Annotated in this window: 198 protein-coding genes, 7 pseudogenes and 1 riboswitch (1 of these 206 only partly in view); of the genes and pseudogenes, 101 read left to right on the top strand and 104 right to left on the bottom strand. The window is 70.3% G+C overall.

Translation table 11 applies throughout. From position 1 onward, the window contains the following. The 4 genes from KCH48_RS09225 to meaB all read left to right on the top strand — a co-directional run. Nucleotides 1-767: the 3' portion of an energy-coupling factor ABC transporter ATP-binding protein gene (locus KCH48_RS09225; RefSeq protein WP_210571911.1), read on the top strand. 67 nt of this gene lie to the left of the window's left edge; the window shows 767 of its 834 coding nt (coding positions 68-834); the start codon falls outside the window, past its left edge; the stop codon is at nt 765-767. Between the two features lie 352 nt (nt 768-1,119). After that, nucleotides 1,120-2,919 (top strand): methylmalonyl-CoA mutase family protein, encoded by a 1,800-nt coding sequence (locus KCH48_RS09220; RefSeq protein ID WP_210571910.1) that lies wholly within the window; start codon nt 1,120-1,122, stop codon nt 2,917-2,919. Further along, a complete protein-coding gene (gene scpA, locus KCH48_RS09215; protein WP_210571909.1) occupies nt 2,919-5,081 on the top strand; it encodes a methylmalonyl-CoA mutase in 2,163 nt (720 codons plus the stop codon). The genes KCH48_RS09220 and scpA overlap by 1 nt, the downstream gene beginning before the upstream one ends. Then, nucleotides 5,078-6,052 carry a methylmalonyl Co-A mutase-associated GTPase MeaB gene (gene meaB / locus KCH48_RS09210; protein ID WP_210571908.1) on the top strand — a complete coding sequence of 325 codons (975 nt, stop codon included), beginning with the start codon at nt 5,078-5,080 and terminating at the stop codon, nt 6,050-6,052. Before scpA ends, meaB begins: the two co-directional genes overlap by 4 nt. 59 nt (nt 6,053-6,111) lie before the next feature. On the opposite strand, the gene KCH48_RS09205 is transcribed toward meaB, so the two are convergent. From KCH48_RS09205 to KCH48_RS09190, 4 genes are all read right to left on the bottom strand, one after another. Continuing rightward, complete coding sequence (locus KCH48_RS09205) at nt 6,112-6,621, bottom strand: O-acetyl-ADP-ribose deacetylase (RefSeq protein ID WP_210571906.1); 510 nt, start codon at nt 6,619-6,621, stop codon at nt 6,112-6,114. After that, entirely contained in the window at nt 6,618-8,027 is a 1,410-nt protein-coding gene (locus tag KCH48_RS09200) for an NAD(P)/FAD-dependent oxidoreductase (protein WP_210571902.1), read from the bottom strand. The genes KCH48_RS09205 and KCH48_RS09200 overlap by 4 nt, the downstream gene beginning before the upstream one ends. A 132-nt stretch (nt 8,028-8,159) precedes the next feature. Next, nucleotides 8,160-9,017 (bottom strand): inositol monophosphatase family protein, encoded by an 858-nt coding sequence (locus KCH48_RS09195; protein WP_210571901.1) that lies wholly within the window; start codon nt 9,015-9,017, stop codon nt 8,160-8,162. An 87-nt stretch (nt 9,018-9,104) separates the two neighbouring features. Next, nucleotides 9,105-10,916, bottom strand: coding sequence for a gamma-glutamyltransferase family protein (locus tag KCH48_RS09190; RefSeq protein WP_210571900.1), 1,812 nt, complete (start codon nt 10,914-10,916; stop codon nt 9,105-9,107). A gap of 144 nt (nt 10,917-11,060) precedes the next feature. On the opposite strand from KCH48_RS09190, the gene KCH48_RS09185 reads away from it, so the two are divergent. Then, nucleotides 11,061-11,678: a TetR/AcrR family transcriptional regulator gene (locus KCH48_RS09185; RefSeq protein ID WP_210571899.1), complete on the top strand. Its 618-nt coding sequence runs from the start codon at nt 11,061-11,063 to the stop codon at nt 11,676-11,678. A 78-nt stretch (nt 11,679-11,756) separates the two neighbouring features. After that, nucleotides 11,757-12,950: an FAD-dependent monooxygenase gene (locus KCH48_RS09180; protein ID WP_210571898.1), complete on the top strand. Its 1,194-nt coding sequence runs from the start codon at nt 11,757-11,759 to the stop codon at nt 12,948-12,950. Between the two features lie 190 nt (nt 12,951-13,140). Here KCH48_RS09180 and aztD read toward each other — a convergent pair whose 3' ends face one another. From aztD to aztB, 4 genes are all read right to left on the bottom strand, one after another. After that, nucleotides 13,141-14,340 (bottom strand): zinc metallochaperone AztD, encoded by a 1,200-nt coding sequence (gene aztD / locus KCH48_RS09175; RefSeq protein WP_210571897.1) that lies wholly within the window; start codon nt 14,338-14,340, stop codon nt 13,141-13,143. A gap of 89 nt (nt 14,341-14,429) precedes the next feature. Beyond that, entirely contained in the window at nt 14,430-15,392 is a 963-nt protein-coding gene (aztC, locus tag KCH48_RS09170) for a zinc ABC transporter substrate-binding protein AztC (RefSeq protein WP_210571896.1), read from the bottom strand. Then, a complete protein-coding gene (locus KCH48_RS09165; RefSeq protein WP_210571895.1) occupies nt 15,389-16,630 on the bottom strand; it encodes a hypothetical protein in 1,242 nt (413 codons plus the stop codon). The genes aztC and KCH48_RS09165 overlap by 4 nt, the downstream gene beginning before the upstream one ends. 20 nt (nt 16,631-16,650) lie before the next feature. Next, complete coding sequence (gene aztB, locus KCH48_RS09160) at nt 16,651-17,508, bottom strand: zinc ABC transporter permease AztB (protein ID WP_210571894.1); 858 nt, start codon at nt 17,506-17,508, stop codon at nt 16,651-16,653. Nucleotides 17,509-17,521: 13 nt separating this feature from the next. Between aztB and aztA the strand changes: the two are divergent. Beyond that, nucleotides 17,522-18,270: pseudogene (aztA, locus tag KCH48_RS09155) on the top strand (zinc ABC transporter ATP-binding protein AztA). Between the two features lie 164 nt (nt 18,271-18,434). Beyond that, the gene (locus KCH48_RS09150) at nt 18,435-19,100 is read left to right on the top strand and encodes a hypothetical protein (RefSeq protein WP_210571890.1); all 666 of its coding nucleotides are present in this window, start codon (nt 18,435-18,437) and stop codon (nt 19,098-19,100) included. An 18-nt stretch (nt 19,101-19,118) separates the two neighbouring features. Here KCH48_RS09150 and KCH48_RS09145 read toward each other — a convergent pair whose 3' ends face one another. The 9 genes from KCH48_RS09145 to KCH48_RS09105 all read right to left on the bottom strand — a co-directional run bounded on the left by KCH48_RS09145 (nt 19,119) and on the right by KCH48_RS09105 (nt 30,375). Then, nucleotides 19,119-20,645, bottom strand: coding sequence for an NCS1 family nucleobase:cation symporter-1 (locus KCH48_RS09145; RefSeq protein WP_210571889.1), 1,527 nt, complete (start codon nt 20,643-20,645; stop codon nt 19,119-19,121). A gap of 126 nt (nt 20,646-20,771) precedes the next feature. Continuing rightward, nucleotides 20,772-21,791 (bottom strand): TIGR03842 family LLM class F420-dependent oxidoreductase, encoded by a 1,020-nt coding sequence (locus KCH48_RS09140; RefSeq protein WP_210571887.1) that lies wholly within the window; start codon nt 21,789-21,791, stop codon nt 20,772-20,774. Nucleotides 21,792-21,802: 11 nt separating this feature from the next. Beyond that, nucleotides 21,803-23,206, bottom strand: a complete 1,404-nt coding sequence (hydA, locus tag KCH48_RS09135) for a dihydropyrimidinase (RefSeq protein WP_210571885.1) — start codon at nt 23,204-23,206, stop codon at nt 21,803-21,805. 103 nt (nt 23,207-23,309) lie between these two features. Next, nucleotides 23,310-24,152 carry a nitrilase-related carbon-nitrogen hydrolase gene (locus KCH48_RS09130; protein ID WP_210571884.1) on the bottom strand — a complete coding sequence of 281 codons (843 nt, stop codon included), beginning with the start codon at nt 24,150-24,152 and terminating at the stop codon, nt 23,310-23,312. 155 nt (nt 24,153-24,307) lie between these two features. Beyond that, complete coding sequence (locus KCH48_RS09125) at nt 24,308-25,885, bottom strand: PucR family transcriptional regulator (protein WP_210571881.1); 1,578 nt, start codon at nt 25,883-25,885, stop codon at nt 24,308-24,310. A 25-nt stretch (nt 25,886-25,910) separates the two neighbouring features. Further along, a complete protein-coding gene (locus tag KCH48_RS09120; RefSeq protein WP_210571879.1) occupies nt 25,911-27,197 on the bottom strand; it encodes an aspartate aminotransferase family protein in 1,287 nt (428 codons plus the stop codon). After that, on the bottom strand, nt 27,194-28,036 hold the full coding sequence (locus KCH48_RS09115) for a nitrilase-related carbon-nitrogen hydrolase (protein WP_210571877.1): 843 nt from the start codon (nt 28,034-28,036) through the stop codon (nt 27,194-27,196). Before KCH48_RS09115 ends, KCH48_RS09120 begins: the two co-directional genes overlap by 4 nt. A 180-nt stretch (nt 28,037-28,216) precedes the next feature. Continuing rightward, a complete protein-coding gene (locus tag KCH48_RS09110) occupies nt 28,217-29,962 on the bottom strand; it encodes a proline-rich domain-containing protein (protein WP_210571875.1) in 1,746 nt (581 codons plus the stop codon). Between the two features lie 158 nt (nt 29,963-30,120). After that, on the bottom strand, nt 30,121-30,375 hold the full coding sequence (locus tag KCH48_RS09105) for a helix-turn-helix domain-containing protein (RefSeq protein WP_210571873.1): 255 nt from the start codon (nt 30,373-30,375) through the stop codon (nt 30,121-30,123). A gap of 32 nt (nt 30,376-30,407) precedes the next feature. On the opposite strand from KCH48_RS09105, the gene map reads away from it, so the two are divergent. After that, nucleotides 30,408-31,175 (top strand): type I methionyl aminopeptidase, encoded by a 768-nt coding sequence (map, locus tag KCH48_RS09100; RefSeq protein ID WP_210571871.1) that lies wholly within the window; start codon nt 30,408-30,410, stop codon nt 31,173-31,175. Between the two features lie 207 nt (nt 31,176-31,382). Continuing rightward, a complete protein-coding gene (locus KCH48_RS09095; RefSeq protein ID WP_210571869.1) occupies nt 31,383-33,905 on the top strand; it encodes an ATP-dependent Clp protease ATP-binding subunit in 2,523 nt (840 codons plus the stop codon). Between the two features lie 70 nt (nt 33,906-33,975). Here KCH48_RS09095 and ggt read toward each other — a convergent pair whose 3' ends face one another. Further along, entirely contained in the window at nt 33,976-35,775 is a 1,800-nt protein-coding gene (gene ggt, locus KCH48_RS09090) for a gamma-glutamyltransferase (RefSeq protein ID WP_210571867.1), read from the bottom strand. 82 nt (nt 35,776-35,857) lie between these two features. Here ggt and KCH48_RS09085 point away from each other — a divergent pair, with 82 nt between their 5' ends. Beyond that, nucleotides 35,858-36,616: a hypothetical protein gene (locus tag KCH48_RS09085; RefSeq protein WP_210571865.1), complete on the top strand. Its 759-nt coding sequence runs from the start codon at nt 35,858-35,860 to the stop codon at nt 36,614-36,616. 228 nt (nt 36,617-36,844) lie between these two features. On the opposite strand, the gene KCH48_RS09080 is transcribed toward KCH48_RS09085, so the two are convergent. From KCH48_RS09080 to KCH48_RS09050, 8 genes are all read right to left on the bottom strand, one after another. Continuing rightward, complete coding sequence (locus tag KCH48_RS09080) at nt 36,845-37,252, bottom strand: DUF6278 family protein (RefSeq protein WP_210571863.1); 408 nt, start codon at nt 37,250-37,252, stop codon at nt 36,845-36,847. Between the two features lie 123 nt (nt 37,253-37,375). Continuing rightward, complete coding sequence (locus tag KCH48_RS09075; protein WP_210571861.1) at nt 37,376-38,155, bottom strand: exodeoxyribonuclease III; 780 nt, start codon at nt 38,153-38,155, stop codon at nt 37,376-37,378. A gap of 45 nt (nt 38,156-38,200) precedes the next feature. Then, nucleotides 38,201-38,836 (bottom strand): MBL fold metallo-hydrolase, encoded by a 636-nt coding sequence (locus KCH48_RS09070; RefSeq protein ID WP_210571859.1) that lies wholly within the window; start codon nt 38,834-38,836, stop codon nt 38,201-38,203. A gap of 31 nt (nt 38,837-38,867) precedes the next feature. Next, nucleotides 38,868-40,163, bottom strand: coding sequence for a 4-carboxymuconolactone decarboxylase (gene pcaC, locus KCH48_RS09065; protein ID WP_210571857.1), 1,296 nt, complete (start codon nt 40,161-40,163; stop codon nt 38,868-38,870). Nucleotides 40,164-40,402: 239 nt separating this feature from the next. Then, the gene (locus KCH48_RS42890) at nt 40,403-40,534 is read right to left on the bottom strand and encodes a hypothetical protein (RefSeq protein WP_282615127.1); all 132 of its coding nucleotides are present in this window, start codon (nt 40,532-40,534) and stop codon (nt 40,403-40,405) included. Between the two features lie 136 nt (nt 40,535-40,670). Continuing rightward, the gene (locus KCH48_RS09060; RefSeq protein ID WP_210571855.1) at nt 40,671-42,410 is read right to left on the bottom strand and encodes a pyruvate dehydrogenase; all 1,740 of its coding nucleotides are present in this window, start codon (nt 42,408-42,410) and stop codon (nt 40,671-40,673) included. A 55-nt stretch (nt 42,411-42,465) separates the two neighbouring features. After that, on the bottom strand, nt 42,466-42,804 hold the full coding sequence (locus tag KCH48_RS09055) for a GNAT family N-acetyltransferase (protein ID WP_210571853.1): 339 nt from the start codon (nt 42,802-42,804) through the stop codon (nt 42,466-42,468). 22 nt (nt 42,805-42,826) lie between these two features. Next, nucleotides 42,827-43,816, bottom strand: coding sequence for a pirin family protein (locus KCH48_RS09050; protein WP_374104666.1), 990 nt, complete (start codon nt 43,814-43,816; stop codon nt 42,827-42,829). A gap of 131 nt (nt 43,817-43,947) precedes the next feature. Here KCH48_RS09050 and KCH48_RS09045 point away from each other — a divergent pair, with 131 nt between their 5' ends. After that, nucleotides 43,948-44,436 (top strand): carboxymuconolactone decarboxylase family protein, encoded by a 489-nt coding sequence (locus KCH48_RS09045; RefSeq protein ID WP_307840843.1) that lies wholly within the window; start codon nt 43,948-43,950, stop codon nt 44,434-44,436. A gap of 320 nt (nt 44,437-44,756) precedes the next feature. Here the strand turns inward: KCH48_RS09045 and KCH48_RS09040 are convergent, their stop codons facing one another. Together KCH48_RS09040 and KCH48_RS09035 are read right to left on the bottom strand one after the other, a co-directional pair. Continuing rightward, a complete protein-coding gene (locus KCH48_RS09040; protein WP_210571850.1) occupies nt 44,757-45,167 on the bottom strand; it encodes a (4Fe-4S)-binding protein in 411 nt (136 codons plus the stop codon). A gap of 38 nt (nt 45,168-45,205) precedes the next feature. After that, nucleotides 45,206-45,514: a GNAT family N-acetyltransferase gene (locus KCH48_RS09035; protein WP_210571849.1), complete on the bottom strand. Its 309-nt coding sequence runs from the start codon at nt 45,512-45,514 to the stop codon at nt 45,206-45,208. Between the two features lie 166 nt (nt 45,515-45,680). Here KCH48_RS09035 and KCH48_RS09030 point away from each other — a divergent pair, with 166 nt between their 5' ends. Further along, on the top strand, nt 45,681-46,148 hold the full coding sequence (locus tag KCH48_RS09030; RefSeq protein WP_210571848.1) for a MarR family winged helix-turn-helix transcriptional regulator: 468 nt from the start codon (nt 45,681-45,683) through the stop codon (nt 46,146-46,148). Nucleotides 46,149-46,339: 191 nt separating this feature from the next. Here the strand turns inward: KCH48_RS09030 and KCH48_RS09025 are convergent, their stop codons facing one another. Further along, nucleotides 46,340-46,723 carry a nuclear transport factor 2 family protein gene (locus KCH48_RS09025; protein WP_307840842.1) on the bottom strand — a complete coding sequence of 128 codons (384 nt, stop codon included), beginning with the start codon at nt 46,721-46,723 and terminating at the stop codon, nt 46,340-46,342. A gap of 474 nt (nt 46,724-47,197) precedes the next feature. Between KCH48_RS09025 and KCH48_RS09020 the strand changes: the two genes are divergently transcribed. The 5 genes from KCH48_RS09020 (at nt 47,198) to KCH48_RS09000 (ending at nt 51,616) form a co-directional block, all read left to right on the top strand. Beyond that, nucleotides 47,198-48,268, top strand: coding sequence for an LLM class flavin-dependent oxidoreductase (locus tag KCH48_RS09020; protein ID WP_210571847.1), 1,071 nt, complete (start codon nt 47,198-47,200; stop codon nt 48,266-48,268). Then, a complete protein-coding gene (locus KCH48_RS09015) occupies nt 48,265-48,942 on the top strand; it encodes an NADPH-dependent F420 reductase (RefSeq protein ID WP_210571846.1) in 678 nt (225 codons plus the stop codon). Before KCH48_RS09020 ends, KCH48_RS09015 begins: the two co-directional genes overlap by 4 nt. A gap of 36 nt (nt 48,943-48,978) precedes the next feature. Beyond that, nucleotides 48,979-49,359, top strand: coding sequence for an N-acetyltransferase (locus KCH48_RS09010; protein ID WP_210571845.1), 381 nt, complete (start codon nt 48,979-48,981; stop codon nt 49,357-49,359). A 60-nt stretch (nt 49,360-49,419) separates the two neighbouring features. Next, a complete protein-coding gene (locus KCH48_RS09005) occupies nt 49,420-50,709 on the top strand; it encodes a glutaminase (protein ID WP_210571844.1) in 1,290 nt (429 codons plus the stop codon). A 64-nt stretch (nt 50,710-50,773) separates the two neighbouring features. Then, complete coding sequence (locus tag KCH48_RS09000; RefSeq protein WP_210571842.1) at nt 50,774-51,616, top strand: alpha/beta fold hydrolase; 843 nt, start codon at nt 50,774-50,776, stop codon at nt 51,614-51,616. 413 nt (nt 51,617-52,029) lie between these two features. On the opposite strand, the gene KCH48_RS08995 is transcribed toward KCH48_RS09000, so the two are convergent. Then, nucleotides 52,030-52,686 carry a hydrolase gene (locus tag KCH48_RS08995; RefSeq protein ID WP_210571840.1) on the bottom strand — a complete coding sequence of 219 codons (657 nt, stop codon included), beginning with the start codon at nt 52,684-52,686 and terminating at the stop codon, nt 52,030-52,032. A 201-nt stretch (nt 52,687-52,887) separates the two neighbouring features. Beyond that, complete coding sequence (locus KCH48_RS08990; RefSeq protein ID WP_210571838.1) at nt 52,888-53,640, bottom strand: SDR family NAD(P)-dependent oxidoreductase; 753 nt, start codon at nt 53,638-53,640, stop codon at nt 52,888-52,890. 143 nt (nt 53,641-53,783) lie between these two features. Between KCH48_RS08990 and KCH48_RS43175 the strand changes: the two genes are divergently transcribed. Beyond that, complete coding sequence (locus tag KCH48_RS43175; RefSeq protein WP_307840841.1) at nt 53,784-54,791, top strand: AraC family transcriptional regulator; 1,008 nt, start codon at nt 53,784-53,786, stop codon at nt 54,789-54,791. Between the two features lie 67 nt (nt 54,792-54,858). Here KCH48_RS43175 and KCH48_RS08980 read toward each other — a convergent pair whose 3' ends face one another. Further along, a complete protein-coding gene (locus KCH48_RS08980; RefSeq protein ID WP_210571836.1) occupies nt 54,859-55,629 on the bottom strand; it encodes a FadR/GntR family transcriptional regulator in 771 nt (256 codons plus the stop codon). Nucleotides 55,630-55,773: 144 nt separating this feature from the next. Between KCH48_RS08980 and KCH48_RS08975 the strand changes: the two genes are divergently transcribed. The 5 genes from KCH48_RS08975 (at nt 55,774) to KCH48_RS08955 (ending at nt 62,159) form a co-directional block, all read left to right on the top strand. Beyond that, complete coding sequence (locus tag KCH48_RS08975) at nt 55,774-57,039, top strand: ABC transporter substrate-binding protein (protein WP_210571834.1); 1,266 nt, start codon at nt 55,774-55,776, stop codon at nt 57,037-57,039. Nucleotides 57,040-57,142: 103 nt separating this feature from the next. Then, nucleotides 57,143-58,030: a sugar ABC transporter permease gene (locus KCH48_RS08970; RefSeq protein WP_307840840.1), complete on the top strand. Its 888-nt coding sequence runs from the start codon at nt 57,143-57,145 to the stop codon at nt 58,028-58,030. Continuing rightward, nucleotides 58,030-58,857 carry a carbohydrate ABC transporter permease gene (locus KCH48_RS08965; protein WP_246885039.1) on the top strand — a complete coding sequence of 276 codons (828 nt, stop codon included), beginning with the start codon at nt 58,030-58,032 and terminating at the stop codon, nt 58,855-58,857. The genes KCH48_RS08970 and KCH48_RS08965 overlap by 1 nt, the downstream gene beginning before the upstream one ends. 1 nt (nt 58,858) lies before the next feature. Then, nucleotides 58,859-60,094, top strand: coding sequence for a mandelate racemase/muconate lactonizing enzyme family protein (locus KCH48_RS08960; RefSeq protein ID WP_210571830.1), 1,236 nt, complete (start codon nt 58,859-58,861; stop codon nt 60,092-60,094). 79 nt (nt 60,095-60,173) lie between these two features. Next, nucleotides 60,174-62,159 (top strand): right-handed parallel beta-helix repeat-containing protein, encoded by a 1,986-nt coding sequence (locus KCH48_RS08955; protein ID WP_210571828.1) that lies wholly within the window; start codon nt 60,174-60,176, stop codon nt 62,157-62,159. 35 nt (nt 62,160-62,194) lie between these two features. Here KCH48_RS08955 and KCH48_RS08950 read toward each other — a convergent pair whose 3' ends face one another. The 5 genes from KCH48_RS08950 to KCH48_RS08930 all read right to left on the bottom strand — a co-directional run bounded on the left by KCH48_RS08950 (nt 62,195) and on the right by KCH48_RS08930 (nt 70,062). Continuing rightward, nucleotides 62,195-64,486, bottom strand: a complete 2,292-nt coding sequence (locus tag KCH48_RS08950) for an SWIM zinc finger family protein (protein WP_210571826.1) — start codon at nt 64,484-64,486, stop codon at nt 62,195-62,197. Beyond that, a complete protein-coding gene (locus KCH48_RS08945) occupies nt 64,483-67,317 on the bottom strand; it encodes a DEAD/DEAH box helicase (RefSeq protein WP_210571824.1) in 2,835 nt (944 codons plus the stop codon). Before KCH48_RS08945 ends, KCH48_RS08950 begins: the two co-directional genes overlap by 4 nt. 103 nt (nt 67,318-67,420) lie before the next feature. Continuing rightward, nucleotides 67,421-68,002: a sugar kinase gene (locus KCH48_RS08940; protein ID WP_210571823.1), complete on the bottom strand. Its 582-nt coding sequence runs from the start codon at nt 68,000-68,002 to the stop codon at nt 67,421-67,423. Further along, nucleotides 67,999-69,183 carry an ROK family glucokinase gene (locus tag KCH48_RS08935; RefSeq protein ID WP_210571822.1) on the bottom strand — a complete coding sequence of 395 codons (1,185 nt, stop codon included), beginning with the start codon at nt 69,181-69,183 and terminating at the stop codon, nt 67,999-68,001. Before KCH48_RS08935 ends, KCH48_RS08940 begins: the two co-directional genes overlap by 4 nt. 141 nt (nt 69,184-69,324) lie before the next feature. Next, nucleotides 69,325-70,062, bottom strand: coding sequence for a GntR family transcriptional regulator (locus KCH48_RS08930; protein WP_210572238.1), 738 nt, complete (start codon nt 70,060-70,062; stop codon nt 69,325-69,327). A 130-nt stretch (nt 70,063-70,192) separates the two neighbouring features. On the opposite strand from KCH48_RS08930, the gene KCH48_RS08925 reads away from it, so the two are divergent. Further along, a complete protein-coding gene (locus KCH48_RS08925) occupies nt 70,193-71,215 on the top strand; it encodes a Gfo/Idh/MocA family oxidoreductase (protein ID WP_210571821.1) in 1,023 nt (340 codons plus the stop codon). A gap of 258 nt (nt 71,216-71,473) precedes the next feature. Here the strand turns inward: KCH48_RS08925 and KCH48_RS08920 are convergent, their stop codons facing one another. The 3 genes from KCH48_RS08920 to KCH48_RS08910 form a co-directional block, all read right to left on the bottom strand. Further along, complete coding sequence (locus KCH48_RS08920) at nt 71,474-72,652, bottom strand: cytochrome P450 (RefSeq protein WP_210571820.1); 1,179 nt, start codon at nt 72,650-72,652, stop codon at nt 71,474-71,476. 83 nt (nt 72,653-72,735) lie between these two features. Beyond that, entirely contained in the window at nt 72,736-73,416 is a 681-nt protein-coding gene (locus KCH48_RS08915; protein ID WP_210571819.1) for a response regulator transcription factor, read from the bottom strand. 47 nt (nt 73,417-73,463) lie between these two features. Next, nucleotides 73,464-74,714, bottom strand: coding sequence for a histidine kinase (locus KCH48_RS08910; protein WP_374104664.1), 1,251 nt, complete (start codon nt 74,712-74,714; stop codon nt 73,464-73,466). A gap of 179 nt (nt 74,715-74,893) precedes the next feature. Here KCH48_RS08910 and KCH48_RS08905 point away from each other — a divergent pair, with 179 nt between their 5' ends. Then, nucleotides 74,894-75,094, top strand: coding sequence for a hypothetical protein (locus KCH48_RS08905; RefSeq protein WP_210571817.1), 201 nt, complete (start codon nt 74,894-74,896; stop codon nt 75,092-75,094). Between the two features lie 3 nt (nt 75,095-75,097). On the opposite strand, the gene KCH48_RS08900 is transcribed toward KCH48_RS08905, so the two are convergent. Continuing rightward, the gene (locus tag KCH48_RS08900) at nt 75,098-75,484 is read right to left on the bottom strand and encodes a ribonuclease domain-containing protein (RefSeq protein WP_210571815.1); all 387 of its coding nucleotides are present in this window, start codon (nt 75,482-75,484) and stop codon (nt 75,098-75,100) included. A gap of 131 nt (nt 75,485-75,615) precedes the next feature. Further along, nucleotides 75,616-76,242 (bottom strand): dihydrofolate reductase family protein, encoded by a 627-nt coding sequence (locus KCH48_RS08895; protein WP_210571814.1) that lies wholly within the window; start codon nt 76,240-76,242, stop codon nt 75,616-75,618. Between the two features lie 188 nt (nt 76,243-76,430). Between KCH48_RS08895 and KCH48_RS08890 the strand changes: the two genes are divergently transcribed. Continuing rightward, nucleotides 76,431-77,174, top strand: coding sequence for an SDR family oxidoreductase (locus KCH48_RS08890; protein ID WP_210571812.1), 744 nt, complete (start codon nt 76,431-76,433; stop codon nt 77,172-77,174). A gap of 3 nt (nt 77,175-77,177) precedes the next feature. Here KCH48_RS08890 and KCH48_RS08885 read toward each other — a convergent pair whose 3' ends face one another. Genes KCH48_RS08885 through allB form a run of 3 tightly spaced genes read right to left on the bottom strand, consistent with a single transcriptional unit; the run spans nt 77,178 to nt 80,743 of the window. Continuing rightward, a complete protein-coding gene (locus KCH48_RS08885; RefSeq protein ID WP_210571811.1) occupies nt 77,178-78,191 on the bottom strand; it encodes a hypothetical protein in 1,014 nt (337 codons plus the stop codon). Nucleotides 78,192-78,245: 54 nt separating this feature from the next. Next, nucleotides 78,246-79,361, bottom strand: a complete 1,116-nt coding sequence (gene alc / locus KCH48_RS08880) for an allantoicase (protein ID WP_210571810.1) — start codon at nt 79,359-79,361, stop codon at nt 78,246-78,248. Nucleotides 79,362-79,405: 44 nt separating this feature from the next. Next, entirely contained in the window at nt 79,406-80,743 is a 1,338-nt protein-coding gene (gene allB / locus KCH48_RS08875; RefSeq protein ID WP_210571809.1) for an allantoinase AllB, read from the bottom strand. Nucleotides 80,744-81,011: 268 nt separating this feature from the next. Here allB and KCH48_RS08870 point away from each other — a divergent pair, with 268 nt between their 5' ends. After that, a complete protein-coding gene (locus tag KCH48_RS08870) occupies nt 81,012-81,812 on the top strand; it encodes an IclR family transcriptional regulator (RefSeq protein WP_210571808.1) in 801 nt (266 codons plus the stop codon). Next, a complete protein-coding gene (locus KCH48_RS08865) occupies nt 81,812-82,498 on the top strand; it encodes a DUF6304 family protein (RefSeq protein ID WP_210571807.1) in 687 nt (228 codons plus the stop codon). The genes KCH48_RS08870 and KCH48_RS08865 overlap by 1 nt, the downstream gene beginning before the upstream one ends. Here KCH48_RS08865 and KCH48_RS08860 read toward each other — a convergent pair. Continuing rightward, on the bottom strand, nt 82,495-82,818 hold the full coding sequence (locus tag KCH48_RS08860; RefSeq protein ID WP_210571805.1) for a DUF5955 family protein: 324 nt from the start codon (nt 82,816-82,818) through the stop codon (nt 82,495-82,497). The two genes, KCH48_RS08865 and KCH48_RS08860, sit on opposite strands and share 4 nt — an antisense overlap. A gap of 187 nt (nt 82,819-83,005) precedes the next feature. On the opposite strand from KCH48_RS08860, the gene KCH48_RS08855 reads away from it, so the two are divergent. Together KCH48_RS08855 and aceB are read left to right on the top strand one after the other, a co-directional pair. Beyond that, complete coding sequence (locus tag KCH48_RS08855; protein WP_210571803.1) at nt 83,006-83,605, top strand: NTP transferase domain-containing protein; 600 nt, start codon at nt 83,006-83,008, stop codon at nt 83,603-83,605. 195 nt (nt 83,606-83,800) lie between these two features. Next, on the top strand, nt 83,801-85,426 hold the full coding sequence (aceB, locus tag KCH48_RS08850) for a malate synthase A (RefSeq protein WP_210571801.1): 1,626 nt from the start codon (nt 83,801-83,803) through the stop codon (nt 85,424-85,426). 3 nt (nt 85,427-85,429) lie between these two features. Here the strand turns inward: aceB and KCH48_RS08845 are convergent, their stop codons facing one another. The 7 genes from KCH48_RS08845 to KCH48_RS08815 all read right to left on the bottom strand — a co-directional run bounded on the left by KCH48_RS08845 (nt 85,430) and on the right by KCH48_RS08815 (nt 91,034). Further along, the gene (locus KCH48_RS08845; protein ID WP_210571799.1) at nt 85,430-85,708 is read right to left on the bottom strand and encodes a SelT/SelW/SelH family protein; all 279 of its coding nucleotides are present in this window, start codon (nt 85,706-85,708) and stop codon (nt 85,430-85,432) included. Further along, on the bottom strand, nt 85,705-86,616 hold the full coding sequence (locus tag KCH48_RS08840; RefSeq protein ID WP_210571796.1) for a HipA family kinase: 912 nt from the start codon (nt 86,614-86,616) through the stop codon (nt 85,705-85,707). Before KCH48_RS08840 ends, KCH48_RS08845 begins: the two co-directional genes overlap by 4 nt. A 73-nt stretch (nt 86,617-86,689) precedes the next feature. Beyond that, complete coding sequence (locus KCH48_RS08835) at nt 86,690-87,055, bottom strand: hypothetical protein (RefSeq protein ID WP_210571794.1); 366 nt, start codon at nt 87,053-87,055, stop codon at nt 86,690-86,692. 5 nt (nt 87,056-87,060) lie between these two features. After that, nucleotides 87,061-87,885 (bottom strand): sulfotransferase, encoded by an 825-nt coding sequence (locus KCH48_RS08830; RefSeq protein ID WP_210571792.1) that lies wholly within the window; start codon nt 87,883-87,885, stop codon nt 87,061-87,063. Between the two features lie 36 nt (nt 87,886-87,921). After that, nucleotides 87,922-89,028, bottom strand: a complete 1,107-nt coding sequence (locus KCH48_RS08825) for an alpha/beta hydrolase family protein (protein WP_210571790.1) — start codon at nt 89,026-89,028, stop codon at nt 87,922-87,924. A 156-nt stretch (nt 89,029-89,184) separates the two neighbouring features. Then, nucleotides 89,185-89,853: a response regulator transcription factor gene (locus tag KCH48_RS08820; RefSeq protein ID WP_210571788.1), complete on the bottom strand. Its 669-nt coding sequence runs from the start codon at nt 89,851-89,853 to the stop codon at nt 89,185-89,187. After that, nucleotides 89,850-91,034, bottom strand: coding sequence for a sensor histidine kinase (locus KCH48_RS08815; protein WP_210571786.1), 1,185 nt, complete (start codon nt 91,032-91,034; stop codon nt 89,850-89,852). The genes KCH48_RS08820 and KCH48_RS08815 overlap by 4 nt, the downstream gene beginning before the upstream one ends. A gap of 150 nt (nt 91,035-91,184) precedes the next feature. Here KCH48_RS08815 and KCH48_RS08810 point away from each other — a divergent pair, with 150 nt between their 5' ends. Next, the gene (locus KCH48_RS08810) at nt 91,185-91,391 is read left to right on the top strand and encodes a hypothetical protein (protein ID WP_210571784.1); all 207 of its coding nucleotides are present in this window, start codon (nt 91,185-91,187) and stop codon (nt 91,389-91,391) included. A 195-nt stretch (nt 91,392-91,586) separates the two neighbouring features. Here KCH48_RS08810 and KCH48_RS08805 read toward each other — a convergent pair. Beyond that, a pseudogene (locus KCH48_RS08805) lies at nt 91,587-92,196 on the bottom strand (hypothetical protein). 34 nt (nt 92,197-92,230) lie between these two features. Next, nucleotides 92,231-93,742 carry an IucA/IucC family siderophore biosynthesis protein gene (locus KCH48_RS08800; RefSeq protein ID WP_210572236.1) on the bottom strand — a complete coding sequence of 504 codons (1,512 nt, stop codon included), beginning with the start codon at nt 93,740-93,742 and terminating at the stop codon, nt 92,231-92,233. Between the two features lie 113 nt (nt 93,743-93,855). Here KCH48_RS08800 and KCH48_RS08795 point away from each other — a divergent pair, with 113 nt between their 5' ends. Further along, nucleotides 93,856-95,367 (top strand): IucA/IucC family protein, encoded by a 1,512-nt coding sequence (locus KCH48_RS08795; RefSeq protein WP_210571782.1) that lies wholly within the window; start codon nt 93,856-93,858, stop codon nt 95,365-95,367. Between the two features lie 19 nt (nt 95,368-95,386). Here KCH48_RS08795 and KCH48_RS08790 read toward each other — a convergent pair whose 3' ends face one another. Continuing rightward, nucleotides 95,387-96,013, bottom strand: a complete 627-nt coding sequence (locus tag KCH48_RS08790; protein ID WP_210571780.1) for a winged helix-turn-helix transcriptional regulator — start codon at nt 96,011-96,013, stop codon at nt 95,387-95,389. Nucleotides 96,014-96,094: 81 nt separating this feature from the next. Between KCH48_RS08790 and KCH48_RS08785 the strand changes: the two genes are divergently transcribed. From KCH48_RS08785 to KCH48_RS08770, 4 genes are all read left to right on the top strand, one after another. Beyond that, on the top strand, nt 96,095-97,303 hold the full coding sequence (locus tag KCH48_RS08785) for a pyridoxal phosphate-dependent aminotransferase (protein WP_210571778.1): 1,209 nt from the start codon (nt 96,095-96,097) through the stop codon (nt 97,301-97,303). Nucleotides 97,304-97,324: 21 nt separating this feature from the next. Next, nucleotides 97,325-97,858, top strand: coding sequence for an HAD domain-containing protein (locus KCH48_RS08780; RefSeq protein WP_210571776.1), 534 nt, complete (start codon nt 97,325-97,327; stop codon nt 97,856-97,858). A gap of 117 nt (nt 97,859-97,975) precedes the next feature. After that, a complete protein-coding gene (locus KCH48_RS08775) occupies nt 97,976-98,611 on the top strand; it encodes a hypothetical protein (RefSeq protein ID WP_210571774.1) in 636 nt (211 codons plus the stop codon). Nucleotides 98,612-98,685: 74 nt separating this feature from the next. Further along, nucleotides 98,686-99,108, top strand: a complete 423-nt coding sequence (locus KCH48_RS08770) for a thioesterase family protein (RefSeq protein ID WP_210571773.1) — start codon at nt 98,686-98,688, stop codon at nt 99,106-99,108. A 73-nt stretch (nt 99,109-99,181) separates the two neighbouring features. Here the strand turns inward: KCH48_RS08770 and KCH48_RS08765 are convergent, their stop codons facing one another. Then, a complete protein-coding gene (locus KCH48_RS08765; protein WP_210571772.1) occupies nt 99,182-99,583 on the bottom strand; it encodes a helix-turn-helix domain-containing protein in 402 nt (133 codons plus the stop codon). A gap of 111 nt (nt 99,584-99,694) precedes the next feature. Between KCH48_RS08765 and KCH48_RS08760 the strand changes: the two genes are divergently transcribed. Next, complete coding sequence (locus KCH48_RS08760; RefSeq protein WP_282615126.1) at nt 99,695-101,134, top strand: MFS transporter; 1,440 nt, start codon at nt 99,695-99,697, stop codon at nt 101,132-101,134. A 71-nt stretch (nt 101,135-101,205) separates the two neighbouring features. Then, nucleotides 101,206-101,805: a 3'-5' exoribonuclease domain-containing protein gene (locus KCH48_RS08755; protein ID WP_210571771.1), complete on the top strand. Its 600-nt coding sequence runs from the start codon at nt 101,206-101,208 to the stop codon at nt 101,803-101,805. A 23-nt stretch (nt 101,806-101,828) separates the two neighbouring features. Here KCH48_RS08755 and KCH48_RS08750 read toward each other — a convergent pair whose 3' ends face one another. The 5 genes from KCH48_RS08750 to uraD all read right to left on the bottom strand — a co-directional run bounded on the left by KCH48_RS08750 (nt 101,829) and on the right by uraD (nt 106,846). Then, complete coding sequence (locus KCH48_RS08750; protein ID WP_210571767.1) at nt 101,829-103,196, bottom strand: nucleobase:cation symporter-2 family protein; 1,368 nt, start codon at nt 103,194-103,196, stop codon at nt 101,829-101,831. 291 nt (nt 103,197-103,487) lie between these two features. Beyond that, nucleotides 103,488-104,876 carry an 8-oxoguanine deaminase gene (locus KCH48_RS08745; RefSeq protein ID WP_210571764.1) on the bottom strand — a complete coding sequence of 463 codons (1,389 nt, stop codon included), beginning with the start codon at nt 104,874-104,876 and terminating at the stop codon, nt 103,488-103,490. Between the two features lie 120 nt (nt 104,877-104,996). After that, nucleotides 104,997-105,920: a factor-independent urate hydroxylase gene (gene pucL, locus KCH48_RS08740; protein WP_210571762.1), complete on the bottom strand. Its 924-nt coding sequence runs from the start codon at nt 105,918-105,920 to the stop codon at nt 104,997-104,999. Between the two features lie 6 nt (nt 105,921-105,926). Beyond that, the gene (gene uraH / locus KCH48_RS08735) at nt 105,927-106,319 is read right to left on the bottom strand and encodes a hydroxyisourate hydrolase (RefSeq protein ID WP_210571760.1); all 393 of its coding nucleotides are present in this window, start codon (nt 106,317-106,319) and stop codon (nt 105,927-105,929) included. Between the two features lie 17 nt (nt 106,320-106,336). Next, nucleotides 106,337-106,846, bottom strand: coding sequence for a 2-oxo-4-hydroxy-4-carboxy-5-ureidoimidazoline decarboxylase (gene uraD, locus KCH48_RS08730; RefSeq protein WP_210571758.1), 510 nt, complete (start codon nt 106,844-106,846; stop codon nt 106,337-106,339). A gap of 236 nt (nt 106,847-107,082) precedes the next feature. Here uraD and KCH48_RS08725 point away from each other — a divergent pair, with 236 nt between their 5' ends. From KCH48_RS08725 to KCH48_RS08710, 4 genes are read left to right on the top strand one after another with little or no spacing between them, the layout of a single operon-like run. Next, complete coding sequence (locus KCH48_RS08725; protein WP_210571756.1) at nt 107,083-107,712, top strand: (2Fe-2S)-binding protein; 630 nt, start codon at nt 107,083-107,085, stop codon at nt 107,710-107,712. After that, nucleotides 107,709-108,719, top strand: a complete 1,011-nt coding sequence (locus KCH48_RS08720; protein ID WP_210571755.1) for a xanthine dehydrogenase family protein subunit M — start codon at nt 107,709-107,711, stop codon at nt 108,717-108,719. The genes KCH48_RS08725 and KCH48_RS08720 overlap by 4 nt, the downstream gene beginning before the upstream one ends. Beyond that, on the top strand, nt 108,716-110,902 hold the full coding sequence (locus KCH48_RS08715; protein WP_210571754.1) for a xanthine dehydrogenase family protein molybdopterin-binding subunit: 2,187 nt from the start codon (nt 108,716-108,718) through the stop codon (nt 110,900-110,902). Before KCH48_RS08720 ends, KCH48_RS08715 begins: the two co-directional genes overlap by 4 nt. 39 nt (nt 110,903-110,941) lie before the next feature. Beyond that, nucleotides 110,942-111,637, top strand: a complete 696-nt coding sequence (locus KCH48_RS08710; protein ID WP_307840839.1) for a TetR/AcrR family transcriptional regulator — start codon at nt 110,942-110,944, stop codon at nt 111,635-111,637. A 67-nt stretch (nt 111,638-111,704) separates the two neighbouring features. Here the strand turns inward: KCH48_RS08710 and KCH48_RS08705 are convergent, their stop codons facing one another. The 3 genes from KCH48_RS08705 to KCH48_RS08695 all read right to left on the bottom strand — a co-directional run bounded on the left by KCH48_RS08705 (nt 111,705) and on the right by KCH48_RS08695 (nt 112,719). Beyond that, nucleotides 111,705-112,043, bottom strand: a complete 339-nt coding sequence (locus tag KCH48_RS08705) for a helix-turn-helix domain-containing protein (RefSeq protein WP_210572230.1) — start codon at nt 112,041-112,043, stop codon at nt 111,705-111,707. A 47-nt stretch (nt 112,044-112,090) separates the two neighbouring features. Then, nucleotides 112,091-112,342 carry a hypothetical protein gene (locus tag KCH48_RS08700; protein WP_210571751.1) on the bottom strand — a complete coding sequence of 84 codons (252 nt, stop codon included), beginning with the start codon at nt 112,340-112,342 and terminating at the stop codon, nt 112,091-112,093. 188 nt (nt 112,343-112,530) lie between these two features. After that, nucleotides 112,531-112,719 carry a hypothetical protein gene (locus tag KCH48_RS08695; protein ID WP_210571749.1) on the bottom strand — a complete coding sequence of 63 codons (189 nt, stop codon included), beginning with the start codon at nt 112,717-112,719 and terminating at the stop codon, nt 112,531-112,533. Nucleotides 112,720-112,872: 153 nt separating this feature from the next. On the opposite strand from KCH48_RS08695, the gene KCH48_RS08690 reads away from it, so the two are divergent. Further along, a complete protein-coding gene (locus KCH48_RS08690) occupies nt 112,873-113,892 on the top strand; it encodes an STM4015 family protein (RefSeq protein WP_210571747.1) in 1,020 nt (339 codons plus the stop codon). A gap of 16 nt (nt 113,893-113,908) precedes the next feature. Here the strand turns inward: KCH48_RS08690 and KCH48_RS08685 are convergent, their stop codons facing one another. Then, nucleotides 113,909-114,967, bottom strand: a complete 1,059-nt coding sequence (locus KCH48_RS08685; RefSeq protein WP_210571745.1) for a hypothetical protein — start codon at nt 114,965-114,967, stop codon at nt 113,909-113,911. 268 nt (nt 114,968-115,235) lie between these two features. On the opposite strand from KCH48_RS08685, the gene KCH48_RS42875 reads away from it, so the two are divergent. The 18 genes from KCH48_RS42875 (at nt 115,236) to KCH48_RS08595 (ending at nt 132,816) form a co-directional block, all read left to right on the top strand. Further along, the gene (locus tag KCH48_RS42875) at nt 115,236-116,297 is read left to right on the top strand and encodes an RNA polymerase sigma factor (protein ID WP_210571740.1); all 1,062 of its coding nucleotides are present in this window, start codon (nt 115,236-115,238) and stop codon (nt 116,295-116,297) included. Nucleotides 116,298-116,504: 207 nt separating this feature from the next. Next, on the top strand, nt 116,505-117,419 hold the full coding sequence (locus tag KCH48_RS08675; protein WP_210571738.1) for an ABC transporter ATP-binding protein: 915 nt from the start codon (nt 116,505-116,507) through the stop codon (nt 117,417-117,419). Next, nucleotides 117,416-118,186: an ABC transporter permease gene (locus KCH48_RS08670; RefSeq protein ID WP_210571731.1), complete on the top strand. Its 771-nt coding sequence runs from the start codon at nt 117,416-117,418 to the stop codon at nt 118,184-118,186. Before KCH48_RS08675 ends, KCH48_RS08670 begins: the two co-directional genes overlap by 4 nt. Before the next feature lie 3 nt (nt 118,187-118,189). Then, nucleotides 118,190-119,005, top strand: coding sequence for an ABC transporter permease (locus tag KCH48_RS08665; RefSeq protein WP_210571729.1), 816 nt, complete (start codon nt 118,190-118,192; stop codon nt 119,003-119,005). Nucleotides 119,006-119,013: 8 nt separating this feature from the next. Then, on the top strand, nt 119,014-120,225 hold the full coding sequence (locus KCH48_RS08660; RefSeq protein WP_210571727.1) for an MCE family protein: 1,212 nt from the start codon (nt 119,014-119,016) through the stop codon (nt 120,223-120,225). Beyond that, on the top strand, nt 120,222-121,259 hold the full coding sequence (locus tag KCH48_RS08655) for an MCE family protein (protein ID WP_210571726.1): 1,038 nt from the start codon (nt 120,222-120,224) through the stop codon (nt 121,257-121,259). The genes KCH48_RS08660 and KCH48_RS08655 overlap by 4 nt, the downstream gene beginning before the upstream one ends. Beyond that, nucleotides 121,256-122,329, top strand: a complete 1,074-nt coding sequence (locus KCH48_RS08650; RefSeq protein WP_210571724.1) for an MCE family protein — start codon at nt 121,256-121,258, stop codon at nt 122,327-122,329. The genes KCH48_RS08655 and KCH48_RS08650 overlap by 4 nt, the downstream gene beginning before the upstream one ends. Beyond that, the gene (locus KCH48_RS08645; RefSeq protein ID WP_210571722.1) at nt 122,326-123,447 is read left to right on the top strand and encodes an MCE family protein; all 1,122 of its coding nucleotides are present in this window, start codon (nt 122,326-122,328) and stop codon (nt 123,445-123,447) included. Before KCH48_RS08650 ends, KCH48_RS08645 begins: the two co-directional genes overlap by 4 nt. Beyond that, a complete protein-coding gene (locus tag KCH48_RS08640; RefSeq protein ID WP_210571720.1) occupies nt 123,444-124,727 on the top strand; it encodes an MCE family protein in 1,284 nt (427 codons plus the stop codon). Before KCH48_RS08645 ends, KCH48_RS08640 begins: the two co-directional genes overlap by 4 nt. Then, the gene (locus KCH48_RS08635) at nt 124,724-125,998 is read left to right on the top strand and encodes an MCE family protein (RefSeq protein WP_210571718.1); all 1,275 of its coding nucleotides are present in this window, start codon (nt 124,724-124,726) and stop codon (nt 125,996-125,998) included. The genes KCH48_RS08640 and KCH48_RS08635 overlap by 4 nt, the downstream gene beginning before the upstream one ends. After that, complete coding sequence (locus KCH48_RS08630) at nt 125,965-126,531, top strand: hypothetical protein (protein ID WP_307840838.1); 567 nt, start codon at nt 125,965-125,967, stop codon at nt 126,529-126,531. The genes KCH48_RS08635 and KCH48_RS08630 overlap by 34 nt, the downstream gene beginning before the upstream one ends. Before the next feature lie 55 nt (nt 126,532-126,586). Further along, a complete protein-coding gene (locus KCH48_RS08625; protein WP_210571715.1) occupies nt 126,587-127,318 on the top strand; it encodes a hypothetical protein in 732 nt (243 codons plus the stop codon). Between the two features lie 154 nt (nt 127,319-127,472). Beyond that, complete coding sequence (locus KCH48_RS08620; protein ID WP_210571713.1) at nt 127,473-128,312, top strand: TIM barrel protein; 840 nt, start codon at nt 127,473-127,475, stop codon at nt 128,310-128,312. A 26-nt stretch (nt 128,313-128,338) separates the two neighbouring features. Further along, a complete protein-coding gene (locus KCH48_RS08615) occupies nt 128,339-129,232 on the top strand; it encodes a 2-hydroxy-3-oxopropionate reductase (RefSeq protein ID WP_210571711.1) in 894 nt (297 codons plus the stop codon). Nucleotides 129,233-129,416: 184 nt separating this feature from the next. Beyond that, a complete protein-coding gene (locus KCH48_RS08610) occupies nt 129,417-130,874 on the top strand; it encodes a catalase (RefSeq protein WP_210571703.1) in 1,458 nt (485 codons plus the stop codon). A 353-nt stretch (nt 130,875-131,227) separates the two neighbouring features. Further along, nucleotides 131,228-131,482, top strand: a complete 255-nt coding sequence (locus KCH48_RS08605) for a hypothetical protein (protein WP_210571700.1) — start codon at nt 131,228-131,230, stop codon at nt 131,480-131,482. 357 nt (nt 131,483-131,839) lie between these two features. Then, complete coding sequence (locus KCH48_RS08600) at nt 131,840-132,463, top strand: DUF2891 family protein (RefSeq protein ID WP_210571698.1); 624 nt, start codon at nt 131,840-131,842, stop codon at nt 132,461-132,463. A 5-nt stretch (nt 132,464-132,468) separates the two neighbouring features. Beyond that, the gene (locus tag KCH48_RS08595) at nt 132,469-132,816 is read left to right on the top strand and encodes a hypothetical protein (protein WP_210571697.1); all 348 of its coding nucleotides are present in this window, start codon (nt 132,469-132,471) and stop codon (nt 132,814-132,816) included. Here the strand turns inward: KCH48_RS08595 and KCH48_RS08590 are convergent. From KCH48_RS08590 to gcl, 5 genes are all read right to left on the bottom strand, one after another. After that, entirely contained in the window at nt 132,804-134,936 is a 2,133-nt protein-coding gene (locus KCH48_RS08590) for a hypothetical protein (RefSeq protein WP_210571695.1), read from the bottom strand. The genes KCH48_RS08595 and KCH48_RS08590 overlap by 13 nt on opposite strands. A 15-nt stretch (nt 134,937-134,951) precedes the next feature. Continuing rightward, the gene (locus KCH48_RS08585) at nt 134,952-135,809 is read right to left on the bottom strand and encodes an AAA family ATPase (RefSeq protein WP_210571693.1); all 858 of its coding nucleotides are present in this window, start codon (nt 135,807-135,809) and stop codon (nt 134,952-134,954) included. Between the two features lie 43 nt (nt 135,810-135,852). Next, the gene (locus tag KCH48_RS08580) at nt 135,853-139,629 is read right to left on the bottom strand and encodes an SUMF1/EgtB/PvdO family nonheme iron enzyme (protein ID WP_246885035.1); all 3,777 of its coding nucleotides are present in this window, start codon (nt 139,627-139,629) and stop codon (nt 135,853-135,855) included. A 12-nt stretch (nt 139,630-139,641) separates the two neighbouring features. Continuing rightward, nucleotides 139,642-140,037, bottom strand: a complete 396-nt coding sequence (locus KCH48_RS08575; RefSeq protein ID WP_210571682.1) for a CU044_2847 family protein — start codon at nt 140,035-140,037, stop codon at nt 139,642-139,644. Nucleotides 140,038-140,183: 146 nt separating this feature from the next. After that, nucleotides 140,184-141,968, bottom strand: coding sequence for a glyoxylate carboligase (gene gcl / locus KCH48_RS08570; protein WP_210571680.1), 1,785 nt, complete (start codon nt 141,966-141,968; stop codon nt 140,184-140,186). A 231-nt stretch (nt 141,969-142,199) separates the two neighbouring features. Between gcl and KCH48_RS08565 the strand changes: the two genes are divergently transcribed. Continuing rightward, on the top strand, nt 142,200-142,883 hold the full coding sequence (locus KCH48_RS08565) for a hypothetical protein (RefSeq protein ID WP_210571678.1): 684 nt from the start codon (nt 142,200-142,202) through the stop codon (nt 142,881-142,883). Between the two features lie 58 nt (nt 142,884-142,941). On the opposite strand, the gene KCH48_RS08560 is transcribed toward KCH48_RS08565, so the two are convergent. From KCH48_RS08560 to KCH48_RS08530, 7 genes are all read right to left on the bottom strand, one after another. After that, nucleotides 142,942-144,030 (bottom strand): lytic polysaccharide monooxygenase, encoded by a 1,089-nt coding sequence (locus tag KCH48_RS08560; RefSeq protein WP_210571677.1) that lies wholly within the window; start codon nt 144,028-144,030, stop codon nt 142,942-142,944. A 102-nt stretch (nt 144,031-144,132) separates the two neighbouring features. After that, nucleotides 144,133-146,346 carry a glycoside hydrolase family 6 protein gene (locus KCH48_RS08555; RefSeq protein WP_210571674.1) on the bottom strand — a complete coding sequence of 738 codons (2,214 nt, stop codon included), beginning with the start codon at nt 146,344-146,346 and terminating at the stop codon, nt 144,133-144,135. 42 nt (nt 146,347-146,388) lie between these two features. Continuing rightward, on the bottom strand, nt 146,389-148,608 hold the full coding sequence (locus KCH48_RS08550; RefSeq protein ID WP_210571673.1) for a glycoside hydrolase family 3 N-terminal domain-containing protein: 2,220 nt from the start codon (nt 148,606-148,608) through the stop codon (nt 146,389-146,391). A 106-nt stretch (nt 148,609-148,714) separates the two neighbouring features. Then, entirely contained in the window at nt 148,715-149,845 is a 1,131-nt protein-coding gene (locus KCH48_RS08545) for a cellulose binding domain-containing protein (protein WP_210571670.1), read from the bottom strand. Nucleotides 149,846-150,106: 261 nt separating this feature from the next. Beyond that, the gene (locus tag KCH48_RS08540; protein ID WP_210571668.1) at nt 150,107-151,138 is read right to left on the bottom strand and encodes a LacI family DNA-binding transcriptional regulator; all 1,032 of its coding nucleotides are present in this window, start codon (nt 151,136-151,138) and stop codon (nt 150,107-150,109) included. 94 nt (nt 151,139-151,232) lie between these two features. Continuing rightward, nucleotides 151,233-152,813, bottom strand: a complete 1,581-nt coding sequence (locus KCH48_RS08535; RefSeq protein ID WP_246885057.1) for an AMP-binding protein — start codon at nt 152,811-152,813, stop codon at nt 151,233-151,235. 14 nt (nt 152,814-152,827) lie between these two features. Beyond that, nucleotides 152,828-154,498, bottom strand: coding sequence for an AMP-binding protein (locus KCH48_RS08530; RefSeq protein ID WP_210571659.1), 1,671 nt, complete (start codon nt 154,496-154,498; stop codon nt 152,828-152,830). 257 nt (nt 154,499-154,755) lie between these two features. Between KCH48_RS08530 and KCH48_RS08525 the strand changes: the two genes are divergently transcribed. Then, the gene (locus tag KCH48_RS08525; RefSeq protein WP_210571657.1) at nt 154,756-157,680 is read left to right on the top strand and encodes a helix-turn-helix transcriptional regulator; all 2,925 of its coding nucleotides are present in this window, start codon (nt 154,756-154,758) and stop codon (nt 157,678-157,680) included. Nucleotides 157,681-157,881: 201 nt separating this feature from the next. Beyond that, nucleotides 157,882-158,673 carry a trypsin-like serine protease gene (locus KCH48_RS08520; protein WP_210571655.1) on the top strand — a complete coding sequence of 264 codons (792 nt, stop codon included), beginning with the start codon at nt 157,882-157,884 and terminating at the stop codon, nt 158,671-158,673. Nucleotides 158,674-158,776: 103 nt separating this feature from the next. Here the strand turns inward: KCH48_RS08520 and KCH48_RS08515 are convergent, their stop codons facing one another. Then, complete coding sequence (locus KCH48_RS08515; protein ID WP_210571654.1) at nt 158,777-159,889, bottom strand: winged helix DNA-binding domain-containing protein; 1,113 nt, start codon at nt 159,887-159,889, stop codon at nt 158,777-158,779. Nucleotides 159,890-160,081: 192 nt separating this feature from the next. Here KCH48_RS08515 and KCH48_RS08510 point away from each other — a divergent pair, with 192 nt between their 5' ends. Further along, nucleotides 160,082-161,224 carry a magnesium and cobalt transport protein CorA gene (locus tag KCH48_RS08510; RefSeq protein WP_210572226.1) on the top strand — a complete coding sequence of 381 codons (1,143 nt, stop codon included), beginning with the start codon at nt 160,082-160,084 and terminating at the stop codon, nt 161,222-161,224. Nucleotides 161,225-161,366: 142 nt separating this feature from the next. Here the strand turns inward: KCH48_RS08510 and KCH48_RS08505 are convergent, their stop codons facing one another. Continuing rightward, the gene (locus KCH48_RS08505; RefSeq protein WP_210571652.1) at nt 161,367-161,981 is read right to left on the bottom strand and encodes a hypothetical protein; all 615 of its coding nucleotides are present in this window, start codon (nt 161,979-161,981) and stop codon (nt 161,367-161,369) included. 370 nt (nt 161,982-162,351) lie between these two features. Here KCH48_RS08505 and KCH48_RS08500 point away from each other — a divergent pair, with 370 nt between their 5' ends. From KCH48_RS08500 to KCH48_RS08485, 4 genes and pseudogenes are all read left to right on the top strand, one after another. Then, nucleotides 162,352-164,115 carry an FAD-dependent oxidoreductase gene (locus KCH48_RS08500; protein ID WP_210571649.1) on the top strand — a complete coding sequence of 588 codons (1,764 nt, stop codon included), beginning with the start codon at nt 162,352-162,354 and terminating at the stop codon, nt 164,113-164,115. A gap of 82 nt (nt 164,116-164,197) precedes the next feature. Beyond that, nucleotides 164,198-164,731 (top strand): annotated as a pseudogene (locus KCH48_RS08495) (DUF899 family protein); the annotation flags it as partial. A 107-nt stretch (nt 164,732-164,838) separates the two neighbouring features. Continuing rightward, nucleotides 164,839-165,702, top strand: coding sequence for a DUF817 domain-containing protein (locus KCH48_RS08490; protein ID WP_246885034.1), 864 nt, complete (start codon nt 164,839-164,841; stop codon nt 165,700-165,702). A gap of 122 nt (nt 165,703-165,824) precedes the next feature. Further along, a complete protein-coding gene (locus tag KCH48_RS08485; RefSeq protein WP_210571640.1) occupies nt 165,825-166,262 on the top strand; it encodes a PH domain-containing protein in 438 nt (145 codons plus the stop codon). 221 nt (nt 166,263-166,483) lie between these two features. On the opposite strand, the gene KCH48_RS08480 is transcribed toward KCH48_RS08485, so the two are convergent. The 4 genes from KCH48_RS08480 to KCH48_RS08465 form a co-directional block, all read right to left on the bottom strand. Next, complete coding sequence (locus KCH48_RS08480) at nt 166,484-166,846, bottom strand: hypothetical protein (protein ID WP_210571638.1); 363 nt, start codon at nt 166,844-166,846, stop codon at nt 166,484-166,486. A gap of 112 nt (nt 166,847-166,958) precedes the next feature. Continuing rightward, on the bottom strand, nt 166,959-168,287 hold the full coding sequence (locus tag KCH48_RS08475) for an enolase C-terminal domain-like protein (RefSeq protein ID WP_210571636.1): 1,329 nt from the start codon (nt 168,285-168,287) through the stop codon (nt 166,959-166,961). 70 nt (nt 168,288-168,357) lie between these two features. Next, complete coding sequence (locus tag KCH48_RS08470; RefSeq protein ID WP_210571635.1) at nt 168,358-169,695, bottom strand: gluconate:H+ symporter; 1,338 nt, start codon at nt 169,693-169,695, stop codon at nt 168,358-168,360. Between the two features lie 95 nt (nt 169,696-169,790). Further along, nucleotides 169,791-170,750 (bottom strand): 5-dehydro-4-deoxyglucarate dehydratase, encoded by a 960-nt coding sequence (locus tag KCH48_RS08465; RefSeq protein WP_307840837.1) that lies wholly within the window; start codon nt 170,748-170,750, stop codon nt 169,791-169,793. 115 nt (nt 170,751-170,865) lie between these two features. Between KCH48_RS08465 and KCH48_RS08460 the strand changes: the two genes are divergently transcribed. After that, entirely contained in the window at nt 170,866-171,654 is a 789-nt protein-coding gene (locus KCH48_RS08460) for an IclR family transcriptional regulator (protein ID WP_210571631.1), read from the top strand. A gap of 36 nt (nt 171,655-171,690) precedes the next feature. Here the strand turns inward: KCH48_RS08460 and KCH48_RS08455 are convergent, their stop codons facing one another. The 5 genes from KCH48_RS08455 to KCH48_RS08435 all read right to left on the bottom strand — a co-directional run bounded on the left by KCH48_RS08455 (nt 171,691) and on the right by KCH48_RS08435 (nt 176,587). Beyond that, nucleotides 171,691-172,914, bottom strand: coding sequence for a glycosyltransferase family 39 protein (locus KCH48_RS08455; protein ID WP_246885033.1), 1,224 nt, complete (start codon nt 172,912-172,914; stop codon nt 171,691-171,693). Nucleotides 172,915-172,941: 27 nt separating this feature from the next. Continuing rightward, on the bottom strand, nt 172,942-174,201 hold the full coding sequence (locus KCH48_RS08450) for a glycosyltransferase family 39 protein (RefSeq protein ID WP_210571629.1): 1,260 nt from the start codon (nt 174,199-174,201) through the stop codon (nt 172,942-172,944). Continuing rightward, nucleotides 174,198-175,460: a glycosyltransferase gene (locus tag KCH48_RS08445; RefSeq protein WP_374104663.1), complete on the bottom strand. Its 1,263-nt coding sequence runs from the start codon at nt 175,458-175,460 to the stop codon at nt 174,198-174,200. Before KCH48_RS08445 ends, KCH48_RS08450 begins: the two co-directional genes overlap by 4 nt. Nucleotides 175,461-175,545: 85 nt before the next feature. Continuing rightward, complete coding sequence (locus KCH48_RS08440; protein ID WP_210571627.1) at nt 175,546-176,070, bottom strand: hypothetical protein; 525 nt, start codon at nt 176,068-176,070, stop codon at nt 175,546-175,548. Nucleotides 176,071-176,080: 10 nt separating this feature from the next. Beyond that, a complete protein-coding gene (locus KCH48_RS08435; protein WP_210571625.1) occupies nt 176,081-176,587 on the bottom strand; it encodes a SigE family RNA polymerase sigma factor in 507 nt (168 codons plus the stop codon). A 160-nt stretch (nt 176,588-176,747) separates the two neighbouring features. Here KCH48_RS08435 and KCH48_RS08430 point away from each other — a divergent pair, with 160 nt between their 5' ends. The 4 genes and pseudogenes from KCH48_RS08430 (at nt 176,748) to KCH48_RS08415 (ending at nt 181,927) form a co-directional block, all read left to right on the top strand. Further along, entirely contained in the window at nt 176,748-177,437 is a 690-nt protein-coding gene (locus KCH48_RS08430; RefSeq protein ID WP_210571623.1) for a class I SAM-dependent methyltransferase, read from the top strand. Nucleotides 177,438-177,551: 114 nt separating this feature from the next. Continuing rightward, a pseudogene (locus KCH48_RS08425) lies at nt 177,552-179,367 on the top strand (SpoIIE family protein phosphatase). Between the two features lie 419 nt (nt 179,368-179,786). After that, on the top strand, nt 179,787-180,479 hold the full coding sequence (locus KCH48_RS08420) for a response regulator transcription factor (protein WP_210571621.1): 693 nt from the start codon (nt 179,787-179,789) through the stop codon (nt 180,477-180,479). Further along, nucleotides 180,476-181,927: a HAMP domain-containing sensor histidine kinase gene (locus KCH48_RS08415; protein WP_210571619.1), complete on the top strand. Its 1,452-nt coding sequence runs from the start codon at nt 180,476-180,478 to the stop codon at nt 181,925-181,927. Before KCH48_RS08420 ends, KCH48_RS08415 begins: the two co-directional genes overlap by 4 nt. A gap of 206 nt (nt 181,928-182,133) precedes the next feature. Here the strand turns inward: KCH48_RS08415 and KCH48_RS08410 are convergent, their stop codons facing one another. Together KCH48_RS08410 and KCH48_RS08405 are read right to left on the bottom strand one after the other, a co-directional pair. Beyond that, complete coding sequence (locus KCH48_RS08410; protein ID WP_210571617.1) at nt 182,134-184,281, bottom strand: MMPL family transporter; 2,148 nt, start codon at nt 184,279-184,281, stop codon at nt 182,134-182,136. 48 nt (nt 184,282-184,329) lie between these two features. Next, nucleotides 184,330-184,629 carry a hypothetical protein gene (locus KCH48_RS08405; RefSeq protein WP_210571616.1) on the bottom strand — a complete coding sequence of 100 codons (300 nt, stop codon included), beginning with the start codon at nt 184,627-184,629 and terminating at the stop codon, nt 184,330-184,332. A gap of 273 nt (nt 184,630-184,902) precedes the next feature. Between KCH48_RS08405 and KCH48_RS08400 the strand changes: the two genes are divergently transcribed. Then, entirely contained in the window at nt 184,903-186,129 is a 1,227-nt protein-coding gene (locus KCH48_RS08400) for a hypothetical protein (protein ID WP_210571608.1), read from the top strand. Between the two features lie 239 nt (nt 186,130-186,368). Here the strand turns inward: KCH48_RS08400 and KCH48_RS42110 are convergent. After that, nucleotides 186,369-186,478 (bottom strand): annotated as a pseudogene (locus KCH48_RS42110) (LuxR C-terminal-related transcriptional regulator); the annotation flags it as partial. 10 nt (nt 186,479-186,488) lie between these two features. Between KCH48_RS42110 and KCH48_RS08395 the strand changes: the two are divergent. The 9 genes and pseudogenes from KCH48_RS08395 to KCH48_RS08355 all read left to right on the top strand — a co-directional run. Further along, nucleotides 186,489-186,848: pseudogene (locus KCH48_RS08395) on the top strand (transposase); the annotation flags it as partial. Between the two features lie 103 nt (nt 186,849-186,951). Further along, nucleotides 186,952-187,179, top strand: a riboswitch (cobalamin riboswitch). Nucleotides 187,180-187,329: 150 nt separating this feature from the next. Beyond that, nucleotides 187,330-189,648 (top strand): 5-methyltetrahydropteroyltriglutamate--homocysteine S-methyltransferase, encoded by a 2,319-nt coding sequence (metE, locus tag KCH48_RS08390; RefSeq protein ID WP_210571607.1) that lies wholly within the window; start codon nt 187,330-187,332, stop codon nt 189,646-189,648. Nucleotides 189,649-189,866: 218 nt separating this feature from the next. Next, nucleotides 189,867-191,165: an extracellular solute-binding protein gene (locus tag KCH48_RS08385; protein WP_210571599.1), complete on the top strand. Its 1,299-nt coding sequence runs from the start codon at nt 189,867-189,869 to the stop codon at nt 191,163-191,165. Nucleotides 191,166-191,172: 7 nt separating this feature from the next. Beyond that, entirely contained in the window at nt 191,173-192,105 is a 933-nt protein-coding gene (locus KCH48_RS08380; RefSeq protein ID WP_210571597.1) for a carbohydrate ABC transporter permease, read from the top strand. Further along, a complete protein-coding gene (locus KCH48_RS08375; RefSeq protein ID WP_210571596.1) occupies nt 192,102-192,983 on the top strand; it encodes a carbohydrate ABC transporter permease in 882 nt (293 codons plus the stop codon). Before KCH48_RS08380 ends, KCH48_RS08375 begins: the two co-directional genes overlap by 4 nt. Nucleotides 192,984-193,006: 23 nt before the next feature. After that, nucleotides 193,007-194,146: an ROK family protein gene (locus tag KCH48_RS08370; RefSeq protein ID WP_210572221.1), complete on the top strand. Its 1,140-nt coding sequence runs from the start codon at nt 193,007-193,009 to the stop codon at nt 194,144-194,146. A 45-nt stretch (nt 194,147-194,191) separates the two neighbouring features. After that, entirely contained in the window at nt 194,192-195,721 is a 1,530-nt protein-coding gene (locus KCH48_RS08365; RefSeq protein WP_210571594.1) for a GMC oxidoreductase, read from the top strand. Next, nucleotides 195,718-196,326 carry a nucleoside deaminase gene (locus tag KCH48_RS08360; protein WP_210571592.1) on the top strand — a complete coding sequence of 203 codons (609 nt, stop codon included), beginning with the start codon at nt 195,718-195,720 and terminating at the stop codon, nt 196,324-196,326. Before KCH48_RS08365 ends, KCH48_RS08360 begins: the two co-directional genes overlap by 4 nt. Next, complete coding sequence (locus KCH48_RS08355; RefSeq protein WP_210571582.1) at nt 196,323-197,249, top strand: sugar phosphate isomerase/epimerase; 927 nt, start codon at nt 196,323-196,325, stop codon at nt 197,247-197,249. Before KCH48_RS08360 ends, KCH48_RS08355 begins: the two co-directional genes overlap by 4 nt. Here the strand turns inward: KCH48_RS08355 and KCH48_RS08350 are convergent. Further along, nucleotides 197,170-197,508: pseudogene (locus KCH48_RS08350) on the bottom strand (sigma factor-like helix-turn-helix DNA-binding protein); the annotation flags it as partial. The gene KCH48_RS08355 and the pseudogene KCH48_RS08350 sit on opposite strands and share 80 nt — an antisense overlap. 224 nt (nt 197,509-197,732) lie before the next feature. Here KCH48_RS08350 and KCH48_RS08345 point away from each other — a divergent pair. From KCH48_RS08345 to KCH48_RS08330, 4 genes are all read left to right on the top strand, one after another. After that, the gene (locus tag KCH48_RS08345) at nt 197,733-198,923 is read left to right on the top strand and encodes a GTP-binding protein (RefSeq protein WP_210571574.1); all 1,191 of its coding nucleotides are present in this window, start codon (nt 197,733-197,735) and stop codon (nt 198,921-198,923) included. Between the two features lie 71 nt (nt 198,924-198,994). Beyond that, nucleotides 198,995-199,816, top strand: a complete 822-nt coding sequence (locus tag KCH48_RS08340; protein WP_210571572.1) for a class I SAM-dependent methyltransferase — start codon at nt 198,995-198,997, stop codon at nt 199,814-199,816. Nucleotides 199,817-199,954: 138 nt separating this feature from the next. Further along, on the top strand, nt 199,955-200,914 hold the full coding sequence (locus KCH48_RS08335; RefSeq protein ID WP_210571570.1) for an ATP-binding protein: 960 nt from the start codon (nt 199,955-199,957) through the stop codon (nt 200,912-200,914). A 55-nt stretch (nt 200,915-200,969) separates the two neighbouring features. Then, nucleotides 200,970-201,362, top strand: coding sequence for an SCO5389 family protein (locus tag KCH48_RS08330; RefSeq protein WP_210571568.1), 393 nt, complete (start codon nt 200,970-200,972; stop codon nt 201,360-201,362). 54 nt (nt 201,363-201,416) lie between these two features. On the opposite strand, the gene KCH48_RS08325 is transcribed toward KCH48_RS08330, so the two are convergent. Then, complete coding sequence (locus tag KCH48_RS08325) at nt 201,417-202,319, bottom strand: LysR substrate-binding domain-containing protein (protein WP_210572220.1); 903 nt, start codon at nt 202,317-202,319, stop codon at nt 201,417-201,419. A 426-nt stretch (nt 202,320-202,745) separates the two neighbouring features. On the opposite strand from KCH48_RS08325, the gene KCH48_RS08320 reads away from it, so the two are divergent. From KCH48_RS08320 to KCH48_RS08290, 7 genes are all read left to right on the top strand, one after another. Beyond that, nucleotides 202,746-203,996, top strand: a complete 1,251-nt coding sequence (locus KCH48_RS08320) for a branched-chain amino acid ABC transporter permease (protein WP_210571566.1) — start codon at nt 202,746-202,748, stop codon at nt 203,994-203,996. A 4-nt stretch (nt 203,997-204,000) separates the two neighbouring features. Beyond that, nucleotides 204,001-204,981, top strand: coding sequence for a branched-chain amino acid ABC transporter permease (locus KCH48_RS08315; RefSeq protein ID WP_210571564.1), 981 nt, complete (start codon nt 204,001-204,003; stop codon nt 204,979-204,981). Beyond that, nucleotides 204,971-205,906 carry an ABC transporter ATP-binding protein gene (locus tag KCH48_RS08310; protein ID WP_210571556.1) on the top strand — a complete coding sequence of 312 codons (936 nt, stop codon included), beginning with the start codon at nt 204,971-204,973 and terminating at the stop codon, nt 205,904-205,906. The genes KCH48_RS08315 and KCH48_RS08310 overlap by 11 nt, the downstream gene beginning before the upstream one ends. A 53-nt stretch (nt 205,907-205,959) precedes the next feature. Beyond that, nucleotides 205,960-206,718, top strand: a complete 759-nt coding sequence (locus KCH48_RS08305; RefSeq protein WP_210571548.1) for an ABC transporter ATP-binding protein — start codon at nt 205,960-205,962, stop codon at nt 206,716-206,718. 68 nt (nt 206,719-206,786) lie between these two features. Further along, nucleotides 206,787-208,097 (top strand): ABC transporter substrate-binding protein, encoded by a 1,311-nt coding sequence (locus tag KCH48_RS08300; protein WP_210571546.1) that lies wholly within the window; start codon nt 206,787-206,789, stop codon nt 208,095-208,097. A gap of 95 nt (nt 208,098-208,192) precedes the next feature. Then, entirely contained in the window at nt 208,193-209,422 is a 1,230-nt protein-coding gene (locus KCH48_RS08295) for a MalY/PatB family protein (protein ID WP_210571544.1), read from the top strand. Nucleotides 209,423-209,709: 287 nt separating this feature from the next. After that, complete coding sequence (locus tag KCH48_RS08290; protein WP_210571542.1) at nt 209,710-210,150, top strand: SRPBCC family protein; 441 nt, start codon at nt 209,710-209,712, stop codon at nt 210,148-210,150. Nucleotides 210,151-210,188: 38 nt separating this feature from the next. Here the strand turns inward: KCH48_RS08290 and KCH48_RS08285 are convergent, their stop codons facing one another. From KCH48_RS08285 to KCH48_RS08260, 6 genes are all read right to left on the bottom strand, one after another. Beyond that, a complete protein-coding gene (locus tag KCH48_RS08285; protein WP_210571540.1) occupies nt 210,189-211,001 on the bottom strand; it encodes an amidohydrolase family protein in 813 nt (270 codons plus the stop codon). A 4-nt stretch (nt 211,002-211,005) separates the two neighbouring features. After that, on the bottom strand, nt 211,006-212,163 hold the full coding sequence (locus tag KCH48_RS08280; RefSeq protein WP_210571538.1) for an XdhC family protein: 1,158 nt from the start codon (nt 212,161-212,163) through the stop codon (nt 211,006-211,008). A gap of 49 nt (nt 212,164-212,212) precedes the next feature. Then, a complete protein-coding gene (locus KCH48_RS08275) occupies nt 212,213-213,670 on the bottom strand; it encodes an NCS2 family permease (RefSeq protein ID WP_210571536.1) in 1,458 nt (485 codons plus the stop codon). Nucleotides 213,671-214,012: 342 nt separating this feature from the next. Continuing rightward, a complete protein-coding gene (locus tag KCH48_RS08270) occupies nt 214,013-216,409 on the bottom strand; it encodes a xanthine dehydrogenase family protein molybdopterin-binding subunit (RefSeq protein ID WP_210571534.1) in 2,397 nt (798 codons plus the stop codon). A 4-nt stretch (nt 216,410-216,413) separates the two neighbouring features. Further along, nucleotides 216,414-216,983, bottom strand: coding sequence for a (2Fe-2S)-binding protein (locus KCH48_RS08265; RefSeq protein WP_210571532.1), 570 nt, complete (start codon nt 216,981-216,983; stop codon nt 216,414-216,416). Further along, entirely contained in the window at nt 216,983-217,873 is an 891-nt protein-coding gene (locus KCH48_RS08260; protein WP_210571530.1) for a xanthine dehydrogenase family protein subunit M, read from the bottom strand. The genes KCH48_RS08265 and KCH48_RS08260 overlap by 1 nt, the downstream gene beginning before the upstream one ends. A gap of 332 nt (nt 217,874-218,205) precedes the next feature. Between KCH48_RS08260 and KCH48_RS08255 the strand changes: the two genes are divergently transcribed. Together KCH48_RS08255 and KCH48_RS08250 are read left to right on the top strand one after the other, a co-directional pair. Further along, nucleotides 218,206-219,906: a PucR family transcriptional regulator ligand-binding domain-containing protein gene (locus KCH48_RS08255; protein WP_210571528.1), complete on the top strand. Its 1,701-nt coding sequence runs from the start codon at nt 218,206-218,208 to the stop codon at nt 219,904-219,906. 144 nt (nt 219,907-220,050) lie between these two features. Then, nucleotides 220,051-220,818, top strand: a complete 768-nt coding sequence (locus KCH48_RS08250) for a hypothetical protein (protein ID WP_210571526.1) — start codon at nt 220,051-220,053, stop codon at nt 220,816-220,818. A 52-nt stretch (nt 220,819-220,870) separates the two neighbouring features. On the opposite strand, the gene KCH48_RS08245 is transcribed toward KCH48_RS08250, so the two are convergent. Beyond that, nucleotides 220,871-221,698, bottom strand: a complete 828-nt coding sequence (locus tag KCH48_RS08245; RefSeq protein ID WP_210571524.1) for a GntR family transcriptional regulator — start codon at nt 221,696-221,698, stop codon at nt 220,871-220,873. 169 nt (nt 221,699-221,867) lie between these two features. On the opposite strand from KCH48_RS08245, the gene KCH48_RS08240 reads away from it, so the two are divergent. Both KCH48_RS08240 and KCH48_RS08235 read left to right on the top strand, forming a co-directional pair. Continuing rightward, nucleotides 221,868-222,716 (top strand): (2Fe-2S)-binding protein, encoded by an 849-nt coding sequence (locus tag KCH48_RS08240; RefSeq protein WP_210571522.1) that lies wholly within the window; start codon nt 221,868-221,870, stop codon nt 222,714-222,716. Between the two features lie 268 nt (nt 222,717-222,984). Further along, the gene (locus tag KCH48_RS08235; protein ID WP_210571521.1) at nt 222,985-224,034 is read left to right on the top strand and encodes a DUF2637 domain-containing protein; all 1,050 of its coding nucleotides are present in this window, start codon (nt 222,985-222,987) and stop codon (nt 224,032-224,034) included. Between the two features lie 30 nt (nt 224,035-224,064). Here the strand turns inward: KCH48_RS08235 and KCH48_RS08230 are convergent, their stop codons facing one another. Together KCH48_RS08230 and KCH48_RS08225 are read right to left on the bottom strand one after the other, a co-directional pair. After that, a complete protein-coding gene (locus tag KCH48_RS08230; RefSeq protein ID WP_210572217.1) occupies nt 224,065-224,517 on the bottom strand; it encodes an ATP-binding protein in 453 nt (150 codons plus the stop codon). A gap of 378 nt (nt 224,518-224,895) precedes the next feature. Continuing rightward, nucleotides 224,896-225,501 (bottom strand): hypothetical protein, encoded by a 606-nt coding sequence (locus KCH48_RS08225; protein WP_210571519.1) that lies wholly within the window; start codon nt 225,499-225,501, stop codon nt 224,896-224,898. 215 nt (nt 225,502-225,716) lie between these two features. Here KCH48_RS08225 and KCH48_RS08220 point away from each other — a divergent pair, with 215 nt between their 5' ends. Continuing rightward, a complete protein-coding gene (locus KCH48_RS08220) occupies nt 225,717-227,174 on the top strand; it encodes a helix-turn-helix transcriptional regulator (protein ID WP_210571517.1) in 1,458 nt (485 codons plus the stop codon). 30 nt (nt 227,175-227,204) lie between these two features. Here KCH48_RS08220 and KCH48_RS08215 read toward each other — a convergent pair. Continuing rightward, nucleotides 227,205-228,300 (bottom strand): PP2C family serine/threonine-protein phosphatase (locus KCH48_RS08215; protein WP_374104662.1); only part of this gene is annotated, 1,096 nt, incomplete at its 5' end.

Here is a 228,300-nt window from a genome sequence, read left to right as displayed (position 1 = left end):
TCGACGGGCTCGACTTCGAGGTACGTGAGGGGCGTGCGCTCGCGCTGCTCGGGCGCAACGGCACCGGCAAGACGACGTTGATGCGGCTGCTGAGCGGGGGGCTGCGGCCGCACAGCGGGGAGTTGACGCTCGACGGGAAGCGGGTGTCGTACGACCGGAAAGGACTGACGCGGCTGCGGACCACCGTGCAGCTGGTGGTGCAGGACCCGGACGACCAGCTGTTCGCCGCGTCCGTCGCGCAGGACGTGTCGTTCGGGCCGCTGAACCTCGGGCTGCCCGACCCGGACGTGCGGGCGCGAGTGGACGAGGCGCTGGCCGCGCTGGACATCACCGCCCTGGCCGACCGGCCCACGCATCTGCTGTCCTACGGGCAGCGCAAGCGGACGGCGATCGCGGGCGCGGTCGCGATGCGGCCCCGGGTGCTGATCCTGGACGAGCCGACCGCGGGGCTCGACCCCGACGGCCAGGAGCGGCTGCTCGCCACCCTCGGCGCCCTGCGCGCGAGCGGCACCACGGTGGTGATGGCGACGCACGACGTCGATCTCGCCCTGCGCTGGGCCGACGACACGGCGCTGCTCACCCCGTCCGGAGTACGCACCGGTCCGGCCGCCGAGATACTGTCCCGCACCGACCTCCTCCAGCAGGCCGGGCTACGGCTGCCGTGGGGTGTCGCGGCGGCCCAAGTACTCTGCGCGCACGGCCTGTTGGCCACGACGGCAACGGGCCCGCGCACCCCCGAGGAACTAGCCGCGATGGTGGTGGTCTAACCGCACCCGGCGAGCGCCCCGAAGGGGCGCGGGGCTGTATCGATGTGCGGCTCCGCCGCGTGGGCGCGACCAGCCCCCACAGACCCGCACGCGACCGACGGCCCGCGGGGAGGTCCAAGCGGACCCGGCGAAGCCAGATGCGGGACAGCAGCGCCCCGAAGGGGCGCGGGGCTGTATCGATGTGCGGCTCCGCCGCGTGGGCGCGACCAGCCCCCACAGACCCGCACACGCCCGACGACCCGCACCCCCGCGGCGGAACCGCATATGAGGAACCGGTCACAGCAGCGGCGAGGGCAAGGTCACAGCCTGTGGCTCTGCACCTGCTCAAGGGCTCTCGCCTAGCATCCCGAGCATGACAGTCCTGCCCAATGACGGGCTCTCGACGGCCGCCGAGTTCCCCGCCGCGACCCATGAGCAGTGGCAACGCCTCGTGGAGGGCGTCCTGCGCAAGTCTGGCCGGGACGTCACGGGTGCCGCCGCCGAGGACGCCCTCTCCACCGCGCTGGAGGACGGGCTGCGCACCCGGCCCCTGTACACCGCGCTCGACACCGCTCCCGACACCGGTTTCCCGGGTTTCGCCCCGTTCGTCCGGGGTGGTCGCCCGGAGGGGAACACCAAGGGCGGCTGGGACGTACGGCAGCGGCACGCGACAGCCTCCGGCGACCTCGTCCTCGCCGACCTCGAAAACGGTGTCACCTCCCTCTGGCTGGTCGTCGGTGAAGGCGGTTTCCCGGTCTCGTCCCTCCCCCAGGTGCTCGAAGGCGTGTACCTGGACCTCGCGCCCGTCGTCCTGGACGCAGGCAGGGACACCGAGGAGGCCGCAGGCGAACTGCTTCGGCTGTACGAGGAGCGCGGCGTCGCGCACAACGAAGCACGCGGCAATCTGGGTGCCGACCCGCTCGGGTACGAGGCCCGGAGCGGGCAGCAGCTCGACTTCGCGCCAACGGCCGGACTGGCCCGGCGGTGCGCCGAGGAGTATCCGGAACTGCGGGCGCTGACCGTGGACGCGCTGCCGTACCACGAGGCCGGCGGGTCGGCGGCGCAGGAGCTGGGCGCCTCGCTCGCGACCGGTGTCGCCTACCTGCGGGAGCTGACCGCGGCCGGGCTCACCGTCGAACAGGCCTGCGCACAGCTGGAATTCCGCTACGCGGCCACCGCCGACCAGTTCCTGACCATCGCCAAGCTGCGCGCGGCGCGCCGGCTGTGGGCGCGGGTCGCCGAGGTGAGCGGAGGGACCGGCAGGCAGGTGCAGCACGTGGTGACCTCGCCGGTGATGATGTCGCGCCGGGACCCGTGGGTGAACATGCTGCGCACCACGGTCGCCACGCTGGCCGCCGGGGTCGGCGGCGCCGACTCCGTCACCGTGCTGCCCTTCGACCACACGCTCGGCCTGCCGGACGCGTTCGCGCGGCGCATCGCCCGCAACACCTCGACGATCCTCATCGAGGAGTCGCACCTGGCCCGGGTGATCGACCCGGCGGGCGGCTCCTGGTACGTGGAGCGGCTCACCGACGAACTCGCCCACGCGGGCTGGGAGTTCTTCCAGTGGCTGGAGCAGATCGGCGGCCAGGCGGCCGCCCTGCGCTCGGGCCGGCTCGGCGAGAAGCTGGCTCAGACCTGGGAGGCGCGCAGCACGAAGCTCGCCAAGCGGCGCGAACCCATCACCGGCGTCAGCGAGTTCCCGAACCTCGCCGAGAAGCCGGTGCAGCGCGCGTCCGCGCCCGAGCCGCCCTCCGGCGGCCTGCCCCGCGTCCACCGCGACGAGGCGTACGAGGCGCTGCGCGCCCGCTCCGACGCCCACCTCGCGGCGACCGGCACCCGGCCGCGGATCTTCCTCGTCGCGCTCGGCCCCGCCGCCGCCCACACCGCACGGCTCACCTTCGCCGCGAACCTCTTCCAGGCGGGCGGCATCGAACCCGTCACGGAGGGCACGTTCGAGGAGAGCGGCGCCTCTGAGGCCTGCCTCTGCTCCAGCGACACGCTGTACGAGGAGCAGGCGGCGGACACCGCACAGGCTCTGAGGGCAGCGGGCGCCACGCATGTGTTCCTCGCGGGCAAGCCCGGGCAGCACCCCGTCGACGGCTACGTCTTCGCGGGCTGCGACGCCGTAGCCGTACTCTCCGCCACCCTCGACCGCATGGGAGTGTCCTGATGGGAATCCCCGACTTCACCGGGATCGAACTCGGGGAGCCGAGGACCGACGTCGGCGCCGACGAGTGGCGCAAGGCCGCGGGGAGCGACGACGCGTTCTGGGAGACCCCGGAGGGCATCGCGGTCAAGCCGCTCTACACCGGCCGTGACCTGGAGGGCCTCGACTTCCTGCGGACGTACCCGGGCATGGCGCCGTATCTGCGCGGGCCGTACCCGACGATGTACGTCAACCAGCCCTGGACGATCCGTCAGTACGCGGGCTTCTCCACCGCCGAGGAGTCGAACGCCTTCTACCGGCGCAACCTCTCCGCCGGGCAGAAGGGTCTGTCGGTCGCCTTCGACCTGCCGACGCACCGCGGCTACGACAGCGACCACCCGCGGGTGACCGGCGACGTCGGCATGGCGGGCGTGGCCATCGACTCCATCTACGACATGCGGCAGCTCTTCGACGGCATCCCGCTGGACAAGATGACCGTGTCGATGACGATGAACGGCGCCGTGCTGCCGATCCTCGCGCTGTACATCGTGGCGGCGGAGGAACAGGGCGTACCGCCCGAGAAGCTGGCCGGGACCATTCAGAACGACATCCTCAAGGAGTTCATGGTCCGCAACACCTATATCTATCCGCCGAAGCCGTCGATGCGGATCATCTCCGACATCTTCGCCTTCACCTCGCAGCGGATGCCCCGCTACAACTCGATCTCCATCTCCGGCTACCACATCCAGGAGGCGGGTGCGACGGCCGACCTGGAGCTGGCGTACACGCTCGCGGACGGCGTCGAGTACATCCGGGCGGGCCGGGAAGCAGGGCTGGACGTCGACGCGTTCGCGCCGCGGCTCTCCTTCTTCTGGGCGATCGGCATGAACTTCTTCATGGAGGTCGCCAAGCTGCGGGCGGCGCGGCTGCTGTGGGCGAAGCTGGTGTCCCAGTTCGAGCCGAAGAACTCCAAGTCCCTTTCCCTGCGCACCCATTCGCAGACCTCGGGCTGGTCGCTGACGGCGCAGGACGTGTTCAACAACGTCACGCGTACGTGCGTGGAGGCGATGGCGGCGACGCAGGGCCACACGCAGTCGCTGCACACCAACGCCCTCGACGAGGCGCTCGCGCTGCCCACCGACTTCTCGGCGCGCATCGCCCGCAACACACAGCTGCTGATCCAGCAGGAGTCCGGCACGACGCGGGTGATCGACCCCTGGGGCGGCAGCGCCTACGTCGAGAAGCTGACGTACGACCTGGCCCGCCGTGCCTGGCAGCACATCCAGGAGGTCGAGCAGGCGGGCGGCATGGCGCAGGCCATCGACGCGGGCATCCCCAAGCTGCGCGTGGAGGAGGCGGCGGCGCGGACGCAGGCCCGCATCGACTCGGGGCGGCAGCCGGTCATCGGCGTGAACAAGTACCGGGTGGACACCGACGAGCAGATCGACGTGCTCAAGGTCGACAACTCCTCCGTGCGCACCCAGCAGATCGAGAAGCTGCGCCGACTGCGGTCGGAGCGTGATGACATCGCCTGCCAGGACGCGCTGGACGCGCTGACCCGGGCGGCGGCGGGCGAGGGCAACCTGCTGGAGCTGGCGGTGAACGCGGCCCGCGCGATGGCGACCGTCGGGGAGATCTCCGACGCCCTGGAGAAGGTGTACGGGCGGCACGCGAGCCAGATCCGTACGATCTCCGGCGTGTACCGCAACGAAGCCGGCTCCTCCCCGTCCGTCGACCGCACCCGCACCCTCGTCGACTCCTTCGAGGAGGCCGAGGGCCGCCGCCCGCGCATCCTGGTCGCCAAGATGGGCCAGGACGGCCACGACCGCGGCCAGAAAGTGATCGCGACCGCCTTCGCCGACCTCGGCTTCGACGTCGACGTCGGCCCGCTGTTCCAGACGCCCGGCGAGGTGGCCCGCCAGGCGGTGGAGGCGGACGTGCACATCGTGGGCGTCTCGTCGCTGGCCGCCGGGCACCTCACCCTCGTACCGGCGCTGCGCGAGGAGCTGGCGGCGGAGGGCCGGGAGGACATCATGATCGTCGTCGGCGGGGTGATCCCGCCGCAGGACGTGCCGACCCTGCTGGAGATGGGCGCGACGGCCGTGTTCCCGCCCGGGACGGTGATCCCGGACGCGGCCTACGACCTCGTGAAGCGGCTCTCGGCCGACCTCGGGCACCCGCAGTGATCGATCTCGACACGTATGTGAAGGGCGTGCTCGACGGGAAGCGGGCACTCGTCGCACGCGCCATCACGCTCGTCGAGTCGACACGCCCTCAACACCGGGCGCTGGCGCAGGAGTTGCTGACCGAGCTGCTTCCGCACAGCGGCCGGGCCCGGCGGATCGGGATCAGCGGGGTGCCGGGTGTGGGGAAGTCGACGTTCATCGACGCGTTCGGCACGATGCTGACGTCCCTCGGGCACCGGGTCGCGGTGCTCGCCGTCGACCCGTCGTCCACGCGTACGGGCGGCTCGATCCTCGGCGACAAGACGCGAATGGAACGGCTGGCCGTGGACCCGGCGGCCTTCGTCCGCCCCTCCCCCAGCGCGGGCACGCTCGGCGGGGTCGCCAAGGCCACGCGCGAGTCGATGGTGGTGATGGAGGCCGCGGGCTACGACGTGGTGCTGGTCGAGACGGTCGGTGTCGGCCAGTCGGAGACCGCGGTGGCGGGCATGGTCGACTCCTTCCTCCTGCTCACGCTGGCCCGCACCGGCGACCAGTTGCAGGGCATCAAGAAGGGTGTGCTGGAGCTGGCCGACGTCATCGCCGTGAACAAGGCGGACGGGCCGCACGAGCGCGATGCGCGGGCGGCGGCGCGGGAACTGTCGGGGGCGTTGCGGTTGATGCATGGGAAGGACGTGGCCTGGACGCCGCCCGTCTTGCACTGCAGCGCGCGTGAGTCGACCGGCCTGGACACGGTCTGGGAACGCCTTGAGCAGCACCGTGCGTTGTTGGATTCCACCGGCCGCCTTGCCGCCAAGCGGCGTGATCAGCAGGTCGACTGGACGTGGGGCATGGTGCGTGATGAGTTGCTCGGTCGGCTGCATGCGGATCCGGCGGTGCGGTCGGTTGCGCCTGGGCTTGAACAGCAGGTGCGGGATGGGGAGTTGACTGCGACGCTGGCGGCGGAGCGGATTCTCAAGGCCTTCGGAAGGTAGTGCTCTGCGGGTTGGTGGGGGCTGGTCGCGCAGTTCCCCGCGCCCCTATCGGGGCGCGTTCAGGCGGCCTGTGTTGCGAATGCCTGGTATGCCCGGTCGTCGAAGAGGACGAATCTGACCTCCTCGACCTGCGTGTTCGTTGCCCTTACCGTCTCCAGCGCGATCCGGGCCGCGTCCTCCATCGGCCAGCGGTACACGCCCGTGGAGATGGCCGGGAACGCGACGGTGCGGGCACTCAACTCGTCGGCCACCCGCAGGGATTCGCGGTAGCAGGAGGCGAGGAGGGCGGAACGGTCCTCGGTCTGGCTGAAGACGGGACCAACGGTGTGGATCACCCAGCGGGCGTCCAGTTCGCCCGCCGTCGTGGCGACCGCCTGCCCGGTGGGCAGACCCTTGCCGTACTGGGCCGCGCGCAGCGCCCGGCATTCCTCGAGGATGGCGGGGCCGCCGCGGCGGTGGATGGCGCCGTCCACGCCGCCTCCGCCGAGCAGGGAGGAGTTCGCCGCGTTGACGATCGCCTCGGCTGTCTGTCGGGTGATGTCGCCCTGGACGAGGGTGATGGTGGTCATGTCTGCCTCAGCTTCCTCCAGACCGCCTTCGCCGCGTTGTGCCCCGACATGCCGTGGACTCCGGGTCCGGGCGGGGTGGCCGAGGAGCAGATGAAGACGGCCGGGTGGGGCGTGCTGTACGGGAACAGGGACAGCTTGGGCCGCAGCAGGGTCTGGAGTCCGGAGACGGCGCCGGAGGCGATGTCGCCGCCGACGTAGTTGGCGTTGCGGGCGGCCAGCTCGGGCGGGCCGGCGGTCGCGCGGGCGAGGACCCGGTCGCGGAATCCCGGTGCGAAGCGCTCCAGTTGGCGCTCGATGGCGTCGGTGAGGTCGCCGGTCCAGCCGCTGGGGACATGGCCGTACGCCCAGAAGACCTGCTTCCCGGCGGGGGCACGGGTGGGGTCGACGACACTGGGCTGGACGGTGATCATGAACGGTTTGTCGGGTGCCCGGCCCTCCCGGGACGCGGCGTGCAGGGCGGCGCCGATCTCCGCGCTGTCCGCGCCGATCTGCACGGTCCCGGCGGCACGGGCCTCAGGCGCGGTCCACGGCACCGGCCCGTCCAGCGCGTAGTCGACCTTGAAGACTCCGGGGCCGTAGCGAAAGCCCTCGTAGTACCCCCCGAAGCCGGCGATACGGGCCAGGGCGGTGGGTGAGGTGTCGAAGACGTAGGCGCGCGCGGGCGGCAGGTCGTCGAGGCGCTTGACCTCGTAGTCGGTGTGGACGGTGCCGCCGAGGTCCTTCAGATACGAGGTGAGCGCGTCGGAGATCGATTGGGAGCCGCCGCGGGCCACCGGCCAGCCGCGGGCGTGCGCGGCGAGGGCGAAGACCAGGCCGATGCCGCCGGTCAGAATGCCGTTCAGCGGGGCCATGACGTGGGCCACGAGTCCGGCGAACAGCGTCTTCGCGCGTTCGTCGCGGAAGCGGCGGGTCAGCCAGGTCGACGGGGGCAGGCCGACGAGTCCGAAGCGGGCGAGGGTCACCGGGTCCCGGGGCAGCGAGGTGAGCGGCAGGGACATGAAGTCATGGGCGAGCGTGTCCCACCTGGGCAGGAAGGGCTCGACCAGCCTGCGGTAGGTGCCCGCGTCGCGTGGCCCGAACGACGCGGCCGTCTCGGCGACCGACCGGGACAGCACGGCGGCGGTGCCGTCGGTGAAGGGGTGCGCCATGGGCAGCTCGGCGTGCAGCCACTCCAGGCCGTGCCGCTCCAGGGGCATGGCCCGGAACGCCGGTGAGTTGATGCCGAGGGGGTGCGCGGCGGAGCACGGGTCGTGGCGGAAGCCGGGGAGGGTCAGCTCCTCGGTGCGGGCGCCTCCGCCCACGGTGTCGCGGGCCTCGAAGACGGCCACGGAGAAACCGCGCCGGGCCAGCTCCACGGCGGCCGTCAGCCCGTTCGGCCCCGCACCCACCACGACGGCATCGAGCATCGACGGCACCTTCGGACTCCTTTGTCAGCCGATGGCCACTGAAGGATCAGGATATGCCGGGGCACTGACAGTCCTCGCGCCGCGGTGGGGCCGGGCGGGCGTCGGCGGGAGCGGAGCTGGGTCAGGGCGCCGTCATCGGATCCACGGGTACGGCTCGGACAGCAGCTCCACGATCCGGCGGGCCGTGGCCTCGTCGCGCGCCGCGGTGAAGGGCAGCGCGTTGCCGCCCGTGACGCGGAACGGCTTCCCCGAGAGCGTCAGGTGGGCGCCGCCCGCCTCCTCGACCAGCAGCAGGCCCGCCGCGTGATCCCAGGCGGCCTCCCAGGAGAAGGCGACCGCGTCCGACTCGCCGCGGGCGACGGCGAGATACTCCAGTCCCGCCGAGCCGCAGGCGCGCGGGGCGACGCCGTCCGTCCACAGGCTGAGCAGCGCGCGCTTCTGGTCGTCCGTCGTGTAGTCCGGGTGGGAGGTGGCGATGCGGAGGTCCCGGCCTGCGGCGGGAGGACCGGCGTGCAGCCGCTCGCCGTCGAGGAAGGCGCCGCCGCCCCGTACGGCCGTGGCCAGTTGGTCGCGCGCCGGCGCGTAGGTCCAGGAGGCGAGCACCACTCCGCGCCGGGCGAGCGCGACCAGGGTGCAGAAGCCGGAGTCGCCGTGCACGAACTGCCGTGTGCCGTCGACGGGGTCGACGATCCAGACCGGGGCGTCGTCCTGTATCGCCTCGTACGTCGCCGGGTTGGCGTGCACCGCTTCCTCGCCGACCACGACGGAGCCGGGCAGCAGCTTGCCGAGTGCCTCGGTGAGGTACTGCTCGGCCTTGCGGTCGGCGTCCGTGACCAGGTCGTGCGGGCCGCTCTTCTGGTCGACCTCGTGCGCGGCCAGCCGGCGGAAGCGCGGCATGATCTCGGCGGCGGCCGCCTCGCGGACCGCGGCTTCCACGTCGGCGGAGTGATGCGTGAGAAACTCGTCGATGGTTTCGGTGTGCTCGATCATGCCTCCATGAGAGCACGCACCACTGACAATCCCCGCCCGCCCCCTGTACCGCGGGTGGAATCGGGATGAACACCCCTCTTCGGGCGTTCAGCGCCCCACCGCGTACCCCTGCATCCCCCGCGGGTTCGCCGCCGCCGACAGAATTCCGCTCTCCGGATCCCGTGCGACCGCGCACAGCCGCCCCTCCGACCACGGCTCGCCCACGGTCACGTCGTGCCCGCGCCGCCGCAGCTCCTCGACGACCTCCGTGTCCGCCCGGGACTCCACGGTGACGCTGCCCGGGCGCATGCCGCGCGGGTAGAAGGAGCTGGGGAAGCTGTCGTTGTGCCAGTTCGGGGCGTCGATCGCGCCCTGGAGGTCGAGGCCGCCGCGGACCCGGGCGCGTAGGGCGACCGCCAGGAAGAAGTGCAGCTGCCACTGGTCCTGCTGGTCCCCGCCGGGCGTCCCGAACGCCATGACCGGCACCCCGTCGCGCAGCGCGATCGACGGCGTGAGCGTGGTGCGCGGCCGGCGGCCCGGGGTGAGCGAGCCGGGCAGGCCCTCCTCGAGCCAGGTCATCTGCAGCCGGGTACCGAGCGGGAAGCCCAGTTCGGGCACGACGGGGTTGGACTGCAGCCAGCCGCCGCTGGGCGTGGCGGCGACCATGTTGCCCCAGCGGTCGACGACGTCGAGGTGGCAGGTGTCGCCGCGCGTGTGCCCGTCGGCGGCGATATCGGGCAGGCCCGCGAGCTTCTGGACGGTCGGTTCACCGGCGCCCATCGGGTCGAAGCCCGCAGCGTCGGGGGCGACCACGCGCGCGTGCGCACCGAGTCGCGGAGTACGCCCACCCGGACTGCCGGGCCGCAGCTCGTGCGAGGCCTCGTCCCCGACGAGCGCACGCCGGGCCGTGTTGTAGTCCGCCGACAGCAGCTCGTCGAGCGGCACGTCGGCCGCGTCGCCGTACCAGGCCTCCCGGTCGGCCATGGCGAGCTTGCAGCCCTCGATGAGCAGATGGACGTAGTCGGCGGATCCGTAGGGCGGCAGTTCGTCGGGGAGCAGCGCCAACTGCTGGAGCAGGACCGGTCCTTGACTCCAGGGTCCGGCCTTGCAGACGGTCCAGCCGTTCCAGTCGTACGTCGCCGGCGCCTCGTATGTCGCGGACCACCCGGCGAGGTCGGCGGCGGTGAGCGTGCCGGTGTGCCGTTCGCCGCTGGTGTCCATGGTGGGGCGCGCGGACTGCCGTACCAGCGCCTCGGCGATGAACCCGCCGCGCCACACCTCACGCGCCGCCTCGATCCGCGCGTCCCGGTCCCCGGCCCCGGCGATCTCGGCGAGCAACCGCTTCCAGGTGGCCGCGAGAGCGGGATTGCGCAGCAGTGCGCCGGGCCGGGGCGCCTTCCCGCCCGGCAAGTACAGCTCCGCCGACGAGGTCCACTCCGTCTCAAAGAGCTGCCGTACGGTCTCGACGGTGGCGCCGACGTTCTCCACGGGCGCGTGCCCGTGTTCGGCGTACCCGATGGCGTACTTCAGGACGTCGTCCAGGGACTTGGTGCCGTGGTCGCGCAGCAGCAGCATCCAGGCGTCGAAGGCGCCCGGCACCGCGGCGGCCAGCGGTCCCGTGCCGGGTACGAGATCCAGGCCGAGCCCCTTGTAGTGCGCGACCGTCGCGCCGGCGGGGGCGACGCCCTGCCCGCACAGCACCCTTACCTCACCGTCCGCGGGCGCGAGCAGGATCGGCACCTCGCCGGCGGGCCCGTTGAGATGCGGCTCCACGACGTGCAGCACGAAGGCGCCCGCGACAGCGGCGTCATATGCGTTGCCGCCGTCCTCCAGCACGGCCATCGCGGACTGCGAGGCCAGCCAGTGCGTGGAGGACACCATGCCGAAGGTGCCCTGGAGAGTGGGGCGGGTGGTGAACATAGAGCCGAAGGCTACCGATCGCCCTGCGCCCCTTCTTCCCCGCCTCCTGCATGAAGTGGGCGTAGTGGTTTCTTTTGATGCGACAAATTGTCGCAGCAGTGCTACGGTGCTGCTCGTCCGATGCGGAAATCCGCGAGGAGTGACGTGGCACGCGAACAGGCGAGGCAGCAGCAGGCCGTCAAGACCAGGCGAGGCGGACGTAACGCCGTGCGTGCCCGGGTACTGGAGGCGGTCCTGGAACTGGTCGCTGAACACGGTCTGAACGGCGTCCGCTATGACCAGATTGCCGAGCGTGCCGGGGTGCACCGGGCCAGCGTGTACCGCAACTGGCCCTCCGTCGATGAACTCGTCTACGACGCCGTGGCCGGGTATGCCGAGCAGATGAACCCGATCGCCGACACGGGCGACATCCGGGCCGATCTCGTTGAGGTGTTGCTTTCGCTGGAGGCGACCCTGAACAGTCCGATGGGGCAGGTCATCATGCGGGCGATGCACCGGCCAGGACCCGACTTTCCCCGGGTGCAGACCTTCACGGACCAGGTGGTCACCCGGCGTTTGGTGATCCTCCGCGACCGTTTGGACAAGGCCACCCAGCTAGGGCAGTTGCCGGTAGTGGATGCACGTTCCCTCAATGAACTGCTTTCCGGAGCGGTGCACTACCGCCTGGCCTCCGGCCGCAAGGAGCCCTTCACCCGCAGGGACGCCGAGTGGATCGTCGATGTCGTCCTGGGCGGCGTGCGGTCAGCCGAACGGCCCGACTGACCGGCCGACACCGGCGGCCGCCATCGACATCACGGGGCACGCGCTTCTTGGCGTGGCCGACCTGAGAGGAACCCATCCATGAACTACTCCGCGAACCGCAAGGTCCTCATCTCCGGTGCCAGCATCGCCGGCCCGGCCCTGGCCTACTGGCTCACCCGGTACGGCTTCGAGGTCACGGTGGTCGAGAAAGCAGCTGAAATCCGCGGCGGCGGCTACGCCATCGACATCCGCGGCACGGCTCGCGACGTCGTGGACCGTATGGGGCTGCTCCCGCAACTGCGCAAGGCCCACGTCGACACCCGGAAGATCTCCTTCGTGGACCCCGCGGGCGCCCTGATCGCCGCCATCCGCCCCGAGGCCGTCACCGGCGGGCAGGAGGGCCTGGATCTCGAAGTGCGCCGCGGTGACCTGGCGGACGCGCTCTACGCGCCGGTCCGCGACACGGTCGAGTTCCTGTTCAACGATTCCATCGCCACCCTTGAGGATCGCGGGGATCGCGTCGACGTCGCCTTCAACGGCGGCTCCCACCGCACCTTCGACCTGGTGATCGGCGCCGACGGGCTGCACTCCAACACGCGTAGCCTGGTCTTCGGCCCCGAGGCGAAGTTCCACCGCTACCTCGGCTACACCTTCGCAGGCTTCACCCTGTCCAACGACCTCGGCCTCGAACACGAGGCGATGAACTGGAACACTCCGGGGCGAGCTGCGGTCCTCTTCGCTCACGAGCCCAGCGATCGTCTGCACGGCTTCCTCATCTTCGCCCAGGACGAGCCGCCTTTCGACGCCTTCCGCAACCCCGAGGCGCAGCGGGACCTCGTCGCCTCCAAGTTCCCCGAGCAGACCTGGCAGATTCCCGGCCTGGTGGCCGCCATGCGCACCGCCGACGACCTGTTCTTCGACGTCGTCAGCCAGATCCACATGCCCACGTGGTCCAAGGGACGCGTCGCTCTGGTGGGCGATGCCGCCCACGCGACATCGTTCATGTCCGGCCAGGGCTCCAGCGTCTCTCTCGTCAGCGCCTACGTCTTGGCCGGCGAACTGGCCGGCCATGCCGACCACACTGCCGCGTTCGCGGCATACGAGCGCAGGACCCGGGAGTTCGTGGAGAAGAACCAGGCACTGGCCACCACCGGCGGCACCGTCCTCGCCCCACGCACCCAGGAAATACTCGACGCGCGCAACGACGCCCTGCGCAACCCGGCCGCCCTGACCGGAGCCGACCGCGCCGCCAACACCGGCCTGGTCCTCCCCGATTACGGCCATGCCGGGTAAGAGGCCGAGCATCGCTGACGGTGAGACGCCGAATTCGGGTCCGCAGTTATTTCATCGACTTCTCCTGCTCGACGGGGTCGTTGTCGGCGATGACGCCACGGTTGCCGAAGCCGAGCCGCCAAACCCCGCTTCGGACGAACGTCGGCGAGGCCGCGGCGGCATGCGGGGCGGCCTCGCCGAGGTCGGACGGTCAGTGGTCGGCGACGACGCCGGACAGTTCGTTCGTGCTCTTCGGGAGGGTCACGGACGTGACCTTCTCGCCCGATTCGATGTCGACGGCGTGCAGCTTGCGCGTGCCCGGCTCGGAGACGTACGCGGTGTTGTCGCGCACGAAGAGCGTGGGTCGGGCCTGCTGCCAGTCCAGCGGCTCCTGCCACTCGCCCACGACGGGGATCTTCTTGTCCACCTTGCCCGTCTCCGGGTCGATGACGTGAAGCGTGCCGTTCGTGCCGAGCACGAGTGCCTCGCCCCGGGGTCCGCGGCCGAGCGAGCGGAAGGAGTAGCTGGTGCCCAGGTCGACCAGGCGCAGTTTCGCGGTCTCGGTGTTGATGAGGGAGATACGGGTCGGCCGCTCCAGTTCGGCCTCCGGGTCGGTCTTGTAGTCGCCCAGGAGGATGGGCGATACGTCGCTGCCACTCTGGTTGCCGATGCGGCCGTAGTCGTCGGGGGCGTCGATCTTGGTGAACTTGCCGTCCTTGTAGATCAGGATGCCGTCCTCGCAGCCGATGCCGACGGCCTCGCCCTTGGCCGCGGCCTCGCCGTGGACACCGGGGCACTTCTCGTTGCGTTGGAGCTCCTTGTTGTTCTTGTCCAGGACGAGGGCGCCGGTGCGCTTCTCCTCGGTGCCGAGGGTGCTGAGGAGTTCGCCGTTGCTCAGTTCGATGGCGACGCCGTGGTGCGGCTCGGCGGAGGTGTAGGTGCGGCCTTGCGGCTTCTCGCCGCCGGCGAGGTCGTCGGGGTCGAAGACGGTGACCTCGCCGGTGCCGTCGGTGAAGAGCACTGTCTTGTCGGCGTGCCGTACGACGTGCCCGGGCTTGGCGCCCTTGTACTCGACGCCGGTGAAGGTCTGCTCGGCGGCGTTCAGGACGCGGAAGCCGGCGTCGGTGGAGACGACGACATGGGAGTCGTCGCCGGCCGGGTTGACGCGGTTGAAGCCGGGCAGCTCGATCGTGTCGGCCAGCTTGAGGCTCTCGCCGTCCAGGACGTAGAGGCCGCCGTCGAAGGTGGCGACCAGCGGGTCCTTGACCGCTACGGCCTTGGTGCTCGGGGCGTTCTCGGCCTTCGCGTCGGCCGAGGAGCCGTCGTCCCCTCCGCAGGCGGTCAGGACCGCGGAAGCCGCGAGGGCGAGGGCCGTGCCGGTGAAGGCTCTGTTGCGTATCGACTTGTTCACTGGTGTGTTCCTTTCCGGCCCGCGCGTGCGCGGTGTCGGGTGCGGGTGTCTGTCGGCCGGTCGGCCGGTGTCCGTATGAGGGGACCGGTTCAGGCGCCGGTCAGGCCGTCGGTCATGGCGGTGGTGTTGGCGCGCATCATCTGCAGATAGGTGCCGGCGCCCTTGCCCTTCTCGGTCAGCGATTCGGAGTAGAGCTCGATGACGCTCACCTGGCCGCCCATCTCCGTGCGCAGGACCTCGGCCAGCCGTTTGGGCTGGGAGGAGTCGGCGAAGACGGTGTGTACGCCTGCTTTCCGCATGGCCTGGGTGAGTGAGCGCAGGTCGGAGGAGCTGGGCGAGGCCAGCGTCGTACCGCTGGGGAGCACGGCACCGATCACCCGGAAGCCGAAGCGTTCGGCGAGATAGCCGAAGACGTGGTGGTTGGTCACCAGCGCGCGCCGCTGCTCGGGTACGCGGTCGAAGGACTTCTCCATCCAGGCGGTGAGGTCGGCGAGTTGGTCGTCGTAGCGGTCGGCGTTGGTGCGGATCGCCACGCCGTCCACGCCGTCCACGTTGTCTACGACCTGGTCGGCGATCAGGCCGGCGGCCTTGCGTACGCGGTCGGGGTCGGTCCAGAAGTGCGGGTCGGGCTGCCCGGCCTCCTCCTCGGGTCCTCCGTCGTCGTGTGCCTGGAAGGTGAGCGGGTTCACCGCCTTGCCGGCCTCGAAGGTGGCCACCCCGTGCTCGCGGGCGGCCTCCACGTGCCGCAGTACGTTCTCCTCCAGCCCGAGCCCGTTGAAGACCACGAGGTCGGCGCGCTCCAACTCGGCGGCCTGCACGGCCGACAGGCCGAAGGAGTGCGGGTCGGCGTTCGGCTTCATCAGTACGGTGACATCGGCTTCGTCGCCGACGATCTCCTGTGTGATGTCGCCCAGGATGTTGGTCGTCACCACGACCCGGGGCTGGTCGTCGCCGCTCGTACAGCCGGTGCCGGCACCGGCCAGCGCGAGGGTGAGCAGGACCGGCAGGAGGGTGCGCAGCCGCCGCCGCGGCTCTCGCGTCCGTCTCGTCATCGTCCGGTCTCCACCATCAGGGCCGGCTCGATGTCCAGGTCGAAGGTGCGCGCGATGCGCAGGTTGTCGTTGTAGTCGATCTCGTACACGCGTTTTCCTTTGGGGTCGTTGAGGTAGGCGCGGCTGCGGTCGACTTCGATGACCGGCACCGCATTCCCTTCGGTGCCGGCCTCGGGGGCGCCCGTCAGGAGCGGCTTCGTCTCGGCGACCTGCTTGCCGGTGGCGATGTCGTAGCCGTGAAGCGAACCGTCGGTCTCCAGGGCGATCAGGACGGAGCCCTCTCCCGCGGTGTTGACGGAGACGACGGGACCGGTCTTCACCCGTGTCCACGTGCGCTCGGTGACGTCCAGGACCCACACGGCCCGGTCACCGGCCGGCGCCGTGAGCGTGTCGCTGCCGGGCCGGTGCCGGAAGGCCGTGACCCGTTCTTCCTCGGGTACGTCCCTGCCGTACGGGATCTTCTGGACCGTGAACGTGCCGCCGGCCTCGCGGACGAGCAGGGCGCCGTCGGCGCAGCCGAGGACGACGCCGCGCCGGGTGACGGCGTCGCCCCGCGGGTCCTCGCACCGTGCGTCCGGCGCCGCGACGCGTCGGCCCTCGCGGTCGTACACCGCGAGCTTCGCGGAGTCCTGCACGTCGTCCGTGAGGCTGAGCAGGTGCTCCGCGTACGGCACGACCACTCCCGCGTGTGTCCCGGGAACCGCGTGGGGCGAACCGACCTTGCCCTTCTCCAGTTCCGCCCGGCGGTAGATCCTGGCCCGGCCGTCCTCGTCGGTCACCGCGGTCACGGCGGCGTCGCTGCGGACGCGGGTGCCCGGACCTCCGGGCAGCCGGCCCACGTCACGTATCGCCGCGCGGTAGTAGTGCACGTGGTCGCCGTGGTCGACCATCCAGGCGCCGCCGTCGAGGACGTGTGTGCCGCCCGCGGTGTGCAGGTAGCCGAACCGGCCGTCCGTGGTGAGTCCGGTGGTGCCCGTCGTCCGGGACACCTCGTGCGTCTCCCCGGTGATCAGATCGAGTACCCGGGTGTTGCCGCTCCTCGGGTCGTTCAGCAGCAGCCGCGACTGCTGCTCGGCCTTCTCCTGGGCCCCTTCGACGTACCCGTGTGAAGCGGAGGCCGAGGGTCTGGTCTTCCGGGCGGAGTCGGTGTCGCCGCCTCCCGCGCAACTCGTGGTGAGCAGGGAAGCGGCCACGAGCGCGGCAGGGGCCCACGTCGTGAGGTTTCGTCGGACGAGCAAGGGGATCGCCTCGGGTTCTTTCAGTCGGTTGCCGCGCCGAGCACACCGAGGGGGCGCGCACGGCGTCGGTGGCGGAGACCGGATGCCAGATGGGAGAGGAAGAACAGGCTCACCGCGAGGCCCGAGATGGTCGCACCGGCCGCGGTGCTCAAGTGCCAGGACAGCAGCAGGCCGCAGAAGGTCGCGGTGATGCCGACCAGCGCCGCCAGGGCCATGACGCCTCGCACACTGCGCGCCCAGGGCAGCGCGGCGGCCGGCGGAGCGATGAGCAGGCCAAGGACCAGCAGCGTGCCGACGATGTGGAAGGAGGCGACGATGGCCAGCGCCAGCAGGCCGAGCAGCACGGCGTGAGCCAGGCGGGGGCGCAGGCCGAGCGTCTGCGCCTTACGCGAGTCGAAGGCCAGGGCGAGGAAGGCCCGGTGACCGAGAAACGAGACGGCCAGCGCCAGCAGCAGCGCCACGCCCAGCAGCACCAGGTCCTGTGCACGAACGGCGAGGACGTCACCGAAGAGAAACCCGGTCAGGTCGACCGCGAAGGACTGCGAGCGCGAGACGATGATGACGCCGAGCGACAGCATCCCCACGAACAGCAGGCCGATACCGGTGTCCTGGGACAGCCTCGGGGTACGGCCGAGGGCGGTGACGCCTGCCGTCATGACGGCCGCGCTCAGCAGCGCCCCTACCAGCAGGTTGCCGCCGAACAGAGCGGCGAGCGCGACTCCGGGCAGCAGCCCGTGCGACATGGCGTCGCCGAGGAAGGCCATCCCCCTGAGCACCACCCACGTGCCGGCCAGGGCGCAGATCGCCGACACCAACATCCCGCCCCACAGCGCCCTTTGCACAAAGGTCACCTCGAAGGGGCCCGTCAACCATTCCATAAAGCTGACTATAATGAAAACCATGTTCAAAACACAGGGGCCGTCTCCCGCGCTCGCCGAGAACAGGACACCCCGAGTCCGCTTCACGGGGCTCTCAGCCGGATATCCCGGCCGCCCCGTTCTGCATCAACTCGACGCCGACATACCCGCGTTGGCCATCACGTCGCTCGTCGGTCCGAACGGCAGCGGGAAGTCCACCCTGCTCGGAGTCCTGGCCGGAGTGATCCAACCCACATCCGGCGAGCTCCACCACGAGGGCAGCCGGCCGCCGGCGTTCGTCCCGCAGCGCGGCGCCGTCGGTGACGCGCTGCCGTTGACGGTCAGGCAGACGGTGGCGATGGGGCGTTGGGGCGAACGCGGGCCATGGCGCCGGCTGACCCGGCAGGACCACGCCACCGTGGACCAGGCCATGGAGCGACTCGGCATCACCGACCTCGCCACCCGCCAACTCGGAGAACTGTCCGGCGGACAGCGGCAACGCGCCCTGATCGCCCAAGGGCTCGCCCAGCAGTCGGACCTGCTCCTCCTGGACGAGCCGACCACGGGACTCGACCCCGAGGCAAGGGACCGGATCGCCGCGCTGCTGACGGAGCTGGTCACCGACGGGGTGACCGTCGTCCAGGCCACCCACGACCTGGACGCCGCACGCTCGACGGACGCCTGCCTCCTGCTCCGCGACGGTCACCTGGCGGGACACGGACACCCCGAGCAGTTCCTCACCGCCTGACGCTCGCCCAGATCTGGCAACCAGAAGTGCGGTAATCAAAGTGCAGTAAAACGCCCATAGTTACCCCAATCGCACGAGGCGCAGTCACGGCCCAAGCACGGAGCGAAGTTGCACTTTCAACCCACAGGGAGTCGTGTGACACTGGCGTCCCGTCCGCAGTGCGGACCCCGTCCGCACCGTCCCCCACGAGAAGTGCGCCGTGCGTTCGCTACCCCTGCCGCTCACCCTCTCCGCGCGTCTGGCCCCGGTCGCCGTGCTCGCCGTGTCGGGCTGGGCCCTGTCGTCCGACCCCTCCACGCCGGCCGCCGAGAACAAGGCCGGCCAGGACACCGCGTCCCAGTCGCCGACCGCACCCGCCACCGCGGCTGCGTCGAAGGCGTACGACGCCGCCCCCGCCCCGTGCACCAGCGTTCCCGTGAAGACGGTCAAGTCGCTGGTCCCCGGCGCCAAGACGGCCGGCAAGGAGATCGCGTCCACGGACTCCAAGGTGCGCCGCACCTGCTCCTGGAACGCGCTCAAGGGCTACGACTACCGCTGGCTCGACGTGTCCTTCGAGGTCATGGACTCGGAGGAGGCGGCGGAGAAGTCGTACAAGCAGCGCGTCTCCAACGACAGCGGCGGCGGTGCCGTGCCCGGCCTGGGCGACGCGGGCTACTCGGTGGTGAACCTCACCACCCAGGACAAGCAGCAGACCCGCGAGGGCGTGGTGGTGGTCCGCTCGTCCAACGCGCTGGTGGTCATCACCTACAACGGCAGCGACTTCGAGTCCAAGAAGGCGCCCAGCACGGACGAGATCAACAAGGGCGCCATCAAGGCCGCCAAGGACGCCATGGCGACGCTGGAGGACGGCCAGCAGAAGAGCTGACCGTCCTCCCGCTCCAGGTCAGACCGTGGTCTTCCCCCGGCCGCGCAGCAACATCAGACCCAGGTACAGCACCATCGACGTGCCCAGGCCCACCGCCCAGCCGTAGTCGGCCAGCGACGACAGCGCCGGGATGGGCCGGCCGTCGATCAGCGGGTCGAAGCTGGCGCCGCCGATGGCCAGCACGCCGCCGACCACGAAGGCGACGACCGCCCGCCAGTTCCAGCCGCCCTCGTACCAGTACTGCCCGCCCGCGCGGTACAGGTCGACGAGGTCGAGCTTGGCGCGGCGCAGGATCCAGTAGTCGGCGATGAGGATGCCGGCGACCGTCCCGAGCAGACCGCCGACCAGGCCGAGCCAGGTGAAGATGTAGCCCTGTGGGTCGGAATACAGCTTCCACGGGAAGATCAGCACGCCGATGACACAGGTGGCGAGGGCACCGGCCCGGAAAGTGATCTTCCGGGGCGCGATGTTGGAGAAGTCGAAGGCCGGGGAGACCAGGTTGGCCGCGACGTTCACGGACAGCGTCGCCACCAGCACGGTCACCAGCGCGAACAGCAGACCCACCACGTTGTCCGTCTTGGCGGCCAGCTCGACCGGGTTCCAGATCGGCTCGCCGTACACCGCCTGCGAGCCGGACGTCACCATCACCGACAGGAACGCGAACAGCGTCATCGTCGTGGGCAGGCCGAGCGCCTGGCCCCACATCTGCGCCTTCTGGCTCTTGCCGTAGCGGGTGAAGTCCGGGATGTTCAGCGACAGGGTGGACCAGAAGCCGATCATGCCCATGAGGGAGGGCCAGAACAGCTTCCAGAAGTCGCCGCCCCAGCCCAGCTTGGAGGGCTGGTCGAGGAGCGGGCCGAAGCCGCCGGCCTTGTTGCTCATCCAGACGAGCATGACGAGCGCGCCGACGATCACGAACGGCGCCGCCCAGTTCTCGAAGCGGCGGATCGTCTCCATGCCCCGGTAGATGATCGCGACCTGCAGAGCCCAGAAGATCGCGAACGACAGCCACATCGTCCAGGGGTACCCGCCGATCTGCCCGGCGTCGCTCCAGCCGTTGCCGATGAGCTTTCCGGCGAGGAAGTAGATCGCCTCACCGCCGATCCAGGTCTGGATGCCGAACCAGCCGCAGGCCACCAACGCCCGTACGACAGCGGGGAGGTTGGCGCCGCGTATGCCGAAGGAGGCCCGCGCGAACACCGGGAACGGGATGCCGTACTTCGGTCCCGCGTGCCCAGTGAGCAACATCGGGACCAGCACGATCACATTGGCCAGGGCGATGGTGAGCACCGCCTGCTTCCAGTCCATGCCGACGGCGATCAGACCGGAGGCCAGGGTCCAGGAGGCCGTGTTGTGGGCCATACCGACCCACAGGGCGGAGAAGTTGTACGTGGTCCAGGTGCGCTTCTCGACGGGAACCGGCAGCAGGTCCTCGTTGGCGTAGGCACCGCCCGGAGCGGGGGCGTCCGGAGCGATCTCCACCCGGCCGTCGGCGAGGGTGACTTGGGTGGACGGCGGTATGGCCGTGGGAGCGGTGTCGGTCATGGGCAGGCCAATCAGGGGAGGTCGGGACGGGGAAAGGCCGTGCGGGCTCCTGCCCCCTCCCCCCGGACGGGAGGGGAGGGGAGAACTGGAGTGGGGGGATGGGGAGTTGAGCGGGGATGCCGTGGGTCAGCCGTTGACGGCCGGGATCACCTGCGACCCGTAGGCGTCGATCGTGGCTTCCTGAGCGTCGTGCATGTCGTACACCGCGAACTGGTCGACGCCCAGCTCGCGCAGCGCGTTCAGCTTCTCGATGTGCTTCTCGACCGGTCCGATGACGCAGAACCGGTCGACGATCTCGTCGGGCACGAACGCGGTGTCGGGGTTGTCGGCGCGTCCGTGGTGGGAGTAGTCGTACCCCTCACGCGCCTTGATGTAGGCGGTGAGTTCGTCGGGTACGGCGGCGGAGTGCTCGCCGTACTTCGACACCAGGTCGGCGACATGGTTGCCGACCATCCCGCCGAACCAGCGGCACTGTTCGCGGGCGTGGGCGAGCGCTTCGGGCGAGTCGTCCTCCGTGACGTAGGCGGGGGCGGCGACGCAGATCTTCACGTCGGACGGGTCACGTCCTGCCGCGGCCGCCGCGTCCTTGACCGCCTTCACCATGTACTCGGTCAGATACAGGTCGGCGAGCTGGAGAATGAACCCGTCGGCCTCCTCGCCGGTCATCTTCAGCGCCTTCGGCCCGTACGCGGCCATCCAGACGGGGAGTCGGGCGTCCTCCTTGATCCAGGGGAACTTGACGACCGTGCCCCCGAGGTCCGCCTCCTGACCGGAGCCGAGGGCCCTGATGACCTTCATGGCCTCGCTGATCCGGGCCAGCGTGTTCGGGGCGCGACCCGCGACGCGCATCGCGGAGTCGCCGCGGCCGATGCCGCACACGGTGCGGTTGCCGAACATGTCGTTGAGGGTGGCGAAGGTGGAGGCGGTGACCTCCCAGGTGCGGGTGCCCGGGTTGGTGACCATCGGGCCGACCGTCAGCTTCGTGGTGTTCGCGAGGATCTGGCTGTAGATCACGAACGGCTCCTGCCAGAGCACGGCGGAGTCGAAGGTCCAGCCGTACGTGAAGCCGTTGCGTTCGGCCCGCTTCATCAGGCTGATGACCTTCGAGGCCGGCGGATCGGTCTGCAGGACGAGTCCGAAGTCCATGGGCGCCACTCCTAGTTGAGGTACTGACAGGTGGAGCGCGGGGTGTAGACGCCGTGACCCGCGCGTCCGGTGTACTCCCGCTCGCTGATGACGACGTCGCCCCGCGACAGCACCGTCTCGACACGGCCGGTGGTGCGCTTGCCCTCGTACGCCGAGTAGTCGACGTTCATGTGGTGCGTCTCGGCGGACATGACCTGCTCGGCGTGCGGGTCGTAGATGACCACGTCGGCGTCGGCGCCCGGCGCGATGGTGCCCTTCTTCGGGTACATGCCGAACATCCGGGCCGGGGTGGCGCAGGCGATCTCGATCCAGCGCCGGCGGCTGATGTGCCCGTCGACGACGGCCTGGTGGAGCAGGTCCATCCGGTTCTCGACGCCCGGCAGACCGTTGGGGATCTTGGAGAAGTCGCCCCGGCCCAGCTCCTTCTGACCTACGAAGCAGAAGGGGCAGTGGTCGGTGGAGACCACCTGGAGATCGTTCGTGCGCAGCCCCTTCCAGAGGTGGGCCTGGTGCTCCTTGGGCCGCAGGGGCGTGGAGCACACGTACTTCGAGCCCTCGAAGTCAGGCTCGGCGAGGTTGTCGGTCGACAGGAACAGATACTGCGGGCAGGTCTCCCCGAAGACGGGCAGCCCCTCGTCACGCGCCCGGGCCAGCTCGGCGACTGCCTCCATCGCCGAGACGTGTACGACGTACAGGGGCGCACCGGCGACCTGCGCGAGCTTGATGGCGCGATGGGTGGCCTCGGCTTCGAGGAGGGCCTTGCGGACCTCGCCGTGATAGCGCGGGTCGGTCTCGCCCCGGGCCAGCGCCTGCTCGACCAGGACATCGATCGCGATGCCGTTCTCTGCGTGCATCATGATCAGCCCGCCGTTCTCGGCGGAGCGCTGCATGGCGCGCAGGATCTGGCCGTCGTCCGAGTAGAAGACGCCCGGATACGCCATGAACTGCTTGAAGGAGGTCACCCCCTCCTCCACCAGCAGGTCCATCTCCTTCAGCGTCTCCTCGTTCACATCGGAGACGATCATGTGGAAGGCGTAGTCGATCGCGCAGTTGCCCTCGGCCTTGGCGTGCCAGGTGTCGAGGCCTTCGCGCAGGCTGTGGCCCACGCTCTGCACGGCGAAGTCCACGATCGTCGTCGTACCGCCCCAGGCTGCGGCCCGGGTGCCGGTCTCGAAGGTGTCGGAGGCGAAGGTGCCGCCGAACGGCAGCTCCATGTGGGTGTGGGCGTCGACCCCGCCCGGGATCACGTACTTCCCGGTGGCGTCGATGACCCGCTCGGCCGTCCAGGCCTCGGCGGCGGGGGTGCCGGAGGTGGCGAGGGCGGCGATGCGGCCGTCCTCGATCAGGACGTCGGCGTGGATCTCGTCGGATGCGGTGATGACGAGGCCGCCGCGGATGACGGTACGGGTGTTCATGGGCTGACTCCGCTGGGTTTGTGGTCGAGTGCGGGTCGTGTGTGGCTGGTCGCGCCCCGCGGCGAAGCCGCTAATGGACGCTGCCCCGCGCCCCTTAGGGCGTTTACGGTGCTGTCAGTGGGCCGTACGCCTCCGGGCGGCGGTCGCGGTAGAACTGCCAGCGGTCGCGGACCTCGCGGAGCTTGGCCATGTCGAGGTCGCGGACGACCAGTTCGGTCTCCTTGTCGCTCGCCACCTCCCCCACGAACTGCGCCTCCGGGTCGACGAAGTACGTCGTGCCGTAGAAGTCGTTGTCGCCGTACTCCTCGACACCGACCCGGTTGATCGCACCGACGAAGTACTCGTTGGCGACGGCGGCAGCGGGCTGCTCCAGTTGCCACAGGTAGGCGGACAGGCCGCGCGAGGTGGCCGACGGATTGAAGACGATCTCGGCGCCGGCGAGACCCAGTGCGCGCCAGCCCTCCGGGAAGTGCCGGTCGTAGCAGATGTAGACGCCGACCTTCCCTACGGCCGTCTCGAAGACGGGCCAGCCGACGTTCCCCGGGCGGAAGTAGAACTTCTCCCAGAATCCCGGTACTTGAGGGATGTGATGCTTGCGGTACTTGCCGAGGTACGAGCCGTCCGCGTCGATCACGGCGGCCGTGTTGTAGAGGACGCCGGGCTGCTCCTCCTCGTACATCGGCAGGATGAGCACGATGCCGTGTTCCTCGGCGAGTGCCTGGAAGCGCCGGACGATCGGGCCCTCCGGGACCGCTTCCGCGTACTCGTAGAAGGCCTTGTCCTGGACCTGGCAGAAGTAGGGCCCGTAGAACAGCTCCTGGAAGCACAGGACTTGAGCACCCTGCGCGGCCGCGTCCCGGACCGCCTGCTCGTGTACCTGGATCATCGACTCCTTGTCGCCCGTCCACGCGGTCTGGAAGAGGGCGGCGCGAATCACTCTGCTCATCGGGACCTCCGGTCGCTCGGTGTGCGAGGAGCCTAGGAAGTCCGAAGAGCCGGTTTGAGTTGCACGGTGTCACGTCTGCGGGGGTGCGGCGTGTCACGGTGTCACCCTGTCGTGGGCCCATGTTTCACCGCCGTTTTCCCAGGTCGTCGCATGTTTCAGCTCTGTTGCGCGTCGTGCGCGAGGAGTGCGATGTGCACCGAGGCGGCCTGCTCGAAGTCGTCGAGGTCGACGCCGAGCCGCCCCTGTATCGCCTCGAGCCGGCGGTACAGCGCGGGCCGTGAGACGTGGTGGAGCTGAGCGGTGCGGGACTTGTTGCGGCCGGAGGCGAGGTACGTCCGCAGGACGGCCAACAGGTCCTCCTCCGGCTCGCACAGCAGCCCGTCCAGCTCCCGCTCCGCGAAGGACTGCACATGCGGGTCGTCGCGCAACAGCCGGATCAGGCCCCGCAGGTGTACGTCCTTCAGGCGTACGACGGCCGGAAGGTCCAGGACCGCCGAGGAGTCCGCCACGGCGTCGGCGACGTGCTGTGCCTCGCGCAGTCCGGCCGGTACGTCGTCCCAGGCGATCCGCGGACCGGCCGCGGCGACCACGGACTCCCCCGACCCGGACTCGGTCCGCAGCCGCGCCGCGAAGTGCGCCGTCATCGCCTCGGCGTCCTGGTCCCGGGCGAGGCTGAGCAGGACGGCGGTGGCGCCGTCGGCGAGTTCGGCGACCAGGCCGGACAGCCCCAACAGGCGGAGCATACGGTCGAGTTGGGACGGGTCGCCGTCACGGACGACGAGCGGCACGAAGGTCCGCCGGTTGACCGGGAGCCCGGCCGCCCGTGCCCGGGGCAGCAGCTGCCTGGCCGGTACGACACCGCTCACCAGGTCGGTGAGCAGTCCCTGCGCCGACTCCTCCTCCCAGGAGTGCGCGGTGCCGCCGCCGAGCATGCGGTGCAGCACGAGCGCCTCGGCGGCCCGGTCGGCGAGCAGCCGTCCGGCGGCCGTGTCGCCGCGGTACCCGCAGAGCATGATCTGCCCCCACCGCTCCCCGCGCCCGCCCAGCTCGGCGCGGATCCAGCCGTCCCCCTCGCTGCCGCCCGCCTGCCGGGCGATCCGCTCCCAGTCGCGCAGCACGTCGTCCACCGCGGGCCGCTCCCCCGCCGTGGCGAGGACGCGGTGGGCGAGGTTGGTGACGACGACGGGGCAGGCGCTGTGGTGGGCGACCTCGTCGAGCAGGCGTTGCAGCGGGGCGCCCGCGGTGATGAGTCCGGTGAGCGCGGTCCGTACGGCCTCGGAGAGGCTGACCGCGGCGAACTTCCGCCGCACCAGCCGGGACTGGACCTCCTCCGTCAACTCGGCGAAGGGGAACGGGCGATGGAGCACGACCATGGGCAGCCCGCACCGCTCGGCCGCCCGGCGCATCACGTCCGGCGGGGCCGGGAAGGCGCGGCCGAGTCCGAGGACCACGGCCGCGGCCTCCGCGCGGTGCAGGGACCGGATGTACTCGGCCTGCTTGTCCTCGTCCCCGGCCAGCAGCACGCCCGTGGTCAGCACCATCTCGCCGCCGCTGAGCATCACGCCCACGTCGGCGGCCTCGGCGACATGGACCCAGCGCACGGGCCGGTCGAGCTGGCTCGCGCCGGCCACCACCTCGGGCTCCCCGGCGAGCACCCGTTCCAGGGTGAGCACCTGGCGCACCGACAGAGCGGGTTCCAGGGTCGCCAAGGTCTCGAAGGCGATGGTGGTCATGGCGTGATCCCTTGCTCAGGTTCTGCTACTGGGTGCTCCTCAGAGCGTGTTCGAGGATCGCGGCGCCCTCCTCGGCCTCCGCGACGGTCAGGGACAGCGGCGGGGCGATCCGCAGGCCGCTGGTGTTGTGGCCGCCGCCCTTGCCGAGCAGCAGCCCGCCCTCGCGGGCCGCCTCCAGCACGGCACTCGCGGCCTCCGGATCGGCCTGGTCCGTGCCGGGCTTGACCAGCTCCACGCCGATCATCAGCCCGCGCCCGCGCACCTCCCGTACGCCGGGAATCTGCGCCGTGACGGCCCGCAGCCGCTCGATGAGCAGCCCGCCGACGCGCCGGGCGTTGCCCTGGAGGTCGTGCTCCAGCAGATACGTCAGGTTCGCGAGCCCCGCCGCCATGGTGATCTGGGTGCCGCCGAACGTCGAAATGGAGTTGGCGTCCAGGCAGTTCATGATCTCGCCGCGGGCGACGACCCCGCCGATGGACATGCCGTTGCCGATGCCCTTGGCGAAGGTGAGGATGTCGGGCGGACCGCTCTGGCCATGTGCCTGCCAGCCCCAGAAGTGCTCGCCGGTGCGGCCCCACCCTGTCTGTACCTCGTCGGCGATCCACAGGATGCCGCGCTCGCCGAGCACCTCACGGAAGGCGGCGTACAGCCCGTCAGGTGGCGAGGTGAAGCCTCCGACGCCCTGGATCGGCTCGGCGATCAGCGCGGCGGGCGGGCGGGTGTGGCCGAGGAGGTCCGTCAGGTCCTCGACGCAGGCCGCGATGAACTCGGCGTCGCTCAGGGAGGCGTACGGGCCGCGGGTGCGGACGCCGCCATGGACGTACAGCGTCTGCAGCGGGGACAGCGAGGTCGGGGACCAGCCCCGGTTGCCGGTGATGCCGACGGCGCTGAAGGAGCGGCCGTGGTAGCTGTTGCGCATGGCCAGGATCGTGTTGCTGCGGCGGTATGTCGTGGCGAGCAGCAGGGCCGTGTCGTTGGCCTCCGTGCCGGAGGTGGTGAAGAAGACGCGGGCGTCCGGGATGCCGGACAACTGGGCGATCCGCTCGGCCAGTTCGACCATCGGCCGGTTGAGGTAGAGCGTGGACGAATGGATGATCCGGCCGGCCTGCTCGCTCACCGCCTTCGTCACCTCGGGCAGCGCGTGCGCGGTCATCGTCGTGAGGATGCCGCCGAAGAAGTCGAGGTACTTGTTGCCCTGGGAGTCCCAGACGTAGCGCCCCTCGCCGTGGGTGAGCTCCAGCGGGTCCTCGTAGTAGAGGGCGAGCCAGTCGGGCAGGACGGCACGGTGGCGTCCCAGCAGGTCCTTGGTCACGGCTGCACCAGCCCCTCGTACGCGTCGGGCCGTCGGTCGCGGTAGAAGGCCCACTGCTGCCGTACCTCTTCGATGAGGTCGAAGTCGAGGTCCCGGACGACGAGTTCCTCGCCCTTGTCGCTCGCGGTCTCCCCCACGAACTGCCCGCGCGGGTCGACGAAGTACGACGTCCCGTAGAAGTCGTTGTCGCCGTACTCCTCCTGCCCGACCCGGTTGATCGCGGCGACGAAGTACTCGTTGGCGACGGCCGCGGCGGGCTGCTCCAGCTGCCACAGGTGGGCGGACAGACCGCGCGAGGTGGCCGACGGGTTGTAGACCAACTGGGCGCCGTTCAGACCGAGTTGCCGCCAGCCCTCCGGGAAGTGGCGGTCGTAGCAGATATAGACGCCCACCTTCCCGACGGCGGTGTCGAAGACGGGCCAGCCGACGTTGCCGGGCTTGAAGTAGTACTTCTCCCAGAAGCCCTTGACCTGCGGGATGTGATGCTTGCGGTACTTGCCGAGGAAGGTGCCGTCGGCGTCGATCACGGCCGCGGTGTTGTAGTAGAAACCGGACTGCTCGACCTCGAAGACCGGCACGACGATCACCATGCCGGTCTCGCGCGCGAGATCCCGCATACGACGCACGGTCGGCCCGTCGGGCACCGGCTCGGCCCAGCGGTAGTGCTCGGGCTCCTGGACCTGGCAGAAGTAGGGCGCGTTGAATACTTCCTGGAAACCGATGATCTTGGCGCCCCGGCGAGCCGCCTCCCGGGCGTACTCCTCGTGTTTCGCCACCATGGACTCGGTGTCGCCGGTCCAGGTGGCCTGGACCAGAGCGGCACGAACGACGTTGGCCATGAGCTGCTCCTTCGACGGGACGTCAGAGCCTCTACGCACGTAGACAGTGCCGTAGAGGGTCGAAAGTAAGCCTCGCGGACAGCCTTGCCAAGACCATCGTCGTTAACCCGCTGAGTCGATCACGTTTCACACTCCCGCGGGTGAGTCGGATGCCCTCCCCCATCCGTACTGATGTACATGTCAGGCGGCGAATCCGGCCACCCGGAGAGCGTGGACGAGGTCCCAGTGGCGCTCCTCCGAGACGCCCTGTGCGGCCTCCAGCAGCAGCGGTACGAGCGTCTGCGGCTCGGGCTCGGCGCTGCGCGCGGCCTCCTCCGGGGTGCGGACCCGGACGTAGGCGTCCAGCAGCGCCCGGACCTCGCGTTCCCGCCCCTCACGGGCCAGCCCGAGCACGGCCTGCCCGATCTCGGTGGCGGGCCGCGCCACGCCCTGCCGCAGGATCTGCTCCCCGTCCGCCGTGCGCCCCGCCGCGGCCAGTGCGTCGGCGGCGGCGACCAGCCGCTCGGCAGGCAGCGAGGCCGCCTCCCACAGCAGGGTCGCCCAGTCGGCACCGAACCCGGCCCGCTGCATCTCCGCCGCGAGCAGCGGAAAGTGGTCGGCGGGCCAGTAGGCGGCTTCGACGAGCAGCACATGCGCCTCGCCGCTACGCCCCTCGGCCCGCAGCCGCGCCAGCGTCTCCACCGTCCCGGTGACCTGCCGCCGCGCCTCCGAGCCCACCGGCTCGACCCGCGGTTCCGGCGCCGGCGCCTGCTCCGCCGCGGCGACCCCGGCGAACCGGGCCCCACGCGGCGTACGCCTGCCCGCGGCGGGCGGCGGCTCGGGCAGCACCGGCACGACAGCGTCCGGCGCTACGACGACGGGGACGGCCTCTTCCTCGACCATCCCGGCATACCGCGCACCGCCCCAGCGCCGCTTGCGTTGCTTGGGGGCGGGCTGTGCGGGTGGCTGCGCGGGCTGTTCCGGGGCGGGGTCGGGACTCGCGGTCCGGCTCCGATCGCGTCCCGTGTCTTCGGCTTCCTGGGGGGCTGGATCTCCTGCGCCTCGGGTCTCGCCGTACATCGGATTCACGTGGGTCGGGCCTCGACCGTGCCCCGCGTCCTCGGCTTCCTGCGAGGCGGGGCCTCCAGGGCCCCGGTTTACGCCGTGCACCGGATTCACGTGCTGGACAGGACCCGACGCGTGTTCGGGGCCGGCGGCGTGCCGACCCTCGGGGTTCTGCGGACCGTATGCGGGGCCTGGGGACTGTGCGGTGCGCTGCTGCGGCATCCGGTGCGCTCCCGTGTGCTGCGGGGCGCCGCGGGAATCGCTGGGCTGCGGGAACACGTCGTCGTAGGCACCGCTGCCGCCGCCGTCGTAGACACCCCTTCCGCCACCGTCGTACGCACCACGGCGGATCGCCGCCGCCTGGCCGCCGACCGATCTGCGGTCCAACTCCGCGATGCGGGACCGGAGTTCGGCGCATCGGGCGGTCGCGCGGTCGTGGTCGTCGCGGGCCCAGGCGAGGTCGAGGCGGACGGCGTCGGCCTGTTCGCGGGTGGTGGCGGAGGCGAGCAATCGGCCTAGCTCTGCCTGCCGTTCGGCGGCATAGCGCTGTTCGCGGAGCATCACGTCCAGGCGGTCCCCGAGGGCGTCACGGGCGCCGGGGCGGGCGTCATGGGCGTTGAGCGCGGCGGCGTGCAGGGAGCGGGCCTGGTCCTTTTCGGGGGCGGCGACATCGGGGCCGTAGTCGGCGGCGAGGTCCTGCAGGAGCGCCTCCATCACGTCCCAGGGCGGGATTTCGCGTCCGTCGAGACAGGCCCGCATACCGTCGGGGTCGCGTTGCCAGAACACCGCGCACCAGCCGGCGCCCTGATCCAGGCGTGCCAGCAGACCGTCCAGGTAGTTCGCGAACTCCCGCATCCGCCCCGGGAGTTGATCCACAGTCATCGCTCAACTCCTGCCAGACCGGAACACTCCGGTCCGTAGGCAACACCAGCCGTGTTACGGGAACGCTACAGGGTGTTTTCCGCGGGTGAGCAGGAGTCTCCTTGTACAGGAGTTGTGGCGGTGACCGAATCCGGTCACCGCCCTGCGAACGCGGCCCATCACGCCGCCGCCGCGAGTACGCAACCCCCCGCCAGCTCGTCCATCGACAGACCGAGCGCCCCGGCCAGCGCCGCCACGGTGAAGAAGGCCGGCGTCGGGGCCCGTCCGGTCTCGATCTTGCGCAGCGTCTCGGCGGAGATCCCGGCGCTCGCCGCGACGTCGGCCATGCTGCGGCCGCCGCGCGCCTCACGCAGCAGCCGGCCGAGCCGCTCGCCGCGTTCACGCTCTTGTGGAGTCAGTGGGGTGCGTACCATGCCACCATTCTAATACCGGTATAGTAATTGGCATGGTGGAACTGAAGACGAACACTTCGATCGATGCGATGTACACGGCCGGCCAGGTCGTCGGCCAGGCCCTCACAGCCGTACGAAAAGCCGCTGACGTGGGCGTTTCCCTGCTGGAGCTGGATGAGGTGGCGCGTGAGGTGCTGCGCGGGGCGGGCGCGACATCACCGTTCCTCGGCTATCGCCCCTCCTTCGCCCCCGTACCCTTCCCCGCCGTCATCTGCACCTCCGTCAACGACGCGATCGTGCACGGCATCCCGACCCGCTACCGGCTGCGCGACGGCGACCTCGTCTCCATCGACTGCGGCGCCGAACTCGACGGCTGGGTCGGCGACTCGGCGATCAGCTTCATCGTCGGCAAGCCTCGCCCCGCCGACCTCCGCCTGATCGAGACCGCCGAGCGCGCCCTCGCCGCCGGCATCGAGGCGGCCGTGGTCGGCAACCGCATCGGCGACATCGCCCACGCCATCGGCACCGTCTGCCGCGCCGCCGGCTACGGCATCCCCCAGGGCTTCGGCGGCCACGGCATCGGCCGCCGCATGCACGAGGACCCCTCCATCCCGAACGAGGGCCGCCCCGGCCGCGGCCTCCCCCTCCGCCACGGCATGGCCATCGCCATCGAACCCATGCTCCTGGCCGGCGGCAAGGACGGCTACCACGAAGCAGGAGACGGCTGGACCCTCAGGACGAACGACGGATCCAGGGCAGCCCACGCAGAACACACGGTGGCAATCACGGAGACGGGCCCGCGCATCTTGACCGAACGGTAGAACAACGCCGTAAAGGGGCGCGGGGAACTGCGCGACCAGCCACGAACAACCCGCAGCCGCAAACCAAGATCATCCCCCGGATCAGTAGGCGCCCAACATGCCGCCGCCTATCGACCGTGCCAAGGTGTTGAGGGAGCCCACGTGTAGCCGGGCCCGGCATTGGGCACTCGTCCGCACCAGCACGTCGATCAGCGGAACGGACATGCGATGACCAGCGGCTTCGACTCCGACCCCCTCAGCGAATTCCTCGCCCGCTTCTTCGGCGGCCCCCGCCCCGCCCCCCGTCAGATCGACATCGGCCGCCTGCTCAGCCAACCCGCCCGCGAGCTGGTCCGCGGCGCCGCCCAGTACGCCGCCGAGCACGGCAGCCGCGATCTGGACACCCAGCACCTGCTGCGTGCCGCGCTCGCGACCGAGCCCACGCGGACCCTGCTCGCCCGGGCCGGCGCGGACCCCGACTCCCTCGCCTCGGAGATCGACGAGCGCTCGGGCCCGGTCCAGCACGCACCGGAGGAGGCCCCGCCGCCCACCGCGCTCTCCCTGACCCCCGCGGTCAAGCGTGCCCTGCTGGACGCGCACGAGCTGGCCCGTACGCGCGGCACCGGCTACATCGGCCCGGAGCACGTACTCAGCGCGCTGGCGGCGAACCCCGACTCGGCCGCCGGGCACATCCTCAACGCGGCCCGCTACGCCCCCTCCGGCCTGCCGCCGGAGCCCCCGGACGCCACCCCGCCCCACGCCGAACGGCCGCGCGTCACCGGGACACCGACGCTGGACAAGTACGGCCGTGATCTCACCGACCTGGCCCGCCAGGGCCGGATCGACCCGGTGATCGGACGGGAGGAGGAGATCGAGCAGACCATCGAGGTCCTCTCCCGGCGCGGCAAGAACAACCCCGTGCTGATCGGCGACGCCGGCGTCGGCAAGACGGCGGTCGTCGAGGGCCTGGCCCAGCGCATCGCCGACGGTGACGTGCCGGACGTACTCAGCGGACGCAGGGTCGTGGCGCTGGACCTGACGGGCGTGGTCGCGGGTACTCGCTACCGGGGCGACTTCGAGGAGCGGATGCACAACATCGTGGGTGAGATCGGCTCCCACTCCGACCAACTGATCGTCTTCATCGACGAGTTGCACACCGTGGTCGGCGCCGGCGGAGGCGGCGAGGGCGGCGGGTCCATGGACGCGGGCAACATCCTCAAGCCCGCGCTGGCCCGCGGCGAGCTGCACATCGTGGGCGCCACCACGCTGGAGGAGTATCGCAGGATCGAAAAGGACGCCGCGCTCTCCCGCCGCTTCCAGCCGATCCTGGTGCCCGAGCCGACCGCCGCGGACGCGATCGAGATCCTGCGCGGCCTGCGCGACCGCTACGAGGCCCACCACCAGGTCCGCTACGCCGACGAGGCCCTGGTGGCCGCCGTGGAGCTGTCCGACCGCTATCTCACCGACCGGCGGCTGCCGGACAAGGCGATCGACCTGATCGACCAGGCGGGCGCGCGGGTGCGGCTGCGCGCCCGGACGAAGGGCACGGACGTACGGGTCCTGGAGCGCGAGGTCGAGCAACTCACCCGGGACAAGGACCAGGCGGTCGCGGACGAGCAGTACGAGACGGCCATGCAGCTGCGCGACCGGATCGGCGAACTGAAGCGGCGGATCGCCGACACCGGGGACGGAAAGGCCGACGAGGGACAGGACCTGGAGGTCACCGCGGAAGCGATCGCCGAAGTGGTGTCCCGGCAGACCGGCATCCCGGTGAGCAGCCTCACCGAGGAGGAGAAGGACCGGCTGCTCGGCCTGGAGGAGCATCTGCACCAGCGGGTCGTCGGCCAGGACGAGGCGGTCCGCGTGGTCGCCGACGCGGTACTGCGCTCCCGTGCCGGACTCGCCAGCCCGGACCGGCCGATCGGCAGCTTCCTCTTCCTCGGCCCGACCGGCGTCGGCAAGACCGAACTGGCCCGCGCGCTCGCCGAGGCCCTGTTCGCCAGCGAGGAGCGCATGGTCCGCCTCGACATGAGCGAGTACCAGGAACGGCACACCGTCAGCCGCCTGGTCGGCGCCCCGCCCGGCTACGTCGGCCACGAAGAGGCCGGCCAGCTCACCGAGGTGGTCCGCCGCCACCCGTACTCCCTCCTCCTCCTCGACGAGGTGGAGAAGGCGCACCCGGACGTCTTCAACATCCTCCTCCAGGTCCTGGACGACGGACGGCTGACCGACGCCCAGGGCCGCACCGTGGACTTCACCAACACGGTCATCGTGATGACCAGCAACCTCGGCTCCGAGGCCATCACCCGACGCGGCGCGGGCATCGGCTTCGGAGCGGGCGGCACCGAGGCCGACGAGGAGGCACGGCGCGAACAGATCCTGCGTCCGCTGCGCGAGCACTTCCGACCGGAGTTCCTCAACCGCATCGACGAGATCGTGTTCTTCCGCCAGCTGACAGGCGACCAACTACGCCAGATCACCACCCTGCTGCTGGAACGAACACGTCGCCTCCTGCACGCCCAGGGCGTCACGGTCGACTTCACCGACACAGCCGTCGACTGGCTCGCGAAACGCGGCTACCAGCCGGAATACGGCGCAAGGCCACTGCGCCGCACGATCCAGCGGGAGGTAGACAACGAACTGTCCCGCCTACTCCTGGACGGCCGCGTGAAGGAGGGCGACCGGGTAACGGTCGATAACCAAGCAGGCGGCCTGACCTTCCAGCCGACCCAAGCTGAGGCGCCCCGATAGGGGCGCGGGGCTGTATCGATATGCGGCTCCGCCGCGCGGGCGCGACCAGCCCCCACACACCCGCAGACCCCTACGGCGCGGGGTACACCACTCGCGCGGACCCACCACCCCGCCGCACCTTCTCAGCAGCAGCCAGCCACTTCCCGCCCGGCAACCGCTGCACACCGGCCGCCGCCCCGATCTCCGGGTTGAGCCTGAACGCGTGCCCGATGCCCTCCAACTGTGTCCTCAAGTCACTGTTGTAGAGCCCTGGTTCCAATTCCGTCTGCGCAGCGTTCCGCTGGCTCGCCCGCGGCGCAGCAATCGCGTCGACGAGCGGCAACCCCCGATCCAAGAACCCCGTCAGCGTCTGCAGCACGGTCGTGATGATGGTGGCCCCACCGGGCGACCCGAGCGCCACGACCGGCTTACCGTGCTGGTCGAGGACGATCGTCGGGGACATGGAGGAGCGCGGGCGCTTGCCCGGGCCCGGCAGGTTCGGGTCGTGGACGGCCGGATTGGCCGGGGTGAAGGAGAAGTCCGTCAGCTCGTTGTTGAGAATGAAGCCCCGGCCCGGGACCGTGATGCCGCTGCCGCCGGTCTGCTCGATGGTCAGCGTGTACGAGACGACGTTGCCCCACTTGTCGGCCACCGTGAGATGGGTCGTGCTGTCGCCCTCGTACGTGGTCGGAGCCGCCGTGCCTCCCGTGTCGCAGGCCGCCGGATCGCGCGGGTCGCCCGGCGCTACCGGACTCGTCAGCACCGCGTCGTCCCTGATGAGGCACTCCCGCGAATCGGCGTACCGCTGGGACAGCAGTTCCTTCGTCGGTACGTCCTCGAAGGCGGGGTCGCCGACCCAGCGCCCCCGGTCCGCGAACGCGATCCGGCTCGCCTCGATGTAGCGGTGCAGGTACTGCGCCTCGCTCGCCTTCGACAGGTCCGTGTTCTCCAGGATGTTGAGGGCCTCACCGACCGTCGTGCCGCCGGAGGACGACGGCGCCATGGAGTAGACGCCGAGACCGCGGTACGAGGACTTGGTCGGGGCCTGGAGCTTGGTGCGATAGGTGGCGAGATCCTTGGCGGACAGGTCGCCCGGGCGGGCGTTCCAGCCGGAACTCGGCTCCACGGGCGGGTTGTTGACCGTGTCGACGATGTCCTCGGCCAAGTCGCCCCGGTAGAGCGCGCCGACACCCTTCTTCGCCAACTCCGCGTAGGTGCGGGCGAGATCGGGGTTCTTGAAGGTGGAGCCGACGACCGGAAGCGCGCCGTTCGGCAGGAACAGCTCGGCCGTGTCCGGGAAGTAGCGGAACCTGGTCTCGTTGGCGGCGGTCTGCGTGCGGAAGGTGTCGTCGACGACGAAGCCGTCACGCGCGAGTCGCTCCGCCGGCCTCAGCAGGGTGCCCAGCCCCCTGCTCCCCCACTTGTCCAGCGCCTTCTGCCAGGTGGCAGGCGTGCCCGGGGTTCCGACGCTCAGGCCGCTGCTGACGGCCTCGGCGAAGGGGATCGCCGTGCCGTTCTCCACGAAGAGCTGCGAGTCGGCGGTCAGGGGCGCGGTCTCACGGCCGTCGATCGTGTGCACCGTACGGGACTTGGCGTCGTAGTAGACGAAGTAGCCGCCTCCGCCGATGCCGGAGGAGTAGGGCTCGGTGACGCCGAGCGCGGCGGCCGTGGCCACGGCCGCGTCGACGGCGTTGCCGCCCCGCTTCAGGACCTCGATACCGGCGGCGGAGGCGTCCGCGTCGACGCTGGCGACGGCACCGCCGTAGCCGACAGCGACGGGGACCTTCTCGACGGCCGGACGGGAAGCGGTGGGAGGCGCCGCCGCCCCCACCGACACCATGGCGACCGAGACCGCCAGGACCGACAGCTTGCGTGCGACGGAACGACGCATCCGCACCTCCAGTCAGGGACCGTTCGCGCAGCCTAATGGATCGACATGCCCCCGTCAGGAGCACCCGCTACCATGCGCGCCCATGAATGACGACGTACGCAACATCGTCCTCGGCGTGGTGGCCGCGGGCATCAGTGCCGCGCTCGGCTGGCTGGCCCGGACCTATGTGTGGAAGCGGAAACTCCGCCGCAAGCAGGCCTTCTTCGGGCTGCCGGAAAACTCGGAGTCACTGCTCGTCGTCAACCGCGACCCGGCCACCTCCGAACCGGCGGTGCACCGCTTCGACGTGTTCGCCCTGCTGGAGCTGTCCGCGCTGATCAAGGACTGCGGTGCGCACACCCAGGTGATCACGCAGGACGCGGCCCATCAGGGTTTCGGCGAGCGCACGGAGTTCTGTGTGGGCGGGCCGGGGTCGAACCGGCGCATGCTGGCCCATATGTCCGCGATGCTGCCCGGGATACGGATCAACATCGACCCCGAACCCGGCCCGGACCGGGGCGCCTTCCAGATCGGCAGCGAGCGCTACCGCATGGAGGCGGGCGTCGCCGAGTACGTGCTGCTGGCCCGGCTCACCGCGGGCGACCCGAAGCAGAGCCGTCCGGTCTTCCTCTTCTGCGGCCAGCGTGCCATCACCAATCAGGCCGCGACCCGCTATCTGGCCCGCAACCACGAGCGCCTGGCGCGCAAGCACGGCAGCAACTCCTTCGTCCTGCTGCTGAAGGTCATCAACTCCCAGGCCTACGGACCGGACGTGGTCGAACTCGTCGGCGATGTCACCCGGACCGCGCAGACGCCGCTGCCGGCGCCGGCGGCTCCGCGCAATTCCCACCGCGCCTCCTGAGTCCCACCCGGCGTGCAGCTGACCTTCTCCTCGCCTCCGCAGTGCGAGCAGTGATCTCCGGCTGCCGCCGGGCGGGCCTGGCGCTGTGACTGCTGCCCCCTACCCCGCTCTCAACTGTGTCGTGGTTGCCGCAAACTATCCGGATAAGAGGGGCGTAAGTACACGACACGCACCTTTCGGGCATTAGCCGTATTTACCGCGAATTGCCAGATCAAGGGAACTTGAGGGTCACGCCTCCGCGACCTCCGCGTACAGCTGCGACAGCTCGGGCACGCCGCTGGACGCCCATTCCTGACCGGAGGCGACGACATCGAACTCGCGGCCCGAAGCGAGCCGGATCACCGGCTGGCCGTTGGGCCAGATCTCCCACGCGGCGCCCGGCACGGTACGCACGATCACGGTGCCCAGATACAGCCCGGCGTCGTTGCCCAGCCAGGGCAGGATCTCCTCGTCGTCCCGCCATCGCGGGACCAACTGGTCGAGTTCCTCCAACGAGGCGGCGGAGTCGTCCAGTCGGACGCCCTCCTCGGACGCCTGGGAGCGCAGCAGTTCACACTCGGAGAGGAGTTCGGCGATGCCCTCGGCGTCGGGGAACCCGGGCTTCTTGCTCCGGTCGCCCAGAAAAGGGATCTTCATACCCCCAGCCTGTCATTCGCACCGCCGTGCGCACCACAGGCGCGGAGGTGATTTACCTGCGGGTCGGTGGGGGCTGGTCGCGCAGTTCCCCGCGCCCCTTTGGGGCGCGGCAGCACACGCTACTTACACATCCAGGTCCACTACCACCGGCGCGTGGTCCGACGCACCCTTCCCCTTGCGTTCCTCTCGGTCCACGTAGGAGTCCTTGACCGCCTTGGTGAACGGCTCGTTGCCGTAGACGAGGTCGATGCGCATGCCGCGGTTCTTGGGGAAGCAGAGCTGGCGGTAGTCCCAGTACGTGAAGGGGTGGTCGTACTTGAGGGGGCGGGGGACGACGTCCGACAGGCCTGCCTCGCGCAGGGAGGCGAGGGCCGCGCGCTCGGCGGGGGTGACGTGGGTGGAGCCTTCGAAGGCGGACACGTCGTAGACGTCGTCGTCAGTCGGGGCCACGTTGTAGTCGCCCATCACCGCGAACGGGCGGCTGCCGGACGCGTCGCCGGCGACGGTCGCCTTGAGGGCCTCGAACCACTGGAGCTTGTAGGCGTAGTGGGGGTGATCCACCTCACGGCCGTTCGGCACGTACACCGACCAGACGCGGACCGGGCCGCAGGTGGCGGAGATGGCGCGGGGCTCGACCACGCCGTCGAAGCCGGGGTCGCCGGGCAGGCCCTTGACGACATCCTCTAGGCCTATGCGGGAGAGCACCGCCACGCCGTTCCACCGGCCGGTCGCGTGGACCGCCGACTCGTAGCCGAGCTCGCGCAGTTGGGCGGACGGGAACTGGTCCTCGGCGACCTTGGCCTCCTGGAGGCAGAGCACGTCGGTGCCGCTGCTCTCCAGCCAGGCCAGGAGCCTCGGCAGGCGGGCGGTGATCGAGTTCACGTTCCAGGTCGCGATGCGCATGTCCCACAACCTACCGGGCGGGTCTGACAACGCGGCCCGGGGTTCTCAGACCTCCGCCGACGCTCCCGGCGTCAGCCGCAGGTGCTCCGCGCCGCCGAGGGCGCCGATCTGGTTGTCGTAGATCGGACGGGCCAGGTCGGTGAGCAGGGCGTCGTGGATGTCGTACGCGCGCCGCGGCTTGACCTCGCGGACGTAGTCGATGACCTCGGAGATCTTGCTCCAGGGGGCCATGACCGGGAGCATCAGCGTGTCCACGGCACGGTCGGGGACGGTGAGGGCGTCGCCGGGGTGGAAGACGCGGCCGCCGTCGACGAGGTAGCCGACGTTGGTGATGCGGGGGATGTCCGGGTGGATCACGGCGTGCAGTTCGCCGTGGACCTGGATGTCGAAGCCCGCGGCGGTGAAGGTGTCGCCGTGGCCGACGGTATGCACGCGGCCGGGGAAGGCGGCCGAGATCTTGTCCGCGACGGACTTGAGGGTCCAGATCTCGGCGGCCGGGTTGGCCTCCATGGCCGACCGCAGCCGCTCCTCGTTGAAGTGGTCGGGGTGCTCGTGGGTGACGAGGATCGCGTCCGCGCCGACCGCGGCGTCCTCCTCGCTGAACCCCCCGGGGTCGAGGACGAGCGTCCGCCCGTCCTTCTCGAGGCGGATACAGGAGTGCGACTTCTTCGTCAGCTTCATGACACCATCCTGCCTCCGGGGCGCCGCGGGCTCACTCCGTGGGCGTGGTCTCCTCGCGGATGACCTGCTGAGCCACCTTGAACGCGCTGTTCGCCGCCGGTACGCCGCAGTAGACGGCCGCCTGCAGCAGCACTTCCTTGATCTCGAGGGGGGTGAGGCCGTTGCGCAGGGCCGCCCGGGTGTGGAAGGCGAGCTCGTCCAGGTGGCCGCCCGCGACGAGGGCGGTGAGGGTGACGCAGCTGCGGGCCCGTCGGTCGAGGCCCGGCCGGTCCCAGATCTCGCCCCACGCATACCGGGTGATGAACTCCTGGAAATCCCCGGAGAATTCGTCGGCCTGCGCCAGCGCCCGGTCGACGTGCGCGTCGCCGAGCACCTCGCGGCGCACCTTGAGCCCGGCGTCGTACGGATCCGGTCGCCCCGTGGGCTGCGGCGGTACGACGGCCGCGGCAATCTCGGCGATGGGCGCGGGCTGCGGCGGTGCGGCCAGGACCGGCTTGACCGGGGTGGCCTGGATGGCGACCTGGCCGGTGGAGGTGTCGTAGGCGGGCTGCCAGGCGGTGGAGAAGTGCCGGACGAGCAGGTCGGTGACGGCGGCGGGCTGTTCGACGGGCACCAGGTGGGAGGCGCCGGGGACCACCGCGAGCCGCGCGTCCGGTATTCCGGCGACCAGGGTGCGGGCCTCGGCGGGGCCGGTGACCTGGTCCTCCGAGCCGACGAGCACGAGGGTGGGGACGCCGACGCGGCCGAGTTCCGGCCGGACGTCGAAGGAGGCGAGCGCCTCGCAGGCGGCTATGTAGCAGCCGGGGTCGGTGGTGCGCACCATCTGCACCGCCCACTCGGTGATCGCGGGCTGCGCGGCGGCGAACCCGCCGGTGAACCAGCGGTCCGGGGAGCTACGGGCGATGGGGTCGAGCCCGTTCGTGCGCACGATCACCCCCCGCTGCCGGAACTCGTCGGCCGTGCCGAAGCGGGGCGAGGCGGCGATCAGCGCGAGCGAGGCGAGGCGCTCCGGGTGCCGCAGCGCCAGCTCCACACCGACGGCGCCGCCGAGCGCGCAGCCCGCGTAGCCGAAGCGCTGCACGCCGAGCCCGTCGAGCGTGGCGAGCAGCCGGTCGGCCACCTCGGCGACCGAGCCCGCCGGGTACGCCGGTGCGCCACCGTGCCCCGGCAGATCGAACCGGAAGACGCGCCACTGCTTCGTCAGCTCGGGGACCTGCCGGTCCCACATGTGCCAGGTGGTGCCCAGTGAGGGACCCAGGATCAGGACTGGTAGGTGTTCTGGCCCGTCAAAGCGGTACTGCAGCGTCTCTGTCTTGCCTTCGGTCACGGGTTCACACCTTCATCTGTCACGATCTGTCACACGTTCCCTGCGAGACCTCCACATGCCTCCGCTGCTGGAAGCAGGTCCGCCACGTCCCGCTTCAGGTACCACTTCTTCGTCGTCTTCACGTTCGTGTGCCCGGTCCACCTGGTGAGCAGGTGATATGGCACATCGTTGTCGGCGAGTACGTGAGGCGAGACGCCCGAGCATCGTACAGACGGGTGAGAACCTGGCCGCCCGAGGCGCTACTCCGGTGACTGCCGGCCGATCCCAAGATCGCTTACGGCGTCGAACCCGACGCGCTCGTGCGGTGGAGCGGCTGGGCGTGCGATGTCGGCTCCCAGGTCGAAAGCGGCAGCGGCGATCGCATCGGCCATGTCCGCCTCCTGGTGCTGTCGCTTCGCCCGTTCGTGATGTGCGCTCAGCAGATCAGCAATTCTCCGGATCGGACCGTGACGGAGGTCAGAGGCCGGTGTTTCCTCGCTCATGGATGGCGATTCCCTTCCGGACATCTCAGAGGCGGGGAACGTTTCGCAGGTTGGCGCGGGCCAGGTCGAGCATCTTGCCGACGCCGCCGTCGAGCACTGTCCGGCCGGCGGCGAAGGCGAATCCCTTGACCTGGGCGGCCGAGATGTGCGGCGGGATCGACAGCGCGTTGGGGTCGGTCACCAGGTCGACCAGGAACGGTCCGTCGTGGGCGAGTGCCTGCTTGAGTCCGTCGACGACATCCCCGGGGCGCTCGATGCGGATCGCCTCGATGCCCGCGCCGCGGGCGATCGCCGCGTAGTCCACCGGCTCGTGGTCGGTCTCGTGCTCGGGCAGCCCCTCGACCAGCATCTCCAACTTCACCATGCCCAGGGAGGAGTTGTTGAAGACGATCGTCTTCACCGGCAGATCGTGCAGCTTCACCGTGAGCAACTCGCCCATCAGCATGCCCAGTCCGCCGTCGCCGGACATCGAGATCACCTGGCGGCCGGGGTAGGCGAACTGCGCGCCGATGGCATGCGGCAGCGCGTTGGCCATCGTGCCGTGCAGGAACGAACCGATCACCCGGCGCCGTCCGTTTGGGGTCAGATAACGCGCCGCCCACACGTTGGACATGCCGGTGTCCACGGTGAACACCGCGTCGTCGGCGGCGAGTTCGTCCAGAACCGAGGCCGCGTACTCGGGGTGGATCGGGATCTGCCGCTCGGCGTCGTGGGTGTAGGCCGAGACCACCTTCTCCAGCGACCTGGCGTGCTTGCGCAGCATCCGGTCCAGAAAGGCACGATCCTCCTTCGCCCGGACCAGCGGCAGCACGGCCCGCAGTGTCTCCCGGACATCGCCGTGGACCCCGAGTTCCAGCACCGTGCGACGGCCGAGGCGGCCCGCATCGTGGTCGATCTGTACGGTCCGCGCCTGCGGCAGGAAGTCGTTGTACGGGAAATCGGTGCCGAGCAGCACGACCAGGTCGGCCTCGTGCATCGCGTCGAAGCAGGCACCGTAGCCCAGCAGACCGCTCATGCCCACGTCGTACGGGTTGTCGAACTGGATCCACTCCTTGCCCCGCAGGGTGTGCCCGACGGGGGCGGCGGTCTTCTGGGCGAGCGCCATGACCTCGGCGTGCGCGTCCCGCACTCCCGCACCGCAGAACAGCATCACCTTCCGTGCCGCGTTCACCTTCTCGGCCAGCGCCCGGACCTGTGTGTCCGGCGCGACGACCCGGCCGCGTTCGGTGACCAGATCGCTGCTCCCCGTCGGGTGAGTCGCCTCGGCGTGCGCGACATCGCCCGGTATCACCAGGACCGACACCGCGCTGTTGCCGAGAGCCCGCTGCATGGCGATCCGCAGAACCCGGGGCATCTGCTCGGGGGTGCCGATCATCTCGCAGTAGTCGCTGCAGTCGGTGAACAGCCTTTCCGGGTGCGTCTCCTGGAAGAATCCGGTGCCGATCTGGTGGGACGGGATGTGCGAGGCGAGTGCCAGCACGGGCGCACCGGAGCGGTGCGCGTCGTACAGCCCCTGGATCAGATGGGTGTTTCCGGGGCCACAGCTTCCGGCACACACCGCGAGCCTGCCGGTCAGCTGCGCCTCCGCTGCCGCGGCGAAGGCGGCGGCCTCCTCGTTCCGTACATGCACCCACTCGATGCCGTCGGTACGGCGCACCGCGTCGACCACCGAGTTCAGGCTGTCACCCACCACCCCGTAGATCCGCTCCACGCCCGCCTGGCGCAGAACGTCCACCAGCTGCTGGGCCACGGTCAGATTCCGCATCGCCGGACTTCTCCCCTCAGGTCTCAATATAGTTGATGCATCTACTTTAGAAGCATCAGTCGAGCTGAGCCTTCAGCCACCGCAGAACATCAGGAGTGACCGGGTCGGTGATGTCCGCGAACTCGTCGTGCCGCTTGAGGAACTTGGCGACGTAGGGGCAGACCGGGACGATCCGCATTCCGGATGCGCGCACGTCGGCGAGTGCCTGCTGGACCAGCCGCGAGCCCAGGCCCTGGCCGGCGAAGGCCCCGTCGATCTCCGTGTGGAAGAAGACACGCTGCACGCCCAGGTCACGGTAGGCGGTCAGACCGGCACGTCGGCCGTCGACCAGGATCTCGTACCGTCGATCGGCGTCCGCACGCTCGACGACCGTGATGGTGGAGGACTCGCTCATGGTGTGCCTTTCGTAAGGGAGTTCAGCGGGTCGGTGGGTTCCGGCGCGGTGTGATGACGGCATTCGGCAGGGCCGGTGCGGGAAGGCGGCCGCTGGGAGAGTCCTCGATGACGCCGAAGCGTTCGGAGGACGCTTCCCAGTCCTCGCGGGCCTTCACGATGTCCTCGTGGCTGCGGCCGATGAAGTTCCACCACATGACGATCTCCTCCCCGAAGGGCGGTCCTCCGAGGAGAATGGCCCGCGCCGGGGCGTCGGTCTCATTCACCATCGTCAGGGTGTCCGCGCCGCGAGGGACGTAGCCGAGTTCGGCGGGCCGCAGCACCGTGTCGATCAGGCGGATGTCCCCGCTGTCCACGAGGAGGCCGTGCTCGAAGGCCGCGTCCACAGCGAGAGAGAGCGCCGCGTGGGGTTCGATGACGATCTCGGCGCCGAGCAGCGGCGTGAACGCCCGGACCGGGGAGGTCCGGCCGGCGAGCGAGCCCAGAAAGACCCGGATCTCGGCCCCGTCGGTCTGCGCGAGCTCGGGCACGTAGTGCTGGAAGTCCCGGGCGGTGTCGCGGTGTTCCTCGGGCAGCGCGACCCACAGCTGGACGCCGTGGATGACCGTGGTGTCCGGCGTGGAGATTTCCGAGTGGGCGATGCCGTATCCGCCGGTCATGAGGTTCATCTCGCCGGGCCGGACCAGGGAGTGGGTACCCAGGGTGTCGCGATGCTCGACCTCTCCGCTGAACAGCCAGGTCACCGTCTGGAGTCCGGTGTGCGGATGCGGGGGCATGTCCATGCCGCCCAACTCGGCGACCTGGTGCGGGCCGTAATGGTCGGCGAAGCACCAGGCACCGATGAGGGTGCGCGCCCGCTGGGGCAGGGTCCGCCGCACGCGCATCGCACGCGGACCGCCGAGGGGGACTTCACGCGCCGACAGGACGTCGACCCGGAGGGTTCCGGCCGGCCGGTCGCCTTCGACGAGCGCACCGCAGCGTAGAGCCTCGGCATCGCCTTCCGGATTGCTCACCGAGAGCACCTCCTCGACAGTCATCATCAGCCTAGTTGTTACGTCAACTATGATGCCACGGAGGCAGACCGATGGCCACAGCACCCGCACGGACGCGGGCCACTGAGAGCGTGACCCGAAGGAGACCCCACGTGAGCAACCAGACCCCCAGCTCCCCACCCCGCAGAATCTTCATCGACAAACAGAGCCCCAAGGCCTTCCACGCCCTGGTGCAGGTCTCCGAGGCGGTCCGGGCGACAGCCTCCGAGGCCGGGCTCGACCGCATCACCGTGGAACTGATCAACCTCCGCGTGTCACAACTCAACGGCTGCGCCTACTGCCTCGATGCGCACACCAGGGCGGCCCTGCGGACCGGTGAATCACCACAGAGACTCGGAATCCTGAGCGCATGGCGGGACACCGACCTGTTCTCCCCCTCGGAGCGCGCCGCCCTGGCGCTGGCCGAGGCCACAACCGATCCGGCGAACGCCACGACCCAGGCATCCGCCTATGAGGACGCCCGACAGGTGCTCTCCGCAGACCAGATCTCAGCCGCGATCTGGGTGGCGGTCACCATCAACGCGTTCAACCGCGTGTCGATCATGAGCAAGCACCCCGTACCGACGCGCCAGGAGAAGTAGTGGCGATGGGCCGGGCCGTCCGATGAGGGTCGTACGCCGCCGGCGCAGATGCCGAGGACACCGATTCGCTGCGGCTTCGAAGTCGCGGGCGGCGAGGTGGGACGCCATAGTTCGCACCGATCCGCTGCTTCACGCTGCTGCCGGGCGTGGAGACGTGCACTCGCAGCCCTGGCGGCGGAGCACGACCTCGGGCAGGCGAGGATCAACCCGCAGGACCGCACCGAGCTGCAGCGCCTCCTTCAGGAGCCGCACTCACCCACCGACCGGGCGGAGCTGACTGCGCACGCCCGGGCCACATGCGGGAAGCGGGCACGGGCGCGTCACTGGCCGCAGGGCCCCGCGTGGTCGCAGTACGGCTGGAGGCGGCTCTGCCCGCAGCCGCACAGCATGGCCCTGGTCTCGGCGCGCGCACCTTGCGGCGTGTCCACACTCAACTCCCCGCGCACCGTCAGCTGCCCGGTGGCACCGCGGGTGATCGTGGTGGGCCGGTCGGGCGCCTCCGCCTCGCCCTCCACGAGTTCGTACTGGAGCGCGCCCGAGGGACAGCGCCGCACGACCTCCGCCAGACGCTCGGCCGTAGTCCTGTCCGGCTGGATCCACGGCCGCTTCGTCGGGTCGAACACCTCGGGCAGGCCATGGACGCATTCGGCGGCATGGAGGCAGCGCCTGGCCTCGAAGGTCACCGTGATCGACTCCGCCTGGTACGTCTTCCGCTCGGATTCACCGCTCATACCCGCCTCCACTACCGCCTACCGCCGCGCTCGGCTTCTCAGTCACTGACCTTGCTGCGGGACTGGTACAGCAGGTCCTGGTATTCGGGGTGCCGGCTGATCCAGCCCGCGAAGAAGGGGCAGGTGGCCAGAACCCGCAGGTGGGCGGCGCGCGCCTCGTCAAGGGCCGTACGGGCCAACGCGGACCCGACTCCCCTGCCCTCGTACTCCGGCTCGACCTCGGTGTGCACGAACGCCACGAGTTCCGTCGTACGGATGTATTCCGCGACGCCCGCCACCTTGGACTCTCCATCGACACGGGCTTCGTAGCGCTTCGCCTCGGGCACGTCGCTCACTTCGACCGTCATGTGTCCTCCTTGTGGGCCTGATCCCGCTCAACTCGGCAGAATTCCGTCAGCCAGGACTTCAGCCTAACCCCGCTAGGTTGACGCATCAACTTACCTCTCGACGAGGGCATCCGCTCGCCGCCACCGCCAGTAGATGAGCTGTCAACGATTTCGTTAGACTGCCTTCATGGACACACAGCCGCGCTGGCTCGACCCGGAACAGAAGGTCGCCTGGGACAACTTCATCCGCATGCAGGAGACGCTCATCGGGCGACTGTCCCGACGCATCCAGGCCGACTCCGGAATGTCAGCAGCCGACTACGTGGTGCTCGTCAGCCTCACCGAAAGGGGCAACGGGCGGATGCGCTTCCTGGATCTGGCCAAGCGCGTGGAGTGGGAGAAGAGCCGGATGTCCCACCAGGTCACGCGGATGGCGAAACGCGGGCTCGTGGCCAAGGAGGAGTGCCCCGATGACGGCCGCGGAGCGTTCATCGTCGCCACCCCGGCCGGCTACAAGGCGATCGAGGAGGCCGCGCCCCAGCACGTCGAGGACGTGCGCCGCCTCTTCATCGACGCCCTGACCCCGAACCAGCTCGCCACACTCGGCCGGATCTCCAAGCGCATCCTGGACCACATGGAGAAGCAGCCGGACTGACCGGGCGAGAGGACGCGACTGGGGTTTCCCCAAGGGCGCGGGGCCAGCTGAGTTTTCACGTGGAACCCTAAGGCAGCATGGTTGACTCGTCAACCTCCGAGGTCAGGGCACAAGTAGCCGTACGTCGCCCGTACTTGGCGGCGGCAAGGCAGACGTCGGGCGGCACTGCGGGGTCGTCGGGCGGCACCGGCTCAGCCGGGGAGGCGGGTGAACTCGTTGCGAAGGTGGCTGATAAGCCCCTGCGCGTCGAGCGTGGCGTGTTCCACCCCGGCGACGGTGATGAGACTGCCGTCCGTCTTGCGTGCCGCGCAGACCCACTCGGCCCTGAGGGTGCCGTCATCAAGGACCGTGGTGTTCCAGAAGTGCTTCATCTCGGCATGGGCGGCGAAGTGGGCACGGTAGAAGGCGGCGATGGCCTCACTGCCGTGCGCCGGCTCCGGGCCGATCTCGACGGTCGCGTCCGCCGCGAAGAGCGCCAGCGCTTCGTCCAGAGCCGCTTCGTCATGGACCGCCAGGTCGGACAGCCCCATGTAACGGTCCAGCGCGGTGGAGGTCGTGGTCATGATGGTCGTCACGCTCTTCTCGTCATGTTGAGGCGTTCCTCGGTACGGAAACCACGGAGGCCCGGAGCGGCTCCCCCATCGAGCCCGCATACAGGTAGGGATGCCGGCGCCCGCGGCGAGTCCCGCGCCGCGGACCATGACATACCGGCGAAGGCGCGGAATTTCTCGTACGGCGCTTCTCACCGCTCCCCCAACACCCCCGCCTACACGCCCAGTTCATCGGCACCTCGGTGGAGTCAACGGCGCACCACACCGACCCGGCCCGCGGCGTGCGGCCGCACCCACCGTGACACGACCTAGTTGACATGTAAACCACAGCGATGTCATGGTTTACATGTCAACTAGATCGAGGGAGGCGGTGTGGGCGCGGGACCTGGCCGGCGGGGAACTCGCGCAGGTCGCCCGGGACGGACGTCCCGCCGGGTCGTCAGGAACCACGCACCGCCACAGCCCGACACAACGAAAGCGTTGAGCGACGTGAACACGATGGATGTTTCGCAAATCGAGTTCGGCATCGACAGCTTCGGAGACCGGCCCCGAAACGACCAGGGCGTGATCGTCTCGCACGCGCAGGCGATCCGTGCCGCGGTGACCGAAGCGGTCCTTGCCGACCAGGTCGGAATCGACGTTGTTGCGTTGGGCGAGCACCACCGGCCCGAGTACGCGATCTCGAGCCCTGAGACGGTGCTGGCGGGCATCGCGACGGCCACGGAGCGCATTCGGCTCGCCTCGGGGGTGACAGTGCTGTCCTCGGACGATCCGGTGCGAGTGTTCCAGCGGTTCGCCACGGTCGACGCGCTCTCCAACGGCCGCGCCGAGGTGATCCTCGGACGCGGTTCCTTCACCGAGTCGTTCCCCCTGTTCGGGTACGACCTGAAGGACTACGAGGTGTTGTTCGAGGAGAAGATCGACCTTTTCCACCGTCTCCTGGACGAGGGCCCGGTCACCTGGGAAGGCACCACGCGCGCCGCTCTGCAGAATGCGGACGTGTACCCGAAGACCGATTCGGGGCGCCTCAACACCTGGGTAGGGGTGGGCGGGACACCGCAGTCCGTGCTCCGCACCGCCCAGTACGGCTTCGGGCTGATGCTCGCCATCATCGGCGGCGCCCCCGATCGGTTCGCTCCTTACGTGGATCTGTACCGGCGTGCCAGCGACGAGTTCGGTACGACCGCGCAGCCTGTCGGCACGCATTCGCCCGGCTTCGTGGCCTCCACCGACGAAGAGGCCAAGGAGCTCTTCCACCCCGGGTACAAGGAGATCCGCGACCGGATCGGGGCACAGCGCGGCTGGCCGCCGCTCCGCCGGGAGGAATTCGACGCCGAGGTGGACCGCGGATCGCTGTATGTCGGCTCGGTCGAGACGGTCGCGACCAAGATCGCCCATGCCATCCGGGTACTGGACGCGGGCCGGTTCGACATGATCTACTCCGCCGCCGGCACCGTGTCAGCCTCCGCACGTCTACGTTCGGTCGAGTTGTACGGCACCCAGGTCATCCCTCGGGTCCGCGAGCTTCTGGCCGAGCAGCCCGCCGCCACGGCGGAAGCGACACGATGACCGACCCCGTCACCACGATCGGGATCCTGGGAGCCGGGAAAGTCGGCACCGTCCTGGCGCGCCTGGCGGTCGCCGCCGGCTATCGAGTCCTGCTCTCCGGGTCCGGTGACCCCTCCAAGATCGCGCTTACCGCCAAAATCCTCACCCCCGGAGCGACCGCCGTATGGCCGGCCCAGGCCGCGGATGCCGCCGACGTGGTGGTCCTGGCTCTCCCGCTCGGCAAGCACCGCGACCTCCCCGTCCCGAAGCTGGAGGGAAAGCTGGTCATCGACGCGATGAACCACTGGTGGGAGGTCGACGGTCCCCGCGCCGCGATCCTCCCGCCCGACACCTCATCGAGCGAAGCCGTCCAGCGGTTCCTGCCGGACGCACGGGTCGTGAAAGCCCTCAACCACATGGGCTACCACGACCTCGAAGACGAGGCACGTCCAGCCGGCGACCTCGGACGCAAGGCCATCGCGATCGCCGGTGACTCGCCCGAGGATCTCGCCGTCGTGTCCGCGCTGATCGACACCCTCGGATTCGACCCCCTCACCATCGGCGACCTCGCGGCGGGCATCCGGCTCGAACCCGGAACCCCCGCCTTCGGAGCCAATGTCGACGCCGACCAGCTCCGCACGCTTATCGCCGCCCCTGCTCCGCAAGACTCTCTGAGCACTGTGGCCACGTCGTGACGCTCTCTGCAGAAAGACAGCCACATGACTCAAGGATTGACTGACAAGACCGGTGCATCCATGACGGTCGGGCTCGATCTCGCAAGCCCGATCAGCTCTTACACAGTTTTTCGTGCCGACGGAACACCCGTCGGCACGACCGACTTCGTCGCCGTATCCGGCACAAGCGAAGAACGAATATTCTTCCATACCGAGGTGTGCCAGGATTTCGGTGAACGTGCTCTGGTTGCGCTGCTGGTGAGTACGGCACTCACAGACAGCATTCGCGAAAGCGTTGCCGTCGTGCCGTTGTGCCCAATGTTCGCTCGGCACCTGCGAGTGAACGGCGACGAATTCATCGCGAATGGCGGCGTGTTCCGCCAGCCGATACCTGACGACATAGGGGTGATCACGCGCGCCACGCTCGGCGAAGCGTGAGGTCATGTCCCTGGTCTCATCGACGATGTGACGCCGTGAAGCGCCGTGCATGGAGGACGAATGCGGCCCATCATTCCCGACTATCTGGACGAGGTACTGAGAGATGTGGAACCGGATACGTCCGGAGAGCCGGCGGGATACATCCCTGAGCTAGCGGCAGCGGACCCGGAGCGCCTCGGTGCGGCCTTTGCCATGATTGACGGAGAGGTCTATGGTGCCGGTGACATCGATATCGAGTTCACCATCCAATCGATCTCCAAGCCGTTCATATACGCGTTGGCCCTGGCTGATCGCGGATTCCACCCTGTGCTCGCCAAAGTCGGTGTCGAGCCCTCCGGAGAAGCGTTCAACGAGATCTCCCTCGAAAGCGATACCGGGCGCCCTCTCAATCCCATGATCAACGCCGGCGCCATCACCGTGCACTCACTGGCCGGCGCGGAGGACCTGAATCCGGCGGAGCGCGTGGAACGCGTGCTCCATGGCCTCTCGGCGTTCGCCGGTCGTCGACTGAAGGCGGATGAGACGGTATGTGCGTCAGAGATGGAGCACGCGCACCGCAACCTCGCCATTGCCCACATGCTCCGCAGTCACGACGTCCTCACCGAGGATCCCAGGGCCGTCGTGGACGGCTACACCCGCCAGTGTTCCGTGCTCGTCACCACGCGCGATCTGGCCATGATGGCCGCGACGTTGGCCAACCGTGGGGTGAACCCTCTCTCGGGTGAGCAGGTGGTGCCGGAACCGGTGGTGCGTCAGGTGCTGAGCGTCATGTTCCGCTGTGGAATGTACGACGCTGCCGGCGACTGGGCGACCCAGGTCGGTATTCCGGCAAAGAGCGGGGTGGCCGGGGGCCTGATCGGCGCGCTCCCCGGACAGATCGGCATCGCCACGTTCTCACCACGACTGGATGGTCACGGGAACAGCGTTCGCGGGGTGGCACTGTTCGAGCGATTCTCTTCGGACATGGGTCTGCATGTGATGGAGGTCCCCGCCGCCTCGCGTGCGATCGTGCGGTCCAACCATGTCGTCGGCAGCGGATCGAGCGCGCTCCGGGTCCTGCGACTGCAAGGTGTCATCGGCTTCGCCGGAGCCGAGAGAGTTGTCCAGAAAGCCATGGGCATCTCACCTTCGGATGTCAGGGTGGCTTTGGACCTGACAAGGGTCTTTTCGATCGACGACGTGGCACGACGCGTGCTGCTGGAGGTCGCACGCCGGCTGACGCTGAATGGTCACGAGGTCTACCTCGTCGATCCGGAATCGATCATGCCCGATCCCGATCCCGGCGATGGAGGCCGAGTCGCAGTCGTGGACAACGTGGATCAAGCTGTATTTCCGACCCGCCTCCGATAGCGCAAATTTCTCACACACAGATATGGGCCGGTGTTCGTTTCGTCGGCCGGAAGGGAAAGCAATCATGGGTTACATCACCGTCGGCACGGAGAACAGCACGCCGATCGAGCTCTACTACGAGGATCAGGGTTCTGGGCAGCCGGTCGTCCTGATCCACGGCTACCCTCTGAACGGGCACAGCTGGGAACGCCAGACGCGCGAGCTGCTGGCCCAGGGCTACCGGGTCATCACCTATGACCGTCGGGGCTTCGGCCAGTCGTCGAAGGTGAACTCCGGTTACGACTACGACACCTTCGCCGCCGACCTGAACACGGTCCTTGAGACACTCGACCTGCAGGATGTCGTCCTCGTCGGCTTCTCGATGGGCACCGGGGAACTCGCCCGCTACGTGAGTCGCTACGGTCATGAGCGTGTCGCGAAGCTCGCCTTCCTCGCCTCGCTCGAGCCGTTTCTCGTCGCCCGCGACGACAACCCCGACGGGGTGCCGCAGGAGGTCTTCGACGGCATCTACGCGACCGCAAAGGCGGATCGGTACGCCTGGTACACACAGTTCTACGCGGGCTTCTACAACCTCGACGAGAACCTCGGCACGCGTATCAGCGAGGAGGTCGTGACCGCCAGCTGGAACGTCGCGATCCGCAGCGCTCCGGTGGCCGCTTACGCTGTGGTATCGGCATGGATCGAGGACTTCCGCGCCGACGTCGAGGCGGTCCGCGCGAGCGGCAAGCCCGCACTGATCCTGCACGGAACAAAGGACAACATCCTCCCGATCGACGCCACTGGGCGCCGATTCCACAAGGCGCTCCCCGATGCCGACTACGTCGAGGTCGAAGGAGCGCCGCACGGCCTGCTCTGGACCCACGCCGACGAGGTCAACACCGCGCTCCGCGACTTCCTCGCGAAGTGACGGTGGATGACGTGCGTCTCCCCTGACGGCTTCCCGTCGAAGAGGGGCGTACATGACGCCGAGCTGGTACTGAGTCTGAGGCGCCATATACGCCCCTCGAACGCGGGAGGTGTCGGACAAACCGCGTGGCGTGCAGACGGTGCTCCCCGCGATCTGTCCGAGACTCCGTCACCCTCTGTTGGAGCGCCTCATCGCACACGGGCCGATGCGAATCTCCGGCACCGTCGCGCGACCGGTACCCAAGCGATCAGCGGTCTCGCTCCGCACGGTATTCCAGACGACCGGCCCCTGGGCCGACGAACGGGCCGCCGGAATCTCCGGCGGCCCGTTCTTGAAAGGCTGTTAATGGCCCCCGCCACTCGGCGGTGAGAGCTTCCGCATACGGCACACGCGGTTCCGGCCGGACAGCGGTGTCATGCCTCGCCGCCGGTGGGCGTGGCCAGGAGTTGCATCTCCCAGGCGAAGGCGACACCGCTGGCACCGCCGTGCTGCGCCTGGATCTCGGTGACGCCCTGGACGGTCTTCTCGCGGGCCCAGTCGCGCTGCCACTCGCCCAGCACGGCCATCCAGGTGATCGGGACCACGCCCGCCTGGATCATGCGCTGCACCGCCATGTCGTGGGCTTCCTTCGAGACACCGCCCGACGCGTCGGTGACGGCGAAGACATCGAAGCCCTCGCCCGCCGCCTGGATCGCCGGCATGGCCACACAGATCTCCGTCCAGAGGCCGGCGATGACCAGCTTCTTGCGTCCTGTCGCCTTGACGGCATCGACGACACGCTCGTCCTGCCAGGTGTTGATGAAGGTCCTGTTGATCGGCTTCTGCTCCGGGAACACGTCCTGCAGGCCCTGGAGAAGAAGGCCGCCACGCTCCTCCAGGACGGTGGTCAGAACGGTCGGCACGTCGAACACCTTGGCGGCCTTGGCGAGCCCGACGGCGTTGTTGATGACCATTGTCGGCTCGTGGCTGTGCAGGTTGGCGACCTGGAACGGCTGGTGGTCGATGAGGACGAGCACGCTCTCCTCGGGCGTCAGCAGCGCGCCGACTCCGGCCTTGTTCTCAGTAGTCACGAGATTCCCCTTCTGGAACATTGCGTACGGGCTGACCGGCCCGGCGGCCCCCAACCATTTGGTTGACGCGTCATCTACGCTAGAGGCCGTTTCTTGACGCGTCAACTAGCCTCGGTTTCCTGGGCGTTCAGTAGTAGCGGCTCAGCAGTAGCGGTTCAGGACCTGGAACGCTTCAGCTGCCACCCACCGCGTGGCGCCTGCTCAGATCTGGTTCGTGCCCCCGTCGACGTAGATGTTCGCGCCGACGACGTAGCTGCTCTGTTCCGAGGCCAGGAAGGCCACGACTGCGGCGGCCTCCTCGGGCTGCCCCATGCGGCCCTTGGGCACGGTCGCGGCAACATTCTCCTTGACGGCCCGGAGGGTCTCCTCGTCGCCGAAGGCGGCAGTGCCCCCGGGAGTCTCGATCCATGCCGGCGAGACCACGTTGACCCGGACGCCACGGGCCTTGAGCTCGTTGGACCACGTCCGCGCGAAGGACCGGACGGCCGCCTTCGACGCCGCGTACGCGCCGAACGCCTCTACTCCACGGTCGCCGGCCGTCGAACCGACCAGGACGATCGAGGCTCCTTCATTGAGCAACGGCAACGCCTTCTGCACGGCGAACAGCGTGCCTCGGACGTTGACCGCGAAGGTCTGGTCGAAGTGCTCCTCGGTGGTCTGTTCCAGCGTCACGAACGCACCGATCGCCGCGTTCGCCACGAGCACGTCCAAACCCTTGCCTCGCGCCCGGACCGCCTCGTAGAGCCGGTCCAGGTCCTCCGGCTTCGAGATGTCGCCGACGACCGCGGTGGCCCGGTCCGCTCCGATGGTCTTGACGGCAGCCTCCAGTTCGGCCTGGCGTCGGCCGGTGACGAACACGTACGCGCCCTCGTCCGCCAGCCGTACGGCGGTGGCCAGACCGATACCGGTGCTGCCCCCGGTGACCACCGACGTCTTGCCTTCCAGCTGTCCCATGCGGGTGTCTCCATCACTCTCTCGATGCCGATCCGTTCGACATCGATACTGCGGGAGGTCGGGGATACTATCCATAATGCAGAGTCCGGCGTTCTTTACGTATCGTCCAGGAGGTGTCGTCGGTGCTCGGATTTCGGGATCCAGTGGCTGACGCGATCGGCCTGCTCCGGCCCCGCACGGTGATCGGGCCCAACCTCCGGGCCGCGGGAGAGTGGGCGTTGCGCTTCGACACGTTCTTGCACGTGCGGATCGGGGGCCTCGTACGCGGCACGTGCTGGTTGATCCTCGAAGGGCACGAGCCGGTGCTGCTGCGGGAGGGTGACACCTTCATGCTGGGCAACCCGCCGCCTTACGTGCTGGCCAGCACGCTCGACGCAAGCCCGCGCCCTGCGGAGCCGGTGTGGGCGAGTGCCGAAGACGGGTTCGTGCGGATCGGCCCGGAGTCCGAGGAGGACCTCTACCTCTGCGTCGGGCACATCGCGTTCGACGACAGCAACGCGGCCCTCCTGACCGATCTTCTGCCGCCGCTCGTGATCGTCCGCGTCGGCGATCCTCATGGCGGGCGGCTCGCGCAGCTGATCGATCTCCTGGCCACCGAGGTCGGGGTCAGCGCCGCGGGCGGCCCGCTGGTGCAGAACCATCTCGCACAGATCCTGCTCGTGCACATGCTGCGTGCTCACGCCGGTCAGACAGACCGGCCCACCGGCTGGCTGGGCGCCCTGAACGAGGACGGCATCGGTGCCGCCCTGCGCGCCGTGCACGCGGACGTGGCCCACTCCTGGAGCCTCAAGGAGCTCGCCGAGATCAGCCACATGTCGCGTTCCGCGTTCGCCCAGGCCTTCAAGAGCCACGTCGGGGTCCCGCCGTTGGAGTACCTGATCCAGTGGCGCATGAGCCTCGCGCGCGACGCCCTCACCCGCGACACCATGTCGATCTCCGAGCTCGCACAGGCCACGGGCTACCAGTCCGAGAGCGCGTTCAGCACCGCGTTCCGCCGCGTGGTCGGATCGTCGCCCGCACAGTTCCGGAACCAGGCACGGCAGCCACCGCGCTCGGCCGCGAACGGAAGCACCACTACCAGCGACGCGGACACGCGTCATGAACGCGACCGGAGTACCAGCGGTGCCGCGGTGGGTGTCGGCGGGGCGTAACCGGCGGGCCTCCGACGGCAGTTGAGTCGAGCGCCGCCGTCACCTGCCTCGCCGGCGAGGCCGCTCGCTAGCGGTCCAGCCGCACCGGGTCGCCCGGCGCGCTGCGGCGGACCAGCCAGGCTTCGGTGATGTGGGTGAACATCGCCTCGGCCGCACCGCTCGGGTCGTGGGCGGCGATGCGCTCGTACACGCGGCGATGGCCGTGGTTGGACGCGACGCACATGGCGCGCTCGGGCCGGCCCATGTACCGCGCGGTGTTGACGACCTGGCTCTCCAGTGCGCGTATCACCCCACGGGCGATGCGGTTTCCCGACGCCTGCATGATGACGTCGTGGAAGGCGCGGTCGTGCTCCGCGTACGTGGCGTGGTCGTCAACGAGTTCGTCCATGCGGTCCACCAGTGTGCGCAGGTGATCCACGACGTCCTGAGTGGCCAGCCGGGCGGCGACGTGCGCCATGTCGGACTCCAGCAGCCGCCGTGTGACCACGAGGTCGTCGAGGAGCTGCAGACTCTCGTCCTGGTCGATGCTCGCCGCCAGGACGTGCTCGTCGAGCATGTTCCACTTCGCCGGGGCGGTCACCATGGTGCCGGCCCCCTGGCGGACCTGTACCAGTCCCTTCTCCTGAAGGATCTTCACGGCTTCCCGGATGACGGTCCGGCTCACCGCGAAGGCCTCGCAGAGAGCGGGCTCGGGCGGCAGCGGCGTCCCCGGCGGGTGCTCCCCGCGAACGATGCGCCCCACCAGCTCGGCTGTGACCGCCTTCGCGAGGTTGGTCGGCCGTCGTGCCCAGGCGGGAGGCGCCGAACTGCTGTCAGCTGCTGGCTGCGTTGCCGTCATGGTTCCTCCGGTGGTCCCGCGACCACGCGGGCGACTTGAGCAGCCATCATACGTGACAGCCATTGACGTCATACGTCATACGAGTTACGTTTCCGGGTCATCGGCGGGCGGAGAGTCCCCGCAAGGCAACGGAGAGTGATCGGCATGAAGCGGCGAGCACTGTGGTCGGCCGTCCTGGTCGCGGCGATGACGCTGTCCGGCTGCGGCAGCGCGGGATCCGGCTCCTCTTCCGACAACGCGGACGACAAGCTCGTGGTCTGGGACTGGAAGTCCGGCGAGGAGTCGGCCGCCTCCTACATCAAGCAGGCGAAAGCCGACTTCGCCGAGAAGCACCCCGATGTGAAGGTGGAGTTCGTCGCCCAGCCGTTCGACCAGTACTACACGTTGCTGGGCACGGCCATTCAGTCAGGCAAGGGCCCCGACGTCATGCTCTTCAACGGCGGCGGCGAGATACGCGACCGTACGGACGCCCTCCTGCCCCTGGACGACTACGTGGCCGAGGACAGGAAACGGCTTGCGGGTTGGGAGGCCTTCACCGCGCAGGGCAAGATCTATGCAGCGCCGGTGACGTTGCAGGGGCATCCGGTCTACTACAACAAGGCCCTCTACAAGGACGCCGGTCTCGACCCCGAACGCCCGGCGACGACGTGGCGGGAGTTCCTCGACGACTGCAAGGCCATCGCCGAGAAGACCAAGGCCAGTTGCCTCTCCCTCGGGAACAAGGAGGGCATCGGCATCCAGTTCTTCCTCTCGGCACTGGGGCCGGGCGTCCTCACACCGCAGGAGTACGACGACTGGATCGCCGGGAAGCGGGACTGGAACTCACCCCATGTGCGGCAGATCTTCGAGCTCTGGAAGGAGGCCGAGGACGCCGGCCTGAACAACGAAGGGGCCAACTCGACCGCGCTGTTCAACGACGCCTTCGCCCGCTTCCAGTCCGGTGAGGCCGCCCACATCGTGGGGCTGATGTCGGACGTGGGCCACTGGAAGGACTTCAGCGAGTTCCTGGACCCGGACGACATCGGCGTGATGCGGGCTCCGCTCGTCAACTCCGAAGCCGTTCCCGGCCTTCCGTACGACGGCGGTATCGGCTACGGGGTCGCCGAGTGGACGAAGAAGCCGAAACTGGCCGCGGACCTGGTGCGCTCCCTGACGTCGAAGGACGCTCTCAAGGCGTTCTACGCCGACGCCGGCGCGGTCGCGTCCGACAGCACCCTCGACGTGTCGGGCGGCGGTCAGGCCCTCACCACGATCGTGTCGGAGATCAAGACCGGCAAGCCCGCACTGCATGTCGCGCTGTCCTCGAAGACGCTGGACCTGATGGGGAGGCTGTCCCAGCAGATCCTGAGCGGATCGACCAGCGTCGACGACGCCTTGCAGAAGCTGGCCGACTCCGACCAGAAGGGCTGAACCCGTGCCGCTCAGGGGTTCGCCCTCGTCGGTCCGCCCGGCCGATACCGGGCGGACCGACGAGACACAGGCCGGGCAGCGCACGCGCCGTACGGATCCCGGGGTGCGTTCCCCGCGGCGCATCAGTGGGCAGCGTGCCGAACGCCTCGCGCCCTACGTCCTGCTGGCCCCGGCCATTGCGATCGTGGTGGCGTTCCGCCTGGTCCCGCTGCTCATGGGCGTCAACTTCTCCTTCACCGGCGACGGCGAGCGCGACGGGACCGCGGTCGGCCTGGACAACTACGCGGAACTGTTCCGGGACCCGCTCTTTCACACAGCCCTGGAGAACGTCGGACTGCTCGTGCTGCTGCTTCCCGTGGCGGTGGCGATTCCCGGCCTGCTCGCGACGTTCATCTATCTGCGCGTCCCCGGGCACCGGATCTACCGCAGCGTCTACTTCTTTCCGGCCGTGCTCTCTCCGGTGATCGTCGGCGCGATCTTCAACCTGCTGCTGGCCTTCGACGGCCCGCTCAACGCGGCTCTCGGGAACAGCGGCATCGACCCCGTCGACTGGCTCGGCGATCCGGACATCGCCATGTTCACGGTTGTCGGCGTGCACGTCTGGGCGACGTTCGGGATGGCCCTGGTGGTCTTCCTCGCCGGGTTCTCCACCCTGGACGCCACACTCCTCGACGCCGCCCGGGTCGACGGCGCGTCGCTGCCGCAGGTCATCTGGCACGTGATCGTCCCTGGCCTGTCCCGCACCATTCAGTTTGTCTTCGTCACGACCATGATCGGGATGCTGACGTCCATGTTCGGCCTGCTCTACGTGATGACCAGCGGCGGCCCGGAGGGGGCCACCTATCTGCCCGAGTACTACATCTGGGTCCAGCAGGGGGAGATGAACCGGCCGGCGCTCGCCTCGGCCGCCTCGACGGTTCTCTTTCTCCTGATGCTCGTGGTGGGGCTCGCGCAGATCGCGCTGCTCCGCCGCGCGGGGAGGGAGCACTGATGCGCCGCGCGCGCCTGCGTGTGTGGGTGGTCGCCGTCCCAATGGCCGCCCTGGCAGTGGCGACGATCTACCCTCTGGTGTTCACCGCCAACGTCGCCATGAAGACCCGGCACGAGTACATCCTCGACCGGTTCTCCCTGACGAGTTCCCTGTCCTGGGAAAACATCGCCACGGCATGGACGAGTGTGGGCCTGGGACGGTACTTCGCCAACTCCGTCATCGTCGTGGCGTCCGCGGTCGCCCTCCTGCTGCTGATCGGCTCGATGGCCGGCTTCGCGCTGAGCCACCTGCGGTTCCGGGGCTCACGGGCCCTGTTCCTGTGCTTTCTTGCGGCGCTGTTCATCCCGTTCCAGGTGATCATGGTCCCGCTCGCGCGCGTCATGGCGGACACCGGCCTCATGGACACCTACCCCGGGCTGATCCTCGCCTACGTCGCGCAGTTCCTCCCGTTCACGATCTTCCTGATGACGAGCTACTACTCCGGGATCCCGGGCGAGATCATGGACGCGGCCAGGATCGACGGGAACACGACGTACGGCGTCTACCGGCGGATCATGCTGCCGATCGGCCGCCCGGCCCTGCTGTCGGTCGGCATCCTCAACGCCCTGTTCTGCTGGAACGACGTGCTCATCTCCCTGCTGATGATGCCGTCCCCCGAACACCGCACCCTCATGGTCGGAGTCACGTCACTGCGCGGTCAGTACTCCGACGACATCCCCACCTTCGCCTCCGGGGTGCTGATCGCCGCACTGCCGGTCCTCGTGCTCTACCTCTTCTTCCAGCGCCAGATCGCCGACGGGATCACCGCCGGTGCCACGAAGGGCTGACATGCGGATAACCGGGTTTCGCACCCTCACGACCGTCCACGAATGGGGCCGTCCCATCGGTGACGCCAACGGCGTCTACGCCGACGGGATCACTCCGGTGCCGATCGTCCTGGTGGACACCGACGCGGGGATCACCGGCGTCGGTCTGGGACCTCACATAGCAGTGGACGCCGTCTTCTCCGCCATCGACGGCGAGGACCCGCGATGCGTGACCGCGCTCTACGACCGCATGTTGCGGCACACCTTCAAGGCAGGCCACGCCGGAGCCCTCTTCGGGACCATCGGTGCTCTCGACACCGCCCTGTGGGACATCAAGGCAAAGGCGGCGGGTGAACCGCTGTGGCGCCTTCTGGGGGGAGGCGACCGAAGGGTTCCCGCCTACGCATCGGCCGTCGACATCGCCCTGAGCGACGACGAACTGGCCCACGTCTACCAGACCTACGCCGAGCACGGCCTGCGGGCGGCCAAGCTCAAGGGTGGCCTGGACGTCGAGCGGGACCGCGACCGGCTGACCCTCGTACGGGAGGTCCTGACCGAGGCCGGACGGGGGGCGCGGCCGGCCCTGATGCTGGACGCGAACGAGACCTGGACCCGCAAGCAGGCGGTCCGTCACGTCGGGGAACTGGAACGGACGCTCGACCTCACCTGGGTCGAGGAACCTGTCCGGCGCTGGGACGCCGAAGGAATGGCTGCCGTCGGACGGGGGATCCGGGCTTCGGTCGCCAGCGGGGAGAACCTCAGCGGCCTCGAGCAGTACCGGCCGCTGCTGGCCCGGGACGCGGTGGACATCGTCCAGACGGCGGCGGTCTGGGGCGTGACCCACTTTCTGCGGGTCGCCGCCCTGGCTCACGCCCACGATCTGCCCGTCAGCCCGATCGGCGACACTCCCGTGGCGCTCCTGCACGCCGCGACGTCCGTGCCCAACCTCATCGCCGCCGAGCTGCAGGACCTCCAGCCGCCCCTCGGCCTCTCCCTCGACCTGCACGTCGAGGACGGTGCCTTCGTCCTCGGTCACGCGCCGGGCCTGGGCATCGAGGTCGACGAGGCAGCGATAACGGCGTCAGGGCGACAGCACACCGCCGCACCCGGAGGTCCCGGCATCCGGCCCGAGCACGCGGGCCGACGACTGCTCACGGCAGCCGATCACCGCGCCGGCACGCAGCAGCACGACCCCGGTCCTCCCCAGTTCCTCGTACCGCATCCCGTCAGCGAAGTGCCGCACACCGCTGGGCCCTGAACGGCCCGGAGCACCCCGACCGCGAAGAAGGGACACAGCCATGCCCTCGCTCCTCGCACGGCACACAAGAACGTCCGTCATGGCGACCGCCGCGATCCTGGCCGCCGGACTGCTCGCCGCCCTGCCCTCCGACGCACACGCCGCTCCCAAGGAACACAGACTCGTCGTCGCTCCCACCGGCGCTCCGCGCGCCAGCGACCACGGGCCAGGCACGGTCAAACGGCCGTTGAAGACCCTGGCGGAGGCGCAACGCCGGGCACGGGCCCTCGCTGCCCGAGGCGACGGCGACGTCACCGTGAACCTCCTCGGCGGGACCCACCGGCTCACCTCGCCGCTGCGCTTCGGAGCGGCCGACTCCGGCCGCGACGGGCACACGGTGACCTGGAAGGCCGCGCCCGGAGCGAAACCCGTGGTGAGCGGCACGGACCCGGTCACGGGCTGGGAGCTGGACGACCCGGAGAAGGGCATCTACAAGGCGGACGTCGGCACCGGCTTCGACACCCGGCAGCTCTACGTCGACGGCGTACCGGCACAGCGGGCGCGCCTCGAGCTGAACCGGTCCGACATCACCCTCACCCCGACCGGCTTCACCCTCAACAACCCGGATCTGGACCACCTGGCCGCGCTGCCCGACCAGAAGCGCATCGAACTCCAGGCGAAGCTGTCCTTCACCAACCGCTTCGCGCCCGTCGAGAGCATCTCCGGCTCCACCGTCACGATGCAGCAGCCCGCCTGGGACAACAACACGTACGGATACGACACCATCCAGTCCCCGTTCAGGACACCGCAGTTCTGGCTGCTGAACTCCAAGAGCTTCCTCGACCGGCCCGGCGAGTGGTACCTGGACAAGACGGCCGGCTCGCTCTACTACAAGCCGCTCGAGGGGCAGGACATTCACCGCGCACGGGTCGAACTGCCGCGCATGGAGACGCTGCTCGAGGTCGGCGGCACCTACGACGAGCCGGCCCACGACCTGCGTTTCCAGGGACTGACCTTCACCGGCACCACGTGGCTGCACCCCAGCTCGCCCAACGGATACGCCAACCAGCAGACGGGCACGTTCATCACCGGCGTCCAGCCCGAGCGGCCCGCGGACGCCTTCACGTCGTGCGAGGTCGGCTGCAAGGGCTTCGAAGGAGCCCGTAACGGCTGGGCACAGGCGCCCGCGGCCGTGCAGGTCTCGGCGGCGCACGGCATCTCCTTCGCCGGCAACCGCTTCGTGAACCTCGGCTCCGTCGGGCTCGGCATCGGCAACGACGCCAACGCCCACGCCACCGGCGTCGGACTGGGCGCGCGGAACATCTCCGTCACCGGCAACACGTTCACCGCGAGCGCCGGCGGCGGCATCGTGGTCGGCGGGGTCCGTCCCGACGCGCACCACCCGTCCGACGAGCGCATGACCAACAGCGACATCCTGATCGGCGACAACCGCGTCTTCTCCACGGCGCTGGAGTACCTGGACCAGGACGGCATCTTCGCCAGCTACGCGACCCGGCTGACCATCGAGCACAACGACGTCACCGACATGCCGTACACCGGCATCGGGGTCGGATTCGGGTGGGGCGCCAACGACAAGGGCGGCAGCCCCGAGTACATCAACCGCGGCCTGTACGACTTCCAGCCGATCTATGACACGCCCACGACGCAGAAGGACCTCCGCGTGGTCGGTAACCACGTGAGCGACGTCGTGCACACGATGTTCGACGCCGGCTGCATCTACACGCTCTCCGCCAACCCGGGCGCCACCATCGAGGAGAACTTCTGCGAGAAGAGCGGGCAACTCGGCCTGTACTTCGACGAGGGCTCCCGCTACATCACCGCGAAGCGCAACGTCTTCCTCGACACCGCCGCCCAGTGGGCGCACGCCAACAACCAGAACAACAACCTCACCGGCGACCAGACCCTGACCGGAAACTACGCGACCAATCCCGGCATCACCGGCCTCGTCGACGGCCAACGCGGCAACGTCGTACGGGACAACACCCTCTTCACCAGCGACAACATCCCCGCGGAGGCCAGAGAGATCATGTCCGGCGCGGGCGCGGCAGACCGCCGCTATGGGTGATGCCAGGTATCGCACGTCCCGGCGGTGCGGGGTCCTCAGTCCCCCGGCGACGTGCCCAAGCCCGTCAGTGCGCCGACCGGGTCCAGGTCGGGGGTGCCGCGGGGCCACCAGTCGTCGTGGCCGGGTTCCGATTCGTACGGGTACCAGATGCCGTCTCGGCCCAGGCGGAGCTGGACGTGGCCGCGGGGGTGGGTGAGGCGGTTGCGCCAGGGGCGGAAGGCGGGGAGGTCGGCGGCGAGGAGGAGGGGACGTGCCCGGTCGAAGCGGCCGGCGGGTGGGTCCCAGGGTTCTTCGAGGACGGCGAGGCCCTCCAGGCCGCCCTGGCGCCAGGCCGCTACCGCACGGGCCAGTTCGGCAGGGGTGCGGCCGGCGGCGGAGGCGAGCGATGAGTACAGGGCACGGGTACCGGCGGTGAGTCCGGAACCCGGGCGGGCCGCGGCGAGCCGCACCGCGTCCTGCCACAGCGTCAGTTCGGCGACCGGGTCACGGCCGGTGGCGAGCAGCGTATGGGCGCGGAGGGCCGCGTCGGTCGCCAACTGGTCCAGCGCGAAGGGGTCCGGGCCGCCCGGCGCGGCCGGGTAGACCGGGGGTTGCCCGGGGTGCGGGGGTGCGGGTGGCGGGGCGGGGAGCGGCGGGAGTTGACGCGGCGCGAGCGCCTCAGTGGCCCGTACCCCCGGCAGCGGCGCCGGTTCCCGCTCCTGTGCGGCGCGGGCCGCGCGGGCGGCGTTGCGACGGGAGAGGGCATCGAGCAGTTCCCGCTCTCCGCGACCGCGCAGCAGAAGCAGGACGAAGGGGTCGGCGTCCAGCAGCCGTGCCGTCTGGTAGCAGAGTGCGGCGGCGTGCTTGCAGGGGTGGCCGTGGTCGGGGCAACTGCACTGCGGGGCAAGGTCACCGGGGCCGGGCAGCAACGGGACTCCGCAATCCGCCAGGGACTGCGGCAACTCCTTGTCCAGCAGCGCGGCGATATGCCCAGGTCGCTCGGCGGCGGTGTCCAGGAACCGCTCCCAGTCGGCGTCCTCCAATGTGCGCAGGCGCAGCTGCACACGGTAGGGCCGGGGCCGACTGCCCTGCACATACGCGAGGACGAGACCGGGCGTGACGGTGATGGCCTCCACATTCCCCTGCTGCGCATATCCACGTCCCCGGGCCAACCGCTTGGCATCCAGGGCCCCTTCTTCCAGCGCCGCGACCCATGCGTTGCCCCACCAGGTCGCCGCGAATCCATCACCTTCCGAGGGGAGCGGCCCGAACGCGGGGAAGGTGCGGCGCAGTTCGGTGAGGGCGGTCCCGGCGCGCAGGGTTCCCGCGCTCGATGGAGGTCGGGAGTGGGTGGGTACGCGAGAGTCGGGGCGGGCGAGGGCGTTCGGCGAGCCTGGGTGGCGGGGGGAAGTCGGGGTCTCGGCAGGCTCCTCCTCAGGCAGGTCGTCCGCGGTCGGCATCCGAAAGGCGTCGGCGACGAGGTCCGACAGGGCGCTGGCTCGTCCCTGGGCGGCGCGGGGCTGCCCGCCCCGGTCGGATAGGGCACGAGCTCGGCCCTGGGCGGCGCGGGTGTGCCCGCCCCGCTCTTCCGCAGGCGCGGTCCGAGCCCGGGGACTCGGCCTGGGCGAAGGCTCGACTCCCCCGTCCGCACGGTCCGCCCCCTCTTCCCGCCCCTCACCACGAGCGGCACGCAACGCCTGCCGTGCGACATCGGCGGGACGCGCCGCCCGAGCGTCGCCCGAGCCCTCCGGAGCCTTGCGGGAGTCTGTCGCCGCCCCACGGCCCAGTCGCTGCCCGCTCACGGCCCGGTCGCGGGCCACGCCCTCGGCCCCCTCGTCCCGAACCCGGCTCCCCTCCTCGCCGGAGGTCTCCCCCAAGGCGGCACCGCCCGACCCGTCGGCGACCGAGGCACCCCCAGCCTTGTCCACGGTGACGGCACGCCTGCCAGTGACGGCATCGCGCAGCGCCGCCCGGGCCGCGTCACCCGGCCGGGTCGCACCTCCTGAGGTGTCCCCAGTCGTCGGCCGTACGTCGTCGCCGGCAGCCCCGCCGTCCCCAACTCGCGCCGCCCCACCCGGAACCCCGTCGCCCTCAGCTCGCGCCATCCCACCCGCAGCCCCGCCATCCCCAACCCGCGCCGCCCCACCCGCAGCCCCGCCGCCCCCAACCCGCGCCGCCCCAGTCGCAAGCCGACCAGTGCCCACCGTCTCCTCGGGAGCCGTTACGTCCGCGCCGCGCTCCGCGTGCGCCCCCGGCCGCTGTTCGCCGGAGCCAGACTCAGGTCGGCTCGCACGCTCCCGGGCCTCCCGGAGGGCTCGGCGGGCCTCGTCGGCGGGGCGGGAGGTCATGGTTGCCTCCGTAGTGAGACGAGGTCGGACAGGTCGCGGTCCGTCAGTTCCGTGAGGGCGGACTCGCCGGAGCCGAGGATCGCGTCGGCGAGGGCGCGCTTGGATTCGAGCATTTCGGCGATGCGGTCCTCGACGGTGCCCTCGGTGATGAGGCGGTGGACCTGGACCGGCTGGGTCTGGCCGATGCGATAGGCGCGGTCGGTGGCCTGTTCCTCGACGGCGGGGTTCCACCAGCGGTCGAAGTGGACGACATGGCCCGCGCGAGTGAGGTTCAGACCGGTGCCGGCCGCCTTCAACGACAGCACCAGGACCGGCGTCGCGCCACTCTGGAAGCGGTCCACCATCCGCTCCCGCTCGGGTACGGGTGTGCCGCCGTGCAGCAGGTCCACGGGGACCGCCCGGGTGGCCAGGTGAGAGGTGATCAGGCGAGCCATCCCGACGTACTGTGTGAAGACCAACGCCGAGCCGTCCTCGGCGAGCAGGGTGTCCAACAGCTCGTCCAGCAGGGCCAGTTTGCCGGAGCGGGCGGCGTGGCCGTCGCCGCGGATCTCCTCCTTGAGGTACAGCGCGGGATGGTTGCAGATCTGCTTCAGCGAGGTCAGCAGCTTCAGTACCAGGCCACGGCGTCCGATCCCCTCCGCGGTCTCGATGGCCAGCATCGACTCGCGCACCACCGCCTCGTAGAGCGAGGCCTGTTCCCGGGTGAGCGGAACGGGGTGGTCCGTCTCCGTCTTGGGCGGCAGCTCCGGAACGATGCCCGGGTCGGACTTCTTGCGGCGCAGCAGGAAGGGGCGGACCAGACGGGCCAGCCGCTCCACCGCCTCCTCGTCCTCGCCGTTCTCCACGGCGCGCGCGTGCCGGGAGCGGAAGGACTTCAGCGGGCCGAGCAGTCCCGGTGTCGTCCAGTCCAGCAGCGCCCACAGCTCGGAGAGGTTGTTCTCCACCGGCGTGCCGGTCAGGGCCACCCGCGCCGGCGTCGGGATCGTGCGCAGCGCCTTCGCGGTCGCCGAGTACGGGTTCTTGACGTGCTGGGCCTCGTCCGCGACGACCATGCCCCACGCCTGCTGGGCCAGCGCCGGCGCCGCCGAGCGCATCGTGCCGTACGTCGTGAGGACGAAGCCGCCGTCCAGGTCGTCCAGGGTGCGGTCGGGGCCGTGGAAGCGGCGGACGGGGACGCCGGGCGCGAAACGGGTGATCTCCCGCTGCCAGTTGCCGAGCAGGGAGGCCGGGCAGATCACCAGGGTGGGCTCGCTGCGGGCCCGCTTCAGGTGCAGCGCGATGAGCGTGATCGTCTTGCCGAGGCCCATGTCGTCGGCGAGGCAGCCGCCGAGGCCGAGCGAGGTCATGAGGTCGAGCCAGGCCAGGCCCCGGAGTTGGTAGTCCCGCAGCCGGGCGCGCAGCCCCGGCGGCGGCTCGACGGGCCGCACCCCCGCCGTCAGCCGGTCGCGCAGGGCGGCCAGCGCGCCGGTCGGCACCGCGTCCACGGTCTCGCCGTCGACCTCCGCGCTCCCGGTCAGCGCGACGGACAGCGCGTCCACCGGGTCGAGCAGCCCCAGTTCGCGCTTGCGTGCCTTGCGCACGAGTGCCGGATCGACGAGGACCCACTGGTCCCTGAGGCGTACGACGGGTCGGTGCGCCTCGGCGAGCGCGTCCATCTCGGCCTCGGTGAGCGGGTCGCCGCCGAGCGCCAACTGCCAGCGGAACTGGAGGAGTTCTTCGCTCTCGAAGAAGCCGGTGCCGTCGGTCGCCGAGCCCGGCGCGGGCCGTACGACCGCTGCCGCGGTGAGGTCCTGCGCCAGGTCCCGCGGCCAGTGCACGGCGACCCCGGCGGCGGCGAGCCGGGTGGCCGCGGCACCGAGCAGCTCGCCCAGCTCCCCCTCGGTCAGGGCCAGTACATCTGGCACGTCCTGTTCGGCGAGCCGGTCCAGCGGCGGCCAGACGCGGGCCGCGCGGCGCACGGCGAGGGCGGCGTCCACGTGCGCGCGCGGCCCGAACGCCGCGTCCGCCTCACCCGCCCACAGGGCCGCCGCGTCCACGACGAGCGTGGGGTCGGCGAGGCTGTGCACCTGGACGATCGCCGCGCCGGCGCTGCGGACCCGCTCGCCCCCGTCGAACAGGTCGTACGCCGACAGGTCCAGCCGGAGCGAGATCCGCACGCCCGCGTCCATGCCGGCGGCGACCTCCGCGGCCCAGTCGTGGGCATCCGGCAGATGCTGCGGGCGGGTATCCGCGAAGGGCCTGCCGGAGACGTACGGCGCGGCGGGGGTGCGGGGCAGGGTGTCCGCGACCGCGTCGAGGAAGGCGCGCATCAGCGCTTCCGGTTCGGGCAGCCGAAGCGGTCCGGGACCGGGCAGGGGCACGGCATGCCCCTCGGGCGGGAGCGCCGCCGCGACCGCGCGCAGGTGCGCGATGTCGTCCGGTTCGAGGGGTCCGGCCCGCCAGGCGTCGTGCCCGGACGGGGTCAGTCCGGGCAGCAGGCGTCCACGGGCCGCGAGCCGCAGCGCGTGCAGCGCGGCGGCGCCCCAGCACGCGGTGGCCGGGTGTGCGGCGGGGTCGCGCCGCGCCCGCACCAGCAGCGGCAGCGCCTCGCCGACCGGCAGCGACAGCGCGGGAGCGGGCCTGCGGCGCACTCCGGTGCCATGACGTCGTACGACTGTCAGCTCCGTACGACCGATGCCGTCGCCGCTCGGGAAGTCGCCGCCGATGTCGCCCTCGGGATCCCAGAAGGCGATCCGGCTCTCGCGCGGGACTGGTGCGGGCAGGAAGACGGCCGCGAGTCGCAGGGGTACGGACTCCCCCGCCCGGTCGGCCACCGCGGTCGCCTCGGTCATACGTCCTGTCACCTCCCGCCCGTGTGTCGGATCAGACGTCTTCGACTCTACGGGCGGGGTCTGACAATCGGCCCCGGCCACCGGCCCGGGCGGGCGCGGAGCCTCAGGGGATGACGCGCGAGACGACGTAGATGAACGGGTTGTTCGGATCGCCCAGGCTCACCATGACCTGCTGGGTGGGCCGCGGGTCGCGCTGCTCGTGGACCAGGCCGTACCAAGGGCCGGGGCTCGAGAAGTCCCAGCCGGTGACCTTCTGGTCGCGCTTCCCGATGGTGATCTTGTTCCGCTTCAGCTCGGACCGGCTGGTGCCCATGTCCTTGAGGAAGACGTCCAGGTTCGCGTTGGGGGTCTGGAACTGGACGTAGAGCCGGCTGGTCTTCCAGTTGTTCGTCTCGTAGTAGGCGACCTTGCCCGACGGGTGGGGCATCGGCACCTGGTAAAGGCGGCGTTGGACCCTCGACGGCCAGACGGGGGTGAGGCCCCGCGCCGAGTACTTCTCCTCCTTGTCGCGGCCGCTGTCCCGGCTCTGCGCGGCGGAGATCACGAGATAGCCGGCCGGTACGCCGATGAGCAGCACGATGATGAGCAGGGTGAGCGCCCGGCGGCGGATCACCCGGCCGCGGGCCTCGCTCTGCCCGGGCTGCTCGTCCGCGGGCGGGGCCTGATGGGGCAGTTGGGCCGTCACAGCGCCTCCCGGGCTTCGCGGCGAGCCTCCGCGTACCGCTCATAACGTTCGTACCGCTCGACGCGGCGGCGTTTGGCGCGGCGGAAGCGGCGGGCGACCAGGCGGGCGAGGTCGGCGGCGCCGACCATGCCGGCCTCGGGGCCGAGCTGGGCGCGGGCGATGCGGGCCTCGGGTCGGTAGCCGCGGCCGGTGAGCTGCCGCTTGAAGGCGTCCCGCGCGGGGCCGATCAGCAGGTCGTCGGCCGCGGACACGCCGCCGCCGATCACGAAGCAGGAGGGGTCGAGCGCCGCCGCGAGGTTGGCGATGCCGACGCCGAGCCACTGGCCGATGTCCTGGAGCAGCTCGATGCACATGGCGTCGCCCTCGCGGGCCAGCTCGGTGATCATCGGGCCGGTGATGTCGGCGATGTTGCCCTTGACGTGCTCGATGATCCCGTACGCCACCGGGGAGTCGGCCGCCGCCAGCTCACGCGCCTCTCTGACCAGCGCGTTCCCGGAGCTGTACTGCTCCCAGCAGCCGCGGTTGCCGCAGGGGCAGCGGTGGCCGCCGGGGACGACCTGCATATGGCCGAACTCGCCGGCGACGCCGTACTTGCCGCGCTTGACCTGCCCGTCCTCCAGGATCGCGCCGCCGATGCCGGTGCCGAGCGTGATCATGACGAGGTGGTCCTCGCCGCGGCCGGCGCCGAAGCGCCACTCCGCCCACGCGGCGGTGTTGGCGTCGTTGTCCACCAGGACCGGGACCGCGAGGCGGCCGGCGATGCGGTCGCGCAGCGGTTCGTTGCGCCAGGACAGGTGAGGCGCGAACAGTACGCGGTTGCGGTCGGCGTCGACCCAGCCGGCCGCGCCGATGCCGACGGCGTGCACGTCGTGCCGGTCGGACAGGTCAAGGACCAGTTCGACGATGGTGTCCTCGACGACCTTCGGGCTCTTGGACTTGTCCGGGGTCTCCGTGCGGAGCTTCTCCAGGATGTTCCCGTCGGCGTCCACGACGCCCGCCATCACCTTGGTGCCGCCGATGTCGATGCCGACGGTGGGCACGCGGGGGGCGGTGAGGTGGGAGCGGCGTTCCCTCGTACCGACTGTGCGGAGCGTGGGCGCGCGGCGGGAACCGATGGGGGCGCCTGGCACACCGACGTTGCTCAGTGCTCTCGGGAACGGTAGGTCGCGGTAGTTGCTCATCACCGCAGATTCTGCCTCACGGTGACCACAGGTGCGGTACGGGGATGCAAGCCCCGCGCCCCTGAAGGGGCGCGTTAGACGTCCTTTTGTCCTGACATTGAGACGAATAGCGGGCTCGCGGACGGATTCCGGTTACGGCTCCTACGGTCGTACGAGGAGCTGGAACTCGAAGGAGTAGCGCGTCGGCCGGTAGGTGTGGGTGCCGAACTCGACCGCGCGGCCGGTGTCGTCGAAGGTGGTGCGCTGCATGGTGAGCAGCGGGGCACCCTCGGGCTCGCCGAGCCGTTCGGCCTCGGCGGCGCCGGCGGCGCGGGCGCCGATGGACTGACGGGCGCTGTGCAGGGTGATCCCGGCGGCCCGCATCAGCCGGTACAGGCCGGTGGCCTCCAGCTGCGCGGTGTCCAGGTCGAGCAGCCCGGGCGGCAGGAAGTTGCAGAGGTACGCCATCGGCTCGCCGTGCGCCAGCCGCAGCCGTTCCACGCGGTGGACCTCGCTGTCCTCACCGACGGCGAGGGCGGCCGCGACCTCGGCGGACGCGGGGACGACCGTGTTGACGAGGACCCGGGTCGCGGGGCGCTGGCCGGCCGCCTCCAGGTCGTCGTAGAGGCTGCTGAGCTCCAGCGGGCGTTTGACCTGGCTGTGCACGACCTGGGTGCCGACGCCTCGGCGGCGGACCAGCAGGCCCTTGTCGACCAGGGACTGGATGGCCTGGCGGACGGTGGGCCGGGACAGTCCGAGACGTGCGGCGAGCTCGATCTCATTGCCCAGCAGGCTGCCGGGGGTGAGCGTTCCGTGCTCGATCGCCGCTTCGAGCTGCTGGGACAGCTGGAAGTACAACGGCACCGGACTGCTTCGGTCCACACTGAGGTCCAGCTGCACGGTCGGGTCCACTTCTGGTTTCGGCACGGGCCGAGCGTAGCCCCGTGGGCGGTTGACGGGAAGTTGTGTAGTTCGATTGTCCGGACATACGCATTGACAGGGTAAGGGCCTGGGCCGCAGGTTTGTTTTTATGCGCATCGGGGTCATCGGTACGGGGCGAATCGGCGCCATTCACGCGAACACGCTCAGTCGCCATCGGGAGGTCGGGTCCCTCATCCTCACGGACGCGAACCGGGAGAGGGCACAGGATCTGGCACAGCGGCTGGGGGAGACGGCCGCGCCAGGGGTGGACGAGATCTTCCGTTGGGGCGTGGACGCCGTGGTGATCACGACGGCGACATCGGCCCACGCCGAACTGATCGGCCGGGCGGCACGCTCGGGGCTGCCGGTGTTCTGCGAGAAGCCGATCGCCCTCGACGTGCCTGGCACCGTGCAGGCGATCACCGAGGTGGAGACCGCGGGGACGGTTCTCCAGATGGGGTTCCAGCGCCGCTTCGACGCCGGCTACGCGGGGGCCCGGGAGGCGGTGCGCTCCGGACGGCTGGGGCGGCTGCACACCGTGCGGGCGCTGACCTCGGACCAGACGCCGCCGCCGGCCGCGTATCTGCCGCAGTCCGGCGGGCTGTACCGGGACACCCTGATCCACGACTTCGACGTGCTGCGCTGGGTGACGGGGCACGAGGTGGTCGACGTCTACGCCGCCGGGTCCGACGCCGGTCCCGCGATGTTCCGGCAGGCCGGTGACATCGACACGGCCGCGGCCGTCCTGACCCTCGACGACGGCACGCTCGCCACGGCCACGGCGACGCGGTTGAACGGAGCGGGATACGACGTCCGCATGGAGCTCGCCGGGGAGCTGGACCAGGTCGTGGTCGGCCTGGACGACCGTACGCCCATCGCGTCCACCGAGCCCCACGGGCCACCGGCCGCGGACAAGCCGTGGACCGGCTTCCTGGAGCGCTTCGGGCCCGCCTACGAGGCCGAACTGGCCGCGTTCATCGAGGTGGTGCGGGGCGAGCGCGCCAACCCCTGCGACGGCCGCGAGGCCCTGCAGTCCCTGCGGATCGCCGAGGCCTGCGACGTGTCCCGGCGCGAGCGAAGACCGGTACGACTCGCGGAGATCCCGGGCGGCTCCGCGTCCACGACGGTGTAATCGGACATCGACGGGACGGACGACAGCGAGGTAACGGACAACAGCGGAGTGACGGACGACAGCGGGATGGCGGCAGCGCCGCGCCGCCTCAGCGGTCCGTAACATCTACGGCCTTCAGGACAGCGTCGTCCACGACGTGCGGGGCAGGGGCAGCGACGGCTCTCAGCTCACCGTCAACCAGGGCTCGCGCGGCACCGTCAGCCACGGCGCCCACCGCCCCGTCGGCTGCAGCTCCCCCCGCTCCCCCCGCTCTGCCGCTCACCAGCGCACCGACAGGCTGCGCATGCCGCGCATCAGCATGCCCGGGAGCCACTCGCCGGGTGGGCCGTCGAGGGCGAGGTCGGGGGCGCGGTCGAGCAGGGACCGTATCGCCGTACGCGCTTCGAGGCGGGCCAGCGGGGCGCCCAGGCAGAAGTGGATGCCATGGCCGAAGGCGACATGGCCGCGGGCGTCACGGCGGATGTCGAAGGTGTCGGGAGCGGGATAGCGGCTCGCGTCGCGGTTGGCAGCGGTGAGGCCGATCATCACCGACTCGCCCTTGTCGATCCGGACGCCGCCCAGCTCCAGGGGCTCCGCGGCATACCGGAACGTCGCCGTCTCCACCGGGCCCTCATGGCGCAGCATCTCCTCGACGGCGCCGTCGAGGAGGCTCATGTCGGCGCGCAGCGCGGCGAGTTGGTCGGGGTGGGTGAGCAGGGAGTGGACGCCGCTGGTGATGAGGTTGACCGTGGTCTCGTGGCCCGCGATGAGCAGGATGAAGGCCATGCCCCGCAGTTCGTCCGGGGAGAGCCGGTCGCCGTCCTCGGCGGTGGTGCGGATCAGGTCGCTCAGCAGGTCGCCGCTCGGCCCGGCGGCGCGCTTGTCCTCGATCAGGTCGGTGAAGTACGCGCCGAGGCGGACGTAGGCGTCGTGCTCGCTGCCCGGGCTGCTCGGTGCGACCGCCTCCGTGGACATCTTGCGGAACTCCGCGCGGTCCATCTCGGGCACGCCGAGCAGTTCGCAGATGACGGTGATCGGCAGCGGATAGGACAGGGCCTCCACCAGGTCGGCACGGCCCCGCGGCAGCATCGCGTCGAGCAGTTCGTCCGTGAGCTGCTGGATCCTCGGGCGCAGTGCCTCCACGCGGCGCATGGTGAAAGCGCGGGCAATCAGGCCGCGCAGCCGGGTGTGCTGGGGTGGATCGGTGACCAGCAGGTTCTTCCCGATCAGCTCCTCGTCGAGGGGCTTCAGGCCGATCTTGGCGCCGTCCTTGGACAGCCGCGGCTCGGCGAGTGCCGTACGCGCCTCCTCATGCCCGACGACGAGCCACACCTCGGAGTGCCACTCAGGCAGCCGGACCCGGTGGACGGGGCCTTCGGCGCGCAGGCGTGCGTACGCCGGATGCGGGTTCACGCGGAACCCCTCGCCGAACTCCCCCATGTCGATGACGTCCGTCATGGCCCTCCCCCTCGCACACCATCCCCCGCACAACAGCCCCCGCACAACAGCCGCGACACACAGACAACGCCCGGCACCCGCGATCAGTGCCCGTCCTCCTCGGATTCCTCCAGAAGTCCCGCGTCGTACGCCAACAGGGCGATCTGCACACGGTTGTTGAGGTCGAGTTTGGCCAGGATGCGGGAGACATGGGTCTTGACGGTGGCCACGCTCATGAAGAGGGTGGCGGCGATCTCGGCGTTGGACAGCCCCCGGCCGACCGCGACGGCGACCTCGCGTTCACGGTCGTTGAGGGCCTCGATGCGGGCACGCGCGCGTGCCCGCCGGGTGTCGGCCGCGGCACCGGCCGCGTGCTCCATCAGCCGGCGGGTGACGGAGGGCGACAGGACGGGGTCGCCTGCCGCGACCCGGCGCACCGCGTCGACGATCTCGGCGGGCGGGGTGTCCTTCAGGACGAATCCGGCGGCGCCGGCGCGCAGCGCCCGCAGCACCTGCTCGTCGGCGTGGAAGGTGGTCAGGACCACGACCTGCGGGGCGTCCTTGCGGCCGCGCAGCCGCTCGGTGGCCGTCAGCCCGTCCATCGACGGCATCCGGATGTCCATCAGGACGACGTCCGGGCCGGTGCGGTCGACGAGCGCCTCGACCTCGCGGCCGTCGGCCGCCTCCCCGACGATCTCGATGTCGTCGGCCCCGCCCATCATGAAGGACAGCCCGGCTCGTACGAGGGGGTCGTCGTCGACGAGGAGCACTCTGATCGCAGTCATGGACCCTACGTAATCACGGTCGCGGCCGGTGAGTTGGCCGGAGTCGCTCACCCCCACGGCAGCCAGCCCCGCACCCCGAACCCTCCGTCCCCCTCCGGCCCGTACGCGAGCCGCCCCCCGGCCAGCGTGGCCCGTTCCGTCAGTCCGATCAGGCCCTGCCCGGAGCCGGGTACGGGTGGAACCTCGCCCTCGGGTGCCGGGTTCCGTACGTCCACGGTCAGGCCCTCCCCCGGGCCGCCCGTGACGGACACGGTGACCTCGGTGCCGGGGGCGTGCTTGCGGGCGTTGGTCAGGCCCTCCTGGGCGATGCGGTAGGCGGTGCGGCCGACGGAGGCCGGGACGGCGGCGGGGTCGGTGACGCGGTTGTCGAGGGTGACCTTCATGCCGGCCTCGCGGGACTCGGCGACCAGGGCGTCCAGCGCGGCGAGCGTCGGCTGCGGACGGCCGGCCTCGTCGGGTTCGCCGGCCCGCAGCACGCCGATGATCTCGCGCAGGTCCTGCAGCGCCTCGTGCGCGCTCTCCCGGATGACGCCCGCGGCCCGCGCGACCTCCGCCTGCGGTGCGTCGGGCCGGAACTCCAGCGCACCGGCGTGCACGCTCAGCAGCGTCAGCCGGTGCGCGAGCACGTCGTGCATCTCCCGGGCGATGGCCTCGCGGGCCAGCCGCTGCGCCTGCTCGGCGCGCAGCTTCGCCTCCGTCTCGGCGCGCAGGGCGCGGTCGCGCAGGCTCAGCATGAGCTGCCGCTTCGACCGTACGAGCAGGCCGCAGGCGATGGCCGAGACGGTGAGCAGCGAGGCGAGCAGGACCGCCGGCACGAACGGCAGACCGGGCTCCGGACGCCACCAGAAGTAGAGCGGGATCCCCGCGAGGACGATGCCGCCGACCCAGGCCACGTACCTGAAGGGCCGGTGCACGGCGAGCGAGAAAAAGACGATCGTGGCGGCGCCACCCGCGGAGTTCGACACGAAGCCGAGGAGAGCCATCGCGACGGCGAGCTCGACCGGCCAGCGGCGGCGCAGCCAGACGGAGGCGCAGGCGACGGCGCCGAGCAACTGGTCGAGGGCGGCGAGCGAGTCCGGTGTGTTCGGGTCTCCGTTCACGGTCTCCGCGCCCGCCAGGCCGATCAGGACGGCCAGCACGAAGCAGGAGAAGTCGACGACCCAGTCGCGTGCGGTGCGCCGCGGTCGCCGCCCGGACGCTCCGGCATCGGGGTCGAGCTCATGGACCACGGCGGACGGGAACAGCCACCGGCGCCCCTGGAACGCCGACACAGCCTGCTCCGCCTTGTCACCACTCACGGTCGACAAATCTACGCAGTGCGGGCCCGCCCCACCTCCCCGTACGCATGATCGACGACCAAAGTCGCACCGCCGCAGACTTTCGGCGCGGGGGCGCGGACGGATCATGGACTTCCGTCGAAATGGCCTCGCCCCGCGGCCGATGACTGTGGGGGGTCCGCGGGGCGAGTGTCCTCACCATGAAGGAATTGCTGGAGCTACTCGGATTCATCGCCCTGGCGCAGGGCGCGATGGGCCTCGTCCACGAGTTCACCGACTGGAAGATCGGCCTCGTACAGAGGATCGACTTTCTCGACGGCTACGAGATCTACGCGAGCGTCGCGTTCCTGGTGCTGGGGTTCGCGTTGTTCGCCGCCGCCGAGAGCCGGAAGTCCGGCTGAGGCTCAGCAGCCGTAGTCGACCAGGTCGAACGACTCGTAGTGGTCCGCGGTGTAGTAGTCCTCCTGGTTCTCCTCACCGGTGACGATCCGGCGAGCTCCGCGCGTGGACGAACCCGGCGTGATCACCGTGTACTCGTGGTAGTACCCGGTCGACTGGGAGGGCAGGATGCCTTCGCGGTTCTGGAAGACCGTCCCGTCCTGCTCGTACGGGTACGGGCCGCCCTGCTCGATCAGGTCGAGCGTGTCGTGCGCCTGGGAGGGCAGGTCGGTGTAGCAGATGCTGCCGACGGCGGCGGCCGCCGGGGTGGCGGTGACGGTGCCGCCGATGAGAAGGGCGGACAGGACGGCGGCTGCGGCGCCGATGCGAGTGATCCGTGGGGGGAATCTCATGCCCCCCATGATGACGCGCGTAGACAGTGGCATGTCAATGTCAACTCCGGAGAATTTCCCGTCAAGTCCGATGAGTTTTCGGGAAATTAACCTGCCGCCCGGCGTCTTCACGCAGGCCGGGCGGCAGCTGGTCAGGCGTTCTCGGGCAGCTCGTATGAGCCGTACTCCGGGCGGCCCGCGAGGTCGTACGACTGGATGGAGACGCCTGTCGAGGTGATCCGTCCGCCGCTGTGCCGGAAGGCGGTCGGCACCGAGCCCTCCGGGAAGAGCCGGAAGCCGGCGCCCAGCACGACCGGGAAGGTCAGCAGGTGCACGGTGTCGACGAGGTCGAGGGCGAACAGGGACTGCAGGAGCGCGCCGCTGCCGTGGACCTGGATCTCGCCGTCGGTGCGCTCCTTGAGGGCGGTGACCTCCTTGGCCAGGTCGCCGCCGAGCACGGTGGTGCCGGACCACTCGGGGTCGGTGAGGGTGGACGAGGCGACGTACTTGGGCAGGGCGTTGAGCTTGGAGGCGACGGGGTCGGCCGGGTCGGTCACCTTCGGCCAGTACCCGGCGAAGATGTCGTAGGTCCGGCGGCCGAGGAGAAACGCGTCGACGCTGCCGAAGACCTCGGTGACGAACGCGCCGAAGTCCTCCTCGGCGTAGGGAACGGTCCAGCCGCCCTGCTCGAAGCCGCCCCGGGTGTCCTCCTGCGGGCCGCCCGGTGCCTGGTAGACGCCGTCGAGGCTGACGAAGATCTGGGAGACGAGCTTGCCCATGGCGGGTGCCTTCTCTCTGTGGTGGGGTCTGCTGTCATCACCTCAGACCCCACCCGCACCCGCAACTCATCGGTTCAGCCCGCGTGAGTCGAGAAGAGCCCGCCCGTGGGTCTCTGCAGGGCGTTCCGGGCGACCTCGACGTCCGTTCGCCGCCAGCACCGCGCGGCCCCCGCCGCTGGGATGGATGCATGACTTCTTACGGAACTCTCAACGGCAAGGTGGCCCTGGTGACCGGCGGCAGCCGCGGTATCGGCGCGGCGACGGCACTGCGGCTGGCCCGGGAGGGCGCGGACGTGGCCGTCACCTATGTGAACGGCAAGGACGCGGCCGAGGACGTCGTACGGGCCGTCGAGGCGCTCGGGCGGCGGGCGGTGGCCCTGCGCGCGGACTCCGCGGACGCGCGGGAGGCGGCCGGGGCGGTGACGCGTACGGCGGAGGCGCTGGGCGGGCTGGACGTCCTGGTGAACAACGTGGGCGTCGGCCTGCTCGGGCCGCTGGAGAGCCTGTCGGTCAGCGATGTCGACCGGCTGCTCGCCGTGAACGTGCGCGGGGTGTTCCTGGCCTCCCAGGCAGCCGCCGCGCGGATGCCGGAGGGCGGCCGGATCATCACGATCGGTACCTGCATGACCCAGCGGGTGCCGGGGCCGGGCGGAACGCTGTACGCCATGAGCAAGTCTGCGCTGATCGGGCTGACGAAGGCGCTCGCGCGGGAGCTGGGTGCGCGCGGGATCACGGCGAACATCGTCCACCCCGGGCCCATCGACACGGACATGAACCCGGGGGACGGCCCGTACGCGCCCGGCCAGGCGGAGATGACGGCGCTGGGGCGTTTCGGCACGTCCGAGGAGGTGGCGTCGATGGTCGCGTACCTGGCGGGGGCCGACTATGTCACGGGCGCCGAGTTCGCGGTGGACGGCGGACACGCGGCGTGACCGTCACGTCAGCGTCTCCTTGACCCGGTGCAGGTAGCTGAAGTCGTGGCCGTCACGGGTTCTCGTCAACGGGCGGATCTCGCGGGTGGCCACGTTCAGCGCGTAGCCGCCGACCGCGCCCAGGACCCAGGTCAGGCCGGGTTCCACCATGCTCCCGGCGGCCGCGCCCAGGGCGACGGTCACCATCACCGACCGCTCCACCCAGGCCATACGGCTGCTCTTCGCGGCCCCGCGGTAGTCCTGCACGGACTGGTCGATCTCGCGACGCAGCTCGGAGAGGACGTCCGCGGGGTGTTCGTAGTCGCGCCGCAGATCGCCGAGCAGTCGGTGCAGGGCGCGCATCAGGCGCTGCCGCTCGTCGGCGTACCGGTCACGGAAGGCGAGGACGTCGGCGGTGGGAGTGCCAGGGGCCGGGACCGGGAGCAGCCCGCCTAGTTCCGTCTCGTACGCGCGCAGGCCTTGCTCGGCCGGGTCGCGCAGCGAGCAGTCGTACGCGTCCCGGCGGTCGGTGTACGGGACGTACGAGACCGGTCCCTCCAGGGCCAGTTCGCGCGCCAGCACTCCGATGATCAGTTCCAGGACCTGCTTCGGTACGGCGAGCCTCCACCACTGGTCCTCCCCTCGCTCGGCGAGGCCGAGGCGCAGCAGCTCCCGTTCCATCCGGTGACCGAGCTTCGACCGGTAGATGTAGGCCTCCGGCGGCGACGGCAGCGAGGGCCGGTCAGAGCTGTCCGCCATGCGGCGCAGTTCCTGGCGCAGCACCTCGGCAGCGAGGTCGCCGCCGCCGTCGGGGCGCACGTAGCTCTGGTCGTACAGCAGGTCCATCGAGCGTTCGTCGAAGTGGAGCGGCCGGTACAGGGACCGGTCCCGCAGCTCCTTAAGCTCCGCCGAGACCGCGGCCTCGTAGACCTCGCGTTCCCGCGGTACGACCGAGGCGATCCCGTCCCAGTACAGCAGCGCCTGGTGCAGGACCTCCGTCGGTGGCTTCACCAACGGGTAGTAGAGCAGAACCGCCATCACGCCTCCCCGTGAACACCCCTGCCGCAGAAGGGGTGTTCACGGTAGCGGAGTTCAGCCGCCCAGTTCCTGGTGTCGCGCCGCCAGCCCCGCAGCGCCCTGCTGCGTCAGCGAGCCGTGCAGCCGCAGGCGGGAGATGCCGCCGTCGGGGTAGATGTCCACGCGCGCGTGCGTGCCGACGGCGGAGGCGGACAGGACGAAGCGGTGGTTGGTGTCGGGTTGGAGGCGGGTCCGCGGGAGGACTTCCGTCCACTCGCCCTCCTCGCCGTCCTTCACCGATACTGACGCCCAGCCCGCGCTGTTGCCCTTCAGATACGCCGTGTCGATCTCGATCGCGCGGATCTGGGACTGGGCCACCAGCCGGTACCTGATCCAGTCGTTGCCCTGGTCGCGGCGGCGGCGGGTCTCCCAGCCGTCGTCCATCTTGCGGGAGCGGCCCGGCTGGATGGTGTTGGTGGCGGGCGAGTAGAAGAGGTTGGAGGCGTCCTCGGCCTGGCCGCCGTTCTCCAGGGCGACCACGTCGAAGGTGCCCAGGACGGCGAGCCAGGCCGGGTCCGGGACGACCTCGCCGTACACACGCAGGCGGGCGATGCCGCCGTCGGGGTGCTGGTTGACGCGGAGGTGCGTGAAGCGCTGTTCCACGGAGACCTCGAAGCCGTTCGCCGCGTGGCCGCCCACCGCGGTGCGCGGGACCAGCGTCGTCCACTTCACGTCGTCGCCCAGCAGCTCCTCGGGGGACGGGAAGCCCGCCACCGCCGTGCCCTCGATCGACACGGCCTGCGGGTAGTTGCCGCGGAAGTGGGCCGTGTCGACGACGATCCCGCGGATCACGCCGGGCGCGCCGAGGCGGACCAGCGCCCAGTCGTGGTCCTCGGCCGTCGGCCACGGATGGTCGGCCGAGGCACCGCGGCGGCGGCGCGTCTCCCAGCCGTCCATGATCTTGCCCTTGTGCCCGAAGTGCTCCGGGTCGAACTCGGCGCGCCCGGGCACCAGCAGGTTCTCGCGCTGGGCGAAGAACTCGTCGTTGGCGGCGATGACACCGGCGCCGAGCTGCCGGTCGGCGAGGTTGGCGTACTGGGTGAAGGGGAAGTCGGCGGTGCGGTAGTCCGCGTACGGGTCACCGCCTCCGTACGGGTTCGCGTCGCCGGTGAAACTCGGGGTCGCCGTCACAAGGTCTGCCTTTCGGGAGTCGGCCGCTGCGGGTGCGGGGTCGATCAGGGGGTGCGGGTGAGGAGTTGACCCTTCGGGTCCGTGAACTCGCCGTCGGCCACGATGCGTTCGCCGCGCAGCCAGGTGGACCTGACGACGCCGTACAGGGTCTTGCCCGCGTACGCCGTGACGCGGTTGCGGTGCTGGAGGGCCGCCGGGTCCACGGTGAACGTCGCGTCGGGTGCGAGGACCGCGAAGTCGGCGTCGCGGCCGGCCTCGATGGCGCCCTTCTGGCCGAGGCCGACGAGCTGAGCAGTCCGCTCGGACATCCAGCGGACGACGTCCTCCAGGCCGTGACCGCGCCTGCGTGCCTCCGTCCACACCGCCGCCAGGCTCAGCTGCAGGCCCGAGATGCCGCCCCACGCCGTCGCGAAGTCGTCGGTCTTCAGGTCGGCCGTGGACGGCGAGTGGTCGGTGACCACGCAGTCGATCGTGCCGTCGGCCAGCGCCTGCCACAACAGGTCCTGGTTGGCGGCCTCACGGATGGGCGGGCAGCACTTGAACTCGCTGGCCCCGTCCGGGACTTCCTCGGCGGTCAACGTCAGATAGTGCGGGCAGGTCTCCACGGTGAGACGGACGCCCTCCGCCTTGGCCTCGGCGATCAGCGGCAGCGCGTCGCTCGACGACAGGTGCAGCACATGCACGCGCGCGTCCAGGCGCTTGGCCTGGGCGATCAGCTGGGCGATCGCCGTGTCCTCGGCGTCGCGCGGGCGTGAGGCGAGGAAGTGCGCGTACTTCGGGCCGCCGTGCTGCGGGGCCGCGGAGAGGTGGTGCGGGTCCTCGGCGTGCACGATCAGCAGGCCGCCGAAGGAGGCGATCTCGGCCAGGGACCGGGCGAGTTGCTCCTGGTCGAGGTGCGGGAACTCGTCCACGCCGGACGGGGACAGGAACGCCTTGAAGCCGAAGACCCCGGTGTCGTGCAGCGGGCGCAGGTCCGTGACGTTGTCGGGCAGGGCGCCGCCCCAGAAGCCGACGTCGATGTGCGCCTTGTCGGCGGCCACCTTCTGCTTCGTACGGAGGTTCTCGACCGTCGTGGTCGGCGGCAGGGAGTTGAGCGGCATGTCGACGAGGGTGGTGATGCCGCCGGCGGCCGCGGCGCGCGTGGCGGTCCAGAAGCCCTCCCACTCGGTGCGGCCGGGGTCGTTGACGTGCACGTGGGTGTCGACCAGGCCGGGCAGCAGGACGTCGTCGCCGAAGTCCTCAAGGCGGGCGCCGGACGGGACTTCGGCGTCGTACGGGAGTACGGCCGTGATCTTGCCGGCGGCGACCGCGACCGAGGCGGCCCGCGTCCCCTCCCGGGTGATGACGCGCGTCGAGCGCAGCACCAGTTCAGCGTCGGACACCCGGACCCCTCTCTGCCGCCGTTTACTTCCGCGTAACGGAATTCAACTTTCTGTTGAAGGAGTCTCGTCTCCCGCTCCCGCGCCGTCAAGGGCACACTTCTCCACAGTGCACCCCACGGCCGTACTCTGGACGTTTCCACAAAGTGGAATTACAGTTCCGGCAAGCAGAACGTAGCTACGCACAAGCGGGGAGTCAACCGACCGACGGGTAGGCTTCTGCTCTTCCTGCCTGTCCCGAAAAGGCCGCCAGTCCCGAAAGGAACGCGCCGTGCCGACGTCCAGCGCCAGCACCACCGACTCCGCCAAGTCCACTACGGGCGGGGTCCAGTCCCTCGAGCGCGCCTTCGATCTGCTCGAGCGCATGGCGGACGCGGGCGGCGAGGTCGGGCTGAGCGAGCTGTCCGCCAGCAGCGGGCTGCCGCTGCCGACCATCCACCGCCTCATGCGCACGCTGGTGGCCTGCGGTTACGTACGCCAGCAGGCCAACCGCCGCTATGCGCTGGGCCCCCGCCTGATCCGGCTCGGCGAGTCCGCCTCCCGGCTGCTCGGCACCTGGGCCCGCCCCTATCTCGCCCGCCTGGTCGAGGAGACCGGCGAGACGGCGAACATGGCGCTGCTCGACGGCGACGAGATCGTGTACGTGGCGCAGGTGCCGTCGAAGCACTCGATGCGCATGTTCACCGAGGTCGGCCGGCGCGTGCTGCCGCACTCCACGGGCGTGGGCAAGGCCCTGCTGGCGAACACGCCGGACGACGAGGTGCGCGCCCTGCTCGCCCGCACCGGCATGCCCGCCGCCACGGAGAAGACGATCACCACGCCGGAGGGCTTCCTCGCGGCCCTGGACGACGTACGACGGCTCGGCTACGCGGTCGACGACAACGAGCAGGAGATCGGCGTGCGCTGCCTCGCGGTCTCGGTCCCCAACTCCCCCACCGCGGCGGCCCTTTCCATCTCCGGCCCGGCGGGGCGGGTCACCGAGACGGCGACGGAGCGGATCGTACCCGTGCTCCAGCAGATCGCCGGCGAACTGTCCGAGGCACTGGCCACCAGCCAGAACCACGCCTCGTAATGCAGCGCCTGCCCGGCCGGTACACCGACCGGCACGGGTCGGAGGAGATCGTCTTCGAGACCGACGGCCGGGAACTGATCCGTACGACGATCAGGGGCGTCCGCTTCGAGGGCGACACGATGGACGATCTGGGCGCGCTGAGCGGTGAGCCGCCCGAGCAGCCCTTCTCGTTCTTCGACGGGGCACTGTGCTCCTGCCTCCTGGAGTGGGAGGTGCCGATACCCGTGGAGGTCAGGGGCAGCGGCGTACGCCCGGGACTGCTGCGGTGCGCCCTGCGGCTCGGGGATCCGGCGGGCCCGCGACGCGGACTGGACGAAGAGGCGCTGACCACCACCCTGCACCTCGACGGGTACGAGTTCCGCAACGCGGCCGGCCAGGACGACTTCGAGGACGCGCTGCACGAGATCCAGCGCAAGCTGCCGCGCGCGGCCCGGCTGAAGGCCTGCGTCTCCTGCGCCTGGTCCGACTACTCCCCGGTGGGCCACAGCCTCATGGCCGGCCTGGCCTGCTTCCGTGACGTCAAGGAGCGCTACCGCCTGGTCGAGGGCAAGCACGGCCCCCGGGGCATCTTCGCGATCTGGGGCGATCTCACCGAGTTCGTCCAGGAGACCTGGCTCTGCGACCAGTTCGAGCACCGGGCCACCGGGGGTTACCGGGGGCCGTTCCCGTACCCGCCGGTGAACTAGCCCTGGCCCCGCCGCTGTTCCCCGAACAGATCCACCGCGTCGCGCACCTGCGTGAGCCCCGGTGACAGCGCGCTCACGGAGCCGATCGCCCCGGCGATCAGCAGCAACGAGCGGCGCAGGCGGGGGATTTCGGGGCTGCCGCTGACCGTCATCGCGGCGAGCGCAGCGAGTTCGTCCTCGGCGATGCCGCGGTCAGGGAACTCCGCGGGGTGCGCGGCGAGTTCGCGGCGCAGCCGGGACACCGCGGTCCGCAGTTCCGCCACCCTCGGGTCCTCGTCGCTGCCGGTCACTTGCCGCCTCTGCCCCAAGCTCCGCAACACAGCTCTCCCCCCGCGCACGCCGTTGTGCGCCTGTACGTCGTGATCGCGCCCGGACCCCCGGAAGGTTGTCGGGCGCCGGGGGACGCGGGTCAGTAAACGCCACCCGGTGCGGGACGCGCCACCGCGTGGACCGAAATTCAGTCTCCGGAACGCCGTCGCGCGCCCCTGTCTCAGGTATGCAGGACGCATGACGGACAAGCAAGACACCGTGACCGGACTGCTGCTCGCCGCGGGAGGCGGACGACGGCTCGGCGGACGCCCCAAGGCACTGCTCGAACACCGCGGCCGGCCCCTCGTCGAACACGCGGTCGGCGTCCTGCGGGCGGCCGGGTGCACCCGCGTCCATGTGGTGCTCGGGGCGCGGGCAGCGGTCGTACGGGAACGGGCGCGTCTGGAGGGGTGCGTGCTCGTGGACAACCCGGAGTGGGAGCAGGGCATGGGTTCCTCGCTGCGCGCCGGACTCGACTCGCTCGCCGGGACCCCCGCGACGGCCGCGCTCGTCTCACTCGTCGACCAGCCCGGCATCGGACCGGAGGCGGTCGCCCGGGTGCTCGCCGCCTACACGGACGAGGAGTCGCTGGTCTCGGCCGCCTACGACGGGGTACGCGGACATCCGGTCCTGTTCGGCGCCGCCCACTGGGCCGACATCGCGGCCACGGCGACCGGGGACCGCGGGGCGCGCGCCTACCTGAAGGCGCACGAGGAGGAGATCACGCTCGTCGAGTGCGGGGATGTGGCGGAGGCGTACGACATCGACACGGAAGGCGACCTGAGCCACCTTGAGTGAGCATGGTGGCACCGAGCGCCACCATGCCTCGATTCAGAGAATCTCGACATCAACAAACCATTGAACTTCCACCATGAGGAAACTAGTATCCACTGATCAGAAGCGCCCCGGCGTCCCGCGGGCGCTGTCAGCCGCACCCGAGGAACCTGGCACCCCGTGCCACACGTAGCAGCCCGCTGAAGGAAGTGACAGCTCATGTCCGCACCAGCGCCGTCCCCGCTGGCCATCGTCGACGCCGAGCCCCTGCCCCGGCAGGAGGAGGTCCTCACCGAAGCGGCCCTCGCCTTCGTGGCCGAGCTGCACCGGAGGTTCACGCCCCGGCGTGACGAGCTCCTCGCCCGCCGCGCGGAGCGCCGCGCCGAGATCGCCCGCACCTCCACGCTCGACTTCCTCCCCGAGACGGCCGCGATCCGCGCGGACGACTCGTGGAAGGTGGCCCCCTCCCCCGCGGCCCTGAACGACCGCCGCGTGGAGATCACCGGCCCCACCGACCGCAAGATGACCATCAACGCCCTCAACTCGGGCGCCAGGGTCTGGCTCGCCGACTTCGAGGACGCCTCCGCGCCGACCTGGGAGAACGTGGTCCTCGGCCAGCTCAACCTGATCGACGCCTACACCCGGAACATCGACTTCACCGACCCGAACTCCGGCAAGTCGTACGCCCTGAAGGCCGAGGACGAGCTCGCGACCGTCGTCATGCGCCCGCGCGGCTGGCATCTGAACGAGCGTCACCTCACCGCCCCGGACGGCAGCCAAGTCCCCGGCGCCCTCGTCGACTTCGGTCTCTACTTCTTCCACAACGCCCAGCGTCTGCTCGACCTCGGCAAGGGCCCGTACTTCTACCTCCCCAAGACGGAGTCGCACCTGGAGGCCCGCCTCTGGAACGACGTGTTCGTCTTCGCTCAGAACTACGTCGGCATCCCCCAGGGCACCATCCGCGCGACCGTCCTGATCGAGACGATCACGGCCGCGTACGAGATGGAGGAGATCCTCTATGAACTGCGCGACCACGCCTCGGGGTTGAACGCGGGCCGCTGGGACTACCTGTTCTCCATCGTGAAGAACTTCCGTGACGGCGGCGCCAAGTTCGTCCTCCCGGACCGCAACGCGGTCACCATGACCGCCCCGTTCATGCGCGCGTACACCGAACTCCTCGTCCGCACCTGCCACAAGCGTGGCGCGCACGCGATCGGCGGCATGGCGGCGTTCATCCCGTCCCGCCGCGACGAGGAGGTCAACAAGGTCGCCTTCGAGAAGGTGAAGGCGGACAAGGACCGCGAGGCGAACGACGGCTTCGACGGCTCCTGGGTCGCCCACCCCGACCTCGTCCCGATCGCCATGGCCTCCTTCGACGCCGTCCTCGGCGACAAGCCGAACCAGAAGGACCGGCTGCGCGAGGACGTCGACGTCCAAGCGGCCGACCTGATCGCGGTCGACTCGCTCAAGGCGAAGCCGACGTACGACGGTCTGGTCAACGCCGTCCAGGTCGGCATCCGTTACATCGAGGCCTGGCTGCGCGGCCTCGGCGCGGTCGCCATCTTCAATCTGATGGAGGACGCGGCCACCGCCGAGATCTCCCGCTCGCAGATCTGGCAGTGGATCAACGCCGGCGTCGAGTTCGAGAACGGCGAGAAGGCCACCCCGGAGCTGGCCCGCAAGGTCGCCGCCGAGGAACTGGCGAACATCCGCGCCGAGATCGGTGAGGAGGCCTTCGCGGCCGGGCACTGGCAGCAGGCCCACGACCTGCTGCTCACCGTCGCCCTCGACGAGGACTACGCGGACTTCCTGACGCTGCCCGCGTACGAGCGGCTCAAGGGCTGACTCTCAGGAAGCAGGTTTGTCCGAGTGGCCCAGGGGCTTGTCCGGGGCCACTCGGTCGCGTACGGCCTGCTTGACCGCCGTCGGCTCGGGAAAGCCCTGCTCACGGCGGTCCCAGACCACCTCGTCGTTCACGCGGACGACGAAGACGCCGCCGGTGCCGGGCTTGAGCGACAGCTCGGTCAGCTCGGTCTCGAAGGTCGTCAGCAGCTCCTGCGCCAGCCAGGCCGCACGGGGCAGCCACCGGCACTGGGTGCAGTACTCGATCTGTACGCGCTGGGTCATCGGATGTGTACCGCCCCGTCCTGTTCCACCGCCGGTCTGCCGTGCAGGTCCGGGACCTGCTTGAGCCACTTCGGACGGCCTCGCTGTGTCTTCGCCGCGCGCAGGGCCTGCTCGGCGGCGACTTCCTCCCGGGTGGGGAAGTCCGTGGGGAGCCAGGCAGTGGAGGCTTCCCCGCGCGCGTGGAGGTAGTCCACGTACGCCGTCCGGATGTCGTCCGGCGTCGCGAACCCCTCCTCTCCGGCCAGCCAGGCGTCCGGGACCTCGGCCGCGATCGCCCGCAACAGCTCCCGCGTCACCTTCGGCGCCAGCTCGGCGTCGGCCGCGCGCACGTCCGGCGTGTAGTGCCCGAGCGCGTGATGCCGGAAGTCGTACGCCTTCTCCGGTTCCGTCGCGTCCCAGCGGTGGTGGAAGACGAGGGCGGCGCCGTGGTCGATCAGCCACAGGCGCGGGGGTGCGACACCGAGCGTGGGCCAGATCATGAGGTTCGAGCTGTGGACCGTACGGTCGACGTTGACAGTCAGTGCGTCCAGCCAGACGATCCGGCCCGCCTCCAGCGGGTCCACGCGGAACGTCTCGGCGACCTCGGGCGTGAAGTCCTTCGCGCCCGGCAGGAAGTCCATGCCGAGGTTGATCCCGGCGCTGGCGCTGTGCAGCTCCCGCACCTCCTGATGGGGCTCTTCGTCGGCGATCTCCGGGTCGAAGCGCACGAGCACCAGCTCGGGGAACCGCAGCCCGAGCGCCCGCGCCAGCTCACCCACGATCACCTCGGCGACCAGCGCCTTCTTGCCCTGCGCGGAGCCGGTGAACTTGACGACGTACGTCCCCAGGTCGTCGGCCTCGACGATGCCGGGGACGGAGCCGCCGGACCGGAGGGGTTCGACGTAGCGGGTCGCAGTGACCGTTCTCAACGAAACGTCCTTCCGGCCTCCGGCATGAAGTGAGCATAGTAACCGAGCGTGACAGCCGGTGTCGGAATTATTCTCAGCGTCGCCCGGTCAGCAGGTCGTGGACCGCCTCCGCGCTCTGCGCGCACTCCGGCGCGGAGGCGCACACCTCGACGTACCGTGTGCCGCTCGCCGCGTGGCGTTCACGCACCGCCGTCACGCCGTCCTCGGCGCACGGCACGATCGCCACGATGCCGTTGCGGGCCAGTACCTCGGCCATCAGGCCGATGCGTTCGGGGTCCGTGTCATGGTCGTTGAGGCGGTCGAGGACCTCGACCCGGCGCTGTCCGGCCAGCAGCCGTTCGGCGAGCGCGTAGGCGGCACCGCGCCGGTCGGCGGCCGTCGGCCCGGTGACCCACACCGTCGCTCCCGGGCAGGTACATCGGCACTTCACGTCGGACATGTCGCTCAACACGGATACCCCCAGGCACGCGTGATGTCGCGCAGCGGCGCCGGTACGTCTGCCGCGTCCGGCAGCGCTCGCGCTTTCTGGATCTTCCCGGACTTGATGTTCTCGCTCCAGTCGCCGATGTACGGCACGAACGGGCCGTGATCACCCTTGCGGTAGTCGAGCATCCTCGGCGCCCACGGAACGCCGAGGTAGGCGCAGATCTCCCGGGTGACCGCCTCGGGCCGCTCGGTCAGATCCTCGTAGCGGACGGTGAGACCGGGCAGCGCGGTGCGGGCCGCCTCGACCGCCTCGACGTAGCCGCGCACTTCCCGCACGGTCGCGTCCGGATCACGGTCGGGGCGGTTGGTGATCAGTGAGTTGACCATCGACGCGGGATGGCGCAGCAGGAAAATGTACCGGGCCTTGGGCCAGCCCTCGTGCAGCCGCTCCCAGACGCCCGCGTTGCCGGGTGTCTTGTCGACGATGACCTGCTTGCCGCTGCGCACGAGTTCGCGGTGCAGCACCCGGTCCCACAGCAGGTACTCCAGCTCACGCTGGTCCAGGTCGAGTTCGGACATCGCCTTCTTGGTGTACGGCTTGTTCAGGTCGACGGAGAGCGTGCGCAGGTGCATCTCGTGCGGGGCGCGGATCTGCGGATGGCTGTTGAGCAGGACCCGCAGCAGGGTGGAGCCGGAGCGCACGGAGGACAGGACGAACACCGGGTCCGGTACGAGCCGATACGCCGACTGCGGCACAGGAGGCTCGCCCAGTCTGCGTATGCGCCGTCTCACGCCGCGCGCCACCCGGCGCACTCCCGGACCGACCGATCCGACCATGACCATTGCCGTGCCTCCTTGACCCCCCGGCCGCGCGGAACCTCACCCTCCTGTTGAAGGCTTGACCATACTGTGGCCACTCCCTGGTTTCACCATGGGGAGCGGATGAGATTCTCCTGAGCATTCACGCAGGGCCCCCAGCAGCATCGGCAGCGAACGGTGGAACTCGCGCACCCAGTACGGCGGGGAGTGTGTGCCGGCGTAGAAGTGCGTCGTCACCGGGGCTCCGAGGGCGGACAGGCGGTCGGCCAAGGCCCGGGACTCGCGGTACATGAGTGTCTCCGTCGGGGAGATCGCCTCCTCGGGGAACGGGTCGGCCGGGTCCTCCAGTCCGGGGATCTCCGGGTCGGGCTCCGTGCCCGGCGGGTCGAGTGCGCCTGCCGTGCCGTCGCCGCTGGAGAGGTGGACGGGTGTGGTGCGCAGTCGGTGGGCCAGGTAATAGGGGTCGTGCGCCTGCCAGTTGGTGCGCTGGGCGACCGGGTCGCCCCACAGGGCCTTCCAGTCCAGGCCCAGGTACGCCATGGCGGCCCGGATGGCGTGCGGGTGCTGGAGGGGGTGGACGAAGCCGCTGTAGCTGGCCACCGCCCGGAACAGCCCCGGGTGCCGGGCGGCGTACGAGAGGGCGCCGAACCCGCCCTGCGACTCCCCGGCGGCCGCACGACGGGTACCCGCGCCGTAGTGGCGCTCCAGCAGCGGGCGCACCTCCTCCAGGTGGAAGGTCTCCACGGCGGGCGGACCGCCCGCACCGGCGTTGAACCAGTCGCTGTAGAAGCCGAAGAGCGGCATCTCGGGCATGACGACAAGGACGTCGCGCAGTTCGGGTACGTCCTGGATGCCGGAGTGGTAGTCCTCGGTCCAGGCTCGGTAGTTGCCGTCGCCGCCGACCAGGAGATACAGCGTCGGCCAGCTCGCCCCGTGGCGGCGCTGCTCCCAGCCGTCCGGTGTCAGCAGACGGACCTTGGCGGTGCGGCCGAGTGCGGGGGAGTCGATCGTGAGGTCGACGAGGCGGTTGCCCGCCTGCTTCTCGGCGACGACTCGCGCGCCGTGCGGTGCGGGGGCCGCGTCGGCTTCGGACACCACCAGCAACAGCAGCAGGTCGGCGATGACGAAGGCGAGGAGCAGGCGTAAACGGGCGGGGCTCCACGACATGGCGAAGTCTCCTTTCGTACAAGGGTGTGTACGTGCGCCGTCGTCATACGTCTCGCTTGCGCGGCGTTCCGGCCGCGAGCAAGAGCGACGGTAGGAAGCGGGGGCGTTGCTGGCATCCGCTGCCGGGAGTCGGCAGCTACTCCCGGCGGAGCAGGGTCACCGCTCTCCGGCCCTGACCAGCCCCGTCTCGTAGGCCAGCACCACCAGTTGGGCGCGGTCCCGTGCCCTCAGCTTGGTCATCGCGCGGCTCACGTGGGTCTTGGCGGTGAGCGGGCTCATCAGCAGCCGCCTGCCGATCTCCTCGTTGCTCAGCCCGGTCGCGACCAGCGCCATGACCTCCCGTTCCCGCTCGGTTAGCACGGCGAGGCGTTCGGCGCCGGCCGCCTCCGGGCCCTTGAGCCGGGCGAACTCCTCCACCACCGCGCGCGTGACGGCGGGCGCGAGGAGGCTCTGCCCGGCGGCGACCGTGCGGATCGCCGCCCGGAGTTCGTCCGGCTCGATGTCCTTCAGCAGGAAACCGGCCGCGCCGTGCCGAAGCGCCTCGAAGACATAGGCGTCGACCTGGTACGTGGTGAGCATGACCACGCGTACGCCGTCCAGCGCGGCGTCGGCCGCGATACGGCGGGTGGCCTCGATGCCGTCGACGCCGGGCATGCGGATGTCCATCAGGACGACGTCCGGCCGGGTCAGCCGTACGGCTTCGACGGCCTGGGCGCCGTCGGCCGCCTCGGCGACCACGACCAGGTCGGCGGTGAGATCCAGCAGAGCGCGGAAACCGGCGCGGACGACGGTCTGGTCGTCCGCGAGCACCACGCGTACGGTCATCGTCCTTCTCCGTTCTCGCCGGTCGGAAGGACCGCTCGGACGCGGAACCCCCCGCCGGATACCGGCCCGTAGTCGATCGTGCCCCCGGCCGCCACCGCGCGCTCCCGCATACCGACCAGACCGAAACCGCCCTCTTCCGGTGGCGGTGACGGCAGTCCGTCGTCGATGACTTCCACCGCGAGCCTGCCGTCCTGCCGGACGACGGAGACCGCCGCGTGCCGGGCACGGGAGTGCTTGACGACGTTCGTCAGAGCCTCCTGGACGATGCGGTACGCGGCCAGCCCCACCACCGACGGCACACCGTCCGACGCCCCTTCCTCGCGGAGCGTGAGCTCGATGCCGCCGCCCGCGAACCGGTCGACCAGCTCGCCGAGCCGTTCGATGCCCGGCGCCGGCTCCACCGGGTCGTCCTCGCCCTCCGGTTCCCGCAGCACGGTGACGGTGGCCCGCAGCTCCCGTACCGCCCCCTTGCCCGAGTCCCGGACCTGCCGCATCGCCTGGCGGGCCATGTCCGGCCGCACGTCGAAGGTCTCCAGGGCCACGCCCGCCTGGACGGTCATCGCGGTGACCGTGTGCGCGACGATGTCGTGCAGCTCGCGCGCGATCCGCACCCGCTCCTCCCGGACCCGGCGGGCCGCCTCCCGCTCGCGGTCCGCTTCGGCGCGGGCGGCGCGGGCGGCGTACTCGTCGAGCAACTGCCGCCGCGTGCGGACCACTTCGCCGAGCAACAGCGGCACCAGCGGCCAGAGCATCTCCAGCACCGGCAGCCCCTGCGGGTTCACCACGTCCTTGCCGACCCACAGCGCGACCACACCCGACGTGAGCGCGGCGGCCAGCCCGGTCCACAGGGTGCGCCGCCGGTCGCCCTGCACGGCGACCGTGTACAGCGCCACGATCGTCGGCAGATTCAGCAGCTCCCCGATGTGCCCGTGCAGCGCCCAGCCGGCACACGCCGCCCCGGTGACCACGGCGACCGGCACGGGCCACCGCCGCCGCCACAGCAGCGCCAGCAACGAGACGGCCAGCAGCAGCCAGGTCAGCCAGTCCGCCTGCCGGTACTCCGGCTCGTTCACCGCCGCGTCCGGCCCGGTGAACATCCCGACCACGCCCACCACGAGCACGTCCACGGCAACCGGCGGCAGGGCCCGCAGCCGCGCGGGCAGACGGTCGAAGGTCGTCACCTCCACACCGTATGAGCGCGACCACCCGGGCGCATACGCCAGCGGGAGTACCCGGCGCCCGTCCACCTGCACTCGGCAATGCGTGCCCTCCGACGGCTACGGCTCCGAAGCCACCACGCGCCGCCGCCGAGCAGGAGGACAGCTGCCCCGATGCCGATGGGTACGGCGATCGACATGCCGTCGTCCCCGTCCGTGCTGTTCGCCGCGGGCTCCGCCGACGGCGCCGAAGTCCCGGTCGTCGACTCGCCCGCGGCGGTTGTGGGCTCCTCCGTGGGGCTGGGGCTGACGAGCTTCGCGCCGGGTGCGGCCGGCTTCAGTTCCAGGCGGGGCGCGGGATGCCCGTCATCGTGGCTGTGACCGTCGGCAGGTTCCTCCAGCTCTATCCAGCGGTCGACCCGGCCGTCGTCGTAAACGCGAACGCGGTGAGGGCGCCGGTGCGGCGCAGGCTGCGTCCCAGGGTGGGGCGATGCGCTGAGAACTCCCTAGTAGTTCCGATGCGGGGAGCCGACGGCTCGACGTCCGTGTGGACGGGCCTCTGCATACCTGCTGTCGTCAGGCGACAGCGGTCCCCGCGGGCGGTCCCCGAGTCGTGATCGCGTGGGTGAGAAGGAGTTGCCGCAGCCCGTGGCCCGTACGGGCCCGGCGGGACCGGATGCGTGGGCGGTGCGGTGGCGCGGGCGGCCGGAGGATCAGACGCAGCGGGGCGACGAGCCGGCCGGCGAGCGCCCGCAGGACGCGGAAGGCGGCGCGTTCGCCGTGCGCGAGCCACAGGCCGCACAGCAGCGCGGCCAGCAGGTGGGCGGCGAGCATGCCGGTGGAGGACATGCTGGTGGAGTACATGCCACCGATGCCGTGATCCAGGGAATGCGCGGCCCCCGCGTGGTCCATCGACTCCATCGACCCCATGGGAAGCCTGGGCGAGCGAGAACGACACGTGGAGTACGACCTGGGCGCCGACAGTGAAGGCGCCGACCGGGACCGGCCCGCGTTCCCGGCCTGCCAGCCGCCAGGCCGTGCCGCCGGTCACCGCCGCACCCGCGACGATCGCCCACCAGGGCACCCCGGTCCCCGACATCATGACGTGCCCCAGGGCGATGAGCAGCACGCAGACGGCCGCGAACACGGCGGCCCTGATCGTGCGAGAACACCACCCGACAGTCACACGAGAGGGTACGGAGATGACCCTGGCCTCCGACTCATCCCTTCCGTTGTGATCCACGACGCGCCGAGACGGCCAGCGGGTTCGGCAGGGGCAGGTAGCGGGCGTCCGCCCCGTCCGCGCCCGTCCAGCGCAGGAGCAGGTTCGTCTTGCCGGGAAGGGTGGGGGCGGTGAGCAGGGCGGCGGTCTCGGGGAGGTCGTGCCGGGACAGTTCGGTGCGTACGGCGGGCCAGGGGTCGAGGCCGGGGTGGCGTTCCGCGAGGGCCGCGGCGATCTCGCACAGGTGATTGACGACCAGGCAGTACACCAGCCGCTCCCACCCGGCAGCCCGCGATACGTCCGCCAGCAGCTTCACGCCCTCGGCGTCCCGGAACAGCGCCTGCACGGGTGTGCCGTCGGCGTCGACGGCGACCAGCGTGTTCTGCAGATGCGCCTCGAGTACGACGCCGTGGTCGGCGAAGGCGGCCAGCACCGGTGGGACCACCTGGCGCAGATAGGCCTCCCACCAGCCCGCCGGATCGTCGCTGCCGTCGAGCGGGCTGCCCGCGAAGCCCTCGACGAGTCCGGAGGCGAGCAGCGGGGTCGCTCCGGGCACCACGTGCGCACGCAGTCCATCGCGGACCAGGATGGCGAGTTCCTCGAAGGCGAAGCCGGCGGTGCGGTAGCCGCGGTCGGCCAGCCAGGCCGCGGGGCCGTCGATCGCGGCGAAGGCCTGCGTCACGGCCGTGTCGGTGCGGCGCAGTTTCAGCAGGTCGTGGCGCCAGAGCCGGCGTACGTCGTTGGTGATGCGCACATCGAGGCTGAACTTCAGGAAGAGGTCGCGGTCGGGGGCGTAGACCGTGCGGATCGCGGCTGTGGGGCAGGCCGGGAATGTGGTCGTGCCCAGCCGGATCAGCCGGCCGTCCGCGAAGGCCGGGGCGAGGTCGTGGCCGACGAGGTCGAGCTGCCAGGGGTGGGCGGGCAGCAGCCGGTAGCCGGGCGGCGCCTCGCCCAGGGTGTCGAGGGCGGTGGTGTCGCCCTCCTCGACGACCGAGTCCTCGCGTACGCCGAGCAGCACCAGCGGGAAGGCGGCGTGGGCTTCGGGGGCGTACGGCAGCCAGCCGGTGGCCGGGCCGCCGCCGCGTGCCTTGGGGGCGGGGTGATAGGGGTGGCCGGTGATCAGGGACTGCTCGGAGCGCAGATACGGGTCGTCGGGCGCGGTCGCGCGGGCCCGCGCGGTGAGCAGGGCGGCCACGGCGTCACGGCTGTCGGTCATCTCGGCGGGGAGTTCGTGGTTGGACAGGCCCGTGTGCCGGGTGAGCTCCTCGGCGACGAGCTTCACCAGCTCGGGGTGGCCGAGTCGCTGCCAGGTGCCGCCGACGTACAACTCGGGCTCTGTGGGGCGGCGTTCGCCCCGCACCCGCAGCAGGCGGTCCAGACCGGGCAGCCGGTACACCCGCCGCTCGCCGGGTACCCGCCCGGCCACCTCGCGCAGCAGGCAGTTCAGCAGCGGGGCCGCCGCATACGCGTCAGCGCGTGCCGACGGGTCGTCGGCGGCGGGCGGGGGCATGGGGTCCAGGCGGTCCACTTGTTCCCTACGGTCCGTTCGGGCGGGAGACGATCAGTATGTCTGTCGTCACGCCCCCGTCGTGACGCCCTGCCCGCAAGCTTAGGAGCCCGCCTGTGCATCGTCCCCCCACCGTCGAGGCCGAGGTCGCCGACGAGCTGGCCGTCGTACGCCCCGATCTCGTGTCGCGGTACACGGCCGAGCTGCCCGGCGCGCGGGCGGCCGTGCTGACCCGGCTGTGGCGGGCGCTGGCCCATGAGCCGCTGCCGTGGATCGCCGAGCGCGGGCCGGGTGTGCTGCGGCTGTCCGACGGGCGGCGGCTGCACGGCCCGGTCGCCGACCCGTACGCCACTTCCGCGTACGTCACCGCCGTACGGCTCGACGGGGTGTCGTACGACGATCCGGCCCGGCTGATGACGGGGCTCGCGGTACCGCACGGGGCGTACTTCGCCTCCGAGCTCGCGCACAGCGCGGCGTCGTTGGCGCTGTCCCGGGCCGGGCAGAAGGGCCGCCCGAAGGAGTGGCCCGACAGTGACTGGGAGTGGGAGCAGCGGCGGGTGGTCGACGGGCATCCGTTCCACCCCAACTGCCGTTCCCGGCCCGGCTTTTCGGTGGAGGAGCAGCTGGCGTACGGCCCCGAGCACAGCTCTCATGTACGGCTGGGGCTGATTCCGGTCGGGGCGCGGGAGTGCCTGGTGACGGGCGAGTGGCCGGACCGTATGCGGGACGGGGAGCGGCTGCTGATCCCGGTGCATCCCTGGCAGGCGGAGCACGTCCTCAAGCGCCCCCTCGACCTGGACGCCGTCGCGCATCCGCTGATGTCCCTGCGCACCCTCGCCCTGCCCGGCGTCGGCGGCCCGCACGTCAAGACGGCGCTGAGCACCCGGCTGACGTCCTCGGTGCGGGACATCTCGCAGTGGTCGATCTCGACGTCGGCGATCCTGTCGGCGTTCGCCGAGCGGATGGCGGCGCACACGGACGGTCTGCTGCACACCACCCGCACGATCGGCGCGATCACCGCCCACTCCCCCGACCTGGCCGCCGTGGTGCGGGAGTCACCCCAGGTGTACGGCGACCAGGAGCGCGGCGAGCGGGTCGTACCGGTGGCCGCGCTCGCCACCACCGAACTGCCCCGCTCCCCCGCCTGGCTGGCCGACTTCGCACGGCTGGCGCTCACCGTGGGCCTGCGCCTGCTGGAGCTGGGTGTGGCCCTCGAGGCGCACGGCCAGAACCTCCTCGTGGTGCTGTCCCCGACGGGCGCACCGCTGCGGCTGGTCTACCGCGACCTCGCCGACATCCGCGTCAGCCCCGCCCGGCTGGCCCGGCACGGCATCCCGCTACCGGAGCTGACCGGACGGGTCGTCACGGACGACGAGACGACGCTGCGGCGCAAGCTGTTCGGCTCGCTGGTGGCCGGGGCGCTGGCCGGCACGGCGGGTTCGGGTCCGGCGTTGCGCGCGGCGCTGGAGACGGCCGTACGGGATCTGCCGCGCACCCCGGATCTCGTCGCACTGCTCGAGGAACCGCTGCCCACGAAGGCGCTGACGCTGATGCGGCTGTCGCCGGGGACGCCCGGTGATCAGTGGGCCGGGCTCCCGAACCCCTTGCGGTGGGAGACCGTCAGCTAGCGGCGGCCCCCTGCGCCCCTCATGCCTCCCGCAGCGCCTTGGCCAGCGTCCCCTCGCCGGTCACGGTGATACGGCCGTCGCGTACCGCGTCCGCCAGGCTCGACTCGCCCCGCCCGACCGCCTCCCACGTACCGGCGTCGAGGACCATCCGGGCGTCGGGTTCCACGGGCGCGGGTCCTTCGCCGTACACGGGCCCCTCCTCGGCCCCGACGTACACATGGAACTCGCCTTCCTCCAACCGGACTTCGACCACTCCCTGGCCTTCGAGGGACCGCAGCAGGGGCAGCGCGAACCAGTGCGCCCGTACGGCGTCGGTGGGCCGCCGCTCGCCCAGCTCGGCCTGTCCCCAGGTGCCCAGAGCCTGGAGGACCGGCAGCAACTCCCTCCCCCGTCCAGTGAGTTCGTACACATACGCGGCACCCGGCGGGGGCAGGCGCCGGCGCGTCGTCAGCCCGTCGCGCTCCATGTCCTTCAGCCGCGAGGCGAGTACGTCCGTGCTGACGCCCGGCAGATCCGCGTGCAGGTCGGTGTAGCGGCGGGGACCGGCCAGCAGCTCCCGGACGATCAGCAGGGTCCAGCGGTCGCCGACGAGGTCGAGCGCCCGGGCGGCGGAACAGTACTGGTCGTAGCTTCGGCGAGGTGACATGCGACGCAGTCTAGACGTGTCATTGGACTTTCCAAGCTCACACTTGGTAAAACCAAGCAACACCAGATACCGGAGGGGCGCATGGAGTTCCGGCAGTCGAGCAAGCTCAGCGAGGTCTGTTACGAGATCCGCGGCCCGGTGATCGAACACGCCAACGCGCTGGAGGAGGCCGGCCACAGCGTGCTGCGCCTGAACACCGGCAACCCCGCGCTCTTCGGCTTCGAGGCGCCCGAGGAGATCCTCCAGGACATGATCCGGATGCTCCCGCAGGCGCACGGCTACACGGACTCACGCGGCATCCTGTCCGCCCGCCGGGCCGTGGCGGGGCGCTATCAGACCCTCGGCCTGGAGGTCGGCGTCGACGACGTCTTCCTCGGCAACGGCGTGTCCGAGCTGGTCTCGATGGCCGTACAGGCACTGGTGGAGGACGGCGACGAGGTCCTCATCCCCGCGCCCGACTTCCCCCTCTGGACGGCGGTCACAACGCTCGCCGGAGGCAAGGCGGTTCACTACCTCTGCGACGAACAGGCCGACTGGTACCCGGACCTGGACGACATGGCGGCGAAGATCACCGACCGCACCAAGGCCGTCGTCATCATCAACCCGAACAACCCCACCGGCGCGGTGTACCCCAAGGAGATCATCGAGGGCATCCTCGACCTCGCTCGCCGGCACGGCCTGATGGTCTTCGCCGACGAGATCTACGACCAGATCCTGTACGACGACGCCGTGCACCACTCGACCGCGGCGCTCGCGCCCGACCTGGTGGTCCTGACGTTCTGCGGCCTGTCGAAGACGTACCGCGTGGCGGGCTTCCGCTCCGGCTGGCTGGTGGTGACGGGCCCGAGGCAGCACGCGCGCGATTACCTGGAGGGCCTGACCATGCTGGCCTCCATGCGGCTGTGCGCCAACGCGCCCGCCCAGTACGCGATTCAGGCGGCGCTCGGCGGCCGGCAGTCCATCCGCGATCTCACCACGCCGGGCGGGCGCCTGCGCGAACAGCGCGACGTGGCCTGGGAGAAGCTCAACGAGATCCCGGGTGTGTCGTGCGTGAAGCCGAAGGGCGCGCTGTACGCCTTCCCCCGCCTGGACCCGTCCGTCCACAAGATCCACGACGACGAGAAGTTCGTCCTCGACCTGCTGCTCCGGGAGAAGATCCAGGTGGTCCAGGGCACCGGCTTCAACTGGCCCACCCCCGACCACTTCCGCATCCTCACCCTCCCGCACGCGGAGGACCTGGAGGCGGCGATCGGGCGGATCGGGCGGTTTCTCAGCGGGTATCGGCAGTAGCGGCCGGGTAGGTCGCCTCCCATGAGCGACCGCCCCCTGCTCCTTCTCGACGTCGACGGCCCCCTCAACCCGTACCGCGCCGTGTTCACCCGGCACCGGGGCTACGTGACACGTCGCCTGCGTCCCGCGAACTGGTCGGCCCGGCAGGTGCCGGGGTCGTGGCGGCTGCGGCGGGGGCTTCGGGTGCGGCTGCATCCCGGGCACGGGGCGCGGCTGCTGGCTCTGCCGTACGAGCTGGCCTGGGCGACGACCTGGATGCACGAGGCCAACGAGATGATCGCGCCGGTGATCGGGCTGCCGGGGGATCTGCCGGTCATCGAGTTCACGGACCTGTTCGCCAAGGACCCCGACGGGCTGTACTGGAAGACGCGGCGGGTCGTGGAGTGGGCGGCCGGGCGGCCGTTCGTCTGGGTCGACGACATGGTCACCGAACTGGACGTACGGCATGTCGCCGAGCACCACGACGGGCCCGCGCTACTGCTGCGGATCGACCCGCGCCGGGGACTTCGGGAGGCCGAGTTCGCGCGGCTGGAACGGTGGGCCCATGGCCTGTGAGGCCTGGGTGATCTTCTGCTGGTCCGGCACTGCCTGAGTGTCAGACCCGGGTCGTAGTCTTCGAATGGGCCGACCGAGAGGTCGGAGACTGAGGAGAGGACCGGGGAGGAGTACGTCATGACACGACCGCCGACCGCCGCGCAGCGGCGTGTCATCGACGGCGCCGATCCGGTGACCGGGCGGCTCAGGGGCACGGAGGCGCAGCTGGCGGCGCTGGTGAAGCGGGGGCTGGCCTTCCGGCATCCGCGGCCTCCGCACGATCACTTTCTGACACCGGCGGGGCATCGGATACGGGAGGAGGAGCCCGAGGCCGCTCCGGAGCCGACCGTCCGGACACCCCCGCCGGCGACCGGGGTCTTCGCCGCCCGCGTCGGCGGCGAGGAGGACGTGCCGGAAACGGACCCCTCCCGCGTCCGTGAAGTGCACAGCGCCTGGACGGGGCTGCTCGAGCTGCGCCGGATGACCAACCCGGACGGCGCCACCGACCGGCCGTGCGGCTGGGAACGCGGCCATCTGGTGCAGGCCGCCGCCCTCGCCCTGGAAGCGGCCGGGCATCGCCCCGCCGGGCTGGACTCCCCCGGTTACCGCGTGATCGCGACCCCGCAGCCGGAGGCCGTCGCCGTCTACGAACCGGACGTCGACGCGCTGCGCGCCTGCGCGGCGACGTTGGAGAAGGCGGGCTGGCAGGCCGGCGAGTACACCGAGCCGCGCACGAGGGTCCGGTATCTGCTGGCGTCCCCGCGCCGGGCGTGAAGAGGAGTATGGGCATGCCAAGATCGATCAGAACATCGACGATGCCGTGATGCCGAGTACGTGAAGGGAAAACCGTGAGCGAGCCGTTTTCCGTCCGGGTGACCGTCCGCGGGTACGAGACCGACGTGCAGGGTCACCTCAATCAGGCCGTGTACGTCAACTACGCGGAGCACGCCCGCTGGTCGCTGCTCAAGGAGGCCGGAATCACTCAGTCCGGCCTCATCGCCCAGGGCGTGGGTCCTGTCGCGCTGGAGACCACCATCCGTTACCGGCGGGAGCTGGTCGCGGGCGACGAGGTCGAGGTGACCTGCGCCTTCGTCTGGGGCGAGGGGAAGACCTTCCGCATCGAACAGACCATCCGCAAGACCGACGGCACGGTGGCCGCCGAGATCACGGCGGTCGGCGGACTGCTGGACCTCACGGCCCGCAAGCTGATCGCCGCACCGCAGGAGCGGTTCAAGGAACTGGCCTCCGATCCGAGCCTGTTCGGTCTCTGACCGAGCCGCTGCGGTGGCCGGCGGCGGTCGCGTCCCACCGCCGCCCACAGCCGCGCCGCACTCCCCGTCGGCCTCAGGCGTCCGTCAACTCCGGCCGGTGCTCGGTGTCGTAGGCCGCGCGGGACTCTGCGATATAGACGCGATTACGCTCCGCCCAGTCCGTCAGGCTCTGCAGCGTCTCGTGCAACTCGCGGGCGACCTGCGTGAGTTCGTACTCCACCTTGGGCGGCACCGTCGGGTGGACCGTGCGGGTGACGAGGCCGTCGCGCTCCAGGTTGCGCAGCGTCAGGGTCAGCATGCGGCGGCTGATGCCCTCGATGCTGCGCTCCAACTCGGTGAAGCGGATCGGCCCGTGCGCCGCGGCGACCAGGATCTGGACGCTCCATTTGCCCGCCACCCTGTCAAGAACTTCGCGGACCGGGCACGCGTGCGCGTTCACGACCTGGACGGTAACACCGGTGTTCCTCTGGGACATCGAACTGCCTCCTTACCCCCACCTCCATGGTCACCCACGATGTCCCCCGTTACAAGTCGTGCACCTATGGGTCCCACGGAGACTCACGGAGAATACGGAGGCCGGACCGCCATGTCGTCCCTGACCGAGCGCCCCACCCACGCGCCACCCCGAACGTACTCCCGCTGGGCGTCCCTCGTCGTGCTGTGTGCGGGGACGCTGATGACGATCCTCGACGGCAATATCGTCACGGTCGCCATGCCGGCGATCCAGAGCGACCTGGGTTACAGCGGTCCGGGCCTGGCCTGGGTCGTCAACGCCTATCTGATTCCGTTCGGCGGCCTGCTGTTGCTGGCCGGCCGGCTCGGTGACCTGATGGGGCGCAAGCGGATGTTCGCCGCGGGGCTCGCGGTCTTCACGGCGGCCTCCGTGCTGTGCGGGGTCGCCACCAGCCAGGGCGCGTTGATCGCGGCGCGTGCCCTGCAAGGGGTGGGCGGGGCCATGACCTCGGCCGTCGTCCTCGGCATGCTGGTCGCGCTGTTCCCGCAGCCGCGTGAACAGGCCCGCGCGATCGCGGTGTTCAGCGCGGTCGGCGCGGCGGGCGGGGCGCTCGGCACGTTTCTCGGCGGGGCGCTGACGCAGGCCCTCGGCTGGCACTGGATCTTCCTGATCAACCTGCCGATCGGCGTGGCCGCATGGCTGGCGGCGCTGCGCGTCCTGGCGCCGGACCGGGGCGAGGGGCTGGGCCGGGGAGCCGACTATCCGGGAGCGGCGCTGGTCACCGGCGCGCTGATGCTCACGGTGTACGTCATCGTCGGCTCCGGCGACCGCGACCTGACCGCCACCCTGCTCCTGGCCGCGCTCGCCCTCACCCTGTTCGTGGCGTTCACGCTCCGCCAGGCCCGCGCCGCCCGCCCCCTGCTCCGGCTGCGCCTCTTCTCCTCCCGCCTGCTGACCGGCGCGAACGCCGTCCAGATCCTGATGATCGCGACCATGTACGGCTTCCAGTTCATCGGCACCCTCTACCTCCAACGGGTTCTCGGCTACGGCGAGTTGGCCACCGGCACGGCCTTCTTGCCGGCGCCGGTCGCGATCGGCGTACTGATGCTGGGCCTGTCCGCGCGGACCATCGGCCGCTACGGCGCGTACCGGGTCCTGTTGACCGGGCTGGCGTTCATCGTCGCGGGCATGGCCCTGCTCAGCCGCGCCCCCGTGGACGGCTCGTACTTCACGGACGTACTCCCGCCGCTCCTCCTGCTCGCCACCGGCTTCGCCGCCGCGATGCCCGCGCTGACCGGGCTCGCCATGTCCGGAGCCCACGAGGAGGACGCCGGCCTGGCCTCCGGGTTGTTCAACACCACGCAGGTGGTGGGAGGTTCACTGGGGCTCGCGGTGCTCTCCACACTGGCGGCGAGCCGGACGGACGGACTGCTCGCCGGGGGCGCGGACTCGGTGACGGCCACGGCGGAGGGGTATCAGCTGGCGTTCCAGGTGGCGGCGGTGATCGCGGTGGGGGCGTTGGTACTGGCGGCGGCCGTGCTGCGCACGCGGCAGGGCAGCAAACTCCCGTGACTGCCCGGACGGCGGCAAGAACGGCGGAATCCGGATGCGGGATCCCCGGCCACCTGGGAAGCTCCCACTCCATGAGTGCACGACGTTCCAGACCCAGCCTCTACATCTCCGTCGACATCGAAGCGGACGGCCCGATCCCCGGTCCGTACTCCATGCTCAGCTTCGGCGCGGCGGTGGCCGGAGTGCAGGACGCCGACGGGTTCACGCCCGCCGATCCGGTGGAGCGGACCTTCTATCGGGAGCTGCGCCCGATCAGTGCGGAGTTCGTGCCTGAGGCGCTGGCCGTGAGCGGGCTGGACCGGGAGCGCCTCGAGCGGGAGGGCGGTGAACCGGCCACCGCCCTCGCCGAGTTCAGCGACTGGGTGCGCGAGGTCAGCGTCGGGGCGCAGCCGGTGATGTGCGGGTACCCGGCGTCGTACGACTGGACGTTCCTGTACTGGTACCTGATCCGCTTCACCGGCGCGAGCCCCTTCGGGCACTCCGGCTGCCTGGACATGAAGACGCTGTACGCGACGAAGGCCGGGCTGCCGCTCAGGGCGGTGGCCAAGGGGACCATGCCGCGTGAGCTGCTGTCGCGACGCCGGCACACGCACCATGCGCTGGACGACGCGATCGAACAGGCCGAGCTGTTCGCAAACCTGATGGCGTGGACCGGTCCCGGCGCACGGTGAGTTCCCCGACGCGCGCCCCGGGTTCAGGGGGCGGCGGCGATGTGTTCGCCGGCCTCCATGGGATGGGTGACGTCCTGGGCGTCGCGCCGATTGCCCAGGTGGTTGAAGAGGAGGTTCAGGACGACCGCGGCCACACAGCCCGTGGAGATGCCCGAGTCCAGGACGATCTTCGCCGTCTCCGGGAAGGCGTGGTAGAACTCCGGCGCGGTGATCGGGATGATGCCGACGGCCAGGGAGACGGCCACGATCAGGACGTTGTTGTCCTTCTCCAGGCCCGCCTTCACCAGGGTCTGGATGCCGCTCGCGGCCACCGATCCGAACAGGACGACGCCCGCGCCGCCGAGCACCGGGCGCGGTACGACGGCGATCAGCGAGGCGGCCACCGGGCACAGGCCCATCAGCACCAGGAATCCGCCGCCGGTGGCGACCACGTACCTGCTGCGGATCTTCGTCATCGCGACCAGGCCGATGTTCTGAGCGAAGGCGCTGCACATGAAGCCGTTGAAGAGCGGGCTGATCGCCGAGCCGAGGGTGTCGGCGCGCAGGCCGGCCGCGATGGTCCTCTCGTCGGCTGGGCGCTCGACGATCTCGCCCAACGCCAGCATGTCGGCGGTCGATTCGGTCATCGAGACCACCATCACGACGCACATCGACACGATCGCGGCGACCTGGAACTGTGGGGCGCCGAAGTGGAACGGCGTCGGGAAGCCGATGACGGCCGCGTCCGCGACCGGACCGAAGTCCGTGGCCCCGAACGGGATCGCGACGAGCGTGCCCACGACCAGGCCGAGCAGGACGGCGATCTGCTTGACGAAGCCGCGGGTGAAGCGGCGCAGAAGCAGCACGATCACCAGCGTCGCCGCCGCCAGGCTCAGGTAGGTCGTCGAGCCGTAGTCGTCCGCGGCGGGGTCGGGGCCCTGCGCCCAGCCGAAGGCGACCGGCAGCAGTGACACACCGATGAGCGTGATCACCGTCCCCGTGACGACCGGCGGGAAGAAGCGGACCGCCTTGCTGAAGAAGGGGGCCGCGATGAAGCCGAGCAGCCCCGCCACGATCACCGCGCCGAAGATGACCGGCAGCGCGTCGGACTTGTCCTCGGTGGAGGCGACGATCGCGGTCATGGGGGCGACACCGGCGAAGGTGACGCCGTTGACGAACGGCAGCCGGGCGCCGATCTTCCAGACGCCGATGGTCTGGAGGAACGTGGCGAGGCCCGCGGTGAACAGACAGGCGCCGGTGAGGAAGGTCAGTTCGGTGCCGGAGAGGCCGATGGCCGCGCCGATGATCAGAGGTGGGGCGACGACTCCCGCGTACATCGCGGCCACATGTTGCAGGCCGGTCGTCGCCATCTTGGCGGCGGGGAGTTTTTCGTCGACGGGGTGGGCGGACACGGGCGGCTCCTCCGGTCGGTTGACAGCACGTCGGCTCTGACGTGGGTTTCAAGGAGGTGATGCGCGGTCGTGCGGGACCGTTTGGGGAGGGGGACGGGACCGTTCCGGGGCGCGCACGTCCATGCGCACCCCGGCGACGGCCGCCGCGGGCCCCTGTTGGGGCCCACGGCCACCGACCGGGAGCCGTCCCTCCCGACCGGAGATCAAGTTGCCTTACGGCCAAAGCGCCCCTCGTGAGGAGCGCGGGGAACTGCGCGACCAGCCACGACGGCGCCGCAGACGAGCTACGACCTACCGCGGCACATCCCGCGGAGCGATCCGCGCCAACCGCTGCGCCTCCTGCCGCGTCGACCGGGCAACGGCGTCCTCGTCGACGTACAACAGCCGCCCGTCCTCCACAATCTGACGCCCATTCACGAACGACGCGGTGACCGGAGCAGCCGCCCCGAAGACCAGCGCCGTCACCGGATCGGCGATCGAAGCATGGGCCAGCGTGTCCAGCTTCCACAGCACCAGGTCGGCCAGCTTCCCCGGCTCCAGCGAGCCGATCTCCGCGCTGCGACCGAGGACTTGAGCACCGCCGTACGTGCCGAGGCGCAGCGCCTGCCGTGCGTTCAGCGCCGCTTCCCGGTGCGCGCCGAGCCGGTTGATGAGGAGCGCGTTGCGCAGTTCGGTGTGGAGTTCGCCGGACTCGTTGGACGCGGTGCCGTCGACGCCGAGGCCGACCGGGACGCCGGCGGCGAGCATGTCGGGGACGCGGGCGATACCGGCCGCGAGCCGGGCGTTGGACGAGGGACAGTGGGCGACACCGGTCTTCGTGCGGGCGAACGCGGCGATGTCGGAGTCGTTCATGTGGACGCAGTGCGCCATCCACACGTCCTCACCGAGCCAGCCCGTGGACTCGAAGTAGTCGGTCGGGCCCATGCCGAACAGTTCCTTGCAGAACTGCTCCTCCTCGACCGTCTCCGAGCCGTGCGTGTGCAGCCGTACGCCGAGCCGACGGGCCAACTGGGCGCCGTCGCGGAGTAGTTCGGTCGAGACCGAGAAGGGCGAGCAAGGAGCCACAGCCACCTGGGTCATCGCGTCGAAGGACGCGTCGTGGTGCTCCTTCACGGTCGCCTCGGTCGCGGCGAGCGCACCGTCCAGGGTCTCCACGGCGAAGTCCGGCGGCAGCCCGCCGTCCTTCTCGCTGCGGTCCATGGAGCCGCGGGCGAGGGTGAACCGGACACCCGTCTCGCGGGCGGCGCGGATGATCGCGCCGGACAGGTCGCCGGAGCCCTTCGGGAAGACGTAGTGGTGGTCCATGGCGGTGGTGACACCGCCGCGGGCCATCATCGCCAGGGACCCCTGCGCGGCCGAGTACACCATCGGCTCGTCGATGCGCGCCCAGGTCGGGTACAGGGCGACGAGCCAGTTGAAGAGGTTGTGGTCGGTGGCCAGGCCCCGGGTGATCCACTGGTAGAAGTGGTGGTGGGTGTTGACCAGACCGGGGGTCACCAGGTGGCCGGTGGCGTCGATGCGGCGTACGACGTTCTCCAGGCCCTCGGGGGCCCTGCCCGGGCCGAGCGCCTCGATGCGATTGCCGGCGACGACGAGATACCCCGTGGCGTACTCGGTGTCGGTGGCGTCGACCGTCGCGATCGAACAGTTCTCGATGACGATGCGCTGGGCTGCTGCCATGATGCGTCCTTTTCGCTCAGTGGACTCACAGTAAGAGGGCACGGCAGGACCCTGGGGAATTTGAGTGCCGCGGCCGGCAAGGGAACTCACCGGCCGCGGGTGCCGAGGATATGGAGTTGATCAGAGGTTGCTGAGATCGACCGGGATCCTCGCCTCGCAGCCGTCCCGCAGGATGGTGGCCTCGATCAGGCCGTACGGGCGGTCGGCGGCGAAGTACACCTCATTGTCGTTCTTCAGCCCGAACGGCTCCAGGTCCACCAGGAAGTGGTGCTTGTTCGGGAGCGAGAAACGGACCTCGTCGATCTCACTGCGGTTATTGATGATCCGCGCACCCATTTGGTACATGGTCTGCTGGAGCGAGAGCGAGTAGGTCTCGGCGAAGGCCTGGAGCATGTGCTTCTTGGTCTGCTCGTAGGACTTCTCCCAGTCGGGCATCTTCTGCTCGTCGTCGGACCAGTTGAACCGCCAGCGGGCGGAGACCTGCGTGGCCAGGATGCGGTCGTACGCCTCCGGGAGCGTCGTGTACTTGTCCTTGACGTAGCCCCAGAATTCGGAGTTCGTCGAGTTCATCACGACGAGGTCCTTGAGGCCGGAGACCACCTCCCACTGCGAGCCGTCGTATGTGATCTGGGTCAGCCGGGTCTCCTGGCCCTTCCGTACGAACGAGTGCTTGACCTCGTCGGCGCCGATGAACTGGGAGTTGGCGTCGGAGCTCTCGATCCGCTCCCACGCGTATTCCTCGATACGGATCCGGGCGCGGTGGATCGGCTCCTGCGAGGTGACGAAGTGCCGGGCGAGGTGAATGCCGAACTGCTCGGCGGATTCGATGCCATGCTCCTTGGCGAACGCGTACACCGTGTTCTTGGTGGTGTCGGTCGGCAGGACATTGGCGTTGGAGCCGGAGTAGTGGACCTCGTCCATGTCGCCGGAGAGCGCCACGGATACATTCAGGTCCTTGATGTGGTGGGTGGCGCCGTCCCGCGTGATCTTTACGACGCGGTTCTCTGCCTTCCCGTACTGGTTCTGGCCGAGAATCGTGGGCATCTTCTGCTAGCTCCCTCGGTAAACGGAGTAGCCGAACGGGTTGAGCAGCAGCGGCACGTGATAGTGCTCCCCGGGCCGCACGGCGAAGGTGATCGCCACCTCGGGGAAGAACACGGCACCGCTGTCCCGATTCGCGGGGGCGTCCTGCTGCGCATCGGCTTGCTTCTTCTCGAAATACGGCTCCACCGCGAAGTCGAGCCGTACGTGTGTGGTCCCCTCCGGCAGCGCCGGGAGGTCCTTGCACCGGCCGTCCGCGTCGGTCGCGGATCCGCCGAGCGCCCGCCAGTCCGCGTCACGCCCCGACCGGGTCGCGAGCTGGACGGCGACGCCCTCGGCGGGGCGGCCGGCGCTGGTGTCCAGGATGTGCGTGGACACGGAGGCGGTGGTGCTGGTGCTCATGGCGTCAGACTTCCTCTTCAGTCTTCTTCTACGAGTCGGGCGAGCCGGATCCGGTTGATCTTCCCCAGCTCGGTGCGGACGATCTCCCGCTCCTGCTCCGGCGAGTTCCCGATCCGCTGCTTGACCGCGTCCCGCATCTGCTCGCCGGTCCGGCCGGTCGCGCAGATCAGAAAGACATGGCCGAACTTCTCCTGGTAGGCCAGGTTCAGTTCCAGCATCTCCGCCTTGAGCCCTTCGGAGGCACCGGCCATGCCGCGCTGCTCCCGCGCCGAGGTCGGATCGCCCGGCCTGGGGCGCCCGATCGGCGGGTGCCCCGCCATCGCCTCTTCAAGGTCTACGGCGGTCAGCTCGGCCATCGCGGCATCGCTGGCGGCGTAGAGGTCCGCGGGGGTGGCGTACGGACGGGCGGCGAGCAGTCGCCGGGCCCAGGCGGTGGCGGCGCAGACCTCGTACAGTGCGGCGAACGCCGCGTGCTCCTCCAGGACGTTGAACCGGGCCAGACCCGGGGGCGTGGAAGTCGAAGTCACGGGAGCCTCCGTGGCCGTAACCGGCCGTGCGTGCTTGAGCGGGCTGCCGCTAGCTAACGCCCTCCGACAGACGGCGTCAACACTTTGTTGAAAATTCCGGGTAACAAAGCCCGCGGGACCTGCGGCGCGAAGTTATCGACGATAACAAGGTTCTGTTTCCAGTGCTTGCACTATCGCCGCTAACATGCTTCCGTTGACGTCGCTACCCAGCCTTGATGAGAGGGAGACAGCGACGCATGTCGGAGAACGAGCAAGTCTCAGCGGGCGGGCACAGCCGCCGCAGCGTGCTCAAAGCCGGTGGGGTCACCACCGCCGTACTGGTCACGATGGACGGGGTGGCGGCGGCCGCGGTCCGTCCCGCCGCCGCGGACGGCGTGGCATCCCCGTCCCCGGCATCGACGGCCGAGGTGACACTCCGTATCAACGGCCGGCGGCATCCGCTCACGATCGAGGCCCGGGTCACCCTGCTGGACGCGCTGCGCGAGCGTCTCGGTCTGACCGGCACCAAGAAGGGCTGCGACCGCGGCGAGTGCGGTGCCTGCACGGTGCTCATCGAGGGCGAGCGCGTGAAGTCGTGCATGACTCTGGCGGTCATGGAGGACGGCCGGGAGATCACCACGGTGGAGGGCCTGGCGCGCGGCGACGACCTGCACCCCGTGCAGGACGCGTTCATCCGCCGGGACGCCTTCCAGTGCGGGTTCTGCACCTCCGGGCAGATCATGTCCGCCGTCGCCTGCATCGACGAGGGCCACACCCGCTCGGACGAGGAGATCCGCGAGTGGATGAGCGGCAACCTCTGCCGTTGCGGCTGTTACCCGAACATCGTCGACGCGGTGCGGGACGCGGCGAAGGGAGCCGGTCGATGAAACCGTTCGACTACGCGCGCACCATACGTCCGTCCGAGGCCGTCGGTCTGGTCGCGTCCCGATCCCGTGACGAAGCCGCGTTCATCGCCGGCGGGACCGAGCTGACGAACCTGATGAAGGACGGCGTGCTCGCCCCCAGCCTGGTCGTGGACGTGGGCGAACTCCCCCTTTCCGGCATCGAGTTGCGCGATGGCCGGCTGCGCGTCGGGGCCACGGCCCGGATGCGGGAGGTGGCCGATCACCCGGTGGTCCGCGAGCGGTTCCCGGCGATCTCCGAGGCCCTGCTGGCGTCGGCGTCCCCGCAAGTGCGCAACCGGGCCACGATCGGCGGCAACCTCATGCAGCGCACCCGCTGCGGGTACTACCGCGACGTCGGCAGCCCGTGCAACCTGCGCGAGCCCGGCAGCGGCTGCGCGGCCATCGGCGGGCAGAACCGCCGGCACGCGATCCTGGGCGGCAGCGACCACTGCATCGCCGTGCACCCTTCCGATCTGGCGGTCGCGCTGAGCGCCCTGGACGCCGTCGTGCTCACCCTCGGACCGGACGGCCGGCGCTCGATCGCGCTCAAGGACTTCCACCTCCTGCCCGGCGCCACCCCGCACCGGGAGACCGCGCTGCGGCACGGCGAGATGATCACCGGGGTCGAGGTTCCCGAGTCCCCGGTCGCCCCCACCTCCCGGTATCTGAAGCTGCGCGACCGGGCCTCGTTCGAGTTCGCCGTCGTCTCCGTGGCCGCCGCCCTGACCCTGCGCGGGCGGATGGTGACCGACATCCGGCTGGCCTTCGGCGGCATCGCGCCCCGGCCGTGGCGCTCGTACGCGGCCGAGGACGCCCTGCGCGGACGGCCGCTGAAAGACGCCACCGTCGCCGCGGCGGGCCGGGCTCTCGTGCGCGACGCGAAGCCGCGCGAGCACAACGCGTTCAAGGTCGAGCTGGTGCAGCGCGCCCTCGCCGACATCCTCAACGACCTGGAAGGCAACCGAAACAACCTGGAGGGCAACCGATGAGCCCGATCGTAGGCAGCCCCGTTCCGCGGATTGACGGTCGCGCCAAGGTCACCGGTGCGGCCACCTACGCCGCGGACGCCGAGGTCCACGGGACGCTGCACGGCTTCCTGGTGATGAGCACCGTCGCCTCCGGGCGCATCACCGGCATCGACACCCGCGACGCCGAGCGCTCGGCCGGAGTCATCGGCGTCTTCACCCACCGGAACATGCCGCGCCTGGCGCGGCCCGAGTACATCAGCTTCCTCAAGGGCTACATCCCCCTGCAGAACCCGGACATCCACCACAGTGGCCAGCCCGTGGCCTACGTGGTCGCCGAGACGCTGGAGCAGGCCCAGCACGCGGCGACGCTCGTCGACGTCTCGTACGAAGCGCGCCGGCCTCGATCCGCGGTCGCCGACGCGATGGACGAGGCCTACGTGCCTCCGCCGGGCCTGTCGGGCCCCAACGAGTTCACCCGCGGGGACGTGGCGGCGGGGCTGGCGCAGGCCGACGTCCGCATCGACGTCACGTACACCACTCCCATGCACCACCACAATCCCATCGAGCCGTCCACGACGACCGCCGAGTGGGACGGCGCCGAGCGGGTGACGGTGTACGAATCCGCCCAGGGCGGCCACGCCACCAGGATCTGCGTCTCCCAGGCACTCGGCGTCCCCCTCGGCAACGTGCGTGTGCTGTCGCCGTTCCTGGGCGGAGGCTTCGGAGCCAAGGGCCCGGTGTGGCCGCACACCCTGCTCACCGCCGCCGTGGCCCGGGAGTTGAGGCGTCCGGTCAAGCTGGTGCTCTCCCGCGCCCACACCTTCACGTCCAACGGGCACCGCGGCGAAGCACACCAGCGCCTGCGGATCGGGGCCGGGCGGGACGGCACCCTCACAGCCATCGACCATGTCAGCACCCACCAGGTCACCCGCACCGAACAGGTCGTGTTCTCGGGCAGTCACTCCACCCGCATGCTGTACGCCTGCCCCAACGTGCACGTGGCCCAGCGGGCGGTACGGCTCGATCTGCCCTCCCCGAGCTTCATGAGGCCACCGGAGTCCGTCGGTTCCTTCGGCCTGGAGTCGGCCCTCGACGAGCTGAGCTACGCACTGGACATCGACCCCGTCGAACTCCGGCTGCGCAACCACACCGCCGTCAACCCCGAGCCCACCGGCGCACCGTTCGGCAGCAAGCACCTGATCGAGTGCTACCGCCGGGGCGCCGCCAAGTTCCGGTGGAGCGAACGCGATCCACGGCCGAGGTCGATGCGCGACGGCGACACCCTGATCGGCTGGGGCATGGCCACCGCGGCGCACACGGCGGGCGGCAGGCCGGGTGCGGGCGCCCGCGTGGTGATCTCCACCGAGGGCCGGGCGGTGGTCCAGGTCGGCACCCATGACATCGGCACCGGCACGTACACGGTGATGTCCCAGATCGCCGCGCAGACCCTGGGCCTGGACCTGGCCGACGTCGACTTCCAACTCGGCGACACCGACTATCCGTTCGCCTTCATGTCCGTCGCGTCCGCCACCGTTCCCGGCGTCGGCGCCGCGGTGAACCGGGCCTGCACCGCGGCCCGCCGGGCGGTGGTCGACATCGCGGTCGCCGACCCACGCTCCCCCTTGCACGGGGTTCCGGCCGAGCGGATCACCGTAGAGGACGGAATCCTGTACGAGACCGGCAGGCCCCGGCGCCGCGAGGACATCCGTACGGTCCTCACCCGGCACGCCGAGCCGGTCGAGGCCACCACCGATCCCGTACCCATCCCGCACGGCTACTCCGTCGGCGCGGAATTCGCCGAGGTACGCGTCGACCCCCGGGTCGGCCGGGTCCGGGTGACGCGCATGCTCGGTGCGTACGACGCCGGCCGGGTCCTCAACCGCAGAACCATCCGCAGCCAGGCCATCGGCGGCGTCGTCTGCGCGGTCGGATTCGCCCTCACCGAGCACACCCTGGTCGACCCTCACCAGGCCCGGATCGTGAACCCGAACCTCTCCGGCTATCTGCTGCCCGTCAACGCCGACATCCCACACGTCCAGACCATCTTCATCGACGAACCCGACCCGACCAGCGAGGCACTCAACGCCCGCGGCTTCGGCGAGACCCCGGGCACCGGCATGACGGCGGCGATCGGCAACGCGATCTACCACGCCACCGGGCGCCGGATCCGCGACCTGCCCATCACTCCGGACAAGCTGATCTGATTGCGCAACCGATATCTAGAATCTGTTAACGTTGGAAACGTGAACGCGAAGAACAACCGGGACCGGATCATCGAGGCGGCCGCCGCCCTCCTCACCGAGGGCGGCCGGGATGCCGTGTCGACCCGTGCGGTCAGCGCGGCGGCCGGTGTGCAGGCGCCGGCGATCTACCGCATCTTCGGGGACAAGCAAGGCCTGCTGGACGCCGTCGCCAGCCACGGCTTCGCGACCTACCTGCGCAGCAAGACCGCCAACCGGCCGACCGACGACCCGGTGGCGGACCTGCGCCGTGGGTGGGATCTCCACATCGGCTTCGGCCTCGCCAACCCCGCGTTCTACGCGCTGATCTACGGCGACCAGCGGCCGGGCGCCGAACCCCCGGCCGCGCGTGAGGCATCCGTCATCCTGGCCGGCATGGTCCGCCGCATCGCCGAGGCGGGACGCCTGCGGATGAGCGAAGACCGCGCCGCCTTCCTCATCCACTCCACCGGCCGCGGCGTGACCCTCACCCTGATCTCCCAGCCCGAGAACGAACGCGACGTGTCCCTGTCGACCATCGCCCGGGAGTCGGTCATCGCCACGGTCACCACCGACCCCCCGCAGCACGTAATCCCGAACGGCGGCCCGGTCGGCCACGCGATCGCCCTGCGCGCCGCCCTCCCGCAGACCACTGCCCTGACGGACGCCGAAGGCGCCCTTCTCACCGAGTGGCTGGACCGCATCGCCACCACCGGCTGAGCGGTCCCGTCAGCGCGGTGAGCGCCTACCTGAGCCGTACCGCGCCGGCTCAGTCCTCCTACTGCGACTACTCGTCGCCCTTACGCGCCTTGGCCCGCTGCTCGCTGGTGTAGTTGATGTAGTTGTAGACGGTGAACCGGCTGACACCGAGCGCACCCGCCACGGTCTCGACACCGTGCCGTACGGAGAAGGCGCCGCGCGCCTCAAGTATCCGTACGACCTCCTGCTTCGCCTTGCGGTCCAGGTCGGCCAGCGGCTTGCCCTGCTTGCGCTCCATGGAGGCCAGGATGTGATCGAGGGAGTCGGCCAGCTGCGGCAGCCGTACGGCGACGACGTCGGCGCCGTCCCAGGAGAGCACGACGTCGTCGGGGCCGGCCTCGTCGGGCGGGAGCATCATGCCGCCCATGGCGTCGACCAGCGGCTTCACGGCCGTGATGAAGGGCTCGTCCTCACTCACCGCTCGCCCTCCCCGATCACGCTGACCTGGAGCGAGACCCGGGTGGCACCCGACTCCAGGGTCTTGCGCAGCAGCGCGTCCACGGCGGTGAGCACGGCATCGGCGGTGCCTTCCGCCGTGTTGCCGAACGGCCCGACGTCCACCGCGTCCAGTTCCCCGGCCTCGATGACCTCGCGGGCCACCAGCGCGTGCGCGGGTACCTCGTCCAGGTCGAAGGGCTCGGTCGTGAACTCCACTCTCAATCGCATTGTGCCCCCAGGTTACGCCTCTGACCTGCACGTTTACGGACGCGTCAGTCGACCGCTGCACAGCCGCGACGCACCCCAGGCCAATCGGTTTCACGGGGACGGAGTCGCTTCGTCCGCCCCGGGGCGACACTAACGGACCACGGCCTCCCTCCGCCCTCCATGGGGCCAAGCCGTTCGGTCTGTCGGGTTCAGGACTTCATGGATGCCATAGCGGCCTGAAACGCCTTCATGCAAGGCAGGCAATGCCTGTCTGCCTTCTCACGCCCGCCGGGCTCCTCACGCTTCTCCACCCCGCACAGCGTCAGATCCTTGTCAGCCGTCAGCACGTGCCACATCGGTTCTCCCGAGGTGTCCGTGCCGCACCACATCTCGTGCATTGTCATCTCCTCCGCGGGAATGGAGGTCCGCTCCCATATGAACACGGACGCGCCAGGCCGACGCCTTGCGGCGGCCATACGGGTGACACCGGCGGTCGGCTGATAGAACTGCCCATATCAGCCTTCGTACTTCACAGGATGGGAGCGGCACGAATGGGAATAACTGCCCCACTCACGGCGCTGCACGGCCTCCCCGCGTTCACCTTTCCGCATGCCGACGAGACGGTGACGCTGCCCGAACCCGATGCCGTGGCCTGGCGGATCACCAGCTGTTGGGACCCACCCGCTTACGGCCTCAGCCGCATCGAAGATCTGTGGGAGACCTCTTTCATCCGCTTCTGCTCGTCGGTCGACACCACACGGGTCCGTGCGCTGATCATCGGAGACTGGGGCGACGCGGACGACACGGATCCGTCCGAGGCCATCGGACTGCTCCTGGCTGTGCGTGACCGGTTCCCCGCCCTGCGGGCGATTTTCGTGGGGGACATCACGACAGAGGATTGCCAGATCCAGTCGATCTCCCAGACCGATGTCGCGCCATTGCTGGCCGGCTTTCCCGCACTGGAAGAACTCGGAGTGCGTGCGGGAGAAGGACACGGCTATGGGTCGGGGGAAGACACGGCGGATCACTTCCGGCTGGAATTCTCCGCGTTACGCCATGACGGACTGCGCAGGCTGTGGGTACAGAGCGCTGGGCTGCGTGGGGACATGGTCCGCGGGCTGGGGGCGAGTGAACTGCCCGCGCTGGAGCACCTTGAACTGTGGCTGGGCATGGAGTGTTACGGCGGCGATTCCAAGATCGTCGATCTGGAGCCGATCCTGTCCGGCACCCGGTTGCCCCGACTACGGCATCTGGCTCTGCGCAACAGTGAGATCGAGGACGACGTAGCCGCTGCCCTGGCGACAGCCTCGATCGTTCCTCAACTCGACGTGATCGACCTGTCCTTGGGTGAACTCTCCGACGACGGCGGCGCCGCCCTCCTCAGTGGCCAACCGCTGACCCACCTCAGCAAGCTGGACCTCCACCACAACTTTCTGAGCGAGCCCACGCGGCAGCGCATACGCGAGACTCTCGAACCTGCGGGAGTCGAGGTGAATCTCGACCCGGACGGCGCGGAAGAGTGGGTGGACGCCAACGGCACCGTCCACCGCGGTTGCGCTGTATTCGACTAGCCACCCAGGGACCTGATCAGTCGGTGAGCCGGGCCTCGGCGGCGGAGATGATCTCCTGGCGCTGCATATGGCGCTGTTCGTACTGCCGCACCTGACGGGCTTCGCCGGAGGGGGCGTTCTGGAGTCGCGCGGTGATCTCACTCGGGTCCATGGCGTCGTAGCGGGCCCACGGCTCGGCCCCGCGCAGCTGCTCTATGGCTTCCAGCACGCCCTTCCGGTGGGCATGTTCGCGCTCGTAGACCTCGATCACCGTCAGGTCCGCCTGGGACAGAGTGCGCAGCCGCTGCCGGATCTGGTCCGTGCTGAGCTGGCTGAACCCGGTGATCGGCAGGTCCTCCTCCCGCTTGACCGCTCCCAGGAACTCCTCGCTCATCGGACCGGGCCGCGGCGTCTCCCTCCGCACGCCTTCGGCCACACCCTTCACCTGTCGGCCGCCGCGCTGCACGAGGTCACGGGCTTGGCCGAGAGCGGTCCATATCGTCTGGGCGGCGCTGTCGGCCAGACCGCCGCTTCGGTCCTCGCTGGTGCGTGAGCCGTTGGTGGACGCCGCCACGGCGCGGGCGTGTTCGGCGACACTGCTCTCCAGGGACTGGAGCAGTTCCTCGTCCTGGCGGCGCAGCGAGCCGAGCAGGTCGGCGGTCGGCTGGTCATCGACGTGTTCCGCGAGAACTTCACCGGCGCGGGAGGCCGCCAGTGCCCGGGCCGCGGCGGCGTACTCGTCCTCCGCGTTTCTCAGCTGCTGCCGCGCGTCGGCCGGCCCGCCGCCGGGCAGGACCCTCCTCACGACCGCCGTCCCGATCGTGAACGGCAGCATCGCCGTGCGCACCGCACCGGAGGCGACGGAACGGGTCAGACCGGTCGCCGTGCCGATCGCGCCGCGGGGCTGCAGTTCGCGCACCTGGTGTCGGATGCGTTGAACGCTGTACTGGACCTCGACGGTCCGGTTCTCCAGCATCTGCCGGTGCGGGCCCGGCGGTGTGACCCTCGCATCCGCCCGGAACCGGTCGAGGACCGCGGTGTGCGCCAGGCGGGCATCCTCCAATGCCGGTATCAGTTCTTCCGTCGCAGCTGCCATGAGGTGCTCCCTGAGCGAAGGAGTGAGGCGGCGCTTCGCCGCACACGACAAGCGGCTGCCTCACCACCCCCAACACTGGGCAACCGGCACCATCCTGCGGGACCCACGTCATGATCGCCCGGTGAGACGTGCTGCCCGGCGCGGCTTCGCTGCCCGGCAACGATGCGAACTCGTTGGACGCCACCCCCTCCACAACCGCCGCTACCGGACGGTAATGTCGCGCCCCGCCGGACGCACGTGGCCGGCGGGTTAGCGCGAAGGGGCCCTCATGGCGATGGACATGCCGGCGGAGATACAGGCGGCCCACGACCGGTGGGAGCGCATGTGGACGCACCGTGAGCACTTGCTCAAGGTGGCCCGCCGCAGGTCGATGTCCCTGGAGGACGCCGAGGACGCCGTGCACGAGGCGATGCTGCGCGCGGCGGAACGCCCCGACCTGGACGACGAGCGGCTCGCCGCCTGGCTGACCACGGTGACGATTCGGCTGTGCGTCGATCGTTACCGGCAGGTCAGCCGGGAGGCCGAGGTACGCAAAAGCCCGACGCTGATCGCTCCCGGTCCTGTGCCGGTCGAGGAGGCGGTGTGCGACCGGGCCGAGGCCAGATGGCTGGCCGTGCGCAGCGGGGAGCTGCCCGCGCGCCAGGCGGAGGCGATCCGGCTGAAGTCGGAGGACCTGGATGTGAGCCAGGTCGCCGTGCGGATGGGGCTGAGCTACCGGACGGTCGAGTCGCTGCTGGCCCGGGCCCGCCGGACACTGCGCAACTCGCTGGCCGGCACGCTCGGTCTCGCGCTGTTCCTGTGCGGCCGGGGGAGGCCGCGGGTGAGTCATGCGCAGGCCCTGGCGGTGGCCTCGACGGCGGCGACGCTGGCCGTGGCCGGCTTCGTGCTGCCGTACGCCGACGACTGGAACGGACAGGGCGCAGCGCCTCGGGTCGCCGTATCCCCGCAGCCGGAGGCGTGGCAACAGCCGGAAGAGGACGGCCGGGCAACGGCTCCGGGCGGGCGGGCGGCCCCGGACGCCTCGACCGCCGCCGCCCCGGAGACAAGGCGAACCCCGGACGCCCGGTCACTGCTGCCGCTGTCCGTGCCGCCCCTGCCGAAGCTCACCGCCGCCCCGGACCTGACCGCTCCCGAGCTGCCTGACATGCCCGACGTGCCCGATGCGCCCCACGTGCCAGAACTCCCGACCATCTCGGACGCCCCGAACGTCCCGGACGCGCACGACCTCCCACGCCCCGTGCCCAGCGCCCCCGCCCTCCCCGCCACCCCCAAGGCTCCGGACGCCCCCACCACGCCCTCCGCCCCCACCCCGGTCGACGCGCTGCAATAACCTTCCCCGTTCCAAACAATTCGCGTCCGCCGCTCCCACCACGCGGATCGACGCGCCGCCACAGCCCCGCTCAACCCGCCCGAAAGAAGATCCGCGCCCCCCTCCCCCAACCCCATCCCAAAAAAATCCCCCTCCGCCGCGACGGACACCCCGCCCCTCCCCGTAGAGCAGATGTCAGGGCTGCTCCACGGCTGAAGGGTGAACCGGATGGGTGTCGAGATCTGTGTGGAAGGGCTGACGAAGTCCTTCGGTCACCAGGTCATCTGGCAGGACGTCTCGCTGACGCTGCCCGCCGGGGAGGTCTCGGTCATGCTCGGCCCGTCGGGCACGGGCAAGTCGGTGTTTCTCAAGACGCTCGTGGGACTGCTCAAGCCGGAGCACGGGTCGATCACGGTTCAAGGCCGGGACATCACCAAACTGCGTGAGCACGACCTGTACGAGGTGCGGAAGCTCTTCGGCGTGCTGTTCCAGGACGGCGCGCTGTTCGGGTCGATGAACCTGTACGACAACATCGCCTTCCCGTTGCGCGAGCACACCCGTAAGCCGGAGAGCGAGGTCCGGCGGATCGTGCTCGAGAAGATGGACATGGTCGGTCTGATCGGCGCCGAGGAGAAGCTGCCCGGGGAGATCTCCGGCGGTATGCGTAAACGGGCGGGGCTGGCCCGCGCGCTGGTCCTGGACCCGGAGATCATTCTGTTCGACGAGCCGGACTCGGGGCTGGATCCCGTCCGCGTCGCCTATCTCAACCAGCTGATCGTCGACCTCAACGCCCAGATCGACGCGACCTTCCTCATCGTCACGCACGACATCGCCTCGGCCCGCCAGGTCCCGGACAACATCGGGCTGCTGTTCCGCCGCGAGCTGGTGATGTTCGGGCCGCGTGATCGTCTCCTGACCAGCGACGAACCCGTCGTACGGCAGTTCCTCAACGGCCGGATGCAGGGGCCGATCGGCATGGCGGAGGAGAAGGACGCCGCGCAGGTCGAGCAGGAACTCGCCGCGATAGGCGAGGTCACCGACCCCGAGCACCTCACACCCCGGCTGCTGCCCAGCCCCGGCATCCCCCGGCCGCCCCGCTGGCAGGCCATCGCGCGCCGTGAGGAGGAGGTGGCGCACGCATGAGCCTCAACCCCGTCGGCGCGCTACGTCACTCCGGCAGTCTCTTCGCGATGGCCCTGGATGTCGTACGGACCGTCCCCAAACGGCCGTTCCAGGTGCGGGAGTTCATTCAGCAGGCCTGGTTCATCGCGAGCGTCACGATCCTGCCGACCGCCCTCGTCTCCATCCCCTTCGGCGCGGTCATCGCCCTCCAGATCGGCAGCCTCACCCGACAGCTCGGCGCCCAGTCCTTCTCCGGTGCGGCCTCCGTGCTCGCGGTGCTGCGTGAGGCCTCGCCGATCGTGACCGCGCTGTTGATCGCGGGCGCCGGTGGTACGGCGATCTGCGCGGACCTCGGGGCGCGGAAGATCCGCGAGGAGATCGACGCGATGCAGGTGCTGGGCATCGACCCGATCCACCGGCTGGTCGTGCCGCGCGTGCTGGCCTCGATGGTGGTGGCGGTGCTGCTCAACGGGCTGGTGTCGGTGGTCGGTGTGGCGGGCGGCTACTTCTTCAACGTCGTTCTCCAGGACGGCACGCCAGGCGCGTATCTGGCCTCGTTCACCACGCTCGCCCAGCTGTCCGACCTGTGGGCGGCCGAGTTCAAGGCGCTCGTGTTCGGCGCGATCGCCGCGATCGTCGCCTCGTACAAGGGACTCACCGCGAAGGGCGGCCCGAAGGGTGTGGGCGACGCGGTGAACCAGTCGGTGGTGATCACCTTCATGTTGCTGTTCGTGACCAACTTCGTGATGACCGCGGTGTACTTCCAGGTCGTTCCGCAGAGGGGCTGAGCGATGAGACTTCTCGACCGCCCCCTGAAGTCCCTCGAGGACCTGGGCGCTCAACTCACCTTCTACGGCCGCTCGCTGGCCTGGACCGGCCGCACCCTGCGCCGCTACAAGAAGGAGATCCTGCGGCTGCTCGCCGAGGTCAGCTTCGGCCGGGGCGCGCTCGCGGTCGTGGGCGGCACGGTCGGCGTGATCGCCTTCCTGTCGTTCTTCACCGGCACGGAGGTGGGGCTCCAGGGGTACGCCGCGCTCAACCAGCTCGGCACGTCCAACTTCGTGGCGTTCCTGTCGGCGTACTTCAACACCCGGGAGATCGCCCCGCTGGTGGCCGGGCTCGCGCTGTCCGCGACGGTCGGCGCCGGGTTCACCGCGCAGCTCGGCGCGATGCGGATCAGCGAGGAGACCGACGCCCTGGAGGTCATGGGCGTGCCCTCGCTGCCGTTCCTGGTGACCACGCGGATGATCGCCGGTTTCGTGGCCGTGATCCCGCTGTACGTGGTCGGGCTGCTGTCCTCGTACTTCGCCGCCCGCACCATCACGACCGGCTACTACGGGCAGTCGGCGGGCACGTACGACCACTACTTCCAGCAGTACCTGCCCCCGGTCGACGTGCTGTGGTCCTTCGGCAAGGTGCTGGTCTTCGCCGTCGTGATCATCCTCGTGCACTGCTTCTACGGCTACTACGCGAGCGGCGGTCCGGCTGGCGTCGGCGTCGCGGTGGGGCGGGCCGTGCGGACGTCGATCGTGGCGATCAACGTCCTTGACTTCTTCCTGTCGTTGGCGATCTGGGGCGCCAACACGACCGTACGGATCGCGGGGTGAGCCGCCGGATGAGGGTACTGAGGCTGCGGTTGTACGGCGTCGTCTTCATCGCCGTACTCGCCCTGCTGCTGTCGCTGTCCGTCGCCGTCTACCGGCAGGCGTTCACGCCGGTGGTGCGGATCACGCTGGAGGCCGACAGCCTGGGCAACCAGCTGGACCGGCGTGCCGACGTCAAGCTGCGCGGGCTGCTGGTCGGCGAGGTGCGCGCGGTGCGGGCCGACGGGACGAAGGCGACGCTCGACATCGCGCTCAAGCCGGAGCATGTGTCGTACATCCCGGCCGATGTGCACGCGCGGCTGCTGCCCAAGACGCTGTTCGGCGAGAAGTACGTCGATCTGGTCGTCCCCGCCGGCTCGTCCGCGCGGTCGATCCGCGCCGGGGACGTGATCACCCAGGACCGTACCCGAGTCGGCATCGAGCTCCAGCAGCTGCTGAACGACCTGCTGCCGCTGCTGCGGACCGTCCGACCCGGCGAGCTCAACGCCACGCTGTCCGCGTTCGCCACGGCCCTCGAAGGGCGCGGCGACCGGATCGGCGCCAACCTCACGCGCGTGGAGGCGTACTTGCGGAAGTTCAACCCGCATCTGCCGTCCCTGAAGGAGGACATCGCGCGGTTCGCCGACGTCGCCGAGGTGTACGGCGACGCGGCGCCCGACCTGATGCGGATCCTGCGCAACACGGTGACCACCAGCCGCACGCTGGTGGAGAAGAAGGATCAGCTCGCCGCCGCGCTCGCCTCGACCACGACCGCCGCCGGCACGGCGGACGGCTTCCTCGACCGGACCGGTGACCGGCTGATCACCCTGGGCCGGGTGTCCCGTCCGACGCTCGATCTCTTCGCCCGCTACTCGCCCGAGTACCCGTGCCTGCTCGACGGCCTGGTCCGGCAGGAGGAGGCCTCGGAGGAGGCGTTCCGCGGGGGGAGGATGCGGATCACCCTGGAAGTCGTACGGCAGCGGCCGGCGTACGAACCCGGTGAGGAGCCCCGGTACGGGGAGCGGTCGGGGCCCGACTGCCGGGGTCTGCCGCATCCGCGCGTGCCCGCGCCGCACACCAAGCTCGATGACGGTACGTCGGAGGTGTCCGGCACCCGCGCCGAACAGCGCGCCGTCGGCTCGCTCGTGGCCCCCGTCCTGGGCGTGCCCGCCGACGAGGTGCCGCCGGTCGCGACGCTGCTGTTCGGGCCGATGGCGCGCGGGACGGCGGTGAGCGTCGCATGAGCACGACGAAGGCACGCCGGACCGCCGGTCCGCTGATCAAGTTCAGCCTCTTCGCACTGGTGACGATGGTGGCGACGGCCCTGCTCGCCGCCACCATCGTGAACATCTCCTTCACCCCCACCGACACCTACCGCGCCGTGTTCAGCGACGTCACCGGCCTGGAGGAGGGCGACGACATCCGGGCGGCCGGGGTGCGGGTCGGCGAGGTCGAGGGCATCCGGATCAAGGACCGGACCCGCGCCGAGGTCACGTTCACGGTCAGCGAGGAGCGTCCGCTGCTCACGAGCACGGGCGCGGTCGTCCGCTACCGGAACCTCGTCGGGCAGCGGTACGTCGCCCTGACCGAGGGCGCGGGCGACGGCACTCGGCTGCGGCCCGGCGCGACGATCCCGCTGTCGCGGACGCAGCCCGCGCTGGACCTCAACGCCCTGCTGAACGGCTTCAAGCCGCTGTTCGCCGCGCTCAGCCCGAAGGACGTCAACCAGCTCGCCACCGAGATCATCAAGACCCTCCAGGGCGAGGGCGGCACGGTCGACAGCCTGCTCGCGCACACGGCTTCGCTCACCACGACGCTCGCCGGGCGGGACAAGCTGATCGGCTCCGTGATCGACAACCTCAACACCGTGCTGGGGACGCTCGACCAGCGCGGCGCCCGTTTCTCCGGGCTGCTCAAGCAGCTGCGCCGGGTGATCTCGGGGCTGTCCGCCGACCGTGAGCCGATCGGTGCGTCGCTGGTGAGCATCGGCGACCTGACGGAGGCGACGTCGGGGCTCTTGCGGGACGCGCGTCCGCCCCTGAAGGACGACATCGCCGAGCTGACCGATCTCACCGGGACGCTCAATGACAACGAGAAGACCGTGGAGGGCGTGCTGAAGCGGCTGCCGAACAAGCTGGGCGAGCTGACGGGGACGGCGTCCTACGGCTCGTGGTTCAACTTCTACCTCTGCGACTTCGACGGCCGGATCGTGCTGCCGAAGACGAAGCAGGTGCTCACTCCCGAGCTGCACGTGGCGAGGGCGAGGTGCGCGGGATGAGCATCCGGGTCCGAAGGAAACGCAAGCCCCAGCCGCTGTTCAAGGTGCGCGTCGAGCCGCCGAGGCTGCCGCGTGTCCGGCTTCCGCACCTGCCGCCCTTCCGCGAGCAGAACCCGGTGGTGATCGGCGCCGTCGGCCTGACCACGCTCGCGCTGCTGGCCGTGGCCGCGTTCAACGCCGACAGCCTGCCGGTGATCGGCGACGGCGAGACGTACAGCGCGGCCTTCGCGGAGGCGGGCGGCCTCAAGCCCGGCGACGAGGTACGGATCGCCGGGGTCAAGGTCGGCAAGGTGGAGGAGGTCGATCTGGACGGCGACCACGTCAAGGTCACCTTCAAGATCAAGGATGACCCCGGGTTCGGCACCGCGACCGGGGCCTCGATCCGGGTCAAGACGATCCTCGGCGCCAAGTATCTGGCCCTGCATCCCAAGGGCCGGGGGCAGTTGAAGCCCGGCACGGAGATCCCGATGACACGGACCGTCCCCGCGTACGACGTCGTACAGGCCTTCAGCGATCTGACCACCACCACGGAAGAGGTGGACACCGACCGGCTGGCGACGGCCCTGGACACCATCTCCACCACCTTCCAGGACTCGCCCGCCGAGGTACGGGCGTCCATCAAGGGCCTGTCGAAGATCTCCCGTACGGTCGCCTCGCGCGACAAGGCGCTGGGCGAACTCCTCGACCATGCCAACGGCGTTACGGGCGTACTGGCCCAGCGCACCGATGACTTCACCGCCCTGGTCAAGGACGGCGACGCGCTGTTCAAGGAGATCAGCAAGCGGCGCCAGGCCATTCACAAGCTGCTGAAGACCTCCGCCGCGCTCGGCGTCGAACTCTCCGGCCTGGTCGAGGACAACGCCAAGGAGTTCGGCCCTGCACTCAAGGGCCTGAACCAGGTGGTCGAGATGCTCGAACGCAACCAGTCGAGCCTGGACCGCAGCGTCCGGCTGCTCGCGCCCTACGTCCGGGTCTTCTCCAACACCCTCGGCAACGGCCGCTGGTTCGACTCCTACGTCCAGAACCTGGTCGCCGCCCCGGTGGTGCCGAGCACGGGAGGCTCACGATGAAGCGGCGCCTGGCACTGCTCCTCGCCCTGACCCTGGTCGCCGCGGCCGCGTTCGTGCTGTGGCCGCGCCCCGGGAAGGTGCGCGTCACCGCGTACTTCCCGCGCACCGTCGGCATCTACCCCGGCTCGGACGTCCGCGTCCTCGGCGTCCGCATCGGCGAGGTGAAGGCGATCACGCCGGAGGGCGGCCGGGTGCGGGTGGAGCTGGAGTACGACGAGGGGCGCAAGGTGCCGGACGACGCGCGGGTCGCGATCATCAACTCCTCGGTGGTCAGCGATCGTTATGTGCAGCTGCTGCCGGTGTACCGCGAGGGTCCGGCGCTGCGGGACGGCGCCGTCATCCCCGAGGCGCGCACGGCCGTACCGGTCGAGCTGGACCGGATCTTCGACAGCCTGCACACCACGGCCGAGGCGCTCGGCCCCGAGGGCGCCAACAAGGACGGCTCCCTGGCGCGGCTGCTCGGGGTGAGCGCGGACAACCTTCAGGGCCAGGGCGGGAACATCCACCGGACCGTGCAGGACCTCTCGGAGGCGGTCACCACGCTGTCCGACGGCCGGGGGGACCTGTTCGGCACCGTGCGGAACCTCCAGGTGTTCACGGCGGCGCTGGCGGCCGACGACAAGAGCGTGCGGTCGTTCAACACCAGCCTCGCCGAGGTGGCGGAGCAGCTGGCCGGTGAGCGCAAAGACCTCGCGGCGGCGCTGCGCAACCTCGGCACCGCGCTCGGCGACGTGTCCGCGTTCGTGAAGGCCAACAAGAAGTCGCTGACCTCGAACGTGAAGGGTCTCAGCAAGGTGACCAAGGTGCTCGTCGACCAACGGGCCGCGCTGGAGGAGCTGTTGGAGGTCGCCCCCACGGGCCTGTCGAATCTCCAGAACGCCTACAACGCGTCCTCCGGGACGCTCGACACCCGCAACAACGCGCAGATGTCGCAGGATCCGGCCGCGCTGCTGTGCTCCGTCCTGCGGACCACCGGTGACGAGGGCGGCGAGAACCCGGACTGTGCGGAGCTGAAGAAGCTCTTCGGCTCCCTGCCCGAGGTGCCGAAGGCTCCCGCCGTGCCGAGTACGAGCACGGTCGACCGGACCCTCGGCGGAATCCTGGGGGGCCGCGCATGAGGCGCAAGACAGGCACGCTCGCCTGGGCGGCGATCGGTTCGCTGCTGCTGTCCGGCTGCGAGTTCAACGGCTGGTACGACGTCGAGCTGCCGGGCGGCGCGGCCTCGGACGGCCGCGCGTACCGCGTCACCGTCGAGTTCCGCGACGTCCTCGATCTGGTGCCGCAGTCCGCCGTGAAGGTCGACAACGTGACCGTGGGCGCGGTGGAGAAGGTCGAGCTGGACGGCTGGCACGCGCGTGTACGGCTGCGGGTCGCCGACTCGGTGAAGCTGCCCGCCAACGCGGTCGCCGAGCTGAGGCAGACCAGCATGCTCGGCGAGAAGTACGTGGCACTGTCCGCCCCGCCAGGCTCCGATCCCGTGGGCCGACTCCGCGACGGCGACCGCGTCCCGCTCAGCCGCAGCGGTCGCAACCCGGAGATCGAGGAGGTGCTGTCCGCGCTCTCAGCGCTGCTCAACGGCGGCGGGGTGGCCCAGCTCAAGACGATCACCGTGGAGCTGAACAAGGCCCTGGCGGGACGCGAGAACCGGGTCAGGTCCCTGCTCAAGGAGCTGAACACGTTCCTCGGCGGCCTGGACGACCAGCGCGAGGACATCATCCGGGCGCTCGAGGCCGTCGACCGGCTCGCGGGGCGGCTCGGGAAGGAGAAGAAGACGATCGCCCAGGCCGTCGACACCATGCCACCCGCGCTCAAGGTGCTCGCCGACCAGCGGCGCGACCTGACCAAGATGCTCACCGCCCTGTCGAAGCTGGGCACGACCGGCACCAAGGTGGTCAAGGCCTCCCGGGACGACACGGTCGCCAACCTCAAGCAGCTGCGGCCCATCCTGGAGCAGCTCGACAAGGCGGGCGCCGATCTCCCCAACTCCCTTGAACTGCTGACCACTTACCCCTTCCCGCGCAACGCGGTCGACGCCATCAAGGGCGACTACGTGAACCTCGCCATCACCGCGGACCTCGATCTCGCGAGCATCTACGGCAACCTGACGGAGAAGCCGGGTGACGAGGGCGGTACCCCCGAGGCGCCGGACCTGCCGGACACCCCAGAACTCCCCGACGTACCCGAACTACCCGATCTACCCGACCTGCCGAGCGTGCCGACGCCCGCACCCGGCCTGCCCGACGCACCGACGGCCCCTTCCGCGCCGTCCGACGGCGGCCCGCTCTGCCCACCGGTGTGCACCGCCGCCTACGGCACCGGCACCGGCACCGACCGGGAGTTGCCGCCGGGGATCGACCTCGCGCTCGCGGAGCTGATGCTGAAGGGGATACAGCCGTGATCACACGTACGGTCAAGGCCCAACTGCTCGCCTTCGCCACCGTCACCGCCGTCGGCGTGTCCTACGTCGGCGCCGAGTACACGGGCCTCGTGGACAGCCTCCTCGGCCGCGGCTACACCGTGCGCGCCGACTTCCCCGACTCCGGGGGCATCTTCGAGGGCGCCGAGGCCACCTACCGCGGGGTGCCGGTGGGCCGGGTCGGCGCGTTGAAGCTGACCGGCGCGAGCGGGGTCTCGGTCTCCCTCGACATCGAGGACGGGGCGCCGCGCATCCCGGCGGACACGCTTGCCGTGGTGGCGAACCGTTCGGCGGTGGGCGAGCAGTACGTCGACCTCCAGCCACGCACGGCCGGTGGGCCGTATCTGCTCCAGGGCAGCACGATCCCCCGCGGCCGCACGCGCGTGCCGCTGCCCACGACGGACCTGGTGCTCAGCCTCGACCGGCTGGTCAACTCGGTCGGCAAGGACGATCTGCGCGTCACCGTCGACGAGTTGGGCAAGGCCTTCTCCGGCACCGGCCCGCATCTGAGCAGGCTGGTCGACTCGGGCAACGCGCTCGTCGAGTCGGCGTCCGAGTCGCTGCCCGAGACGATCTCGCTGATCGAGGACTCCCGGAAGGTGCTCAAGACGCAGGCCGACCAGGGCTCGTCCATCAAGGCGTTCTCACGCGATCTCGCCCTGCTCACCGCGGAGTTGAAGTCGAGCGACGGGGACCTGCGCAAGCTGATCGGCAACGCGACACCGGCGGCCGTCGAGCTCAACTCGCTGCTGAAGTCGGTCGAGCCGCGGCTGTCGGTGCTGCTGGCCAACCTGATCAGCGGCGGGCAGGTCACGCTCGCGCGGCTGCCCGGCGTGGAGCAGGCCCTGGTCACCTTCCCGGTCGTGGTCGCGGGCAGCCACACCGTCGTCCCCGGCGACGGCACCACCCACTTCGGCCTGGTGGTGAACGCCGACGACCCGCCGCCCTGCACCCAGGGCTACGGCACCGCCCGGCGCGACCCGGCGGACACCAGCACGCGCGAGGCGAACACCGACGCGCGCTGCACGGCCCCACGCGGCAGCGCCACCTCGGTGCGCGGCGCGCAGAACGCCCCCGGCGCGACATCGCGCGGCGGGGCCGACCAGGCGGCGTACGTCACGCCGTACGACCCGGAGACCGGCACTTTCACCGGCCCGGACGGAACGCCCGTCGAGATCGGCTCGACGGGCGGCCAGCAGACCGTCTTCGGAAAGGAGTCGTGGCAATGGCTGCTCGTCGGACCGATGGCATGAGCGGGCTCGTGTTCCAAGCGACCCGGAGCCTGATCACCCGAGCCGGAAGAGCCGGACGCTCCCGAGCCCTGTCCGTGGGGCTCGTCGTGGCGACCGTCCTCACCACCGCGACCGCGCTCTGGCTGAGCAGCCTGCTCTACGACCAGCGCCAGGCCGAGCAGCGCCGACAGGACATCCTGACGGCGGCCCGGCAGTCGGCGCTGAACTTCACCTCCCTCGACTACCGGCGCTACGACCGGGACAGCGGCAATGTGCTCAAGAGCGCGACCGGCGACTTCAAGAAGGAATTCGCCGCGCAGACCGAGGAGTTGACCGAGCTCGTCGCACGGAACAAGTCCGTGTCCGAGGGCCAGGTCCTCGACGCGGGCATCGTCCGCTCCGACGAGCGCACGGCCCGCGTCCTCGTGGTCGCCGACAGCAAGGTGACCAACACCGCCGTGCCCAAGGGGGAGGCACGCACGTACCGGCTGCAGCTCGACCTCGTCCACGAGGACGGCCGCTGGCTGACCTCCGACGTCGAGTTCGTGGGCTGACCACCGCCGACCGACCGCCGTATCACCGCCGTATCACCCAGTGAGGAGCAAGACCGTGGCGAAACCCACCACCCGAGGCCGCGGCGCCGGTTCCCCGACCCGGCACACGATGACGGCGGCGGCCCGCGCCGCGGCCAGGCGCGCGGAACGCGGCCACCACGACGCCGGCCCGGCGACCGCGGTGGCCGAGGCACCTCCGCCCGCCGGGCGCACCGTGGTCATCGAGCCGCCGGACGGCTGGGACGACCCGCCGGAGCCGACACCGGACGACTTCGCGGAGGACGACTCCGGTTCCGGTCCGCGGCGCTCCCGGCGAGGACTGCTCACCGCGCTCGTGGCCGTCCTGCTCCTGGCGGGCCTGGTCGCCGTCGCCGTACTCGGACAGCGGTACCGGGAGGGCGAGCGGGCCGAGCAGGCAGGCGTGCAGGCGCTCGACGCCGCGCGGAAGGCGGCGCCCGTCGTGCTGTCGTACGACCACCGGCGGCTGGACCGGGACTTCGCCGCGGCGGGCGACCGGCTGACCGGGACGTTCCGCGACGAGTACCGGAAGACCACGCAGACCGTGGTCGGGCCGACGGCGAAGAAGTACGACGGGGTGGTGAAGGCGACGGTCGCCACGGCCTCCGTCGTGTCGGCGTCCCCGGACGAGGTCATGACCCTGCTCTTCGTCAACCAGGTCACCGAGAGCACCCAGGTCTCGGGTTCCCGGGTGGATCTGAACCGGGTGCGGATGACGATGACCCGCACGTCAGAGGGTTGGAAGGTGAGTGCCGTGGACGCGCTGTGATCAGTCCCGTTCGCCCTGCCCCCGTGCCCTTGCGCGGGGGCTTTTTTGCGTGTGCGCTCTTGACACTTCTCCCCGACCCCAGGCAGTCTTCCGTTAAGCAGAAACTAACTTCCGCAATACGGAAATGCGAACACGGAAGGGAGCGCCGGCCCACATGCCAGGTTCTGAATGGGGCACAGCCGCAGAGCAGCGCTTCAACGTCAACCTGTCGATCCTCTTCACGGAACTCCCGCTCCTGGAGCGCCCCGCGGCGGCCGCCGCGGCCGGCTTCACCGCGGTCGAGCTGTGGTGGCCCTGGGTCGACTCCCCCACCCCTGAGCAGTCCGAGCTCGACGCCCTCAAGAAGGCGATCAAGGACGCGGGCGTCCAGCTCACGGGCCTGAACTTCTACGCCGGACAGCTCCCGGGCCCGGACCGCGGCGCCCTGTCGATCCCCGGCGAGGAGTCGGAGAAGTTCCGCGCCAACGTCGACGTGGCCGCCGACTTCGCACAGTCCCTCGGCTGCAAGGCGCTCAACGCCCTGTACGGCAACCGCGTCGACGGCGTGGACCCGGCCGAGCAGGACGCGCTGGCGCTGGAGAACCTCGTCCTCGCGGCGCGGGCGGCCGACCGGATCGGCGCGATCCTGCTGATCGAGGCCCTGAACCAGCCCGAGTCGCCGCGGTACCCACTGGTGTCGGCCCCCGCCGCCGTCGGCATCGTCGACAAGGTCAACGCGGCGACGGGGCTCGGCAACGCGCGCTTCCTCATGGACCTCTACCACCTGTCCATGAACGACGAGGACCTGCCGCAGGTGATCGAGCGGCACACGGCCAAGACCGGCCACGTACAGATCGCCGACAACCCGGGCCGCGGCGCCCCGGGCACGGGCTCGCTGCCCCTGGAAGACCTCCTCGACCAGCTGAAGAAGGCGGGTTACGACGGCTGGATCGGCCTCGAGTACAAGCCGGGCGACCGCCCGAGCGCCGAGGCCTTCGACTGGCTGCCCCGCTGACCCCCGCACCGAAAGGCACCCCCATCATGAGCAACGCACTCCCCAAGATCGCCTGGATCGGCCTCGGCATCATGGGCTCCCCCATGTCCGAGAACCTGATCAAGGCGGGTTACGACGTCACCGGCTTCACCCTGGAGCAGGACAAGCTGGACCGGCTCGCCGCCGCCAGTGGCACCGCCGCCGGCTCGATCGCCGAGGCCGTCAAGGACGCCGACGTGGTCGTCACGATGGTGCCCGCCTCCCCGCAGGTCGAGGCCATCGCGTACGGCCCGGACGGCATCCTGGAGAACGCGAAGTCCGGCGCGCTGCTGATCGACATGTCCTCGATCACCCCGCAGACCTCGGTCGACCTGGCGAAGGCGGCGAAGGACAAGGGCATCCGCGTGCTGGACGCGCCGGTGTCCGGCGGTGAGGCCGGCGCGATCGAGGCGGTGCTGTCGATCATGGTCGGCGGTGAGCAGGCCGACTTCGACCAGGCCAAGCCGATCTTCGACGGCCTCGGCAAGACCATCGTGCTGTGCGGTCCGCACGGCTCGGGTCAGACCGTGAAGGCCGCCAACCAGCTGATCGTCGCCGTGAACATCCAGGCGTGCGCCGAGGCCGTGGTCTTCCTGGAGAAGTCGGGCGTGGACCTGACGGCCGCGCTGGACGTCCTCAACGGCGGGCTGGCCGGCTCCACCGTGCTGACCCGCAAGAAGGACAACTTCCTGAACCGGGACTTCAAGCCGGGCTTCCGGATCGACCTGCACCACAAGGACATGGGCATCGTCACGGACGCCGCCCGCAACGTCGGCGCGGCCCTGCCCGTCGGCGCGGTGGTCGCCCAACTGGTCGCGTCCCTGCGCGCGCAGGGCGACGGCGGCCTGGACCACAGCGCACTGCTGCGTGCCGTCGAGCGCCTCTCCGGCGCCCGGCTCTGACGAGCGGCCCAGAGACTTCCGGGCCGCGGCGGCGCTGACAACTGTCCTGTCGCGCCCAGGCGCCGCCGCGGCCCGGAATCAACTTCAACAAACTGTTGACGCCCACTTCGCCCCACTCCTAGGCTCCACAAAGCGGAAGTTCTTTTCCGAAACTTTCCGCTGGCACCCGCACGGAAGGTCCACGATGTCGAAGCGCGTGCTCACCACCGAGTCCGGCGCCCCGGTCGCCGACAACCAGAACTCCGCCTCCGCCGGCATCGGCGGCCCCCTCCTGCTCCAGGACCAGCACCTCCTGGAGAAGCTGGCGCGCTTCAACCGGGAGCGGATCCCGGAGCGTGTGGTGCACGCCCGCGGCTCTGGTGCGTACGGCTATTTCGAGGTGACCGACGACGTCACCGGCTTCACCCACGCCGAATTCCTGAGCACGGTCGGCAAGCGCACCGAGGTCTTCCTGCGCTTCTCGACCGTCGCCGACAACCTGGGCGGTGCGGACGCGGTCCGCGACCCGCGCGGTTTCGCGGTCAAGTTCTATACGGAAGACGGCAATTACGACCTCGTCGGGAACAACACCCCGGTCTTCTTCATCAAGGACCCGATCAAGTTCCCTGACTTCATCCACTCGCAGAAGCGCGACCCGTTCACCGGCAGGCAGGAGCCGGACAACGTCTGGGACTTCTGGGCGCACGCCCCCGAGGCCACGCACCAGGTGACCTGGCTGATGGGCGACCGCGGCATCCCGGCGTCGTACCGCCACATGAACGGCTACGGCTCGCACACTTACCAGTGGACGAACGCCGACGGCGAGGTCTTCTTCGTCAAGTACCACTTCAAGACCAACCAGGGCATCCGCTGCCTGAGCAGCGAGCAGGCCGCGGAGATCGCGGGCAAGAACCCCAACTCCCATCAGACGGACCTGCTTCAGGCGATCGAGCGGGGCGTCAACCCGTCCTGGACCCTGCACGTCCAGGTCATGCCGGCGGCCGAGGCGGCGGACTACCGCTTCTACCCCTTCGACCTGACCAAGGTCTGGCCGCACAAGGACTACCCGCTGCGGCGTGTGGGCCGGCTGGTGCTGGACCGCAACCCGGACAACGTCTTCGCCGAGGTCGAGCAGGCCGCGTTCTCCCCGAACAACTTCGTTCCGGGCATCGGGCCGTCCCCCGACAAGATGCTCCAGGGCCGCCTGTTCGCCTACGCGGACGCCCACCGCTACCGTCTGGGCGTCAACCACACCCAGCTCGCCGTGAACGCTCCGAAGGCGACGACCGCGCAGAACTACGGTCGCGACGGCTTCATGGCGTCCAACTCCCAGGGCCGCCACGCCAAGAACTACGAGCCCAACTCGTACGACGGCCCGGCAGAGACCGGCCGCCCGCTGTCGGCCCCGCTGGCGGTGAGCGGCCACACGGGCACGCACGAGGCCCCGCTGCACACCAAGGACGACGATTTCTTCCAGGCGGGCGAGCTGTACCGGCTGATGTCGGCCGAGGAGAAGTCCCGCCTGATCGCGAACATCGCCGGCGGCCTCTCCCAGGTCTCCCGCGACGACGTGATCGAGAAGAACCTGGCCCACTTCCACGCCGCCGACCCGGAGTACGGCAAGCGGGTGGAGGAGGCAGTCCACGCCCTGCGCGAGGACTGAGAGGACCGACCAAGACGGCCCGCGACAGCCGAACGGCCCGGATGAGGGGTGGCCGGAGGCAGGGCGCGGGCAGGCCGGGGACCGCGGCGGCGTGCGAGCCAGTGCGGTGGTGAAGGACCCGAGTTCCCCTTCTCGACCTGAGGGAAGGCGTTCCAGGCTCCGTCGCATCCGCCGCGGTCCCAGCCACACAGACTCCGTCCGGCGGCGCGAACGTCCTGTCGCGCCCAGCCTCGCACCGCCGGATGGCCACACCCTCACCGGGCTGAAGAGCACCGGATACGGACGGTCCCGTATCCGGCGCTCTTCGGTGTTCCCGGGGTGCGGAACCGTCGCGTCCGCAGCAGCCTGAAGGCATGGCACATCCAACGGAGCACCCGCACATCGTGGTGCATCCGCCGGCTCTGGACGGCTCCCGGCGGGTCACCTCGGGCGACGAGACACTGGGGATCGCCACGCACGAGGACGACGTGAGCGAGATCCTGCGGCTGGCCGACCTGTATGTCACGGACCTCGCGGAGAGCGACTTCATCGAGTGGCAGGGCGGCGGCCCCGACGACTGGCCGGGCCTGTCGGAACACCACGAGCACCATCGGCACCACGAGCACTGAGCCACGTACGCCACCGGTCGTACGCGGTCTGCGGAACCCTCAAATCAACCTCTGAACAGCGTGCCGCAAGGTATCAACCACCCTCTCGAAGAGGCACATTGATGTCATGCCGGGCCCGCCGGCACGGGGGCGGCGGGCCTCTGCTACGGGGGAAGCGCGAAGGGCGGTCCAGCCTTCCGGCTGGACCGCCCTTCGCGGTAGAGGCCGATCTCGGGCGAGTTGATCGGCGTCCCGCGGGCGCAGGCCGGTGCCCTTCGCACGCCCGCATACACCCCGCGCGCATGGCAGGCTCGTCGCGACGCTTGTATCGTGAGGCAGCGGGAGGCTTCAACCACCAGCTGGCGGAAGGCAGTTGCCATGCCCGACAACAGCGCCGCAGTCACCGACGACGGCTGGTCGAGCCTCTGCGCCGATCGTGCCTCGATGCTGTCGGCCTTCGCGACCGTCGTCGCGGCAGCGCTGTTGCGCAAGGACACCGAGCACCGGGCGTTCCACGGCTGCATCGACTGGCACAGTGCGGTTCACGGCACCTACGCACTGTTCGCGGTATCCCGGCTCACAGGGGACGCCACCCACCAGGACCACGCCCTTCACGCCACGGGCGGACTGCGCGACATCGATGCCGACACCGCTGTTCTTCGCGCCGGCGACCTCGCCCACGAGGTGCCGTACGGCGCGGCGTGGGCCCTCCACCTCGACCTGGAGGCCCGCCGGGCCGGGATCTCGGTCTTCAACGAGCTGGCGGACGTCGCCGCCGCCCTCGTCGCGGACCATTTGCGCGGTATCGCCCCCGGCGCTCCCGCCCTCCGCTCCCCCGCCTATAGCAGTGCGGTCTGGGCCACCTCGGCACTGTTGGCCTGGGCGTCCCGGTGTGAACGAGGCCCCCGGCTCGCCACGGCGCAGGAGTCCGCGCGACGGGTCCTGGCGGCACGCCCCCGGGCGACGGACGGACGCCTGGCTTCTTCTCCCCGGCGCACCTGACAGCGATGCTGGCGCTGCAGTGCGGCCTGCACGGCACGGACGCTGAACCGTACGCACGCCCCGTCGAGCGCACCTTGCCCCTGCCCAGGGCCCGGATCCGCACACCGCACGAGGGCGGTCTCAACTTCTCCCGTTCCTGGGGGTGTTACGCCGCCTGGCTCATGACCGGGCGGTCGACGCACCGCGCCACCTACGTCCGCCTGCTGACCACACACTTCGCGCAGCCCGCCCTGTGGCGGGACAACTACGACGCGTTCGCCCACTGGGTGCCGCAGTTCGGCACGTTCGCCCTCGCCATGACCGACCCGATCTGGTTCACGCCACCGGACGGCACGCGGGCTCAGGTCCAGTAGCTCTTCATCGCGTCGCCGAACTCGTCGACGAGGAAGTCCAGATACTCGGGGTCCAGTATGTCGCCGCGGGACCGGTGTTGGTGCGTGATCATGTACAGCAGTCCGAGCTTGCGCCGCTCCTCCGTGGTGAAGCGGGCCGGGGACACCCGTACGATCCGCTTGTGCCGGCCGGCGAACCGCCGGGGGATGGCCTCCGGCACGAGCAGCGTGGGCGGCGCCACCAGCACGACGGACCGCTTGGCGTAGTGCAGCGCGGCGACGAGCATCACCTCCCACCAGCGGGCGAAGCTCAGGTCCAGCCGGTAGAGGTCAGACATCTCCTCGAGGAACAGATCTGCGCTGCCGAACACGTCGATCTGGGGGACCCGGACGTACAGTTCGTCGCCCAGCCGCCGTTCCACATCCGCCTGGGTGAGGCGGTAGTCGAGGAACTGCACCCGTCCGTGCAAGCGGAACCAGTCGAGCTCCAGTGCCGATCCACGTCGGCCCACCGCCGACACCCGCGGGCCGCCGGACTCGTAGAGATGCCACTCGACCGTGAGTGGCCGCTGCTCGGAACCGCACCACAGCAGCTCCATTCTCTTTCCGGGGTCAGCCGGACGGACCGTGTCATAGCCGTCGCCGATCCACACGATCGGCTCGTCGAAGTCGACGGGCTGTGGCCGGCCGACGCGTTCACGGCGGACGTACAGGCGTGGCCGAGGTCCCAGATGGCTGCGCAGTGTACGGCGCACGTCGACGCCGTTGGCCAATGAACCGGTGAACTCGAGGCTCTTCGCGTCGTTGTCCGCAGGCAGCCGGGCCAGCGAGTGCGCCTTGGCACGCATCTCGTTGATGAACAGACTCATGACTGGCCACGCCTCTGTGTACTCGCGCGTGCCGGAGCGCACGCTCCTCGGCGGGGCCGGCGGGGTGTCCAGATCGACCGTGATCGCCGGCGGCATGCCCACCGCCTCCTCGGGCCCGTCCTGCCCGCCCGGGCCTTCGTCGACCGGCCGTCGCACGATCACGTAGGACTGCTCCATGTGCGTGCAGTTGCGGGCCACGTACAAACCCGGGTTGCGGCGGGGTGCCACGGACTCCACATCGAAGACGGCCTCCTTGGTGCCCCGCACCCGGCCGATGCGCTCCACCCGGACCTGGTCGTAGTAGCCGAGGAGATGACGGAAGGCACGCTCGTGGAAGACTGCGGGGAAGCAGCCGGCGGCGGCCAGCAGCACCACGTCGAAGCGGGGGGACAGCAGCCGGTCGATCTCCATCAGACGGGTCAGCACGCCGACGAAGGCCTGGTAGTGCCGGATGGACAGGCGCAGGTCCCGCGCGCCGGTGCTGAGCTCGTCGTAGATACCGAGCAGGGCGTCGAGCTTGTCGAAGGTGTGAGCCTGCCCCTGAGCCCGCAGGCGTTCGTAGACCTCGACCAGGCGCGGGATGTGGTCGAGGTAGCGCATCAGTACGGGCAGGCTCGGTGGGACGACGGTGTAGCGGGGGTGCTGGGGCGCGCTCTGTCCGACCTCGACCGGTGGCACGGGCCGACGCAACAGTCGCCGGAGCGGCTGTACATGGGTCGCGTCACAGACGAACAGGATGCGCTCGTGGCGTCCGGCGAGTTCCTGCAGCCGGGCGGCCATATGCAGTTCCCGCCAGCTGTCGACGGGCTCGAAGCGGGCGGGTGGGCGCAGGAGTTGGTCGGCGACCAGTTCCAGATATGCCTCGGCTCCATGGTGCAGGGCGTAGCCGTCGTCGGGCCATTCCTCGTCGTTGAGGCAGAAGCGGTCCACGAGATGGCCGGGAGCGACCTCCTGGTCGACGCACCACAGCGGCAGGTCGCGCTCGAGTGCGATGCGGATGGCCTCCACCATGCCGTCGGCCGGGGTGACCGGGAAGACCTCACGGCGGTCGGTGTCGCTGACCGAAGAGATGACCAGCGAGACCGTGGGCAGCGCGGCGACAGCCTCCAGAACGCGTGGCCGCGCAGAGTCGGGCAGCGCGACGGCGACCGCGTCGTTCTCGCCCAGGCCCATCTCGTGGGCGGCCCGTTGGACTTGGACGGCGAAACCGAGGTGGTGGCGAACCACCGGCACGAAGTGCACCGGACCCTGGCGCAGAAAGGGCTTGGACATTGGTGGCGGCCCGGGTCAGCGTCCGCGGCCGAGCACGCGGGCGGCGAGTTTGCGCAGGATGCCGATCTTCTCGCCGCCGACCTGCTCCTCGTAGTTGACCGCGTACGTCATCAAGGCCAGCGCCTGGCGGACCGACACCTCGTACCGTTCCTCCGCGTACCACTGCTCGAAGGCGATGATGAACTCAGGGGAGAGGTTGAGGCGCGCGCTCAGGATGGTGCGGAGTTCGTCGAAGGTCGGGGGCTTGACCTCGATCACCGGGAGGGTGCGCTGCTCGATGTACTCCGGCAGGACGTGCCCGGCGTTGCTCAAGGAGGGGTTGAGCGCGCAACAGAAGCGGAAGCGGGCTCTGGCCTCGTCGTCGGGCGGGCCGATGTGCAGTCCTGTCATGGCGGAGTAGATGGACTGCCTGCCGTCGAGCACCGACGCCAATGGGCTGAGCGCGCGGTCCGGGACCCGGTTTATCTCGTCGAAGAAGAACAGCGCACCCTCGTACAGGGCCGTGGCAAGGGGGCTGGCCCGCAGGACGAGAGGGACTCCGGTGTCCAACAGGGCCTGGGGGTCCGGGGTGAGCAGGACCGCCAGATCCTCGGGGGTGAGCTCCTCGTGGCCCTGGACGATGTACAGGGGCAGGCCGAGGCCACGGGCGATCTCGTAGACAAGTTCATTCTTGCCCATGCCTGGGGCGCCCTCCAGGCGAAAGTTGAGGGGCGGGCGGGCATCCGCCAGGAGCTGTTCGCCGTCGAGGCTGACGCCCCAGGCGATACGGCACATCTCCAGCTCCTCGTCACGGCCGATGAACGGCCGGCGGGGCACGTCGTAGGGTTCGGCCAGCAGGACCCTGCTCCCGTCGATCTCCACTTCTCGGGGCATTCGTCGTTCCTTCGCTCGGCGCCGGTCCGGCCGGCGGTCAGTGTCAGTCGGCGGCCGGCCGACAGGTCACGCGGAAACCCAGGTGGTGGAACCGGACCTGCGGATCGAACCACCCACCGGTCAGCAGCGAGGTGGGGCTGAGCGTGCCGGTGGGTCCGCCGCCCTTGACGACGACCCGGGTGCCCCGGTCCACATCCGGCTCCGCGCCGGCCCGGGCACGGCGGCGTGCCCTGAGCGCTTGGCCGCGCTCGGCGGCCGGGTCGGCAACCGGCGCCGCGGGCAGGTCGCGGAACTCCAGCTCGGTCGCCGACAACAGGTCGATCGAGGTGCCGCACCACTGCCACAGCACTCCAAGCAGGTCGTGGACGCCGAACCGGGTCGGGGCAAGCATGCCGACGGGCGCGGGGATCTCGTCGTAGGCAGCCAGCAGGCCGCGCACGTCCGCGGCGAGTTCCTTCGTCCGCTCGATGATCTCGACGAGTTCCGCGGGGGCCGGATCGCGGGGGCGCCGTGCCAGGCCGGCCATGGTCGCCATCAGCTCCAGGACCCGGTCGTCCCCGTGCGCCGCACGGTCCCACTCGAGTGCAGACGGCAGGCGGAAGACGTGCCCGGGGTACCGGTGGGTGAGCCAGGCACAGTAGGCGGACGCCTCGAAGAAGTTGACGCCGGTGACAGGGTGGTTGGGGCGGTTCACCACGGGGTTGCGCCAGTACCGGGGGTGGTGGATGCCCTCCCGCTCCCGCCAGTCCAGGCCGTTCTTGCTCCACCAGTCCGGTTTGCGGTAGCCGCCATCGTTGACGAACTCGGCGAACTCCATCACCGTCACTGGGTGCCGCCCGATGCGGAAGGCGTCCGTTCGCTCCGTGGCGGGGATCTCGACCATGCCGTCGAGGGGGCGGTCGACTGTGATCCGGGGGTCGTGGCGGCCCAGGGCCCGGGTGTCCTCGATGCGGGCGGCGAGGGTCTTGGAGTTCCGGGCGGACGCCTTGACTCGTTCGCCGAGCGCACGCGCGGTGAACGCGCCGATGCCGGGCGCGTGGAGCAGTTCAAGGGCGCATTCGTGGGCCAGGCGCGGTTGCCCGTGCTCGATGAGCACGCCGACCACCCGCCGCGCCTCCCGTTCGGGCAGGAGCGCGGCGAGGAACAGGCAGACGCCACGCCACTCCCCCGCCGCCCAGTCGTCCTCGTCGAGCCGGCGCAGGTACTCCCAGAGCAACGGCTCCACGCGCCTGGACTCGCGGATCCGCGCGGCGAGATGAACGGCCGCGAAGTAGTCCCGGAGGGTGGCGGAGGTGAACTCGACGACGTCGCCCGTCGGATGCGGGCACAGCAGGCCGAGCAGACGCGCATCGGCGGCGAGATCGTGCTCGCGCTGCGTGCGGACCCTCCGTCGGCGTCTGCGCGACACCAGCAGCTCGCACGCCGTCTCGGGCAGCCAGAGGGCGAGTTCGGCGGGCTGCTCGCCGACCGCCCACCGGACGCCGTCTTCGGTCGTGGCCCGCGCCGGGCGTCCGTTCCGGGACGCGCGGCGGGCCCGGAGTTCCAGATGGCCTTCCACGATCGTCCTGAGGTTGGCGTCCCGCAGCTCGTCCCCGACGGGCGCCGCGTCGCAGAGCAGTTCCAGCAGATGGGGGTTGCGGATGTGGCCGGAGACGGGGCGGTCGAACGCCGTGAGCAGCTCAGGCAGCGACGGGTGGCCTCGGCGTCGCTTCACGAACAGCTCGACCTGCCGTTCGTCCAGATCGCGCAGCCGTGCCTGTGCCCACTTCAGCCTCCGCGCGAGCCGCTCGCCCCGCGCGGCCAGCAGAATCCCGGCGTTCGCGGCGTCCCGCCCGAGCGCGGTCACCTCCTGGGCCAGACGGTCGTGTACAGCGGTGGGGAGCCGATCGGCGTCGTCGAGGAGCAGCAGGACGGGTGAGCCGAAGAGGTCGCGCAGCCTGTCGACGGAGCCGAGCCGGCTCAGGAGGGCGTGACAGGCGAGCTTGCCGCGGACGTCGCCGTGCTCGAACCAACTGAACTCCTCGCGGGCCAGGTACCGGTCGATGCGACGGTGGAGGGCGAGGACGTGAGCTGGCTGGGCGGCGCGGGCCTCGGGCTCGCCTTCCTCGCTCTCTTCTTCCTGCTCCTCGTTTCCGTCGTGCTCCGGTGAGGCGTCCAGCGAGACAAAGAGGGGCACGTAGGTGACGGTGTGGGTCGCGTCCTGGGTGAAGTGGGGGATGGACCAGCGGTGTTCGATGTCGGTGAGGGCCGTGGACTTGCCCGAGCCGGCCGGGCCGGTTAGGACCCCACGGGACAGCAGGGCGGGAAGGTCCGTTGTCGAGGGGGCGAATCCGACGACGGTGTCCTGTTCGGCGACGCCCGGGTGGGGCCAGACGTCGGCGGCGAGCGACACGAGGAGTTGCTGACCGGGCGCGGTACGGCAGTGCGCCTCCAACCGGTAGGCAATCTCGTAGAAGCCCGCCTCGGTGAGGCCGCGGGCCAGGGCGATGAGCTCCGGCTCGGTCCACGTCCGCCGGCGGGCCGCATCCGTCGCCCGGCCGGCCAGGAGACCGGCGAGGACCGACGGCAGGACCACGCTGTTGGCGTGCAGCAGCGGCCGCAGGATGTCCTGGGCAGGCAGCGGCCCGCCGAGGAGTTGCTCGCACTCCCGCACGCGGTAGGCGTAGGCGGGCGAGAACAGCTGCTCGGAGCGGTGCACCTCGCAGGCGTCGAGGTCCAGTAGGGGCATGACGTACTGGGGCAGTCCCAGGGCGACACGGTGTCCTCGCTGCGCGGCCCAGCGCAGCAGCTCCCGAAGCAGGGCGGAGGTACGAGCCGTGTCGACCTGGCCGAGCCCGACGGGATGCACCGCGGAGAAGTCGACCAGGAGCAACCCGGATCGCAGGCTGCCGAGATCGGTGGGGCCAGCGGTACCGGAGCCGTCGCGCGCCGGCGGTTCGGGGTCGAGCAAGCTCTGACCGTCGATCCAGTGCACGGGGCGGTCATCGGCGGCCAGCGTGGCGAGGGCACGTTGGGCGTCCTGGGGGAAGTCCGTGACGAGCGCGAGCGGCCGACCCGAGCGCGGCGGCTGGTCCCAGGTGACGCGCAGCTCGGCCGACGTCACCGGCGACCCACCACCCGGAGTGTCCCGGAACTCCAGCGGTCGGGTTCGGCCGTCCGGGATCGTGGGTGTGGGCTTGTCCCGCACCCACGGCGGCGGGCCGCTGTGCGCGGGCAGGCCGCCGGGGGGCAGAAGCGGTACGAGGTCCTCCGTGCGGGCCACCCAGACGGAGTCGCGCAGCCAGTCGGGGCTGTTGTAGCGCTCGGAGACCACACCGACCACGGCGTCGTCGTACTGCCTGCGGACGGGAGCCCCGCTCATGCCGCGCATCAGGTCTTTGGAGGAGACTCGGCCGAGGGCGATGGTGTCATCGCGCAGGGCACCGCCGGCCCAGGTGCCGGGGGCGTCCACGTAACGCTGGCTGCGTGCCGTATCCGGCACCACGGCGTGCCCGGTCACGACCACCAGGGTGCCCGTCTGCTGCTCGTCGCTGAACCGCAGCCACCCGATCGAGGCAGGCAGGGGCAGCTCCCGGCGCAACACGGCGAGATCGTGCTCCGGGTCGATCCGGAACACCTCAGCGAGCGCCGGGGCCTGGCCGCCCGCGGGAAGCCCGTCCACGGCGACCGTGTCGCCCAACCGGCCGGCACCGACGTCGTCCAGCACGTGCCAGGCGGTGGCTAGCACACCGGGGGACACCTGGAAGCAGGTTCCCGCGGGCTTTCCGTCAGCCGTCAGCACACGGCCCAGGTAGGCCGGTACGCGCCCCTCCCCCGACATCCTTGCCGCGCCCTATTCCGACGGCTCCGGTCGCGGGGAGGCACCGGGCCCCGGCCGTAAGGGGCTGGCCGACGGCTCTGTCCCGGGTCGGTCGTACGACAGCGTCACCTGCAGGGACGCCTGGGAGCCGACACCCGCCACCACGATGCCGCCCTGTGCGGTGAACGACAGCCCGAACTGCACCTCCACGTGGTCGGGCCGCACCGCCCGCTCCCCCATGGCGGCCAAGGTGCCCGCCAGTTGGGAGGCGAGCGCCGTGATCGTCTCCTGCGCCCGGTCGAACGCCTCGACGACCCGTTGCCCCGCCTCTTCCAGGCGACCCGACGTCCGCTCCGAGCCCGGCACCGGCACGGTCTCCACCAGCACCTCGACGCCGCCCACCCGGGTCGGCACCAACACACCTGCCATGGAAGAACCCTGCCACACGCGAGTGCTGCGCGGGCAGGGTTCGGCGACACCGAGTGCTCAGATCGTCACACCCGGTCGATCGGGCGTTCGGGGCGGCAACTGGAGCATGACGAACACGACTTGAACGCCGGACCTTCGCCGCCGAGTCAGACCTTCAGCGTCTTGATCGACGTCGGCGCATGGCCCGGCTCGGTCGCCAGCTCCTCGAACTCGACGACGTTGCCGATGTCGTTGGTCGTCGACATGGAGATGTTGGTGACCCGCTCCAGGATCGCCTCGACGACCACCGGCACCTGGAACTCGGCGGCGAGCTTCTTGGCCTTCTCCAGGGCCGCGCCCAGTTCGTTCGGGTCGGTCACCCGGATCGCCTTGCAGCCCAGGCCCTCGGCGACCTTGACGTGGTCGACGCCGTAGACGCCGATCTCGGGCGAGTTGATGTTCTCAAACTCCAGGTTGACCTGGAAGTCGATCTCGAACGCCCGCTGCGCCTGACGGATCAGGCCCAGGTAGGAGTTGTTGACCAGGACATGGACGTACGGGATCTTGTGCTGCGCCCCGACGGCCAGCTCCTCGAGCATGAACTGGAAGTCGTAGTCGCCGGAGAGCGCCACGACCTGTGCCTCCGGGTCGGCCTTGGCGACGCCGAGCGCGGCCGGGACGGTCCAGCCGAGGGGGCCCGCCTGACCGCAGTTGATCCAGTGCCGCGGGCGGTAGACGTGCAGCATCTGGGCGCCGGCGATCTGGGAGAGGCCGATCGTGGAGACGTAACGGGTCTCCGGGCCGAAGGCCTTGTTCATCTCCTCGTAGACACGCTGCGGCTTGATCGGGATGTCGTCGAAGTGCGTACGGCGCTGGAGGGTGGCCTTCCGCTCCTGCGCCGAGGCCGCCCACGCCGAACGGTCGGGCAGCATCCCGGCCGCCTTCAACTCCCGTGCCACGGACACGAACAGCTCCAGCGCGGCCTTCGCGTCCGACGCGATGCCGTAGTCCGGCGCGAAGATCTTGCCGATCTGGGTGGGCTCGATGTCGACGTGGACGAACTTACGGCCCTCGGTGTAGACGTCGATACGGCCCGTGTGGCGGTTGGCCCAGCGGTTGCCGATGCCGAGGACGAAGTCGGACTCCAGGAAGGTCGCGTTGCCGTAGCGGTGCGAGGTCTGCAGGCCGACCATGCCGGCGTTCAGCTCGTGGTCGTCGGGCAGGACGCCCCAGCCCATGAGCGTGGGGACGACCGGAACGCCGGTCAACTCGGCGAACTCGACGAGGAGTTCGGCGGCGTCGGCGTTGATGACTCCGCCGCCGGCCACGATCAGCGGGCGCTCGGCCGCGTTCAGCAGTCCGATCGCCTTCTCGATCTGGGCGCGGGAGGCGGCGGGCTTGTAGACCGGGAGGGGCTCGTACGTCTCCGGGTCGAACTCGATCTCCGTCAGCTGGACGTCGATCGGCAGGTCGATGAGGACGGGGCCGGGGCGGCCGGACCGCATCAGGTGGAAGGCCTGCTGGAAGACGCCGGGGACCTGCGCGGCCTCCAGGACGGTGACGGCCATTTTCGTGACCGGCTTGGCGATCGAAGCGATGTCGACGGCCTGGAAGTCCTCCTTGTGGATCACGGCGGTCGGGGCCTGGCCCGTGATGCACAGGATCGGGATGGAGTCACCGATGGCGGAGTACAGGCCGGTGATCATGTCGGTGCCGGCGGGGCCGGACGTACCGACGCAGACACCGATGTTGCCGGGGTGGGTCCGGGTGTAGCCCTCCGCCATGTGCGAGGCGCCCTCGACATGCCGGGCGAGGGTGTGCTGGACACCGCCGGAGGCCTTGAGCGCCGCGTAGAACGGGTTGATCGCCGCGCCGGGGACACCGAACGCGTTGCTGACGCCCTCGCGCTTGAGGATCTCGACTGCCGCGCGGGCAGCGGTCATACGAGCCATGGAGTACTCCTGCTTCGGCTGTCGGTTCGCACTCCCGTCGCGCCCCGCGGTGAGTACTTCCGTTCAGTTTCCGTATAGTGGATTCCGTATAGTGGAATTAGTTTTCTACTATCTGGAATCAATGTAGGTGGGGCGGGGAAGGGCAGTCAAGAGACGGACAAGCAGGCGTTTCTGGAGGACGATGGCCTCGCTGTCCCGGTGTGCGGTCGTGATCTCGTCCTGGAGTGGGCCATGTCCGAGAGCGTGTCGGTACGCTGCCCCGCCTGTCGGCGCGAGCAGCTCTACTCGGCGCCGTCCTATCCGTGCGCGTGCGGGGCGCCGGTGCTCCCGCCGCTCGATCCGGCGGGGACCGCGACGGCCGTCACCCACCAGGTCTGGGACGAGCAGTGGGTCACCGTGCGCTGCGCCGCGTGCGGCCGCAGCGACCAGTGGCCGCGTCCGGAGCTGGGCTGTCCCTGCGGGACGCTGCTGCGGGTCCCGGTGGCGCGGACGGATGCCGAGGGAACGCCGGCCGAGCCCGCGCCGCCCGTCCCCCGCCGCGCTTTCACCCCGGTGACCATCCGCACGGCCCGCGACGCGGTCACCGCCGCGGCCCTGTATCTGCGCTGGCTCGGCTACCAGGACATCCGCCGCGCGGACCAGCGGCCCCCGTCCGGCATCGGCCTCGCCGCCCGCGGCCTGCTGGCCCAGGTCGATCCGACCGTACGCCCGGCCTCACTGCGGGACGTGGAGTGCCTGTGGCTGACGGCTATGACGGAGTCCGCCGGCTGCGTCTACTTCTCCCTCGCCGGTTACGCCACGGACGCCCGCACCCGCGCCGACGACCTGGGCGTCCCGCTCTTCGTCCTCGACCTCACGGGCACCCCGCAGCCGGTCAACGGCCACGCCGACGCGCTCGACTCCCCCGCGGGCTGACACGGCAGCGCCGGCCCCCGCGGTACGGGAGCCGGCGCTGCCGGGACACGAGGGCCCGTTACGGGGTGACGCAGCCGATCGAGCCGACCGGCAGGTCGTTGCCCGTGGACGTGGCGGTGAAGCCGAAGGTGACGCTGCCGTCCGGGGCGACGGTCCGGTTGTAGTCCATGTTCCTGACCGTGACCGTGCCGTCGGATCCGGTACTGAGCGCACCGTTCCAGACACTGCTGATCCGGGTGCCGGGGCCCGGCTGCCAGCGCACGGCCCAGCCGTTCTGCGCTGCCGTGTTGTGGTTCATGACCTCGACGGAACCCTGGAAGCCGCCGTTCCAGGAGTTCGTCACCGAGTACACGGCCATACAGCCGGTATGCGGTTCGGTCGGGGTCGGGGTGGGAGTCGGCGTGGGCGTCGGGGTGGGGTTGCCGCCCGGGTCACGGATGCCCGTCACCTCGCCGTTGCCGCCGTCGAAGACGATGTCGGAGCAGGAGAAGAAGTTCTCCTGGCTGTCCGACCGCACCCACTGGATGAACAGCACCGCGTCACCCGAGCGGCCCGAGGGCAGGTTCAGGTCCCAGAAGTAGTGCCCGGACTCGCTCCCCGGCGAGCCCGACTGGGACGGGTTGGTGACGGTCTGGATGAGCTCCAGGTCGTCCCAGCCCAGCGCGGTGGTGGGCGAGTAACCGGGCTTGGACAGGTAGACCCGGAAGTCGCCCGGGTGCGCCGCCCAGTTGCTGTACCGGACGCGCATGCTCTTCCCGGAGGTCAGATGCGTGCGGGGCCAGTCGGCGCGGGTGGCGTTGTAGCCGGTGAAGTTGTACGGGGAGCGGTCACCGGCGCTGCACAGCTTGCCGTCCGGTACATAGCCGGGGCCGCGCCCACCCGCGTTGGAGTCGAGCACGGCGAACCAGTTGTACAGCGCCGTTGCTCCGCTCTCGGCGAGCGCGGCCTTGCACGCCGGGTTCGTCGGGTCCAGTGCGCCGGTGCCGGTCTTGGCGTCCAGATAGCAGAGATAGGTCCGCGATCCGGGCATCATCGCCACGCCGTGCGCCTGCGCGCTGCCCTGGCCGAGCAAGGCCAGGCCGAGCCCGCTGAGCAGGGTGGCCAACACCGCCGCCCAGGAGAGAAGCCGGTTTCTGCGTCGAACCATGGTGCCTCCTGTCGTTCGTCGTAGCCGTCCGCTGTGGAGCCCCCGCCCGCCCGGGGAAGAAGTCGCTCCGGGCGGGCGAGGGAGTGTGGGGAGGCACGCGGATCAGGCGGGCGGCGCGCCCCAGGCCAGGGTGGTGCCGAGGTAGCCGGGCATCGCCGGGGCGTCGCTGTACGACGTGGCGGTGGTGCGGCTGTGGTCGTCGGCCTCGTTGAACGCGGACCAGTCGGACTTGGCCATCCGGAGCTGGATGTCACCGGTGTCCCGGCCGGCGGCCAGCGAGCCCGCCGAGAAGCCGACCTCCAGGTAGGCGTCGGCGCCCGCCACCGGCGTACTCAGCGGGACGACCCGCAGCTTGACGTTGGAGCAGCCGACCGCGGCGTAGTCGCACCAGGCGCTGACGGTGGGCGAGCCGCCGTCCCGGGTGAAGTAGTAGCGGGCGGTCACCCCGGTCAGGTCGAGGGCGGCGCTGCCGGTGTTGGTGATCCTGAGGCCGGGACGGATGGCGTTGTCGGTGGCCGAGGAGTCGTTGTTCTTGTAGGCGACCTTGAGACCGCCCGTGGGGTCGGGGCCGCCGCCGCCCGTCTCGGTGGTGACGCTCAGCGCGGTGGAGGCGGCGGAGACGTTCCCGGCGGCGTCCCGGGCGCGGACGGTGTAGCTGTAGGCCGTCGCGGCGCTCAGTCCGCTGTCCGTGAAGGCGGTGCCGGCGGCCGGCGCCGAGCCGACCCGGGTGCCGTCGCGGTACACGTCGTACCCGGTCACGCCCACGTCGTCGGTGGCCGCGGTCCAGGCCAGGGAGACGCTGCTCGCGGTCTTCGCCGTGGCGCGCAGCCCGGTCGGCGCGGTCGGGGCCGTGGTGTCGCCCGGGCCGGTGCCGCCCGTGGGAACGGCCGGGTACGCGTTGCGCACCAGCATGGAGAACTGGTTGTGGAACCAGTGACCGGCGAGCGGTGCGTCGGGCAGCGCCCCGGTCTTGTTGCCGCCGGCGTTCGGCGCGGTGTAGTCCGGGTCGCACATCGGGTCCGCGCGCTTGCCCTCCTCGTTGGGGATGTCCTCACTGGCCCCGTCGGACTCCCCCGGCGGCTTGACCCACAGGAAGGCGTCGAGGTGCGAGTCGGGGTGGCCGGAGGGCGCGGCCTGCGGCGGCTGTCCGATCCCGGCTCCGCTCGCGTTGCACCACAGTCCGCGGTGGGTGCGGCGGTCGACCTTGGACTCGGTCACGTAGGTGTCGAGGGTGGTGCTGGTGCTCTCGGCGGTGGGCCGGCCCGAGCCGCCCCAGCCGTTGCGGGAGGTGTCGACCACCATGCCGGTGGAGGCGGGCCAGCCCGCCGAGACCAGCGCCCGGTGAACGTTCTTGGTGAAGTCCGACTCGTCGAAGTTCGGGTTCCACTCGTAGTACTTGCCCGACCTGACCATGTTGCCACCGACGGTCTTGTTCGGGTCGGTGAGGAACGGCTCCTCCAGCGGCGTGTAGTTGGCGACGTTGGTGATCAGCCCGTCGACGCTGTTCAGCCCGGCCGCGGTGCCCCTGGCCACCTCGGTGTACTGCTGCACGGTCTGGGTGAGGTTGTTGTCCCAGCCGAGCCAGCCGGAGTGCGCGTAGTCCAGGTACGTGTACACGTTCGGGATGGCGTGCAGCTTGTCCAGGGCGTACTGGATGCCGTTGACGTACACGCCACTGCTCTTGGCCTGGGCGCATTCGGGGTCGGAGGCGTTGGTGACCAGGTTGGGCAGGCTGTCGGGCTCGACGACGGTGGTGATGCGGATGTCCTGGTACTTGGGGTTCTTGAAGACGCTCGCGATGACGTCGATGTACTCGCTCTTGTAGCGGTCCAGACCCGCCTGGGTGAGCGGGAGTTCGCCGCTGGAGGCGAGGGCGGCGCAGTCCCGGCCGGGCAGGTCGTACACCACGAAGGTCGCGGTGATCGGCTGTCCGGGCTTCTTCTGGGCGAGCGCCAGGTCGAGGTGGTCGGCCAGGCTCTTGCGTCCCGCGTTGGCCTCGCCGCCGTGGATGGCCGCGATCCGGTCCAGCCAGACGGCGGTCGGATAGCTCTTGATCTTCTCCATCTTCGCCTTGAGCGTGGCGTCGGACGTCTGCGCGATGGAGGTGTCGACGTGCTCCGCGTAGTCGGGGTTCAGGTAGAAGGTCGCCCCCGCGAAGGGGTTGTCGACGTGTGCTTCCGCCGCTGCCGCGGGCTGTCCCGCGATCTGGCCGGCCACCCCGAGCATCAGGGTGGCCAGGGCGGTGGCCAGGGCCGCCGACCGTCGTCGGCGCGTGCGCGGCAGCGAGGCGCCGTCGGCTCTGGTCGGGTTGGTCATCGTGCCCTCCTCGGTGGTACGTGCGGATGTGCCGGTCGTACGTCAGGAGCCGGTGCACTGCGGAGCGGGCGTGCCCGCGCCGCCGTTGGCGGTGAAGCCGAACGAGGTGGTGGCGCCGGGTGACAGGGCGCCGTTGTGGGCGGCGTTGCGGACGGTCGCGCGGCCCTGGGCCACGGTCTGGGAGCCGTTCCAGAGGCTGGTGACGGTGGAGCCGTTCAGGTCCCAGGCGACGGACCAGCCGGTGAGCGGGCCGGTGCCGCTGTTCTTGACGGTCATCTCGCCCTGGTAGCCGCCGGACCAGGACGAGGCGACCTTGAACTGGGCGGTGCAGGCCTTGGGTTCGGGCTCGGGGTCCGGATCCGGGTCCGGGTCGGGGTTCGTGCCGTACGTCAGCCCGTGCCCGTACGGGAAGAGCGGACTCTTGCCGTCGCCGTCGTTGATGGGCTGCTGGGACGCGCCGCGCATCCACGTCATGGGGAGCTTGCCGGTGGGGGCGTGGTCGCCGAAGAGCACGTCCGACACGCCGTTGCCCTCGGTGCCGGGCAGCCAGGCGGCCAACAGGGCCTTCCAGTCAGGCAGTTGGGCGGCGACGTCGAGCGGCCGCCCGGAGACCAGGACCACCACGACGGGCACCCCGCTCGCCTTCAGTCGGGCAAGGGTCTGGAGGTCCTCCTGGTCGAGCCCCATGCTCCCGGGCCGGTCGCCGTGCATCTCGGCGTACGGCGTCTCCCCGACGACCGCCACGGCGGCCGTGTAGCTGCCGTCGATGCCGTTGCCGTAGCGGTCGTACGTGATCCGGGACGGGTCGGTCGCGGCGGTGCGCAGGCCCTGGAGGATGGTGGTGCCCTCGGTGACCGGCCCGCTGCGGCCCTGCCAGCCCAGGGTCCAGCCGCCACTCTGGTTGCCGATGTCGTCGGCGGACTTGCCGGCGACGAACAGCTTGGCGTTCTTGGCCAGCGGCAGCACGCCGCCGTCGTTCTTCAGCAGCACCTGCGACTGCCGTACCGCCTGCCGGGCGAGCGCCCGGTGTTCGGCGGATCCCACCGACGAGGTGTACGAGCGGTCGGTCAACGGCCGTTCGAACAGGCCTAGTTGGAACTTCTTGGTGAGGATGCGGCGGTTGGCGTCGTCGATCCGCTCCTGGGCGATCCGCCCGGCGGTCACCTCGCCGCGCAGCAGGCCGAGGAACTTCTTGTAGTCGTGCGGCACCATCACCATGTCGACGCCGGCGTTGACGGCCGTGCTGATCTCGGCGCCGGTGAAGCCGCTCTGCCCGTCGAGCTGGTCGACCGCGGCCCAGTCGGAGACGACGAAGCCGGAGAAGCCCAGCTCGCCCTTGAGCACGTCGGTGACCAGGTACTTGTGGGCGTGCGATTTCACACCGTTCCAGCTGCTGTACGAGAGCATCACCGAGCCCACGCCCCGCCGTACCGCCTCCTGGAAGGGCGGCAGGTGGATCGCGCGCAGCTCGGCCTCGGACAGCTCCGTGTTGCCCTGGTCGACGCCCCCTGTGGTGCCGCCGTCGCCGAGGTAGTGCTTGGCGGTGGCGAGCACCGAGGCCGGGTCGCCGCCCGGGCTCGCGCCCTGCATGCCGGTGACGAACGTCGCCATGGACGTGGCCAGTTCGGGCTTCTCCCCGAACGACTCGTAGGTGCGGCCCCACCGGTCGTTGCGGGCCACGCACAGACAGGGCGCGAACGACCAGTCGATGCCGGTGCCGGCTACCTCCTCGGCGACCGCGCGTCCGACGCGCTGGACCAGCGCCGGGTCGCGGGTGGCGCCGAGGCCGATGTTGTGCGGGAAGAGCGTGGCACCGCGCACCGCGTTGTGGCCGTGCACCGCGTCGATGCCGTAGATCATCGGGATGCCGAGCGGGGTGCCGAGGGCGGCGCGCTGGAGGGAGTCGTAGGTGTCGGCCCAGGTCTGGGCGTTGTTGGGGCTGACCGTCGAGTCGCCGCCGGAGAGCACCGAGCCGATCCGATAGGTGGCCAGGTCGGACTGCGGGACGAGCGCGTCCTTCTCGATCTGCGTCATCTGCCCGAGCTTGTCGTCGAGCGTCATCCGGGAGAGCAGGTCGTCGACCCGCTCGGGCACCGGCAAGGACGGGTCCTGGTACGGGAGGGCCGCGGTGGCTGTCGGGACCTCGGTGGGCCGGGCGGCGGCGGGCGGGGTGGCGGCCAGGCCGGTCAGGGCGACGGCTGCGGCGCACAGCGCGGCGACGATCGTGGGGCGGCGGGTGGACAGCGTGCGGCTCGGACTCATCACGGGCCTTTCCGGGTGCGGGCCGGAGGGGCGAGGAAGGGGCCCGCCCCGTCGGTGCGGGAAGCGGGGCGGGCCCACGGGGGGCCGGTGCGGGGCACCGGCCGGGTCACGCGCTGGTGCAGGCGGTTCCGTTCAGGCTGAACCCGGTCGGCTGCGCGAACGTGCCGCTGTAGGTGCCCTGGAATCCGAAGCTCTGGCTGCCGCCGGAGGCGATCTGCGCGTTGTGCGCCACGGGGCTCGCCGTGACCGCGCCCGTCGAGCCGGACAGGGTGGTGTTCCAGGAGTTGGTGACGCGCTGCCCGGAGGGCAGGGTGAGGCCGAGCTTCCAGTTGTCGACGGCGCGGGAGCCGGTGTTCTTGACCGTGACGTCGGCGGTGAAGCCGCCCTGCCAGACGTTGGTCGCGTACGTCACCTGGCACGCCGTCGCCGGGTCACCGGGGCCGCCCGGGTCGCCGCCGCCGGTGTTGACGGTGGAGGAGAAGGAGTTCACCGCGAGCCCGGCGCCGTTCTGCCACGGCTCGAACCCAGCCTGGATGCTCGTCAGGTACCAGTTGTTCTGCGCCAGGCCTCGCGCGACGGCCTGGTCGACGAAGTCCATGACGTCGAAGTTCCAGCTGCTGATCGCCGAGGGAGCGACGAAGGAGATCACGTCGTTGGAGCCGTTGCTGCCGGTCCACACCTCCCAACTGCGGCCGCCGACGGTGGCGTTGCCCACCGGTGAGCCGATCGGCTGGACCGGGCCCACCCGGTTGAACCAGATCATGATCTCGGTCTGGTTGACGCCGTCGGTGCGCGGCGTCGGGTCCAGCCAGATGTCGTACGAGGCGTTGTACACGGCGCCCGAGACATAGCCGTAGGAGATGCTGCTGGGCGCGCTGGAGATGGCGCTGACCTGCGCCGGGAGCTTGGTGCCCGGCGAACAGTTCGTGTAGTGGCAGCCGTTGAAGACCGACGGGTACGACTTCGGGGCGCCGTTGGTGGGTACCGAGCCGTCGGCCTGGGTGACTCTGAAGCCGGTGTCGGTGGCGGTGACGCACTGGGTGGCGCTGGTGCCCCAGCGGTTGTTCTGGACGACGTAGCGGTCCTGGATGACGGCAGAGCCGTACTGTTCGCAGATCGTGGTGTCGGCCTGGGCCGGCGGTGTCGCGACGAGGAGTGCCGCGACGGCGGCGAGAGCGGAGAGCAGCGCGGCGAGCAGGCCGCGCGCGGGGCGGGGACGGTGCGGTAACAGTCGCATGCGGGTGCCTCTCTCGGAGGTGGCGCCGGGTTCGTCGGGCCGGTTCGGGAGCGCTCCCACCTCCCCACGGATGGGAGCGCTCCCACCTCACCGGTGGGTCCGGACTTTAGGAGTCCGTCCATGTTCCTGACAACCCTGCGCGCGCGAATGTGTCGAAAGGATTTCGAAGTCGCAGGTCAAGCGAGGCCAAGGAACAACGCCTGCGCGAGGTCACGAGAGTTGGGAGCGCTCCCGAAACATTCGAAGCGTTCAGGGTCGGTCTCAGGCCGAGTCGCGGACCACCAGCCGGGTGCGCAGGATGACATGGCGCCAGGCCACCTCGGGCTGCCCCGTCTCCTGCAGCTCCTCCATCAGCAGCCGCACCATGGTCTCGCCGATCTCCTCCAGCGGCTGGCGGACCGTTGTCAGCGGGGGTTCGGTGTGCTGGCCGAGCGGGAAGTCGTCGAACCCGATCACCGCGACGTCCTCGGGCACCCGGCGGCCGGCGGCACGCAGCACGCCCAGCGCCCCGGCGGCCATGGTGTCCGAGGCGGCGAAGACGGCGTCCATGTCCGGGTGCTTCTCGAGGAGTTCGGCCGTCGCCCGGCGCCCACTGGCCTCGGTGAAGTCACCCTCGACGACCAGCGAGGGCAGGGGATCGAGGCCCGCGGCGGCCAGCGCTTCCCGGTAGCCGCGCAGCCGGCACTGGGTGACGTACATGTCGAGCGGCCCGGTGACGGCGGCGATCCTCCTGCGGCCACCGCGCAGCAGGTGCACGACCGCGCCGCGGGCGCCGCCGACGTTGTCCGCGTCCACGTAGGTGATGTGCTCGTCGCCCGAGCGGCGCCCGAGCAGCACGGTGGGCAGTCCGGCCTCGGCGAGCATGTCGGGCAGCCGGTCCTCGGCGCGCACGGACATCAGCAGGACGCCGTCCACCCGCCCGCCGCGCGCGTACTCGACGAAGCGCCGCCGCTCGGCGTCCGTGCGGACCAGGGTGAGCAGCAACTGCACCGAGGTGTCGGCGAGGGCGTCGCCGACCGACTGGACGATCTCCGAGAAGAACGGCTCCCCGAACAGCCGCCAGTCCCGCTCCGTCATCGCCAGCGCCACGGCGTCCGCGCGCCGCCCGGCCAGCGAACGGGCCGCCAGATTGGGCACATAGCCCAGCTCGGCGATGGCCCGCTCGACGGTACGGCGCGTCGACTCCTTCACGCCCGCCGCGTTGTTGATGACCCGCGAGACGGTGCCGCGCCCGACACCGGCGAGGGCCGCGACCTCCTCCAGCGTCGGCGACCCAGGGCGCTGCCTGCCCATAACCACCCCCAGGGCACCTGATCTTAGAGCCTGCCCCACCCCGGCCGGACAGGCTCTGAGGGCCACGCCCCGCTGTGATACACCCCGGCCGGGATCAGTCGGCGTACCGCTCCCGCAGCTCGATCTTGCGTACCTTTCCGGACACCGTCATCGGGAAGGAGTCGAGGACCCGCACCCCGGCCGGGATCTTGTAGTGGGCCAACCGCCCCTCGCAGAAGGCCCGGACGTCCTCCAGCGTCGGTGGGTCGGCCGGGTCGCGTGGGATGACGCAGGCGAGGACCTCCTCGCCGTAGCGCTCGTGCGGTACGCCGACCACCTGGACGTCCGCGATCTTGGGATGGGCGTAGAGGAACTCCTCGATCTCGCGCGGGTAGATGTTCTCGCCGCCCCGGATGATCATGTCCTTGATGCGGCCGACGATCTCGACGTAGCCGTCCTCGCGCATCACGGCGAGGTCGCCGGTGTGCATCCAGCGGGCGGCGTCGATGGACTCGGCGGTCTTCTCGGGTTCGTTCCAGTAGCCGAGCATCACGCTGTAGCCGCGGGTGCACAACTCGCCCGGGACGCCACGCGGTTGGGTCGTGCCGTTCGCGGGGTCGACGATCTTCACCTCGATGTGCGGGAGGACGCGGCCCACCGTGCCGGTGCGGTGCTCCAGGTCGTCGTCGATCCGGGTCTGGAGGGAGACCGGGGAGGTCTCGGTCATGCCGTAGCAGATGGAGACCTCCGCCATGTGCATCTCCGCGACCACCCGCTTCATCACCTCCACCGGGCAGGGCGAGCCCGCCATGATCCCGGTGCGCAGCGACGAGAGGTCGTACGTGGCGAAGTCCGGGTGGTTCAACTCCGCGATGAACATGGTCGGTACGCCGTACAGCGAGGTGCACCGCTCCTGCTGCACCGCCTCCAGGGTGGCCTTCGGGTCGAAGGACGGGGCGGGGACGACGATGCACGCGCCGTGCGTGGTGGCCGCCAGATTCCCCATGACCATGCCGAAACAGTGATAAAACGGCACGGGGACGCAGATCCGGTCCTGCTCGGTGTACGCGATCGACTCACCGACGAAATAGCCGTTGTTGAGGATGTTGTGGTGGGACAGCGTGGCCCCCTTCGGGAAGCCCGTCGTGCCCGAGGTGTACTGGATGTTGATGGGGTCGTCGCAGGACAGCTCCTCGAACGCGGCAGGCGTTCCCCGCGCGATCAGCGCGTCCCAGCTCGGGTCCCCGATGAACACGGTCTCCCTCAACTGCGGGCACGTGCCCCGCACTTGCTCGACCATCGCCCGGTAGTCGCTCGTCTTGTGACGGAGGGAGGCGAAGAGCAGGGAGATGCCGGCCTGCTTGAGGACGTACTCGACCTCGTGGGTGCGGTAGGCCGGGTTGATGTTCACCATGATCGCGCCGATGCGGGCGGTGGCGTACTGGACGAGGACCCATTCGGGACAGTTGATCGCCCAGATCCCGACCCGGTCACCCTTGGCGACCCCGCTCGCGAGCAGCGCGTACGCCAACTCGTCGACGTCAGCGGCGAATTGGGCGTACGTCCAGCGCCGCCCGGACGGCACGTCGACGAGCACCTCCCGGTCCGGCCATGTGGCGACCGCGCGGGCCAGGCTGGCGCCGATCGTGTCGCCGAGCAGCGGGGTGTCGCCGGTCCCGTGGGTGTACGAACTCAACGAACTCGATGAACTCACCGGAAGTCCTCCTCGCGGTACTCGGCGTCCGAACCGGCGGCGGTGGCCTCGCGCAGTTCGATGCGGCGGATCTTGCCGGAGACGGTCTTGGGCAGCGGGGCGAACTCCAGGCGGCGGATGCGCTTGTAGGGGGCGAGCGTCTCCCGGGAGTGCTCGAACAGCACCTTCGCCGTGTCAGGACCCGGCTCCCAGTCCGCCGCCAGGACGACGTACGCCTTCGGCACCGCGAGTCGCAGCTCGTCCGGTGCGGGCACGACGGCGGCCTCGGCGACCGCCTCGTGCTCCAGCAGGGCGCTCTCCAGCTCGAACGGGGAGATCTTGTAGTCGCTGGCCTTGAACACGTCGTCCGCCCGGCCGACGTAGGTGATGTACCCGTCGGCGTCCCGGGAGCCGATGTCTCCGGTGCGGTAGTAGCCGTCGGCCATCGCCTCCGCCGTACGCTCCGGGTCGCCGTGGTAGCCGGTCATCAGGCCGACCGGGCGGGCCGAGAGGTCGAGGGCGATCTCGCCCTCCGTGGCGCCGGGTGCGCCGGAGGCCGGGTCGAGGAGGTCGACGCGGAAGCCGGGGCTGGGGCGGCCCATGGAGCCGGTCTTCAGGGGCTGGCCGGGGCTGTTGGAGACCTGGACGGCTGTCTCGGTCTGGCCGAAGCCGTCGCGAATGGTCACGCCCCAGGCCCGGCGGACCTGCTCGATGACCTCGGGGTTCAGGGGCTCCCCCGCCGCCACGGCCTCGCGCGGCGGGGTGCGCAGCTGGGTCAGGTCGGCCTGGATGAGCATGCGCCACACGGTCGGCGGGGCGCAGAACGTGGTCACGCCCGCCCGGTCCATCTCCGCCATCAGCCGGGCCGCGTCGAAGCGGGTGTAGTTGTGCAGGAAGACGGTCGCCTCCGCGTTCCACGGCGCGAACAGATTGGACCAGGCGTGCTTGGCCCAGCCCGGGGAGGAGATGTTGAGGTGCACGTCGCCGGGTTTGAGGCCGATCCAGTACATGGTGGCGAGGTGCCCGATCGGGTACGAGGCGTGGGTGTGCTCGACGAGCTTGGGGCGGGCCGTCGTACCGGAGGTGAAGTAGAGCATCAGCGGGTCGTCGGCGCGGGTCGGGCCGTCGGGTGTGAAGTCGGCGGGGGCTTCGTAGGCCTCCTCGTACGACAGCCAGCCCGCGGGCGCGTCGCCGGCCGTGATGCGGGTGTAGTCGCCGGGCACCTCGGCGAACTTGGCGGTGTCCTCGGGGCGCACGATCACCTGCCGGACCCGGCCGCGCTCGACCCGGTCCCGCAGGTCGGCGGGGCCGAGGAGCGGGGTGGCCGGGGTGACGACGGCCCGCAGCTTCATCGCGGCCAGGGCGGTGATCCACAGCTCCGCCTGGTTGCCGAGCATGACGAGGATCCGGTCCCCGGCACGGACGCCCCGCCCGCGCAGCCAGTTGGCGAACTGGTCGGAGCGCACGGACATCTCACCGAAGGACATCCGGACCTCGCCGCCGTCCTCCTCGACGATATGCAGCGCGGTCCGGCCGTTGCCGTGCGCGATGACGTCGAACCAGTCGAGCGCCCAGTTGAAGTGATCCGGCCGGGGCCAGGTGAACCCCTCGTACGCGGCGGCGTAGTCTTCGCGGTGCTCCAGCAGGAAGTCCCGCGCCCTGCGGAACTCCTCCGTCGGCGTCGTCATCCGTCCTCCTCATGACCGGCACCTGGCCGGGCGGCTCCCCGACCTGCTCCAGGTCTCCCTACCCCCGCCGGTACGCCGCTGTCACGCGCCTGGACCGAGCCCGCCGCGACGACCACTATTCATTCACTCGTGCTTTGAATTTCCCTATGCTCCACCCCCGCTGCTCACCCTTGTTATTTCCCTCACCTCGTCGCACGTCCGAATTTCAAAGACCCGTTGCCTAATATTGGCCCGGACACGACACACGGAGGGGAGCGGTGACCGTGCGACGGGACTTCAAGGAGCCTGCCAGATGCCGCCCCGACCTGGTCATCGGCCGGGAGGAGCAGGTCGCTCAGGCACGTGAGCAGCTCGGCCGGGGCGGCAGCGTGCTGCTCCACGGTCCCGCCGGAATAGGAAAGTCGACCCTCCTGCGGGCACTGGCCGCGCAATATGCCGAAGCGGCACGGACCGTGTTGCGCTGCTCGGCCACCGAGTCCGAATCCCATCTCCCCTTCCTCGCCCTGGCCGACCTGCTCGGACTGGCCCTGGACGAGGTGTCCGAGCAGCTGCCCGCCGCCCAGCGCACCGCCCTGGAGTCGGCGCTCACCGGCCGCGGCGAGTCCACCCTCCAGCGCGACGGACTCGCGCTGCGTCTGGCGGTGCTGTCCGCGCTGCGCGCTCTCGCCGCCGCGGGCCCCGTCCTGATCGTCGCCGACGACCTGCAGTGGCTGGACCCGGCCAGCGCCGAACTCCTCGGCTTCGCCGCCCGCCGCCTCGGCGACACCCCGGTGCGGATGCTGTGCGCGGTACGGACGGAGGGCCAGGAGTACGACCGTCATCTACGCGCGTCCCCACCGGACACCCTCGCGGTCCGCCTCAACCCGCTCTCCCGCACCCAGGTCTCCGACCTCCTCGACCACCGCGGCTACACCGGCCTGTCCCGGTCCACGGTCCGCGAGATCCACCGCACCAGCGGCGGCAACCCGCTGTTCGCCCTCGAACTGGGCCGCGCGCTCGCCGAGAGCCCCGCCCGCCCCCGGCCCGGCGAGCCGCTGCCGGTGCCGACCTCGCTGCGGGCCCTCGTCCTCAGCCGCCTGGAGAACCTCTCCGACGAGGTCCGCCACACCCTGCTCGTGGCCAGCGCGGGCGCCCGCCCCACGCTGGCCCTGCTGCACGCGGCCGGCCGTGAGAACGCCGAGGCCGAGACCGCCCAGGCGGCGACGCTGGGCCTGCTGGCGACCGAGTCCGAGGGTCCGGCCGTACGGTTCGCGCATCCGCTGATCTCGGCCGCGCTGTATGCGGAGGCCGCCGCGCAGGAGCGGCGGGCCGCGCATGTCGCGCTGTCCACCGCGGCCTCCGACCCGATCGAGCGGGCCCGGCATCTGGCCCTGGCGACGACCGGCACCGACCCGGAGGTGGCGGCCCGGCTCGCGGAGGCCGCGACCCTGGCCCGGGACCGGGGCGCACCGTCCGTGGCCGCCTCCCTCGGACTGCTCGCGGCCCGGCACACCCCGGCGGACGGCGAGCCGACCTCTGAGGTGCTGCGCCTGCAGGCCGCCGAGGACGCGATCACCGCCGGGGATCTGGACCTCGCCCGGGACATCGCCCGGGAGGTGCTCAGCCGGACGACCGTGCCCGAGGACCGGGTACGGGCCTGGATCATCGTGATCGACACGGCGGGCCACGCCATGACCGAGGTCGACTCGGTCTTCCCGCAGGCCCTCGCCGACGCGGGCGACGACCCGAAGCTGCTCGCCCTGATCCACTACCAGCTCGCCTGGCGGGGCCTGCTGGTGGAGGGCGACTTCGACGAGGCCCGCCGGGCGGCGGCGTACTCGGCGGAGCTGGCCGAGCGGGCCGGCGACCGGTACACGGAGCTGATGGCGCTCTCCTTCCAGGCCCAGATCGAGACCCTCATGGGCCACACGAACGCCCCCGCGACCATCCGGCGCGCGCTGACGGAACCTCAGGACCCGCGGGTGGCATGCCATCACAACGGGGCCGGCTACTCCCGGTTCCGCTGGCTGATCATGAGCGATCAGCTGGCCGAGGCCCGGGCGACGGTCACCGCGCTGCTGCGCGAGGTGCGGCGGCGCGGCTCCGTCGAGAGCGAGGTGCACTTCCTGCGCGGCGTGGCCGAGACCGAACTGCGGTCCGGGCACTGCGGCCGTGCGCTGGACCTGGCCCGGGAGGGTCTGCGGCTGGCCCGGGACAGCGGGATCGGCGAGGTGGCCTCCGCCGTCCTCACCTCGATCGCGGAGGCCTCGGGCGGCGAGGTGGACCGCGCGCTGGCACTGGCCAGGGAGGCGGTCGAGCACGCCGAGGAGGGCGGCGACCAGGTGTACATCTCCCGGGCCCTGGCCGCCCTCGGGTACGCGCAGTTGGTCGCCGGGGACGCGCCGGCCGCGGTCCGCTCACTGCGGCGGGTGCGGGAACTGGAGCAGGGGCTCGGCATCACCGACCCGGCGCGCGGCCGCTGGCACGGCGACCTCGCCGAGGCGCTGGTGCGGATCGGCGAGCCGGCCGAGGCGCAGGAACTCATCGACGTCACCCGCGAACAGGCGATGCGGCTCGGCCGCGAGAGCGTGCTCGCCGTACTGGACCGCGCGGAGGCGCTGGTGCGGGCGTCACGCGGTGAACACGACGCCGCCGTCGCCCAGTTGACGTCGGTCCAGGACCGGCTCGCCAAGCTGGGCTACGGCCTGGAGGAGGCCCGGACCGCGTTCGTACTGGCCTCGCTGCGCACCGGGCGGCCCGGCCAAGCCGAAGGGGCGCGCCTGTATCGAGAGCCCGAGCGCGCGGAGGCCCGAAGGGCTGAGCACGGTCGGGCTCTCGATACAGGCTTCGGCGCCCCGCAGGCGGACCGAAAAGACACGTCGTCGTACGACGAGGCGGCTCGGCTGTTCCGCCGGTGCCGGGCGCTGCCGTGGCTGCGGCAGGTGGACGCGGCGGCGGACGCGAGCCCGCCGGAGCCCGTCGTACAGCCGCCGGTCGCGCTCGACGGGCTGGAGGGCCTCGCGTCGATGGAGCGTCAGGTCGCCGCGCTCGTCATGGAGGGCGCGACGAACCGGGAGATCGCCGGGCGTCTGTTCATCAGCGTCAAGACGGTCGAGGCGACCCTGACCCGGGTCTACCGCAAGCTGGGGATCCGTTCGCGCGTGGATATCGTCCGACTGGCGGCAGGACGCCGCGCGAAGTGAGACCGGTGCGGGTTTACTGGGCGCGACCGAGGGTTTTCCCTCCCCAACTCCCTTAGGGGGTTCCCTCATTGGGAGGAGCCTGTGCGCCCCCCTAGCGTATGGCCATGCCGCTCGCCCGGGCATACGGAGGTCGGTCCCGAGACCCCCGTGCAACCCCCCACACCCGTGCGACCCCCCACCGGCAACCTCTTGAGGAGACTCATGTTCGGGCTCACCCGTGCCACGAAGACCGCCGCCGTCGTCACGGCGACCGCTGCCGCCGCCGCAACAGCGCTGCTGGCGGCCCCCGCCGCGGTCGCCGCCCCGCAGCCCATCGTGGGCGGTACGACGACCACGACGACGGCGTACCCGTTCACGATGCAGATCACGGACGCCTCGGAAGACCAGTTCTGCGGCGGCACGCTCGTCTCGGCCACCAAGGTCGTCACCGCCGCGCACTGCATGGCCGGCGAGAGCGCCGACGACGTCAGAGTCGTCGGCGGCCGCACCTACCTCAACGGCACGAACGGCACGGTCAGCGAGGTCACCGACATCTGGGTCAGCCCCGACTACACCGACGCCACCAACGGCGACGACGTGGCGGTGCTGACCCTGGCCACCTCGATGCCGTACACGACCGCCCCGTATGTCTCCGCCGACGACACCGACGTGTACGCGACGGGCGCCACGGCCCGCATCCTCGGCTGGGGCACCACCTCAGCGGGCGGCAGCTCCTCCAACCAGCTGCGGACGGCCACGGTGCCGCTCGTGTCCGACTCCAGCTGCGGCAGTTCCTACGGTTCGGACTTCGTCCAGTCCGACATGGTTTGCGCCGGTCATGAAGCCGGCGGCGTCGACACCTGCCAGGGCGACAGCGGCGGTCCCCTGCTCATCGGGGGCGTCCTGGCAGGCATCACTTCCTGGGGCGAGGGCTGCGCGGCGGCCGGTTACCCGGGTGTCTACACCCGGCTGACCACGTTCTCGGACGAGGTCACGGAGCAGATCGGATCGTGACCCGGCAGTTCTCCTGAGCCACCCCTCAGGTGAAAGACCAGGGGGCGTTGCGGGCTTCCACGAGCAGCCCGCAACGCCCCCTGCCCATGTCACGGTTCCTGACTCACGGCTGCGGGATCACGGTCCCGAAGCGGATGTCGTACGCCGTGTCCTGATGCATCGTCCGGAGCATCCGCGCTCCCTCCTCCGTCACCTCGCCCCGCTGGGCCTTGGTGAGCTTGCCGAAGGGCTCGATGACGAGGGCGCCGTCGAGGATCCGCCACACGCCCGCGAGGAAGCCGTCGACGAGGAACGGGCAGTAGACCGTGTTCACCTGCCAGGTACGGCCCCGGTTCGGCGGCGGCACCACGCGGGTGCGGTCGGCGTGGGAGAGGAGCAGGTTGTCGAACTCGGGCAGGAAGCGGGGCGGGGCCGGGGTGTCGGGGTCGGGGCGGGGGGCGTCGGGGAGGTCGAAGAGTTCGACGCCGTTGTCGTCCCGGAAGGTGGCCAGCTGAGGGCGGAGGCGTTCGAAGGCGGGGCGCATCCGGGTCAGGCCGCACCAGGTCTGCATGTCCTTCACGGAGGCCGGCCCGAAGGCGGCGAGATAGCGCAGGACCGTGGCGTCGGCGGAGGCGGCGGGCTCGGCGGGGCGGTCCAGCCAGTGCTCGACGGTGGTGAGGGAGACCTGGCCGCTCCTGCCCCACAGTCCGCGCGGGGTGACCTGCACGAGGGGCAGCTTGCAGCGGGCGGCGACGGCCAGGGACTGCGGGTCGGCGCCCGGCCACTCGACGCTCAGCGCCTCACGCAGCTGTTTCATCGTGCGCGGCTCGTCCTCCACGAGTTCGCGGGCGAGTACGGCGAGCCGGTCCAGGTCGACACCGACGAGGCCCTTGCGGAAGTAGTTGATCTCCCGGTCCCGGGCGGGCTGCACCAGCGGGCGCAGGGTGAGGCTGTCGTCGGCGGTGTGCAGATGGATCGTCGAGCGCATGGTGACGATACGCACCACCTCACGGCGCTCCAGCAGCCCGGACAGCTCCTCGGGCGTGAAGCCCTCGAGCCTGGCGGCGAGCGCGTAGTACGGCGGCTTGACCTCCTGGGCCTGGAGGCCGACAAAATGCTCCACGGCCGCCCGCGCGGTCAGCGGCGAGCGGCGCAGCAGCAGCTGCCGGTCGAGGGTCGCGCGGTTGAGGGCGCGGGTGCCGAGCACAGGGGCGGTCGCGGAGCTCGTCTTCGTCATGCTCCGCACGCTAGCGCCGCTTGCGGACACCTTCTGTCCGCAACGCTCACCCGGTCCCCTACCACCCGCCCGCCCCGATGTCGTATGCCCCGTATATCCTGCTCCGTGATCAACCGATCCGCTGGAGCAGGACCGGCAGGGACTGGCAGAGACCAATAGGGATCAGCAGGGGACCAGCAGGGAGGTGCCGCCATCGCCGCGAAGAACTCCAGGAAGTCCGTCTGGCGCCGCGCCCTGAACCACCAGTCGCCGTCACCGGAGACAGAGCCCGAGCCCGGCCCGTCCTCTCCGGCGTCGGCGGACACCCCCGAACCGGGCAGCGTCGTCCAGGCCGTCCTCTACCAGGACGGCATCCGCGTCTCCTCCCCCGCCACCCTCGCCGAGACCTACCGCGAGCTGCGTGAGAAGCCGGCCGGCATGGCATGGATCGGCCTCGCCCGCCCCACCGAGAGCGAACTCCTCTCCCTCGCCGCCGAGTTCGACCTCCACCCCCTCGCGGTCGAGGACGCGATGGAGGCCCATCAGCGCCCGAAGCTTGAGCGTTACGGCGAGACGCTCTTCGTCGTGCTGCGGGCGGCCAGATATCTCGACGCGCCGGAGGAGGTCGACTTCGGCGAGCTGCATGTGTTCGTCGGCCCCGACTTCGTGATCACGGTCCGCCATGGCGCGGCACCGGACCTGTCGGCGGTCCGCCGGCGCATGGAGGAGTCACCGGACCTGCTGAAACTGGGCCCGGAGGCGGTGCTCTACGCCATCCTGGACGCGGTGGTCGACGGCTATGTGCCCGTCGTCTCCGGCGTCCAGAACGACATCGACGAGATCGAGACGGAAGTCTTCGGCGGCGACCCCGAAGTCTCCCGCCGCATCTACGAACTCTCCCGCGAAATGGTCGAGTTCCAGCGCGCCACCCGCCCCCTCGTCGGCATGCTGCACGGCCTGATGGCCGGCTTCGCCAAATACGGCACGGACGAGGAACTCCAGCGCTACCTCCGCGACGTCGCCGACCACGTCACCCACACCAGCGAACGCGTCGACGGCTTCCGCCAGGCCCTCACGGAGATCCTCACCGTCAACACGACCCTGGTCACCCAGCAACAGAACGCGGAAATGCGGGCGTTGGCGGAGGCGGGGTTCGAGCAGAACGAGGAGATCAAGAAGATCTCGTCGTGGGCGGCGATCCTGTTCGCCCCGACGCTGGTTGGGACGATCTACGGCATGAACTTCGAGCACATGCCGGAGCTGCACTGGGTGTTCGGCTACCCCTTCGCGATCGGGCTGATGGGGATCGTTTGCGTCAGTCTGTACGTGATTTTCAAGCGACGGGACTGGCTCTAGAGTCAGGCAATCGCTCCTCAAGCCACTCGCGCTGCTCCCCTGACCAGGTCTTGGACAGTGACATCCATGGGCCACCTGGTGGGTCAGGCCACTACGAACCGCGGCCTGACCACCCGACCGGGCAACGTTCCCGGTCACAGCATCAGCCGATGTTGAAATCGAGATTGGTCACGTACCAGGCGTCGGCGATCTTGGTGGACTCCATCTTGACGTCCAGCTGCCCTGACTCCAACCCGGTGGAGTGAGACAGGATGATCTTGTCGAGAGGCTGTCCGTCGACGGTGACCTTGTCGGCGGGGACCATCGCCTTGTCGCCGGTGACCGGGACGGTGGCGACTTCCACCTTCGGGTTGTTCGTGGGCGGCTCGGGCATGAACGACGTACGGAACTTCCCGATGTTCTTCTGCATTTGCCGCACCTCAGGCGCATTGCTGTTGCACCTCGACGGGGTGCCGGCTCGCGCGGGCGACGAATCGGCGGCGGGTTCGCCCATCAGCAGGCACGCCTGCTTCGGCTGACCCTTGATGACCGCGGTGACCCACGCGGCAACCGCGCCCTCGGCTGTGGACTGGCGGACGGCTGACGGCTGCGTCGCCGCCGAACCATCCTGCTGCTTCTCCTTGTTCGCCTTCTCCGAGTCGGCCGGGGCCGAGCTGCTTGCGGCGGGCTCCTTGTCCGCGGCGGAGCCCGTATCGCTCGAGCATCCCGTGAGACCCGCGACCATCGCCGCTGGCGCGCCCACGGCGATCCAGCCCACGGCCCTCTTCCTATGGCTCACTAACACCGTTCCGGCAGTCCTTCCCCTAGACACAGATACGCCTCGATGGCACCCCGACGCATCTCCCGTCGAGGTACCGCATCGACCATGGAGACGGAATGGGCAACGAAACGGTTCGTCGTTGGAGCGTTGATATATGCGCGCCGGTCGATCACCGCGCCCGCAGGCGTGTCGCCGCCTGCGGAGACCAGCAGTGTCACCGCTCGGTCAGGCCGCGGACGCGAACCAGGTGCCGCAGAGGTGATACGGCATCAAGCCAAAGTGCCACAAGCTCGGTTGGTCGCCTTCCGTGATCGGCGCGTCGCTCATATCCTCGTGCGCCAACAGTTACCGACGGTAAGGGGTAGCAATGGGCGGCGCCACACGCAGAGGGTTCCTGGGCACAGCTGCGGCCGCCGGCGGCGGGGTCGCCCTCGGAACCCCCCAGCGGGCCGCGGCCCGGAGCGGCGCCGTCCCACAGACCGTGGCCGTACTGGGCGGGGGCGTCGCCGGGCTCACGGCCGCGCACGAACTCGCCGAACGCGGCTTCCGGGTCACGGTCTACGAACGCAAGGCGCTGGGCGGCAAGGCCCGCAGTATGGACGTACCGGGCACCGGCACAGGCGGCCGCGGACCACTGCCCGGGGAGCACGGCTTCCGCTTCATCCCCGGCATCTACCACAACCTGCCCGACACCATGCGACGCATCCCCTTCCCCGGCAACGCCAACGGTGTCCACGACAATCTTGTCGCCCCCAAGGAGATGCTGTTCGCCCGGTCGGGCGGCCGCGAGGACATCCGGATCCCGCTTCTCTGGCCCGGCAACACCCCGGCCGAACTCACGCCCGACGAGATCCGCCGCGCCCTCACCTCGCTTCTGGACACCGCCTTCAACCTCCCCCTTCACGAGGCCCTCTACTTCGCCAACCGATTCCTCGTCTTCCTCACCAGTTGCGACGAGCGCCGCGACGAAGCCTGGGAGCAGACGCCGTGGTGGGAGTTCGTACGGGCCGGACGGATGTCGTACGACTACCAGCGGATCCTCGCCGTCGGCATCACCCGCAACATCGTGGCCACCAAGGCGGAGGAAGCCAGCACCCGTACGGTCGCCACCTTGCTGGAGGCCTTCGCCTTCAACCTCCTCGGGCGGGGCGCGGACGGACCGCTGGACCGGATCCTCAACGCGCCCACCAACGAGGCCTGGATCGATCCCTGGGTGACATATCTGAAGTCACTCGGGGTCGAGTTCCACGTCGGCTGGACCGTACGGGACCTGACCCTGGACGCGGGCCGGATCGCCGGGGCCGTCATGGAGGACCCGAAAGGTGCCCGCCGGACGGTCACCGCCGACCACTACATCTCCGCTATGCCGGTCGAGCACGCCCGCCGCACCTGGAACTCCGCCGTGCGCGCCGCCGACCCCCAACTGGCCGAATGCGACCGGCTGGAGACGGACTGGATGACCGGCATCCAGTTCTATCTGACCGAACGTACGCCGATCCTGCACGGCCACCTCGACCTCATCGACTCCCCCTGGTCGCTGACCGCGATAGCCCAGGCCCAGCACTGGCCGGGCCACGACTTCCCCGCCGACTTCGGGGACGGCACGGTCGCGGACTGTCTGTCCGTGGACGTCTCCGAGTGGGACCAGCCGGGCATCCTGTACGGCAAGACGGCCAAGCAGTGCACCCGCATCGAAGTCGCCCGCGAGGTGTGGGCGCAGTTGAAGGCCGCGCTCAACGACAGCGGCCGTACGGTCCTGAAGGACTCCGTGCTGCACTCCTGGTTCCTCGATCCGGCCGTGGACGGACTCGGCACCCCGGACCCGGTCAACGAGGAACAGCTGCTCATCCATCCGACGGGGACCTTCCACCACCGCCCGCGGTCGGCCACGAAGATCCCCAATTTCTTCCTGTCCGGCGACTATGTAGCCGTGCCCATCGATCTGGCCACCATGGAAGGCGCCAACACCTCGGCCCGGCAGGCCGTCAACGCCCTGCTGGACGGGATCGGTTCGACCGCCGAGCGATGCACCGTCACCCCGCTGTACCGGGCCCCCGAGTTCGAGGCGCTCAAACGCCACGACCGCACCCGCTACCTCCTCCGACTGCCGAATCTCTTCGACGTCGGTTGACAGCATTGCTGAACCGGCTGGAACTGCGGAGTCGCCCGGTTGTAAGCGCACGCTCCCTTCACGCGATCGCAGCGACCGATGTGCACTACCACCCGTCGTCGACGCCGCAACCTGGGAGCGCCAACTCGAGGCGCTGCGAGCCCGGGAGAAGGCCGCGACGCGGGAGCTTGACGCCATCGCCGCCGAGCGTCGTCGCCTGCCGATGGTCGAGATGCCCGACTACACCCTCGAGGGCGAGGACGGTCCCGTTCGGCTGGCAGACGTCTTCGAAGGCAAGAGGCAACTGATCGTCTACAACCGCGTCGGCAACCGGATGACGTGGTACTCGACCGCCAACAGCTCCTTCGGGGCCGACGTCGGCGCACCGCCCGACGCCGGATTCGCGGTCAACGTGTTCCTGCGCGACGGCGACACCGTCTATCGCACCTGGCACACCAACGGCCGTGGCACCGAACAGCTCAGCCACACCTTCCCGCTGATCGACGTCCTGCCGTACGGACGGCAAGAGGAATGGCAGGACTCGCCCGAGGGCTGGCCCCAGTCGCCCACCTACAGCTGGTGGGCGACCTCCAAAGACATCGCTGCGCTCTACGGCCCCGGCTCCGGCGGCCGCTGAACGACCCCAGTTCGAGGATCTGACTGGCTCGGGTGAGGAGCCCGCCCCGCCGGTCCGGTCCTCGATGCGGCAACCTGGACGGGCGAGAGTTCGTCCTGCAGGGCACCATGTTCACCAATAGCATCAACGGCCCCCTGGCTGTATCGGTTCGTCAGCTGCGTGATTTCGCCTGGATACACATCCGGGCCTGCTCTTTCGCCATCGCGCTACTGTCCGGGGTCGCAGCGTCCACCGTGCTGCCCCATCTGCCCGTGGCGCGTTATGACCTGCTCGTTGCCTACGGCGCCCTGCTCACCCTGCTTTTTTGGCTGCGTGGCTGGGAAAACGGCCGGGATATCGCTGTCATCGCCGTCTGCCACGTCATCGGCCTGGCTTTCGAGCTGGTGAAGGTGTCCCTCGGCTCCTGGAGCTATCCGGAGCCTGCCGTGCTGAAGTTCGCGGGCGTCCCGCTGTACGGAGGTTTCCTCTACGCGGCTGTTGGCAGCTACGTGTGCCGTGCCTGGCACCTGTTCGACCTGGAACTGGTCCGCTATCGCCCGCGGGCGACAGCAGTCGTGGCCGCGGCGATTTACGTCAACTTCTTCAGCCACCACTGGCTGCCCGATGTGCGCTGGCTGCTGGCCGGACTGCTCCTGGCGGTCACGGCGGGAACCTCGGTGCGTTACACGGTGCGCGGTGTACGCCGGCGGATGCCGCTGGCGTTGTCGTTCGTGCTGATCGGCTTCTTCCTGTGGGTGGCGGAGAACCTGGCCACCTACGTGGGCGCCTGGCGCTACCCGTATCAGCTTGATGGCTGGCAGCCGGTCGCAGTGGACAAGTTCGGCGCCTGGGCCCTGCTGATCAGCATCACCTTCGTTCTGGCGGCGGTTGGCCGGTCCCACCGCCGCGAGGACAGCGTCAGCGACACGCGACCGAGGCCGGGCGCCCGGAGTCCTTCCGTGCCCGGGAGCGGCGAACCAGGTCTGCCCTGATCTGCAAGGGTGCCAGCCGCGCATTGACGTTGGCGGCTGCGGCGTGGCCTGATACTCCCTCAGGAACAGGAGGGGGGCCTGCTTTGTCGACGCTTCCGAGGAAGTACCGGATTCCGACGAGCATGATCAGGTACACGATCTTCGCAGCGGCCGTGACCTCTGGGGTGATCTACCTGGTCCCCTGGGGCATGGGCCTGCCAAGCTCGACAAGGACCGGGATCACGGTCGCGGGTCTGGTGGCCATCCTCATCGTGGTCGTCCGGATTCTGCGGCTGGGTACGGTCGTGGCCGCGGACGGCGTCACCCGCCGAGGTTTTCTTGCCGACCGGCACCACCCATGGTCGGACATCCACGAGCTTGAGGTGATCGACCGGCAGGTCGTCCACGTGGCGTACGGCTTCCAGGTCACCTCGCGCTTCGTGGTGCGCGTCGCCGTCGGTCAGCGGCGCCGACGCAAGACCCTGCTGTTCCTCGACGAGCGTGGCTTCACCGGTGCCGACCGGTTCCGCGCGGAACTCGATACCGTCGCCGCGTTGTGGGATCAACAGCGCGCGGCATGACCGATGAGTTCAACTCCGCCTGAGGGCAAGGCCGACTGGAGTGCCCGCGGGAGGTGAGGAGGGTACGACTCGCTCACCGCCAACCGTTGGCCGGCCCTCGGCCGCGAGGTGTCCGCGCATGCCGACACGGTTGGCGGTGGCGTAGTCGAAGATCGCGTCGTCCACGGCACGGACCACTGCTTCCAGCGCCAGGCGAGCGACCTCAGGTATCGGGAGGCGGGTCAGCCGGTGGAGGCATCCTGCCACGGGCCGCAGCTCCACGGAGTGCCTCCGGCGCCGTCCTGGAGGCAGGCGCGGATATCGATGAGCCTGTTCTCGGGCAGGGAGAGGTTCCAGGTCTTCGTGTTGTGCGCGCCATTGGGGTTGTAGTACGAGTTGATGGTGGACGAGCCCTGGTAACGCCACTGGGCTGTGGCGCCGTGGCCGTCGGCATGGTTGTCCTCGGAGGTGAGGATCTCGCCGTCGCTCTCGAAGTACGTGAACGAGTCCAGGCCGGCGCTCCCCGCGCCGTACAGAATGGCGGACGCTGGGGTCGCCGCCATCGCAACCACTGCGCCGCTGGCCGCGATCACGCCGGCCGTCATCAGGAGATTTCTTCGGACACTGCCCATGGAAGTGAACCCCACCCATATTCGAACTGACTTTCAGGACGAGGCGAAGATATCACTGGGGCAACACGTACCGCGCCGATACCGGCTACCGCACCAGGCACGGGCGTTTGTTGCTGAACTCCCAGCCGGGGATGAGGTATTGCATGGCGAGGGCGTCGTCGCGGGCGCCCAGGGCCTTTGTCCGGTAGAGGTCGTGCGCGGCGAGGAGGCGGTCCATGTCGAGGTGGATGCCCAGTCCGGGGGCGGCGGGGACCGCGATCTCGCCGTCGATGATGCGGGGCGGGGCGGTGGTGAGCCGTTCCAGGCCTTCCTGCCAGATCCAGTGCGTGTCGAGGGCGTTGTACTCGCCGGGTGCCGCCGCGCCGCAGTGGGTGACCATGGCCAGGGAGATGTCGAAGTGGTTGTTGGAGTGGCAACCCCAGGTCAGGCCCATCGCGTTGCACAGCTGGGCCACGCGTACCGAGCCCTGCATGGTCCAGAAGTGCGGGTCGGCCAGGGGGATGGAGACCGACTGGAGGGCGAGGGCGTGGGTGAGCTGACGCCAGTCGGTGGCGATCATGTTGGTGGCGGTGGGGAGACCGGTGGCGCGGCGGAACTCGGCGAGGATCTCCCGCCCGGAGTAGCCGTCTTCGGCTCCGCAGGGGTCCTCGGCGTAGGCGAGCGTGCCGACGAGGGGACCGCACAGTTCGACGGCCTCGCGCAGGGACCACGCACCGTTCGGGTCGAGGGTGATGCGCGCCTCGGGGAAGCGGTCCTTCAGCGCCCGTACGGCCCTGACCTCCTCCGCGCCCTCCAGGACACCGCCCTTGAGCTTGAAGTCCCGGAAGCCGTACAGGTCGTAGGCCGCCTCCGCCTGGCGGACGATCGCCTGCGGCGTCAGGGCCTCCTCGTGGCGGATCCGGTACCAGTCGACCGACGCGTCCGGTTCACGAACGTACTCCAGGTCCGTGCGGCCGGGGTCGCCGACGTAGAAGAGGTAACCCAACACCCGTACGGAATCCCGCTGTTGGCCGTCGCCGAGGAGGGCGGCGACGGGGACGTCGAGGTGCTGGCCGAGGAGGTCGAGCAGCGCCGACTCGACGGCGGTGACCGCGTGGACGGTGGTGCGCAGGTCGAAGGTCTGGGCGCCGCGACCGCCGGCGTCGCGGTCGGCGAAGCGGCCGCCGATCTCCCGCAGGACACGCTTGTAGTCGCCCACCTTCGCCCCGACGACCAGTGACTCGGCGTCCCGCAGCGTCCGCGTGATCTTCTCCCCGCCGGGCACCTCCCCCAGCCCGGTGCGGCCCTCGGAGTCGGTGAGGACGACGACGTTGCGGGTGAAGTAGGGGCCGTGGGCGCCGGAGAGGTTCAGCTCCATGCAGTCCCGGCCGGCGACGGGATAGACGGAGAAGGCGGTGACGGTCGGCTGGCTCATGCTCATCAAGATCCTTGGATACGAGGGTGAAGGGGCCGTGGGCGGAGGCTGCGGAGGCTTCAGAGACTCTTCAGAGGCTGAGGACGTCGAGGACCCATTCGCCCAGCAGAACGCCGCCCAGGCCGAGGACGGCGAGCACCGTCGTGTAGGAGGTCCGCACCTTGATCGCCTCGATGACGGAGAGGTTGAAGTACTCCTTGAACAGCCAGAATCCGGGGTCGTTGACGTGGGAGCAGGCGATCGAGCCGCAGGCGACCGCGAGCACCATCATCTCGGGGTGGACCCCGCTGCCCGCGAGCAGCGGCAGGACCACGCCGGAGGCGGTGACGACGGCGACCGTCGCCGAGCCGAGCGCCACGCGGAGGATGACGGCGACAAGCCAGGCGAGGACGATCGCCGAGATGGCCCAGTCGTCCGTGGCGTCCTTGATGTAGTCGGAGATCCCGCCTTCGACGAGGACGTTCTTGAAGGCCCCGCCGGCGCCGATCACCAGGAGGATCATCGCCATCGCCTGGGCCGCCGAGCTGCAGGAGGCGCCGACCTCGGCCAGGCTGCGGCCGATCCGCGGGCCGAACGCCCAGATCGCCAGGCACAGGGTCAGCAGCAGCGCGATCGGTGCCGAGCCGAGGAAGGCGACGGTGTTCAGCAGCGGGCTCTCGCCGGAGGTGGCCATGTCGGTGACCGCGGCGGCCACGATCAGCACTACGGGGAAGAGCGCCACGAACAGCGACCAGCCCAGCCCCGGCATCTCCTCGTCGGTGAACTCCCGGTCGCTGACCAGGCCCTTGGGGATGGCGGGGTTCATCGCCCTGACGAACGGCAGACGCGGCCACACCAGCGCGATGAGCGCACCGGCCGGGACGGCGATGAACAGGCCGTAGAACAGGGTCAGTCCGACGGAGGCGTGGAAGGTCGCGGCGACGGCGGTGGGGCCGGGGTGCGGCGGCAGGAAGCTGTGCATCGTGGACAGCGCGATGGACATCGGCAGCCCGACCCACAGCAGCCTCGCTCCGGTCACCCTGACCAGGGTGAAGGCGATGGGCACGATGATGATGAACGCGACCTCGTAGAACATGGTCACGCCGATCAGCATGGACGTGACCACCATGGCCACCTGGACCCAGCGCGGCCCGAACGCGTCGAGGATCTTGCCGGCGATGCGCTGCGCGGCGCCGGAGTCCCCCATGACCCGGCCGACCATGGCGCCGAGCCCGATGGTGAGCATGGTGTCGCCGATCTGGTCCCCGATGCCCTCGGAGAGGACGTCCGGGATGGTCGCCACCGGTATGCCCTGGACCAGCGCGACGCCGACCGCCACGAGCAGCAGCGCGGCGAAGCCGTTGAGCCTGAGCCTGGTCATGAGGAGGAGCAGGATCACGACGCTGATCCCGACTACGAGGAGAGGCAAAGCAGTTCCCCTTTGAACTGTTCACTGGGCAGTCGAAGGCTCCGCCGGCGCGGGGCGGCGGGTGGTGGTGACGCGTGCGGCGCCGGCCGGGTGTGTCAGGCGGGTCGCCGTACGGCGTCGACCAGGCTCAGGCCGTGGTCGAGCACCTTCTCCAGGTCGGCGAGATCGTCCGCGCCGGGGTCGGTCAGCGGGGCGCGGACCGGGCCGACCGGGAGGCCCCGCAACCGGGCGGCGGCCTTGACCAGGGAGACGGCGTAGCCCGGTACCCGGTCGCGCAGCTCGACCAGTGGGACGTAGAACTCGCGCAGGAGCCTGGTCACGGAGGCGTCGTCGCCGCTTTGCAGGGCGGTGAAGAAGGCGTTCGCGATCTCGGGTGCGAAGGCGTGGACGGCGGAGGAGTAGGCGGGGACGCCGACGGTGGCGTAGGCGCGGGCCTGGATCTCGGCGGTGGCGGCGCCGTTGAAGAAGAGGAAGCCCTCCGGGGCCGCGAGGGTGAGGCGCTGGAGGCGGTCGAGGTCGCTGTGGCCGTCCTTGAGGCCGATGACGCCGGGGATCTGTGCGATCCGCCGCAACGCGTCCGCCCCGAACGCGACTTGGCCCCGCTGGTAGGCGATGAGCGGCAGCCGGGTGCCGTCGGCGATCCGGCGCAGTTGTGCCACCAGGCCGTCCTGCGGCGCCCCGACCAGGTAGTGGGGCAGGACCAGCAGGGCGTCGGCGCCGGCCTCCTCGGCGATACGGGCGAACCGCAGCGCCTGCGCCCAGCCGTAGCCGGTGCCCGCGACCACCGGAAGCCGGCCGTCGGCGACCTCGACCGTGGCCTCGACGACCGCGCGGTACTCGTCCTCGTCCAGCGAGAAGAACTCGCCGGTCCCGCAGGCCGGGAACACCGCCCCCGGCGCCGTGGCCAGCCGGCCGGCCAGGTACTCCCGGTAGGCGCCGAGGTCGAGCCGGCCGTCGTCCCGGAAGCTCGTGAGCGGGAAGGACAGCACCCCGCCCGCCATTCCGTCCCGGAGCCGTTGGACGACCCGTCCGGCTTCCGCACTGATCTCTGCCACGAATCTCATCCCTATATGCAGATGGCGTCTACGTATGCAGATGGAGGCTAGGTGGGTGAACGGGCTGGGTCAATGGGTGGCAGGGTGCGGACGGCCGCAGATTTACGATGTCCCCATGTCGGACGGGAGAGGTGTCCGCGGCGTGAAGTCGGCGTCCCGGACGGTCGCGCTGCTGGAACTGCTCGCCGCCCGGGGCGAGGAGCCCTCGCGCCTGGATCAGCTCGCCGAGGAACTGGGCGTGCCGCGCAGCAGCATGTACCAGCTGTTGCGGACGTTGGTCGACTGCGGCTGGGTCCGCACCGACGCCACCGGCTCGCTGTACGGCATCGGGATCCGGGCGCTCCTCACCGGCACCAGCTATCTCGACGGCGACCGGCGCATCCGTGCGGTCCGCCCGTACCTGGACGAGGCGTCGGACGCGCTCGGCGAGACGATCCACCTGGCGCGGCTCGACGGCGGCGACGTCGTCTATCTCGCGACCCGGGAGTCCCACGAGTATCTGCGCACCATCAGCCGGGTCGGCCGCCGCGTCCCGGCCCACGCCGGCGCCCTCGGCAAGGCCCTGCTCGCCGAACGCCCCGACAGCGAACTCCCGCTCCCCGACGGCCCGTTGACCGCCCTCACGGAGAACACGCACACGACCCGCGCCGCCCTGCTGGCCGACCTGGCCGGGGTACGCGAGCGCGGCTACTCCGTCGACCGCCAGGAGACGGTGACCGGCATCGCGGGCTTCGGCTTCGCCCTGCGGTACGACACCCCGGCGACCGACGCCATCAGCTGCTCGGTCCCGGTGGCCCGGCTCACCCCGGACCACGAGGCCCGAATCGTCGCCGTGATGCGGGAGATACGGGCGAAGATCGAGGCCCATCTGCCGCGTGCCCCGGGGGCACCGGACTGGCGCTGAGCGCCGCGCGTGCGCCCGGTCACGGGGAGGCCGGGTTCAGCCCGCCCAGCGGCCCGAAGTGAACGTCACCGCGAGGATCACCATCAGCGGCGCCACCACGACGAGGTACGCCTCCTTCACCCAGCCGCGCCGCAGGCTCCAGTGGGCCAGGCCCGTCCACAGGGGCCACCAGAGCAGGGTGGCGCGGGGAACGGACAGGTACCAGTACGAGGTGCCGAGGGCCCAGAGGTTGAGCGCGATCAAGACGGCCTCCGGCCAGCGGCGGCGGTACAGCAGCAGGGCCAGCAGCACGAGCCCGGTCGCCATCGCGGCCAGCTCCAGCTGGAACTCCCAGGCGTAGCCGGTGGTCAGGAGGTGGTCGAAGGCGTTGTCCCGGGTGTGCCGGAAAGCTTCGGCGGGGGTGTGGAAGTCCCGGTACCAGCCGCGTTCCTGGGCGTGCTTCCAGGCCATCCAGTCGCTGGTCCGCGCATACAGGTAGACCGTGTAGACCGCGGCGGGCAGGACGGGCAGCGCGCACCAGGGCAGCGCACGCATCCGGCGCTCGCCGCGGCGGTCGTCCCGGGCCAGCAGGAACTCGACGAGGATCGCGGCGGCCAGGAACAGCCCGCTGACCCGGGTGGTGGTGGCCGCGGCGCCGAGCAGGCCGGCGAGGGGCCAGTTGCGGTTCTTCGCCGCGAGCCAGGCCGGCAGCGCGAATGCGAGGAAGAGCGCTTCGGTGTATCCGGCGGCCAGGAACACCGCCGTCGGCGACAACAGCAGGAAGGTGACGGCCCGTTGGCCCGCCCGGGCACCGTCCGGGTGGCCGAGCCCGGCGATCCGGGCCAGCGCCACCACCGCCACGGCACCGCTGACCAGGGAGATCAGCAGCCCGGCCACGGTCCAGTCGGGGATGACGGTGTGTACGGCGCGGAGGGTGAACGGGAAGCCCGGGAAGAAGGCCACCCGGTTGTCGGAGGCGGGGTCCATCCCCGGGAAGGAGCCGAAGTACCCGTATTCGGCTATGTGTTGGTAGTGGGCCCAGTCCCACCGCTTCCAGTGGGACAGCCATGGAGCCGGTGACTTGGCGTTCCCGTCGGCGGGGAACAGCCACGCGGTGCAGTAGGTGAGGAGCCACAGTCCGAGGCGGGTGAGTCCGTAGAGCCGCAGCACCCGGCGGTCCGCGGGGGTCAGCCGGTCGAGCAGTCGCCGCCGTGGCGGGGCGGCACGAGGCCTTTTCCTTACGGGAGTTGCGACGTTCCGTTCGGGCAGGGTCGCGGTCATCGTGCATCCATTCCTGGGTCCGCCGGGTTACGGGACGCCGAGTTCGAAGAGGACGTAGCCCGCGTAGGAACCGGAGGCCACCGCGGCTATGGACAGCACCGTGAGCTGGAGGCGCAGGCTCAGTCGGCGCAGCGCCAGGGCGAGCGGGATGAACAGCGGGAACGCCGGGAGCAGATAGCGGGAGACGTTGCCGAAGATCTGCTGGCTGCCCAGGACCAGGGCGAGGGTGACGGCGGTGTAGACGACCAGGACGGCAGGCGGGCGCAGCCGGATCAGCAACGGGAGGAACACGGCCGCCAGCAGCACCACGCAGACGGCGACGATGTCCGCGTAGGGCCAGGCGAAGAGGTAGTCGTTGTGGCCGACCGGGACGGAGGTGAGGACGTCGAGGGTGTATTTGCCGTAGTCGAACTCGTGGGCCCAGGCGCCGGATTGGAGCTTGAAGTAGCCGCCGTAGTCGCCCATGCGATGGCCGACCCAGAGCAGGTAGCCGAAGAGGCCGAGCGGGGCGACGGCCACCGCCACGAGTGGGCGCAGGATGCCTTCGTGGCGCCGGTGCCGGTGGATGGCGATCAGTGCGGCGACGGCGAGGGCGGCGATCAGGGCGCCGGCGGTGGGGCGGTTGAGGCCGGCCGCGCAGGTGAGGAGGCCGGCGGTGAGCCAGTTCCGGCGCATGACCGCGTAGCAGGCCCAGGCGGCCAGGGCGACGTAGAGGGAGTCGGAGTAGACCGCCCACTCCACGCCGGAGCCGGGCCAGACAGCGAACAGCCCGGCCGCGGTCAGCCCGGCGCGCGGGCCGCCGAGGTGCGCGGTGACGGCGTAGATCCCCAGGGCGGCGGCGAAGGAGGCGACGACCGAGACGAGCAGTCCGGCGCCGAAGGTGCCCAGGCCGGTCACCTCGGAGACGAGCCGCATCAGGGCCGGGTAGAGCGGGAAGAACGCCGCCGAGTTCCCTTCGAGGGTGATCAGTCCGGTGGCTCCGGGGATCGGCCGGAGTTCGGGGTGGTAGCCGTGCGCGGCGATCTGCTGGTACCACCAGCCGTCCCAGGTGCCCAGGACGTCCCAGGTGTGGGCGCCGCCGCCGAAGCGGGGGTTCTTCTTCCTGAAGTCACCGGCGGAGTCCAGCAGGTACATGAAGACGGAGAAGCCGATGAGCTTCAGTACGCCGTAGAGCGCCAGCGGCGGACCGTAGCGCACGGCGAGGCGGTGCAGCCGCTGCCGGCGGTCGGGCACGACGGGGTGCGGGGATGCGGTGTGGTCGGGAACGACCGTGAGCGTCGTGTTCATCGGGCGGTCCGTTCCAGGGCACGAGCGGAATGGGTGGCACGGGTGCTGAAGACCCAGGCCCGGAAGAGCAGGAACCGCAGCAGGGTCGCGGCGAGGTTGGCGGCCACCAGGACGGCGAGTTCGATTCGGTGATCGGCGGTGGGGGCGATGTGGTGCAGGGCCGCGAGCGATCCGCTGGTGAGCGCCAGGCCGACGCAGAAGGTGACGAGGCCGCGGGCCTGGTGACGCAGGACGCCGCCGCGGCCACGCAGCCCGAAGGTGAGCCGCCGGTTCGCCGCCGTGTTGGCTACGGCGCAGACCAGCAGCGCCACCGCGTTGGCGGCCTGGGGTCCCAGCGGGGGACGCAGCGCCGCGTACAGGATCAGATAGCAGAGGGTGCTCACCGCTCCTACGGCCGCGAAGCGCACCAGTTGCGTGAACAGTCCGGGCGCCGGGGCCTCGGCTCCCCCCGACGGTTCCGCCGACGGCAGGGTGCCGCGGGCCAGTGCGCGGCCGATCCGGGCGATGCCCCGCAGGTCGGCCAGCGCGGTGGCGAGGATGTCGACCCGGCTGTCGGGGTCGTCCACCCAGTCCACCGGCACTTCGTGGATCCGCAGCCCCGCCCGCTCGGCGATCACCAGTAACTCGGTGTCGAAGAACCACGCGGAGTCCTCGACCAGGGGCAGCAGTTGCTCCGCCACCTCGCGCCGCACCGCCTTGAAACCGCACTGCGCGTCGGAGAAGCCCACGGCGAGCGTGGAGCGCAGCAGCACGTTGTAGCAGCGGGAGATGATCTCCCGCTTGGGGCCGCGCACCACCCGGGAGCCGTGGGCCAGCCGGGTGCCGATGGCGATGTCGGAGTGCCCGGAGATCAGCGGGGCCACCAGCGGGAGCAGCGCGGCCAGTCCGGTCGACAGGTCCACGTCCACATACGCGAGCACCGGGGCCCGGGACCGCGACCAGGCCGCCCGCAGCGCGCGGCCCCGCCCCTTCTCCTCCAGCCGTATCCAGTCCGTCTCCGCCAGCTCACCGGCCAGCCGGGCGGCGATCCGTGGAGTGGCGTCGGTGCTGGCGTTGTCGGCGACGGTGATCCGGAACGGGTACGGGAACGTCTCCCGCAGGTGCGCGTGCAGCCGCCGCACGCTCCGCTCCAGATCGGCCTCCTCGTTGAACACGGGCACGACCACGTCCAGGACGGGCTCCGGATGGTGCGCGGGGAGCGGGGCGGGGCGGGGCAGCCGGTCCCTTCCCATGAAGGCGATCGTCCCTGCGTTTGTCATGGTTCGTCCTTGTCTGTACTCCGGCGCAGGGCGTGCGGAAGGCACACGCGGCGCGGGGTGATCGCTGGGGTGGTCGAGTGGGGTTCTAGTCGGCCGAACCGAGGAAGGACGACTCGGGGGCCGACGGCTCCCCTGTCTCCGTCACGCCCTGTGTCGACGTGGGTGGCGGACTGCTCTCGCCCGTGGCGCCGTTGTCCGTGGCGCCCACGGACGGATCCCCGGAGTCCGAGGTCGCGCTCCCCGTCGACGCGGGGGGTGCGGTGGTGGGCGCGTACGGGTCCGCCGAGCCGGTCGAGGTCGCGGACGGGGACGAGCTCGCGGTCGGCGACGGGCCCGGCGGCGACGTCTCGCTCGCCGGGGACGACGGACTGACGGCGGGCCGCGGGTGGGGAGCGCTGGGCTCGTCCCTGACCTGGCCGTCGGGCAGCAGGAACAGCCCGATGCCGAGTCCGGCGACCGCCAGTACGGAGCCGACGGCCGCCTGTGCCGCGCGGGCCCGGCGCCGTGCTCGTACGCCCGCCCGCAGACGGTCCTGATACTTCGGTTCGTAGGGGGTGTGCTCCTGGGTGTCGCGCATCAGCTGCGCCAACTGCCGCTCGAAGTGATCCATGACTTCTCCCTCACCCCACCGGCTCGATGACATCGGCCAACAGCCGGCGCAGCCGCGCCACTCCACGCGAGGCGTGCGACCGGGCCGTGCCGACCGGGCAGCCCAGCACCTGGGCGACGTGCGCCTCGGGCAGGTCCTGGTAGTAGCGCAGCACCACCGCGGCCCGCTGCCGGGACGGCAGTTGGGCCAGCGCGGCCTCCAGCCGGGACCGCTCCGCCACGGTCGCGGACACATCGCCCGTCACCGCCACCTCGGGCAACTCCTCCACGGGGCGCTCGCCCCACCAGCGCCGCCGGGCCGAGCGAGCCGCCGCTCGCGACAGCACCTTGCGCACGTAGGCCTCCGGTGCCTCGTCGGCGATCTTCGGCCAGACGAACCACAGCTTGACCAGGGACTCCTGCAACAGGTCCTCGGCCCGGTGCCGATCGCCTCCGGTGAGCAGACGCGCCAGATGGAACAGCCCCGACCAGCGGGCGGCCACGAACTCGTCGAACTCACCGGCCCGATCTTGTTCCATCCGCGCTGTCCCCAGTTCTCGCCGGCTCGCCTACACAAGGAAGAAGGCACTGACAGCCCCTTCACGCTGCATTCACAGCCGGTGATCTGGATCACAGCGAAGCATGCGCATAACCAGGTAAATGTGAAAAACTGCCGCATAAGGCACCCGAGGAGACCCGGTGAGCAACCCTGGCGACAGGCTCGACTACGAAGCGCTACGGCCGGACCGCACCGGTCAGGCCGAGGCGTTCGACGCCATCGGCAATCGCTACGACGAGGCCTTCCCGCACAAGGAAGGGCAGGTCGCGGCGGCCGCATGGCTCATCGGCTCCCTGCCGGCCGGGGCCCGGGTGCTGGACCTGGGGTGCGGCACCGGGCTCCCGACCGCGCGCCAGCTGGCGGAGGCGGGCCTCGACGTGGTCGGGGTGGACCTGTCGGACGGGATGGTCGCGCTGGCCCGCAAGCATGTGCCCACCGGGGAGTTCCATCAGGCGGACATCGCGGACCTGCGGCCCGGCGGCCCCTTGGACCTCGGCCGCTTCGACGGCGTGGCCGCGTTCTTCTCCCTGCTCATGCTCCCGCGCGCGGAGATCCCCCTCGCCCTGCGCACCGTCCGTCATCTGCTGCGTCCGGGCGGCCTGTTGGCCCTGTCGATGGTGGAGGCCGATGTGGACGACTTCTCGATCCCCTTCATCGGAAGGAGCATCCACGTCTCCGGCTACCTGAGGGACGAGCTGCTCGAGGTCGTCGAGACGGCGGGCTTCGAGATCGGCGACGAGTCCTCGTACACCTACGCTCCGGCGGCCGCCGACATCCAGCCCGAGGTACAGATCTTCCTGCACTGCCGGCGCACGCCCGACAGCTCCTGAACCGCTCGCCGGGACGCGGGCCGCACGCCCGGAAGGACCCGCATGACGAAGCAGCTCGGCATCGGTGACGACACCGGGGGTCCAGCGCCCGGTGCGCGGGAATCCGCCGCTCTCATGCGTCGGACGCTGCCGTCCGGCTCCGAGAAGCGCGGGGTGACCGTACGCCTGCCGACCGCGGAGGCCCCCGCCGGACATCCACCGGGCGACGGACCGGAAGTCCCCCCGCCGCAAACCGACCGGCTCCGCTATCTCGACGCCGCGACCCGGCAGATCGCCCGCGGCATGAACCTCGACGAGACGCTGTACGAACTGTGCCGCGCGGCCGTCCCGGCCTTCGCCGACACGGCGTTCGTCCACCTGTACGCTCCCCTGCCGATAGGCGACGACATCGGCGCCGGCCCGGAGATCCTGCGGCTGCACACCGTGGACCACGCGTCCCTCCGGACCCCCGCCGGCCAGGGCTCCGCATCACCCGCGCCGAGCGCGCACCCCCTCCAGGCGGCCGAGGTCGTCCACCCGGCCGCCACCGGACTGCTCGCCAAGCTGCTCCAGGAGGGCCGGCCGGTGTTCGGCGACGACCCGGTCGTCGGCTCCGCGGCGGCCGAGCTGCTCGGGAGGGTGCACATGCCCCCGGTCGGCACCGCCCGGGCGGCGGCTGATCATCGCCCCGCTGCACGGCCGCAACCACGCCCTGGGCAGCGTCGTCCTGATCCGCGGTCCCGACCGGCCCGACTTCACCGGCGACGATCTGCTGGTGGCCTCCCAGCTCGCCACCCACACCGCCCTCGGGCTGGACAAGGCGATGCTGTACGAGCGTGAGGCATCCGTCGCGGACACCTTGCAGCGCACGATGCTCCCGCCGTCGCTGCCGAAGCCGCCCGGGGTCCGGCTGGCCAGCCGCTATCTGCCGGCCTCGCGGACCGCGCAGGTCGGCGGGGACTGGTACGACGCGATCCCGCTGCCCGGCAACCGCGTGGCTCTGGTGATCGGCGATGTGATGGGCCACTCCATGACCTCGGCCGCGATCATGGGCCAGCTGCGGACCAGCGTGCAGACCCTGGCCGGGCTCGATCTGCCCCCGGACGAGGTGCTGCACCACCTCGACGAGCAGGCGGGACGCCTGGGCAGCGAGCACACCGCGACCTGCCTGTACGCGTTGTACGACCCCGTACTGCACCGGCTGATCGTCTCCAGCGCCGGCCATCTGCCGCCGGTGCTGCTGCGTCCCGACGGCGGCGTGGAGGTGCTGGACGTCCCGCCCGGAGCGCCGATCGGTGTCGGCAGCGGCGGATTCGAGTCCGTCGAGACACACGCGCCCACCGGGGCGACGCTGCTGCTGTACACCGACGGCCTGGTCGAATCCCGCGACTCGGACGTCATGACCGGCGTGGAGCGGCTCTGCGCCCGGCTGCGCGCGACCGCCCCGGGAGCCGCGCCGCCGACGCCGCTGACCCTGGAAGGCCTGTGCGACCAGGCGCTCGGCACCCTGGGCGCCGGTGACCGCGACGACGACATCGCGCTGCTCGCGGCCCGGTTCGAGGGCATCCTGCCGGAGACCGTCGCCTACTGGTACATGGCTCCGCGCCCGCAGACCGCGCGCCAGGCCCGCCGGCTGACCCGCAGGACCCTCCACGGCTGGGGCCTCGACGACCTCCTGGAGTCAACCGAGCTGATGGTCAGCGAGGTGGTCGCCAACGCCGTGCGCTTCGCCACCCGCCCGATCACCCTGCGGCTCCTCTGCACGGACGTCCTGCGCTGCGAAGTCGGCGACGACTCCCCCGTCGTACCGAGAATGCGCCACGCCCGCCTGACCGACGAGGGCGGACGCGGGCTGTTCCTAGTCGACCGGCTGTCAGAGCGCTGGGGGGCGACTCGGGTGAGCACGGGCAAGGTCGTGTGGTTCGAGCAGCCACTTCCTCCTGGGGGTTAACCTCGCGCCGACCAAGATCAGCCTGCGGCGACGCCTGACCCAGCACACCCAGGCCCGCTGGCCCGTCCTGGCCGCTGTCAGCGTGCGCTACCGAGGCGTGCTCGCCTATATCGACCGGCACCTGCGAGCATCTGGGGCTTCGCGATCTACCTGGCCAGCCGCGACGGATACGAAGACAACATCCTGCCCAGCGGCCTACCCGCCGGCAGCCCCGAAGAAGCCCTCGACTGCGTCTGCGGCCTCTACCTCCACGACCCCGCCGGCTGGTCCCTACCCTCGGCGAATTAACGGCGCGGACCACTCAGGCATCCGTAAGAGCACGGCCCGCGGGCACCACAGCGGCGACGCTCTAATCCTGGCCTCAGGTTGACCGGGGACAATGAGCGGCAAAAGCATCGACTGGAAGGGGGCGGGCCGGCGTGCGGATCATGATCGCGGATGATGAGGCGGCCATCCGTGAGTCGCTGGAGCGGGTGCTCCAGGTCGAGGGTTACGACACCAGCACCGTCGCCAACGGTTTCGCCGTGCTCGACGGGGTCGTTGGGGCCGACGGCGACACGCTGGATCTGCTGATCCTCGACGTGATGATGCCCCGCCTCGGCGGGTTGGAGACCTGCCGGCGGTTGCGGGCCGCGGGTCGGGATCTGCCGGTGCTGATGCTGACCGCCCGTGACCAGGTCTCCGACCGGGTCACGGGGCTGGACGCGGGCGCCGACGACTACCTGCCCAAGCCGTTCGCCACCGAGGAGTTACTGGCCCGGGTGCGGGCCCTGCTGCGCCGGCGCACGCCGAACGACGAGGAGTCGCAGATCCTGTCGTTCGCCGACGTCCGGCTCGATCCCGACAGGTTCGAGGCGTGGCGGGGCGGGCGGCCGCTGCGCCTGACCCGCACCGAGTTCTCCCTCCTGCAGGTCCTCATGAGCAACGCGACCCGGATCTTGACCCGCGACGCGCTGTTCGAGGCGATCTGGGGCTTCGACATGAGCGCCACCGCCAACAACCTCCAGGTGTACGTGAGCTACCTGCGCCGCAAGATGGAGGCCGAGGGTGAGCCGCGATTGATCTACACGCTGCGCGGCCTGGGATACACGTTGCGGGAGACTCCTCCGTGAGCAGGCCCGCCGGCCGGGAACCGCGCCGGCTGGCCCGATGGTGGCGCCGGCGGTCCTTGCGGAGCAGGCTGACGGTGATCGCGGCGACGGCCACCGCGGTCAGCGTGTTCGTAGCCTTTCAGGTGGCCAGCGAACTACTGGGCTGGGAGCTGCAGGACAGCGCCAAGAATCAGCTGCGCGCCGACTCACGCGTCCTGGCGACGAACGCGGAGCGCGCCGGTCTGGCGCAGGTCCAGCTACCGCCGTATCCCGGATCCGGTCAGCTGGTGCGGGTCATCCTGCCCGACGGCTCGATCCGGACGCCGGCCGGCCAACCCGCGCTGCCCCCGGTCAGCGAGGACGCCGGGCGCGTGGCGCAGGGCGCGTCGGCCGACCTGATGGAGTCGGGCGACAGCGACGAGGACGGCTACCTCATCTACACGCTGCGGGCGGGCGACGGCGCGGTCCAGGTGGCCCGCGTCGCCGACGACAGCCCGATCAACCAGTTCGGGTTCGGCATGCTGCTGATCGGGCTGCTCTGCGTGGTCGGCGGCGCCCTTGTCGGGCGGACCGTGGCACGGACCGGGCTGGCACCGATCGACCGGCTGACCGCCGCCGCGGTACGTGTCGCGCACACCCAGGATCTCAACGCCGACATCCCGGATGAGGGCGGTGGAGAGATCCGGCGGCTCATCCAGTCGATCAACGACATGCTCGCCGCGCTCCGGGACTCCCGTCTGGCCCAGCGGCTGCTCGCCGAGGACGCCGCTCACGAGCTCAAGACCCCGCTCACCAGCCTGCGCCTCAACGTCGAGCTGCTGATCCGGCTCGATCGGCGCGGCACCCTGGACAGCGCACTGCCGGCGGAGAGCCGGACCCGGCTGCTCAACGATCTCGGCGCCCAGGCGGCCGAGTTGAGCACCCTTGTCGCCGAGCTGACCGACCTGGCGCGCGGTGACGTCAGCGACGAGAGCACCGAGGTGCTCGACCTCGCCGACGTGGTGGTGGCCGCCGCGACCCGGGCGCGTTCCCGTGTGCCCGACATCGAGGTCGCGCTCGACGTGTCCTCTGTGTGGGTGAGCGGGCGTCCCGCTGCGCTCGAGCGGGCGGTGCTCAACCTCATCGACAATGCCGGCAAGTGGTCTCCCGCGGACCAGCCGGTCCAGGTCCGGCTCCGTGCCGAGGGCGCCTCGGCGGTGCTCGAGGTCGACGACGCCGGGCCGGGCATCGACGCCGCCGACGTGCCGCGGGTGTTCGACCGGTTCTACCGTGCCGACAGCGCCCGGGCGTTGCCGGGATCCGGTCTGGGGCTGTCGATCGTGCAGCGGGTCGTCGACGCCCACGGCGGCCGGGCCACCGTCGCCCGCTCCGCACGCGGTGGCGCGCTGCTTCGGGTCGACCTTCCGGCCGCGTCCCCACCCGCCCCGATCGCGCGGCTGACCGCCGGGGAGGACACCGGGGTGCACTGACCCGCCCCGGCGCGTGGCGCAGGACCAAGGGGTGGCGACCGTCGGGCAATGGCCCGCGCGGCTCACCGTCGGGGCAGGACACCGCAATGCGCCGACCCCAGCCCCGGCACGTGGCGCAGGACCAAAGGGTGGCGACCGTCGAATCCATGAAAAAAATCCGGGACGGGCCTGGGGCACCGTCCCGGATCTCGTCCGTGCCGCCGCGCTCACCGTTGCAGCGCGGGCTCCTCGTCGTCGGCGAGCGGCTGTTGACAGTCCGGCAGCTCCGCCGCTGGACGGGACAGCCGGCTCGGCCACCAGATCCGCCGGTCGATCAGCAGGGTGAGGGCGGGCACCAGGACCGACCGCACCAGCAGGGCGTCGAGCAGCACGCCGAAGGCGACCAGGAACCCGACCTCGATCAGCATCACCAGCGGGAGCGTGGCGAGGACCGCGAATGTAGCCGCCAGGACCAGGCCTGCCGAGGTGATGACGCCACCGGTGGCGGAGAGGGCTTTGAGCATGCCCTCTCTGGTGCCGAGACGCACGGTCTCCTCCCGGGCCCGGCTGGCCAGGAAGATGTTGTAGTCGACGCCGAGCGCCACCAGGAACAGGAATGCCAGCAGCGGCACCGAGTAGTCGATCCCCTTGAACCCGAGGATCGTGTCGAAGACGAACACGCTGCCGCCGAAGGCTGCGGCGAATGAGACGATCACGGTGGCCATCAGGACCAGCGGGGCCAGGATCGCGCGCAGCAACAGCCCGAGGACGATCAGGACGACGGCGAGCACCAGCGGGATCACCAGCTTCTCGTCGCGCTTGGTGGTCACCTCGGTGTCGAGGTTCTCCGCGCTCGGCCCGCCGACGATCGCCTCCGCCCCGCTCACCGCGTGCACGGCGGTGCGCACCCGCTTGATCGTGTCGTACTCCGCGACGGTGTCCGGCGCGTCCTTCGGGAACACGGAGATGTTGGCCCAGCCACCGCTGGTCTGCTCCGGGACGGCCAGGGCCACACCGCGAGTGCCCTTCACGATGTCGAGCACCTGCTCCTGGTGCGCGGGCCGCGTGAAGACCGTCATCGGCTGGCCGCCGAGCTCCGGGAAGTTCTGGCGGAGAACGGTGAAGCCGGTGACCGACTCCGGCGCGGACAGGAACTGGTCCTGCTCTCGCAGGGCGCCGGTGTTGCCCGCCAGCCCGAGGGCGAGCACGCCGAGAACTCCGAGCGAGCCGAGCGTCGCCACCCACCGGCGGCGGCTGATGGCGGAGCCGAGCCGTCCCCACAGCCCCGGCTTCTCCTCCACGGCCGTGCTGAACCGCGGGACGGCCGGCCAGAAGATCCGCCTGCCGAGCACCACGAGCACCGCCGGGAACAGCGTCAGCATGGCCACCAGCGCGCACAGGATGCCGGCCGCACCGATCGGGCCCAACCCGCTGGTGCTGTTCAGGTCCGCGATGAGCAGGCAGAGCAGGCCGGCGACCACGGTGGCCGCGGACGCGACGATGGCCGGCGCCGCGCCGCGTAGCGCGTGGACCATCGCGACCCGGACGTTCTCATGGTGGTGCAGTGCCTCTCGATATCGAGCGATGAGCAACAGCGCGTAGTCCGTGCCGACGCCGAATACCAGGATCGTCAGCAGCGCCGAGTTCTGGTCGTTGACCACGATGCCGAAGCCCTTGACGAGCAGGTAGACGGTCCCCATCGAGGTCAGTGCGGCCGCGCCGACGGCCACCAGCGGGATGATCCACAACACCGGGCTGCGGTAGGTGAGGATGAGCAGGAGCGTGACGACGATGATGGTGGTGAGGAGGACCTGCACGTCGATGCCGTCGAAGACGGCATCCATGTCGCCGTCGATCGCGCCCGGGCCGGTCACGTCGAGTTCCAGGCCGGAGGGGCGGTCCTTCGCGGCGTCCCGCAACGGACCGACGATGTCCTCCGGTCCGCCGTAGGCCGTGCTCACCTCGAGGGTGAACATCATCGCCTTGCGGTCGGTGGAGGGGCTCGTCGGTGAGCCCTCGTCGTCGTCGCCGGCCGCCGTCGCCTTCGGCGGGTACCGCTTGGCAAGGGTGTCGTAGTGGCGCTCGACCGCCGCGCGATCGGCGGCGGTCATGCCGTCGGCCCGGTGGTACACGAAGACGAACGTGCTGTCCTCACCGCCGGGGAGACTGTCGTCCAGCGCCGCCACCTTGGTGGACTCGGCACTGGCCGGGAGGGTGTCCACGGCGCTGTCGGTGGTGACCGAGCTCAACTTTCCGCTCAGCGGCACCATGCCCGCCGCCAGCACCAGCCATAAGCCAATCACCAACCACGGCACCCACCGGCCTGCCAACCGACCGGCCGGCGCTTCCCCGGACGGCGCTGCGTTGACTGCCATCACTGGCCTCCTACATACGGGTTGCATCGCTTGTCTGACGCCGACTTCCTACTGAGCGAACCATGTGCCCAGCGCACGCACCAGCGTGGTGGCGTCGAGGTCCACCCGGTCCGTGCGGGCGGTGACGGTGTTGACCCGTCCGGTCCACGCGGCCGCGGCGTCGCGGGCCTCCGCGCGGTCGACGAGGTCGAGCAGGAGCCCACGTCTCTCACGCAGCAGGTCCGCCGACCGGGTCACCGCGGTGACGACGTCCGGGCCGGGCCGCTCCAGCGTCAACTGGTCGTCGTCGAGGTCCGTCAGGTCGGAGAACATCTCCCACAGCGCCCTGGTCTGCGGGTCGGGTCGCATCAGGGCCCGCGGCGGCAGGTCACTTGAGCAGGCTCGTTGCCTGCCGCCCACCGACCGGAAGGGTTACGACGACAAAACTTCAGCATCGACCGGTCCGATACGCGCATCAGCTGGGCCTGGTTCTTGCCGCGGCCGTAGACGTGACAGAACAACCTGTCGGGGCTGATGGCGGCGTCCGGGCGCAGCCCCAGCTCTCTAACGTTCGTCTCAGGTGCGCTCGGTAGGAAGTAGGCATCCAGATAAGCGATGCAACCCGTATGTAGGAGGCTAGTGATGGCAGTCGACGCAGCGCCGACGGGGAAAGCGCCGCCCGGGCGGTTGAGGTTAGGGGCGGCCATCATGGCGCTGGCGACGGCGTTCGCTGTCGCCGCCTGCGGGTCGGACGCCGACAACAGTGCGGCGCCCGCCGCGACCGGATCGCACGGCGCGCACGCGAGCGGGTCGTCGGCTCCACCGCTGCCACTGCGCGCCGGCGAGCGGTTCGTCGACCTGAAGATGGCCGAGGCATACACGCCCGCGCCGCCGGAGGGCGGCACGGACGAGTACCGGTGCCAGGTGATCGATCCGGGCCTGACCGAGACGGCGTTCCTGACCGGGACCCAGTTCACGCCGGAGAACGTCGCCATCGCACACCACGCCATCGTGTACGCGGTGCCGCCGGGCGGCGCTGCCGCGGTGCGCGAGCAGGACGCGAAGACCCCCGGCCTCGGCTGGCAGTGTTTCGGCGGGACCGGCGTGGCCGGCGCCGAGGTGGAAGAGGGGGACGCGGCGTGGGTGGACACCTGGGCGCCGGGCGCCAAGGAGACGCTGCTCGACCAGGACGCCGGCTACAAGCTGGAGCCGGGCGGCCTGCTCGTCCTCCAGATCCACTACAACCTGCTCGCGACCGACGGCAAGTCGACCGGGTCGGACCGCTCGGCGGTGCGGCTGCGGCTGACGGACGGCACGCCGAAGACCCGGGAACTCGAGACGTGGTCGCTCGACGCGCCGACCGACCTGCCCTGCACCGCCGACGAGTCGGGTCCGCTCTGTGACCGGGCGGCCTCGATCGCGGACGTGAGGAAGCGGTTCGGGGCGGATGTCGGCGGGATGGCGGACGAACAGGTGGAGGAGTGCAACCAGGGCGGGGCGCCGAAGCCCGGTGACACCCAGTCCTGCGACCACAAGGTGGAGGCGCCGATGACACTGTTCGCCGGTTTCGGCCACATGCACATGCTCGGGCGGGCCATAAAGGTCGAACTCAACCCGGGCACGCCGAAGGCCAAGGTCGTGCTGGACGTGCCGCAGTTCGACTTCGACAACCAGCGGCTGATGAAGCTGCCGTCGCCGGTGGAGATCGGCCCGGGAGACACCCTGCGGGTGACGTGCACGCACGACGCGGGGCTGCGCAAACGCCTGCCGCAGCTGAGCAAGCTGCCGCCGCGCCACGTGGTGTGGGGCGACGGCACCAGCGACGAGATGTGCATTGGCATCATGGCGGTCTCCCCCCGCAAGTCCTGACGAGGCGTCGAACGTGTGTGAGCTCACTGAGTCAACAAGCCGAAAAACAGCTCTGAGCTCACACACGTCCGCACTGAACTCACACCCGTGCGGCGTCGTGACGGACGGGCGGTGACGTGGGCGGCTGCAGGCGAACCCGGCAGCGGAGCGGTCGATCACGCGGAGCGGATCGGCCCGGAGCGGTGCGGCTGGGAACTACGGTCGCGCCCCCGGCGGACGCGCGAGATGAAGCGCTGAATCGGCCGGGTGAGTCTCAGGTCGTAGGCGAGGATGACGCCTGGATCCGGTCCCGTGCGCCGATCTTGGCGAGGACCCGCCCGAGGTGGGTCTTCACCGTCGACTCCGACAACGGCGTCGTCCTCAAGGGTTGGCCGCGGGGGATGCGGCTGATCGCGCGCAAGGAACGACCGCACCCCGGCGCCCAGTTGCGCCTCACCGACGCCGACGGCCTGCGCCTCACCGTGTTCGCCACCAACACCACGAGTGTTCCGATCGCCGCCCTGGAACTGCGCCACCGCCAACGGGCAAGAGCCGAGGACCGTATCCGAAACGCCCGCGCCACCGGCCTGCGCAACCTGCCCCTCCACGACACCGCGCAGAACCAGATCTGGCTGGAGATCATCCAGATCGCCCTCGACCTGCTCGCTTGGATGCCCATGCTCGCCCTGAACTGCGCCGCCCGGCTCTGGGAGCCCCGTCGCCTGCGGCTTCGCCTGTTCCCACCCGACGCGACAGCCGGGCCACCACCCTGCCCGCAATCAACCCAACAAACCGAAACTGCTCACCAGTTGAACTGATGGACTGTCACGAAAGATCGAGGTTAAGCTGGCCGACGCAGCTGGTTCGCCCCGTCCGCCAGGCGGGATGCGTCGTAAGAGGGAACCCGGTGGAATTCCGGGACTGCCCCGCAGCGGTGAACGGGAACGACCGCCGTCATACGCACTGGGTCCATGAAGCGGGCCTGGGAAGCGACGGCCAGTAGATGTCTCCTCGTACGACGACGAGACGTGCCCGTGAGTCCGAAGACCTGCCAACTGCCCGTGTGCGAACCACTCGTGCGCGGACTTCCCGGTGACCTCGAGGGCGGGTCGGCGTACCACCGAGCGGACGGCCAGTGGCCGTTGCCGTCCGGTTGGTCACCCTTCGCGTTCTCGTCCCGTCTCCGGGATCTCAGGGATTCATCTCGCGAAGGAGATCTCCGTGACAAGCAAGCCCGCAGCCGCGGCAGCACGGGCCACCGTGTACGGCTACCCCCGCCAGGGCCCGCACCGGGAACTGAAGAAGGCGATCGAGGGCTACTGGAAGGGCCGCGTCACCGCCGACGCCCTCCGCGCCACCGCCGCCGAACTGCGCCGCAGCAACTGGCGGCAACTGTCCGGCGCCGGCATCCACGAGGTGCCGACCGGTGACTTCTCGTACTACGACCACGTCCTCGACACCACCGTCATGGTCGGCGCGATCCCCGAGCGGCACCGCGCCGCCGTCGAAGCGGACGCCCTGGACGGCTACTTCGCGATGGCACGCGGCACCCAGGACGTGGCGCCGCTGGAGATGACGAAGTGGTTCGACACCAACTACCACTATCTGGTCCCAGAGTTGGGGCCGGACACCGTGTTCACGGCGGACTCCGCCAAGCAGGTCACCGAGCTGAAGGAAGCCCACGCCCTGGGTCTGACGGCGCGTCCGGTCCTGGTCGGCCCCGTCACCTACCTCCTGCTCGCCAAGCCCGCCCCCGGCGTGCCCGCCGACTTCGACCCGATCACCCTCCTCGACCGGCTGCTGCCGGTGTACGCCGAGGTCCTCGCCGACCTGCGCGCCGCCGGCGCCGAATGGGTGCAGCTGGACGAGCCCGCCCTCGTCCAGGACCGCACCCCGGCCGAACTGAACGCCGCCGACCGGGCGTACCGGGAACTCGGCGCCCTCACCGACCGGCCGAGGCTGCTGGTCGCCTCGTACTTCGACCGGCTCGGCGACGCGCTGCCGGTGCTGGCCAAGGCCCCGGTCGACGGACTCGCGCTGGACTTCACCGAGGCCGCCGCCGCCAACCTGGACGCCCTCGCCGCGGTCGGCGGGCTGCCCGGCAAGCGGCTGATCGCCGGCGTTGTCAACGGCCGCAACATCTGGGTCAACGACCTGTCGGCGTCGCTCGCCACGCTCGGCACCCTGCTTGGCCTGGCCGAGCGGGTCGACGTCGCGGCCTCCTGCTCCCTGCTGCACGTCCCCCTCGACACGGCGGCCGAGCGGGACATAGAGCCGCAGATCCTGCGCTGGCTCGCCTTCGCCCGGCAGAAGACCGCCGAGATCGTCACCCTCGCCAAGGGCCTCGCACGCGGCACCGACGCGATCACCGCCGAACTCGCCGCCAACCGCGCCGACCTGGCCTCCCGCGCCAACTCCCCCATCACCCGCGACCCGGCCGTACGGGCCCGCGCCACGGCCGTCACCGCGGCCGACGCCCACCGCTCCCAGCCGTACGCCGAGCGGGCCGCCGCCCAGCGCGCCCACCTCGGCCTGCCGCCGCTGCCGACCACCACCATCGGCTCGTTCCCGCAGACCGGCGAACTGCGTTCGGCACGCGCGGACTTGAAGGCGGGCCGGATCGACACGGCCGGCTACGAGGAGCGGATCAGGGCGGAGATCCAGGAGGTGATCTCCTTCCAGGAGAAGACCGGCCTGGACGTCCTGGTGCACGGCGAGCCCGAACGGGGCGACATGGTCCAGTACTTCGCCGAGCAGCTCACCGGCTACCTCGCCACCCAGCACGGCTGGGTCCAGTCCTACGGCACCCGCCACGTCCGCCCGCCGATCCTGGCCGGCGACATCTCCCGCCCCGAGCCGATGACGGTGCGCTGGACGACGTATGCCCAGTCCCTCACCGCACGCCCCGTCAAGGGCATGCTCACCGGCCCGGTCACCATGCTCGCCTGGTCCTTCGTCCGCGACGACCAGCCGCTCGGCGAGACGGCCCGGCAGGTCGCGCTGGCACTCCGGGACGAGGTGAACGACCTCGAGGCGGTCGGGACTTCGGTGATCCAGGTCGACGAACCGGCCCTGCGCGAGACGCTGCCGCTGCGCGCCGCCGACCACCCCGCCTACCTGGCCTGGGCCACGGAGGCGTTCCGTCTGACGACGAGCGGCGTGCGCCCGGACACGCAGATCCACACCCACATGTGCTACGCGGAGTTCGGCGACATCGTCCAGGCCATCGACGACCTCGACGCGGACGTCATCAGCCTGGAGGCGGCCCGCTCCCATATGCAGGTCGCCCGTGAACTCGCCGGGCACGGCTATCCGCGCGAGGCCGGACCCGGCGTGTACGACATCCACTCCCCGCGCGTGCCGAGCGCCGAGGAGGCGGCCGAACTCCTGCGCACCGCCCTGAAGGCGATCCCCGCCGACCGGCTGTGGGTCAACCCCGACTGCGGCCTGAAGACCCGCGCCTGGCCGGAGACCCGTTCCTCATTGGAGAACCTGGTCACCGCGGCCCACACGGTCCGCGCCGAACTGCCCACACCCTGACCACCTGCCTCCCACCGGCCGGGGCGCCCCGTACGCCCCGGCCGGGTTCAGCACACGACCCCGCAGCACAGGTGATTGCACATATCGGGACGAATGGATTTCGCTACAAGTTCCGAAATTATTCGTGACGGGTGCGCCACTTGGCCGAAATGCGCGCTCCATACCTTCCTGGAATCGCACCTCTGCCCTCAGTGCCTTCAGGAGACAGGAGCCCCCGCGTGCCACATTCCCTGCGCCGCGGCGCCCTACGGCTGACCGCCGGTATAGCGCTCATCTGCACCTTCGCCCTTGCGGGCTGCGGGCGCGGCGGTGACACCGCCGCGACGGGCACCGCCGAGCCCGTCGACGACTCTCCGGCCACCGGCAGCGTCGATGTCTGGGCCGCCCAGGGCGACGCCGATGTGCTCGAGAAGGTCATCGAGCCCTTCAAGGCCGACAACCCCGACGTCAAGGTCAATTTCACGCTGATCCCGAACGGCGAGTACTACACCAAGCTCCAGTCGGCCGTCGCGGCGGGCAAGGGACCCGATGTCGCCCAGTTCTTCCCCGAGTCGCAGGCGCAGTTCCTCGATCCGTCGATCCTGCAGCCCGTGCCGGACGGCCTCGTCGACAAGGGCAGCTTCTTCAAGAGTCTCTGGGACGCGGGTGTGGTCAAGAACGTGGCCTATACGGTCCCCTGGTACGCCTACACCTACGCGCTCGTCTACCGCTCCGACCTCGCCGACAAGGCGGGCGTGAAGGCGCCGACGACGTGGAAGGACACGGTTCCCTTCCTGAAGGCGATGCAGGACGCCGGCGCCGGACGTGGCCTCGCAGCCGACATCGGCTGGGACATCTTCAACGGCCAAGACGTCGCGATGTACGCCTGGCAGGCCGGCGGCTCGCTGTTCTCCTCCGACGGCAAGTGGACCCTGGACACGCCGGAGATGGCCGAGGCGATCAAGTACAACGCGTCATTCTTCACCTCGGGCGCCGCCGACACCAGCACGCCCACCTTCCTGGACGCTCAGCCGTACTTCACCTCTGGCAAGACCGCTTCGATGATCACGGGCCCTTGGGTCATCGGCCAGCTCGACAAGGCCGCGGGCAAGGACGGCTGGACCACCTCCCACGTCGCCACCGCGCCCCTGCCGGCCGGGGACTCCAGCGGCGCCTCCTTCTCCGCCGGAGGCAGTTGGGGCGTACTCGCCGACAGCGACAACGCGGACGCGTCCTGGAAGTTCGTCCGCCACCTCGCGGAGCCGAGCACCCAGGTCGCGCAGTACAAGGCATACAGCTCGCTGCCGGCCGTCATCTCCGCCTGGGACGACCCGGCCATCGCGGACCAGCCGCTGCTGGACGCCTTCTTGACGCAGATGAAGAACACCCGGGCGTTCCCCCAGGTGACCACCTGGCAGCAGGTCGCGACCCGGCTGGGCAAGGAGATCGAGGCCGTGGCCAAGGGCACGGAGAGCGCGGAGAAGGCCGCAGCGAACGTCCAGGCGTACGCCGAGAGCGTCGGCACCGGTGCGGAGTGATCCGCGGATGACGACCAACAACGTCAAGATGACCACCGGCATCGTCAACGTGCGCCGCCGCCGGGGCGGCGGCGCCCGGCGAACGGCTGTCGCCTGGCTGTTCCTGGCACCGTTCACCGTCGTGTTCCTGCTCTACACGGCGATCCCCACCGTCGCCGCGCTCGGGTTCAGCCTCACCGATCTGCGGGGCACGGATCTGCGGCATCCGTTCGCGGTCGACTTCACGGGCCTCGAGAACTATCTCCGGCTGTTCCGGGACCAGAGTTTCCTGCGGGACCTCGTGAACACCGCCGTCTTCGTGGCCGTCGGCGTGCCGCTGACCATGGGGACCGGGTTCGCGCTGGCCCTGGCGCTGAATTCCGGCATCCGGCGACTGCGCGGGATGTTCCGCACGGTCTTCTTCGCACCGGTCGTCACCAACGTCGTGGCGGTCGCCCTGATCTGGCAGTACGCCTTCAACGACGGCGGCACCGTCAACAAGGTGCTCGGCGCTGTCGGCTTCGCCGGACCGAACTGGCTGGACGACCCGAACCTGGCCATGCCCGTGGTCATCCTGCTGGGCATCTGGCGCAACTTCGGCATCGCGATGGTGCTGTTCCTCGCCGGTCTGCAGGCGATTCCCCGAGACGTGTACGAGGCCGCCGCCCTCGACGGGGCGGGCCGGTGGCGGCAGTTGAGGCACATCACCCTGCCACTGCTGCTGCCCACCATCCTTCTGGTCTCGGTGCTGCTGACCGTCTTCTTTCTCCAGGTGTTCGACGAGCCGTATCTGCTCACGGACGGCGGCCCGCTCGGTTCCACCGAGTCCGTGGCGCTGTACACCTACCACCAGTTCGGAGCGGGCGAGTTGGGGATGTCATCCGCCGCGTCCTTCGTGATGCTCGTGCTCGTGGCCGTGGTGAGTCTCGTCCAGTTCCGACTGCTGAGGTCCCGCACATGACCGCCGTCGCCGCGTTCGAAGACGCCCACCTGACCACCGGCCGGATCGCCGTGCGCCGCCGGTCCGTCTCCCGGCCGCTGCTGTACGGCGCGCTGGTGCTGTGCGCGCTGCTCACGATGCTGCCGTTCCTCTGGGTGATCAGCGGCTCGCTGCGCAGCCTCGACGAGATCCGCTCCGACCCCGGCGCCTGGCTCCCCACCGACGTCACCTTCGACAACTTCGTACGGCTGTTCAGCACCGAAGGCTTCGGCCGGTTCATGGTCAACAGCATCGTGGTCGCGGCCCTCGTGGTGGCCGGCAACATCGTGACGGCCTCGGCTGCCGGCTACGCGCTCGCCAAGCTCGACTTCGCGGGCAAGCGGATCGCGTTCGGCGCGGTCATGGCGGCGCTGATGGTGCCGCTCACCGCGGTGTTCGTCCCGCAGTTCGTGATCACCGTCGACCTGGGCCTGGCGGACACCCTCGCCGGTATCGCCCTGCCCGGCATGGCGCTGCCGCTGTCGGTGTTCATCATGCGGCAGTACGCGATGTCGGTTCCCGACGAGCTCCTCGAAGCGGCGCGGATCGACGGCGCGGGCGAGTTCCGGATCTTCTTCCGGATCTTCCTGCCGCTGGCCGGACCCGCGGTCGCGACGATCACGATCATGTCGTTCCTCACCTCGTGGAACAACTTCATCTGGCCGCTCATCGTCGCCCAGAGCATGTCCAGTTACACGCTGCCGGTGGGCCTCGCCGCCACCAGTCAGGCCGCGGCACACGTCACCGACTACGGCCTGATGCTGGCCGGCGCGATCGTCGTGATGCTGCCCGTGCTCGTCCTCTTCCTGTTCCTGCAGCGTTACTTCGTGCAGGGCATCTCCGGAACGGGCATGCGGTGACGCGGGCCGCGCCGACGACCGGCATGAACGGCCTGAACCAGAGCGCGGTACGACGGGTCAACACCTCCGTCATCCTGCGCGCGTTGGCGGTGTCGGCCGAGCCGACGACATTGACCGCGCTCGCCGAGCACGCCGGGCTCTCCCGCCGCACCATCGAGCTGATCCTCGACTCGCTCGTCGAGGCGGGCTGGGTGACCGAGCTGGACCGGGTTCCGACGAGCGGCGGTGCCGGTCGACCCGCCCGGCGGTACGAACTGCGGGCCGAGCAGGCCCTGTTGGCTGCGGTGCGCATCACCACCTCGGACGCGTCGGCGGCCGTCGCCGATGTACGCGGCCGTGTCCTCGGCCGCGCGCACCGGCCGCTGCGCGCCTACCAGGATCCGCAGGTCACCCTCGACGACGTCGCGGCGCTGGTGCGGGCGGCGCTCGACGACGCGGGCGGCTCGGCGGACCGGCTGCGGGCCGGTGCGGTCGCGGCCGGCGGTGCCATTGACGACGACGGAGTCGTACGGCGCCTGGTGCACACGACGCGCTGGGAAGGCGTGCACCTGCCCGATGAACTCGCGCGCCGCATCCCTGTGCCCTGGTTCGCCGACAACGACTCCAACCTCGGTGCCCTCGCGGAGCGTTGGCGCGGTGTGGCCGACGACCACGACAACGTCGTCTGGGCGGTGCTCGGGAACCGCACCGGTCTCGGCATCCTCATCCGGGGGGCCGTACACCGCGGTCTCGACGGCGCCGCCGGTGAAATCGTCGAAGCGGGGTCGATGCCGACCGGCTCGGTCGAGAACCACCCCGTCGCCGGGCTGACCTCACCGGAGGCGGCCCAACGCGGCGTCGCACTCCGCCGGTTCGAAGCGGCTCGCTCCGGCGACGCGACCGCGCTCGCGGAGGTCGACGAGCTCGTGAGGAACATCGCCTCGATCCTCACCACCCTGTCGTGGACGATCGCACCCTCGCTGATCGTGCTCGGCGGGGGTCTGGAGGACGCGGCCGATGTGCTGCTGCCCCGGGTGCGCGAGGCGCTGCGCCGTGCCCGCACACCCGCGGTCGAGCTGCGCGCCACCGGCCTGGGCCGCGACGCCCCGCTGATCGGCGCCGTCAAGCTGGCGCTCGACCGCATGGACACCGAGCTGTTCGGCCCGCTGATCCCCCGTGCGTGATCGCGTACGCCCCCCACAGCCCCTTGTGCGAGACAGGAGCATTCCTTGACCGACACCCCGCGCACCGACGTCCTCGTCGTCGGCAGCGGCATCATGGGATCCGTCGTGGCCCGACTGCTGCGCGACACCGATCCGGCGCTGCGCATCACGATGGTCGACGGCGGTACTGCGATCGGCGAGGTCCCCGGCCGTCATCTGCACGACGTGGACGACCCGGTGCTGTGGTCGCGCTACAACGAACAGGTCACCACCGGCATCCAGGGCATGTACACGGGCGCCGAAGTGGTGCGCGACGTGGCCGGCAGCCTCACCGAGCTGCCGCCCGGCATGTTCCACGCGCTCGCCTTCGGCGAGGACGCCGAGGCGATGCCCGCGACGGCGCTCGCCTGGAACGCGGGCGGCATGGGCGTGCACTGGACCGCCGCGACACCGTGGCCCGCGGGAGACGAGGTGTTCGACTTCGGCGACCCGGCACGCTGGGCGGCGGATCTGGACACCGCGCGCCGGGTGCTCGCGGTGACCCCCTCCCCTATCGGTCCGACGGAGGTCGGCCGACTGGTACTCGACGTACTGCGTCGACGCTACGACGGGACGGGACCGGACGACCGCGGCCCGCAGCCGATGCCCATGGCCGTCACCGCGTCCGCATCGGGCCCCCTGCCGCGCACCGCTCCAGGGACGGTCTTCCCACCGCTCGCGACCGGCGGCGACCCGGCCTTCACCCTGGTCACCCGCACCCTCGTGACGTCCCTCGTCATGTCGGACGGCCGGGTCACCGGCGCCCGGCTGCGTCGGGTCGCCGACGGCGCCGAGTCCGAACTCCGCGCGGACGCCGTGGTGGTGTGCGCCGACGCGCTGCGCACCCCGCAGCTGCTGTTCGCCTCGGGCATACGGCCCGACGCCCTCGCCCGCCACCTCAACGAGCACGCCTTCGTCACCGCCCGCGTGCTGCTCGACCTCGACCGGTTCGGCCTCGACCTGGACGCCCTGCCCCTGCCGCGCACCGGCGAGTTCTGCACGGACTCCCTCTGGCTGCCGCAGACCGGCGCGGCACAGCCCTTCCACGGACAGATCATGAACCGGACGTACGTCGACGACGACGGCCGCCCTCTCGCGCATTCCGTAGGCCTCTCGCTCTACGTCCCCGTCGAGTCCCGCCCCGAGAACCGGCTGGTGTTCTCCGACACCGAGACCGACCTCGCCGGTATGCCGCGGATCGGCATCGAGTTCGGCTACTCCGACTCCGACCGTGCGCTGATACGACGGGCACTGGCCGAAGTCGGGGCGCTCGCCGAGGAGTTCGGCCCGTTCGATCCGCACACCGAACGCGCGCTGCTCCCGCCGGGCTCCTCCCTGCACCTGACGGGCACCGTCCGGTCCGGCACCGCCGACGACGGCACCAGCGTGTGCGACCCGGACGGCAGGGTGTGGGGCTTCGACAACCTGTACCTCGCCGGCAACGGGGTGATCCCGACGGCGATGGCCGCCAACGTCACGCTGACAGGCACGGTGACCGCGGTGCGGGCCGCCCACGCCGTGGCCGAGCGTCTTGCACTGATGGGAGTTGGATCATGATCGACATCGCGAAGGAATACCGTGTGGCCCTGCCGGCTTGGATCGACGACGAGCTGGCCGACGTGCCCTCCGTCATCCCGGGCCGCGACGACCGGATGCGCCTCGTGCACCGCCTCGCCGAGCGCAACTGGCGCGAGGGCAACGGCGGCCCGTTCGCGGCAGTCGTCGCCGAGCGGGACACCGGCCGGATCGTCTCCGTGGGTGTGAACGTCGTGCTCGCCTCCGGGGTGTCGAGCGCGCACGCCGAAGTCGTAGCGCTGGGTCTCGCCCAGCGGGCGACCGGCGGCTGGGACCTCGGCGGCCCGGGCATGCCGACGCACGAGCTGGTCGTGAACTGGCGTCCGTGCGTGCAGTGTTACGGCGCGACGATGTGGTCCGGGGTGCGCGACCTCGTGGTCGCCGGCGAGGGCCCGGAGCTGGAGGAGATCACCACGTTCGACGAAGGCCCGCTCGGCGCGGACTGGGCGGAGCAGTTCGAGGCCCGCGGCATCGAAGTCGTACGGGATGTGCTCCGGGACGAAGCGCTAGCCGTGTTCCGGAACTATCGGGATGCGGTCGACGCCGATGGCGTCGTCGTCTACAACGCGCGCGGAGGTGCCGTATGACACCGCGGTTCGCAACCGACATCATCACCTTCTACCACCCGGATTTCTGGGGCCTCGAATCCGCGGACGCCGTGCGCGACTGGGCCTCGGCGAACCCTGAGAGCTTCTGGCAACGGGTGATGGACGCGCTGACCGAGGCCGGCGTCACCGGCATCGAGTTGACCTTCGCGCCCGGCGACATCGACTCGGCGTTGCGTGCCTTCGGCAGCACACGGGCGTTCCGCCGCGCACTCGATGCCCGGGGCCTGTCCGTCGTGAGCGCGTTCATCGCCGGGAGCGACGCCCCCGACTGGCGGGACAGCGAGAACCTGCCCGGGATCGTCGCCGACGCCGAGCGACGCGCCGCCTTCCTCGCCGACATGGGAGCCGAACTCCTCGTCGCCGGACTGCCCATGCGAACGACGTTCGGCACGCGCCCGCCCTTCTTCGTCGACGCCGACTACATGACGCGGATGGCCGACATCGCCCACGTGGTCGGCGAGGCCGTCGCCCGGCACGGGGTGAAGCTCGCCTTCCACACGGAGTCGAACAGCACGCTCTGGTACGAGCGCGACATCGACCTGTTCATGGCTCTGACCGATCCACGGTACGTGTGGCTGTGCCCCGACTCCTGCCACATCGCGCTCAGCGGAGGCGACCCCGTAGCCGTCGCACATCGCCACGCGCAGCGCATCGCGCTGGCGCACTGGAAGGACGCGGTCAGGCCGATCGACGTCCACCTGACCATCGACGAAACGGTCTTCGCCCAACAGCAGCCCTACATGGCCGAATTGGGCACCGGCATCGTGGACTGGAGAGGATGGGCCGACGCTATGTCCCGCACTCCCGGCGCCGGCACCATCCTCATCGAACTGGACGAGGCTCCCGATCCCATCGCCGCACTCCGGGCAGGGACGGCCGTAGCCCGGGAGGCCGGGACATGACCGGCTCCTCGCCCGCGAGCCGGTGCTCGCGGGCGTACCCCCCCAGCAGTGCACGCAGGCGCCTACGCCCCCGGTACAGCCGCGACAGCACCGTGCCGACGGGCGTCCCCATGATGTCGGCGATCTCCCGGACGGCGAAGCCCTCCACCTAGGCGAGGTGCCCGGCGATCCGGAAGTCCTCCGGGATGGCACGCAGCGCCGCCTCGACGTCGGCGTCAGCGATGTGGTCGAGCACCTCCGACTCGGCGGACCGAAGGCCTGGTGGCGCGCGAGCAGTCGGAACAGGACGCCCGTTCCATGTCGTGAGCGTCCGTCGCCACTTGTTCGACCACCTCGAAGGCGTGGACCTGGCCGGGCTGGCCACCGCGTTCCAGCACATCGCCGCCACCGGCTGACGACTGGAGGCGCGGTCCAATCGCCCGTAGTAATGGGATCCATTTTCATGTAGCGTGATGGTGCTCTCGCCCACCCAGGAGAACCGCCATGCCTTCCCCCGACCCGTCCGACCGTCTGCCCGTCACCGTGCTGTCCGGGTTCCTGGGAGCGGGCAAGACGACGTTGCTCAACCATGTCCTCGGCAACCGTGAGGGCCTGCGGGTCGCGGTCATCGTCAATGACATGAGCGAGATCAACATCGACGCCGCGCTGGTGCGCGGCGGCGAGGCCGCTCTGTCGCGGACCGAGGAGCGCCTGGTCGAGATGACCAACGGGTGCATCTGCTGCACGCTGCGGGACGATCTGCTGGAGGAGGTCGACCGGCTGGCCCGCGAGGGCCGCTTCGACTACCTCCTCATCGAGTCGTCCGGCATCTCGGAGCCGATGCCGGTCGCGGCCACCTTCGCCTTCGCCCGCGACGACGGCGCCACCCTCGGCGACCTGGCCCGGCTGGACACCATGGTCACGGTCGTGGACGCCGCGAACTTCGTGCGCGAACTGGCGGGCGGCGACGAGCTGGTGGAGCGAGGGCTCGACCAGTACGAGGACGACGAGCGCACCGTCAGCGATCTGCTGATGGACCAGGTCGAGTTCGCCGACGTGATCGTCGTCAACAAGCTCGACCTCGTCGACACCGCGACGGCCGACCGGCTGCGCGCGACGCTCGCCCGCCTCAACCCGGCCGCCCGGATCGTCCCCGCCGAGCACGGCCGGGTCGACGTCCGCGAGGTGCTGGGCACCGGTCGGTTCGACCTGGAGCGCGCCCAGCAGGCGCCGGGCTGGGTCCGGGAGCTGAATGGCGACCATGTCCCGGAGACCGAGGAGTACGGCATCTCCTCCACCGTCTTCCGCGCCGAACTGCCCTTCCACCCCGGCCGGTTGTGGACGTTCGTGAGCGAGCAGCTGGACAGCGGGGTCTTCGGGGAGGTCCTGCGCTCCAAGGGCTTCTTCACCCTGGCCAGCCGCCCGCAGGTGACGGGGCTGTGGTCGCAGGCCGGTGCGGTGGCCCGCTTCGAGCCGTCCACGGCGCGGGACGAGGAGGCGCCGTACGCGCAGGAACTGGTCTTCATCGGCACCGAGTTGCAGACCGAACCGCTGCGCGCCGCGCTGTCCGCCTGTCTGATGCGGGCCGGTGAAGCGCCGCCCGCCACCGACCCCTTCCCGGCCTGGGAGACGTACGGCATCGACGACGCCTGCGAGCACGAAGAGCACCCCGAGCTGGTCGCGGGGGCCCACTGACTCCGGGCCGGGCGGTGGACGCAGCCACGGCACCGCCCGGCCCGGCACGGACACCGAACCGGGAGGCTGCCATGACTCAGCACACCGTACGTCTGGGCACGGTCCAGGAGACCCTGCTCATCCCGCTCTACGGCCGCGCGGTGGAGAACCGCAAGCCGGAAGCAGCCCTGCGCGACGCGCGGGCCGAGGAGATCGTCGCCTCGATCGACTACGACTTCGCCCGTTTCGACGACGGGCCGAGTCTGCTCGGCTCGGTGCTGCGCACGAGTCTGTTCGACCACTGGGTGCGGGACTTCCTCGCCGAACACCCCGAGGGCACGGTCGTCGAGATCGGCACCGGCCTCAACACCCGGTACGAGCGCGTCGACAACGGCCGGGTGCGCTGGTTCGACCTCGATCTGCCCGACGTGGTCGACCTGCGCCGGACCTTCTTCAAGGACACCCCGCGCCGGACGATGATCCCGGCATCGGTGACGGACGCGTCATGGGCCGAATCGCTGCCCACGGACGGCCCGTACTTCCTCGCCGCCGAGGCCGTCCTGCCGTACCTCGAGGAGAAGGACGTCCGCAGTGTCGTCGATCTCCTCGCCGACCGCTTCCCGGGCTCGCTGCTGGCCTTCGACACGACGGGCCCCGGCATGGTCGACACCCAGGACGAGCACGATGCACTCAGCAAGGTCGACGCACGGCTGACGTGGAACTGCACGGACCCGGCCCGGCTCGCCGAGTGGCGCCCCGGGGTCCAGGTCCTCGCCTCGCACACGCTGGCCACCCTGCCGTCCGCGATGTACGACGAACTGCCGCGCGGCCACCAGGAGATGCTCACCGGCCTCGCCGCGATGAAGCTGCCGCAGGTCGAGGACTACCGGCTCAATCTTGTACGACTCCCCTGACGGGCGCCTCCCGCATTACTACCGAATTTTCAACTTGCCGTGCCTGCCGCCCAGTTGAGTGTCCGCGGATTTGACACCGGGCCCCTGCGATCACCAATCTACGTTCATGACATTCATTTCCAATAGGGGCGGTTAGGCATGCGCGTGGCCTTCGTGGGTAAAGGCGGCAGCGGCAAGACGACCCTGTCCGCACTCTTCGCCCGTCATCTCGCGCGCTCGGGCGCGCCCGTCGTCGCCATGGACGGCGACATCAACCAGCACCTGGCCTACGCCCTCGGGCTCGACGAGGACGAGGTCTTCGCCGCGCCGCCGCTCAGTGCGCGGACCGGTGAGATCAAGGACTATCTGCGGGGCACGAACCCGCGGATCCCGTCCCGTGAGGCGATGGTGAAGACCACGCCGCCCGGGCGCGGCTCGCGGCTGCTCCGGCTGCTCGGCGACGACGAGATCCACTCGCTCCACGTCCAGCGGGTCGGCGAGGTGTCCCTGATGGTCACCGGCGCCTTCGACGAGAGCGATCTCGGGGTGGCCTGCTACCACTCCAAGCTGGGCGCGGTCGAGCTGTACCTCAACCATCTGGTCGACGGCCCCGGCGAGTACGTCGTCGTCGACATGACGGCCGGCGCGGACGCCTTCGCCTCGGGGCTGTTCACCCGGTTCGACATGACGTTCCTGGTCGTCGAGCCGACCCGGAAGAGCGTCTCGGTCTACCGCCAGTACCGCGACCACGCGGCCGAGTTCGGCATCCCGGTCGCCGTGGTCGGCAACAAGGTCACCGGCGCGGACGACCTCGACTTCCTGCGCCGGCACGTCGGCGACGACCTCCTCGCCCACTGCGAGCAGTCCGCCTTCGTCCGCGCCCAGGAACAGGGCCGCGACCAGGGCGAGCTGGAGCCCGCCAACGCCGAGGCCCTGCAGCGGCTGCAGGCCGCCGTCGACGCCCGTACGAAGGACTGGGCGGCCTTCCAGCGGCACGCCGTCGAGTTCCACCTCCGCAACGCCACGGCCTGGGCCAACGAGGCCACCGGCCGGGACCTCGCCGACCAGGTCGACCCCGATTTCGAGCACGGCCCCGCGGCGCTCGCGGCCTTCGCCTGACCCCACCGCACCCCCTGCGTTCCACCACCAGCACAACAGACAGGACACCCCCTTCATGTCGCTCGACGTCTCCCCGCAGCTGCTCGCCGAAGCCGAGAACGGACAGGTGCGGGAAGAGGACTTCGTGGATACGGTCCGTACGTCCCTGCCGTACGCCTACGATCTGATCGCCCGTCTGGTCGGCGAACTGGGTGCCGGTCAGGCCGAGTTCGCCGACAACCAGACCCCGCCGCCCTCCGAGAAGGAGCGCGGTCAGCTGCTGCGGGCGCTGTCCAGCGACGCGATCCGCGGCAGCCTGGAGCGGCACTTCGGCGTCGCCCTCGCCTTCCAGAACTGCCACCGCGTCGCCGTGTTCCCGCCGCAGGCGCGCGGCGGTGAGACGTACACCCGCTTCACTTCTCTGCGCGCCCAGATCCTGAACCAGTCGCCGGAGTTCCGCGACTGCTGAGGCCGCATGCCTGCCGCCGCGACCCTGGACATCAGGGTCGCGGCGGAGCAGGGGTCAACTCCGGGTCAGATCCCGCGCGGTGCGGCTGATTCGGTCGAGCGCGACGCGGGCGGCAACGACGGCCGGGTGATCGTGGCTGCCCGTTCGGGTGGCGATGAGGACGCGCCGAGCGTTCGGCGGCGTCAGCTCGGTGAGTGTCACCGTAGGAGCGTGGACGCCCAAGGCAAGTTGGGGCAGGAATCCGACCGCCTGCCCGGCTTCGATCAATCGCACATGGAAGGTGAGGTCGGTCGACTGGTAGCGAACGTGGGGTTCAAAGCCGGCCTGGCGACAGACGGCGTCGGCCCAGCGCCTGGCGGCATTGCCCTCGGGCTCCATGACCCAAGGCAGGTGCGCGAGAGCCGCGAGTTGCGGCGGCTCGCCATCCGGTGCGGTGGCCAGAAGAAGAGGATCCTCGAGCAGAAGCTGAGTGTGCAGGCCGGTCAGAGCCCACGGCGGTTCTCCCGGGTACTCCTCGGCGAGGACCAGGTCGAATTCGTGCGCGACAAGTGCCCGCAGCGGTGTGCGTTCGTTCTCCTGATGCACGTGGACGCGAAGCCGCGGATGCTCGCGCTGAAGCAGCTCCACGGCAGGTAGGACCAGGGTCTTGGCAGCAGTCTGGAAGGTTGCGACCCGCAAGTCCCCCTCGAGCACAGTTTTCGTCCGCGCGATATCCGCCTCGGCCTGCTCGAGCCGGTCCAAGATCGCCTCGATATGCACGACCAGCATCTCCGCCGCGGGCGTCAGACGGACCCGACGTCCCATAGGTTCCAGGAGCGGGACGCCCACCTCGGCCTCCAGCTGCGAAAGCTGCGACGAGATGGTCGAAGGACTGTACGAGAGGGCCGAAGCCACAGCTGCAAGGGTGCCGCGGTGCTTGAGTTCGCGCAGCAACCGAAGCCGGTGAAGGTCGTACATCACGTACCAATCGCCGCTCGCGACCAACCGATTCGTCGCTCGAGACAACCGATCGTACGGGAAAACATTCGCCGACCCGCATTGAGCCGCCGAGAGGCCAGGTCCAGGTCGGCTTGATTGGTCGAAAAAACCGACGAGTGCGCATCGATAACGACGACTGGACCGGACATTGGTGGGCGCCTAGCATTCCAGAACCGCGAGATTCGGCCACCCCGAGATCCGCGCTACGGCCGAAGCAGCCCGCAGCGCATGGGGATGGGTCATCAGTTCTCCCCACGCTGTCGTCGCTGCCTGCCGGCCCGTCCCCCCGCCGCAGGCCGATCAGATGTCCCGCCGTGCGAATTCGGAGAGGCCATGACCCCACCCCGTGCACGTTGGCGCGTACGCCGCGATCCCGCTCGCCTGTCACTACTGCGGGGAGCGGTCATGCTCGCGATCGCCCTGCTCGGCGTCGTGGCAGTGGGCGCTCCGACGTACGCGGCTGATGATCGGACCGTGCGGGGAACGTTGCGCAACTCTGCCGACGGCAATGCACCGGTCGCCGGGGTGAAGATCAGTGTCCGGACCAGTACGGGGAAGACCTACACGGGCGCCAGCAACGACCAGGGCCGGTTCGCGATCACTGTGCCCGGCAGCGACTCGGGCACTGTGGCCGTCACCCTGGACACCAAAACGCTGCCCGATGCTGTGCGGATCCGCGACGGAGCGTCGAACACCCTGCGGCCGACGGGCAGCTTGAGCACGATCACCGTGAACTTCCCCCTCGGTCCCGATACCCGTCAAGTGTCGACAGTGTGGGACCGGGTCCCCCAACTGCTCTACAACGGCCTGCAGTTCGGCCTGGTGCTGGCATTGGGGGCGCTTGGCCTGTCCATGGTCTTCGGCACGACGGGGCTGTCGAACTTCTCCCACGGCGAGCTGGTGACCTTCGGGGCATTCGCCACCTATCTCGGCAACCGGGTCGTGGGGCTGCCCATCGTCGTGGCGGTGGCGATGGCGGTAGGGCTGTCGGCCCTGTTCGGCTACCTGAACGAAAAGGGTTTGTGGCGTCCACTCAGACGCCGCGGAACGGGACTGATCGCCATGATGATCGTCTCGATCGGTCTGCAGTTCTTTCTCCGGAACTTCTACCAGTACTTCACAGGTGGCCGCGCCTTGACCTACCGCGAATACGTCACGCCCGCCGGCCGGGACGCCTTCGGCCTGTTCACCTACACCATGCGAGACGTCGTCATCATCTCCGTCAGTGGGCTTGCGCTCGTCGCGGTCACTTTTGCTCTGCAGTACACCCGGCTCGGTCGCGCCACGCGCGCGGTGTCGGACAATCCGGCCCTGGCCGCCGCGACGGGGATCAACGTCGGCAGTGTCATAGCCACGGTGTGGATCGTGGGCACCGCGCTGGCGGGACTGAGCGGGGCGTTCTTGGGATTCTCCCAGTCAGTGAGCTACCAACTGGGAGCGCAGATACTGCTGTTGATCTTCGCCGCCACCTGCGTCGGAGGTCTGGGATCAGTGTGGGGCGCGATGATCGGCTCGGTCATCATCGGGCTGTTCGTCGAGACCTCAACCTTGGTCATCCCGTCGGAACTCAAGTTCGCGGGCGCGATGGTCCTGCTGGTGCTGGTCCTGCTCGTCCGACCACAAGGCCTGCTCGGCCGCGCCGAGAGGGTCGGGTGAGGACATGGACATCATCGGCGCCGTCACGGGGGCACTGCACGACGGCTTCGGCTATCTGGCCGTCTCGTTCTGCCTGGCTGCGATCGGTTTGAACATTCAGTTCGGCTACGCCGGGCTGGTCAACTTCGGTCAGGCCGCCTTCTTGTCGGTGGGCGGCTACATCATGGGCGCGGCGATCGCCACAAGCGGGATTCCCACCGTCCTCGCGATCCTGCTCGCGATCGCCTGCACCGTGGCGCTGGCGTTGATATTGGGCATCCCCACCCTGCGTCTTCGGGCGGATTACCTGGCGATCGTCACCATCGCGGCGGCAGAGATCCTACGGCTTGTGTTCGGGACGTCGTTCCGGACGTACTTTCACGGCAAGGACGGTGTGACCGGCTTTACCGCCGGGTTCCGGAGCCTCAACCCGCTGCCGAACTATGACGGCTTCTTCCTCACCTACAGCCGGGAGGAGCTGTGGACCATCATGGTCGGCTGGGGTCTGGTCATCATGATCAGTCTGCTCACCTGGGCCCTGATGCGGTCACCGTGGGGAAGGGTTCTTCGGGGCATCCGCGAAGACGAGGATGCGATGCGGTCTCTGGGCAAGAACGTCTACGGCTACAAGATCCAGGCCCTCATCCTCGGTGGAGTGGTCGGATGCGCCGGAGGCTTCGTGGGCGCGTTCGGGGCAGCTTCGGTCCAGGCCGACACGTTCAACCTGGACTTCACCTTCATCGCCTTGACCATGCTCATCCTCGGCGGCGCCGCTCGGATCCTTGGTCCGATCGTCGGCGCGGTGATGTTCTGGGCGATCCTGTCATTCCTCGGATCGATCTTGACGCAGTTGGCGAGCTACCCGGTCGTGGCGCGGTTCATGAACGCCGACCAAGCGTCAACCATCCGGCTGATGTTGGTCGGATTGGCGCTGATGCTGCTGATGATCTACCGGCCGCAAGGCATCTTCGGTGACCGAAGGGAGCTCGCGCTCGATGCCCACTGACAACTTCCCCACTGACCACCTCACCTCGGGCACTGCTTTGCAGTCGGTGCCGCGTGAGCCCGGCGCCGCCAAACCCGACCCCGTTGTGGTCGTGAACGGAATCCGCCGCACCTTCGGCGGTCTCACCGCGGTCGACGTGGAGCATCTCGAAATCCAACGTGGGGTCATCACCGCCCTGATCGGACCCAACGGTGCGGGCAAAACCACGTTCTTCAACCTGCTCACCGGCTTCGATCAACCTGACGCCGGTTCCTGGTCCTTCGACGGGACGCCGCTCAAAGGCAAGGCGGCCTACAAAGTGGCACGCCTCGGCATGGTCCGGACCTTCCAGCTGACCAAGGTGCTCTCGAAACTGACAGTGCTGGAGAACATGCGGATGGGCGCCGCAGGTCAGCGTGGCGAACGCTTGTGGGCCGCCGCACTCCCCGCCCTGTGGCGGGCGCAGGAACGGGACATCACCGACCGGGCCCGGGACCTGCTCAAGCGGTTCAAGCTCGACGCCAAGGAGGAGGACTTCGCCGGATCCCTGTCAGGCGGCCAGCGAAAGCTGCTCGAGATGGCGCGAGCACTCATGGTCGAACCGAAGCTGGTCATGCTCGACGAGCCCATGGCCGGCGTCAACCCAGCGCTGAAGCAGTCCCTGCTCGGGCATGTGAAGTCGCTGCGGGACCAGGGAATGAGCGTCCTGTTCGTCGAACACGACATGGACATGGTGCGAGAGATCTCCGACTGGGTGGTCGTCATGGCCCAGGGCAAGGTGATCGCCGAGGGACCCCCCACCTCCATCATGTCCGACGAACGTGTCATCGACGCCTACCTCGGAGCTCACCACGACACCGACATCAGCGAGCTCGAAAGCGTCATCCAGGTCGAGCACACACACGACCACGCCGAGCAGAGGGCCGACCGGGAGGTCCCGAGATGACGTCTGCCCACCACGGCCCATCGGACTCCCAGATCACCTCTCGGACACGGCACTTGCAGGCGGCCGAGGGCGCAATCCTTCGCGCCGACGATCTGATCGCCGGGTACCTCCCCGGAGTCAACATCTTGAACGGCGCCGATCTGTACTGCCTGCCCGGCGAGCTGGTCGGCATCATCGGACCCAACGGCGCCGGCAAGTCGACACTGCTCAAAGCACTCTTCGGGCTGGTCAAGGTCACCACCGGCACGGTCCGCCTGCGGGGCGAGGAGGTCACGAACCAGCGCGCCGACGCACTGGTATCCCAAGGAATCGGCTTCGTACCGCAAACCAACAACATTTTCCCCTCGCTCACCATCGAGGAAAACCTGCAGATGGGGTGCTATCAGTCCCCCAAGAAGTTCGCGCCCCGGTTTGCGTTCGTGACCGATCTGTTTCCTGCGCTGGGGCGGCGCCGCAGGCAGCGGGCCGGACAACTGTCAGGCGGTGAGCGGCAGATGGTGGCGATGGGCCGGGCTCTGATGATGGAACCCTCCGTGTTGTTGCTCGACGAACCCTCAGCGGGCCTCTCCCCGGTGATGCAGGACGAGGTGTTCGTCCAGACCCGAGCCATCAACCGCACCGGTGTATCGGTCGTCATGGTCGAGCAGAACGCACGCCGCTGCCTGCAGATCTGCGACCGCGGGTACGTCCTCGACCAGGGACGCAACGCCCACACCGGGCCCGGACAGTCGCTGGCCCGTGACCCCCGGGTGATCGAGCTGTATCTCGGCACCTTGGCCAAGGCCGCCCAGGCAGAAGGCACACCTTCCTGACCCCCGCCACGGCACGGTCATGCACCACGCCAAGAGCGCAACGGTCCTCACCCACCCTTGGAGATCCCATGTCGCTCCCGCGACGCATCATCTGCATAGCCGTTTCGGCCTCCGCCGCGCTGGCAACCGCCGCTTGCGGCTCCAACGACAGCCCCTCCCAAGCCGGCAACGAGCCGTCGGCCAAGGCGGGCACCCAGCTCTACTTCGTGGACGGCAACACCGCCGACTACTCCGGTGATTTCGAGCCGGGCACTCTCAACGGTGTGCGCGCCACCCTGCCCGGCGGCAAGATCGGCGACGAGTTCCGGCAGCGGATCCTCAAGATCAACAGCAAGGTGAAGGACTTCACCTACGCTCCCGAGGCCTACGACGCCACGATCCTCTCCGCCCTGGCTGCGATCGCCGCCAAGAACGACTCCGGCAAGGCGATCGCCGAGAAGGAGATCGGCATCACCAGGGACGGGACAAAATGCACCAGCTTCAAGCAGTGCGCCGACCTGCTCGCTGACGGAACGGACATCGACTACGACGGTGCCTCGGGCCCGATCCAGTTGAACTCGACAGGAAGCCCGTCCGCGGCGACCGTCGGCATCTACCAATTCGGGCAGGACAACAACTACAAGAATGTCCGCTACGTCAGCGGCACCACCCCGGACCAGGCCGCCGTCCAAGCCGACCAGAAGGTCAGCGGCCCCATCCCCAAGGGGGACGGCGTCCTTACGTTCGGCACCCTGCTCCCTGCCACCGGGGACAGTTCCTTCCTCGGCGCCCCGCAATTCGCCGGCGTGGACCTGGCCGTGGACGAAATCAACAAGGCCGGGGGTGTGCTCGGCAAGGACGTGAAGCAGCTGAAGGGCGACTCCGGTGACGGGTCGCCGAACATCGCGCCGTCCGAGACCGACAAACTGCTCCGCGGTGGCGCCGACGTCATCGTCGGCGCCGCTTCCTCGTCGGTGTCGCTGTCGGTCATCGACAAGATCACCGGGGCCGGCGCCGTCCAGATATCGGCCGGAAACACCTCGACCGCATTCGACACCTACCCCGACCACGGCATGTACTTCCGCACGGCCCCCTCCGACGTCCTGCAGGGGCAGGTGATGGCCCAGACCATCACCGAGGACGGTCACAGCAATATCGCAGTCCTCGCCCGACAGGACGCCTACGGCGAGGCACTGGCGAAGAACGTCCGCTCCTTCTACGAGGAGTCCGGCGGCAAAGTCGTCTCCTACGTCCTCTACGACGCGACCGCAGCCAACTACACGGCCGAGGTGGAGAAGGTGAAGGCCCAGAACCCGGACGCCATCGTGCTCATCTCGTTCGACGAGACCAAGAAGATCGTCCCGGAACTCATCAAGGCCGGCATCGGCCAGAACGGCTGAGCCCGTACCTGGCCGACGGTCGTGGCTGCGGATCCGCCCCGCAGCCACGACCACCCACACTGCCGAATCGCCCGTGGAGTGGAGAAGTTTTTCGCATGACCACGAGACCGACGAAAGCCAGGCCCGCCACCGCGGGGTACGGCGCCGACCCCGACTTCGACACGGTGTACGACCGTGCCACTTTCGGATCGGCGAAATGGGCCAACCAATGGGACGAATTCTCCCCGCGTGTCCAGGGCGAGGATCTGCTGTCGCTTTGGACGGCCGACATGGACTTCCGGGCGCCGACGACCGTCATCGAGCGCCTGCGCGCCGCCGCGGACCACGGTATCTACGGCTACACCCTGCGAGACCCGGAACACTTCCGGATCGTGCAGGACTGGTTCACCGTCAGGCACGGCTGGACACCACCGCTGGAAACGCTCCTCCCAGCCCCTGCGATCATGTCCTCGGTCGCAGCGATCCTGCGCACCTTCACCGCCCCTGGAGACGGGGTGATCGTCCAATCACCGGTCTACTCGCCGAACTTCGAGGCCATTACCGGTAACCACCGGCGGCTGCTCGTGAACCGGCTACGGCTCATTGACAACCGCTATGAGTTCGACCTCGACAACCTGGCCGAGCTGGCCGCGTCCGGCGCGAAGGTGCTCTTGCTCTGCAACCCCCACAATCCCTCGGGGCGGAGCTGGACGGCCGCCGAGTTGCTCGCCGTGAACGACATCTGTGCGCGCTACGACCTGCTGGTGATTTCCGACGAGATTCACTGCGACATCCGACTGAACAGTCGGCCCCACGTGGTCTACGCCTCGATCAGCAGCGACGCCGCCCGCCGCGCATTCATCTGCACCGCCCCCACGAAGACCTTCAACCTTGCCGGCCTGCCAACGGCCACACTCTCGGTTGCCGATCCGTCCCTGCGCTCGGAACTGCTGAACGCCATGCGGGCATCGTTCATGATCAACGCACACTACTTCGGCCGTCTCGCCTTGGAGACCGCCTACACCACGGGCGGTCCGTGGCTCGACCGGCTGACCGGCTATCTCAAGGGCAACGTGGCCTTCGTGCAGGAGTTCGTCCAAGAGCGGCTGCCCGAGATCACGCCGATGCCGCCGGACGCGTCGTTCCTGGTCTGGCTGGAGGCTCGTGAGCTTGACGCTCGTGTGGGCGGGCTGCACCAGTTCCTTGTCGACCGTGCGGCTGTCAATCTCTACGACGGCCGGGTCTACGGCCCCGGAGGAGAGGGATACGTCCGGCTCAACGTCGGCTGCCCCCGGAAGGTGCTGACTGAGGCGCTCGAACGCATCGATCGTGCACTGTCACGCTAAGCGCTCCGCTGGCTGTGTCGATATGCGGCTCCGCCGCGCGGGCCGCGCTATGCCGTCGGTCGCCTGCGGCACCGTCGTGGCTGGTCGCTCCCCCACTCTCGAATTCGCTCGAGCGGAGGGACCCCCATCGCGGCGGAGCCGCACATCTATACAGCCCCGCGCCCCTTACGGGGCGCGATTCCGCACCGGACTTCGACAGTACCGCTTAGCCGACCGCCGCTCCACAACACCGGTCCGTGCGGGAAGTTGGGACGGGAATTCACAACGAGCTTCCCTACGATCATTGCGTGGTCGACTTCCTCCTTGAACGCACCGCGCCCCTCCCCCTCCCCGAGGCCTGGCGCCGGCTCACCGAGTGGTCCCGCCATGGCCAGGTCGTCGCGCTGACCCGGGTCACCGTCGTCACCCCACCCCCCACGGGGGAGGGCACGGTGTTCGTCGCCCGCTCCGGGCTCGGCCCCCTTGCTTTCGACGACCGCATGGAGGTCACCGTGTGGCACCCACCGGGCGACGAGACACCGGGCCTGTGCCGCCTGGAGAAGCGGGGCCGCGTGATCACCGGCTGGGCGGAGCTCGAAGTGCGACTGGGGCCGGGGGGCCGGGCGCGCGTTGTCTGGCGCGAGGAACTGGGGGTGCGGCTGCTGCCCGGGGTCTTCGATCCGGTGGTGGAGCGGGCGGCGCGGTATGTGTTCGGGCGGGCGGTGAATCGGTTGCTCAGGCGGCCGTGAAAGGGCCCCTGCGGCCCTGCGGCCCCCGAGCGCAGTTCTCAGAGACTGAAGACCCGACGCGCGTTGCCCGACAGGAACAGTTCGGTGGTCTCGTCGTCCAAGCCCAGTTCGGGGAGGTGTTCCAGTGCCCGACTCGGCGTGATCATCGGGTAGTTGGAGCCGAAGAGGACCTTTCCGCGGCCCCGGCCGCGCAGGTAGGCGACCAGTTCGGGCGGGTAGCGGTGGGCGGTGTAGGCGCTGGTGTCGATGTAGACGTTGGCGTGTTTGTCGGCGACCGCGATCATCTCCGTGGTCCAGGGATAGCCGATGTGCCCGCACACGATGGTCAGTTCGGGGAAGTCGAGCGCGACCTGGTCGACGTACGGAATGGGGCGGCCCGTCTCGGAGGGGCGCAGTGGGCCGGTGTGGCCGACCTGCGTGCAGAAGGGGATGCCGAGGTCGACGCAGGCGGCGTAGAGCGGGTAGTACAGCCGGTCGGTGGGCGGGAGTTGCCAGAGCCAGGGGACGATCCGCAGGGCGACGAAGCCGAGTTCCGTCACGGCTCGGCGCAGTTCGCGTACGGCCGGAACCGGGCGGGTGAGGTCGGCGCCCGCCACGCCGCGCAGTCTGCCGTCCGACCGGTCGACGAACTCGGCCACCTCGTCGTTGCTGATCAGCGGTCCCTGCGGCCCGTACCAGGCCGCGGACAGGCCGATCTCGACATCGGCGGCGGCCAGCGCGGCCACCGTCGCCTTGACGGGCAGTGGCTCCTCGAGCCGCTCCATGCCCGTCCAGCGGCGCAGGGACTCGAACATCTCGTGGTTCGAGTGCCGGAGTGTGGGGTGCTGCATCCATGCGTCGATGACGGGCATGCGGTCAGGCTACCGACCCGATCCGCCCCGCCGGTTCCGGCGCCGGCGTCACGTCGTGGTGGATCGGTGTGTGGGCGCCGGTGAGGGAGACGCCGCTGCCGCCGCGGCGGGCCGCGACGATCTCGGAGGCGATCGACAGGGCCGTCTCCTCGGGGGTACGGGCGCCGAGGTCGAGCCCGATCGGGGAGCGCAAGCGCGCCAATTCCAGCTCGGTCACGCCGACTTCGCGGAGGCGTTCGTTGCGGTCGAGGTGGGTGCGGCGGGAGCCCATCGCGCCGACGTAGGCGACCGGGAGCCGGAGCGCGAGCTTCAGCAGGGGTACGTCGAACTTGGCGTCGTGGGTCAGGACGCACAGGACCGTACGGCCGTCGACCTGCGTGCCCTCCAGGTACGTGTGCGGCCACTCGACGACGATCTCGTCGGCCTCGGGGAAGCGGGCCCGCGTGGCGAAGACGGGGCGGGCGTCGCACACCGTCACGTGGTAGCCCAGGAACTTGCCGATGCGGACCAGCGCCGACGCGAAGTCGATCGCGCCGAAGACGATCATCCTGGGCGGTGGGACCGAGGACTCTACGAGGATGGTGAGGGGGGCTCCGCAGCGCGAACCCTGTGCGCCGATCTCCAGGGTGCCGGTGCGGCCCGCGTCCAGGAAGGCACGGGCCTCCTCGGCGACCGTGCGGTCCAGCTCGGGATGGGCGCCGAAACCGCCGTCGTACGGGCCCTCGGGGTGGATCAGCAGAGCCCGGCCCATCAGCTCCGGCGGGCCGGAGACGATCCGGGCCACCGCCGCCGCCTCCCCGCGCGCGGCGGCGGAGAGCGCGGACGCGAGCACCGGGCGGACGGGGTCGCCCGCCCGGACCGGGGTGACGAGGATGTCGATGATGCCGCCGCAGGTCAGGCCTACGGCGAAGGCGTCCTCGTCGCTGTAGCCGAAGCGTTCCAGGACCGACTCCCCGTCCTGGAGCGCCTGCCGGCACAGTTCGTACACCGCGCCCTCCACACAGCCGCCGGAGACCGAGCCGATCGCCGTGCCGTCGGCGTCCACCGCGAGGGCGGCGCCGGGCTGGCGGGGCGCGCTGCCGCCGACGGCCACCACGGTGGCCACGGCGAAGTCGCGTCCCTGCTCGACCCACCGGTGCAGCTCTTCGGCGATGTCCAGCATCTTCGGTCTCCTTGACGGCGGTTGTGCGGAGGGGTGTTCGGCGGAGTGCCTAGTGCACGCCCATCCAGGTCTCTATGGGATTGAGGGCGAAGAAGACCAGGAAGATGCCTGTGAGGGCCCACATGAATGCCCCGATCTCCCGTGCCTTGCCCTGAGCGATCTTGATGGCGACGTACGAGATGACGCCGGCGGCGACACCCGCCGTGATCGAGTACGTGAACGGCATGATGACGACGGTCAGGAAGACCGGGATCGCGGTGGCCCGGTCCGCCCAGTCCACATGCCGCGCGTTCATCATCATCATGGCGCCGATGACCACGAGGGCCGCCGCCGCGACCTCGCCCGGCACGATCGCCGTGAGCGGGGTGAAGAAGAGGCAGGCCGCGAAGAACAGGCCGGTGACGACCGAGGACAGGCCCGTACGAGCACCCTCGCCCACCCCCGTCGCCGACTCGACGAACACGGTCTGGCCCGAGGCACCGGACACACCGCCGATCGCGCCGCCCGCGCCGTCGATGAACAGCGCCTTGGACAGGCCCGGCATCCGGCCCTTGTCGTCGGCCAGCTTGGCCTCGGTGCCGACGCCGATGATCGTCGCCATCGCGTCGAAGAACCCGGCGAGCACGAGCGTGAACACGATCATGCCGACCGTCATCGCGCCGACCTGCCCCCATCCGCCGAACTCGACATGGCCGAAGATCGAGAAGTCGGGCATGGAGACCGCGCTGCCGTGCAGTTCGGGTGCGCCGCTCGCCCACTGCTTGGGGTCGATGACGTCAAGTGCGTTCAGGATCACGGCTAGTACGGTGCCGCCGACGATGCCGATCAGGATCGCGCCGGGGATGCCGCGCGCCTGGAGCATGAAGATGGCGAGGAGGGTGACCGCGAAGAGCAGGACGGGCCAGCCCGCCAGTTCGCCGGCCGGGCCGAGGGTGACCGGGGTCCCCTCGCCCTGGTGCACGAAACCGGCCTTGAAGAAGCCGATCAGGGCGACGAACAGGCCGATGCCCATGGTGATCGCGTGCTTCAGCGCCAGCGGGATCGCGTTCATGATCATCTCGCGGAGGCCGGTGACGACCAGCAGCATGATGACCACGCCGTACATCACGCACATGCCCATGGCCTGCGGCCAGGTCATCTGCGGGGCGACCTGTGAGGCGAGGACGCCGGAGACGGAGAGGCCGGCGGCGAGGGCGAGCGGCACCTTGCCGAAGAAGCCCATCAGCAGTGTGGTGAGGGCCGCGGCGAACGCGGTCGCGGTGATCAGGGCCTTCTGGGCGAGCGTGTCCCCTGCGGCGTCCTTGCCGGACAGGATCAGGGGGTTGAGGAGGAGGATGTACGCCATCGCCATGAAGGTGGTGACGCCGCCGCGGACCTCGCGGGCGACGGTGGATCCTCGCCGGGATATGTGGAAGTACCGGTCGAGCCAGGACCTGCCGGCCGGGATGCGGGTGCCTTCGCCCGCGTCTTCGGCGGTGGTCCTCGGCTCAAGTGACTGCTGGGTCATGTGGGCCTGCTCCCAAGGTTCATAGGGACACCCGTATGGGGAACCGCCGGGGTGGCGGCTACGGGATTTGGGAAGGTGCTTCGGCCGCACGACCCGGGGGACGGCCCGAGACGAACGATGCGTGTGCGTGGTGCTGGACTTGACCGGCGTCGGGGTGGGCGTGGGTGAGCTGTTGCCCGGCGTCGGGGTGCCGTCGCGCCCACCCGTGCCGCCCTGCGGCACGACTGCCCGCGACGGCAGCGGCGTTACGACGTTGCCGCATGCGGCGGCGGACGTAGCGACGTTGCCGTTGCCGCACGCGCCCGGTGCGGCGCGACGGCAGCGGCGTTACGACGTTGCCGCTTACGCCGTGCCCGTGAGGTGCTCGGGACGTACCGGCGTTCTGTTCAGCTCCAGGCCCGTCGCGTTGCGGATTGCCGCGAGGACGGCTGGAGTTGAGGAGAGGGTTGGGGCTTCGCCGACGCCGCGGAGGCCGTAGGGGGCGTGGTTGTCGGCGAGTTCGAGGACGTCGACCGGGATGGTCGGGGTGTCGAGGATGGTGGGGATCAGGTAGTCCGTGAAGGAGGGGTTCCTGACCTTGGCCGTCTTGGGGTCGACGATGATCTCTTCCATCACCGCGACGCCCAGGCCCTGTACCGTGCCGCCCTGGATCTGGCCGATGACGGACAGCGGGTTGAGGGCCTTGCCGACGTCCTGGGCGCAGGCCAGCTCGATGACCTTGACCAGGCCCAGCTCGGTGTCGACCTCGACGACGGCGCGATGCGCGGCGAAGCTGTACTGGACGTGGCCGTTGCCCTGGCCGGTGCGCAGGTCGAAGGCCTCGGTGGGCCGGTGCCGCCACTCCTCCTCGACCTCGACGGTCTCGTCTTCGAGGACGTCCACCAGGTCGGCAAGGACCTCGCCGCCGTCGGTGACGACCTTGCCGCCCTCCAGGAGCAGCTCCGCCGTCGCCCAGGCCGGGTGGTACGTACCGAACTTGCGGCGGCCGATCTCCAGCACTCGCTCCCGGACCAGCTCGCACGCGTTCTTCACCGCGCCGCCCGTGACATAGGTCTGGCGCGAGGCCGACGTCGAACCCGCCGAGCCGACCTGCGTGTCCGCCGGGCGGATGGTCACCTGCGTGACGCCCAGCTCGGTGCGGGCGATCTGCGCGTGGACGGTGACGCCGCCCTGGCCGACCTCCGCCATCGCGGTGTGCACGGTGGCGACGGGCTGGCCGCCGACAACCTCCATGCGGACGCGGGCAGTCGAGTAGTCGTCGAAGCCTTCGGAGAAGCCGACGTTCTTGATGCCGACGGCGTAGCCGACTCCGCGTACGACGCCTTCACCGTGCGTGGTGTTGGACAGACCGCCGGGCAGCTGCCGTACGTCCGCGCCCTCGCTGCTCTCCCACTGGCGCTCCGGCGGCATCGGCATCGCCTTGACGCGGCGCAGGAGTTCGGCGACCGGGGCCGGGGAGTCGACCGGCTGGCCGGTCGGCATGATCGTGCCCTGCTCCATGGCGTTGAGCCGGCGGAACTCCACCGGGTCCATGCCGAGTTTCGCCGCCAGCTTGTCCATCTGCGCCTCGTAGGCGAAGCACGCCTGGACCGCGCCGAAGCCGCGCATGGCGCCGCAGGGCGGGTTGTTGGTGTAGAGGGCGATCGCCTCGATGTCCACGTCGTCGACCACGTACGGGCCGACGCTCAGCGACGCGGCGTTGCCGACGACCGCCGGGGAGGCCGACGCGTAGGCGCCGCCGTCCAGGACGATCCGGCACTTCAGGTGGGTGAGCCTGCCGTCCTTGGTGGCGCCGTGCTCGTAGTACAGCTTCGCGGGGTGGCGGTGGACGTGTCCGAAGAAGGACTCGAAGCGGTTGTAGACGATCTTGACGGGCTTGCCGGTGCGCAGGGCGAGCAGACAGGCGTGGATCTGCATCGACAGGTCCTCACGGCCGCCGAACGCGCCGCCGACGCCGGACAGCGTCATACGGACCTTGCTCTCGGGCAGGCCGAGGACCGGGGCGATCTGCCGCAGGTCGCTGTGCAGCCACTGGGTGGCGATGTAGAGGTGGACGCCGCCGTCCTCGTCCGGGACCGCGAGGCCCGACTCGGGGCCGAGGAAGGCCTGGTCCTGCATGCCGAAGGTGTACTCACCCTCGACGACGACATCGGCACGCTCACGGGCCGCGGAGACGTCGCCTCGTACGATCGGCTGGCGGTGCACGATGTTCGGATGCGGGACATGGCCGAAGTGGTGGTCGTCGCGGCCCTCGTGGACGAGGATCGCGTCCGGCGCGGTCGCGGAGGCCTCGTCCGTGATGACCGGCAGTTCCCGGTACTCCACCTTGATCTTGGCGGCGGCGCGGCGCGCGGTCTCCGGGTGGTCGGCGGCGACGATCGCGACGGGCTCGCCGTGGTGGCGGACCTTGCCGTGCGCGAGGACCGGGGTGTCCTGGATCTCCAGGCCGTAGTTCTTCACGTCGGTCGGCAGGTCGTCGTAGGTCATGACGGCGTAGACGCCGGGCGTCGCGAGGGCCTCGCCCGTGTCGATGGACACGATCTCGGCGTGCGCGACCGTGGAGCGCAGGATCTGGCCCCAGAGCATGTCCTCGTGCCACATGTCGGACGAGTACGCGAACTCACCGGTGACCTTGAGCGTGCCGTCCGGGCGGAGGGTGGACTCGCCGATGCCGCCCTTGGTCTGGGAGCCCTGGGTGACCTTGGTGGGAGCGCCGATGGGAGCGCCGTTGGTTCGCATGGTGTCAGACCGCCTCTCCCTGCCGGGCGGCCGCGAGCCGGACCGCGTCCATGATCTTCTCGTAGCCGGTGCAGCGGCACAGGTTGCCCGACAGCGCCTCGCGGATGTCCGCGTCGGTCGGGTTCGGGTTGCTCTCCAGCATCTCGTCGGCGGCGACCAGCAGCCCCGGCGTGCAGAAGCCGCACTGGACGGCGCCTGCGTCGATGAACGCCTGCTGGATCGGGGAGAGCTCCGTGCCCTCGCCGGTCTGCGAGTCGGTGCCCTTGGCCTGCCATCCCTTGGCCTCGTCGAGCGACGTTCCACAAGTGTCGCCGCAGGAGCGCTGCTTGGCGTAGTCCGCCAGGCCCTCGACCGTGACGACCTCGCGGCCCTCCACCTGACCGGCGGCGACCAGGCACGAGCACACCGGCACACCGTCGAGCCGGACCGTGCACGAGCCGCACTCACCTTGCTCGCAGGCGTTCTTCGAACCCGGCAGACCGAGCCGCTCACGCAGCACGTACAGCAGGGACTCGCCCTCCCACACGTCGTCGGCTTCCTGGGGACGGCCGTTGACCGTGAAGTTCACACGCATTACGCAGCTCCCTCGGTGATGCGGCGGGCGCCGCGGTACGACTCCCAGGTCCAGGTCAGCGTGCGGCGGGCCATGACGCCGACCGCGTGCCGGCGGTAGCTCGCGGTGCCCCGGACGTCGTCGATCGGGTTGCAGGCGCCCGAGCACAGCTCCGCGAACTGCTTGGCGACCGACGGGGTGATGATCTTGCCGTTGTCCCAGAAACCGCCCTCTTCGAGCGCCGCGTTCAGGAACTCCTCCGCCGCCTTCGCGCGGACCGGGGTGGGGGCGGCCGAGCCGATGCCGGTGCGGACAGTCCGCGTCTCGGGGTGCAGCGCCAGACCGAAGGCGCACACCGCGATCACCATGGCGTTGCGGGTGCCGACCTTGGAGAACTGCTGCGGCCCGTCGGCCTTCTTGATGTGTACGGCCCTGATCAGCTCGTCGGCGGCGAGCGCGTTGCGCTTCACGCCGGTGTAGAACTCGTCGATCGGGATGAGACGGGAGCCGCGCACCGACTCGACCTCGACCTCGGCGCCGGCCGCGAGGAGGGCGGGGTGGGCGTCACCGGCCGGGGAGGCGGTGCCGAGGTTGCCGCCGACGCCGCCGCGGTTGCGGATCTGCGGGGAGGCGACCGTGTGCGAGGCGAGGGCCAGGCCCGGCAACTCGGGACGCAGCTGCTCCATGATCGTGGTGTACGGGACGGAGGCACCGAGCCGCACGGTGTCCTCGCCGGCCTCCCACTCGGAGAGCTCGCCGATGCGGTTCAGGTCGAGCAGGTACTCGGGCCGGCGGTGGTCGAAGTTGATCTCGACCATCACATCGGTGCCGCCCGCAATCGGCACAGCGGTGGGGTGCTCGGCCTTCGCGGCGAGCGCCTCCTCCCAGCTGGCGGGGCGAAGGAAGTCCATGACCGGCTCTCTTCTTCGTCTCGTGGGTCGTACTGATCAAGCCAGATCGGGTGCGGCGGGACTGGCTTGTTCATGTTCTGTTAACGCGGATCGACGTCAGTACACAGCGCGGTGCGTCTCCTCGGTCAGTCACGGAAACCATGAAGGAGTTGGCTGGCCAGCGAGGTCATCTTGTAGATTCGTATGAATGGAGGTCACCGGTAACCTCCTCGTTTTTCCGTGGAAACGTCAGTCACAACCCTGGTGACCTGGGACACCTCGAACCGGCCGCGGCCACCATGCCCCATCAGGATTCATCGTAGATTTCGAGACAGAGAACGGCGGCGACGAGAATGCGGCTGCGCGCACTGCTGGACACCGACGCGCTGGGCCTCAGGCTGCTCGGCGGCGAGGACGAGCTGGACCGCACCGTCCGCGGCGTGATGACCACCGACCTCAGGGACCCCAGCCGCTATCTCTCGGGCGGGGAGCTGGTGCTCACGGGCCTGGCCTGGCGCCGGGACGCCGAGGACTCCGAGCCGTTCGTACGGATCCTGGTGGCGGCCGGCGTGGCCGCGCTCGCCGCCGGTGAGGCCGAGCTCGGGGACGTCCCGGACGATCTGGTGGTCGCCTGCGCCAAGCACCGGCTTCCGCTGTTCGCGGTGCACGAGTCGGTGGCGTTCGCGACGATCACCGAGCATGTCGTACGGCAGGTCTCGGGCGAGCGCGCAGGCGATCTCGCGGCGGTGGTCGACCGGCACCGGCGGATGATGACCTCGGGCCCCGCGGGCGGCGGTCCCGACGTGGTCCTCGACCTCCTCGGCTCCGACCTGGACCTGAGCGCGTGGGTGCTGTCGCCGACCGGGCGGCTCATCGCGGGCCCGAAGGTGGGCGGGCCCGAGCTGCCCGCCGACCTGTGTGCGCGGCTGGCGGCCGAGCATCTGGCGGCCGCCCGCACCGGACGGCGGGGCCCGCGCCGGGTGACGCTGGGCGCCACGCCGTACGCGCTGTTCCCGATCCGCAGCTGGGGGCACCTCCCGGGGGTGGCTGGGGAAGGGCGCTCCCCGCAGGGCGCCCGGGACGTGCGGGAGACGGTGCTGTCGGACTGGCTGCTGGCCGTCGCGGCGGACGCCGGGGACTGGCCGGAGGAACGGCTCGACCTGCTCCAGGGCGTCACCCAGCTGATCGCGGTGGAGCGGGACCGGCGGGACGCCGCCCGTACGGTGCGCAGGCGGCTCGCGCAGGAGGTGCTGGAGCTGGTGCAGACCGGTGCCGCGCCCGCCGAGATCGCCGCCCGGCTGCGGGTGGCCGCGCCGGTGCTGCTGCCCGGGCTCGGCGCCGCGCCGCACTGGCAGGTGGTCGTGGCCCGCGTCGAGTGGGACGGCGGGGACATCGAGGGCGGGCCGGTCGCCCAGTCGCTGCTGGAGGAGATCCTCGTCGACCCGCTGTCGACGGGACCGGAGCCCTCCGACCGTATCGCCGTCGCCCACACCGGCGACGAGGCGATCGCCCTCGTCCCCCTCCCGGCGGTGTCGACCGAGCACGACGGCTCAGAGACGGGGATCCACGCCGACGCGCTCCTGGAGTCCGTACGGGATCCCCTGGCGGCCGGTCTCGACGAGGACGGGCGGGTCACGCTCGGCGTCAGCGCGGCCGTGCACTCGGCGGAGGGGCTGCGCGGGGCGCTGGAGGAGGCGCGGCACGCACGGCGGGTGGCGGCGGCCCGGCCCGGCCGGGTGTGCGCGGCCGGCCACCAGGAGCTGGCCTCGCACGTCCTGCTGCTGCCCTTCGTCCCGGACGACGTACGACGTGCCTTCACGGCGCGGCTCCTCGACCCCCTCCGCGACTACGACCGCCGGCACCGCGCCGAACTGATCCCCACCCTGGAGGCGTTCCTCGACTGCGACGGCTCCTGGACGCGCTGCGCCACCCGCCTCCACCTGCACGTCAACACGCTGCGCTACCGCGTCGGCAGGATCGAGCAGTTGACGAGCCGTGACCTGTCCCGCCTGGAGGACAAGCTCGATTTCTTCCTGGCGTTGCGGATGAGTTGAGGTGAGCGGATCGGCCGCGCGAGATCAACGCAAGTGAAAACTTTCACACTCCCTCTTGGCCAGGGCCGACGATTCGTGCTGAGATGCCGCCACCACTCATAGCTCGACGGCGCGCTCGGGGAGGGCAACGTGGCGCATCCCGCCATGTCTGGTTTCGGAACGACCCCTGGTGACGATCCCCTCCAGACCGCGGTATGGCGGCTGCGCTCCCGCGCGTGCTGGGCGGACGCGGCGGCCCTGCTCCGGCCCGACACCCCGGCGTCCGCGTTGCAGCGGGCCGCGCTGCTGGTCGAACGGTGTCTCTACACCGAGCAGGGCTGGGAGGAGGCCGAGGACGGGCTGCGTACGGCCGAGGCGCTGGCCCACACCGACGAGGAGCGGGGCGCGGCCGCTTGTGAACGCGGGCAACTTGCCTATGCGGCCACGCTGCACACGGTCCGGGACCGGGCGGACGAGGCGCGGGCCGCGCTGGGCCGGGCGGCGGCGCTGATCCCGCCGGGGGCGCCGGGCCGCGCGCTGCTGGACTTCCGCCGGGGCCTGCTGGCCGAGAACCTGACGCTCTCCCCGCAGGCGGCGCGCGCCGCGTACCGCCGGGCCCACGCGGGCGCCACGGCCCACTCCGACCCGCTCCTGCTGTCGTTCACCTGGCGCCATCTGGCCGGACTCGCCCTGCGGGACGGCGAGTTGGCGGAGGCGCGGCACGGCTTCACCGAATCCCTGCGCATCCGGGAGGAGTTGGGCTACCTCGTGGGCACGGCGCCGGCGCTGGTGTCCCTGGCCGACGCGGAGGTGGAGCCGGAGGCATCACGCCTGCGGGAGGAGGCCCGCCGGCTGTTCCGGCTACTGGGGGGCGTACCGACGTGGCTGGCCCGGGAGTTGGCGCCGCCTGCACCACCGGCGGCGACGGCCTGAGCGGGGCACACGCCTGAGCGGGGCCGGCCGCCCGCGCGCGCTCCGCGTGCGCTCAGCTCGCTCCCGCGAAGTGCTCCCCCACCAGCGCCCGCACCCCGTCCAGGTCCCGCGAGATCAACGCGTCCAGCAGCGCCGTGTGCTGTGCCGCGTCCGCGAGCAGTTCCGCGCGCCCGCGTCCGGCGGGGCCGTCCACCAGGGGCCACTGGGCGCGGCGGTGGAGGTCCTCGGCGAGGTGCACGAGCTGCTCGTTGCCGGACAGGGCGAGCAGCCCGCGGTGAAAGGCCCGGTCCGAGTCGGCGTACGTCACCCGGCAGCCGGTGCCGGCCGCCCGTACCGTCGCCTCGGCGAGGGGACGCAGATCCGCCCAGCGTTCGACCGGCACCGTCCGCGCGAGGCGCAGCATCACCGGAACCTCGATCAGGGAGCGGACCTCGGCCAGCTCGGCCAGCTCGCGGGCGCCGCGCTCGATGACGCGGAAGCCACGGTTCGGCACGACCTCGACGGCGCCCTCCAGGGCCAGTTGCTGCATCGCCTCGCGCACGGGCGTCGCCGAGACCCCGAAGCGGTCGCCGAGCGCGGGCGCCGAGTACAGCTCGCCCGGGGACAGTTCACCCGAGACCAGGGCGGTGCGCAGGGCGTCGAGGATCTGCCCGCGCACGGAGGACCGCTGGACGGTGGCACGGGGACGCGGAATCGGCGTCTCGCTGTGGGTGTGCTCACCCCGGACACCGCCGGCATCGGGCCCGGGCGCGGCTGCCGCGTCCCGCCCCCGGTCCACGTCGGCCGCCCGCGGCTGGGACGGCACCCGCGGTCCGCCGGCCGGCATCCGTGCCCGCTCCGGATGCCCCGTCTCCGTGGAGCCCTGCGTGCCCTGCCTCACGGGGTCGTCCTCCTCCGGCCTTGTCGGTACTTGGGGTCATTACGGCGGGTTGTTACTCGTCCGTCAAGCACCATAGGGCCAGAAGCGGCCGGTTCACATCTCGATGATGTTGGGTAAGGTAAGGCTTACCTCCAGCCAGCCCCGAATGACACCAGATCGGCGGTCCCGTATGCCCGTGCCCCGCTCGGCCCTCGCGGACGCCTACACGCGTCTGGCCGAGGTCCTCCCGGGGCTGCCGATCACCCAGCTCGACGCCGGGGAGCAGGTCCCCCGGGACGGCGGCTGGATCGCCGCCGACGCGCTCGCGGAGGGCGGAGCCGGGCTGGACGCGTTCCTGGCCTGGGACGACGCACAGGTCGAGCGTGACCACGGACAGCGCGCGCGACCGGATGTCGTCGCCAGCTTCGGCCTGCACCGGTACGCCTGGCCGGCCTGTCTGCTGATCACCGTGCCGTGGTTCCTGAGCCGGCGGGTGCCCCGCTTCCACGTGACGGACGTCTCGTACGACCGGACGGTCCCGGACCTGGACATCGGCCGCCTCGCCGTCCGCGCCCACAGCTTCGCCTGTCTGCCCGGTGACCCCGCCGCCGCCCTGCCCGGCGCCCGTGTCGTCGCCGACGAGGAGGCGCTGCGCGGCGAGGTGCGGGAGGCCGTCGCCGAGCACCTGGAACCCGTGCTCGCGGCCTTCGGTCCGCGGATGCGGCGGCGCGGGCGGGCGCTGTGGGGCATGGCGACCGACGAGGTCGTCGAGGGGCTCTGGTACGTCGCCGAAGTGATCGGCGAGCAGGAGCGGGCGAGGCGGGAGCTGGAGCTGCTGCTGCCGGGGGCGACCAAGCCGTACGTCGGCTCCGCCGCCTTCCGCGAACTGACCGGACCGGACGGCGAGCCGCTGCCCACCCGGGACCGGGCGAGCTGCTGCATGTTCTACACGCTGGACCCCGACGACGCCTGCGCCACCTGCCCGCGCACGTGCGACGCGGACCGCGTCGTCAAACTCCTGGCCGAAGCGGCCGGTTGAGGATCAGCTGCGGACTGGGCAGCCCCACGGTTACAGGCGATTCACAGTTTCCTCACTTCTCGCGGGAACTTTCCGTCGAACCATCCGTACGGGTAGTCTTATTCGAACTCAACTCTCGCCCCTCACGCGGCAGTTCGAGCAGAACGCCGCCTTGGGCATCCCCTTGCACCTCCTTGGCGGCCTCTTGCCCCGAAACCCCCTGAGGGGCGGTGGAATTGGGCCACCATGGCGGGCGTTACACGCCCTATCCCAATGCAAGGGACCCCAGATGAGATTGACCGACATATCGCTGAACTGGCTGCTTCCGGGCGCCGTACTGCTCCTGGGCATGCTGGCGGCGGTGGCGGTGCTCGCGCGTGGCAAGCGCACCTCGGGGAAGGACGCGAGCGCGGACGACTCGTGGGAGCGCAGCGAGGAGCGCCGCAGGCGCAAGGAGGCCATATACGGCACCGCCTCCTACGTGCTGCTGTTCTGCTGTGCGGCGGTGGCGGCCGCGCTCTCCTTCCACGGCCTGGTCGGCTTCGGCCGGCAGAACCTCAACCTGTCCGGCGGCTGGGAGTACCTGGTCCCGTTCGGCCTCGACGGCGCGGCCATGTTCTGCTCGGTGCTCGCCGTGCGCGAGGCCAGCCATGGTGAGGCCGCGCTCGGCTCCCGGATACTCGTGTGGACGTTCGCCGGCGCCGCGGCCTGGTTCAACTGGGTGCACGCGCCCAGGGGTCTGGGCCATGACGGCGCCCCCCAGTTCTTCGCGGGCATGTCCCTGTCGGCGGCCGTCCTCTTCGACCGGGCGCTGAAGCAGACCCGCAAGGCCGCGCTGCGCGAGCAGGGCCTGGTGCCGCGCCCGCTGCCGCAGATCCGTGTCGTCCGCTGGCTGCGGGCGCCCCGCGAGACCTACAAGGCCTGGTCGCTGATGCTCCTCGAAGGCGTACGCAGCCTGGACGAGGCCGTCGACGAGGTGCGCGAGGACAAGCGGCAGAAGGAAACGGCCCGACTGCGCCGGCGCGAGCAGGACCGGGTCGAGCGGGCCCAGCTCAAGGCGATCAGCCGGGGTCACCGCGGCTTCGTCGGACGCGGCCCCGGCCCCGGGCGGCCGATGGAGATGCCGGCCCTGGAGCGCGACTCCGACCGAGTCACCGCGGAGCCTGCCATATCCACCTCGGAGCCCCTGCCCGTACGCTCACGGCCCTCCCTTCAGCCCGTCCGCCAGAGCTCTGACCCGATCACCGTGGACCTCACCGCGGAGGACGACACGATGGCGCTGCCGCGCCTCGACTCCCTGGAGCGCAAGCTCAAGGATCTGGAGCAGCAGTTCGGCTAGGAAGACCGGGAACGGACGCAGTCGACGACGTCAGGGGGTACGGCCCGGGGCCGTACCCCCTTTCGCTGGTCGTGCTGCCCCCGCGTCGAGTTCGAACCACACCGCCTTCCCCACCCCGTGCGGCCGTACGCCCCAGGCGTCCGCGAGGGACTGCACCAGGGCGAGACCCCTGCCGTGCGTACCGTCGTCGGCGTTCGGTACGCGCAGCCGGGGCCTGCGGGCGACGAAGTCCCGTACCTCCACCCGCAGTCCACGGGGTCCTACGACGGCCGTCAGGACCGCGTCGTTGTCGGTGTGGACGATGGCGTTGGTGACGAGTTCGCTGGTGAGCAGTTCCGCTATCTCGGACCGCCCGGGCTTGCCCCAGTGCCGTAACAGCTCGCGCAGTGCCCTGCGTGCCTCCGGGACCGCCGCGAGGTCCGCGCGTCCGAGTCTGCGCCGCAGCTGCGGCCGCGCCGTGACGCTGTCGGCCTCTTCCTCCATCATGTGAGCCGAGAAGGCCCCGATCGCCGTGGGACCGCCCCCTCGTACCTGCCTTTTCATGACCCCCGCCTGCGTGCCGATGTCGGGTTCCCCTCTGCCTCGAACACGTTCACGGGGATCCATGCCCGTTGGCTCACTCGACAGTCATGTGGGGTCGTCGACGACCGGCTGTTCGGGCCATGCGTACGACAGCCGCCGCACTGTCGACGAACCCTGGTGGAGGCGGCCCCAGGCTGCGGGGTATCGGCCCAACTGCCCATGGCGCGCCGCCGATCCCGCCGTACGCGACGAAGCCGGGGGGCAGTTGGGTCCGACCGGTTCCCCCGGCCCGTGAAGCTGGCCGGAAATCGCCGCTTTCAGGCTCAGCTCAGTGGAGGTTCAGTGGAGCTTGGCGACAGCCGTGGTCGTCGTCTTCTTGAAGGCCCTCACCGGCGCGTCGTCGAAGTCGCCGAGCTGCGACCACTCCACGACCGTGACGGTGCGTCCGTCCCGGCCGACCGACAGGAGATGGATGTCCGTCGCACCCCAGGAGGCGGCGGTGTGCAGGCCGTGCACGCGGGCGCCCTCCTCGACGGGCAGAGTGCCGTAGTCCTTGTGCGTGGCCTCGATCTCCGGGTCCCGCTCGATGCGGGCGGGGCAGGTCCGTATCTCCTTGTTGAGGCGGGTGGCGAGGGCCTTGGCCTTGGCGGGCGTGCCCGTGACGATGTTCAACTGCCGGGCGCTCGCGTCCAGTTCGGTGTGGAAGGCACGGTAGCGGGAGTCGTAGCCCGGCAGCGCGTCCGCCAGGCACAGCAGCAGTTCCTCCGGGACACCGTCGGTGATGGCGCCCGCGGTCCAGGGGGACGACGGGTGCGGCGGCAGGTCGGCGGCCGAGAGGAACCCCGTGCGGGGTGTCGCGCCGGCCGGTGCGGTCAGTACGGAACCGAGCGTGAGGCCCGTGAGGGCGAGTAGGGTGAGCGCGCCTGCGCGGGTCTTCTTGAGCATGGGTGTCCCCGTGGTGAGTGTGTGAACGACAGGAGCCGCCGCGACTCCGGGTGGTCGGCCCGGTCCTGGTCGGTGCGGCACCAAGAGCATCAGCGGTCACGGCGGGCGGGCGCAACCTCCGGCGCACCGTCGGCGACGGTGGAACCGTCCCAGCCCGTCCGACGTGCAGATACAGGGGGTGCCTGGGATGGCGTCCCGGGAGGGGATACGGGGGAATGGTGCCGGAAGAGGACGACGTCGCGCGGTTCGCGGCGCTGCTGAGGCAGTTGAAGGACCGTACGGACCGCAGTTACGGGGCGCTGGCCCGCCGCCTGCACATGAACACCTCGACCTTGCACCGCTACTGCGCGGGCGAAGCGGTCCCGGTCGACTTCGCCCCCGTGGAACGCTTCGCCGCGCTGTGCGGGGCCACCGCGGAGGAGCGGTTGGAGCTGCACCGACTGTGGCTGGCGGCGGTGGCGGCGCGACAACGGCCGGTGGGGAAGCCGGAGATGGCGCAGGAGGCGGCTGGGGCTACGGGTGCCGGGGTGGCTGGGGCTACGGGTGCCGCGGCGGCCGGGGTTTCAGGAGCCGGGGCGCCTGGCGCTGCGGGAGCCGGGGCGGCTGAGGCTGCGGGAGCTGCGGCGCCCGGCGCTACGGGAGATGCGGCGCCCGGCGCTGTGGGAGCGGTATCGGCCGGTGCTTCGGGTGCCGCCCCCGCTCCCCGCGCCACCCCCTGGTACCGCCGACGCCGCCTCACCGTCACCACGGCTGCCGTGGCCGCCGTGCTGCTGGCCACGCTGGGCACCCTGTCCGCGCTACCGGACGGGAGTTCCTCGGTGGAGGCCGATGGCCGGCTCGCCGATCCCACCCCCACAACGACGTCCGGCGCACCGAAGAGCCCCTCCCCCAAGTCGCCCAGCCCTTCCTCCTCTTCCGGTTCCGCCACACCGTCACCGTCGGTCAGCGGCAAGGCGGCCACGTCGGCGCCGCCCACCGGCGGCGGTGGCGCGGCCTCCGGCAACGGCCCGTCGGGGGGCGGCTCCTCCGGCGGTGAGGAGACGCCGAGCGGGACTGCCGACGTGCCGCTCACCTGGACGGCCGACTCGCACGAGTGGGCGCTCGGCTGCAGTCATGACTACGTGATCAACAAGCCGCCGCAGCAGGTGCCTCCGCCACCTCCCCCGCAGGACGCCGCGAACTGGGCCAGGGCGCTGGGAGCGGTGCACGGGCGGGAGCAGTTGGTGGAGATCTCCGTGCAGGGGCGCTCCAAGACCGCCGTGGTGCTGGAGGCGCTCCGCGTCCGGGTGGTGGGCCGCGGCGAGCCGGTCGCCGGAAAGGCGTACTCGATGGACCAGGGCTGCGGCGGATCACTGTCGCCGCGCTACTTCGCCGTCGACCTGGACATCAACCGGCCCATCGCCCGCCCGGTCGACGGCGGCGACGAAAACGGCCCGATCCCGGCGGTACGCATGCCCTACCGGGTCTCCTCCGAGGACCCGGAGGTGCTGCTCGTCACCGCGACGACTGAGACCTGCGACTGCCGCTGGTTCCTGGAGCTCGACTGGTCCTCCCAAGGGCGCTCCGGAACAGTCCGCATCGACGACCACGGCCGCCCGTTCCGCACGAGCAGCATCGAGGGCCTGTCCCGGTACTCGTACCACCAGCTCCAGTGGAGCCCCTGGACCGAGTGAGCAACGCCGTTACGGCCGCGGCAGGTTGACTCACGCCTCCCAAACCGCGGCGGCCGTACGGTCGTCGGCGTAGCCCTTGACCCGGGTCTGGGTGTCGGCGAGGAACGCGGCGAGGCCGGGCGGGGTGGGGCCCGACCATCGGCCGGTCAGGTACTTGCACAACTCGGGTTCGCCGCGCAGGGGTTCGGCCAGGCCGCCGGTGCACATCAGGAGCGTGTCACCCGGGCGGGCGACGGAGGCGCGGAAGCGGAAGGGTTCGCGGGGCGGCTCGGGGGCGGGCTCGTACGGGCTCGGGGGCGTCGGGATGCCCAGGTCCATGGTGAGCCGGTCGCCCTCGGGCGTCTCGTGCGGGAGGGAGCCGAAGCCGACGACGGGTTCGCCTGTGATGTCGCCGACCGACGGCTCGATGTCGTGCCACTCGCCGTCCCTGAGCCGGAACAGTCCGCCCGCGCCGACGCCGAAGAACACACGGGTACGGCACTCGGGGTCGGCGGGCAGCAGCAGACAGCGCAGGGTGGCCGCGTACTCCTCCGGGTCGATGCCCTGCTCGGCCGCGCTCGCGCGGAGTTTGCCGAGACTGCGGTCGGTGAGCCGGTGCAGCCCCGACTTCAGATCGCCTCGCCGGGCCGCCCGGATGTCCTCGCTGAGCCGCGCGTGACTGCGGCCCACGGCCCGCCCGATCCAGTGACAGGCCTCGGCCGCCGCGCGGTGCGCGCCCGGTGTCGCCCGTGCCCCGGTCGCCATCGCCACGAGGATCAACGCCTCCTCACCACTGCCGAAGCGCGCGGTGAGCAACGAGTCCCGACGCGGCTCACCCCGGTACCGCGCGGAGTCCCCCCGCACCGAAACAGCCCGCAACGAGCACGTCCCGTATTGGGCACCGTCGAGCACGGTGTCGGCGACGAGGTCGTCGAGATCATCCGGGTCGGCGGGGGGTAGCGCGGTGGGTTCGGCGTCGTAGGTGGGGGGTCCGGTACCGACGTAGTCGAGGTGGGGGGGTGGGGGGGGGGGGGGGGCGGGGGGGGGGGCGGGGGGGGGGGGGGGGGGGGGGGGGGGGGGGGGGGGGGGGGGGGGGGGGGGGGGGGGGGGGGGGGGGGGGGGGGGGGGGGGGGGGGGGGGGGGGGGG

This window comes from Streptomyces sp. GESEQ-4 (assembly GCF_017948455.1).
Classification (GTDB): domain Bacteria; phylum Actinomycetota; class Actinomycetes; order Streptomycetales; family Streptomycetaceae; genus Streptomyces.
Note: the sequence above shows the minus strand (reverse complement) of the source record. Positions and strands in the feature narration are given on the sequence as shown.

Bases quoted from the DNA above. Each gene is read 5' to 3' on its own strand.
- KCH48_RS08945 (WP_210571824.1), bottom strand. From the start codon at position 67,317: ATGACCGAGGCGACCGCGGTGGCCGACCGGGCGGGGGAGTCCGTACCC.
- KCH48_RS08265 (WP_210571532.1), bottom strand. From the start codon at position 216,983: ATGCGTGTGAACTTCACGGTCAACGGCCGTCCCCAGGAAGCCGACGAC.
- KCH48_RS09105 (WP_210571873.1), bottom strand. From the start codon at position 30,375: ATGGTACGCACCCCACTGACTCCACAAGAGCGTGAACGCGGCGAGCGG.
- KCH48_RS08550 (WP_210571673.1), bottom strand. From the start codon at position 148,608: ATGAGTCCGAGCCGCACGCTGTCCACCCGCCGCCCCACGATCGTCGCC.
- KCH48_RS08600 (WP_210571698.1), top strand. From the start codon at position 131,840: ATGCCCGACAACAGCGCCGCAGTCACCGACGACGGCTGGTCGAGCCTC.
- KCH48_RS08640 (WP_210571720.1), top strand. From the start codon at position 123,444: ATGAGGCGCAAGACAGGCACGCTCGCCTGGGCGGCGATCGGTTCGCTG.
- KCH48_RS08925 (WP_210571821.1), top strand. From the start codon at position 70,193: ATGCGCATCGGGGTCATCGGTACGGGGCGAATCGGCGCCATTCACGCG.
- KCH48_RS09140 (WP_210571887.1), bottom strand. From the start codon at position 21,791: ATGGACTTCGGACTCGTCCTGCAGACCGATCCGCCGGCCTCGAAGGTC.
- KCH48_RS08545 (WP_210571670.1), bottom strand. From the start codon at position 149,845: ATGCGACTGTTACCGCACCGTCCCCGCCCCGCGCGCGGCCTGCTCGCC.
- KCH48_RS08440 (WP_210571627.1), bottom strand. From the start codon at position 176,070: ATGGATCACTTCGAGCGGCAGTTGGCGCAGCTGATGCGCGACACCCAG.
- KCH48_RS08455 (WP_246885033.1), bottom strand. From the start codon at position 172,914: ATGACCGCGACCCTGCCCGAACGGAACGTCGCAACTCCCGTAAGGAAA.
- KCH48_RS09195 (WP_210571901.1), bottom strand. From the start codon at position 9,017: ATGATCGAGCACACCGAAACCATCGACGAGTTTCTCACGCATCACTCC.
- KCH48_RS08300 (WP_210571546.1), top strand. From the start codon at position 206,787: ATGTCGCTCCCGCGACGCATCATCTGCATAGCCGTTTCGGCCTCCGCC.
- KCH48_RS09060 (WP_210571855.1), bottom strand. From the start codon at position 42,410: ATGCGGAATCTGACCGTGGCCCAGCAGCTGGTGGACGTTCTGCGCCAG.
- KCH48_RS08360 (WP_210571592.1), top strand. From the start codon at position 195,718: ATGATCGACATCGCGAAGGAATACCGTGTGGCCCTGCCGGCTTGGATC.
- KCH48_RS08705 (WP_210572230.1), bottom strand. From the start codon at position 112,043: ATGGGCGGCATGATGCTCCCGCCCGACGAGGCCGGCCCCGACGACGTC.
- KCH48_RS08220 (WP_210571517.1), top strand. From the start codon at position 225,717: ATGGTGCCGGAAGAGGACGACGTCGCGCGGTTCGCGGCGCTGCTGAGG.
- KCH48_RS09000 (WP_210571842.1), top strand. From the start codon at position 50,774: ATGGGTTACATCACCGTCGGCACGGAGAACAGCACGCCGATCGAGCTC.
- KCH48_RS08520 (WP_210571655.1), top strand. From the start codon at position 157,882: ATGTTCGGGCTCACCCGTGCCACGAAGACCGCCGCCGTCGTCACGGCG.
- KCH48_RS08830 (WP_210571792.1), bottom strand. From the start codon at position 87,885: ATGGTCATGGTCGGATCGGTCGGTCCGGGAGTGCGCCGGGTGGCGCGC.
- KCH48_RS08460 (WP_210571631.1), top strand. From the start codon at position 170,866: ATGTCGGACGGGAGAGGTGTCCGCGGCGTGAAGTCGGCGTCCCGGACG.
- KCH48_RS08310 (WP_210571556.1), top strand. From the start codon at position 204,971: ATGCCCACTGACAACTTCCCCACTGACCACCTCACCTCGGGCACTGCT.
- KCH48_RS08715 (WP_210571754.1), top strand. From the start codon at position 108,716: ATGAGCCCGATCGTAGGCAGCCCCGTTCCGCGGATTGACGGTCGCGCC.
- KCH48_RS08315 (WP_210571564.1), top strand. From the start codon at position 204,001: ATGGACATCATCGGCGCCGTCACGGGGGCACTGCACGACGGCTTCGGC.
- KCH48_RS08980 (WP_210571836.1), bottom strand. From the start codon at position 55,629: ATGACGGCAACGCAGCCAGCAGCTGACAGCAGTTCGGCGCCTCCCGCC.
- KCH48_RS08500 (WP_210571649.1), top strand. From the start codon at position 162,352: ATGGGCGGCGCCACACGCAGAGGGTTCCTGGGCACAGCTGCGGCCGCC.
- KCH48_RS08475 (WP_210571636.1), bottom strand. From the start codon at position 168,287: ATGAGCCAGCCGACCGTCACCGCCTTCTCCGTCTATCCCGTCGCCGGC.
- KCH48_RS08250 (WP_210571526.1), top strand. From the start codon at position 220,051: ATGTCTGGTTTCGGAACGACCCCTGGTGACGATCCCCTCCAGACCGCG.
- gcl (WP_210571680.1), bottom strand. From the start codon at position 141,968: ATGGCTCGTATGACCGCTGCCCGCGCGGCAGTCGAGATCCTCAAGCGC.
- KCH48_RS08765 (WP_210571772.1), bottom strand. From the start codon at position 99,583: ATGTCCCAGAGGAACACCGGTGTTACCGTCCAGGTCGTGAACGCGCAC.
- KCH48_RS09130 (WP_210571884.1), bottom strand. From the start codon at position 24,152: ATGAGCAGAGTGATTCGCGCCGCCCTCTTCCAGACCGCGTGGACGGGC.
- KCH48_RS08235 (WP_210571521.1), top strand. From the start codon at position 222,985: ATGAGATTGACCGACATATCGCTGAACTGGCTGCTTCCGGGCGCCGTA.
- KCH48_RS08615 (WP_210571711.1), top strand. From the start codon at position 128,339: ATGAGCAACGCACTCCCCAAGATCGCCTGGATCGGCCTCGGCATCATG.
- KCH48_RS08275 (WP_210571536.1), bottom strand. From the start codon at position 213,670: ATGACCCAGCAGTCACTTGAGCCGAGGACCACCGCCGAAGACGCGGGC.
- KCH48_RS08370 (WP_210572221.1), top strand. From the start codon at position 193,007: ATGAACGGCCTGAACCAGAGCGCGGTACGACGGGTCAACACCTCCGTC.
- map (WP_210571871.1), top strand. From the start codon at position 30,408: ATGGTGGAACTGAAGACGAACACTTCGATCGATGCGATGTACACGGCC.
- KCH48_RS08755 (WP_210571771.1), top strand. From the start codon at position 101,206: ATGAGTGCACGACGTTCCAGACCCAGCCTCTACATCTCCGTCGACATC.
- KCH48_RS08675 (WP_210571738.1), top strand. From the start codon at position 116,505: ATGGGTGTCGAGATCTGTGTGGAAGGGCTGACGAAGTCCTTCGGTCAC.
- KCH48_RS09200 (WP_210571902.1), bottom strand. From the start codon at position 8,027: ATGCTCGATGCCGTCGTGGTGGGTGCGGGGCCGAACGGGCTGACGGCC.
- KCH48_RS09125 (WP_210571881.1), bottom strand. From the start codon at position 25,885: ATGACCACCATCGCCTTCGAGACCTTGGCGACCCTGGAACCCGCTCTG.
- hydA (WP_210571885.1), bottom strand. From the start codon at position 23,206: ATGAACACCCGTACCGTCATCCGCGGCGGCCTCGTCATCACCGCATCC.
- KCH48_RS08515 (WP_210571654.1), bottom strand. From the start codon at position 159,889: ATGACGAAGACGAGCTCCGCGACCGCCCCTGTGCTCGGCACCCGCGCC.
- KCH48_RS08410 (WP_210571617.1), bottom strand. From the start codon at position 184,281: ATGGCAGTCAACGCAGCGCCGTCCGGGGAAGCGCCGGCCGGTCGGTTG.
- KCH48_RS08555 (WP_210571674.1), bottom strand. From the start codon at position 146,346: ATGACCAACCCGACCAGAGCCGACGGCGCCTCGCTGCCGCGCACGCGC.
- KCH48_RS08255 (WP_210571528.1), top strand. From the start codon at position 218,206: ATGCGGCTGCGCGCACTGCTGGACACCGACGCGCTGGGCCTCAGGCTG.
- KCH48_RS09145 (WP_210571889.1), bottom strand. From the start codon at position 20,645: ATGACCGACACCGCTCCCACGGCCATACCGCCGTCCACCCAAGTCACC.
- KCH48_RS08855 (WP_210571803.1), top strand. From the start codon at position 83,006: ATGACGGACAAGCAAGACACCGTGACCGGACTGCTGCTCGCCGCGGGA.
- KCH48_RS09220 (WP_210571910.1), top strand. From the start codon at position 1,120: ATGACAGTCCTGCCCAATGACGGGCTCTCGACGGCCGCCGAGTTCCCC.
- KCH48_RS09075 (WP_210571861.1), bottom strand. From the start codon at position 38,155: ATGCGCATCGCGACCTGGAACGTGAACTCGATCACCGCCCGCCTGCCG.
- KCH48_RS08375 (WP_210571596.1), top strand. From the start codon at position 192,102: ATGACCGCCGTCGCCGCGTTCGAAGACGCCCACCTGACCACCGGCCGG.
- KCH48_RS08895 (WP_210571814.1), bottom strand. From the start codon at position 76,242: ATGGGCAAGCTCGTCTCCCAGATCTTCGTCAGCCTCGACGGCGTCTAC.
- KCH48_RS08480 (WP_210571638.1), bottom strand. From the start codon at position 166,846: ATGACGGCCGGCGTGATCGCGGCCAGCGGCGCAGTGGTTGCGATGGCG.
- KCH48_RS08700 (WP_210571751.1), bottom strand. From the start codon at position 112,342: ATGCGATTGAGAGTGGAGTTCACGACCGAGCCCTTCGACCTGGACGAG.
- KCH48_RS09020 (WP_210571847.1), top strand. From the start codon at position 47,198: ATGGATGTTTCGCAAATCGAGTTCGGCATCGACAGCTTCGGAGACCGG.
- KCH48_RS08240 (WP_210571522.1), top strand. From the start codon at position 221,868: ATGCCCGTGCCCCGCTCGGCCCTCGCGGACGCCTACACGCGTCTGGCC.
- KCH48_RS09055 (WP_210571853.1), bottom strand. From the start codon at position 42,804: ATGAGCGAGTCCTCCACCATCACGGTCGTCGAGCGTGCGGACGCCGAT.
- KCH48_RS09070 (WP_210571859.1), bottom strand. From the start codon at position 38,836: ATGAAGCTGACGAAGAAGTCGCACTCCTGTATCCGCCTCGAGAAGGAC.
- aztB (WP_210571894.1), bottom strand. From the start codon at position 17,508: ATGGAATGGTTGACGGGCCCCTTCGAGGTGACCTTTGTGCAAAGGGCG.
- KCH48_RS08905 (WP_210571817.1), top strand. From the start codon at position 74,894: ATGAAGGAATTGCTGGAGCTACTCGGATTCATCGCCCTGGCGCAGGGC.
- KCH48_RS08655 (WP_210571726.1), top strand. From the start codon at position 120,222: ATGAGCACGACGAAGGCACGCCGGACCGCCGGTCCGCTGATCAAGTTC.
- KCH48_RS08835 (WP_210571794.1), bottom strand. From the start codon at position 87,055: ATGTCCGACGTGAAGTGCCGATGTACCTGCCCGGGAGCGACGGTGTGG.
- KCH48_RS09190 (WP_210571900.1), bottom strand. From the start codon at position 10,916: ATGTTCACCACCCGCCCCACTCTCCAGGGCACCTTCGGCATGGTGTCC.
- KCH48_RS08885 (WP_210571811.1), bottom strand. From the start codon at position 78,191: ATGGCGGTTCTGCTCTACTACCCGTTGGTGAAGCCACCGACGGAGGTC.
- KCH48_RS08810 (WP_210571784.1), top strand. From the start codon at position 91,185: ATGCCGATGGGTACGGCGATCGACATGCCGTCGTCCCCGTCCGTGCTG.
- KCH48_RS09015 (WP_210571846.1), top strand. From the start codon at position 48,265: ATGACCGACCCCGTCACCACGATCGGGATCCTGGGAGCCGGGAAAGTC.
- KCH48_RS08270 (WP_210571534.1), bottom strand. From the start codon at position 216,409: ATGCGAACCAACGGCGCTCCCATCGGCGCTCCCACCAAGGTCACCCAG.
- KCH48_RS08990 (WP_210571838.1), bottom strand. From the start codon at position 53,640: ATGGGACAGCTGGAAGGCAAGACGTCGGTGGTCACCGGGGGCAGCACC.
- aceB (WP_210571801.1), top strand. From the start codon at position 83,801: ATGTCCGCACCAGCGCCGTCCCCGCTGGCCATCGTCGACGCCGAGCCC.
- KCH48_RS08335 (WP_210571570.1), top strand. From the start codon at position 199,955: ATGCGCGTGGCCTTCGTGGGTAAAGGCGGCAGCGGCAAGACGACCCTG.
- KCH48_RS09205 (WP_210571906.1), bottom strand. From the start codon at position 6,621: ATGACCACCATCACCCTCGTCCAGGGCGACATCACCCGACAGACAGCC.
- scpA (WP_210571909.1), top strand. From the start codon at position 2,919: ATGGGAATCCCCGACTTCACCGGGATCGAACTCGGGGAGCCGAGGACC.
- KCH48_RS08745 (WP_210571764.1), bottom strand. From the start codon at position 104,876: ATGGCAGCAGCCCAGCGCATCGTCATCGAGAACTGTTCGATCGCGACG.
- KCH48_RS08225 (WP_210571519.1), bottom strand. From the start codon at position 225,501: ATGCTCAAGAAGACCCGCGCAGGCGCGCTCACCCTACTCGCCCTCACG.
- KCH48_RS08960 (WP_210571830.1), top strand. From the start codon at position 58,859: ATGCGGATAACCGGGTTTCGCACCCTCACGACCGTCCACGAATGGGGC.
- KCH48_RS08665 (WP_210571729.1), top strand. From the start codon at position 118,190: ATGAGACTTCTCGACCGCCCCCTGAAGTCCCTCGAGGACCTGGGCGCT.
- KCH48_RS08695 (WP_210571749.1), bottom strand. From the start codon at position 112,719: ATGCACGAGATGTGGTGCGGCACGGACACCTCGGGAGAACCGATGTGG.
- KCH48_RS08775 (WP_210571774.1), top strand. From the start codon at position 97,976: ATGACACGACCGCCGACCGCCGCGCAGCGGCGTGTCATCGACGGCGCC.
- KCH48_RS08780 (WP_210571776.1), top strand. From the start codon at position 97,325: ATGAGCGACCGCCCCCTGCTCCTTCTCGACGTCGACGGCCCCCTCAAC.
- KCH48_RS08670 (WP_210571731.1), top strand. From the start codon at position 117,416: ATGAGCCTCAACCCCGTCGGCGCGCTACGTCACTCCGGCAGTCTCTTC.
- KCH48_RS08445 (WP_374104663.1), bottom strand. From the start codon at position 175,460: ATGACAAACGCAGGGACGATCGCCTTCATGGGAAGGGACCGGCTGCCC.
- KCH48_RS08725 (WP_210571756.1), top strand. From the start codon at position 107,083: ATGTCGGAGAACGAGCAAGTCTCAGCGGGCGGGCACAGCCGCCGCAGC.
- KCH48_RS08590 (WP_210571695.1), bottom strand. From the start codon at position 134,936: ATGTCCAAGCCCTTTCTGCGCCAGGGTCCGGTGCACTTCGTGCCGGTG.
- KCH48_RS08295 (WP_210571544.1), top strand. From the start codon at position 208,193: ATGACCACGAGACCGACGAAAGCCAGGCCCGCCACCGCGGGGTACGGC.
- KCH48_RS09040 (WP_210571850.1), bottom strand. From the start codon at position 45,167: ATGAGCGGTGAATCCGAGCGGAAGACGTACCAGGCGGAGTCGATCACG.
- KCH48_RS08845 (WP_210571799.1), bottom strand. From the start codon at position 85,708: ATGACCCAGCGCGTACAGATCGAGTACTGCACCCAGTGCCGGTGGCTG.
- KCH48_RS08260 (WP_210571530.1), bottom strand. From the start codon at position 217,873: ATGGACTTCCTTCGCCCCGCCAGCTGGGAGGAGGCGCTCGCCGCGAAG.
- KCH48_RS08330 (WP_210571568.1), top strand. From the start codon at position 200,970: ATGTCGCTCGACGTCTCCCCGCAGCTGCTCGCCGAAGCCGAGAACGGA.
- KCH48_RS08280 (WP_210571538.1), bottom strand. From the start codon at position 212,163: ATGCTGGACATCGCCGAAGAGCTGCACCGGTGGGTCGAGCAGGGACGC.
- KCH48_RS08580 (WP_246885035.1), bottom strand. From the start codon at position 139,629: ATGTCGGGGGAGGGGCGCGTACCGGCCTACCTGGGCCGTGTGCTGACG.
- KCH48_RS08645 (WP_210571722.1), top strand. From the start codon at position 122,326: ATGAAGCGGCGCCTGGCACTGCTCCTCGCCCTGACCCTGGTCGCCGCG.
- KCH48_RS08340 (WP_210571572.1), top strand. From the start codon at position 198,995: ATGACTCAGCACACCGTACGTCTGGGCACGGTCCAGGAGACCCTGCTC.
- KCH48_RS08620 (WP_210571713.1), top strand. From the start codon at position 127,473: ATGCCAGGTTCTGAATGGGGCACAGCCGCAGAGCAGCGCTTCAACGTC.
- KCH48_RS09035 (WP_210571849.1), bottom strand. From the start codon at position 45,514: ATGACGGTCGAAGTGAGCGACGTGCCCGAGGCGAAGCGCTACGAAGCC.
- ggt (WP_210571867.1), bottom strand. From the start codon at position 35,775: ATGCGTCGTTCCGTCGCACGCAAGCTGTCGGTCCTGGCGGTCTCGGTC.
- KCH48_RS08825 (WP_210571790.1), bottom strand. From the start codon at position 89,028: ATGTCGTGGAGCCCCGCCCGTTTACGCCTGCTCCTCGCCTTCGTCATC.
- KCH48_RS08530 (WP_210571659.1), bottom strand. From the start codon at position 154,498: ATGACGACGCCGACGGAGGAGTTCCGCAGGGCGCGGGACTTCCTGCTG.
- KCH48_RS08610 (WP_210571703.1), top strand. From the start codon at position 129,417: ATGTCGAAGCGCGTGCTCACCACCGAGTCCGGCGCCCCGGTCGCCGAC.
- KCH48_RS08400 (WP_210571608.1), top strand. From the start codon at position 184,903: ATGGCAGTCGACGCAGCGCCGACGGGGAAAGCGCCGCCCGGGCGGTTG.
- KCH48_RS08325 (WP_210572220.1), bottom strand. From the start codon at position 202,319: ATGTACGACCTTCACCGGCTTCGGTTGCTGCGCGAACTCAAGCACCGC.
- KCH48_RS08485 (WP_210571640.1), top strand. From the start codon at position 165,825: ATGATCAGGTACACGATCTTCGCAGCGGCCGTGACCTCTGGGGTGATC.
- KCH48_RS08685 (WP_210571745.1), bottom strand. From the start codon at position 114,967: ATGGCAGCTGCGACGGAAGAACTGATACCGGCATTGGAGGATGCCCGC.
- aztC (WP_210571896.1), bottom strand. From the start codon at position 15,392: ATGACGAGACGGACGCGAGAGCCGCGGCGGCGGCTGCGCACCCTCCTG.
- pucL (WP_210571762.1), bottom strand. From the start codon at position 105,920: ATGCCCACGATTCTCGGCCAGAACCAGTACGGGAAGGCAGAGAACCGC.
- KCH48_RS08975 (WP_210571834.1), top strand. From the start codon at position 55,774: ATGAAGCGGCGAGCACTGTGGTCGGCCGTCCTGGTCGCGGCGATGACG.
- KCH48_RS08595 (WP_210571697.1), top strand. From the start codon at position 132,469: ATGCTGGCGCTGCAGTGCGGCCTGCACGGCACGGACGCTGAACCGTAC.
- KCH48_RS08380 (WP_210571597.1), top strand. From the start codon at position 191,173: ATGACGACCAACAACGTCAAGATGACCACCGGCATCGTCAACGTGCGC.
- KCH48_RS08965 (WP_246885039.1), top strand. From the start codon at position 58,030: ATGCGCCGCGCGCGCCTGCGTGTGTGGGTGGTCGCCGTCCCAATGGCC.
- KCH48_RS42875 (WP_210571740.1), top strand. From the start codon at position 115,236: ATGGCGATGGACATGCCGGCGGAGATACAGGCGGCCCACGACCGGTGG.
- KCH48_RS09080 (WP_210571863.1), bottom strand. From the start codon at position 37,252: ATGAAGATCCCTTTTCTGGGCGACCGGAGCAAGAAGCCCGGGTTCCCC.
- KCH48_RS08950 (WP_210571826.1), bottom strand. From the start codon at position 64,486: ATGACCTCCCGCCCCGCCGACGAGGCCCGCCGAGCCCTCCGGGAGGCC.
- KCH48_RS08800 (WP_210572236.1), bottom strand. From the start codon at position 93,742: ATGCCCCCGCCCGCCGCCGACGACCCGTCGGCACGCGCTGACGCGTAT.
- KCH48_RS08575 (WP_210571682.1), bottom strand. From the start codon at position 140,037: ATGGCAGGTGTGTTGGTGCCGACCCGGGTGGGCGGCGTCGAGGTGCTG.
- KCH48_RS08355 (WP_210571582.1), top strand. From the start codon at position 196,323: ATGACACCGCGGTTCGCAACCGACATCATCACCTTCTACCACCCGGAT.
- KCH48_RS09005 (WP_210571844.1), top strand. From the start codon at position 49,420: ATGCGGCCCATCATTCCCGACTATCTGGACGAGGTACTGAGAGATGTG.
- KCH48_RS09030 (WP_210571848.1), top strand. From the start codon at position 45,681: ATGGACACACAGCCGCGCTGGCTCGACCCGGAACAGAAGGTCGCCTGG.
- KCH48_RS08585 (WP_210571693.1), bottom strand. From the start codon at position 135,809: ATGCCCCGAGAAGTGGAGATCGACGGGAGCAGGGTCCTGCTGGCCGAA.
- KCH48_RS09110 (WP_210571875.1), bottom strand. From the start codon at position 29,962: ATGACTGTGGATCAACTCCCGGGGCGGATGCGGGAGTTCGCGAACTAC.
- KCH48_RS08320 (WP_210571566.1), top strand. From the start codon at position 202,746: ATGCTCGCGATCGCCCTGCTCGGCGTCGTGGCAGTGGGCGCTCCGACG.
- KCH48_RS08955 (WP_210571828.1), top strand. From the start codon at position 60,174: ATGGCGACCGCCGCGATCCTGGCCGCCGGACTGCTCGCCGCCCTGCCC.
- KCH48_RS08650 (WP_210571724.1), top strand. From the start codon at position 121,256: ATGAGCATCCGGGTCCGAAGGAAACGCAAGCCCCAGCCGCTGTTCAAG.
- KCH48_RS08890 (WP_210571812.1), top strand. From the start codon at position 76,431: ATGACTTCTTACGGAACTCTCAACGGCAAGGTGGCCCTGGTGACCGGC.
- KCH48_RS08900 (WP_210571815.1), bottom strand. From the start codon at position 75,484: ATGAGATTCCCCCCACGGATCACTCGCATCGGCGCCGCAGCCGCCGTC.
- KCH48_RS08345 (WP_210571574.1), top strand. From the start codon at position 197,733: ATGCCTTCCCCCGACCCGTCCGACCGTCTGCCCGTCACCGTGCTGTCC.
- KCH48_RS08540 (WP_210571668.1), bottom strand. From the start codon at position 151,138: ATGGGCAGGCAGCGCCCTGGGTCGCCGACGCTGGAGGAGGTCGCGGCC.
- KCH48_RS08865 (WP_210571807.1), top strand. From the start codon at position 81,812: ATGCAGCGCCTGCCCGGCCGGTACACCGACCGGCACGGGTCGGAGGAG.
- KCH48_RS08790 (WP_210571780.1), bottom strand. From the start codon at position 96,013: ATGTCACCTCGCCGAAGCTACGACCAGTACTGTTCCGCCGCCCGGGCG.
- KCH48_RS08435 (WP_210571625.1), bottom strand. From the start codon at position 176,587: ATGGAACAAGATCGGGCCGGTGAGTTCGACGAGTTCGTGGCCGCCCGC.
- KCH48_RS08760 (WP_282615126.1), top strand. From the start codon at position 99,695: ATGTCGTCCCTGACCGAGCGCCCCACCCACGCGCCACCCCGAACGTAC.
- KCH48_RS09085 (WP_210571865.1), top strand. From the start codon at position 35,858: ATGAATGACGACGTACGCAACATCGTCCTCGGCGTGGTGGCCGCGGGC.
- KCH48_RS08935 (WP_210571822.1), bottom strand. From the start codon at position 69,183: ATGAGCAACTACCGCGACCTACCGTTCCCGAGAGCACTGAGCAACGTC.
- KCH48_RS08560 (WP_210571677.1), bottom strand. From the start codon at position 144,030: ATGGTTCGACGCAGAAACCGGCTTCTCTCCTGGGCGGCGGTGTTGGCC.
- KCH48_RS09095 (WP_210571869.1), top strand. From the start codon at position 31,383: ATGACCAGCGGCTTCGACTCCGACCCCCTCAGCGAATTCCTCGCCCGC.
- KCH48_RS08915 (WP_210571819.1), bottom strand. From the start codon at position 73,416: ATGACTGCGATCAGAGTGCTCCTCGTCGACGACGACCCCCTCGTACGA.
- uraH (WP_210571760.1), bottom strand. From the start codon at position 106,319: ATGAGCACCAGCACCACCGCCTCCGTGTCCACGCACATCCTGGACACC.
- KCH48_RS08285 (WP_210571540.1), bottom strand. From the start codon at position 211,001: ATGCCCGTCATCGACGCATGGATGCAGCACCCCACACTCCGGCACTCG.
- KCH48_RS09115 (WP_210571877.1), bottom strand. From the start codon at position 28,036: ATGGCCAACGTCGTTCGTGCCGCTCTGGTCCAGGCCACCTGGACCGGC.
- KCH48_RS08820 (WP_210571788.1), bottom strand. From the start codon at position 89,853: ATGACCGTACGCGTGGTGCTCGCGGACGACCAGACCGTCGTCCGCGCC.
- KCH48_RS08920 (WP_210571820.1), bottom strand. From the start codon at position 72,652: ATGACGGACGTCATCGACATGGGGGAGTTCGGCGAGGGGTTCCGCGTG.
- KCH48_RS08605 (WP_210571700.1), top strand. From the start codon at position 131,228: ATGGCACATCCAACGGAGCACCCGCACATCGTGGTGCATCCGCCGGCT.
- KCH48_RS08660 (WP_210571727.1), top strand. From the start codon at position 119,014: ATGAGGGTACTGAGGCTGCGGTTGTACGGCGTCGTCTTCATCGCCGTA.
- KCH48_RS08405 (WP_210571616.1), bottom strand. From the start codon at position 184,629: ATGCGACCCGACCCGCAGACCAGGGCGCTGTGGGAGATGTTCTCCGAC.
- KCH48_RS08490 (WP_246885034.1), top strand. From the start codon at position 164,839: ATGTTCACCAATAGCATCAACGGCCCCCTGGCTGTATCGGTTCGTCAG.
- KCH48_RS08565 (WP_210571678.1), top strand. From the start codon at position 142,200: ATGTCCGAGAGCGTGTCGGTACGCTGCCCCGCCTGTCGGCGCGAGCAG.
- KCH48_RS42890 (WP_282615127.1), bottom strand. From the start codon at position 40,534: ATGGCCGATGCGATCGCCGCTGCCGCTTTCGACCTGGGAGCCGACATC.
- KCH48_RS08690 (WP_210571747.1), top strand. From the start codon at position 112,873: ATGGGAATAACTGCCCCACTCACGGCGCTGCACGGCCTCCCCGCGTTC.
- KCH48_RS08720 (WP_210571755.1), top strand. From the start codon at position 107,709: ATGAAACCGTTCGACTACGCGCGCACCATACGTCCGTCCGAGGCCGTC.
- KCH48_RS09180 (WP_210571898.1), top strand. From the start codon at position 11,757: ATGAACTACTCCGCGAACCGCAAGGTCCTCATCTCCGGTGCCAGCATC.
- KCH48_RS08785 (WP_210571778.1), top strand. From the start codon at position 96,095: ATGGAGTTCCGGCAGTCGAGCAAGCTCAGCGAGGTCTGTTACGAGATC.
- KCH48_RS08230 (WP_210572217.1), bottom strand. From the start codon at position 224,517: ATGGAGGAAGAGGCCGACAGCGTCACGGCGCGGCCGCAGCTGCGGCGC.
- KCH48_RS08450 (WP_210571629.1), bottom strand. From the start codon at position 174,201: ATGAACACGACGCTCACGGTCGTTCCCGACCACACCGCATCCCCGCAC.